This window comes from Serratia sp. CY47444, assembly GCF_052168635.1.
GTDB classification, from domain to species: domain Bacteria; phylum Pseudomonadota; class Gammaproteobacteria; order Enterobacterales; family Enterobacteriaceae; genus Serratia; species Serratia bockelmannii.
On record NZ_JBJNMH010000002.1, the window covers coordinates 112,376 to 331,948 of the forward strand.

Below are 219,573 nucleotides of genomic sequence, written 5' to 3' on the forward strand. Positions count from 1 at the left end.
GCCAGCTTTACCGCCGACGAAAAACGCCGTTTCCTGAACGAGCTGACTGCGGCGGAAGGCCTGGAACGCTACCTGGGCGCCAAATTCCCGGGCGCCAAACGCTTCTCGCTGGAAGGCGGCGACGCGTTGGTGCCGATGCTGAAAGAGATGGTGCGCCACGCCGGTAAGAACGGCACGCGCGAAGTGGTGTTGGGCATGGCCCACCGCGGCCGTCTGAACGTGCTGATCAACGTGCTGGGCAAAAAGCCGGCCGATCTGTTCGACGAATTCGCCGGTAAGCATAAAGAACACCTCGGCACCGGTGACGTGAAATATCACCAGGGCTTCTCTTCCGACGTGGAAACCGAAGGCGGCATGGTTCACCTGGCGCTGGCGTTCAACCCGTCGCACCTGGAGATCGTCAGCCCGGTGGTCATGGGCTCGGTACGTGCCCGTCGCGATCGTCTGGACGAAGCGCGCAGCAACATGGTGCTGCCGATCACCATCCACGGCGACGCCGCCATCACCGGCCAGGGCGTGGTTCAGGAAACCCTGAACATGTCTCAGGCTCGCGGTTATGAAGTGGGCGGCACCGTGCGTATCGTCATCAACAACCAGGTTGGCTTCACCACCTCCAACCCGCTGGATGCGCGCTCTACCGAATACTGCACCGACATCGCCAAAATGGTTCAGTCGCCGATCTTCCACGTTAACGCGGACGATCCGGAGGCCGTGGCCTTCGTCACCCGCCTGGCGTTGGATTTCCGTAACACCTTTAAGCGTGACGTGATGATCGATCTGGTCTGCTACCGTCGCCATGGGCACAACGAGGCCGACGAGCCGAGCGCTACCCAGCCGGTGATGTATCAGAAGATCAAGAAACACCCTACGCCGCGCAAAATCTACGCTGACGTGCTGACCGAGCAGAAAGTGGCCAGCCTGGAAGATGCCACGGAAATGGTCAACCTGTACCGCGACGCGCTCGACCGCGGCGATTGCGTGGTTGAAGAGTGGCGTCCGATGAACCTGCACTCCTTCACCTGGTCACCGTATCTGAACCACGAGTGGGACGAAGAGTACCCGAGCAAGGTTGAGATGAAGCGCCTGCAAGAGCTGGCACGTCGCATCAGCACCGTGCCGGAAGCGATTGAAATGCAGTCGCGCGTGGCGAAAATCTACGCTGACCGCGCCGAGATGGCGGCGGGCAACAAGCCGTTCGACTGGGGCGCTGCCGAAACGCTGGCTTACGCGACCATGGCGGATGAAGGCATCCCGATCCGCATCTCCGGTGAAGACGCCGGCCGCGGCACCTTCTTCCACCGTCACGCGGTGGTGCACAACCAGAAAAACGGTTCCGTCTATGTTCCGCTGGCGAATATTCACAGCGGCCAGGGCGAATTCAAGGTCTGGGACTCCGTGCTGTCTGAAGAGGCGGTGCTGGCGTTCGAATACGGCTACGCCACGGCGGAACCGCGCACGCTGACCATCTGGGAAGCGCAGTTCGGTGACTTCGCCAACGGCGCACAGGTCGTTATCGACCAGTTCATCAGCTCCGGCGAGCAAAAATGGGGCCGTATGTGCGGCCTGGTGATGCTGCTGCCGCACGGCTATGAAGGCCAGGGCCCTGAGCACTCTTCCGCGCGTCTGGAACGCTATCTGCAGCTGTGCGCAGAGCAGAACATGCAGGTGTGCGTCCCGTCTACGCCGGCGCAGGTTTACCATATGCTGCGTCGTCAGGCGCTGCGCGGTATGCGCCGTCCGCTGGTGGTGATGTCGCCGAAGTCGCTGCTGCGTCACCCGCTGGCGATTTCTTCGCTGGACGAGCTGGCCAACGGCACCTTCCTGCCGGCGATCGGCGAGATCGACGACTTGGATCCGAAAGCGGTCAAGCGCGTCGTGCTGTGCTCCGGCAAGGTCTACTACGACCTGCTGGAACAGCGTCGCAAGAACGAGCAGAAAGACGTGGCCATCGTGCGTATCGAGCAGCTGTATCCGTTCCCGCATCAGGCCGTGCAGGCCGTGCTGGAACAATACTCGCACGTGCATGATTTCGTCTGGTGTCAGGAAGAGCCGCTGAACCAGGGCGCCTGGTACTGCAGCCAACACAACTTCCGTGAAGTGGTGCCGTTCGGGGCTTCTTTACGTTACGCAGGACGTCCGGCCTCCGCCTCTCCGGCAGTGGGCTATATGTCCGTACACCAGAAGCAGCAGCAGGCTCTGGTGAACGACGCGCTGAATATTGACTAATGTTCGCTCGCTTGCCGGCCGAGGGCCGGCAAGCAGATGATAAAAAACTTAAGGGAAAGCTAAATGAGTAGCGTAGATATTCTGGTTCCTGACCTTCCTGAATCGGTTGCCGATGCGACCGTAGCCACCTGGCACAAAAAACCGGGCGACAGCGTGCAGCGTGATGAAGTCCTGGTTGAAATCGAAACCGACAAAGTGGTGTTGGAAGTGCCGGCCAGTGAAGCGGGTATTCTCGATGCTATCGTGGAAGAAGAGGGCGCGACCGTGCTGTCTCGCCAGCTGCTCGGCCGCATCCGTCCGGGCGACAGCTCCGGCAAGCCGACCGCTGAGAAGAGCCAAGAGAAAGAAGCCACGCCTGCACAGCGCGCTACCGCGAGCCTGGAAGAAGAAAGCAATGACGCGCTCAGCCCGGCGATTCGCCGCCTGATCGCCGAACACGATCTCGATGCTGGCGCCATCAAAGGCACCGGCGTGGGTGGCCGCATCACGCGTGAAGACGTGGAAGCGCACCTGGCCAAAGGCGGCGCCGCTGCCAAACCGGCCGCCGCCGCTGAAACCGCACCGCAGCCTGCTCTGGCCGGCCGCAGCGAAAAACGCGTGCCGATGACCCGCCTGCGCAAACGCGTTGCCGAGCGTCTGCTGGAAGCGAAGAACAGCACCGCGATGCTGACCACCTTCAACGAAATCAACATGCAGCCGATCATGGACCTGCGCAAGCAGTACGGCGAAGCCTTCGAGAAGCGCCACGGCGTGCGTCTGGGCTTCATGTCCTTCTACATCAAGGCCGTGGTTGAAGCGCTGAAGCGCTTCCCGGAAGTGAACGCGTCGATCGACGGTTCCGACGTGGTTTACCACAACTACTTCGACATCAGCATCGCGGTTTCTACCCCGCGCGGCCTGGTGACGCCGGTACTGCGCGATGTAGACGCCATGAGCATGGCTGACATCGAGAAGAAAATCAAAGAGCTGGCCGTTAAGGGCCGCGACGGCAAACTGACCGTTGAAGAGCTGACCGGCGGTAACTTCACCATTACCAACGGCGGCGTATTCGGCTCCCTGATGTCTACCCCGATCATCAACCCGCCGCAGAGCGCCATCCTGGGCATGCACGCCATCAAAGATCGCCCAATGGCGGTCAATGGTCAGGTGGTGATCCAGCCGATGATGTATCTGGCGCTGTCTTATGACCACCGCCTGATCGACGGTAAAGAATCCGTCGGCTATCTGGTGACGGTCAAAGAGATGCTGGAAGATCCGGCTCGTCTGCTGCTGGACGTCTAGTAACCCTTGCCGGGCGCGGCGTGCCGCGCCCGCACTCTGTGCTATGTGGCCGGAAAACCATGCGGTTTACCGCGTAATAATGGTCCGGCTAAAAACCTTCAGAACTGAATGGATAGAACATCATGAATTTACACGAATATCAGGCAAAACAGCTGTTTGCTCGGTATGGCATGCCGGCACCAACCGGTTACGCCTGTACCACTCCGCGTGAAGCAGAAGAAGCCGCATCCAAAATCGGCTCCGGCCCGTGGGTGGTGAAATGTCAGGTTCATGCTGGCGGCCGTGGTAAAGCGGGCGGCGTTAAAGTCGTCAACAGCAAAGAAGATATCCGTGCTTTCGCGGAAGCCTGGTTGGGCAAGCGTCTGGTGACTTACCAGACTGACGCGCTGGGCCAGCCGGTTCACCAGATCCTGGTAGAAGCGGCGACCGACATCGATAAAGAGCTGTACCTGGGCGCGGTAGTGGATCGTTCTACCCGTCGCGTGGTGTTCATGGCGTCTACCGAAGGCGGCGTGGAAATCGAGAAGGTGGCGGAAGAAACCCCAGAACTGATCCACAAAATGACCATCGATCCGCTGGCGGGTCCACAGCCTTATCAGGGCCGTGAGCTGGCCTTCAAACTGGGCCTGACCGGTAAGCAAGTCAGCCAGTTCGCCAAGATCTTCATGGGCCTGGCGACGCTGTTCCTGGAGCGCGATCTGGCGATGGTTGAGATCAACCCGCTGGTGATCACCAAGCAGGGCGATCTGGTGTGCCTGGACGGCAAACTGGGCGCCGACGGCAATGCCCTGTTCCGCCAGCCGGAACTGCGTGAAATGCGTGACCCTTCTCAGGAAGACGAGCGCGAATCCCGTGCGGCTCAGTGGGAGCTGAACTACGTTGCCCTCGACGGCAACATCGGCTGCATGGTTAACGGCGCCGGTCTGGCGATGGGCACCATGGACATCGTTAAACTGCACGGCGGCGAACCGGCCAACTTCCTGGACGTTGGCGGCGGCGCGACCAAAGAGCGCGTGACCGAAGCGTTCAAAATCATCCTGTCCGATGACAAGGTGAAAGCGGTTCTGGTTAATATCTTCGGTGGTATCGTACGTTGCGATCTGATCGCCGACGGCATCATCGGCGCAGTGGCCGAAGTGGGCGTTAACGTCCCGGTCGTGGTGCGTCTGGAAGGGAACAACGCCGAACTGGGCGCCAAGAAACTGGCGGACAGCGGCCTGAATATCATTGCTGCGACCAGCCTGACTGATGCGGCTCAGCAAGTTGTTGCAGCAGTGGAGGGTAAATAATGTCCATTTTAATCGATAAGAACACCAAAGTAATTTGCCAGGGCTTCACCGGTAGCCAGGGGACTTTCCACTCCGAACAAGCTATCGCTTACGGCACCAAAATGGTTGGCGGCGTAACCCCGGGCAAAGGCGGCACTCAGCATCTGGGTCTGCCGGTGTTCAACACCGTGCGCGAAGCGGTTGAAGCGACCGGCGCGACTGCCTCGGTCATCTACGTTCCAGCGCCTTTCTGCAAAGACTCCATCCTGGAAGCGATCGATGCCGGCATCAAACTGATCATCACCATCACCGAAGGCATCCCGACCCTGGACATGCTGACCGTGAAAGTGAAGCTGGACGAAGCCGGCGTGCGCATGATCGGGCCGAACTGCCCTGGCGTGATCACCCCGGGCGAGTGCAAAATCGGCATCATGCCTGGCCACATCCACCTGCCGGGCAAAGTGGGCATCGTTTCCCGCTCCGGTACCCTGACCTATGAAGCGGTGAAACAAACCACCGATGCCGGTCTGGGCCAGTCCACCTGCGTGGGCATCGGCGGCGACCCGATCCCGGGCTCCAACTTCATCGATATCCTGAAGATGTTCCAGCAGGATCCGCAGACCGAAGCGATCGTGATGATCGGTGAGATCGGCGGCAGCGCTGAAGAAGAAGCGGCAGCTTACATCAAAGAACACGTCACCAAACCGGTTGTCGGCTACATCGCCGGCGTAACCGCGCCGAAAGGCAAGCGTATGGGCCACGCGGGCGCCATCATCGCAGGCGGCAAAGGCACGGCGGACGAGAAGTTTGCTGCGCTGGAAGCGGCGGGCGTGAAAACCGTTCGCAGCCTGGCGGACATCGGCGACGCGGTAAAAGCGGTGCTGAAGCGCTAAGATCTTAGTACGAAATAATAATATCTCGACATGTTTGGCCACCCATTGGGTGGCCTTTTTTATGGGGGAAGATCAGAAATCGTTGAGTGCTTTGATCAGCGCGATCCGATCCTGCAGGCGGCGCTGTTGCACCGGATCCGCGGCGGTTTGCCGCTGTTTTTCCAGCGAGGTGAGGGCGGTGCGGTAATCGTCGGCGTTGCGGAACAGCGCGTCTTTGACGTTGATCGAGGCGACGTTGGTGTAGCGGCCATCGTCGGTGGTCGGCACCTGGATAACGCCTTCATTGAGCAGCCGTTTGACGATCGCCCGCTGCGGTTCGTACCCCTCCATGCCGACCAGCTTCCAGCGCTGCGGCGTCACGCCCTGATACTGGCCGTGTTTCACTTCCGCCAGGTAGCGCAGAGCCAGGTGGCGAATGGTGCCTTCTTCTTCACCGTATTGCGCTTTGCTGTCAAACAGCACCGGGAAGGATTGCCCCTCCAACGCGCCGCCCTTTTGCGTCAGGTGGCCCATGCGGTAACTGTTCATGCCCAGGCGGATCGGCATGTCGTCGGTGACCGGTGTGCCGTCCGCCAGGCGCAGATCGACGATGCGCGAACCGGCGGGCTGGCGCAGATCGATGGTGTAAGTGACGCCGTCGAAGAAATCGTTGGTGGAATATTTGGACGATCGCCGCGCCGGGTTAAAGCTGTAGGTGACGTCGCCCGGCTGCAGCTGATTGAAATAGTCGGCGGACCACTCCATGTAGCGTTTAAGCGCTTTGCCGTTGAGCTGATAAACGGTGATCTCGCCGCCGGCGTATTGGTAGTTAAAGGCGATGTCCTTGGCCTTGATGTCGCCGACGTTCAATTTGGCGCGATCGTTGTCGATCTGCAGGGCGATCACCTGAGCCAGCGGCGCATAGTGGCGGGCGGCCTGCTGGAACAGCGCGCTGATGCCGGTATCCTGCACGTGAACCTGGGGAATGCCGCGAAACTCGTCGGCGGGCACCAGATCGCTGCCGCTCAGCTTCGCCACGACCCGGTTGGCGTTGGCGCGCAAAATGTCATGGTACGGCTGGTAGAGCGCTTGCATGGCGCTGTCCGGCGCCAGCCCTTTGATCGGGTAGGTGTAGCTGTTTTTGTCGATCAGCGTGAATTTGCCGTCGCGGCGTTCAAACTGCAGGTCGATGCGCGACAGCGCGCGGCCGTATTTATCCGGCTCGGTGATGATGACGCCGTTAACCACCGCTTTGTCGATCTTAACATGCATGTGGCCGGCGACGATCGCCGCCAGCTCCGGGTTGGCGTTGGCGATGTCGGCCACGCCGGTGCCGGGGCGCTGGTTCTCGTTGTCGATGCCCATATGCGCCACCAGCACGATGGCGTCGACCTGGCCGTCGATTTGCCTGATGACCTGTTTCACCGCCTGCACCGGATCGGTGAAGTTCAACCCTTTGATGCGATCGGTGCCCTTGGCGAATTCCGCGGTCATCGGCGTGTCCATGCCGATAATGCCAATTTTCACCCCCTGGCGTTCGACGATGGTGTAGGCCGGCAGGTAGGGCTTGCCGTTGTCCCAGACGATATTGCCCGCCAGCGCCGCGCCTTTGAACTGCTTGAGCGGCGTAGCCAGTACCGGTAGGCCGAAGTCGAACTCGTGGTTACCCATCACCCAGACATCATAATTGAGCGCGTTGAGGCCCAGCATCATCGGGCTGACGGCCTCATGCTTGAAGGTTTCGACGAAATTGCCCTGAATGGTGTCGCCGGCGTCCACCAGGATCAGGTTGGGCTGCTCGGCCCGCACCTGTTTGACCTGAGTGGCTATCTGGCTCAGGCTGCCCGCCAGATTTTCCGTGTCGCTGGCGTAGTCCCAGGGCACGAAAGTGCCGTGCAGATCGGAAGTACCCAGCAAGGTGATATTTACCGTTTCGGCGGCCATGACGTTTCCCGAGAGTCCCAATACAGAGGCAAAGATGATTTTTTTCATAAGTTATTGTCACTCAATGTAATTTTAACATTAGTGGTCATTTTGCTACAAAATCGCAACCTTTACGATCCCATCGCGAGAAATAGACTAATATTGGAGAGAGATTTGTTGTTTTGTGACTGCTATCACTGTCACGGCTTATTGGAAATAAAAGGTTAATTATGTCGCATAATAAGCGCGTAATAATACAATGGCGGCTCTTTTAAATTACATTTATTTAACACAAAAATATCATTAAAAAACAATTAAACCATTGCGCAACATGACCCTAAGAAAATTATGCGAAATGTGCTGATGAATATGGAAATAAGATGCGGATAGGCTTAAATTGTCTCAGATCAAATTAGCCCGAAGTACCTCTTTCGGCTAAGATTTGACCTGTAACCAAAAGTCTAACCCACGTCACGTAAAAACCTATTTATTGTGTGGGATTGGGCGAGTATCATCCATGTTGTGATTATGGATGGTTGATCTTGTTGCATTTGTTACCCGTTGTCGGTTTTCAGTGGCGTGCTTGTCGAGGGCCCGAGGGGCTATTGGCCGAGTGTGCGGTTGAAAGCGGAGAAGCTGGATCAAATTTGTTGTGTTTAAGGGCATTCACTGCGGGGCGTTACTGGCAGCTTTGAAAGAAGCGTGCCGATAACCGCGTGTCGGAGTCTTCCTGCGAGGAGCAAGGAGTCAAGATGTTTGATATTGTCGAACTGTCGCGCTTACAGTTTGCTTTAACGGCGATGTACCATTTCTTATTTGTCCCATTAACGCTCGGTATGGCGTTCTTGCTGGCAATTATGGAAACGGTATATGTCCTGTCTGGCAAACAAATTTATAAAGACATGACCAAATTCTGGGGAAAGTTATTTGCGATTAACTTTGCTCTGGGTGTGGCCACCGGTTTGACCATGGAGTTCCAGTTCGGGACTAACTGGTCGTATTTCTCTCACTACGTCGGCGATATCTTCGGGGCCCCTCTGGCTATCGAAGGTCTGATGGCGTTCTTCCTTGAATCGACGCTGGTCGGCCTGTTCTTCTTCGGCTGGGATCGTCTGAGCAAGGTGCAGCACATGGCGGTAACCTGGTTCGTGGCCCTCGGCTCCAACCTGTCCGCGCTGTGGATCCTGGTCGCCAACGGCTGGATGCAGAACCCGATCGCTTCGGATTTCAACTTCGAAACCATGCGCATGGAGATGGTCAGCTTCTCCGAACTGGTGCTGAACCCGGTTGCGCAGGTGAAATTCGTTCACACCGTGGCTTCCGGCTACACCTGCGGCGCGATGTTCGTGCTGGGTATCAGTTCCTACTATCTGCTGAAAGGCCGCGACATCGCCTTTGCCAAGCGCTCCTTCGCCATCGCTGCCAGCTTTGGTATGGCTGCCATTCTGTCCGTTATCGTTCTGGGTGATGAATCCGGCTACGAAATGGGCGACGTGCAGAAAACCAAACTGGCCGCTATCGAAGCGGAATGGGACACCCAGCCGGCACCGGCGTCCTTCACCCTGTTCGGCATTCCCGATCAGGACAAGATGGAAAACTCCTTCTCTATTCAGATCCCGTATGCGCTTGGCCTGATCGCCACCCGCTCCACGGACACTCAGGTCACCGGCCTGAAAGATCTGATGGCGCAGCATGAAGTGCGCATCCGCAACGGGATGAAAGCCTACCAGCTGCTGGAAGAGCTGCGCGGCGGCAATACCGATCCTGCGGTGCGTGCCGAATTCAACAAAACCAAGCAAGACCTGGGCTACGGCATGCTGCTGAAGCGCTATACCCCGAACGTCACCGACGCGACGGAAGCGCAAATCCAGCTGGCGACCAAGGACTCCATTCCGCGCGTGGCGCCGCTGTACTTCGCCTTCCGCATCATGGTGGCCTGTGGCGTGATCATGCTGTTGATTATCGGCCTGTCGTTCTGGAACGTGATCCGCGGCCGCATCGGCCAGAAAAAATGGCTGCACCGCGCGGCGCTGTACGGTTTGCCGCTGCCTTGGATCGCGATCGAGTCGGGTTGGTTCGTGGCGGAATACGGCCGTCAACCGTGGGCGATTGGTGAGGTGCTGCCGACGGCGGTCGCCAACTCTTCGCTGACCGCGGGCGACATTCTGTTCTCAATGGGGCTGATCTGCGGCTTGTACACCCTGTTCCTGGTGGCTGAATTGTACCTGATGTTCAAGTTTGCGCGTCTGGGTCCAAGCAGCCTGAAAACCGGCCGCTATCACTTTGAACAACCGACTGCCGCCGTGCAGGAAGCGCGCTAAACAGGAGTCCACGTATGTTTGACTATGAAGTACTGCGATTTATTTGGTGGGTCCTGGTTGGCGTTCTGCTGATCGGCTTCGCCGTCACCGACGGTTTCGACATGGGCGTCGGCATTCTGGTGCGCATCATCGGCAAAACCGACACCGAGCGCCGGGTGATGATCAACTCCATCGCTCCGCACTGGGACGGTAACCAGGTGTGGCTGATCACCGCCGGCGGCGCGCTGTTCGCCGCCTGGCCGATGGTCTACGCAGCGGCCTTCTCCGGCTTCTACGTCGCCATGATCCTGGTGCTGGCCGCCTTGTTCTTCCGCCCGGTCGGTTTCGACTACCGTTCCAAGCTGGAGAGCAGCCGCTGGCGCAACATGTGGGACTGGGGCATCTTCATCGGCTCCTTCGTGCCTGCAGTGGTATTCGGCGTGGCGTTCGGCAACCTGCTGCAGGGCGTGCCGTTCCACATGGACGAGTACATGCGCCTGTTCTACACCGGCAACTTCTTCCAACTGCTGAACCCGTTCGGTCTGTTGGCGGGCGTGGTCAGCCTGACCATGCTGGTCACTCAGGGCGCGACCTACCTGCAAATGCGCACCACCGGCGAGATCCACCTGCGTTCACGCGCTGCGGCACAGATCGCGACGCTGATCATGGCGGTATGTTTCCTGCTGGCGGGCGTATGGCTGGTGAAAGGCATCGACGGCTTCGTTGTGACGTCGGCGTTGGACACCCTGGCGGAATCCAACCCGATGCGTAAAGAAGTGGCGCATCAGGCCGGTGCCTGGCTGATCAACTTCAACAAGTATCCGCTGCTGTGGGCCTTGCCTGCGCTGGGCGTGGTGCTGCCGTTGTTCACCATCCTGTTCTCGCGTCTGGAGAAGGGCGCGCTGGCGTTCGTCACCTCGTCGCTGACCATCGCCTGCGTCATCCTCACCGCCGGGGTCACCATGTTCCCGTTCGTGATGCCGTCGAGCACTGTGCCTAACGTCAGCCTGACCATGTGGGATGCGACCTCGAGCCTGTTGACGCTGAAAGTGATGACCGTCGTGGCGGCGATCTTCGTGCCTATCGTTTTGGCGTACACCAGCTGGTCGTACTACAAAATGTTCGGTCGCCTCGACAAGAACTACATCGAAAACAACAAGCACTCGCTGTACTAAGGATAAGGAGCTAAACCATGTGGTATTTTGCCTGGATTCTCGGAACGCTTCTTGCCTGCGCCTTCGGCATTATCACGGCGCTGGCGCTTGAGCAGAGCGAAGCGACCAAAGCTCAGCAAGACGGTAAGTGATGAGCTCGTCCGTGATTGACAAGCTGTACGCTGTCACCGACAAGGGCCCGATCCGGGCCCTTTCCCTGGTGCTGGCGTTGATTTTGGCGGGGTGCGTGTTCTGGGATCCGACGCGTTTCGCCGCCAAAACCAGCTCGCTGGAGATTTGGGAAGGGCTGTTGCTGATTTGGGCGGTGTGCGCCGGGGTGATCCACGGTTTCGGATTCCGCCCACAGCGCAGCGTCTGGCGCGCTTTTTTCGCGCCGCTTCCCGCCATTGTGATCTTGTTCGCAGGATTACTTTACGTTTCTTTATAATCTCCCCGATGTCCCCTTGTTATGGGCCCTCACGGCCCATAATTATTTTCATTCCCATCTTGTAACCCATTCCCAACCCGATCCGTCTTGCGTATAGTAGCAGCGTTAAATTGCATTGCTGGGAAGTAGAGTGAGTAATACGTTGTTTCGATGGCCGGTTCGCGTTTACTACGAGGATACCGATGCCAGTGGTGTGGTCTATCACGCCCGCTACGTCGCCTTTTTTGAAAGAGCGCGCACAGAGATGCTGCGTCAGCACAACTTTCATCAACAGCAGCTGCTCAGTGAACAAGTCGCTTTTGTCGTCCGGCGCATGACGGTGGATTATCTGGCTCCGGCTCGTCTCGACGAGCAACTGGAGGTCCAGAGCGAAATCACCTGTCTGCGCGGGGCTTCTCTCACGTTTGCTCAACGCATTGTCAATTCTGACGGGGCCCTACTGAGCCAGGCAGATGTCCTGATTGCCTGTATTGATCCACACCAAATGAAGCCAAGAGCGCTTCCTAAGTCTATTGTCGCGGAGTTTAAGCAGTGACTGACATGAACATCCTAGATTTATTCTTGAAGGCGAGCCTGCTGGTTAAGCTTATCATGTTGATTTTGATATGCTTCTCGGTAGCTTCTTGGGCGATCATCATTCAGCGCACCCGCATCCTCAATGCGGCGACGCGTGACGCCGAAGCCTTTGAAGACAAATTCTGGTCCGGTATCGAGCTTTCCCGTCTGTACCAGGAAAGTCAGGCGCGTCGCGATAGCCTGACCGGTTCCGAGCAGATCTTCCATTCCGGCTTCAAAGAGTTCGCTCGCCTGCACCGCGCCAACAACCATGCGCCGGAGTCGGTGATCGAAGGGGCGTCGCGCGCGATGCGCATTTCGATGAACCGCGAGCTGGAAACGCTGGAAACCCATATTCCGTTCCTCGGCACCGTCGGTTCGATCAGCCCGTACATCGGCCTGTTCGGCACCGTGTGGGGGATCATGCACGCCTTTATCGCGCTGGGCGCGGTGAAACAAGCCACGCTGCAGATGGTAGCGCCGGGTATCGCCGAAGCGCTGATCGCCACCGCGATCGGTCTGTTCGCCGCTATCCCGGCGGTAATGGCCTACAACCGCCTCAACCAGCGCGTCAACAAGCTTGAGCAGAATTACGACAACTTTATGGAAGAGTTCACCGCTATTCTGCATCGTCAGGCCTTCTCCAGCGACAGCAAATAAGTAGGAGGTAGCATGGCGAGAGTACGTGGACGTAGTCGGCGCGAGCTGAAGTCCGAAATTAACATCGTTCCGCTGCTCGACGTGTTGCTGGTGCTGCTGCTGATCTTTATGGCAACCGCGCCAATCATCACGCAGAGCGTGGAGGTTGACCTGCCGGACGCCACCGATTCCAAAACGGTGTCCAGCGATGACAATCCGCCGGTGATCCTTGAGGTTTCCGGCGTAGGTCAATACACCCTGGTGGTGGACCATAACCGTATGGAGCTGCTGCCGCCTGAGCAAGTCGCGGCCGAAGCCAAGTCGCGTTTGGCGGCTAACCCGAAAACGGTCTTTTTGATCGGCGGTGCGAAGGAAGTCCCTTACGATGAGATTATTAAGGCATTGAATATTCTCCATCAGGCGGGCGTGGCTTCCGTGGGGCTGATGACCCAGCCGATCTGACCGTGAGGCGAACGGCAACCCGGTTCCTGCGCTGCGGCCCAGGAACCCCGTATAAGCAACACCAGTTTTTGGGAATCTATTTTGGTAAAGGCAACTGAGCAAAACGATAAGCTGAACCGCGCCGTTATTGTTTCGGTCGTTCTGCACTTCATATTGATTGCCCTGCTGATTTGGGGATCGCTGCAGGAAAAGGTCGACATGGGCGCCGGCGGTGGCGGTGATGGCACCGTGGTGGGCGCAGTGATGGTCGATCCTGGCGCGGTGGTGGAGCAATACAACCGCCAGCAGCAGCAGAGCAACGATGCGCAGCGTGCCGAGAAGCAGCGCCAGAAAAAGGCGGAGCAACAGGCCGAAGAGCTTCAGCAGAAGCAGGCGGAGCAGCAGCAGCGCCTGAAGGAGCTGGAGAAAGAGCGTTTGGCGGCGCAGGAGAAAGCTGCGCAGGACGCCAAGGCGCAGGCTGAGCAACAGCAGAAGGCAGCGGAGCAGCAGAAACAGGCCGCCGAGCAGCAAAAAGCGGCGGAAGCCGCCGCAGCCAAGGCCAAAGAGCAACAGAAGGTCGCCGAAGCCGCCGCCGCCAAGGCGAAGGCCGAAGCGGAAAAGGTCGCCAAGGCACAGGCGGACGCGCAGAAGAAAGCCGAAGCGGAAGCCAAGAAAGAAGCGGCCGCCGCTGCCGCCGCCAAGAAACAGGCGGAAGAGGCGAAGAAAGCCGCAGCTGCCGCCGCAGAGCAAAAAGCCGCAGAGGCCGCGGAGAAGAAAGCGGCCGCTGAAGCCGAGAAAAAAGCCGCAGCGGAAGCCGAGAAGAAGGCTGCCGCTGAGGCAGAGAAGAAAGCGGCCGCCGCTGAGAAAGCTGCGGCAGCCAAGAAAGCCGCTGCGGACGCCAAGAAGAAGGCCGCCGCTGAGGCTGCGAAACAATCGGATGAAGTGAGCGATCTGTTTGGCGGCCTGGCGGACGGCAAGAACGCGCCGAAGGGCGGCGGTGCCAAATCGAAAGGTGATGGTAAACCGGCCGGGCAGGGCAATGCCAAGGCGGCAGGCGCCAGCGGGGCGGATATCAATGGTTATATTGGGCAGGTTAAAAACGCGATTGAAAGCAAGTTCTATGACGCCAGTTCGTTCGCCGGAAAAACCTGTGACCTGCGTATCAAGCTGGCGCCGGACGGCCTGCTGATAAGTGTACAACCGGCGGGAGGCGATCCGGCATTGTGCCAGGCCGCGGTATCTGCCGCCAAGTTGGCGCATATACCGAAGCCGCCGAGCGATGCCGTTTATCAGCATGTTAAGAATGCTACCCTTGAATTCAAACCTTAATAATGGTTGTTTGAGCTGAGTAAGATCACAGGGATGTACTAAGGTAACCAACAGGGATTATGTAGTTTTACGTAAGTTGGTTTGTTAAAATTCTGCTAATTTATCGCAGGCATCCCGCCTGGATAAGGGAGATGAGATGAAGCAGGCATTTCGAGTAGCGCTAGGTTTTTTAATTCTGTGGGCGTCCGTGCTGCACGCGGAAGTTCGCATTGAAATCACCCAAGGGGTCGACTCCGCTCGCCCGATTGGCGTGGTGCCGTTTAAGTGGGCGGGCCCAGGCACGCCGCCGGAAGATATCGGCAAGATTGTCGGCGCGGATCTGCGTAACAGCGGCAAATTCAACCCGATCGACGTGGCGCGCATGCCGCAGCAACCGACCTCCGCGTCTGAAGTGACGCCGGCGGCCTGGACTGCATTGGGCATCGACGCCGTGGTTGTCGGTCAGGTTCAACCTGGCGCCGACGGCAGCTACCTGATCTCCTACCAGCTGGTGGACACCTCGGGTTCGCCGGGCACCGTATTGGCGCAGAACCAGTATAAAGTGACCAAACAGTGGTTGCGTTATTCTGCCCATACCGCCAGCGACGAAGTGTTCGAAAAGCTGACCGGCATCAAGGGCGCGTTCCGTACCCGTATCGCCTACGTCGTGCAGACCAACGGCGGGAAATTCCCGTATGAGCTGCGCGTAGCGGATTACGACGGTTACAACCAGTTCACGGTGCACCGTTCGCCTGAGCCGCTGATGTCGCCGGCCTGGTCGCCGGACGGCAGCAAACTGGCTTACGTGACCTTCGAGAGCGGCCGTTCCGCGCTGGTGGTGCAAACCCTGGCTAACGGCGCAATCCGCCAGATCGCCTCGTTCCCGCGCCACAACGGTGCGCCGGCGTTCTCGCCGGACGGCAGCAAGCTGGCCTTCGCGCTGTCCAAGAGCGGGAGCCTGAACCTGTACGTGATGAACCTCGGCTCCGGCCAGATCACGCAGCTGACCGATGGTCGCAACAACAACACCGAACCGACCTGGTTCCCGGATGGCCAGTCGCTGGCGTTTACTTCCGACCAGGGCGGGCGTCCGCAGATTTATAAAATCAGCGCCAGCGGCGGTGCCGCACAGCGTCTGACGTGGGAAGGCTCTCAGAACCAGGATTCTGAAGTCAGCTCCGACGGTAAATTCCTGGTGATGGTGAGCACCAACAGTGGTGCACAACACATCGCCAAACAAGATCTTGGATCGGGCGCCGTTCAGGTTTTGACCGGCACCTTCCTGGATGAAACGCCTAGTATTGCGCCAAACGGCACCATGGTGATCTATAGCTCCACGCAAGGTATGGGCTCCGTGCTGCAGTTGGTGTCAACTGATGGGCGTTTCAAAGCGCGTCTTCCGGCAACTGATGGACAGGTCAAATTCCCTGCCTGGTCGCCGTATCTGTGATGCATGTGTAAATATGTATGGCAAACTATAAAAGGATCAAAGAAATGCAACTGAACAAAGTGCTGAAAGGGCTTCTGCTGGCACTGCCAGTTCTGGCTGTAGCAGCTTGTAGTTCTAACAAAAGCGCGAACAACGACCAATCTGGTATGGGCGCTGGCACTGGTATGGAAAACGGCAGCAGCAACCTGTCTTCCGAAGAACAAGCTCGTCTGCAGATGCAAGAACTGCAGAAGAACAACATCGTTTACTTCGGCCTGGACAAGTATGACGTTAGCTCCGAATTCGCTCAGATGCTGGACGCGCACGCTGCATTCCTGCGTAACAACCCGTCTTACAAAGTGACCGTTGAAGGCCACGCTGACGAACGCGGCACGCCGGAATACAACATCGCTCTGGGTGAGCGCCGTGCTAACGCCGTTAAAATGTACCTGCAGGGTAAAGGCGTTTCCGCTGACCAGATCTCTATCGTTTCTTACGGTAAAGAAAAACCAGCAGTACTGGGCCACGACGAAGCGGCTTATGCTAAAAACCGTCGTGCCGTTCTGGTTTACTAAGAGAATCGCATGAACAGTAACTTCAGACGTCACCTGTTGAGTCTGTCGTTACTGGTTGGCGTAGCGGCCCCCTGGGCCGCTACTGCCCAAGCGCCAATCAGTAATGTCGGCTCCGGCTCGGTCGAAGACCGCGTCACCTCGCTTGAGCGCATCAGCAATGCTCAAGGCCAGCTTTTAAACCAACTCCAGCAACAACTCTCTGATAACCAACGCGACATTGATTCTCTCCGTGGGCAAATCCAGGAAAGTCAGTACCAGTTGAATCAGGTGGTTGAACGCCAGAAGCAAATCTATCAGCAGATGGATAGCCTCAGCCAGGGTGGCGCTCAGAGCGCCTCTGCGGCCGCGGGCGCTGCCGGTGGGGCAGCCGCAGGCGCATCTTCCGATGCGGGCAGCAGCGCGCCTGCAGCCGCGTCTGCAACGCCGAGCGGCGGTGATGAGAACAGCGACTACAACGCCGCTGTTTCTCTGGCGCTGGAAAAAAAACAGTATGACCAGGCGATTTCTGCCTTTCAGTCCTTCGTAAAACAGTACCCGAAGTCTACCTATCAGCCCAACGCCAACTATTGGCTGGGTCAGTTGTTCTACAACAAGGGTAAAAAAGATGATGCGGCCTACTATTTTGCGGTGGTGGTGAAGAATTACGCTAAATCACCGAAGGCGCCGGACGCCATGTACAAGGTGGGTATCATCATGCAGGAGAAAGGGCAGGCCGATAAAGCCAAAGCCGTGTTCCAGCAGGTGATTAAACAATACCCAACCAGTGCGGCGGCCAAACAGGCGAAAAGTCGCGTAGGCGGTTAACAGTCAGAAAAATGAGCCCAGAAGTTAGTCGATTTGACCGATTTCTGGGCTCATTCGCGTGAAGAACAAGCAGTTGAACGTATCAGTAAAAAATTTAGGTTGCGCTGCCAAGATAAATTAGTAATATATGCCGCCGTTGCCAAGACATCTTGCAAGATGTTAAAGCGGCAGGGAAATTGGGTCGTTAGCTCAGTTGGTAGAGCAGTTGACTTTTAATCAATTGGTCGCAGGTTCGAATCCTGCACGACCCACCAATTTCTGAAGTAGCAGTAACCACAACAGTGGGTGATTAGCTCAGTTGGTAGAGCATCTCCTTTACACGGAGGGGGTCGGCGGTTCGAGCCCGTCATCACCCACCACTGTTATGGGTCGTTAGCTCAGTTGGTAGAGCAGTTGACTTTTAATCAATTGGTCGCAGGTTCGAATCCTGCACGACCCACCATTCTTCGAGAATGGCTGCGATAGAGAATCGTAAAGGATGAGAACCGTAAAGGTTCGAGTCTCGCGTAGCGAGACAACATCACTCCGGTGATGGCCCGCAAGGGCGAGGCCAAAGGCCGAGTTATCCTGCACGACCCACCATTCTTTAAGAATGGCAGCTTCAGAATCGGTTTGATGTGGCAAAGTAAAGGTCCGAGTCGAGTACCCGTCGAGTTGTCCTGAACATCCCCATCCTTGTTTTCCGCGAGTCGGTTCCAATAACCTATTCGCCATCAGCAGTAAACCACATCAGTGGGTCGTTAGCTCAGTTGGTAGAGCAGTTGACTTTTAATCAATTGGTCGCAGGTTCGAATCCTGCACGACCCACCACTCTTTAATAGAGCAAGGTGTTAAATCGTCAGGATGAGAACCGTAAAGGTTCGAGTCTCGCAAAGCGAGACAACATCACTCAGGTGATGGCCCGAAGGGCGAGGCCAAAGGCCGAGTTATCCTGCACGACCCACCACTCTTTAATAGAGCAAGGTGTTAAAAATAGCAGTACCACAGCAGTGGGTGATTAGCTCAGTTGGTAGAGCATCTCCTTTACACGGAGGGGGTCGGCGGTTCGAGCCCGTCATCACCCACCACACTGCGGGTCGTTAGCTCAGTTGGTAGAGCAGTTGACTTTTAATCAATTGGTCGCAGGTTCGAATCCTGCACGACCCACCAATTCAGAAAAAAGCGCCTTTTGGCGCTTTTTTCGTTTTTGTAACATCCAAACCTGACCTCATCTTCTCGCTAACATAGTTCACCGAGTCGTGCGGGTGAGATCCTGCGTTCAGGTTCGAGCATCGCGCAGCGATACGACAACGCGCAGCGTTGCCCGCAGGGTGAGGCCACAGGCCGAATCAATCCTGCACGACCCACCAATTCAGAAAAAAGCGCCTTTTGGCGCTTTTTTCGCATCTGCGTCATCGCAATCTAAATCCGCTGCTTTCTCGTTTCAATACCACACCGATCGTCATCCCGCTCTTTTCTGAACGGCTATACGTTCTCGCCAGGCTGTTAATTCGCTGTGAACTGCGCGGTAACGCCTGTTTTTTTAATTCATTAAACAATAGGTGCGCAAATATGAAAATATCAGCGGACTTTTCGCGCAGTTTTAGGTATTTTGTTTAGTATATAAAACGAAGGGCGTTGCGGCAGGCGATATTCACGCGGCAGGCGCCCAGCCTAGCATGAGATTGCAGCGATGAGTGAAATGTTTGATGTCAATGCGGCGGTGTATCCCTTCCCGCCTAAACCGGTACCGCTGGACGTAGCCGAAAAAGCCTTTTATCGCGAGAAGATCAAAACCCTGCTCAAGCAGCGCAATGCGGTGATGGTCGCCCACTATTATACCGATCCGGAAATTCAGGCGCTGGCGGAAGAAACCGGCGGCTGCGTGGCGGATTCGCTGGAAATGGCGCGCTTCGGCAGCGCTCATCCGGCTTCTACACTGTTGGTGGCCGGCGTGCGTTTCATGGGGGAAACCGCCAAAATCCTCAGCCCGGAAAAGCAGGTGCTGATGCCGACGCTGTTTGCCGAATGTTCGCTGGATCTAGGCTGCCCGGAAGAGGAGTTTCAGGCGTTTTGCGACAGCCATCCCGATCGTACCGTGGTGGTCTATGCGAACACCTCGGCGGCGGTTAAAGCGCGCGCCGACTGGGTCGTCACTTCCAGCATCGCCGTTGAGCTGATCGAACACCTGGACAGCCTGGGCGAGAAGATCATTTGGGCGCCGGATCGCCATCTCGGCAGCTACGTGCAAAAGCAGACCGGTGCCGACGTGCTGTGCTGGCAAGGCGCCTGCATTGTGCATGACGAGTTCAAGACCCAGGCGCTGCGGCGTATGAAGGCGCTTTATCCGCAGGCGGCGATCCTGGTACATCCCGAATCGCCTCAGGCGGTGGTCGAGCTGGCGGATGCGGTGGGGTCTACCAGCCAACTGATTCAGGCGGCGAAAACATTGCCGCATCAACAGCTGATTGTCGCCACCGATCGCGGTATCTTTTACAAGATGCAGCAGGCCTGCCCGGACAAGGAGTTGTTCGAAGCACCGACCGCCGGAGAAGGGGCGACCTGCCGCAGCTGCGCGCATTGCCCGTGGATGGCGATGAATGGCCTGAAGGCAATTGCCGAAGGGCTGGAGCAAGGGGGCGCGCAGCATGAGATCCACGTGGACGCCGCGCTGCGTGAGAAGGCACTGGTGCCGCTGAATCGCATGCTGGATTTCGCCGCTCAGCTTAAGATGCAGGTTAAAGGCAACGCTTAACCGTTTAAAAGGATGACCTCATGAGCTTCTTCAGTACCAGCAATATTCTGGTGCACATTCCGCTGGGCGCAGGCGGTTACGATCTGTCGTGGATCGAAGCTATCGGCACATTGTTCGGGTTGCTGTGCATCTGGTATGCCAGCAAGGAAAAAATCATCAACTACCTGTTCGGCCTGATCAACGTCACGCTGTTCGCGGTGATTTTCTTCCAGATCCAGCTGTACGCCAGCCTGCTGCTGCAGCTGTTCTTCTTCGGTGCCAACATTTACGGTTGGTATGCCTGGAGCCGCCAGACCCAGGATAATCAGGCTGAGCTGCAGATCCGCTGGCTGCCGCTGCCGAAAGCGTTGGCCTGGGCGGCGGTCTGCGTCATCGGCATCGGCCTGATGACCTTTAACATCGACCGCGTGTTCGCCTGGCTGACGCAGGTTGCGGTGGCGGTGATGCAAGGGCTGGGGCTGAACGTGCAGATGCCTGAGCTGCAGCCGGACGCGTTCCCGTTTTGGGATTCGGCGATGATGGTGCTCTCCATCGTGGCGATGATCCTGATGACGCGCAAGTACGTGGAAAACTGGCTGCTGTGGGTGGTTATTGATGTCATCAGCGTGGCGATCTTCGCCTACCAAGGGGTGTACGCGATGGCGCTGGAGTACGTCATTCTGACGCTGATCGCCCTGAACGGCTCCTGGCTGTGGATCAAGAGCGCCGGGCGCAACCATTCCAATCCGTTATCTTCCGCTCCGTAACAACGCAGAGGGCGCCGTGGTGGCGCCCTCTTGGCTTAGTGGCGATGTCCCAGATGGGAATGCGCTTCGGCATGTGAGTGTTCACTCGGCTCCGGCGCCCGGTTGATACCGCAGTCCGGCGTCTCGCAGTGCTGGTACTCCATCTGAATGGTCACGTGGCCAATTTTGTAGTGTTCCAACAGATAAGCCTGAATGCGTTGCAACAGCCCATCGTGGTCATGCGGCGGGATCACCTGCGCATGCAGCGTCATCAGCTTCTGGTCGCCAATCTGCCAGACGTGTACGTGGTGGATATTGCGCACTTCCGGGATGTTCAGGCACAGGTCTTTTTGCAGCTTGGCGATGTCGACCTCCTGCGGCGTGCCTTCCAGCAGCTCGTGGAAGCTCTCCTTCAGCAGCCGCCAGGCGCTGCGCAGCACCAGGCAGGAGACCAGCACCGACAGGATCGGGTCAATCGGCGTCCAGCCGGTGGCGAGAATGACGATGGCGGCGACGATGGCGCCCACCGAGCCGAGCAGGTCGCCCAACACATGCAGCGCGGCCGCCCTCACGTTGATATTTTTCTCTTCGCTGCCGCGATGCAGCAGCCAGAAGGCGAACAGGTTCGCCAGCAGCCCCGCTATGGCGATGATCAGCATCGGAGTACCCATCACCGGCTGTGGTTCGAAGAAACGCCGTATCGCCTCCCACAGGATGAATACCACGATCACCAGCAGCGCCGCGGCGTTGAGGAAAGCCGCCAGGGTAGTGAGGCGCAGATAGCCGAAGGTATGGCGCGCGTTGGGCTTGCGCTGGGAGAAATGTACCGCCATCAGCGCCACCAGTAGCGCAGCGGCATCGGTCAGCATGTGGCCGGCATCGGCTAACAGCGCCAGCGAGCCGGACAACAGGCCGCCGACCACCTCGGCCACCATAAAGACCGCGGTGACTAAAAAAGCGGTCAGTAGGCGTTTACTATTACTGTCTTTCGGCAGGTGTACGTGTGGAGTGTCCGACATTATTCATCCTTATGCATAAAAGAGGGGGCGGCGGCGAGCAGAGCGTCCAGCTCCGACACTATCCGCGCCACTGACGCCTTTAATTTAGTATAAGCGGCGGCGGCAAGCTCGCCCCGACGTGCGGTATCCACCAGCTGCTGGCACAGCTGCGCGGTTTCCGGCAGCTGCAGCATCAGCAGGCTGCCCTTGATGCGGTGCGCCGCCTGCTCCAGGCGCGGCCAGTCGTTCGCATCGACGGCGTCCGCGAGTCGCTGCCGGTCTTGCCGCAGCGTATCGCCGAGCGTCTGCGCCAGCCGCTGCAGCATGGCGCGATCGCCACCTGCCATTTCGGCCAGCGTTTGTCGCAGGTCAGTAAGGACTGACTTTTCTTCCTGAGCCTGCGGCTGTTGAGCCAATACCTGGCCGATCGCCGCCAGTGAAATCGGTTTGGTCAGGAAGTGGTCGATCGCCACCAGCCCTGGCGGGATGCGGGTAAACTCCTGCACGTCTGCCGAGCAGAGCACGATGCGGCAAGGCGGGCGCTGCAGCCGCTGTTCGTCGCGTCGGATCAGTCTGGCCAGCGTCAGGCCGTCCGGGCGCGGCATGTTATAGTCGATAAACAGCAGATCGAACGGCTGCCGGCGCTGGGCCTTCAGCAGCGCATAGCCTTGTTCGAAGCGGGCCGGCTGTAATCCGAAGTGGCGCAGCTGGCGTTCCATCAGCAACAGATTGGTGGGATGATCGTCGATCAGCGCGGTACGTAAGGCGGAAGACGGCAGATCAAAAGTGCGCTCTGCCGGGGCGACAGCCGGCAGCGCGCCGCTCAGCTCGACCGGTATCGCGACCTTGACACGGGTACCGACGCCCGGCTGCGAGTGCAGTTCGATGCGGCCGCCCATCTGTTCGACGATTTCTTTGCAGATCGACAGCCCCAAACCGGTGCCCTGCACCGAGATGCGTTGCGCGCCGCGTGCACGGTAAAACGGTTGGAACAACTTGCCTATTTCATCGGCGGCGATGCCGCAGCCGCTGTCGTTTACCGTTAACTGCAACTCTCCCTGCCGTTCATCCTGCGCGCGCCAGCCGACCTCGACCTGAATAGCGCCGCGTGGCGTGAACTTTATCGCGTTGTTTATCAAGTTATTAGCCACCTGAAGTAAACGCTCACCATCAATAATCACCCCCTCCGGCAGCGCCGGATCCGCCACTACGCTCAGCGTCAACGGCCGTTCGCCGATCAGCGGCCGGTAGAGGGCGTCGATGCGCGCGACCCAGGGGCGCAGCGCCACCGGTTTCGGCGCCAGCGTCAGCGAACCGGTTTCCAGCCGAGCGTGATCCTGCAGGTCGTTGAGCAGGTTGAGCAGCGAAGAGGCCGAGCTGTATATCACCGGCAGGCCTTCCTGCGCGGGTTGGCGTTTGAGCTCCAGTTCCAGCAGGCCGAGGATGGCGTGCATCGGCGTGCGCAACTCGTGGCTGACGGTGGCGAGGAATTTGCTCTTCATGCGGTTTTCCGCTTCGGCGCGGCGGCGCGCCTGCTCGAGCTCTTCGCGTTCGCGTTTTTCACGGCGCTGCAGCATGAAACGGCGCAGCGTCAGCGCCAACAGCAGCACGGTGGCGGCGGCCAGCAGCGCCAGCAGCCAGGTAGTCTGCGGTGGCATGCGGTTATCGTTCACCGCATCGATCAGGTTGCTGCGATCGACGATCCACTCGTCGCGCAGCGATTGCAGGGTGTCCGCCGGGATCTGCATCAGGTTCTTATCGAGGATTGCCAGTAGCAGCGTCTGATCGCGACGCACGCCGAAGGCCACCGGATAGGGGATATTGTTGGCGGCGAAGGCCAGTTTGATGGCGCCGGAATAGCGCGACAGCGCCAAAAAGTTGGCGGAAATGACGTTATCCACCAGCGCATCCAACTGGCCGTTGGCCAGCGCGTCGTACATCGACTTGCTGTCGGCGAAGCTGACGGTCTGCTCCTGTTCCGGTACCAGCCCCCGCGCCAAATCGCCCTGCAGCACGCCGATACGCTTACCGGCCAAATCGCTCCAGGTTGAGATGCCGTTGGCGTATTGGCCGACGTAAACGCCCCACAGCGAACGGTGGATCGGCATGCTGGCACCGTAGCGCGCCTTGACGCCGCGCGCCAGCGGCAGGGCGGCGCGGAAGCTGGCCTGGCCGGACTGCACCAGCTCATCGGCCTGCTCGGCGTTGCGCGCCCACAGTGGCGCGAAACGCAGCCCGGTGTTTTGCGCGATGATGTTGAGAATGTCGATGGCGTAGCCACGCGGCTGGCCGTCGGAGCCGCGGTAGGCGAACGGGAAGTTGTTCTCGATGGCGGCGTAGTAAACCACGCGGTGGCTCGCCACCCAGTTTTTCTCCATCGCCGTCAGATCGGCATTGCCGGTGTCGAGGTAGCTGGGGATCTTTTTGCTCCAGCGGCTCTGCAGGGCATTCATCAGCTCCATCGGCGCGTCGGCGATGGCGGTGTCCAGCGTGTCTATCAGGCGCGGATCGGCGGCGGCGAACACGAAGGAGAGGTTGCCCAGGTTCTCGTTGCTTTCAATCTGATAGAGCTGGCCGAGCTGCAGCTGGTCGATGATAAAGCTGGCGCTGGCCTCGTCGGCGATAAAGTAGTCGCTGCTGCCGTTGAGCAGCGAATAGACCGCCTGCAGGTTGTTGTCGTAGCGCTGGATCTGCGATGCCACCGCCTGCAGGGCGCCGCCGGACTGCATGTCGGTCAGCGCGCCGATCGCGACGCGGGCGTTGGCGGAATTGAGCATCACCGGCCGATCGTTGCTGCGATCGCGCAATACGCGCAGATTGCTGACGTAGTAGGGCTGAGAGATCTCCAGCCCGTGCAGCGCTTCACTCTGCGGGATGCCGTACAGCAGATCGACCTTGCCGTCGTACAGCGCCTGCTCCAGCTGCGTCAGGTCGGCGAAGCCGTAAATGGCGAAGCGGATGCCGGTCACCTGCTGAATATAGCCGAGGTAGTCGGCGTTCAGCCCATACAGATCGTCGTCCACGATGATGTTGTATGGGCTGGTGTTCTCACTGATGATGCCGACGCGCAGCGTGCGATCGCGCCAGGGATTTTTCTCGCCGACGATCAGCATGTTCTCGGGGGTATTCAGGTTGCTGACCAACTGATAGCGCACCGGCTCCGCCGCCTGCGCCAGGCCGCACCACAGGATCAGCAGCAGCAGGGCGCGGCGCATCATGGCGCCAGCTCTTTAAACACCGCCACCAGCTCCAGCAGGTTGCCGGCGCCGGTTTTACGCTGGATGTTTTTTTTGTGCGTGCTGACGGTCTTGTTGCTGATGTGCAGCCGGTCGGCGATCTGCAGGTTGGACAGCCCCTGGCTCAGCAAGCCCAGCACCTCGAGCTCCTTGGGGGTGAGCTGCCCGCCGTCCGCCGTCGGTGGCTCTTCGGCCAGCGCGGCGGCGGGGAAGCGGGTTTCACCGTCCAGCACCTGCTCGATCGCCTGCACCAACTCCGCCAGCGAGCTGCCTTTATTGACGAAACCGTCGGCGCCGGCGGCATGCGCCATGCGCGCATAGACATCGGCTTCCTGCGCGGTATAGATCAGGATTTTTTGTTGCGGATAGCGGCGGCGGATTTTTTTCAACAGCTGCAGCCCGTCGGCCTGCGGCAGGCCGATATCCAGGATCACCAGGCCAAAAGCGGCCTCGGCCAGCAGGGCCAGCGCCTGTACGTCATCCTGTGCCGCCTGCAGGCGGTAGGGGCGGGATGATTTCATTAGCGCCGCTTCCAGTGCGACATGAACCACCGGGTGGTCATCAACTAATAGCAGAGAGGGCATGTTCAACTCGGGTCACTTTATATTCTGATCGCTAGCATAGCGAAAAAGGAGGCTCTGCGCTCGCCAGATGAAACAGCACAATCTGCTGTTAATTTGGCGGTTCCAGCGGTGGGGGGCAAAGGTGATTTACAGCGCCATTCTCACAGGCTAGATTGTTGGGATCTACACCGTTACGCACTGCGAAATACCCCACGATACCGAATGGAAAAGCTATGAATTACCAAAACGACGATTTACGCATTAATGATATTAAGGAACTCCTGCCGCCGGTGGCTCTGCTGGAGAAATTCCCGGCTACCGAACGCGCGGCAAAGACGGTGTCCCAGGCCCGCAGCGCAATTCACAATATCCTCCGCGGCAGCGACGATCGCCTGCTGGTGGTGATTGGCCCTTGCTCCATCCATGATACCCAAGCCGCCAAAGAGTACGCGGGGCGCCTGCTGGCGCTGCGTGAAGAACTGAGCGGCGAGCTGGAAGTGGTGATGCGCGTGTACTTCGAAAAACCGCGCACCACCGTGGGCTGGAAAGGCCTGATCAACGATCCGCAAATGGACAATAGCTTCAACATCAACGATGGTTTGCGACTGGCGCGCAAGCTGCTGGTGGAGATCAACGACAGCGGCCTGCCGGCCGCCGGCGAATTCCTCGACATGATCACGCCGCAGTACCTGGCGGATCTGATGAGCTGGGGTGCCATCGGCGCGCGCACCACGGAATCGCAGGTGCACCGTGAACTGGCTTCCGGCCTCTCTTGCCCGGTTGGCTTCAAGAATGGCACCGACGGCACCATCAAGGTGGCGATCGACGCCATCAACGCCGCCGGCGCGCCGCACTGCTTCCTCTCGGTGACCAAATGGGGCCACTCGGCGATCGTTAACACCAGCGGCAACGGTGACTGCCACATTATCCTGCGCGGCGGTAAAGAGCCAAACTACAGCGCGGCGCACGTGAAGGACGTCAAAGCCGGCCTGAGCAAAGCCGGGTTGCCGGCGCAGGTGATGATCGACTTCAGCCATGCCAACAGCAGCAAACAGTTCAAAAAGCAGATGGACGTGAGCGCCGATGTTTGCGGGCAAATTGGCGGCGGTGAAAAAGCGATTATCGGCGTGATGATCGAAAGCCATCTGGTGGAAGGCAACCAGAGCCTCGAAAGCGGCGAACCGCTGGTTTACGGCAAGAGCGTCACCGACGGCTGCATCGGCTGGCAGGATACCGAAACCGTGCTGCGCGATCTGGCGGCGGCGGTGAAAGCGCGCCGCGGTTAATCGCGTAAAGAAGGGCTCGCCAGCGGGCCCTTTTCTATTTATCTTAAATTTTTATATCTCCTGTCAATTTAAGGCCTACAGTTAATGGGCTTATTAAATCATTAAGCGACCGTCTTCGCATTATTCCTATTTAATAAAAGAATAATTGTCACCGCTCTCGGCATTGTGCTTATATAAGACGCTTTTTTATTCCACAAACTCCGCATGACGAATAAGCGGGGAGTGGTATGACCTATTCCTTTCAGGACGAAAGAATTATGACAAGTAATACCTCGCAGCCGCTGGGGCTGCACCGGATTAAATTCCATGGGAAAGGTGGTGAGTACTTCGCTATTTGGTTAGTCAACGCGTTATTGACGGCTCTGACCCTGGGCATCTATTCCGCCTGGGCGACGGTGCGTCGTCGTCGCTATTTTTACGGCAACACGGAATTGGATGGCGATCGTTTCGATTATCATGCACAACCGCTGCAAATTCTGAAAGGGCGGCTGTTGGTGATCGGCGGCATCATCGTGTTTTATATCTTGCTGGCGATAACGCCTCTGCTGGGGCTGCTGGCTTTGCTGGTGTTGCTTGCCCTGTTGCCGTGGATCGTTATCCGCAGCTGGCGTTACAATGCGATTATGTCGAGCTATCGCGGCGTGCGTTTTAATTATGTCTGCCGCACCGGGCGCGCCTATTGGGCTTTACTGTTCTGCCCGTTATTGCTGATTATCGGGCTGTATGTCGGTCTGATCGTCTTGCTCGGCATTGGCAGCGGTCTTGGCAGCATCAACGCTATTGCTTTTATGCTGGTGCTGACGCTGATTTTGGCCGTGCCGGCATTTGCGGCGGTAAACGGCATTATTAGCGCACTGCAGCATGACTTGTACGTTAATAACCTGTTTTTCGGGAAGACACCGTTTATTGCCGAACTGAAGAAATCGGCCTTTATCAAATTTGCCTTGGTTGGCCTGCTCATATTCCTGCCGTTCATGTTGGTCGCGCTGGTGTGCATCGGTTCGTTCTTCCTTACCCTCTATCAGATGGTGTTGATGGGCATGTTGACCAATGAAGCCATTGATGTGCTGGTGCTGGACAATATCAGCAGCCTGCTGCTGATGATGGTGGTGCTGCTGATCGGCGCCCTGGTGGCCAGCAGTTACCAGGTTGTCGCCCAACGCAACTACCTGTTTAACCAGGCAAGGCTGAACGGCGACATCAAGCTGCATTCCTCAATGAAAACGATGCCGTACATGGGATTGTTGATCACCAATACCCTGATTACCCTGTTCTCGCTCGGTTTGGCGGCGCCGGTGGCGGAAGTGCGCCATGCCCGTTATCTGGCGGCCTGCACGGCGGTTGAAGGCGATTTGGCGCTGCTGAACATTACTGCGCATCAGGAAACTGCCAACAGCGCGGTGGCCGAAGAAGCGGTGCAGGCGCTGGATCTGGGCGGCAGCTTCTGAGGCGCCGATGATCCTTGAAGGCGCTTATCAATTGCCGGGGCGGGCCGCACGTGAGGCGGCCCGTTTACTGGTGAACGAAAGCGGCGAAGGCGTGACGCTGCAGCGGCAGGATGAACAGCGTTACATCCCGCTGGCGGACATCACCGTTTCTGCCGCGCTGGGCAATATTCCGCTGACGCTCACCTTTAGCGACGGTGCGCGCTTTGTGCCGGATGACGATGCGGCCTTTCGCCGCTGGTTCTATCAGCGTCGTTCGCCGGGGTGGGTACATCGGCTGGAACGCCATAAACGCGGCGTTGCCCTGGCGCTGCTGATGACGCTGCTGGCGGTAGTGGCTTACGTTTACGTGGTGCTGCCGTGGGCGAGCAGCGAGATCGCCATGCGCATCCCCACCTCGGTGGAACAGACGCTGGGCGAGCATACACAGACGTTTTTGGACCAGAGCGGCTTCGCGCCCTCCGCACTCCCGGCCGAGCGGCAGCAGGCGTTGCAACAGCTGTTCCGGCAGGTGATGCCGCCTGAGATGCGCCAGGAGCGCACGCCGCTGTCGCTGAAGTTGATGGCGGTGCCCGGTGCGCCGAACGCCTTTATGTTGCCAGACGGCACGCTGGTGCTCAGCGATGAGCTGGTCACTTTGTCGAAAAACGACGATGGCTTGGCGGCGGTGATGCTGCACGAAATGGGGCATCACGCTTATCGTCATCCGATGCGCATGCTGGTGCGTTCGTCACTGGTGGCGTTGACGCTGATGTGGATGACGGGTGACGTCAGCGGCATCGGCGACACGTTGCTGCAGTCCGCGTCCTTCGTGAATGAGATGCAGTTTTCTCGCGGGATGGAGCGTGAGGCCGATGCGTTTGCGATAGCGGAAATGCAGCGCCAGGGGCGTTCGCTGGCGGAAATGGCGGCGATCTATCGCGCGTTGGCGCAGGCGCCTGAACGAGAAAAGACCGATGACTGGGCGCTGCCTGCCTGGCTCAGCACCCATCCGGCGATGCAGGAACGGCTGGACGCGGTGAACGAGGCGATGGCGCAGCAGCCGCGACAGTAATAAAAAAGCCCCCGGTGAAAACCGGGGGCTTTTTCGTTAACGGGCGAAATTACTTCGCTTTACCCTGGTTCGCCACGGCGGCCGCTTTTGCAGCGATTTCGTCGGCGTTACCCAGGTAGTAACGTTTGGTTGGCTTGAAGTTCTCATCGAACTCATACACCAACGGCACGCCGGTTGGGATGTTCAGTTCGAGGATTTCGTCTTCGCTCAGGTTATCCAGGTATTTCACCAGCGCGCGCAGCGAGTTGCCGTGCGCCGCAACGATCACGCGTTCGCCGCTCTTGATGCGTGGCAGGATCTCTTCGTCCCAGTAAGGGATAACGCGATCGATGGTCAGCGCCAGGCTCTCGGTCAGCGGCAGCTCTTGCTCGCTCAGCGAGGCGTAGCGCGGATCGTGGCCAGGGTAACGTTCGTCTTCTTTGGTCAGCTCCGGCGGGGTCACCGCGAAGCCGCGACGCCATTGTTTCACCTGCTCGTCGCCGTATTTTTCAGCGGTTTCGGCTTTGTTCAGACCCTGCAGCGCGCCGTAGTGACGTTCGTTCAGCTTCCAGGATTTTTCGGTTGGCAACCAGGCCTGATCCAGCTCGTCGAGGATGTTCCACAGGGTGTGGATCGCGCGCTTCAGTACGGAGGTGTAAGCGAAGTCGAAAGTGAAACCTTCTTCTTTCAACAGCTTGCCTGCTGCTTTCGCTTCGGTGCGGCCCTTGTCGGACAGATCAACATCATACCAACCGGTGAAGCGGTTTTCTTGGTTCCACTGGCTTTCGCCGTGACGCACCAGAACCAGCTTAGTTACAGCCATAGCTTAACTCCTTAATAATCTGACATTTCAATGATAACGAAAATCATTATATTGCCGCGGGCCGGGGCTCGGCAATCGATAGTGTCTAACCATAGCCAATTTCTTGCCGCAAAGTAAGGGCTGGCGAAAGGAAAAAGCTGAATCGTTCAGGCTGGCGCTGTGAGGGGGAAACGGCGCGCCGAAATCGCTCCGGGCGCGCCGTGGCGTGGGGGAAATCAGGCCGATTTTTTCAGGCAGTTGCTCATGAAGGTTTTACGCGCGTCGCCCTTCAGATCCTTGGTCTTGGCGTCGGCGTTGCAGCTTTTCATTTTCTGCTGCTGCGGCGTCAGGGTTTTGCCCGCCGCGGCGGAGCCTTCGGATTTCAGACAGGTGCTCATGAAGGTGGAGCGATCGGCGCCTTTCAGCGATTTGGTGGATGCCTGCTGGTTGCAATCGGTCATGCGTTTCTGTTGGGCGGCCTGCGCCGGAGAAGGCGTTTTCGTCGCCGTCGTCGCGTCGGCCGCCATCAGATTGGTGCTCAGCATTAAGCCCGCCAGCAATGGAAGTGCAGTAATCAGACGCATAGGTGTTCCTTCAGCTATTGATTGGCCGCCATCGGCCGAAAATGGTGACGTTGCACAAGGCGTTGTGCTTATCACGGTAGCCTGAGTGTAGTGCGCGCTTTGGAATAAGGGAAGGTGGGCGCCGGTAGGGGGATAGCGCTAAAAGGTAAGCATTTATAACAAATTGCCCCCGGCCGCACGGCGAGGGGCGTAGCGGGTCAGATAGGATAAAACTGATAATGCGTGGCGCTGCGGTAGCGACTCCCCGGTTGCAGCCAGCAGTCCGGCTGCGGCCACTCGGGATGGTGCGGGCTGTCCGGCAAAAACTCGCTCTCCAGCGCCACGCCGGCATGGTTGGCGTAGCTGCCGCCATCGCGCGCCGGCGTGCCGGCCAGAAAATTGCCGCTGTAGAGTTGCAGTGCAGGCGCGTCGGTGAACACGCTCATTTGCACCTGGCCGTCGGCGGACCACAAATGGGCTGCCGGGCTCTCCAGCGCGCCGCAGGTGCGGTGCAGCAAGAATGCGTGATCGTAGCCTTTTACCCGCTGCTGGTCGCGATCGCGCAGGAAATCCTGCAGCAGCGTTTTCGGCTGACGAAAATCCATGCCGCTGTCGTCCACCGGCGTCAGATCGGCGCAGGGAAGGCCCTCGGCGTCGACGGGCAGATAGCGATCGGCGAACAGCTGCAGCCGTTGGGCGCGGGCGTCGGTGCCGGCGCCGTCCAGATTGAAATAGGCGTGGTTGGTCAGGTTGACCGGGCAGGGGCGATCGACCTGTGCCAGATAGCTGATTTCCAAACGATTATCCGGGGTCAGACGGTAGCAGACCTGCACGTCGAGATTGCCGGGGAAACCCTGATCGCCCTCCGCCGAGTGCAGCGCATAGCAGACCTGTTGCGCATCCTGCTGGACCCGGCGCCAGCGGCGGGCATGAAAACCGTCGGGGCCGCCGTGCAGCTGGTGGACGCCCTGATTGGCGGCCAGCGCATGGGGAGTCCCATCGATGGGCAGGCTGGCGTTGGCGATGCGGTTGGCGTAACGGCCGACGGTGGCGCCCAGATAGGCGCCCTGGCGCGGGTAGTCTGCCGGGCTGCGGCAGCCGAGCAGCAGTTCGCGTTTTTCACCGGATTTGAGCGGCAAGACGGCGGACAGCCAGGTGGCGCCCCAGTCCATCAGCGTCACCGTCATGCCGGCGGCGTTTTGCAGCTGCGTCAGCTGATAAGGCTCCCCATCGGGCGCCGCTGCCGTGTTCATCGTCAGCATGTACCGGCCCCCTGCGAAGCCTGGCAGACATAGAACGTTTCCTGTAATCCGCCGGTTTGCCGCGGATACTCGTGCGCCACGGCGGCACGCACCGTCTCCACGAGATCCTGTGGCATCAGCGCGACGATGCAACCGCCAAAGCCGCCGCCGGTCATGCGCACGCCACCGCGCGAGCCGATCGTCGCTTTGACAATCTCGACCAACCGATCGATTGGCGCCACGGTGATTTCGAAGTCGTCACGCATCGAGGCGTGGGACTCCGCCATCAGCCGGCCCATGCGTTGCAGATCGCCGGCCGCCAGCGCATCGGCCGCCGCCAGCGTGCGGGTATTCTCGCTGATGACATGGCGCGCGCGTTTGGCCACCAACGGATCCAACTGATGTTGACGTGCTTCAAACTGTTCCGGGCTGACGTCACGCAGCGCCTTGACGCCGAAGAACCGAGCCGCTTCTTCACACTGTTTGCGGCGGGTGTTGTACTCGCTGTCCACCAGCCCGCGCTGCACATTGGAGTTGATGATCACTACCGCGACGCTGTCCGGCATCGGCACCGCACGGGTCTCCAGCGAGCGGCAGTCGATCAGCAGAGCGCTGTCGCGCCGGCCGAGCGCGGAGATCAGCTGGTCCATGATGCCGCAGTTGCAGCCGACGAACTGGTTTTCCGCCTCCTGGCCGTTCAGCGCCAGCGCCACGCCGTCCAGCGGCAGCTGATAGAGCGCCTGCAGCGCCTGGCCTACCGCCACTTCCAGCGCGGCGGAGGAGCTGAGCCCCGCGCCCTGCGGCACATTGCCGGCGATCACCAGATCCGCGCCGCCGAAATCGGGGTTGCGTCGCTGAAGATGTTTCACCACGCCGCGCACATAGTCGGACCAGCGCTGATCGGGGTGGTTGACGATCGGCTCGTCGAGCGAGAATTGATCCTGCTGATTCTGATAATCGGCGGCCAGTACGCGGATCTGGCGGTCGTCGCGCTTGGCGCAGGCGATGACGGTTTGGTAATCGATGGCGCAGGGCAACACGAAGCCGTCGTTGTAATCGGTATGCTCGCCGATCAAATTCACCCGCCCCGGCGCCTGGATGGTCAACGCCGGCGCGTAGCCGAAGTGTTCGGTAAACAGGGAATGGGTAAGCGGTTTCAGGCTCATGCTTGGGCTCCGGCTTCACGGTAATGAATATCGCTGACGGCGCGCAAACGCTCTGCGGCCTGTTCGGCGGTCAGATCGCGCTGGGTTTCCGCCAGCATCTCGTAACCGACCATAAATTTACGCACGCTGGCTGAACGCAGCAGCGGCGGATAGAAATGGGCGTGCAGCTGCCAGTGTCGGTTGTCGGCGCCGTTGAACGGCGCGCCGTGCCATCCCATCGAATAGGGGAAAGAACACTGGAACAGGTTGTCGTAGCGGCTGGTCAGCTTCTTCAGCGCCAGCGCCAGATCGCGGCTCTGCGCCGCGCTGAGATCGGTGATGCGCTGCACCGCCGTTTTCGGCAGCAGCAGCGTTTCAAACGGCCAGGCGGCCCAGTAGGGCACCACCGCCAGCCAGTGTTCGGTGTTCACCACGATGCGTTCGCCTGCGGCCAGCTCGCGCTGCGCATAATCCAGCAGCAGCGGGGAGGCATGTTCCCGGAAATAGTCGTGTTGCAGGCGATCTTCGCGCTCGGCCTCGTTTGGCAGAAAACTGTTGGCCCAGACCTGCCCGTGCGGGTGCGGGTTGGAGCAGCCCATCGCCGCGCCTTTGTTTTCGAACAATTGCACCCAGGGGTAGTGCTTGCCCAGCTCCTCGGTTTGCGCCTGCCAGGTGGTGACCACCTGCTCCAGCGCCGGCAGCGTCAGTTCGGGCAGAGTCTTGCTGTGATCGGGAGAGAAGCAGATCACCCGGCTGACGCCGCGCGCGCTCTGGCTGCGCATCAGCGGATCGTGACTGTCGGGCGCCGGCGGCGTATCGCTCATCAGTGCGGCGAAATCGTTGGTAAAGACATAGGTGCCGCGATATTCCGGATTGCGATCGCCGGTGACGCGCGCGTTGCCCGGGCACAGGAAACAGTCGGGATCGTGCGCCGGCAGCGTTTCCGTGGGGACAGTCTCCTGCTGGCCCTGCCAGGGGCGCTTGGCGCGGTGCGGTGAGACCAGCACCCACTGGCCGCTCAGCGGGTTAAAGCGGCGGTGCGGATGGTCGATAGGGTTAAATTCCGTCATACGGTTCCTTCTTGGCGTCGACAAGGGTGTAATCGCTTCCAATTACCGTTTTAATACGCCCGTTGCTGAACAGGGAGAAGTCATTGCGCAAAAAGATAGCACGCTCGCGACGGTAAAAAGGTGATCTAACGCGAAAAATGGAATCGTTTACACTTCATTGAAAAGCACTGTACGGGCGGAGAAAAGCAGGGGGCGGCATGATTGAGGTCATACGGTGAGGTGCTAGTGATAGCGTTTTCACCCGACCAGCCGGCAGAAAGGGGCTCTCTGCCGGCGTCAGCCGTTAAGAATGCTGATACAGCGGGTAGGTGAAGAACAGCAGATGGGTCAGATTAAGCCCGAAATGGAACAGAATCGGCACCCACAGACGGCCGCTCCACATCCACGCCAGGCCGTAGATCACCCCGGCGAGGGTTGCGAAGATCACCATCAGCATACCGCCCGCCAAATGTGCGGCGCCGAACACCAGGGAGGCGACGATCAGCGCCGGCCAGGCGCCTAGCCACTGGCTGAGGCGCTGTTGCAGGTAGCCGCGAAACAGCGCTTCCTCGGCCATGCAGACGAAGAACAGGTTCGCCATCACGAAAGGCAGGATCCAGGCGGGCGCATGCAGCTCGATTTTTAAGCCGCCCAGCGCCACGGCCAGCAGCAACAGCGCCGGCACGGCCAGCAGCAGCGCAATCCAGCCCACTTTGCCGGCGTTGCCGCCGGGTTCGGCGGAAAACAGCGTGGGCAAGCAGGCGAACAGCAGGAAGGGCACCATCGCCTTGTCGAAATTGTAATACATGGTGAACGGCGCGCTGAGCGGGCCGGCTTTCTCGCCGTCGATCATCAGCTGGTTGTGGATGCCCGGCACCAGATGCAAGAACAGCGCCACGCAGCCGGCGACCACCAACCCTTCGAACGCGATCGCCAGATTGCGCTGCGCGCGAAAATGGTGACGCAACCCCGCTAGCGCTACGATCGCCAGCATATAACTCAGGCTGAGCGGCGTCAGTACCCCATGATAAAGCCCCATACCCGCCGAGGCGGCCAGGATCACCCAGGCTATCAGCCGGTTAAACGGCAAGAAAAATAACGAAGCAGCCAGTACGCCCCACATAATATGTCCCTTTAAAATATGTACACGGCGCTCAGCGCCTTTGCGGCGTGCGATGATGGCGAAATTGAGCGCTAGAGCGGATAGTAGCACACCAGGATGACGCTAAAGGTCGGGGCAGTGATGCATTCGTGCATGATGCCGGCCCACACGATCGGCGGCGATGCGGGTCAGCCTTTCATCCATGCCTGCGAACGGGTGATTTCGGCCAGGTTTTGCAGGGTATCCAGACTCTGCTGGTGGATCTCCTGCGTAGGGGCTGCGCACAGATCGTGCAGTACGGTCACCTGAAAGCCGGCGTCGTGCGCCTGACGCGCGGTGCTCTCGATGGCGAGCGGTGTACTGATACCCGCCAGCAGCAAATGGTGGCACCGATGTTGCCGCAGCCAGGCTAACAAATTGTTACCGGAGAAGGCGCTAACCGCCGTTTTTTCAAACTGCAGATCGGTCTCTTCCTGATGCAGTTCGGGCACCCAGCGGCAGCCCGGGCCATTTAGCCGCAGCGCACCGATCTGCTTGAGATGGTTGAACAACGGCGAGTGGGGCGGGATATCATGATAATCGTCGGCGAATCCCACCCGCACCCAGATCACCGGAATTTTTCGCACCCGGGCATAGGCCGTGGCGGCATTGACGTTAGCGAGCAGGTGGGTTGCCACCACCTGTTCACGGCAGTGGTTGGCGCGCCCTTTGGGCCCGATCAGATCCTCGATCAGGTCGATGATAATCAACGCAGCGGACATGGCGTCTCCAGAAAATGGCCTTCTTTCTTTCTATGATAAAAGGCCAAATGTGATGTGCTGCGGTGAAGTGTTGCCGGATATGTTTACGCCGCGTTTCAGGCGGAGGCCGCCTCCAGCCGCTGGTGTTGATAGCCGTAGCCGCCCTCGCCGTCGGGCACGAAGCTGAGGCGGTGAGTGATGCACTGCGGCGCGTCTTCGGCATGGTGCGAAACGAACAGCAACTGGGTGGCGCCCTGGCCGATCAGCACGTCGATGAAGCGGCGCACCAGCTGGCGATTGAGCGGATCCAGCCCTTGCAGCGGTTCGTCGAGGATCAGCAGCGCCGGGTGTTTCACCAGCGCACGGGCGATCAGCGCCAGCCGCTGTTGGCCCCAGGAAAGGCTATGGAACGGGGCATCACCGCGCGCGCCGTCGAGCCCGAGCAGCGCCAGCCATTGCTCGGTCAGCTGCCGCTGACGATCCGAGACCGCCTGATAAATGCCGATCGAATCGAAGAACCCCGACAGCACCACGTTGCGCACGCTGGTGTTGACGCGATAATCCAGATGCAGACTGCTGCTGACGTAGCCGATATGGCGCTTGATCTCCCAGATGGTTTCCCCGCTGCCGCGACGGCGGCCGAACAGCGTCAGATCGTTGCTGTAGCCCTGTGGATGATCGCCGGTGATCAAGCTGAGCAGCGTGGATTTTCCGGCGCCGTTCGGGCCGATGATTTGCCAGTGCTCGCCGGGGTTAACCTGCCAGTTGAGGTGATTGAGGATCGGCCGATCGTTATAGCTGACCACGCCGTCGCGCAGGACGATCAGCGGCCGGTCCGTCGGCAGGGCTACTTTTTGCGTCGGATCCTCGGTTTCCGGCAGCGCCAGCCCGCTGAGGTTTTCGCTGTGCGCCAGCTGCGCCACCAGCGCGTCCGCCATCACCTGGCTGCGCGGCCCGCGGCTGGTTAGGGTGCAGTCCGCCAGCACGCCCACCTGCCGGACAAAATCCGGTATTTCGTCGAACCGGTTGAGCACCAGCACCACGGTCTGGCCCTGGGAGGAAAGCTCGCTCAGCAACGCGGCGAGCTGTGCGCGCGAGTGCACGTCCAGCCCGTCGAAGGGTTCGTCGAGGATCAGCAGGTCAGGCTCGGGCATCAGCGCCCGGCACAGCAGGGTCTTGCGCGTTTCGCCGGTGGAGAGGTATTTAAAGCGGCGGGTCAGCAGGGCGGTGATGCCGAACTGCGCGGCTAGCCGCTCACAGCGCGCGGCGTCTTTCACCTCTTCCTGAATGATCTCCGCCGCGGTGCGGCCGGTATCGTCCTCGTCCGCGCTGAGCAGGTCGGTGTTGTTGCGTTGCCACTCGTCGCTGACCATTTTTTGCAGCTGTTCGAAGGAGATGCGCACCGCATGCTGAAAGTCGCTGCGGCGTTCACCGCTCAGCAGAACCAGTTCGTCGGCCAGCGCGCGCGCCAGGGCGGATTTGCCGCTGCCGTTGGCGCCGACGAAGGCCCAGCTGTCGCCGGCCTGGATCGCCAGTGCATCCAGCGTCAGGGTACGGGTATCGCTTAAGCGGAATGAACCTTGCGAAATGTGCAACGACGACATCACCTGTTCCTTTTTTTGCAATTATTTGCCTTAGAAATAGGCGCATTGCACGGTGATGTCAATCAGCAAAAACGCAACATCACGTTGCGCTTAACACAACGTGGCGATAATCACGTGGTCGGCGTTGAACAGGGCGTGTACGGCGGTACCGACGCTCAGCTGCAGGCGCTGCAACTCCGCCGTCGTCAGGGTGGCGCACAGGGTTTCGCCCCCCGCCAGCGTCACCAGCACCTCGCTGTGTTCGGCCCCCGGCTGAATGCCGGCTACCACGCCCGCCAGCGCGTTATCCGCACCGGTATGCTCCCCCGTCTCGACGCTTAACCGCACCCAGGGCGCTTTGATCAGCGCCAGCACCTCTTTGCCGGGCGTCAGCTGCAGCCGGTCGGCGCTTTGCTGAGTGATGGCCGCCGTCAGGCGAGTGGTGCCGTCGTTCAACAAAATCGCCAGGTGCTGCTGCACCTGCTGATGATCGCGTTCGATCACGGTGCCGAAGAACTGATTGCGCGCGCTGGTTTGCAGCGAGAAGCGCGAGATGGCCGCCAGCAGGCTGTCGAGCGGCAGATCGTCCTGCTGCAACACGTCGAAGGCCTTTTGCTGCACCTGGCCCAGCAGGTCATACAGCTGGATCAGCCGTTGACCGTAGTGCGTCAGCTGCGCGCCGCCGCCGCCTTTGCCGCCGGTGGCGCGGTCCACCACCGTGTGTTCCGCCAGCTGGTTCATCTCATTGATGGCGTCCCAGGCGCTTTTGTAGCTGATGCCCGCCAGTTTGGCGCCCTGGCTGATGGAGCCAGTGTGCTGAACCTGTTTCAGCAGCGCGATGCGGCGCGGATCGGCGAACAGCTTTTGCTGGAGTTTGAGAGTCAGAAGAATTTCGGCCTGCATAGCGCATCCTGTCGGCGGCAAAAACCGTATTGTCGCCGATTTGGCGGCAAAGCGCCAAACGCCGTGCGTGGGAGAGTGGGGCAATAAAGACTGGTATTGCAATATTGTAATAATATAACATAACAGAAAAACGATAAGGCTTTACGCCGGCTGCGGCCGGTTTTTATTTCACCACAGGGATGCTCCACATGAGTACGACACGCCGGCGTCTTGGCACGCCCAAAAAACCTTTATGCCTTGCCGCCGCATGGATCGGCGGCACACTGACAGCGCCGCTGGCTTTCGCCGCCGACTGCGATAAAGCCCGCAATGCCACGGGGTGTGAAGAACAGCTCACCGTGGAGGCGGCGGCCCCCGCCGGGCGTTACGATGCGTTGAACGCCGTGAGCCGCAGCGCTTCGCAGATCGGGCTGACCGCTCGGGAGACGCCGCGCAGCGTCGATATTATCAGCGCGCGGGCGATCCAACAGCGGGGCGATCGTTCGCTGGCCGCCGCCGTCGAGTACGCTACCGGTCTGTCCGGCGTCGCTTCGCCAACGTTGTCCAACAACTTTTCCGCACGCGGTTTTCGGCCGATCGCCTGGCTGTATAACGGCGTAGAGATGCCCGGCAGTACGCTGCAACTGGGCGATCCGGCGCATTACGACAGCATCGAGGTGCTGCGTGGGCCGGGGTCGGCCTTGAACGGGCTGAGCGCCGCAGGCGGCAGCGTCAACCTGATCTCGCGGCGGCCGACCTTCAACCGGCAGCCGTTCGAGCTCGATTATGGCCTCGGCAGCTACCGCAGCCAGCGTTTGCATCTGGGTGCCGGCGGCGCGCTGGTGGACGATGTGATGGCGTACCGGTTGGACGTCAGCGGCAACGACAGCGGCAGCAACGTGCAGTATGAACGCGATCGGCAGAAGCGGGTATCCGGCTCGCTGCTGTTTAAATTGACGGACGATGCGCTGCTGACGCTGAGCCTGGACCGCATGCTCAACCGCACCAACAATCCTTACTACGGCACGCCGCTGCTGAATGGGCGCATTGCCGGCGAGCTGCGCGACATCAATTACAACAACCTGACCGACAGCCGTATCCAGAGCAACGCCACCGCATTTCAGGCCAGTCTGGACTGGTTTATGACGCCCGAAGTGGAGTGGCATAACCAATTCTATTACTACAGCGGCTTTCGCGAATGGCGCAACGTCGAGCGTTTCCGCGTCGCGGCGGCGGCCCGGCCCGGCGACGTCAACCGCGACTCTTTCGGCGCTCTGGCGCACGACGACGATCTGATCGGCAACCGCAGTTCGCTGGTGTTCGATCACGCTATCGCCGGTTTCGATAATCGGTTACTGGTCGGCTTCGATCTGAGCAAGCGGCATTTTCAGTACTACTCCAACGGTTTCCCCGGCTCCGAGGACGTGCCGCTCGGCGCGCCGCCCAGAGAGCCGTTCGCTCAGGGCACCGCCAGCCAGCGTGCGCCGGTGCGCCACGTCACTCAGAATCAGTACGCCGCCTTTCTTGAAGACCGCTTCAGCCTGACCGAGCGTTTAGCGCTGCTGGGCCAGCTGCGCTACAACCATATGAACATGGATTGGCGCTTCCAGGGGCCGCAGGAAGAGAGCCGCGCCCACACTTATGTTTTCAGCACCTGGAGCCTGGGCCCCAGCTATGCATTGACCGATAACCTCACGCTCTACGCCAACTACACCACCGGCCAGGAGCCGGGCAACGATCTGTTCTTCCTCAGCCCAACGCAGACCGATCTGCCGCTGACGCGAGCGCGCCAGTGGGAGGCCGGCGCCAAAGGGCAGTTCTGGGGGAACAAGGGCGAGGCGACGCTGGCGCTGTACGAACTGCGCAAGGACAACCTGTTTGTGCCCGACGCGCAGCGGCCGGATGCGTTGAACGCGGTAGGCAGGCAGACGTCGCGTGGCATCGAGCTTGGCGTGGTGCTGCGTCCCGACGATCGTTGGGAGCTGGCCGGCAATGCCGCCTACACGCACGCCCGCTACGACGACTATCGCGGCGGTAGCCCGCTGCGCAGCTACAACGGCAATCGCCCGGCCTATATCCCGGACTGGACCGCCAACCTCAGCGTGCATTATCAGGCGACGGCGCGCCTGGGGCTGGCTTCTTCGCTGCGCTACGTCGGCAGCAGTTATAACGACGACGCCAACCGGCGCAAGATGCGCGCGTACACCACGCTCGATCTGGCGGCGGATTATCAGCTGACGCCGATCGTCGATGTCGGTTTCCGCATTCGCAACGCCACCAACCAGCTGTACGCCTATCAGCGCACCTACCCGGATCAGGCGCTGATCGCGCCGCCGCGCAGCTATGAAACCTTCGTGTCGGTCAGGTTCTGACGGCGTGAAACGCCGGCTTTGCCTGTTGTTGTGCGCCCTGGGGTTGGGCGGGGGCGTGCCGCTGCGTGCCGATAGCGTCAGCCTGCAAAATTGCGGGGTCACGCGCGATTACCCGCAGCCGCCGCAGCGGGTGCTGGTTTATGCCAATCCGGCGCTGGAAAACCTGCTGGCGCTGGGGCTGGCCGCCCGTGCAATCGGCGTGGTCGGGTATGACCGCATGCGCGATCCCGCGCCGACGGCGTCGGCCGATGCGCTGCGGGCGCCCACCAGCCCGGCGCCGCCCACGGCGGAAGCGTTGCTGCTGATGCGGCCGGATTTTGTCTATTCGGCCAGCTATTACTGGCTGCACAGCCCGGAAACGCCCGATCGGACGCGGCTGGCGGAATGGGGCATCGGCACTTACCTCTCTCCCGGCGCCTGCAGCGGCCAGCAAAGCGCGATCGCCGCTGCGCTGACGTTTGAAGACATCTTCACCGAGCTGCGGGAGCTTGCGCGCATTTTCAACGTCAGCCGCGGCGGTGAAGCGCCGATCGCGCGGCTACGTGGGCAACTCCAGGCGTTTGAGGCGCAGCGCGCGCCGCTGCCGCATTTACGTCTGCTGTGGTGGTATGCCGGCACGCAGACGCCCTACGTGGCGGGCTGCTGCGGCGCACCAGGTTTGCTGAGCCGAAGCGTCGGCAGCGAGAACCTGTTCGGCGATCTGCCCGAGCTGTGGCCGACGGTATCCTGGGAGGTTATCGCCGCCCGCGATCCGGATGCGATCGTGCTTGGCGATCTGCCGCGCGGCGGCTTCGGGGACAGCGCGGCCGACAAGATCGCCTTTCTGGAGCATCACCCGCTGACCGCGACGCTGCGCGCCGTGCGTCAGCGGCGCTACGTGATCCTCCCCGGTTACGACATGGACCCTTCCGCCCGCACCGTGGCGGCGCTGGGCCGTTTGATTCGAGGCCTGGCGGCCTTGCCGCCGCAGGCTACGACTTTTTCCAACAAGGAACCTTGATATGACTGCCGTTTCATTATCTTCGCTGCTGGACTCCTGGGATCGCCAGCAGGCGGCCTACATCGCCGAGCGGGAAGCGCGTTTTAACGCCCAGCTGGAGGTGCTGGCGCTGGCCGCCGGCCAGGATTTTCACGTGGTGGATCTAGCCTGTGGCCCGGGATCGCTGAGCCTGCGCATTTTGCAGCGCTTTCCGCAGGCCAGGGTAACCGCCATCGATCTCGATCCGTTGCTGCTGGCGGTGGCGCGCGGCGCACTGGCGGAGTATGGCGATCGGATCCGCATTCTGCAGGCCGATCTGGCGGATCCTGCCTGTTTTTCCGCGCTGTCCGGCCCCGCGCCGCAGGCGGCGGTGTCCAGCACGGCGCTGCACTGGCTGATGCCGGAGCAGCAACTGGCGCTGTACCGCAACGTCGCCGGGCTGTTGGCCGACGGCGGTGTATTCCTCAATGCCGATCATCAGCGCTATGACCACCGTCAGCCACGGCTGAAGGCGTTGGCCGAGCGGCACGATGAGCAGACCCAGCAACGCGCCTGGGACAACGGCGTCGAGGATTGGGATCGCTGGTTCGCCAGCGCGCTGCAATTGCCGGCGTTGGCCGCTTATCAGGCCGAGCGTGAGGCGCTGTTCGCCGGCCGCCCGGTGCCGCCGCCGACGCCGGTGGATTTCCAGCTCGCGGCCCTCAGGCAGGCCGGTTTCAGCGAGGCGGGGACGGTGTGGCAGCTGTTGGACGACTATGTGATCGCAGGCTGGAAATAGCATGAGCCGGCGGTTACTGCCCGGCCGTGAGGCCGGCTGGCTGCTGTTGCTGGCGGCGGCGCTGCCGATGGCCCTGCTGAGCGCCACCTTGTCGGGGCCTGCGCCGATCGCGTGGCACGACGCCTGGCGCATCGTATTCGGCGTCAGCGGCGGCGCGGCGACCGATGCCGAGGTGTATCAGCGCATCATCTGGTCGCTGCGGATGCCGCGCGCGCTGCTGGCGGCGGTGGCCGGTGCCGGGCTGGCGTTGGCGGGCACCGTGCTGCAGTCGCTGACCCGCAACCCGCTGGCCGATCCCTGGGTGCTGGGGATCTCCTCCGGCGCGGGCGTGGGGGCGGTGACGGTGCTGGTATTGGGGCTGGGGGGCGGCCTGCTGTCGGTGTCCGGCGGGGCGTTTAGCGGCGCGCTGGGGGCGTTTGCGCTGGTGATGTTGCTGGCCGGGCGTTCGCTGCAGGGGGAGTCCACGCTGTTTATTCTGGCCGGGGTGGCGGTGACGCAACTGCTCTCCGCACTGACTTCGCTGATCACCCTCTGGCAGGCAGACGCCAACGCCACGCGCGGCGTGATGTTCTGGCTGCTGGGATCGTTCAGCGACGCGCGCTGGCCACAGGTCGGGCTGTGCGGGCTGGCGCTGGCGGCGACGCTGCTGCTTTGCTGGCTGCGGGCGGGTGAGCTGGACGCGCTGGCGTTCGGCGGCGTGACCGCCGCTTCGCTGGGGGTGGCGGTGGCCCCGCTGAAGCTGCTGCTGTATGTGGCGACCACCGCGCTAACGGCGGCGATCGTCGCGTTCAGCGGCGCGGTGGGGTTTATCGGGTTGACGGTGCCGCACGTCGCCCGGCGGCTGGTCGGCTCGCGGCATCGTCAGCTGTTGCCGGCCAGCGCGCTGTGCGGCGCTTTGTTCGCCGTGGCGGCGGACACGCTGGCCAGAACGCTGTTTGCCCCGCGCGAACTGCCGGTCGGCGTGTTGACGGCGCTATTGGGAGTGCCGGTATTCCTGCTGTTGCTGTATCGGAAGGTCAATGCATGACGGTTGAAAAAACGCAATTCGGTCTGTGCGCCGAGGGGGTAAGTTGGCGAGTGGGCGCGCGCACGGTGCTGGAAAACCTCAGTTTCTGCGCCTTGCCCGGTGAGATCACCGGCGTGCTCGGCGTCAACGGCAGCGGTAAATCCACGCTGCTCAAGCTGTTGGCCGGGCTGCAGCCCGCCGGCGGCGGCCGCGTTTGGCTGGAAGGGCGCGAGATCGCCGCGTTTACCGGGCGGGAACGCGCCAGGCGCATCGCTTTTCTCGAGCAATCCGCCCCCGGCACCTTCGCGCTGCCGGTGAAGGAGGCGGTATTGTTAGGGCGGCTGGCCCATATCGGCCGCTGGCGCGGTTTTGGTACCGAGGATCGCCGCCTCGCCGGGCAGGCGATGGAGCAGGTGGGCATCAGCCACCTGGCCGATCGCGATTGGCAGCGGCTGTCCGGCGGTGAACAGCAGCGGGTGCACCTGGCGCGCGCGCTGGCGCAGCAAACGCCGTGGCTGCTGCTGGACGAACCCGCCAACCACCTGGATATCGCTCATCAGCAGCAGTTTATGGCATTGCTGCGGCGGCTGAAGCTCAGCGTGGTGGTGACGCTGCACGATCTGAATCTGGCGGCCTGTTATTGCGATCGGGTCGCGCTGCTGCAGCGGGGCGGGATCTGTGCGGCGGGCACGCCGCAGCAGGCGCTGACGCCGGAGCACATTCGCGCGGTATACGGGGTGGAGGCCCGGCTGGCGGCGCCCGCCGGCTATGCGCCGCCGCTGATCTATTACCCCGCGGCGGGATGAGATCGGTCAAAAGGGCACGTTTGGCCGATCACAATTTCGCCTCGCTGGCTAAAATAACTCCGGTTTTAGCGATTTTTTTGGGTTAGAATAACCCGATATGCGGTGAAAGGCATTTGCCGCTCAATGGGCAGTTAAGCGAGGCTATCATGTTGGAATTATTGAAAAGTCTGTTATTCGCCGTGGTGATGGTGCCGGTGGTCATGGCGCTCATTCTCGGTCTGATCTACGGTTTTGGCGAAGTGTTCAACGTCTTCTCCAAAGTGGGCCGTTCGAAAGAAAACCGCACCCAGCACTGACCGTTCCCTATCCCGATACCCGTCGGCATCGCCCGGCGGGCATTCCTCAAGTTATCTCACGCTTTGCCGATAAACCGCATGACAAGCTTTCGCGCCGCGTTATATTATTTTTTATATAACGAAGAGTGATAATGCACGTTAACTTGCGGAGAAAAACAATGAAACAGCAATGGACCCAATGGGTTGGCGGGATCGTGTTGGCATCGGGCCTGGTGGCTCAGGCCTCGGCGGCGGAAAAGATCACCGTGTTCGCCGCCGCGTCGCTGACCAACGCGCTGCAGGACATCGCCACCCAATATCAAAAAGGCAAGGACGTGCAGGTGGTTTCCTCCTTCGCGTCGTCTTCTACGCTGGCGCGCCAAATTGAGCAGGGCGCCCCGGCCGATCTGTTTATCTCCGCCGATCAGCAGTGGATGGATTATGCCATCGACAAGCAGCAGATGGTGAAAGACACCCGTTACACGCTGCTGGGTAACGAGCTGGTGCTGATCGCCGCCAAGAGCGATAAACAAGACAAGATCGCCATCGACAAGCAGACCGACTGGGCCAAGTTGCTCAGCGGCGGCCGCCTGGCGGTGGGCGATCCGGATCACGTGCCGGCCGGCATCTACGCCAAAGAGGCGCTGGAGCATCTGGGCGCCTGGCGCACGCTGGAGCCGAAACTGGCGCGCGCCAACAACGTGCGCAGCGCGATGGCGCTGGTGGAGCGCGGTGAAGCGCCGCTCGGCATCGTCTACGGCTCCGACGCGGTCGCCAGCGACAAGGTGAAAGTGGTAGGCGTGTTCCCGGAAGACAGCCACAAACCGGTTGAATATCCGATGGCGATGGTGAAAGATCGTCAAAATCCGACGGTCAGCGCTTTCTATACCTATCTGAAGGGCCCGGAAGCGGCCGCTATTTTTGAACATTATGGATTCACCCCGCGTAAATGATCCTGAGTGAGTACGAGTGGCAGGCGGTTGAGCTGAGCCTGAAAGTCTCCGGTTTGGCGGTGGTCTGCAGCCTGCCGTTCGGCATTCTGATGGCCTGGGTGCTGGTGCGTTGCCGCTTTCCCGGCAAGGCGCTGCTGGACGGCGTCATTCACCTGCCCCTGGTGCTGCCCCCGGTGGTGGTCGGCTATTTGCTGCTGATCGCCATGGGGCGGCGCGGCGTCATCGGCGAGTGGCTGTACGACTGGTTCGGCTTCAGCTTCAGCTTTAGCTGGCGCGGCGCCGCGCTGGCATCGGCGGTGGTGGCGTTTCCGCTGATGGTGCGTGCCATCCGGCTGGCGCTGGAGGCGGTGGATACCCGGCTGGAGCAGGCGGCGCGCACGCTGGGCGCCAACCCGTGGCGGGTGTTTTTCACCATCACGCTGCCGCTGTCGCTGCCCGGCGTCATTGTCGGCGTGGTGCTGGCCTTTGCCCGTTCGCTGGGGGAGTTCGGCGCCACCATCACCTTTGTCTCCAACATTCCCGGTGAAACCCGCACCATTCCGCTGGCGATGTATACGCTGATCGAAACGCCGGGGGCGGAAGCCGCCGCCGCGCGTCTGTGCGTGATCGCCATCGTGCTGTCGCTGGCTTCCCTGATGGTGTCCGAATGGCTGGCCCGCTGGGGCCGCAAACGGATGGGGGTGTAAATGCTGGAGCTGGATTTCTCGCAGCAGCTGGGCGACCTTAATCTCAACGTCCGCGCCGATTTGCCGGCGCAGGGCATCACCGCGATTTTCGGCCTGTCCGGCGCGGGTAAAACTTCATTGATCAACGCCATCGGCGGCCTGACCCGTTTGCAACAGGGGCGCATCGCGCTCAATGGCCGCACGCTGGTGGATACCGCCGCGGGCCTCTGCCTGCCGCCGGAAAAGCGCCGTATCGGCTATGTATTTCAGGATGCGCGCCTGTTCCCGCATTATCGGGTGCGCGGCAACCTGCAGTACGGCATGGCGGCCGGCATGCGCGCGCAGTTCAATACTATTGTCGAGCTGTTGGGCATCGGGCCGCTGCTCAATCGGCTGCCGCTGACGCTCTCCGGCGGTGAAAAACAGCGGGTGGCGATCGGCCGCGCGCTGCTGACCGCGCCGGAACTGCTGCTGATGGACGAACCGCTGGCCTCGCTCGATCTGCCGCGCAAACGCGAGCTGCTGCCGTATCTGGAGCGGCTGGCGCAGGACGTCAACATCCCTATCCTCTACGTCAGCCACAGCCTGGACGAGATCCTGCGTCTGGCCGAGCAGGTGATGGTGCTGGATCGCGGCGAGGTGCGCGCGTTCGGCGGACTGGAAGCCGTCTGGGCCAGCAGCGCGCTGCGGCCGTGGCTGCAGCGTGAAGATCAGAGCAGCGTGCTGCGCGTCAGCGTGATTGAGCATCATCAACGCTATGCTATGACCGCGCTGGCGCTCGGCGATCAGCGGCTGTGGGTCAGCGGCATCGACGCCGAATTGGGCACCCAACTGCGCATTCGTATCAACGCCGCCGACGTCTCGCTGGTGCTGCAACCGCCGGTCAACAGCAGCATTCGCAACGTGTTGCCGGCCAAGGTCAGCGAGTGTCTGGACGTGGGCGGGCAGGTGGAAGTGAAGCTGGCGGTCGGGGAACACGTGTTGTGGGCGCGCATCACGCCGTGGGCGCGAGACGAACTGGCGATCCGCCCCGGGCAGTGGCTGTACGCGCAGGTGAAGAGCGTGTCGATCAGCCGCGAGAGCCGCTAAGACAGGCCCTCCCGGCGGGAGGGCGAAAAGACTAGAGTACGCGGGTGCGGATCACCTCGGCGATGCCCGGCTGCAGGTTATCGGCGATCACCAGATCGGCGCGTTCCTTGATCGCGTCATCGGCGTTGCCCATCGCCACGCCCAAACCGACCGCTTCCAGCATGCTGATATCATTGTAGTTGTCGCCGAACGCCACCACCTGATCCATGCTCAGTCCCTGCGATTCCACCCATTGGCGCAGGCGCTTGCCTTTGCTGTTGCCGCCTTTGGCGATATCCACCTGATCGTGCCAGGACCATTCGCACGCCAACCCCAGCTCTTTTTCCACCGTGTCGGCAAACTCGCGCAGCGCAGGAATATCGGCGTGCGAGGTGGCGAATTTCCAGATCGCCTGCGCGTCGTCGGCCGCCTGCGCCAGGCTGCCGACCTGCAGCAGCGTTGGGCGCTGTGCCGCCGGCAGGGTTTCGGCCCAGGCCAGCGAGCGGGTCACGTGGCCGCTCGGTTCCTGATACAGCATGGCGTCGTCAACGTACATCAGCCCGTGAATGTCGGTCTGTTTGAGCATCTGCAGCACCTGTTTGGCCTGATCTTTCGCCAGCGGATCGGCGGCCAGCACCTTTTTCTGCTGAAAATCATACAGGTAGGTGCCGTTGCAGCAGATGGCCGGCGTGTCTATCTGCAGCGCCTGGTAGAACGGATGGATGGCGACGTGATGGCGGCCGGTGACCACCACCACCTGGACGCCGGCGGCGCGCGCCAGCGCCAGCGCTTCCAGCGACTGCGGTAAGATGCGTTTTTGATTGTCCAGCAGGGTGCCGTCAAGATCGAGGGCGATGACGCGGTAGCTCATAGGGTTCTCGTTATCGTTAGCCATAAAATTAATCCGATGGTACACCGGATAGCCAACGGAGAAAACCGCGTGAACATCCGGTGCTAAGCAGGGTTGCCATGCGACGGATGTGCGGTAAGCTAGGAGCAATCGAACGGCCTGAAACCGGTTCCTCTTTTACCCTTTGCAAGGAGAACACATGAAGCAAATCGTTTATGTCGCCAGCCCGGAGAGCCAGCAGATCCACGTCTGGCAGTTGGACGACGCGGGCGCGCTGGCGCTGCTGCAAACCGTTGACGTGCCGGGCCAGGTGCAGCCGATGACCCTTCATCCGGACAAGACCCACCTGTACGTCGGCGTGCGTCCGGCGTTCGGCATCGTCAGCTACCGCATCGAGGCGGACGGCACGCTGCAGCAGGCCGGCATGGCGCCGCTGCCGGGCAGCCCGACCCATATCTCCACCGATCTGCAGGGGCGTTACCTGTTCTCCGCCTCCTACAGCGGCAACTGCGCCAGCATCAGCCCGATCGGCCATGACGGCGTGGTGACGGCGCCTATTCAGCAGATTGACGGCCTGAACGCGCCGCACTCGGCGAACATCGATCCGACCAACCAGCTGGTGCTGGTGCCGTGTCTGAAAGAGGACCGCATCCGCCTGTTCAACCTGAGCCTGACGGGCCAGCTGACGCCGCACGTGCAGGAGGCGGTGGATATCGCCGCCGGTGCCGGTCCGCGCCATATGGCATTCCACCACAACGATAAGTTCGCTTACTGCGTCAATGAGCTGAACGGCACGGTAGACGTGCTGGCCATTTCGGAAAACGGCGGCAAATACACCGTGACGCAAACACTGGATATCATGCCGGCCGACTTCGACGGCACCCGCTGGGCGGCGGACATTCATATCACGCCGAACGGCCGTTTCCTGTACACCAGCGATCGCACCGCCAGCATTCTGACCCTCTTCAGCGTTTCCGAAGACGGCGGCACGCTGAGCGTGGTCGGCTATTATCCGACCGAAACGCAGCCGCGCGGTTTCAATATCGATCACAGCGGCCGCTTCGTGATTTCGTCCGGCCAGAAGTCCGATCACATCGCGGTGCATGAAATTGACCAGGCCAGCGGCGAGCTGACCACGCTGGCACGTTATCCGGTGGGCAAAGGCCCGATGTGGGTCAGCGTGCTGGCGAAGTAATTCGGCGGTCAGACGAGTATGGAAAAAGCGCGGTTCGGTTGAGCCGCGCTTTTTTATGGGTGGGAGATCAGTTGAACATCACTGTCAGCGTGGCGCTGCCGAGGCTGTGGAAATGCACGTTAAAGCCCACCAGCGCGCCGCTGGAACCTTCATCCACCTCAATGCTTTCTACGTCCAGCGCATGCACGGTGAACTGATAGCGGTGGCTTTCGCCATTCGGCGGCGCTGCGCCGCCGTAACCGGCTGAGCCGAAGTCGGTACGGGTTTGCAGCGCGGCGCTCGGCAGCGGCGCTTTACCGGAGCCTGCGCCCTGCGGCAGCTCACGCACGTCGGCCGGAATATTGGCCACCACCCAGTGCCACCAGCCAGAGCCGGTCGGGGCATCGGGATCGTACAGGGTGACGACGAAGCTCTTGGTGCCGGCGGGCACGCCGTCCCAGGCCAGGTGCGGCGACAGGTTATCGCCGTGGTAGCCCATGCCGTTGAAGACCTGCGTCTGCGGCATTGTGCCGCCGTCCTGCAGATCGTTGCTGTACAAACGAAAAGCCATAATGACTCCCAGTTGTCGATAAACGCGGACCCTTAAGCTAGATCTTTTCGGTGGAACAATACAACCCCTTGCGCCAACGGCGGACGGTTGATCTCGACGGTGACATGCACCAGTTCGGGATGCGCGGCCAACAGTTGGCGCACCCGATCGGCGGTGAGGGCGCGATCGGCGCTGCTCAGGGCGAGGACGCAATGATATTTTCCTTTGCCGATGCGGCCTACATGCAGATCGGTCAGCGTGAGCGCGTGGCCGGAAGCGGCCAGGGCCTGGCGGATGTCTTGCGCCACGGGGGCGTCCATTTCGGCATCCAGCAAAATCTTTCCGCTATCGTGCATCAGGCTATAGGCCCAGGCGGCCACCATCGCCGCGCCGACGATGCCCATCAGCGGATCGAGCCAGGCGGCGCCCCAAAGCTTACCGCCGAACAGCGCGATGAGCGCCAGTACCGAGGTGGCGGCGTCGGCGAGCACGTGAACATAGGCGGAACGCAGGTTGAGGTCATGATGAGTGTCGTCGTGGTCATCCCCGCGATGATGATGATGGCCGCCACCGCGCAACAGCCAGGCGCAGAGCAGGTTGACGGCCAGCCCGATCGCGCCGATGGCGATGGCTTCGTTGTAATGAATCGGGCTGGGATTCAGCAGCCGCTGCCCAGACTGAAACAGCATCAGCGCCGCCACCAGCACCAACAACACCGCGCTGGTGTAACCGGCCAGCACTTCGATCTTCCAGGTGCCGAGGCTAAAGCGGCGATCCTTGGCCAGCCGGCGTGCGGCGCCGTAAGCCAGCACCGACAGGCCCAGCGCCAGCGCGTGTGAACTCATGTGCCAGCCGTCGGCCAGCAGCGCCATCGAGTTAAACAGCCAGCCGCCGGCGATCTCGATAGCCATCATACTGGCGGTGAGTATCACCGCCCATCTGGTGTTTCTTTCGGCCAATGGGTTACCATCGTCAAAAACGTGGCTGTGTTCGCGGTGCAAAACGGGCGCGTGAGACGTCATGGTGAAGTTCCTCAGCAAAAGATAGTGTGCTGAAATATACTATACCCCAGTATAGTAAATAACAATCAGGCGGAAATGATGAGCCATACCCACAGAGATCAAAAGAAGCTGTTGGCGCGGGTGCGCCGCATTAAAGGGCAGGCCGAAGCGCTGGAACGTGCGCTGGAGAGCGGCGGCGAATGTTCGGCTGTTCTGCAGCAGATCGCGGCGGTGCGCGGCGCGGTCAACGGTTTGATGGCGCAGGTGCTGGAAGGGCATGTGCGCGAACATCTGGCTGCCGCGGACGCTACGCCGCAGCAGCGCGAGCAGGACATCGAGCAATTGATGACCGTTTTACGTTCTTATATGAAGTAATCATGATTTCACTGAAAAAACGCACGCCGTGGTTCGGCTGGCTGCGCCGTTGGGCCAAAGGCATCAAGCGCGATATTTACGCGCTGTGGCTGGCCGCCCGTGATAAGCGCACCCCGTGGTACGCCAAGCTGATCGCGCTGCTGGTGGCCGGCTATGCGATCTCGCCGATCGATCTGATCCCGGATTTTATTCCGGTGTTGGGCTATCTGGACGATGTGATCATCGTGCCGTTGGGCATCATGCTGGCGGTTCGCCTGATCCCCAAGCCGCTGATGGCCGAGCTGCGCGAGAAGGCGCAAAAACGCGTCGACAACCCCACCGGCCGCATGGCGGCGGCGATGATCATTTTACTCTGGCTGCTGTGTCTGGGGTTGCTGGCCCGCTATCTGGACCAGCATTGGTAAGGCATTAACGCGCGGCGGCGGCCACGGCGGCGGTCAGGCGGCTGAGCTGTTCCGCTTCGATGATGTAAGGCGGCATCAGGTAAATCAGCTTGCCGAACGGCCGGATCCATACCCCGCGCTCGACGAACCCGCGCTGCAGCTCGGCGACATTCACCGGTTCGCGCATTTCCACCACGCCAATCGCCCCCAGCACCCGCACGTCCGCCACCTTCGGCAGCGCCGCCAACGGCAGCAGTTCCTGTTTCAGCTGGGCTTCGATGGCGCTCACCTGCGCCTGCCAGCGATTTTCCGCCAGCAGCGCCATGCTGGCGTCCGCCACCGCGCAGGCCAACGGATTGCCCATAAAGGTCGGGCCGTGCATAAAACAGCCGGCCGCGCCGTTGCTGATGGTCTCCGCCACATGGCGGGTGGTCAGGGTGGCGGACAGGGTCATGTAACCGCCGGTCAGCGCCTTGCCCAGGCAGAGAATGTCCGGCACCACCTGCGCGTGCTCGCAGGCGAACAGCTTGCCGGTGCGGCCGAAGCCGGTGGCGATCTCGTCGGCGATCAGCAGCACCCGATGGCGATCGCACAGCTCGCGCACCCGCTTGAGGTAGGTTGGGTGGTAGATGCGCATGCCGCCGGCGCCTTGCACCACCGGTTCCAGGATCACCGCCGCCACTTCACCGGCGTGCTGCTCCAGCAGCGCGGCGAACGGTGCAATATCTTCTTCACGCCATTCTTCGTCGAAGCGGCACTGCGGCGCGGTCGCGAACAGGTGCGGCGCCAGATAGCCCTGATAGAGGCTGTGCATCGAGTTGTCCGGATCGCAGACCGACATCGCGCCGAAGGTATCGCCGTGATAGCCGTGGCGCAGCGTCAGGATGCGCTGCCGGCGCTCGCCGCGCGCCTGCCAGTACTGCAGCGCCATCTTCAACGACACTTCCACCGCCACCGAACCGGAGTCTGCCAGGAACACGCACTGCAGCGCCTCTGGCGTCATTTCCACCAGCCGACGGCACAACGAGATGGCGGACGGATGGGTAATACCGCCGAACATCACGTGTGACATCTTCTCCAACTGCTGGCTGGCGGCCTGATTCAGGCGCGGATGGTTGTAACCGTGGATCGCCGCCCACCAGGAGGACATGCCGTCCACCAGACGCCGGCCGTCCGCCAGCTGCAGTTCGACGCCGCTGGCCGATTCGATCGGGTAACAGGGTAACGGGCGGCTCATGGAGGTGTAGGGGTGCCAGATATGGCGTTGGTCAAACGCCAGGTCGGAAGCGGTCACAGACATACTTGTAAACCAAATTGAATTAAGATTGGTTGACAGTATATCCACAATATTTAAACTGGCGACACTTTTTCGTTTTGGAGACGCCATGATGGCCGACCGCATTCACTGGACAGTAGGGCAAGCCCAGGCCCTGTTTGATAAACCGCTGCTGGAACTGCTGTTCGAAGCGCAAACCGTACACCGCCAGCACTTCGACCCGCGTCAGGTGCAGGTCAGCACGCTGCTGTCGATCAAGACCGGCGCTTGCCCGGAAGACTGTAAATACTGCCCGCAGAGCTCACGCTACAAGACCGGCCTGGAGTCGGAGCGGTTGATGCAGGTCGAGCAGGTGCTGGAATCGGCACGCAAGGCCAAAGCGAACGGCTCGACCCGTTTTTGCATGGGCGCGGCGTGGAAGAACCCGCACGAGCGCGATATGCCTTATCTGCAGCAGATGGTGCAGGGCGTGAAAGCGATGGGCATGGAAACCTGCATGACGCTGGGCACGCTGGACGGCACTCAGGCCGAACGGCTGGCGGAAGCCGGGCTGGATTATTACAACCATAACCTCGACACCTCGCCGGAGTTCTACGGCAGCATCATCACTACCCGCAGCTACCAGGAACGCCTGGATACGCTCGACAAGGTGCGCGACGCCGGCATCAAAGTGTGCTCCGGCGGCATCGTCGGGCTGGGGGAAACGGTGCGCGATCGCGCCGGGCTGCTGGTGCAGCTGGCTAACCTGCCGAAACCGCCGGAGAGCGTGCCGATCAACATGTTGGTGAAGGTAAAAGGCACGCCGCTGGCGGATAACGACGACGTCGATCCGTTCGATTTCATCCGCACCATCGCGGTAGCGCGCATCATGATGCCGTCCTCTTATGTCCGCCTTTCCGCCGGCCGTGAACAGATGAACGAACAGACGCAGGCGATGTGCTTTATGGCCGGCGCCAACTCGATCTTCTACGGTTGCAAGCTGCTGACCACGCCGAACCCGGAAGAAGACAAGGATCTGCAGCTGTTCCGCAAGCTGGGGCTGAACCCGCAGCAGACCGCCACCGAACATGGCGACAACCAGCAACAGCAGGTGCTGGCTAAGCAGCTGCTGAACGCCGATACCGCCGAGTTTTACAACGCGGCGCTGTGATGAGCTGGCAACAACGTATCGAACAGGCGCTGGCAGAACGGCGTCTCAACGCCGCCTACCGTCGGCGACAGACCACCGAGGGCGGCAACGGCCGCCAGATCCGGCTCGGCGATCGTCTCTATCTGAACTTCTCGGGCAACGACTACCTGGGGCTGAGCCAGGATGCGCGGGTGATCGCCGCCTGGCAGCAGGGCGCGCAGCGTTACGGCGTCGGCAGCGGCGGGTCGGGCCACGTCACCGGCTTTAGCGTGGCGCATCAGGCGCTGGAAGAGCAACTGGCGGCGTGGCTCGGCTATCCGCGCGCGCTGCTGTTCATCTCCGGCTATGCCGCCAATCAGGCGGTGCTGGCGGCGTTGATGCAGAAGGGCGATCGCATTTTGGCCGATCGCCTCAGCCACGCCTCGCTGCTGGAGGCGGCGGCGCAGTCGCCGGCCGAGCTGCGCCGGTTCCAGCACAATCAGCCGCAGGCCTTGGCGGATCTGCTGGCCAAACCCTGCGACGGGCAGCGGCTGGCGGTGACCGAAGGGGTGTTCAGCATGGACGGCGACGGCGCACCGTTGGCGGAGCTGCATCGCTTAACCCGCGCGGCGGGCGCCTGGCTGATGGTGGACGATGCCCATGGCGTCGGCGTGCGCGGTGAGCAAGGCCGCGGCAGCTGCTGGCAGCAGGGCGTGCGCCCTGAACTGCTGGTGGCGACCTTCGGCAAGGCGTTCGGCGTCAGCGGCGCGGCAGTGCTGTGCGATGAGGCGACCGCCGAGTATCTGCTGCAGTTCGCCCGCCATCTAATCTACAGCACCGCAATGCCGCCGGCGCAAGCCTGCGCGCTGCAGGCGGCGCTGGCCTGCATTCGCGAGGGCGATGAACTGCGTGCCCGGCTGCAGGACAACATTCGGCGTTTCCGTCAGGGCGCGGCGCCGCTGGCGCTGACCCTGACGGATTCCGACACCGCCATCCAGCCGCTGCTGGTGGGGGATAATCAGCGCGCGCTCGATCTGGCGACCCGCCTGCGCGAGTGCGGACTGTGGGTGAGCGCCATTCGCCCGCCGACGGTGCCGCCGGGCGGCGCGCGGCTACGCATTACCCTGACGGCGGCGCATCAGCCGCAGGATATCGATCGCCTGCTGGAGGTGCTGAATGACGTCAGCCAATGACACGGTGAACAAACAGGCGGTCGCCTCGGCCTTCAGCCGCGCGGCCGGCAGCTACGACGACGCCGCCGCGCTGCAGCGTGATGTTGGCGAGCGCTTACTGGGGATGGGGAGTCCCCATCCGGGCGAGCAGCTGCTGGATGCCGGCTGCGGCACCGGCTATTTCAGCCGCCTGTGGCGCGAGCGCGGCAAGCAGGTGACCGCGCTCGATTTGGCGCCGGGCATGCTGGAGGTCGCCCGCCAACGGCAGGCGGCGCACCATTATCTGCTGGGCGATATCGAGCAGGTACCGCTGCCCGATGCGGCGATGGACATCTGTTTCAGCAGCCTGGTGGTGCAGTGGTGCAGCGATCTGCCCGCCGCGCTGGCGGAGCTGTATCGCGTGACCCGCCCCGGCGGCGTGATCCTGTTTTCCACGTTGGCGGCGGGATCGCTGCAGGAATTGGGGGACGCCTGGCAACAGGTGGACGGCGAGCGCCACGTGAACGCCTTCCTGCCGCTGGCGCAGATCCGCGCCGCCTGTGCTGAATACCGGCACGAGCTGGTCACGGAGTTACGCACCCTGAACTACCCGGACGTGATGACGCTGATGCGCTCGCTCAAGGGCATCGGGGCGACGCATTTGCATCAGGGGCGCGAGGGCGGCCTGATGTCGCGAGGCCGTCTCGCCGCGTTGCAGGCGGCTTACCCGTGCCGGCAGGGGCAGTTCCCCCTCAGCTATCATCTGGCTTATGGAGTGATTTATCGTGATTAAACGTTGGTTCGTGACCGGCACCGACACCGAGGTGGGGAAGACCGTTGCCAGCAGCGCCTTGTTGCAGGCCGCCAACCGGGCGGGCTACCGCAGCGCCGGCTATAAGCCGGTGGCCTCCGGCAGCGAGATGACCGCCGAGGGGCTGCGCAACGGCGACGCGCTGGCGCTGCAAGCCAACAGCGGCGTGGCGCTCCGTTACGACGAAGTGAACCCTTACGTTTTTGCCGAACCGACCTCGCCGCATATCGTCAGCGCCGATGAAGGTCGGCCGATCGACGCGGCGCGGCTGTCCGACGGCCTGCGCCGGCTGGAGCAGCGCGCCGACTGGGTGCTGGTCGAAGGCGCCGGCGGGTGGTTTACCCCGCTGTCGGCGGAGTACACCTTCGCCGACTGGGTGCAGCAGGAACAATTGCCGGTGATCCTGGTGGTGGGCATTAAACTGGGCTGCATCAACCACGCAGTGCTGACGGCGCAGGCGGTGCAACAGGTGGGGTTGACGCTGGCCGGTTGGATCGCCAACGACGTGGCGCCCCCGGGGCGGCGGCATCAGGAATACCTGGCCACGCTGCGCCGCATGCTGCCCGCGCCGCTGCTGGGTGAAATACCACACCTGCCGCAGGCCGAACGGGCGCCGCTGGGGGAGTATCTGGATATCAGCCTGCTATAAACGCTCAATGAGGGGGGGGGGTCTCTCCCTCATCCTTCTTCTTGCCCTGCCAGTCCGGCGCCGATCAGCGCCTCATCTAGCTGCGCCAGCGCGCCGTGCGCCACGGTGCGCCCGCTATCGAGCAGACAAAAACGATCCGCCACCCGGCGCACGAACGGCAGCTGATGCTCTACCAGCAAAATGGTCATGCCCAACTCATAGTTGAGCCTGCGGATCACGTTGCCGATGTCGGCGGCGATTGAAGGGGGCACACCCGTCGTCGGTTCGTCGAGGATCAGCAGCGCCGGCTCCTGCGCCAGCGCACGACCGATCGCCAACTGGCGTTGAGCGCCTTCGCACAGATCGCCGGCGCGGCGGGTACGCATCTGGCGCAAATTGGGAAACAGGCTGTAGATCAGCGGCGGAATGCGGCGAGGGGCACCGCGCCCGGCCATCTGCGCCACCTGCAGATTCTCCTCCACGCTCAGCTGCGAGAAGAGTTGCCGCCCTTGCGGGACGAGGCTGATGCCGAGTGCGGCGCGGCGCTCCATCGGTTGCAGCAGCAGATTTTGCGGCGGCTGATCCGCGGGCTGCCAGGTCATGCTGCCGCTCACCACCGGCACATGCCCCATGATGCAATTGACCAGCGTGGTCTTGCCCACGCCGTTGCGCCCAAGCAGCACGGTACACTGGCCGCGCGGCAGCTCCAGGTTGATGTCCCACAGGGTATGATTTTGCCCGTAAAATTGATTGACCGATCTCAGGCTCAGCATTTGGCATTCTCCTCATAGACACAGGCGCCCATCCACTCGTTGGTGGGGTGCAACAAAGGCCGCATTGGCGGTTGATTTCCCGAGTGTGGCAATGTCTGGAACAAAATGCCGTCCATCCGATTCACCTGAGCAATGTCTGCGGTGGACGGAAAGACAGTCAGTATGTCGTGAAAAACGACGTTTATGACGACTTGGTGTCGTTCTCGTGCTTTTACGAGGGGTAGCCAGGCGGCGGTTGCACGCCGCATTCGGCAGCGCATTATGCTGTCGCGCCTCGTTCGCACGCTGAAAGATAAAGCAACTCCCAGGCCAGTTTTGCTACTGGCCGAAAAGGGGGGATGTTATCGCTTTGTTAACCCTCTGCCAGGCCTGACGCGCTCTGCCGCCGTGGCCTGAAAATACGCCGAGAAGTTAACCCGGACGTTTTTTGCACTCTTGTGGTGCCCTTTGGTGAGGACATGGTGCAAGGCATTGCGCCGCCGTCAAGAGCGATCCGCGAGAAAGGGGCCGATGCGATTTTGGCAATGGGGATTTTTAGTATTAATCGGCATAAACAAAGCGATATTTTTATGAAAAAATAACTAAAAAAGCCATTTTAGCGGGTGTAAAGGGCGAAAAGCTTTCTTTCCGTAACTCCCGCCCCGGGCGGGACGGTGAGAGTTATCCACTATTCCTGTGGATAACCTTGTGTATTAGATTTAGAAAAACGCTGTAAAGCGAGAGCGGACGCGGGTTCTGTTCGCTTTGCCCGCATTCTCGTCTTTTTATTAAAACTGTTATATATCAATATATTAACTAAAATCAAGACGCAGGGGTATTGATCAGGTCTCTATGTATGATTTTTCGACGCGGTGCTATCAATAAGTTAATTCGCGGCAAGTTCTGGGGATAAATCTGTTATTGACAATAAAAATGTCACCCGGCTGTAACGTCACGGTGCAACGACATTGCCGCAGTGCCGGGTGCAGCGACGAATCCGCTTGAAGCTGGTTTTATATCCAGTATCATGGGCACTGGCGCAAATCGCCGACACTTTCCATAATTAGGGGCCATATCCGGCGCAGAGCCGGCTGGCCGCCTGAGCGCGCGCATCTCCACAGGGTAGCCGAGCAATGAGTAAACTTTTCAAACTGCATTCCGAGTTCAAACCGGCCGGCGATCAGCCGGAAGCCATCCGCAAGCTGGAAGAGGGGCTGGAAGACGGCCTGGCGCACCAGACGCTGCTGGGGGTCACCGGTTCGGGCAAGACGTTCACCATCGCCAACGTGATAGCCGATCTGAATCGGCCGACCATGGTACTGGCGCCGAACAAGACGCTGGCGGCGCAGCTGTACGGCGAAATGAAAGCGTTTTTCCCGGAGAATGCGGTGGAGTACTTCGTCTCCTACTACGACTACTACCAGCCGGAAGCCTACGTGCCCAGCTCCGACACCTTCATTGAAAAAGATGCTTCGGTGAACGAGCACATCGAGCAGATGCGTCTTTCCGCCACCAAGGCGCTGCTGGAGCGGCGCGACGTGGTGGTGGTGGCGTCGGTGTCGGCGATCTACGGCCTGGGCGATCCGGATCTTTACCTGAAGATGATGCTGCACCTGACTCAGGGCATGATCATCGATCAGCGATCCATTTTGCGCCGCCTGGCGGAGCTGCAGTATTCCCGCAACGATCAGGCTTTCCAGCGCGCCACCTTCCGCGTGCGCGGCGAGGTGATCGATATCTTCCCGGCGGAATCAGACGAGCTGGCGCTGCGCGTCGAACTGTTCGATGAAGAAGTGGAACGGCTGTCGCTGTTCGATCCGCTGACCGGGCAGATTGAGCAGGTGGTGCCGCGTTTTACCATCTACCCGAAATCGCACTACGTGACGCCGCGTGAGCGGATCATGCAGGCGATGGAAGAGATCAAGGTTGATCTGGCGGACCGCCGCAAGGTGCTGCTGGCCAACAGCAAGCTGCTGGAAGAGCAGCGCCTGACGCAGCGCACCCAGTTCGATCTGGAGATGATGAACGAGCTGGGTTACTGCTCGGGCATCGAAAACTACTCGCGCTATCTGTCCGGGCGCGCCGAGGGCGAGCCGCCGCCGACGTTGTTCGACTACCTGCCGGCGGACGGCCTGCTGGTGGTCGACGAATCCCACGTCACCATTCCGCAGATCGGCGCGATGTTCAAGGGTGACCGCGCGCGCAAGGAAACGCTGGTGGAGTACGGCTTCCGTTTGCCGTCGGCGCTGGACAACCGCCCGCTGCGCTTCGAGGAGTTTGAGGCACTGGCGCCGCAGACCATCTATGTTTCCGCGACGCCGGGCAAATATGAGCTGGAGAAATCCGGCGGCGATCTGATCGATCAGGTGGTGCGGCCGACCGGGTTGCTGGATCCGATCGTGGAAGTGCGGCCGGTCGCCACCCAGGTGGACGATCTGCTCTCCGAGATCCGCAAGCGCGCGACGATCAACGAGCGCGTGCTGGTGACCACCCTGACTAAACGCATGGCGGAAGACCTGACCGAATACCTGGAAGAGCATGGCGAGCGCGTGCGCTACCTGCACTCGGACATCGATACCGTGGAACGGGTCGAAATCATCCGTGACCTGCGTCTGGGCGAGTTCGACGTGCTGGTGGGCATCAACCTGTTGCGTGAGGGGCTCGACATGCCTGAGGTGTCGCTGGTGGCGATTCTGGACGCCGACAAGGAAGGCTTCCTGCGTTCCGAGCGTTCGCTGATCCAGACCATCGGCCGCGCGGCGCGTAACCTGAACGGCAAGGCGATCCTGTATGGCGATCGCATCACCGATTCGATGGCCAAGGCGATCGGTGAAACCGAGCGGCGCCGCGCCAAGCAGCAGGCCTACAACGAAGCCAACGGCATCGTGCCGCAGGGGCTGAACAAGAAGATCGGCGACATTCTGCAGATCGGCCAACCGGTCAACCGCGCCAAGAGCAAAGGCAAGGGCAAGGCGGTGGAGGGCGGCGCTCAGCTACAGAACCTCACGCCGAAAGCGCTGGATCAGAAAATTCGCGATCTGGAAGCGCAGATGTACACCCACGCGCAAAACCTGGAGTTCGAGCAGGCGGCTGCGCTGCGCGACGAAATCCACCAGCTGCGCGAGCAGTTCATCGCGATTTCCTGACCGTTGGACGGCGCCCGCGCCGTGGGCGTCAAAATTCCTTGTCGGCCGCGCCAAAGCTGTTATGGTGTGCGGCCCGATTTGACCACGAAGAGTACCGAACATGAGCCAACACCAGTCTAAAGACCCGCTGCACGGCGTAACGCTGGAGCAACTGCTGAATAAACTGGTGGATCACTACGGTTGGTCCGAACTGGGCGCGCGCATTCGCATCAACTGCTTCCGCAGCGATCCGAGCATCAAGTCCAGCCTGAAGTTTTTGCGTCGCACGCCCTGGGCGCGCAAAGAGGTGGAAGATCTGTATATCGATATGGTCAGCCATCCCGCCCCAGCCAGCGATAATCCCTGGCTGCGCGGGCGAGACGGTTAAATTCGGTCAGCGGCGCGCGGCCAGCTCCACCAGCGCGTGATCCAGCGCCTGGCGCAGCAGCTGGCGATCGTGGCGGTAGGGGATGTCGCTCGCTTCCAGCGGTTGCTGAATCACCACCCGATCCTGCACTTCACTGGCATCCACCGCCGGGCCGACGATCAGCGCATCGATCATCCGGCGGCCGATCTTCTCTTCCATCAGCGTCAGCTTATCCTTTAACGACAGCGCCGCGGCGGCCACGCTCAGCTCGCGGCCGAGGTTGCCGATATAGATCATGCTGGCGCTGCTGCGGCGCAGCGCCTGGGTGAGATCGTCCAGCAGCAGCAGCGGCATCAGGCTGGTGAGGAAGCTGCCCGGTCCGATCAGGATCACGTCGGCCTGTGCGATGGCGTCCAGCGCTTCGCGCGTGGCGTTGACCGGGGGCGACAGCATCAGCTCCTGCGGCATGTGGGCCAGTTGATCGACATTCACTTCACCGTAAACGTGATTGCCTTCGTGATCGTGCGCCATCAAATCCACCGGCTGCTCCGACATCGGGATCAGCGCCGCGTCCACCTTCAGCAAGCTGCGCACCAGATTGATCGCTTCCAGCGGGCGCACGCTCAGGTGATCCAGCGCTTTCAGCATCAGGTTGCCCAGGTTATGGCCGGCCAGTTCGCCGTTGCCGCTGAAACGGTATTCGAACATCGCCGAGGCGACGCTCGGTTCGGTGATCAGCTGGTTGAGACAGTTGCGGGTATCGCCCCAGGCAATGCCGCCTTCCGAACGACGGATGCGGCCGGTGGAACCGCCGTTGTCGGTGGTGGTGACGATGCCGGTCAGGCGGGAGCCTAAGGACGACAGGGCCGACATCACACGGCCCAGGCCGTGTCCGCCGCCCAACGCCACCACGCGGTCGAGATCGGCCAGGGTACGATTACGCATAAATTTCCTTACAAAGGGTCTGAACTGCCCGCATAAGGTAGCGGATCCGGCATAAAAACGCGATAAAGAGTGTCATTTGCGTGATTCTGGTCAATTCGTCCACGCAAGCGATGTTTATCATGGTTTACCCGAATAGGCGGCGTCTAAAAACGCTGTATAGACAGTTATATAGCGAATTAACGCGTTGGCTATCGTTGCCGATTAGCGCTAGAATTCTGCTGAAAACCACGGTTTCATTCCGGCTACTCAAGGTAGCGGGAAGTGAAATCAAACTCCTAGCCCCTGCGCCTACGTTGTTCATCCGGAACGATATGGCGCCTGGGCCGTGGCGAAGTTAGCCACCAGGGTGCAGAGGGGAAACGCTCGCATCTCCCGACTTTGGAAAGGTGTTATGGTACCGCAACTCATTGATGCTTATGAGCGCAAGTTCTATTACCTGCGTTTGTCGATCACCGACGTGTGCAACTTTCGTTGCACCTATTGTCTGCCCGACGGCTACAAGCCGAGCGGCAGCCCGAAAAGCTTCCTGTCGCTGGATGAAATCCGCCGCGTCAGCCGCGCGTTTGCCGAACTGGGCACCGAAAAGGTGCGCCTGACCGGCGGCGAGCCTTCGCTGCGCCGCGATTTTACCGAGATCATCGCCGCCGTGCGGGAAAACCCGGCCATCCGTACCCTGGCGGTCACCACTAACGGCTACCGTCTGGCGCGCGACGTCGCCGCCTGGCGTGACGCCGGTCTGACGGCGATCAACGTCAGCGTCGACAGCCTGGATCCCCGCCAGTTTCACGCCATCACCGGCCAGGACAAGTTCCGCCAGGTGATGGACGGCATCGACGCCGCCTTCAGCGCCGGTTTCAGCAAGGTCAAGGTCAACGCGGTGCTGATGCGCGACGTCAATCACCAGCAACTTGGCGCCTTTCTCGCCTGGCTCAAGGATCGGCCGATCCAGCTGCGCTTTATCGAACTGATGGAAACCGGCGAGGGCGGCGAGCTGTTTCGCAAACACCACGTTTCCGGCGAAGTGATTCGCCGGCAGTTGGAGCAGCAGGGCTGGCAGCGCCAGGCGCGCGGCCGCAGCGACGGTCCGGCGCAGGTGTTCAGCCACCCGGACTACCAGGGTGAGGTGGGTCTTATCATGCCGTATGAAAAAGATTTCTGCGCCAGCTGCAACCGGCTGCGCGTTTCTTCCATCGGCAATCTGCACCTGTGTCTGTTCGGCGAGCAGGGGGTGCCTCTGCGCGATCTGCTGGCGGATGACGGCCAGCTCGACGCGCTGAAGGCGCGCATCCAGAGTGGGCTGCTGAGCAAGAAGCAGACCCATTTCCTGCATCAGGGCAACAGCGGGATCACCCAGAACCTGTCGTTTATCGGCGGCTGACAGCCAATAGGAGCTTATTGAACCATGAGCCATGCGAGCAGCGAGTTTATTCCGGCGCATATCGCCATCCTGACCGTGTCCGACAGCCGCGGCGCGGCGGAAGACACCTCCGGCCAATATCTGCAGGACGCGGCGCAGGAAGCCGGCCATCAGGTGGTGGATCGCGCCATCGTCAAAGATGACATTTACCAGATCCGCGCACGGGTTTCCGCGTGGATCGCCGATGACAACGTGCAGGCGGTGCTGATCACCGGCGGCACTGGTTTTACCGCGCGCGACAACACGCCGGAAGCGCTGTTGCCGCTGTTCGACAGAGAGGTGGAAGGGTTCGGCGAACTGTTCCGCATGGTGTCGTACGAAGAGATCGGCACCGCGACGATCCAGTCGCGCGCGCTGGCCGGCCTGGCGAACCGCACGGTGATTTTCGCCATGCCGGGCTCCACCCGCGCCTGCCGCACCGCCTGGGAGCGGATTATCGAAGAGCAGTTGGACGCGCGCCATCGCCCGTGCAACTTCCAGCCCCATTTGAAGAAGCCCTGAGTCATGACACAGCTAACCCACATTAACGCCGCCGGCGAAGCCCATATGGTCGACGTATCCGCCAAGGCCGAAACGGTGCGCGAGGCGCGCGCCGAAGCCTTCGTCGAGATGTTGCCCGCCACGCTGGCGATGATCGTCGACGGCAGCCATCACAAGGGCGACGTGTTCGCCACGGCGCGCATCGCCGGCATTCAGGCGGCCAAACGCACCTGGGAACTGATCCCGCTGTGCCACCCGCTGATGTTGAGCAAAGTCGAAGTGCAGCTAGAGGCGCAAACGGAGCACAGCCGGGTACGCATCGAAACCTGCTGCCGGCTGACCGGCAAAACCGGCGTCGAGATGGAAGCGCTGACCGCCGCCTCGGTGGCGGCATTGACCATCTATGACATGTGCAAAGCGGTACAGAAAGACATGGTGATCGGCCCGGTGCGCCTGCTGGCGAAAAGCGGCGGCAAATCCGGTGATTTTAAGGTGAACGCATGATCGATATTCTTTTCTTCGCGCAGGTGCGCGAACTGGTGGGCACCGGCGCGCTGTCGATGCCGGCGGATTACCCGACCGTCGAGGCGCTGCGCCAGGCGCTGTGCGCGCGCGGCGATCGCTGGGCGCTGGCGCTGGAATCCGGCAAGCTGTTGGCGGCGGTCAATCAGTCGCTGGTGGCGGCGGATCACCCGCTGCGTGCCGGCGATGAAGTGGCCTTCTTCCCGCCGGTTACCGGGGGGTAAGCATGGAAAATACCCGCATTCGCGTGGGCGAAGCGCCGTTCAACGTCGGCGATGAGTACCAGTGGCTGGCGCAGTGCGACGCCGATGGCGCGGTGGTGACCTTCACCGGCAAGGTGCGCAACCATAACCTTGGGGACGACGTCAGCGCGCTGACGCTGGAACACTACCCCGGCATGACCGAGAAGGCGCTGGCGGAGATCGTGGCCGAGGCGCGCAGCCGTTGGCCGCTGCAGCGCGTGACGGTGATCCACCGCGTCGGTGCGCTGTATCCCGGCGACGAGATCGTGTTCGTCGGCGTGACCGGCGCACACCGCAGCATGGCGTTCGCCGCTAGCGAATTCATCATGGACTATCTGAAGACCCGCGCCCCGTTCTGGAAGCGCGAAGCCACGGGCCAGGGTGATCGTTGGGTGGACGCTCGCGACAGCGATCGCGAGGCCGCGCAACGCTGGCACGACGCGGCTAAATAACGCGTCAACAGCGGAAACAAATCAAGACCTTTGCCGCTTTCGCGCGGCCTATTCTGTGGTACGCTTATAGCAGGCGAAGCCCCGTTCGCGGGGCTTCGGAATCTTGTTTATAACGCAAAAGGTAACCGTCATGGACCGATATCCACGCTCTAATGGTTCAATCGTCGAACGTGCCAACAGCGGCATTCAGGCCTACATGGCGCAGGTTTACGGCTGGATGACCTGCGGTCTGCTGCTGACGGCGTTCGTTTCCTGGTATGCGGCCAACACGCCCGCGATCCTCAACTTCATCTTCTCCAGCCAGATCACCTTCTTCGGTCTGATCATCGCCCAATTGGCGCTGGTGTTCGTGATTTCCGGCATGGTCAACCGCCTGAGCGGCGCGGTGGCCACCTCGCTGTTCATGCTGTACTCGGCGCTGACCGGGCTGACGCTGTCGAGCATTTTCATCGCCTACACCTACAGCTCGATCGCCAGCACCTTTGTGGTCACCGCCGGCATGTTCGGTGCCATGAGCCTGTACGGCTACACCACCAAGCGCGATCTGAGCGGCTTCGGCAGCATGCTTTTCATGGCGCTGATCGGCATCGTGCTGGCCTCGCTGGTGAACATCTGGCTGAAAAGCACCGCGCTGATGTGGGCGATTACCTACATCGGGGTGGTGGTGTTCGTCGGTCTGACCGCCTACGACACGCAAAAACTCAAGGCGATGGGTGAGCAGCTGAACGCCGATGATAAAGACAGCTTCCGCAAGTACGCCATCGTCGGCGCGCTGACGCTGTATCTCGACTTCATCAACCTGTTCCTGATGTTGCTGCGTATCTTCGGCAACCGCCGCTAAATCCCTTGTCTTTCAAGCCTTAGGGTATCTGGCGATCAAAAAGCTCTGCATGTGACATGCAGAGCTTTTTTTATGCGATCTTGCGGCGGAACAGCGCGTAGGCGGCGCTGCCGGTGGTGGCGGTGATCACCAGCAGCGGCCACAGGCTGCGCCAGATAATGCTGAAGCTGGCGTCCTTCAGGTAGATCTGCTTGGTGATGTCGGTGAAGTGGCGTATCGGGTTCACCCAGGTCAGATCCTGCAGCCACACCGGCATATTCTCCACCGGCGAGACATACCCCGAGAGCAGGATCGCCGGCATCATGAACACGAACACGCCGATAAACGCCTGCTGCTGAGTGGCACACAGCGACGAGATCAGCAGGCCGAAACCGACCAGCGACAGCCCGTAGATCAACATGGTGGCGTAGAACAGCAGCAGCGATCCAGCGAACGGGATCTGATACAGGAAGATGCCGATCAACAGCACGATGCTGGCCTGGAAGCTGGCGACGATCAGCGCCGGCACCGCCTTGCCGATAAAGATCTGCCAGGTGGTGAGCGGCGAGACCAGCAGCTGTTCCAGCGTGCCCTGTTCGCGTTCGCGCGCCACCGACAGCGAGGTGACGATCAGCACGCCGATGGTGGTGATCATGGCGATCAGCGACGGCACCACGAACCATTTGTAGTCCAGATTCGGGTTATACCAGTTGCGCACCACCAGCTCGCTGTTGTTGGGTTTGGCGCGGTTGCCGAGCAGCTCCTTCTGATATTCCTGCACGATCTGCTGTACGTAGTTGGCGGCGATCTGCGCGCTGTTGGAGTTGCGCCCGTCGAGCAGCAGCTGCAGCGGCGCGGTGTTGCCGGTGGCGATATCGCGCGAGAACTGCGCCGGGAAGCGGATCAGCAGCAGCGCCCGTTGGTTATCGATGGTGGTCTTTATCTCCTGCGGGCTGCGCAGCAGCAGCACGTGTTGAAAGGCCTTGGCCTTGGCGAAGCGCTGGGTCAACTCCACCGAGGCCTGGCCGCTGTCTTCGCTGTAGACCGCGATGGTGGCGTTGGTGACTTCCAGCGTCGCGGCGAACGGGAACAGCAGCACCTGCAGGATCACCGGCATGATTAAAATGGCACGGGTTTGCGGATCGCGCAGCAGCGCCTGCATTTCCTTGATGATGAGCGTCAACAGACGATGAAACATCGCTCTTTCTCCTCAATCCAGCCGGCGCTGGGTTTTCCAGGCCGTCAGGCCGATGAACACCACGGCGGAAGCAATCAGGAACAACAGATTGATCACCAGCACGGTGCCGACGTTACCCGCCAGGAACAGCGTTTGCAGCGTGCTGACGAAGTAGCGCGCCGGAATGATGTAGGTCACCGCGCGCACGATGGCTGGCATGCTGTCGATCTGGAAGATGAAGCCGGACAGCATGATCGACGGCAGGAAGGCGGCGTTCAGCGCCACCATCGCCGCATTGAACTGGTTGCGGGTGAGGGTGGAGATCAGCAGGCCCATGCCGAGGGTGCTGGCGAGGAACAGGCTGCTGATCAGCAGCAGGATCGGCAGCGAACCGCGATAGGGCACGCCGAGCACCCACACCGCCACCGCCATGCACAGCGCCATGGCGATCATGCCGAGGAAGTAATATGGGATCAGCTTGGAGAGCAGAAGCTCGCTGCGCGTCACCTGGGTGGACAGCAGGGCTTCCATGGTGCCGCGCTCCCATTCGCGGGCGATCACCAGCGAGGTGAGAATGGCGCCGATCACCGTCATGATGATGGTGATGGCGCCGGGGATGATGTAGTGCCGGCTGATGGCCGCCGGGTTGAACCAGTAGCGCATCTGCACGTCAATCAGCGGCTTGTCGCTGCTCCCCCGATCGGCGGCGCGCTGCTGCTGCCAAACTTGCCATACGCCCTGGGCATAGCCCTGCACGAAGTTGGCGGTGTTCGGCTCGCTGCCGTCGGTGATCACCTGGACAGGGGCGCTGTCGTGCGGGCGCGCCATGCGCTGGTCGAAATCCACCGGGATCACCACCAGGCCGCGGATCGTGCCGGCCTGCATCTGCTGGATCAGCTGTTGGCGGTTGTCGCTGATGGTCGGTTCGATATAGGGCGAGCCGGCAAACGCCTGGGCCAGATCGCGCGCGTCTTCGCTCTGTTGCTCCATCAGAATGCCCAGATGCAGCTTGCTGGAGTCCAGGTTGATGCCGTAGCCGAAGATGAACAGCAGCATCAGCGGGATAACGAAGGCGATCAGGCCGCTGCTGGGATCGCGCAGTATCTGCCGCGTTTCCTTCAGGCACAGCGCGCGCAGTCGGCGCCAGGAGAAGCCGCCGTCGTCGATGGGGGTTCGGTTAGCGCTCACCGTGATTCCTCCTCGTCGTAGCCCTGAACCAGCTCGATAAACGCCTGCTCCATCGAGGGGTTGGGATTGTCGTCGCGCGCCACCTGCTGTTTGAGATCGTCCGGCGTGCCGGCGGCGATGATCTTGCCGCGATACACCAGGCCGATGCGGTCGCAGTACTCCGCTTCGTCCATAAAGTGGGTAGTCACCATCACCGTGACGCCCTTGTCGACCATGCCGTTGATGTGCAGCCAGAACTCGCGCCGCGTCAGCGGATCGACGCCGGAAGTCGGTTCGTCGAGGAACAGAATATCCGGTTCGTGCATCAGCGCGCAGGCCAGCGCCAGGCGCTGCTTGAAGCCGAGCGGCAGCGCATCCGGCGTCTGATCGAGGATCGGCGCGAAGTTGAAGGCGCGGGACATCTCGTCGATTTTGTCGCGCTGCGCCTTGCCGCTTAGGCCGTAGACCCCGGAGAAGAACTTCAGGTTCTGCGCCACCGTCAGGTTGCCGTACAGCGAGAATTTTTGCGCCATGTAGCCAAGGCGTTGGCGCGCCTGGCCGGAACTGGTTTTCAGATCCATCCCCAGCACCAGCGCCTTGCCGCCGGACGGCACCAGCAGGCCGCACATCATTTTGAAGGTGGTGGACTTGCCGGCGCCGTTCGGGCCGAGCAGGCCGAAGATTTCGCCGCGCCGCACCTGAAAATCGACGTGATCGGTGGCGGCGAAATCGCCGAATTTCTTGGTCAGCTGCACCGCTTCGATCACCGTTTCACCGCTTTCTCCGTCAACGGTCGGCATGATCTCCGCCAGCGCCGAGCGATGGTTGGGGCCGCCGCCGAGCAGATCGATAAACGCATCCTCGAAGCGCGGATCCGCTTCGTCCAGTTCGGCGTCCGGCAGATCCAGCGCCTGCAGTAGCTGCCGATGATCTTCGCCTTCTTTCAGGATCAGGCGCAGGTACTTGCCCTGGATCACGCCGTCGGTGACCGCCGGCAGGCAGATCGCCCGCTGCAGCAACGATCGATGGCTGCCGGGCGGCGCGGCGATCAATACCGTGCGTCCGGCCATGCGCTGGGTCAGATCCTGCGGCGCGCCGCTGAACAGCAGCTCGCCCTCGTTGAGCAGCAGCACTTCGCGACACTGCTCGGCCTCGTCGAGATAAGAGGTGCTCCACAGGATCAACATGCCGTCATTGGCCAGCTCGTGCACCATGCGCCACAGCTCGCGGCGCGAGATCGGATCGACGCCGACGCCCGGTTCGTCCAGCAGCAGCACCTGGGGTTCGCCCACCAGCGTGCAGGCCAGTCCCAGTTTTTGCTTCATGCCGCCGGACAGCTTGCCCGCCAGGCGCTCGGTGAAGCGGGTCAGATCGGTGAATTTCAGCAGCCGTTCGAAGGTCTGGCGGCGAAGATCGCCGGTGACGCCGCGCAGATCGGCGTACAGCGTCAGGTTCTCCATCACCGTCAGATCCTCATACAGCCCGAACTTCTGCGGCATATAGCCGAGGATCGCGTGCAGTTGACGATCCTGAGCAATCGGATCCAGCCCGGCGACCCGCAGTTTGCCGCTGCTGGGCTGCAGCAGCCCGGCCAGCATGCGCAGCAGGGTGGTTTTACCTGCGCCGTCCGGGCCGACCAGCCCAATGACCGCACCGCTGTGCAGGGTGGTGGTCAGGCTGGCGACCGCCGGTTTCTCAAGCGACGGGAAGCGCTTCTCCAGCCCTTCCAGCTCAATGGTGTGCGCCTGTTCCATAGCCGGCCTCAGGGTTTGGCGAAGCGCAGGGTGACCGGCATGCCCTGGCGCAGCGCGTCGTCGGCGTCGGTGACGATCACCCGCAGGCGGTACACCAGATCGGTGCGCAGGTCCGGCGTTTCAACGCTTTTCGGCGTGAATTCCGCGGTCGGCGAGACGAAACCGATCTTGCCGTGGTAAGGCTTGTCGGGGCGGCCGTCGGTGTAGATCTCCAGTTCGGTGCCGGGCACCGCCTGGTTCAGGCTGGTTTCGTTGACGTAGGCGCGCACCCACACCGGCCGGGTCAGCGACAGGGTGAATACCGTGCCGCCGGCGCCGAGCATGGTGCCCGGCTCCACCGCGCGGGTCAGCACCGTGCCGGCGGAAGGGGAGATCAGCGTGGCGTCTTGCAGGTTCAACTGCGCCTGCGCCAGCGCCGCTTCGCTTTGCGCCACGTCGGCCTTGGCCTGTTCAATCTCTTGCGGGCGGTTGCCGCTGCGGTATTGCGACAGCTTGTCCTTCGCCGCCTGCAGGTTGGCCTGCGCCTGATTGCGGGCGGTGCGCGCATCCTCCAGCGCGTCGGCGGAGGTGGCGTTTTTCGCCCACAGCCCCTGCTGGCGTTTCAGGAAGCTGTCGGCATAGGTGAAGGCGGACTGGCGCTGCGCCATTTCTGACTGCACCTGGGCTATCTCTTCGCTACGGTAGCCGGCCTGCAGCAGCGACAGTTTGGCGCGCGCGCTGCCGACGTTGGCTTCGGCCTGCTGCAGCGCGTTGCGGTAGGGGGCATCGTCCAGCTTGCCAAGCAGCTGGCCCGGCTGAACGGTATCGCCTTCATCCACCGTCAGCGACGCCAGGCGCCCGTCGACGCGAAAGCCGAGGTTGACCGTGCGAATATCGACGTTGCCGTACAGCGTCAGCGGCCGATCCTGCTGCTGTTGGTAATGCCAAACCCCGTATGCGACGGCCGCGATCAGCAGAATTAACAACACGATCAAGGCACTGCGTTTTTTGTTCATAACACTCCCTGCCTGAATTTACGCGCCATGACGTTGGCGCAGCCCAGTAACCAGAATCTCAATATGTTCGCTCAGTACCGCCGCGATTTGCGCCGCTTCGCCCTCGCCAATGTCTTGCCAGCCGGCCTGACGGCGGATAGTTTCGCGCGCCACGCGGAACGACAGCACCTCGCCGATCAGCGCATGGGTATGCAATACGAGGCGGGGGGCGTGTTCGTCGATGCCGGTGGCGGCCGACAGCAGGCGGCACAGCCGCTCGTGCATCGGCGCGATCACCTGGCTGTGGATCAGCGGATAGGCCTCGGTCGGGGCGAGCTGTTCGCGCGACATGATTTTGCTCAGGTTCAGCGTGTGCGGTTGGGTCATCAGCTCGCTGAAGGCCAGCAGGCCACGTTGCAACAAGCGCAGCGCCGCGTCAGATGACCGTTGTGCGGCTGGTTCTTGCCGGAAGCGATCGACTTCCGCGACCAGCGGGGCGAACGCCTGCTGAATGAAATCGGCGAGCGACTGCGCCACGGCCAGGTACAGCCCCTCTTTGGAGCTGAAGTAGTAGGTGATGGCGGCGATATTCTGGCCGGCGCGCTGGGCGATGTCGCGCGTGGTGGCGCCTTCCAGGCCATATTCACCGAACAGTTCGGTTGCCGCGGCGAGCAGTTGCCGGCGCGTTTGCTCGCCGCGCGCCCGGCCGGCGGCCTGATGAGGGACGGAAGCTGGCATGGGTCACGCTCGAAGTTAATCAATCATATGATTAACTTTATGCCAGATTGTCTAAAACGCAACCTCTAACCACAATGAGTTATGTGATCGGCTTCAGACAATGCTGAATTTACGGCAGATTGTGCTCTAGGTGCGTAAAAGTGCTTTTTATTGCGCGACTTCTGTTACAATCGGCGCCTGGTGCACTGCAGTTTGTGCCAATCCCTCGTGGTCATGCTTAATGCCCCGTCTGATCATCCTCCCAGGAAACTGCACCGAACACCGTTAGGTTAGGGGGGATCTGGAGTTTTTCTCTTTATGTCATTTGAAACCCTCGGCTTAAGTGCTGAAATTGTGCGCGCTGTTGAAGAACAGGGCTATCGCGAACCGACGCCAATCCAGCGTCAGGCTATCCCTGTCGTGCTGGAAGGTCGTGACCTGATGGCCAGCGCTCAGACCGGCACCGGTAAAACCGCCGGTTTTACCCTGCCGCTGTTGCAGCTGCTGAGCAAGCATGACCATCCGGTCAAAGGCCGTCGCCCGGTGCGCGCGCTGATCCTGACGCCAACCCGTGAGCTGGCGGCGCAGATCGGCGAAAACGTCGAGGCCTACAGCAAACACCTGCGCCTGCGTTCGCTGGTGGTGTTTGGCGGCGTGAGCATCAACCCGCAGATGATGAAGCTGCGCGGCGGCGTCGATATCCTGGTGGCGACGCCGGGCCGTCTGCTGGATCTGGAACATCAGAACGCGGTTGACCTGTCCAAAATCGAAATTCTGGTGCTGGACGAAGCGGACCGCATGCTGGACATGGGCTTTATCCACGACATCCGTCGCGTGCTGGCCAAGTTGCCGGCCAAGCGCCAGAACCTGTTGTTCTCCGCAACCTTCTCCGACGACATCAAGGCGCTGGCCAACAAACTGCTGCATAACCCGGCCTCGGTGGAAGTGGCGCGCCGCAATACCGCGTCCGAGCAGATCGAGCAGAGCGTGCACTTCGTCGACAAGAAGCGTAAGCGGGAACTGCTGTCGCAGATGATCGGCGAAGGCGACTGGAAACAGGTGCTGGTCTTTACCCGCACCAAGCATGGCGCCAACCACCTGGCGGAACAGCTGAACAAAGACGGCATCACCGCTGCGGCGATCCACGGCAACAAGAGCCAGGGTGCCCGTACCCGTGCGCTGGCCGATTTTAAAGACGGCCGCATCCGCGTGCTGGTGGCGACCGACATTGCGGCGCGCGGTCTGGATATCGACCAGCTGCCGCACGTGGTGAACTACGAGCTGCCTAACGTGCCGGAAGACTACGTGCACCGCATCGGCCGCACCGGCCGCGCGGAACGCACCGGTGAAGCTATCTCGCTGGTGTGCGTGGATGAACACAAGCTGCTGCGCGACATCGAGCGTCTGCTGAAGCGTGAAATTCCGCGCATTGCGCTGCCGGGCTACGAGCCGGATCCGACCATCAAGGCCGAGCCGATCATCAACGGCCGCCAGGGCGGCGGACGCGGCGCGCCGCGCGGCAACGGCGGTGGCCAGCGTTCCGGTAACGGCGGCGGTCAGCGCAGCGGTAACGCGAACGGCGGCCAGCGTGAAAACCGTGGCAACGGTAACGGTAACGCTCGCCCGCAGGGGGACGGTCAACGCCGTTCCGGCGCGCCGGCCTCGCGTCGTCCACGTAGTCGCAAGCCGGCCGAATAAGCCTGATTGCTCAAAGAGTAAGCCGCCGATACGGGCGGCTTTTTTTTTGCCTGGCGGAACGGCATTTTCGTACTAGGCTGGACGGTGGCTAACCCTACATTCCAGGAGACGGAGATGAAATTGAAGTGCGCAATTCTCGATGATTACCAGCAGGTGGCGCTCAAGATGGCGGACTGGTCGGCGCTGGCCGATCGGGTGGAGGTGTCCGCCATCAGCGCGCACTTTACCGATGAGACGGAGCTGGCGGTGCATCTGCAGGAGTGCGACATTCTGGTCATCATGCGCGAACGCACGCCGATGACTGCCTCGCTGCTGGCGCGGCTACCGAAGCTGAAGCTGCTGATCACCTCCGGCATGCGCAACGCTTCTATCGATTTGGCCGCCGCCGCCGAGCGCGGCGTGGTGGTATGCGGTACCAGCAGCGGATCGGCGGCGCCGATGGAGCTGACCTGGGCGCTGCTGCTCGGGTTGGCGAAGCATATCGTGCCGGAAAGCGTCGGGCTGCAAAACAACGGTCCGTGGCAACGGGATCTCGGCGTCACCCTGCAGGGCAAGACGCTGGGGCTGCTGGGGTTGGGCAAGATCGGCGGCCAAATGGCCAAGGTGGCACAGGCGTTCGGCATGCGGGTGTTGGCCTGGAGCCAGAACCTGACGGCGGAACGGGCAGCGCAGGAGGGCGCCCTGCTGGCACCGTCCAAACGGGCGCTGTTCGAGCAGAGCGATTTTGTCTCCATTCACCTGGTGCTGAGCGATCGCAGCCGCGGGCTGGTAGGGCGGGACGAATTGACGGCGATGAAACCCACCGCTTACCTGATCAACACCTCGCGCGCGGGGATCGTCGATCGGGCGGCGCTGGTGGACGTGCTGCAACAGCGGAAGATTGCCGGCGCCGGGCTGGACGTGTTCGAGACGGAGCCGCTGCCGGCCGACGATGTGTTTCGTCAACTGCCCAACGTGCTGGCGACGCCGCATGTGGGTTACGTGGCGGACGATAACTACCGCGCCTACTTCACCGAGGCGGTCGAGGACATTGCGGCGTTTCTCGCCGGTCAACCGATCCGTCGGCTGGGCTGATGGCGTTTTTAATGCCCGCAGAGGCTTGTCTGGCGCGGGCATTCACCCGTATCATTGCGGGTCTTTTTTTAGCTGGGATTGGTCATGCGCGTATTATTGGCTCCGATGGAGGGCGTTCTCGACTCTTTGGTGCGTGAATTACTCACCGAAGTGAACGACTACGATCTGTGCATCACCGAATTTTTGCGCGTGGTCGATCAGCTGCTGCCGGCCAAGTCGTTCTACCGGCTGTGCCCGGAGCTGCGTCACGCCAGCCGCACGCCGTCGGGCACGCTGGTGCGGGTACAGCTGCTGGGGCAGTACCCGCAGTGGCTGGCGGAGAACGCCGCGCGCGCGGTGGAATTGGGCTCTTACGGCGTCGATCTCAACTGCGGCTGCCCGTCCAAGCTGGTGAACGGCAGCGGCGGCGGGGCGACGCTGCTCAAAGATCCGGAATTGATCTACCAGGGCGCCAAAGCGATGCGCGCGGCGGTGCCGGCCCATCTGCCGGTCACGGTGAAGGTGCGTCTGGGCTGGGATTCCTCCAGCCGCAGCTTTGAAATCGCCGATGCGGTGCAGCAGGCGGGCGCCAGCGAACTGACGGTGCACGGCCGCACCAAAGAGGACGGTTACAAGGCGGATCGCATCAACTGGGCGGCGATCGGTGAGATCCGTCAGCGGCTGAGCATCCCGGTTGTCGCCAACGGCGAGATCTGGGATTACCAGAGCGCGCAGGATTGCCTGCAGGCGACCGGCTGCGACGCCATCATGCTGGGGCGCGGCGCGCTCAACGTGCCGAACCTGAGCCGGGTGGTGAAGTATAACGAACCGCGTATGCCCTGGCCGCAGGTGGTTGAGCTGCTGCAAAAATACGTCCATCTGGAAAAGCAGGGCGACACCGGCCTGTATCACGTGGCGCGCATCAAACAGTGGCTGGGCTATTTGCGTAAAGAATATGACGAAGCTACCGAACTGTTCAGCGAAATACGCGCGCTGACGACGTCAGGGGATATTGCGCGTGTCATCTGCCGCAGCTAAAAATAAACCCGCGCTCGGCGGGTTTATTTAAATATGTATTATCAGGCGGCTTTATCAAGACGATTTAATTCTATCTCGATATCCTGAATGGTTTTTTCCAGCCCTTCCAGGCAGGCGCCCTGTTTATTCAACAGGTCGTTAATGGCTTCGGCGAACGCCTTATTTTTGCATTCCCCCTGATCGAAGGCCAGCCAGTGTGCGGAGAGCGTCTCGGTATTCGCCTGCGCATAGTGGCGCATTTCCTTCAGCTGGGAAGCGACGTTGCGTAAATTATCCAGCTGCGCCTGTGCGTTTGCATTGTTGCTCATGAATTTCTCCTTGAGTTGGCCGTTAAATAATTTCGACTGCGGGATTAAGCTTACCCTATCTAAATAAAAATATCACCCTGGGTGGCCTGAATGGTTATTTTGTTGTGAGTGTGGGTGTGTTTATTATTCGGCTGAACAAGGACTTGGGTAGAATTGTAAAAATAGATAAATACGGTATTTTTGGCGGTTATTTACGGCCATCACACGCGAGATGGCCGTTATTCTAACGCTTAAGGGTGATGCTTATTATGCCGCATCCGCCAGCATAAACATGCCGTAGGGGTGAATTTCCAGATAATACTGCTCGCCGACGTTCGGCTGCAGGCGGGTGGCGTTAACCTGCAGCAAAATCTGCTGCCCGTGCCATGCCACCGTCACCTCATACTGCGGCCCCATGTAGGCGACATGTTGGATCACGCAGCGCTGGCTTTCATCGCCATGCTCACTCAACGTGATCGCCTCCGGTCGCACGCCCACCGTGCCGGCGCCTTCGGCGGCAAAGTGCGCGGGGCGCGGCAGGCGGTAGCCGCTGATATCGACATGATCGGCACTGAAGCCGGCCGGGAACAGGTTGGCGTCCCCCATAAAGCTCGCCATAAAGCGCGACGCCGGCTGCCGATAGAGATCCTGCGGCGAGCCCATCTGCATGATATGGCCCTTGTTCATCACCAGCACGGTGTCGGAGACCGCGAAAGCCTCGCTCTGATCGTGGGTAACGTACAGCGAAGTGATATCAAACTGCTTTTGCAGCTCGCGGATCTTTTCGCGCATGCTGCGGCGCAGGTTGGCGTCGAGATTGCTCAACGGCTCGTCGAACAGCAGCACTTTCGGCTTGAGGATCAGCGCGCGCGCCAGCGCCACGCGCTGCTGTTGACCGCCGGAGATCTGATCGACATAGCGATCGTCGAACCCCGCCAGATCCACCATCGCCAGCGCTTCCTGCACGCGCGCTTTCACTTCGGCGCGCGGAATGCCGAGCATCTTCAGCCCATAGCCGACGTTCTCCCCCAGCGACATATGCGGGAACAGGGCATAAGACTGAAACACCATGCAGATGTCACGCTGCTGGATGGAACGATGGGTAACGTCTTCACCATCAATGAATATCTGCCCGTCGCTCGGTTTCTCCAGCCCGGCCACCAGGCGCAAAATGGTGGTCTTGCCGCAGCCGGAAGGGCCGAGCAGCGTCACCATTTGCCCCCGTGGGATGGTGAGCGTGATGTTATCGATTACCGTGTTGCTGCCGAACCGTTTGGAGACGTTACGCAGTTCAACGAAATTTTTCTGGCTCATCATGGGCTCCATTACGCCTGGTTTTTGGCTTTTGAACGGGAGATGCGTGCCTCGCCGATCAGCCAGTCAAAGAGGAAAATAATCGCCAGCATCACCACGATCAGAATTGAACCGTAGGCGATCGCTACGCCGTATTCGCCGTCTTCCACGCGGTTGAGGATGTAGGCGGTGGCCACGCGGGTATCGGGGGTGACCAGGAAGACGATGGCGCTGACGGTAGTGATGGCGCGCACGAAGCTGTAGATCAGCGCCGACAGGATCGCCGGGCGCAGCAGCGGCAGCAGGATGTGCGTGATGGTGCGCAGCGAGCCGGCGCGCAGGCTGAGCGAGGCTTCGTCCAGCGATTTGTCTATCTGGCCCAGCCCGGCGATCCCGGCGCGAATGCCTACCGGCACGTTGCGCATCACCATCGAGATAATCACGATGGCGGCCGTCCCGGTGAGGTACACCGGCGCGCTGTTGAAGGCGAGAATGTAAGAGACGCCGGCCACGGTGCCCGGCACCGCAAAGCACAGCATGGTGGTGAACTCGATGGTCTTTTTGCCCTTGAACTGCTGGCGCACCACGATCCAGGCGATCAGCAGACCGAACGCGGCGGTGATCGGCGCGGCGATCCCGGCGTACAGCAGCGTGTCGAGCAGCGAAGGCCACGCGCCGTCGCTCATGCCCTGGCCGAACAGCTTGATGAAGTTATCCAGCGTCAGCGTGTAGTCCACTCCCCAGTTGACGGTGAAGCTGCCGTAGAAAATGCTGCCGTAAAGCAGGGCATTAAAGGCTACCCACACCGCCAGCAACGCGATCACGCCCCACACCAGCGTGACCGGCAGCGGCTGTACGTCGCCGCGGTAGGATTTGCCGGACACGGTGACGTAGGAACGCTTGCCGATCCACAGGTACTGGATGCAGAACACTAGCAGCGAGAACAGCAGCAGGAAGGCGCCGAGGGTGCTGGCGGCCTGATAGTCGAGCTGCGAGCCGGTGATGTAGAAATAGATTTGCGTCGCCAGCACGTCGAAGTTGCCGCCGAGCACCAGCGGGTTGCTGAAGTCGGCCAGCGATTGCACCACCACGATCAGAAACGCGTTGGCCAGCGCCGGTTTCAGCAGCGGCACGAACACGCCGTTAAAGGTTTGCCAACGGCTGGCGCGCAGGGTGTAGGAGGCCTCTTCCAGCGAAGGATGAATGGTCTTGATCGCGCCGTCGAGGATCATGAACGCCATCGGCGTGAACGCCAGCACCTGCGCCAGCCAGATGCCGGTAAAACCGTACAGCCAGTTGGTGTTGGTCAGGCCGAACCAGGCCACCATCCACTCGGTGACGTAGCCGGAACGCCCCATCATCAGCGTGACGCCCAGGCCGACGACGAACGGCGGCGTGACGATGGGCAGGATGGAGAAGATGCGGCCGATAATGGCGCTGCGCTTGGCGATGCGGGTGGTGTAAATCGCCAGCACCAGGCCGAAGAAGGTGCAGCCGGCACCCACCGCGATCGACAGGGCGATGGAGTTGAGGATCACCTGAACGATATGCGCCTGCGACAGCACGTTCATAAACGCCAGCGGCGCGAATGCCCCCGTCTGGTCGGTGAACATCGGAATGAAAATCGCGATGCTCGGCCAGACGATGAAGACGCCGATCAGCGCTACGATGGTGACCAGCGCACCGATAACGAAACGGTCGCCGCCCAGCCAGTCGAGGCGGGTCAGCGCTAGCGTCATGATGGCGCCCAGCGCGGTCAATTGCACCAGGGTGGCGTAGCCTAAGCCGCGTCCCGCCACCGTGGCGCTGACGACGATAAAGGCCATGCACAGCAGCGCCCAGCCGGCATCGAACGCGTGGCGACGCCGCTGCTCACGGCCCGCCGCAGCGTAAGGACGCAGCAGCAGCAGGCTCGGCAGCAGGCACCAAAGCCAGCTGATATTGCGGTGTGACCAGCCGTAGGCCGCGAGGATTTCATCGCTGGTGGATTCCAGCAGGCCGTAATCCAGGCTCCAGCTCGGCAGCAGGGCGAACGCCAGCCAGCCAAGCAAAACCCAAAGGAATATCGCATCTCGTTTTTTCACGAGATGGAGTGCATGTGTATGTGACATAAGTTTCCCGGATGTTCAGGCCGGGTAAGGCGTGAAGCTTACCCGGCAACAGGCGCAGAATGTGGGTTTATTTACCCATCTTGACTTCGCTGACCCATTTATTGATCAGCGCCTTGCGGACCTCGGTCGAGCCGTACTTGTCCATGTCGTAGTTGATCAGTTTCAGATCGTCGAGCTTCAGCGAGTTCGGCGAGGTATCGGCGGTGGTGTTGGTCAGGATCTGATAGGATTTGCCTTTCTTCCACGCCAGCTCCTGCGCCTCTTTCGACAGCACCCAGTCCACGAACAGTTTGGCGTTATCGAGGTTGCGCGCGCCTTTGAGGATGCTGACGCCGCCGATTTCGTAGCCGGTGCCTTCACACGGCGAGATCAGCTCAAGCGGCGCGCCCTGTTCTTTTTCGAGCGAGTAGTCATGCAGGAAACCGATGCCGATCGCCGTTTCACCGCGGGCGGCGTTGCGCGCCGGGGCAATGCCGGACTTGGTGTACTGCGAAACGTTGGCGTTCAGCTGCTTGAGGTAATCGAACGCCTGATCGTCTCCCCACAGTTGGGCAAAGGTCGCCAGCGCGGTGTAGGCGGTGCCGGAACTTTGCGGATCGGCGATTTGAATCTCGCCTTTGTATTCCGGTTTGGTCAGGTCTTTCCAGCACTTGGGCACCGGCAGGTTTTTCTCTTTCAGGCGCTGGGTATTGACGCCAAAGCCGAGAATGCCGACGTAGACCGCCGAGGAGTAGTTGCCTTTCAGCTTGGCTGGATCGCGGAATTGCGTCATGACTTGTTCGAGGTTGGGCGATTTGTACGGTTGCAGCAGCCCCATTTCACCGGCCTGGGATTGCGGATCGAGCGTGCCGCCGTACCAGACGTCCGCCTGCGGGTTCTTCTTCTCGGCGTCCACTTTTGCCAGCGTGCTGCCGGAACCGTTGCGGATAAACGCGGTTTTCACGTCATATTTCTCGCCGAAGGCTTTGGTTTCCGCTTCGCACATTTCATTGGTGGCGCTGCAGTAAACCACCAGGCGGCCCTTGGCGTGCGCGGCGCCGCTCAGCGTGGCCAACGCGATGCCGGATGCTATCAGGGTAGTGACCCACGTTTTTTTCATTGTTTTATCCTTCTCTCGGTAGAGGTGGTAACGCTCGCCATCAGCAGCGGCATCAGCAATAAACCCATAAGAACGGCGGCGATCGACAGCAAACTGAACATGCCTGACCAGCCATAGCCTTCGATAACCCGCGACAGCGGCCAGCCCGCCAGCGCCGCCCCCAGATAGGCGAACAGGCCGAGAAAGCCGGTGATGGAGCCCGCGGCGCCTTTGTGCCCGCATTCCACGGCGGCGAGGCCAATCAGCATCTGTGGGCCGAAGACAAAGAAGCCCACCGCGAAAAAACAGCCCGCCAGCAGCGCGTAGTGATGCACCGGCGCCAGCCACAGCGCGGCGACGGAAACCATCAGCCCGAGCGTGAACAGCAAAATCATCGGCGCGCGCTGCCCGCCGAACAGCACATCCGAACCCCAGCCGGCGAACAGCGCACCGAGCAGGCCGCCTATCTCGAACAGCATCACCGTCGCATTGGCGCTGAGCAGGTTGACGCCGTGGCTTTCCGTCAGCCACAGGTTGCCCCAGTCGTTCAACGCGATGCGGATCAGGTAGACCAGCACGTAAGAGACGCCGAGCAGCCAGATCATCGGGTTCTTCAGCATCGTGGTGCGCAACATCTGCCACAGCCCCATCGGCGGGCTTTGCTGTTCCTGGCGCAGCTCCAGCGGATCGTGGCGCCACTGGCCGACCGACGGCAGGCCTTCTTCCTGCGGCGTGCCTGTCAGCTGCCGCGTGAGCCAGATGCCCAGTACCATGCTGACGGCCCCCGGGATCAACATCGCCGCCTGCCAGCCCCAGCGCTGGGCGGCGAAGGCGCTGATCAACGGCACGATCGCGCCGCCGAGGTTGATCGACATATTCCAGCAGCCCCACCAGAAGCCACGCTCATTGCGCGAATACCAGTGGGTCAGCAGCCGCGCGCAGGGCGGCCAGCCCCAGCCCTGAAAGAAGCCGTTCAGCGCCCAGACCGCCAGCAGCAGCGTCAGCGATTCGCCGAAGGCGAACGCCACGTTCAGCAAACCGGTGGCGAACAGGCCGATCCCCATAAACCCGCGCTGCCCATGGCCGTCGTGCCACAACCCGGCGGCGAATTTCGACAGGCCGTAGCTCAGATAAAACAGCGAGCCGAGCAGGCCAATGTCCCCTTTATCCAGCCCCAAATCCGTTTGCAGCGCCGGCAGCACGTAATTCACGCTTTTGCGCGTCAGGTAAAAGGCGGCGTACCCGATGACCATATACAGCAGCAGTCGCGGGCGCAGCGCGCGGTAACGATGATCGATTTCAGATGCCGAGCGTGCTTGCATAGCCGCCTCCCTGGTGCTGACTATAAGAAGGTGAAAGGGAAAGGGGATGAGAGAAAGTCCGGAGTGGCTAAGACTTTTTCCTAGTTAGTCGGCGGTTTGTTGCAAATTTGTGGGCAGGTTAACAATTACCCGGGTGCCGCGCTGCGTTTCCAGCGTCAGTTCGCCGCCGAGTGCGCTGACCCGTTCGCGCATCCCCTGAATGCCGAAGCCAGGCTCCTTGTCCGCACGGATGCCGATGCCGTTGTCCCGCACCTCGAGGTGCAAAAGCTCACCCTGTTGATACAAGACGATGGCGACTTCGCTGGCTTCGGCGTGTTTGCACACGTTGTTGAGCAGCTCTTGCAGCAGCCGGTAGAGGGTGAAGCGCACCGTCTCGCCGGCGGGCGTGTCGATGAGTCGGTAGTCGAAATGGCAACGGATGCCCCGTTCGCTAAAGGCGAATTCATTCAGCAGGTGGTGAAGCGCGTCTTTGAACGCCAGCTCGTCCAGCGCGGGCGGGCGAAGCTGGCGCAGCAGCTGGCGCGTGGAGTGATGAATGCGCCGGGCGAGATCGGCTATCTGGTTCGCGGCGGCCTGGGTTTGCGCCGGATCGCGCGCCCGCTTGACCAGCTGCGACTGGATTTGAATCGCGGTGATGTTCTGGCCGATTTCATCGTGCAGCTCGCGCGCCAGGTTTTTTCGCGTGTCTTCTTCGGTGTGGATCAGTTTTTCGGTCAGCGCCCGCCGCGCCGCCAGCTCTTCTTCCAGGCGTCGGCGATAATGGTGCAGGTTTTGCGCCAGGTGTTGCTGGCGGCTGATGGCGATGCCCAGGCCGATGCCGAGCAGCGCCTGCGTCGCCAGAAAGATTTCCAGCTCGACCAGATTGCCGAACCCCACGCCGACCTGCCGGGCGAGGGTGATCATCATGCTGCCGAGCAGGCCGGACAACACGCCGCCCTGCCAACCGAACTTCCACGCCATCACCACGTTCGGCAAAAACACCACGATCAGCAGCAGGCGCTCGATTTCCGGCGATAGCACCATCTGCGTACCGATGCCGATAACGAAAAACAGGCTGCACCAGATGATTAAGGAGGCGCGCAGCGGCGGATTGGTGGTGTCCAGCCCCAGCAGGTGGTAACGGTGCTGTTGGCGCAGAAATTCAAAGATCAGGTAGACGAACGGGGTCAGCAAAACGCCGCCGGTAAACGACGCCAGGCCGAGCAACATCGCCGGGCTGTGCGCGAAAGGCGACAGCAGGGCGGTATTGAGCAGCGAGGCGGCGGTCACGGTAGCCAGCAGCAGCGTCAGCCGCTGCCAGTAGAGCGGAAAACGGCGCCAGAATCGCTGCGCGAGCGCGGCCGGGAGCAGGGTGATGAACGGCGCGGCCAGCAGGCCGTAGCCGCTCAGCAGGCGTTCGCCGTGCAGCCAGAACAGCAGCAGCACCGGCGGTATTATCAGAGCGGGCCAATAGCGGCGCGCCAGCAAGATCAGCAGCGCGAGATAGACGCCGTGAGACAGAAACAGCGCTGCCTGATTGCCGTTGTGGGTCAGATAGAAGCCGAGCGTCCACAGCATCAGCCAGCCACTGCCCCAGGCCAACAGGATAAACAGCGAGATAACCCAGCGCCGTGAGCGGAGTGACATCAATGCCCCGCCAGCAGCTGATGTTCGAGGGCGAAATGCACCAGCTCAATGGTGCTGTTGCACTGCAGCTTGCCCAGGACGTTGGCGCGATGTACGTGTACCGTTTTATGGCTGAGATCGAGCTTGAAAGCGATCTCCTTTACGCTATCACCTCTGACCAGCAGATCGAATATTTCACGCTCGCGCGGGGTCAGCACTTCCAGCGCCGTGGCCGGCTGCTCGCCGCCGCGCAGCGCCCGCAGCGCGTCGGCGCACAGGTAATGGCCGCCCATCTCGACGGAGCGCACCGCCTGCACCAGTTCTTCCGGCCCGCAGCGTTTGGTCAGATAGCCGCTGGCGCCGGCGTCCAGCGCACTCTGCACGAAGGTGGGTGAGTCATAGATGCTGAGGATGATTGCGCGGAACTGCGGCTTCTGCGCCCGCAGGCGTTTCAACAGGCTCAGGCCGTTTTCATCCGGCATGGCGATGTCCATCACCGCGACGCTGACGTCGTCGCGCAGCAATGCCGGCCAGGCCGCCGCCGCGCTGCTGTATTGCCCCACCACGTCGATATCGTCCTCGAGGCTGAGCAATTGCGCAAAGCCGGAGCGCACCACCACATGGTCATCCACCAGTATCACACGGATCATTTTCGCACTCTGTTGCCGAATCATGACCCTATGATGCCTGCCGCCGCGGTGCTGGCAATCAGCCAAGCGCGGTTATGCAATCGATGTAACAGAATCGTAATAAAAGGGCGCCACCGGCGTCGTCAACGATCCAAATCGATGGCGAAATGCTGCCACAGCGCGGCGCGGCGTTCCTCTTCCGAATGCAGCGTCGTTTCGTGGCGCTGGTGATCTTCGGTCACGATCAGCTTCATGTCGCTGAGGGTCACCCGGCCGTGCTCCGTCGGCCGTGAGCACACCAGGCGTTGGGTGAAATGCGACTGCGGCGAAGTGCTGTGGAAGTGGCACATCTCGTCGAACTCAGGCAATTCACGCGGCTGAACGGTAAAGCGATACAGGGTTTTGGCATGCGAGCGTTGGTCGCCGTTGCGGCGCTCCAGCAGGTAATACTCACCTTCCTGCTCCAGGTGGAAGGTGCCGCTGGCCTGCGGTTGCGGCTCGGCGGCGACGATTTTGAGCGGCGTCAGGAAGGAATCGCCGAAACCGACATCCACCAGCCAGGCCTGGCCCGCCAGATCCACCCGCAGCGCCAGATGGTCGTAGGGCGGGCCGAAATGGCCGTCGCGCGCGCGGATCTCGCCGGAGATGAAGCTCACCTTGAAACCGATCTCCCGCAGCAGCAGGGCGAACAGCGTGTTCAGCTCATAGCAGAAACCGCCGCGGTTACGCTCGACCACCTTGCTGAACAGCGTTTCGGGCGCCAGCTGAATGCCCTGATGATAAATAATGCTCAGGTTCTCGAACGGGACGCTCAGCATGTGGCGATGGTGCAGCTGTTGCAACGTGGGGAGGTCAGGGCGGGCGGTGCCGGCAAAGCCGATATGCTGCAGGTAGCGTTGGGTATCCACAGGGTGTCTCGCATGAGAAAAAGTAGGCATAAAATAGCGGGCTTTGCGGCGTTTGTGAGCGCATTACGTGCTGCGCTGTCGCTGCTGCCGCAAACTGTCACTTGCCGGCGCTAGCCTGTTCCCCTGAGTTCAACGTTGCAGGAGAACGGCTATGCAAGATTTCAAACATCGGGTGGCGCTGGTGACCGGCGCGTCCACCGGCATTGGCGAAGCGATCGCCGGCGAGCTGTTTCGGCGCGGCGCCACGGTGGTGATGACCGGCCGCCACGCAGTGCCTCTCGCCGCCGCCGCCGCGCGGCTCGATCCCGACGGCCGACGGGTGATGACGTTGCGGATGGACGTGCGCGATGCGCCGTCGGTGCGGCAGGGTATTGAAGAGATCGTGCGGCGCTGCGGCGCGCTGCATCTACTGGTCAACAACGCCGGGATCACCGGCCCGCACGAGGTGGATATCGATCGGTACGCGGTCGACGATTGGCACGAGGTGATCGCCACCTGCCTGAGCGGCACGTTTTTCGGCATGAAGTACGGCCTGCCGGCGATCGTCGCCGGCGGCGGCGGGGCGGTGGTGAACCTCTCTTCCGCCAACGGCGTGGTGGGCATTGCCGGGATCGCACCTTATACCGCCGCCAAGCATGGCGTGCTGGGCCTGACACGCTCGGCGGCGCTGGAATTCGCCACGCGCGGCGTGCGCGTTAATGCCGTCGGGCCGGGCTATGTGGATACGCCAGCGATGGGGAAACTGCCAGCGTCGGCGCGGGCGCAGATGGCCGCTTCGCACCCGATGGGGAGGATGGCGACGCGGGAAGAGGTGGCGAAAACGGTGGCTTTCCTGCTTTCGGACGACAGCAGTTTCACCACCGGCGCGTTTTACAGCATCGACGGCGGTTATACCGCGCGTTAATGGCAAACAGGCCCCTGACGGGGCCCGTTCGGTTACCAGGATTTACGCGGGTTGCGGGAGACGATGTCGATCTTTTGACACAACAGTTGGGTGATGTCCACCGAGGTGGGCTGAGCGGCGCTGCCGACAAAGTTTTTCAGCACGATGGCGATGCGGGCATAATTGACATAGCCCTCAGGCAACGGCAAATATTCCGACGAGTTAAGCGCAGTGATGCGATCCGAGGTCATCGTTGCCGAAGCGGCCGGCGTTACCGTGCCGGTGCGCCCCCACTGGCAAGCTTTTTCAAGTAGGGTAGTGACGCCGGCATCGCCATTCAGGACATACTTGCCTTGGTAAGTGCCGATGGTGACATCAAGGCTGCTCTGGCCTTTCAGGTTTGCCAGCGTGGCGCGCCACAGTACCAGATCGTTTTTCGCGATTGGGAAGTAGATCTCGACGCGTTTGTCCGTTGTCGTCGCCGTTTTGGTGGTGGCGGTCAGCACGCCGTTTTGCAGCGTCACCGCCAGATCGGCGGTCTCCGTTTGCGAGAGGCGTGCGCCGCCGAAGGTATAGACGTTATTCAATGCCAGCGCGCCGCTCTCTTTCCAGCTCGGCTCCGGCAGATGGTTGACGCCATCGCCCAGATAGAGCAGGCGCCACATGTTGATGTAGCCGGGCGCGACGATCTTTTTCATCTCAATATGGTTGTTGGACCAGCCTTTTTTAATGTCGGCGTTCACCAGATCGAAACCGTCGATATAACATTTTCCGCTCAGATCGCTGGACTTATCGAAGAAGAAATACTCGACGTATTGGTAGGGCACGTTGCTGCCGGCATCGGTGTTGTTGGTCATCACGCTGTGCCATTGGCTGTCTTTGATTTTTACCGTACCGCCGTTGTTGCTGGTAAAGACCGGCCGGTAGTTGCGGCAATTGGCGTTGCCCCATTCGAAGTGGCAATTTTTGAAGTCCAGCGTGCCGCCCTTAAGGTCGAACAAACCATAGTCGGTATTGGCCAACTGTTCGGTTTCATTGCTAAAGCCGCTGTAGTCGAATGAACAATCGCGGAAGGCCAAGGCATGCACCCCCTGATAATAGTTTCTGCTGTCGCCGAACAGGCATTTGTAGAAGACGATTTTTTCGCCGGCGTTAGCGGTGGTTTCAGACCAGATCGGCCAGAAGCAGCCGCGCACCATGATGCTATGCCAGCTCTGAATATAGGCGTTATTGCCAAAGACGATGCCTTTATACAGGTTGGTCAGCCAGACGTTTTGCACCAGCAGTTGGCAGGCCGGCAGGCCGTGCATGTTTGAGGCATCGCTGTAGACGCACAGGCCGCGCAGGTTGGCCGCCGCGCCAGGGGCACCCACGATGCGCAGGTTATAAATCGCCGGCGCTCCCAGCGAATATTGCACGCGTACGCACTCGATGTTGGTGGCGCCGCTGAAGTCCAGAATGGTGCCCTTAAAATCGACGGCGTTTTTCCACAGCTTCAGGTTCGCGGTGGTTTTACAAGAGCGAACGCCGCCGGGGCCAACCAGAGTAATCCCCGCCGGGGTCGTTGGGATAGGCAACTGCCACCACTCTTCGCCTTTGACCTGCAAGAAGTTGCACGCGCGGGTAATGGTCAGCGAGTAATCCAGTTCATCGCCCGGCAGGTGCCACCAATCGATGCTGTAATCGCCGTCATTGATGATGCGCTTCCAGCGGCGGTTTTGCGCGTCGACGAGCAGGGTGACGCCGTTGTCCTGGCTGGTGGTATCCGCATCGTCTCGGGTAAATACGCCGTGATGGTAGCGGTTTTCGAGCATCACCGCGGTTTCGCTACCGGCATAGCTGCGCAGGTTGGCGTAATCATTTAATGAAATCATGGAATAGCCCTCGTTTTGGACAATAAGAGGCCGATGCAATATGGCGATTGCAGGGGCGGCGGCATAGGGAAATGACATTGTGGCCGAAGGGCGAATCGGTTCGCGATCCCGGTCGGCAGAGATAAATTAACAGGCTGAGGTGAGAGGCTTAAGCGTTCAGGGTTGTGCCTGACGCCAGCAAACATCGCCGCCGGGGTTCAGGTTTGGTCTGTAGATACGAGGGTTTGCAACCAGGCCAGAAACGCCGCTGCGCCGGGTTTTTCCAGCGTGCGCGGCGGGTAAACTACGTAGTAGGGTTTGCTGAGCCGCAGCGCCGGTTCGGCCAGGGTGACCAGCTGGCCTTCCGCCAGTTCACGGGCGATCAGCCGCCGCTGGCCGAGCAGCACCCCGCGCCCTTGCACGGCGGCGTCGATGGCCAGTGACGTCAGGTTATAGGTTAGCCCGCGCCGCGGCGGCGGCGGCCGATCGGCGGCGGTGAACCACTCGTGCCAGCCCGGCAAAAACTGGCTCTCCTTGCCCCAATCGACGTGGATCAGCGGCAGCTGCGTCCAGTCGCCGCACTCGCGCAGCGCCGGGCTGCACACCGGCTGCACCCAATCCTGAAACAGCTGCACCTTTTCCAGCAGCGGGTAATCCTGATCGCCGAAGCACAGGGCGAAATCCGCCGCCGAATGGGCGAAATCGACCGCCGCATGGGTGGCGTGCAGCCGCAAATCGCCGTCGGGGCACTGCGCCAGCCAGTCGCCCAGCGCCGGATTCAGCCATTTAGACGCCAGCGCCGGCAGGGCGAACACCGTCAGCGCCTGTTTGCCGCGCTGGCGTTCGACGTGCTGCTGCGCCACGCGTAGCGTTTCGAACGCCTCCTGCACGTAGGCCAGGTAGTCCGCGCCCTGTTCGGTCAGCGTGACGCCGCTTTTGGCGCGAATGAACAGCGTGATGCCCAGATGCTGTTCGAGCTGGCGGATTTGCTGGCTGACGGCGGCGGCGGTCAGCGCCAGCACATCCGCCGCACGGGCCAGGCTGCCGGTGCGAGCGGCGGTTTCGAACGCCAGAATGGCGCTCAGCTTGGGCAGGCGAGCACGGGACGGTGGCGGCATGGGCAGGACTATCGCTAAGAATTCGTTAGCTTATCCATAACGTATTTTTGTTATGGCGGCAATGCGCCATTCGCTACAGTGAGAAGCATCCGGCTATCGCACACGAGGGGAACGTCATGCCGCAACTTGCCGATATTATCGATCTGTCCGCCCATCCCATCGACGACGCCGCATTCCGCGCCCGTTGCAGGCAAACGCTGGCGCGCGCCGGCGCGCTGGTGCTGCCGGGATTTCTGCGCCCCGCCGCGCTGGCGACGGTAAGGCTGGAAGGTGCCGAACAGCACCACGCGGCGTTTTACGCCAGCAGCAAACACAACGTGTATCTACGGCCGCAGGACGACGCGCTGCCGGCCGACCATGCGCGCAACCGGCTGGTGGTGTCATCCAAGGGCTGCATTACCGACGAGGATATCCCATCGCAGTCGCCGCTGCGTGCGCTGTACGATGCTCCGGCGTTTCGCGAGTTTCTCTGCGCGGTGTTGGATGAGGCGCAGCTGTATCCCTACGCCGATCGGCTGTCGTCGATCAACCTGCATTACGCCCACACCGGTCAGGAACTGGGCTGGCATTTTGACAACTCCTCATTCGCCATCACGCTGCTGATCCAGAAACCGCAGGGGGGCGGCCGTTTCGAATACGTGGAGAACCTGCGCGACGCCGACCGCGGCGAGATGAACTATGCCGGGGTCACGCAGGTGCTGGACGGTGAGCGGGCGGTCAAACAGCTGGCGATGGAGGAGGGGGATTTAGTGCTGTTTCGCGGGCGCAACGCCATGCACCGGGTGACGCCGACCGAAGGCGACACCACGCGCATGCTGGTGGTGCTGGCCTACAATGCGCAGCCGGATGTCATGCTGTCGGAAAGCGCCAGAATGACGTTTTACGGCCGGTTATAGCGGATAAAAAAACCGCCCCGGAGGGCGGTTTGTCGATTCAGTGCGGGTTCTGCTCTTCGTGAGCCTGCTGCTCCCGCTTCACTTCCTGCGCGCGCTTGCGCAGGCCGAACCAGCCCAGCGTCAGCAGCACCGCCAGCACCGGAATGGTGGCGATGGTCCAGGTGCCGTTCGGATAATCGAACGCCATCATCACCACGACGACCAGCAGGAACGCCAGTGTCAGCCAGGAGGTGAACGGCGCGCCCGGCATTCTGAACGATACCGGCTGCGCACGGCCTTCGCGCACGGCTTTGCGCAGGCGCATCTGGCAAACGATGATAAACGCCCAGGAGGCGATGATGCCCAGCGAAGCGATGTTTAGCACGATCTCGAAAACCCGCGACGGCACCAGGTAGTTGAGCACCACGCCGATCACGTAGATGCCGCAGGTAACCAGGATGCCGGCGTAAGGCACCTGCTGGCTGCTCATTTTAGCCATCAGCTTCGGCGCGGAGCCGCCCATCGCCAGTGAACGCAGGATGCGGCCGGTGGAATAGAGGCCGGAGTTGAGGCTGGACAGCGCGGCGGTCAACACCACGATGTTCATGATGGTGCCGATGTAAGGCACGCCCAGCTTGCTGAAGAAGGTCACGAACGGGCTTTGGCCTGCCTGATAGGCGTTCCACGGCAGCAGCAGCACCAGCAGCACCACGGAGCCGACGTAGAACAGACCGATACGCCAGATCACGCTGTTGATCGCTTTGGGCATCATTTTAGCCGGATCTTTACACTCGCCGGCGGCGGTGCCGATAAGCTCGATGCCGGCGAAGGCGAAGATCACCCCTTGCACCAGCACCAGCGCCGGCAGCAGGCCGTGCGGGAACATGCCGCCGTTTTCGGTGATCAGGTGCATGCCGGTGGTGTGGCCGGCGACCGGGGTGCCGGTGCCGAGGAAGACGACGCCGACAATCAGGAACAGCGCGATAGCGACGACCTTGATCAGCGCGAACCAGAACTCCATCTCGGCGAACCACTTCACGCCGATCATGTTCATGGTGGCGACGATGCCGAGCGCGCCGAGGGCAAACAGCCACTGCGGCACGTCGGCAAAGGTGCCCCAGTAGTGCATATATAGCGCCACCGCGGTGATGTCGACGATGCCGGTCATCGCCCAGTTGAGGAAATACATCCAGCCGGCGACGTAAGAGGCTTTCTCACCGAGAAACTCGCGGGCGTAAGAAACGAAGCTGCCGCTGGAAGGGCGATGCAGCACCAGTTCGCCCAGCGCGCGCAGGATGAAGAAAGAGAAAATCCCGCACACCAGGTAGACCAGCGCCAGCGCCGGCCCGGCCAACTCGAGACGGCCGCCGGTACCGAGGAACAAGCCGGTACCGATGGAGCCACCGATGGCGATCATTTGGATTTGCCGGTTGCCCATGCTTTTGTGATAACCGGATTCATGAGAGTCTAGCCAGCGTCTTCTGGCGGCGTGTTTGTCATCCGCCGACTTTTTTTGTGAGTGCATTATCCGTCCTGTTTACCTGTCTATGATGAACTCCGCTCTGAGCTGCAGAGCAAACGATTGCCATTAACAATCGTAATGAGAATGAGGTCGTGGCATCATTCCGCTGTTTATTGTGTATACAGCCGCCATTAAATAACGGCGTGGCATGCTACCGTTTCCCGATAAATGTGGCAAAAAAACCTGCGTACAAAGTGTGAACAATGGTGTGTATTTTTTAAACTGAAAACAAAAGCGCATATTATTCAGTAAGATGAGTCTCATTATCAACACGGAAATATCGAACGATAAAAGTGATTGAAATCACAGAATAATAATTACCGTGCAAATTAAAGGGATTTGGAGGTTATTTGGCGTGAGGGGGGAAGGCGGGCGGAAAATAAAGCGATGGCGCCTGCGCGGCAATGAGCGTGCGCAGGCGAATCGGACGAGGAGCAGGCTTAGGCGGATTCACCGGCCGGCAGAGCCGAAGCCGGCAGGCCGAACAGCTTGTCGAACGCCCAGTTAAACAGGAAGGTGTAGCAAGGAATGATGACGATCAGCGCCATATCCAGCAGCAGCGCCTGCCACAGCGTGATGCCCATCCACCAGGCGATCAGCGGGATCAGATACACCACCAGCGTCAGCTGAAAGCCGACGGCGTGCAAAATGCGGCGTTTGAGCGTGCGGGTGCGCGACACCTGGCGGCTTTCCCACCACTCGAATAAATAGTTGTAAATAAAGTTCCAGCTTACCGCGATGGTGGTGATCACCACCGCCAGCGGCCCGGTGCTGCTTGGCGCATGGCCCGACAGCAGCGCCAGCCCCAGCGCCGAGATCGCCATGCCGATGATTTCATAAGCGGTGACATACACCAGTTTGCGTTTGACGCCTTGCATCGTTTTCTCCCTATCTGTTTTTAGTTGCCTCTGTGGCGACGGCGGCTAAGATAACGTCAATCACATTGATAGAAAAAGTCAGGAGCTGTCAGTTTTTCTGACAGGTTGAGCGATGAATTTTTCCAGCGACAACATCGAACTGTTTTTGGCGGTGCTCGACCGCGGCTCATTTTCCGCCGCCGCCCGCGCGTTGCGGCGCGTACCGTCTGCGGTCAGCATGGGCATCGCCAACATGGAGGCGGAGCTCGGTTTCGCCTTGTTCGACCGTTCTCACCGCGAACCGACGCCGACCGCGCTGGCGCTGGCCCTGGCGCCGCACGCCCGCCTGATCGCCGGGCAGCTCAAGCAGCTGCAGGTGCACGCCATCGAGCTATCCCAGGGGCTGGAGAGCCGGCTTTCGATCGGCGTGGCGTCGGATATTAACGGCGCCGGCCTGCTGGCGGCGGTGAAAACGCTGTCGCAGCGTTATCCGCTGCTGAACATTGAAGTGCTCAGCGCGCCGCAGGACGACGTGCTGCACATGCTGCATCAGGAGCGCATCGGCGTTTGTCTGGCGTTCGGCGGGCTGAACGTCAACAGCGCGGAACAGTTTCACTTCGTCGGCGCGGAATCGCTGGTGGCGATGCTGTCGCCGCAGCATCCGGCGCTGGACGGCGCGGCGGGTGAGCTGTTTCTCGAAGATCTGGTCAACGTGCGGCAGATCATGGTGGCCAGCCGCGATCTGCCGATCGGCGATCTGCGTCCGCAGGTGGCGGAGGCGTATTGGCGCACCGACAGCCTACCGATGGCGCTGAACATGGTGGAGGCGGGGCTGGGGTGGGGAAATTTCCCGCTGTCGCTGGCCGAGCCGCTGCTGGCGCAGGGGCGGCTGGTGCGGCTGAAATTCAAAAATACCAAGAACGAACTGCGCTTGCCGATGCATTTGATCTGGCTGAAGAACCGCCCGTTGGACAAGGCGGCGCGCGAGCTGGTCGAGCTGATGCGCACGGCGCCGCAGGAAAGCTGACGCCCGCTGCGTTTGCTTACTCCGGGTGGCGTTTACGCCACCAGAAACGCACCAGCAGGATGGCGGCGATCGCCAGCGCGACAAACAGCAGGCCGGAGAGTTTTTTGTCGAAGCCGGTAACGAAGCGTTCGATCGCCTGGCCACCAAAATAACCGAGCATGACGAAGATCGTCGCCCATAAAATAGCGCCGAGGATATTGAGCGGTACGAAGCGCGACGGCGGCAGGCGGCTGGCGCCGATCAGCACCGGGCCGATGATGCGGAAACCGTACATAAAGCGCACCCCGATAACGAACAGCATCGGGTGGCGAGCGATCAGCCTTCTGGCGCGCGCGATGCGCTTTTCCTGTCCCTTGAGCCGCGAGATGACGCGGCCTTCAAACCGGCGGCCGGCGAAGTACAGCAACTGGTCTCCCATCATGCCGCCCAGCGCCACCACCGCGATCACCCACGGCCAGTGCAGCAGCCCTTCGTGGGCGGCGATGCCGCCCAGCAGCGTGATGGTCTCCCCTTCCGCCAGGCAGCCGATAAACAACGCCCAGTAACCGTAGTCCGTAATGTAGTGGGCCAAATCGGTCATTCCTTACTCCTTATGTGGCTGACGCATAAGGGCAAGTATACGCCCGATCGCTAGCCTTGGGCGATTTGGGCCACCAACGCTCTGCGCCGCGCCAGGCTTTCCGCCATTTGTGCCTGTACCTTGGCGTAAATGTGCGGCGGGGCCAGTTCCGGCGTGCCGCCCTCGAACGGCGGGGCCGGGGCGTATTCCAGATAAAGTTGGATCGTCTGAGCGGTGTCTTCGCCGTGCAGTTCGGCGATCAGCGCCAGCGCGAAATCGATGCCGGCGGTGACGCCGCCGCCGCTGATTACGTTGCCGTCGCGTTCTACGCGAGCAGCGCTGGGTATGGCGCCGAACAGCTTCAGGCTATCGCGCATAGACCAGTGGCAGGCGGCGCGTTTACCCAGCAATAACCCGGCGGCGGCTAGGATCAGCGAACCGGTACACACCGAGGTCAGGTAGCGAGCATCGGTGCCCAGCCGACGGATTTGCCGCATGAATGCTTCATCCTGTAATGCCTGGGTGCAGCCGCTGCCGCCCGGCACGCACAGCACGTCGCAGCGCGCGATCTCCGGCAGCGGGCGCAGCTGAGTGAAGTGCAAGCCTTCCGATTCGACATCCGCGCCGTCTACCGAAGCGACGATGATTTCCGCGCCCGGCATGCGGCGCAGAAACTGCAGCGGGCCGGTGAAGTCGAGTTGGGTGACGCCTTGATAGATGGGAAATACAATCACGAGTGGTTCAGACATGACATTCGCCTCATTTTTATCGTTGGACCTGGGCCATAATAGCCGCCCTGTTTTTGGCTGATATGACAGATAACCCTCAAAAAGCGCCATCATGAAAACGATCGGTTTTGTGGTCTTTCCCGGTTTCAACCTGCTGGACTTTGCCGGCCCGCTGGCGGCGTTCGATAACGTCAACCAGTTTACCGATCCGCCGGCCTACCGCTGCGTGGCGATTTCGCCGCAGGGTGGCATGGTCGCCAGCTCGGCCGGGGTGGAGATCGCCACGCAGCCATGCGGCGACGAGCGTTTCGATACGCTGGTGGTGGCTGGCGGCAGCGGCAACGTGATGGCGGCGCAGTCACCGGCGCTGACGGGGTTCCTGACAACCCACAGCCGGCGTGCGCGCCGCATCGCCAGCGTGTGCACCGGCGCGTTTATTCTGGCGGCCTGCGGCTTGCTGGACGGCAAGCGCGCCACCACCCACTGGTATCACGCGGCGCGATTGCAGCAGAGTTATCCGCGTATCCGTGTCGACAGCAACCGCATTTTCATTCGCGATGGCGATATCTGGACCTCGGCCGGCATCAGTGCCGGCATCGATCTGGCGTTGGCGCTGATCGAAGACGATCTGGGCGCCACCCTGGCGGCGGCCGTGGCGCGGCAGCTGGTGGTCTACCACCGACGCCCCGGCGGGCAGTCGCAGTACTCGCTGCTGCTGGCGCTGAATCCGTCGTCGGATCGCATGCGTGCAGCGCTGTCGTTCGCGCGCGAACATTTGCACTTGCCGCTGTCGGTAGCGGATCTGGCTGACGCCGCCTGCCTGAGCGAGCGTCAGTTCGGCCGGCTGTTCCGCGCCGAAACCGGGCAGACGCCGGCCAAGGTGATCGAGCAGCTGCGGGTAGAGGCGGCCAGGGTACGCGTCGAAGAGAGCGCCGAGCCGCTGGAGGCGATCGCCCGTTCGGTGGGGTTCAGCGATCCAGAACGCATGAGACGGGCGTTTATCCGCGTCTTTGGCCTGTCGCCGCAGGCGATCCGCCGGCTCGGCCGCGCGGGATAATTTTTTGCCACGCCTGGCGGCGGGGCACATCAGAGGAGCAACGGATGTATCAGGACTTTGAGAGCGAATTGAGCTGGGCGACGCGTCATATGCCGCGCACCCGGGCGGCGATGGCGGCGTTGCCGGACCTGCACGGGGTGCGGCTGGCGTGCAACATGCACCTGGATTTGAAAATGGCGCCGCTGGTGGCCGGCCTGCTGGACAAGGGTGCGGCGATCTTCCTGACCACCTGCAATCCCACCACGGTGCAGGACGATGTGGTGGCCTGGCTGGAACGGCGGGGCGCGCAGGCCTATGCCTGGCGTGACATGAGCGCCGGCGAATGGTCGGAATCTTTCGACCGCGCGCTGGCCTGGCGGCCGACCCACCTGTGCGAAATGGGGGCGGATCTGACCACCCGTCTGCACCAGTCGCCGGGTGGCCCGCAGATCGTCGCCGGGCTGGAGGCCACCGGCTCGGGCATCAGCCGGTTGAACGGCGTGGCGCCGCGCTATCCGATCTTCAACTGGGACGATCTGCCGGTGAAAGAAGGGCTGCACAATCGGCATATGGTTGGGCTGACCGCCTGGCATACCTTCTTCCAGACCACCCATTTGACGCTGCACGAGAAGCGTGTGCTGGTGATCGGTTACGGCCTGGTCGGGCAGGGGACGGCAGCGGCGGCCAGGGCCTACGGTGGCCAGGTGATGGTGGCGGAAATCGATCCGGCGCGCGCGCTGCAGGCGCGTTATGACGGCTGGCAGGTGGTGGATCTGGCGAGCGCGATCGCGCAGGCGGACGTGATCGCCACCGCGACCGGCGCGAAAAACGTGCTCTCGGCGCAGCATCTGCAACAGGCGCAGGACGGCGTGTTTATCCTCAACGTCGGCCACGTGGCGGAAGAGATCGACGTCGGCTTCCTCAAGGGCTTGCCGCACCACGAGCCGATGCCTTATGTGAACGCTTACCAACTGAATGAAAAGACGGTCTATTTGCTGGCCAATGGCTCGATGTTCAACCTGACCGCCGGCTATGGCGACAGCCTCAACGCCTTCGACGTGACGCTGGCGGTGATGGCGGCCGGCATCGGCCATATCGTCGGCGCCGGGGCGCGGCAAACGCCGGGGCTGTACCTGCTGCCTCAGTCGGCCTGGCAGCCGGCGCTGTAACTTTTTCTACGCGGGCGTTCATCCCAGAGCGCCCGCGGGCTGCGTCGTTTTTCGGCCGACAGAATTTGTCACAAATCCGCCATACAATCCCAGTGCCAAGCGCTGAACCCTCACATATAATTCGCTGAGTTCAAGCCCCCATTTCAGAGTAATGCCTGTGAAAATACGTGTTTTGGTTCTGACCCTGCTCGCTTTGCAGGCGGGCGCAGGCTTTGCGCCGCGCGCGCTGGCCAGCGACAACGCCGCCGTACACGCCACCCAGCCGGAGCTGGCCTCCGGCAGCGCGATGGTTGTCGATATGCAAACCCATAAGGTGATGTACGCGCGCAACCCGGATGAAGTGGTGCCGATCGCCTCGATCACCAAGCTGATGACCGCCATGGTCACGCTGGACGCGCACCTGCCGCTCGACGAGATGCTGTCAGTGGACATCCACCAGACGCCGGAGATGAAAGGGGTGTATTCGCGGGTACGGCTGAACAGCGAAATCAGCCGCAAGGACATGCTGCTGCTCGCGCTGATGTCGTCGGAAAACCGCGCGGCCGCCAGCCTGGCGCACCACTATCCGGGGGGCTACAACGCCTTCATCAAAGCGATGAACGCCAAGGCCAGGGCGCTCGGCATGACCAATACCCATTATGTGGAACCGACCGGGCTCTCTATTCATAACGTGTCGACGGCGCGCGATCTGACCAAGCTGCTGATCGCCACCAAACAATACCCGTTGATCGGCCAGCTCAGCACCACCACCGAGCGCATGGCCAGCTTCAAAGACCCGAACTACACGCTGCCGTTCCGCAACACCAACCACCTGGTGTACAACCCGAAATGGAACATCCAGCTGACCAAGACCGGCTTCACCAACCAGGCGGGCCACTGCCTGGCGATGCGCACCATGATCGGTAACCGCTCGGTGTCGCTGGTGGTGCTGGACGCCTTCGGCAAATATACCCACTTCGCCGACGCCAACCGGCTGCGCAGCTGGATCGAAACCGGCAAGGTGACGCCGATCCCGGCCGCCGCCCGCGACTATCGTCGCCAAAAAGACGCCAGCTTGGCGAAAAACGCCACCGAATGACCCGCCTGGCGGCCTGCTCATTTGCAGCAGGCCGCTATCGGCCCTCGGGCCGCCTGATGACAAATCCCCGCTCGCGATCGCCGTCGAAACCTGCTTTGAGATAAAGCTGGTGCGCGCCGGTGCGTTGCTGCCCCGACAGCAGCATCACCTTGTAACAGCCCTTGCGCCAGGCCAGCTGCAGCGCGTATTCGATCATCGCGAGCGCCACGCCGTGGCCGCGATAGGGCTCCGCCGTCACCACATGCTCAATAACACCGAACGGCTGCGCCTGGTGTGCCAGCCCCGGGATCAGCGCCAGCATGCAGGTGGCGATCGGGTGATCTTCTTTCGCCGCCACCACCAGACGGATCGCCGGATCGTCCAACAGGCGTTGCAGGGTTCGGCGCGCATCGTCGGCGCGCAGCGGCGCGTCCTGCGGGCGCAGCTCGCGATACAAGGCTAACAGGCCGTTGAGATCGTCCGGCTGCGCCAGGCGATGAATGATGCTCATGGTTGCTCCTTTCCGCCGCTTCAACGGTAATCCGCTATCCTCCATTAATACCACAACGTTTGCCGGAGGGGATGTTATGAGTCAGGTTTCGACCTTTGTCATGTTCCAGGGAGAGGCGCAGCGGGCGATCGATCTCTACAGCCAGGTGTTCGAGCGTTTTCGGCTCATGCAGGTACAGCATTACGACCCGACGCCGGACGGCCGGCGATTGATCAAGCATGCTGCCATCGATTTCGATCGGCAGAACCTGGTGTTTATCGACAGCCCGATCAGCCATGACTTTAGCTTCACCCCGGCGGTGTCGCTGTTCATCAACCTGCCTAACGAAGAAGCGTTGGAGCGGGCGTTCCACCGGCTGGCGGAGGGCGGCAAGGTGCTGATGCCGCTCGATGACTACGGCTTCAGCGCCCGTTTCGGCTGGCTCAACGATCGTTTCGGCCTTTCCTGGCAGCTCAATGTGCCGGCGGGCGATCTGCCCTGACGCTAAGGGAGAATGTGCAAAAGAATGGTAATTACTGCTGTTATTTCATATTGTTATAACCATTTTGGCGAGGAGCTTTGCCGTAGGAAATACCGACAATATTCATGGAAAGGTGCGCTTTGATTGATTTTGACCGCTATGTTGAGCAAGCGAAGTCTTACGGCGAGTGGCCGGGCGGGCATGTGGAGATGTTGTCCGGTCGCGTTGAGGGATTGAGCTATCGCCTGTATCGGCAAACTGCCGCGAGTGCAGACGTGATGGTGGTGTATCACGGCGGCGGGGTTAACAGCGCCGCCGGGTATGACGTCCTTGCGCGCCAGCTGGCCGCCGAGCCGACGCTCGCGGTGTGTCTGGTCGATATTCGCGGACATGGTGATTCCAGGGGAGAGCGGGGGACGGTTGAGCGGCCTGAGCGTATTTGGCGCGATGTCGATATCATCCTGGCAGAAATGCGCCGCCGGTTTCCGCTGGCGCGCAGACACCTGCTTGGCCATTCGAGCGGCGCCGGCATGTTGCTCAACTACTTGACCCGTTACCCTTGCGAGCAGCAGGCGGACAGCCTGATCATGCTGGCGCCCGAGCTGGGTCCATTTTCCGGGATGGCCCGCGATCTGGCGGCGGCGGCCCGTTTTGCTCAGGTGCGCCAATGGCCGTTTGTCGCCAATGCGCTCAGCGGTGGGCGATGGTTCGGGCAATCTCGGGCGGTCAGCCTGAATTTTCCCCCAGCCGTGCTGGCCGCCGCCCCCGATTTTGTCTGCCAATACAGTGTCAATATGGCTAACGCCTTGACGCCTCGCGCCCCGGCCAAGCAACTGGCGGCGCTGCGATTACCGACTTTGCTGCTGGCGGCCGCGCAGGACGAGTTGTTCAATGCGCAAGCGATGCAGCGTTTCGTTGAACAGCATGGCAGTGCGCATGTTGCCTTTGGCTTGCTTGAGGGCAGCACGCATTTATCGTGCGTATTTGAGGCCCACGGTCATGTCCTGCGCTATCTCTCGGGCGTATTCGCTATCGCATCCGATTGAGACGTATGCGCGTAGCTGTTTGTTTATTAATCACTTCTTCTCCACCGCTAACTGGACGGAGGAGTGGTGATTAAGATCACGAAATTAGTTAATAAATCTTTATGAATTTGATTGTATAATGTTAACATCCTGCCGCTTTCATTAGGCTGCTAATGATATTCTTATTGTCAAGGAATGCTCAGGATGGATTACCAAAACGTCTTTCAATTGACGGATCAGGAAAGAAACGAGTTATTTTCGGCATTAGATAAAATTGCTTACGATCCCGCCGGCGGTGATGCGTATATTCACGCTATACGTTCGGCCATGATCACCCACTTACCCCACAGATTAAGCGCTGCATTAAGCCAGCAAAAGGCGTCAATCAAACCACGGCCTTATCTTATTTTAAAAAATGTGCCGGTGGATAAAGAAGTGTTCTTTTCCCCTTGTCCGAACCAATATACGCCTTCGGCCAAATCAGGGAATATCAGTGAAAACCTGTTGGTCGGCATCTCTTCGCTAATTGGTGAACCCTATTCGATGTATTTCGAAGGGAAAGAACTGATTAATAATCTGATCCCCAAACGCGAAGCCAAAAAAGAATATACCGGTCTGGGGTTCGATGTTGAATTGGATTTCCATATTGAAAATGCGGCCCTGAAACACCTGGAGCAGTTCAACGTCTCGCCGATGGGGTTGCTGTTAGCCGGCGTGCGCCGCGATCCGCACAGCCCGATGACGCGTATCTCCGATTCGCGTTTGGCTATCGCTCAACTGAGCCGCGAGGACGTCGAAACGCTGGCCAGCCCGCTGTACAGCATCAAGCTGCCATACCGTTGGCGCCAGTCCACGCAGGCCGGGCGCGAAGAAACCGCGCTGGTGCCGCTGATTTCGCAAAACCATGTTCTGCCGGATGTGAGCGCCGTTTTCTATCCCGGCATGATTGCCGCCAGCACGCCGCGAGCGGAAGCCGCGCTGGAGCGTTTCTACGGGCTGGTGAAAGAAAATGCCATCGGCATCGATATTTGCCCGGGCGATTTGGTGTATATCGATAACCGTTTTGCGCTGCATTCACGCGATAAATTCACGCCATCTTTCGATGAAAGAGATACGCCGTTGCGCTGGGTACAACGCGTCTTCATTTCGGCAAGCTTGTGGAATCACCGCAACCTCAATCAGGTTGAAGAGCGCATTTTCTCGATTTAAGGTTATTATTCATGCTGAACGTTTTTCTTTCTATATTACCGATTTTTTTGTTAATCGTGCTGGGCTATTTGTCAAAGCTCTATGTTAAAGACGTTGCCGTATTTTGGGGCTTTTCAGACAAATTCGTTTATTACCTGTTTTTTCCGGCGCTGTTGATATTGGATATCAGCGAGGCGGATTTTAGCGGCGCGGACAGCTTTTATCCCGTTGTGGCGACCATAGTTTCCACGCTGGCCATCGCGTTGATTATTTTCGTTGGCAAACTGTTTTTCAATACGTCGGCCGATCTGTTTACCTCCATTTTTCAGGGCGGAGTCAGATATAACTCTTATGTATTCATCGCGCTGTCGCAATCGCTGTTCGGCAGCGAGGGGGTGGCGCTGTCCGGTTTCTTCGTGGCCTATATGATCATTCTGACCAACATCATGAGCGTGTTGGTGATGAACCATTACGGCACCGGCAGCAAGAAAAGCCTGAGCGGCGCGCTGCTGGCGCTGACGAAAAACCCGCTGATCATCGGCGCGTTGTTCGGGGTGCTGATGAACCTGTGCAACCTGCACATCACCGGCGCGCTTAAACAGCTGTTCGTTTATCTCTCCAACGCCGCCACGCCGCTGAGCCTGATGTCGGTCGGCGCAGGGTTGATCGTCAGCATGCATATTCGCAAGCTGGTTTCCATCTCTTATGCGACCGTGCTGAAACTGGTGGCCATGCCGCTGATTACCATTGCGCTGGTGCACTATTTCGGCGCCACCGGCGTTCCGGCCAGCATCGCCATTCTCTACTCCGCCGTGCCTTGCGCCGGCAACGCCTATATCCTGGCGCGGCAAATGGGGGGCGATCATGAAGCGATGGCCTCCATCATCACCTGGACGACGCTGCTGTCGGTGATTACCGTCACCTTCATCCTGGGCAGCGTAGCGCTTTAACGCCGGCGCCGGGCGGCAATCGCCCGCCCGGCATTTTCCGAGATCCTCCCATATCCTTTCATGATGTTTTACCGCTATGCTAAACATAGAACGGCCCGTGAATATGAAAAGGATGAATTATTTTGGCAGGAAGTAGCTTACTTACCCTCATCGACGACATTGCCTCGTTGCTGGACGATGTCTCGTTAATGAGCAAGATGGCGGCGAAAAAAACCGCCGGGGTGCTGGGGGACGATCTGGCGCTCAACGCGCAGCAGGTCACCGGCGTTAAAGCCGACCGCGAGCTGCCGGTGGTGTGGAGCGTCGCCAAAGGCTCACTGATCAACAAGGCGATCCTGGTGCCGCTGGCGCTGCTGATCAGCGCCTTCGCGCCCTGGGCGATTACGCCGCTGCTGATGGTGGGCGGCGCCTATCTGTGTTACGAAGGGTTCGAAAAGGTGTTTCACAGCCTGAGCCACGGCAAGGCGGCGCAAGAGGAAAAATCGGACGGGCCCGGCGCCAATGAGGACGCCGCGGCTTATGAGAAGCGCAAGGTGAAGGGGGCAATACGCACCGACTTCGTGCTGTCCGCCGAGATTATCGCCATTACCTTGGGCACCGTCGCCGGCGCCACCTTTAGCCAGCAGGTGATCGTCTTGTGCGGCATCGCCGTTGTGATGACGCTCGGCGTGTACGGCATCGTCGCCGGCATCGTTCGGCTGGACGATCTGGGGCTGTATCTGAGCCGCAAACGCAGCGCAGTGGCGCGCTCCCTCGGCGGCGGCATCGTGCGCGCCGCGCCTTATCTGATGAAAATGCTGTCGATCGTCGGCACTGTTGCCATGTTTATGGTCGGCGGCGGCATCCTGACCCACGGCCTGCCGCCGGTGCATCACCTGTTCGAAGACTGGGCCTCGTACACCACCGTGGTGCCGACGTTTGGCCATCTTTTGCAGGGTGTGGTTCCGGCACTGCTGAACGTGGCATTCGGGCTGGTGGCCGGCGGCGTGGTGCTGGCGGTGGTGTCGGCGCTGGGCGCGGTACGCACGCGTTTCAAGGCATGATGAAAAGTCTCGCCCCGGAAGGGGCGGGACGTATGAGACGGATTAAAAGATCAGTTTGAGAACGCCGGTAATCGTCAACAAACCCACGATGAAGATGATGGCGACAATCCACAGAATAATTTTCATTCACTTCTCCCTTACCGGTTAGATGGCGTGCGCGATTGGCGCTAACTCAATGAAATCCCTCTTCACTATAGACGCTAACTTCCTATCGTGCGTCGCCATGCATTCAAGGATGCCGATTGTCGCCGTCACCCAGCGCGCGCTGCATAATCTGCGTGTCACGCCATTCCCCCAGTTTGAACCCCACGGCCTTTAACGTTCCGGCGCTGGTAAAGCCGAGCGACTGGTGTAGCGCCAGCGAGCCGTGGTTGGCGGCGGAATCGCCGACGATCGCCAGCATCTGGCGCCAGGGGCCTTGCTCGCAGCGGGCGATCAGCGCGCTCAGCAGCGCCTTGCCGACGCCTTTCCCCTGTTGCCCTTCGGCGATATACACCGAGTCTTCTACGGTAAAGCGATAGGCCGGCCGGGGGCGATATGGCGTGGCATAGCAGTAGCCCATAACACGGCCTTCGCTTTTCGCCACCAGCCAGGGCAACCCGGCTTCCCGCACCTTGCCTAGCCGCAGCTGCATTTCCGCCAAGGTCGGCGGCTGTTCTTCAAACGAGGCGGCACCGTACAGCACGTGGTGAGTGTAAATTTGCAGCACGGCGGCCATATCGTCCGGCGTGGCATCGAGGAGGCTGAGTACGGGAGCGGAGAGCGTCATGGTAATGCCTGTTTACCTTGGAAATCAGCGGATAAACGCCATTATGCGCGCCGCTCGCCGCCGGGATAAATCGGGTTTTCTTATGGTGAGATAAGAAAATCCTATGAGCTATTCAGCCGCGCATCAGCCGGGCCACGGCCTGGCGCAGATAGGCCAGCAACGGCGGAGTCAGCCAGGTGCCCTCGGTCAGCGAGGGTTCCCGTTCCATCGCTTCACGGATCTTCATCTGCGTCGCCGGGTTGGTGCCGGCATAGGATTGGAACAGCGCCAGCCAATCGGCCGCCAATCGCACCGCCTCCGGCGAATCGGCAGGTATGCCGTCGTTCATCGCTTGATGGAATTGAGCGATCAGAGCCGGCCACTCCTGCAGGCGGGTGAAATAGTGTTGACGCACATAGGCGTACTCTTCCACCGACAGGTATTTTTGATAGACAGCCAGCTTGGTTTCGGCAAAGGCGCGGGTGATGTAGTCCGTCATCGTCGGTGTAATGCCGGTCTGTTCGCGCATCGACGGTTCGTCGGCGTGCATGGCGTTCAGCCGGGTGAGAAAGGCCGGGTTGCCGGCGGTGTCGCGTTCCAGCATCAGCATCCAGCGGCGTGCCATCGCCTGAGCCTGTGGCGCCTGAGGTTCGATGCCTTCCGCCATCAGTTGTCCCACGCTGCTCACCAATGCAGCCCATTCCTGATTGCGGGTGGGATCAGCTTGGTAGAATGGTAGTTGCATCAGCTCATCGGCGGTAAAGTATTTATCGTACATGGTCATTAACTCCAACGTAGTCAGCCAGTCGTTCAGTTCCGGTTCGTGCCCGGCGGAAAGTTGGGCATGCATGTGCTGCAGCCGGCCGCGCAATGCGGCGATCTGTGCCAACTGCTGCTCCAACATGGCGATCTGCTGCTCAATCACCGCCGGAAGCGCTGGCCCTGAACGCGCGAGAATTGCCCCGACTTCCGCCAGCGAAACGCCCATCCGGCGCAGCGCTTGGATGTGATGCAAGCGGGTGATGTCAGCCCGGTTGTATAAACGATAACCGGCGTCGGAACGCGCAGAAGGGACCAGCAAACCAATGCTGTCATAGTGATGCAGTGTGCGAACGGTAATGCCGGAACGGCGCGCCAGTTCGCCGACTTTCAATAACATATGTAGCTCCTCCCTTGTGCGTGCCGGGATACTAAAGCCTGACGCCACGTAAGGGTCAAGAGCGGGAAGAAAAGGTGACGTTTTAAAAATCGGTGGGCGCCAGAGAGGCAAAAGCCCAGCTGGATGGCTGGGCTTCGCAGGTCCCTGAAAGGGAGGGTATAGCATAAGGGCCTTTATCGGCTACGGCGACAATTTCACCTGATTTGTCTGTTTTGTCAACAACAGCGTACTGGTCAGAACAGCATATTTTTGGCATTGATCGACTTAATGACGGCGCGTTGTATGTCAGCAACAAGCTCGCGCGACAGACACTGGGTAAGAAAGCCTCTCTCTTTACGGGCTCTGTTCAGCCGTTGGCGGCTGACTTGCTGCACCAGATCGCCCTTTGCCCAGCGCGTTTGCGGATGAAAGAATCTCATATCTTCGATGAGTTCACGCGTAATTTCGATGTGCAATCCCCGTTCGATCTTGTTCGAATCTCTGGTGGTCGACAGCGGTACGATAATGCAGGCGTTGCCGTTAATTTTGCCGTTTAACACAACAACTAAACGGTTCTTCACCATTTCCGGTGGAATGTGGCCATCATAAAAGCCGGCTTCATGCGGTTGGCAGACTGATAGGGGATAGTTGCCATAGTTGCACTCGAGAATTTCCCCGACCTTGGGGGCAAATTTGATCGGCATCGATACACTCCTTTGTTGTGAACAATCCGTGTTATGGAGGAATGAGCATGCGGGCGTTTTGCTTTTAGAGAAAGGTGTGGCGTAAGGAAACGGGGAATGAAAGTGAAATATTGCGGATTCGTGCGCAGAATCCGCCTTGATGGTGGCCGAATTTACCAGCCTTTCACCGCGCCGCCGTTGAAGATTTTCTCGGCGGCTTTGGCGACTTCGTCCGACTCATAGGCCTTGATGAAGTTCTGTACGTTTGGCGCGTCCTTGTTGTCTTCGCGGGTGACGATGATGTTGGTGTACGGCGAGTCCTTATCCTCGATGAAGATGCCGTTTTTGGTCGGCGACAGGCCGGTCTGGTTGATGTAGGTGGTGCTGATGACGGCGACGGTGACTTTCGGATCGTCTAACACGTGCGGCAGCTGCGCACCTTCCAGCTCCATGATCTTGTAATGATGCGGGTTGGCGCTGATATCCAGCGCGGTGGGCAGCAACCCTTTGCCAGGCTTCAGGCTAATCAGCCCGGTTTTTTCCAGCAGCAGCAGGGCGCGCCCCAGGTTGGTCGGATCGAGCGGGATGGCGATCACCGCGCCGTCCGGCAGCTCTTTCAGCGATTTTATCTTTTTGGAGTAGCCGGCCATCGGGAACACGAAGGTATTGCCGACCGCCACCAGCTTATAGCCGTGATCTTTGTTTTGCTGTTCGAGGAACGGGCGGTGCTGAAACACGTTGGCGTCCAGTTCGCCTTTGTCGGTGGCGTCGTTCGGCAGCAGCGAACCGCTGAAGCCGACCAGCTCGACGTCCAGCCCGTATTTCTCTTTCGCCACCTGCCTGGCGACTTCCGCCACGTCCTGTTCCGCGCCGTTGATGACGCCGACTTTGATATGGTTTTGGTCGGTTTTTTGATCGCAGCCCTGAAGCGCCAATACGGCGGCGAAGGCCGCCGCCAGAGGGGTGATACGCCAGCGTAAGGTCATCGAAGTCTCCCTGAAAAAAACAATAAAATCAGTTGGTTTTTGTCCTTACAGCTAAGCCTGAACCGCCGGTGAAGTCAAACGCTCGTTCAGCATAAACGGCTATAGCTTATAGCCGTTATGCGGCGGTGATTATCGGCTGAGCGAACGCAGCACCACGATGCCTGGCGTAGCCATCACGTAATCCATAAAGGGTGAGTCGACGACCTGCATGTTGGCCTTGCGCGAGGAGGCGTTGCGCAGCACCGGGCCATGGTCGGTCATCACGAAGATGCCGGTGTGGGTCACGTCCAGCCCGGCGAGGTTGGTGTAAATACCGATGTAGTCGCCGGTGCGCAGCTGGGCCAGCACCTTGTCGTCGACGTTGTCGCTGGGAATGTAGGTGACGCTGCGCTGCACGTTGGGCAAGCCGGGCAGGTAGCTGCTGCCGTCCGCCTTTTGATTGAGGTTTTTCACGAGGGTGACGGCGTGCGGGCTGAGCTGGGCGGTGATGTCTTCGGCCACTTTTTTCGGCCGCTGCGCCCAGTCGGTGAAGAAGTGTTTGCGCTGCGGGAAGGCGATGTTGCCGTCGACGTAGCGAATGTCTACCAGGCGCTGAACGAACTCGGCTTCGCTGCGGGCGGTGCTGAGCGCTTCCACATAATCGATGTAGGTGAAGCAATCCAGTCCGCGGAAGTCGATCACCAGCTGCTCGGGCGTGTTCTGCGAACCGATCAGACGGTTGGCGAGATACGGCGTGCCGAGAAACTCGCGCGAAATCAAATCGACGGTGCGGCCATGCGGCTGCGCGGCGGGCCAACCGGCGCGCAGCGCGAGGATCTCACGCAGCTTGCTGCGGGTGCTGGCGTCCATCTCCGGCTGCACGCCCGGCGGCGAAACGGTGACGTCGGTCGGCGGCGTCGCGGGGGCGACGGTGGTGGAGCGTTCGGCGCATCCGCTCATAGCGATAGCTAACATCAGTAAAACAGCCTTGTTCTTGTTCATACGGCCCTCCCTGGGTGTCGCTGGCTTATCAGAGTAAGTGATAACAGTTCTCATCCGATGGTAGGGGTTAAAAAGTAAACATCACCTCAATGGCAATCGATAAATCAGTAACCGATTTCGCTATTGAACGGCAAATACCAGAACAGCGCGATTTCGTGATCGGCGATCTCCGGTTCGGCGCGGTACAGCAAACGGTCGATGCCGCCGAGGATAAACCCGTAATGCTGGTAACAGCGGCAGGCCGCCAGATTGTTGTTCTGCGTTTCGAGCATCATACCTGAGGTTTCCTGCTGCCGCGCCCACCGTTTGGCGCAGTCCAGCAGTGCCCCGGCGATGCCCTGACGGCGCGCATGAGCGCTGACGGCGATCTCGTCGATCAGGGTGTAACCGTTCCAGTTTTTGCTCAGCGTGATATGGCCAACGGCGTCGTTCTGACGATACGCCAGGAAGGTCACGCTGTCTTCGTTGGCGAACGGCGCCAAGGGATAGCGTTTGCGAAATGGCGCCACCGGGCGGGTTGGCCAGCTGTCGACCGGGCTGTCGAACTGCGGCAGGGCGTAACAGGCGATGGTGAAGCTGAAATCGCCGCGCGTCAGATAATCGTCGGGCAGCGCCTCAATGGCCGCGATGCGGATGGCCGGGTTCATTACGGCAGCTCCCGCAGCAGACGCGCCGGGTTGCCGGCGTAGATCCCCTTGCGGGTGATGTCGCGGGTCACCACCGCCCCGGCGCCGATCACCGCGTCGTTGCAGATCTCTACCGCCAGGATCGTGGCGCCGGAGCCGATGGACACCCGATCGCCGATGCGCGTGCGCCCCCAACTGGCCGGATCGGCGTTGGGCGCGCCTTCTTTGAACAGATCGTTGGCGAAGGTGACGCCGTGGCCGACAAAGCACGCTTCGCCGAGGGTGACATATTCGCAGATAAAGCTGTGCGACTGAATTTTACTGCGCGCGCCGATGCTGACGTGGCGCTGGATCTCGACGAACGGGCCGACGAAGACATCGTCGCCGAGCCGGCAGCCGTAAAGATTGCAGGGCTCGACAACGGTAACGTTGCGCCCGGCGTCGACGTCGACGATCCCCGCCTGACGGGTGGTGATTACGGATGACATGACCTTCCTCGCAGCCTGGTTTTTATGGTGGGAGTATAAGACAAAGCGCTGCGGCGTTGCGCTTTCCGCACGTTTTTTCGCCGAAAGACTATAATTAGTACAGGGGAGAGAGCCCCGTGGCCGCAATCCTCGCACGGGTAGCAGTCCGTCGGAGGTGTGAAATTCGTTCGCCGATCGCGGCCTACGGCGAGATAGGAGGTGTCTCATGGTCAGTCATGTTTGGGGACTTCTGGCGCATCCCAGCGCCGAGTTCGAACAGATCAAAAGCGAGAATGAAAGCGTCTCGCACCTATACACCCATCACGTGTTGCTCTTGGCAGCCATCCCGGTGGTCTGCGCCTTTATCGGCACCACCCAGTTGGGCTGGCTCTCCGGCGAGGGACATGCCATCAGGCTCGACATGTTTACCGCGTTTTATACCGCCGTGGCGTTCTACCTGCTGATGCTGGCAGGCGTAGCGGCCATGGGGAAAGTCATTCACTGGATGGCGCGGCGTTATGAATCGCGCCCAAGCCTGCACCGCTGTATGGTGTTCGCCGGCTACGTGGCGACCCCGATGTTCCTCAGCGGGATTGTGGCGCTCTATCCGGTCGTCTGGCTGTGTCTGTTTGTCGGCATTATCGGCCTGTGCTATTCGGGCTATCTGCTGAATCTGGGGATCCCGCACTTCCTGAATATCGACAGTAAGGAAGGGTTCATCTTCTCCAGCTCGACCTTCGCCATCGGCATTCTGTTGCTCGAGCTGCTGCTTGGGGTGACGGTGCTGCTGTGGGGGTACGGTTCCTGGTTGTTCTGAGTTAACGGCTGTTGTTGCCCCCGCGCCGGTGGAACGGCGCGGGGGCTTTTGCTTTTATGCGCGGCGGAAAACCAGCATCACGCCGAGCACGATGCCCGCCATGCCCAGCAGGCTCAGCGCGGCTAGCGCGTGGCCGAGCAGCAGGTAATCCAGCAGGGCGGTCACCGCCGGGATCAGGTAGAACAGGCTGGTGACCTGCACCAGGTTGCCGCGCTGGATCAGGCGATACAGCAAGAACGTCGCCAGCACCGAGATCACCACCGCCATCCACAGCAGCGGCAGCACGAACGCCGGCCGCCATTCGACCCGCAGCGGCTCAAACGGCAGTGCCAGCGTACACATCAATAATCCGACGGCATACTGCAGCGGCAAGACCGCCAGCGGCGGCTGCGTCATGCCTTTTTGCAGCAGGGTGCCGGCGGTCATGCAGCCCAGCGCGATAAAGGCGAACAGCATGCCGCTCAGCGAGAAGTGGGCCACCATCAGGCTTTGGTACACCACCAGCGTCAGCCCGACCATCGCCAGCGCCAAGCCGAGTGCCCGCAGCCCGGTGCAACGCCGCTCGGTGATGAACTGGGTGAGGATCGGCTGTACGCCGAGCAGCGTCGCCAGCACGCCGGGCGTAATACCTTGTTCCAGCGCCAGCAGATAGCAGATTTGATAGCTGCCGATCATCAGCACGCCGATCAGCACGACGCGCCAGCGGGTGCCGGGGGCGGGGAGACACTGGCGCTGCCACAGGCCGATGACCAACAGCACCGCCAGCGCGATGGCGCAGCGGAAGAACAGAAAAGCGAAGGCGGAGGCGTGCTCCAACCCCCAACGGGAGAAGATCGCGCCGCTGCTCCAAAGCAGGACGAACAGCGTAGCCAGGCCGGCATTGGCCCAGAGAGAAGGGAATCGCATATCAATTTCACCTGTCGTGAAAATTACAGGCTCCGGCGCGCGCGGCGGTCTACGCCTGAACGCAACAGATCAATAAGCCGGAGGTAAAAGTCGGTGTGGCTTAGCGCACAACCACAATGCGTGGCGGGTAAGCGGCAACCGCTGAAACGACAGAGGAAACGGCGGGTGGGGCAGAGGAAGCACACAGCAAAACGACGGCCGGAGCGGTCGTAAGAGTCGGATCTGTGCTGTGCGCCAACGGAGTCATAGGGGTTCCTGCAAACCGAAAATAAAACTAATCGCTTCAAACATAACCAAGTTCAGCGGTGCGTGCAATCGGAAATCACAATGATTCAAATGATAATGAAAATCATTATCATTAATTAAAAGGTGTGCTATGTTGCTTTTGCCGCGCAGTGTTGACGCAGGGGCGCGGCTTGCTCCCAGTCTCGCGGCACGCAGCGCGTGCGGCAAAAGAGGTTGCGATTCGCTTTTGCAGAAGGCGCGGAATCGTGGTAAAAATATTGATATGTTATAATATAACAATTGACGCATAATGAATTCAATTCACGACACCCTCCGCGTTGATGGAGTTAGCCTGACCGGCCACGGCGGGGCATTGATACTCGACAACATCCATTTCGCGCTCCGTTCCAGTGAAAAGCTGGCGGTGATCGGTCCTAACGGCAGCGGCAAGTCCAGCCTGTTGCGCGCCCTGATCGGCAAAACGCGGCCGGACAGCGGCGGCATTTACTGGCGAGGGCGCGCCTTGTCCGAGTGGCCGGCGGCGGAACGTGCCAGAAGCATCGCCTTTCTGGCACAAAACGATCTGCCGGATTTGCGGCTGTCGGTTGAGGACTACGTGGCGTTGGGCCGTTTACCGCATGGCGAACGCTCTGCGACGGGAAAGCGCATTGTTGACGAGGCCATCGGGGAAACCGGGCTGGCGCCGCTCAGGCACCGCCCGTTGGGGCGGCTCTCGGGCGGTCAGCGTCAGCGTGCTGCACTGGCCCGGGCGTTGGCGCAGTCTCCCGATCTGTTGTTGCTGGATGAACCGACCAATCACCTCGATCCGCCCGGGCGCTCGGCGCTGCTGTCGTTAGTGAAAAATAAAGACATTGCCGTGATTGCAGTGCTGCACGATTTGCCCGTGGCAGAGGCGTTTGCCGATCGGATCCTGGTGCTCAACGAAAGCCGCCAGGTAGCCTGTGGTACGCCCGAGGCGGTGTTGCAGACCCCGGTGATTTTGCCGGTGTTCGGCATGAACAGTTTCAAGGTGGCGCACCCCGTCAGCGGGAAAACGCTGCGTATTTTTGACGTTCCCCATTGCGCTTGATAAACCAGAGAGAAACATGAACACACGCGTATTCCCCCTGCTCCTGCTGCTGGCCGGCGGGGCGGCGGCGGCCGAAAAATTTCCCGTCACCGTAGAAAGCTGCGGTACGCCGGTCACCTTCAACCAGGCGCCGCAACGCGCCGTCATCAACGACATCAATATGGCCGAGATGGCCTTTGCGCTCCATTTGCAGGATCGCATTGTCGGGCTGACCGGCATCACCGGCTGGTACAAACTGACGCCCGACTTCAAGGCCGCGATGGGCGCCATTCCCGAACTGGCGCCGAAATATCCTGCTCTGGAAACGCTGCTGGCAGCGCAGCCGGACTTTTTCTTCGCCGGCTGGAATTACGGCATGAAGATCGGCGGCGACGTCACGCCGGAGAAGCTCGCCCCGTTCGGCATCAAAACGCTGGTGCTGAGCGAGAGCTGCGTACAGGCCGGCGGGCGGCCGCAAAAGGCCGATATGAACCTGCTGTATGACGATGAGCTGAAGCTCGGCAAGATTTTCGGCAAGCAGCAAGAGGCCACCGCGCTGGTTGCGGGCTGGCAGCGCCGGTTGGCTGCGCTTCCCGCCAGGCCGGCGGGCCAGCCGCCGCTTAAAGTGTTCGTCTATGACTCGGGGGAGGAGAAGCCTTTCACCAGCGGCAGATACGCTATGCCGACGGCGATCGTCGAAGCGGCGGGCGGCCGCAACGTGATGGACGGTTTGCCGGCGAGCTGGACGACGGCGTCCTGGGAGGCGGTGGCGGCGGCCGAGCCCGACTTCATTATTCTGCTGGATTATCAGACCGGGTCAGGCGCCGATGCGCTGCGGCGCTTCCTCGAGTCTCACCCGTTGATGAAATTGACGCCTGCCGTACGGCACCACCGCTATCTGAAACTGCAGTATGCGGAGCTGACGCCGGGGCCGGCCAACATCGGCGCGGTGGAAAAGCTGGCGCGGGCGCTGTACGCGCCGGAGGCTGAATGAACTCGCCGACCCGGCGATTTATGCTGCTCGCGCCGTTGGCGCTGTCGGTATTGTGCGGGTTAATGATCTGGAGCCTGCAGCTGGGCAGCGTTGCGCTGTCATGGCGGCAGGCGTTTGCGGCGTTAGGACTCGGTTCGGCGCCCCTTTCCGGCATGCTGGACACTATCGTTGTGCAACTGCGGGTGCCCAGGGCCTTGTTGGCGGCCTTGACCGGTGCCGGGCTGGCGATGACCGGCGCGCTGCTGCAGACCACCACCCGCAATGAGCTGGCCGATCCTTTTTTGTTTGGGCTCTCCTCCGGTGCCTCCGCCGGCGCGGTGCTGGTCATCACGCGCTTTGGCGATGCGCTGGGCGCGCTGACGTTGCCGCTGTCCGCTTTCGCCGGCGGCGTTTTGTCCGCGATGGCGGTGATGATCCTGTTTCGCGTCAGCCGGGTCAGGCGCGCCGAGCAGCTGATCGTCTGCGGTCTGGCGGTCTCGTTTTTGTTCAGCGCGCTCACCAGCTACCTGGTGTTTTCCGGCGATCAGCGGGCGGCCGGTTCGGTGTTGTTCTGGTCGCTGGGCGGGCTGGGGTTGGCGCGTTGGGATAATCTGTTCATTCCGTTGGTGAGTTTCGTGCTGCTGGCCGGGTTTACGGCGCTGCGTTGGCGGGCGCTGGACGCGTTGCTGGCGGGCGAGCAAACCGCCCATTCGATGGGGGTCAACGTGGCGCGCCTGCGCACCGAGACCTTTCTGTGCTGCGCACTGTCCACGGCGTTTCTCGTTTCGCTGACGGGCGTGATCGGTTTTGTCGGGCTGATGGTGCCTTATCTGGCCCGGCGCCTGGTGGGCGTGCGCCACCGCTTGTCCGTGCCGATGTGCGGCCTGCTGGGGGCGATGCTGCTGACCGGTGGCGACATGCTCAGCCGCAGCCTGATCCCCAATCAGGAGCTGCCCATCGGCATCATTACGGCGGGGCTCGGGGGCGCGTTCATCGTCTCCTTGCTGCTGCGCGCGGAACGATGAACGCCACCCTGTCTCAATAGAGTTCCAGGTGCAGGCGCTGCTGCTCAATCAGCGTCTGCCACAGGTTTTCCGCCCCGCAGGCGTGCTCCAGCGCCGTCGCCACGGCATGTTCCAGATACTGGCGATTGCCGCACAGGTAGACATGGGCGCCCCGCCGCAGCAGGCCGCTGATGGCATCGGCATGGTCGTCGATCGCATGTTGCACATAGTATTTGGCGGCGGCGTCGCGCGAGAAGGCGGTGATGAGCCGCGTGAGCACGCCCGCCGCGTTCAGCGCAGCCAATTCCTCGTGATACAGAAAATCTTCATCGCGCCGTTTTTCGCCGAAGATCAGCACGGTTTCGCGCTGTTCGCCCTGGGCGGCCATTTCGCGCAGCAAGCCTATCAAGGGCGCGATGCCGGTGCCGGTGCCGATAAGCAGCACCGGCACAGTGGTATCGCGCGGCAGGTAAAAGCCGGGGTTGGCGCGGCAGAAGAGGCGGAAAGGGCCGGGGTGGTTGAGCAGCCAGCCGGTCGCCGTGCCGCGCCGGGTGCGGCCGCCGCGTTCATAATGTACGTCGCGCACGCACAGATCGAGGCTCTCTTCCCGCGTTGCCGAAGCGATGGAGTAGGCGCGCGGCAGGCAAACGGGCAGCAGCGCCAACAGATTCTCCAGCGTGACCGTCTGCGACGAGCAAAAATCGTGCAGCACGTCCAGCAGATCGGCGCCGTACAGATAGCTCTCCAGGGCTTTGCGCTGGCGGATCTTGAGCAAGCCTTTGAGATCTTCGCTGTCGGCCAATTGCGCCAGTTCGCGCAGCGTCGTTTTGCTGAGTTGGCGCAGCTCCCGGCGGCGCAGCGCGTCGGCGGCCTCCGGTCTGCCGAGCCAGTCAACCAGCCGGGTCAATAATCCTTCGTCGTTCTCCGGCAACAGATAGACGGTATCTCCCGCCCGGTAAACGATGCCGCTGCCGGCGATATTGAGCCGCAGATGCCAGGCCTGCGGCGTGCGTGCGCTGAGCGGCCGCCGTTCGAGAAGGGCGGCGCTGAACGCATGGTCTTCACCGTAGGCGGTCACGCGCAGATGCAAATCGCGGCCGGCCTGGGCATCACCGGCCAGCACCTTCTCCAGCGTCGTCAGCCAGGTTGCGAAGAACGGTTCGAAGTTAACGTCGGCGTCGACGCGATTGACGATGGTGCGGGCGCCGCATTGCGTCAGGCGCGCATCCAGCGCCTGCGTGAAGCCGCAGAAATGCGGGTACGCGGTGTCGCCGAGACCGAAGATGGCGTAGCGCAACCGGTGGCGATCCGGCCATTGCGCCAGCGCGTCGGAAAAACGCTCGGCGTTGGCGGGCGGTTCGCCGTCGCCAAATGAGCTCGAGACGATCAACAGGATGTCACGCTCGCCCACATCGGCGGGCTGGATGGCGTTGAGTTCTTTAACCATGGGGCGGTAGGGTTGCAGGCTGCTTTGCTCGCCCAGGCGCATCGCCAGCGCCCGGGCGTTGCCCGACTCCGAACCGTAACCAATCAGGATGCGTTCGATGAGGTCGGCCATAGCGGTTACTTGTCGTAGTGGTTGTCGAACTGTTCTTTGGCGAATTCCACCGATTCGAAGTCGGTCATCAGATCGTTGATCACGCGGCGGATGCTGATATAGGCCTCGATATTGCCCTGGGCGTCATACAGCGGCTGCACCGTGGTGTCGACCACGTACAGCACGCCGCCCTTGCCGACGTTCGGAATGATGCCGGTCCAGATACCGCCCGCCTTGATGGTGTCCCACATCGCTTTGTAAACGGCTTTCGGCACGGAAGGGTGGCGCACGATGCTGTGGGGCTGGCCCACCAGCTCTTCCCGGGAAAAGCCGGTCAGCTGACAGAACAGGTCATTGACGTAGGTGATGGTGCCCTGCAGATCGGTGGTGGAGATCACCATCACTTTATCGAGCGCGGCCAGCAGCTGGGCTGAATCGAGGGTTTGACTCATGGTAGGTTCCTTCTCATTAACTTCGCGGTGAATGCCACGGCGGATGTCATGTATCCGTCATGACAGCTTTGTAATTGATTCTCATTTGCGATGATAGGGTGAATGGTAATCGGGAATTTTATAAGTTGCAATAAAAATACATCTTTAAAGGCGCAGAAAGATCGCGATGAGGCAGGTAGGGCAGAGGAGGCCCGCGCCGGGTGCGGCGGCGGGCCGATCGTGCGGCGTTTAGCGGGGGTCTTCGGCCCAGCCTTTGCGTTTGCTGGTTTTGCCGATGCCGGGGTTGAAGCTGTTGGTTGGATCGGCGGTGCGGTAGAACGTTTGCAGATCCGGTTTGGCGTGGTACAGGTGGCCAACGTTATGCTCCGCCGGGTACTCGGCGCCGCGCCGGTTGAGGATCTCGAGCATCTTTTCTTTCAGCGCATGGCTGTCCACGCCTTTTTTCACCACGTAGTCCTGATGGAAGACGTGGCACATAAAGTGGCCGTAATACAGCTTATGCACCAGCTGGCTGTCGATTTCCGGCGGCAGCGTTTCAAACCAGTCGGTGTCGTTGCGGCGCAGGGCGATATCCAGCGCCAGAATATCCTCCACCTTGTCGGCGTGCACCGCGTGGTAGCGCACGGCGGCACCGGCGGCGGCGAAGCGGTGCAGGAAGGCCTTTTTGCCTTCGTCAGGCGTGCAGGCGAAGAAGGCGCCTTCGGCCTGGGCGAAATAGTCGGTCAGATAGCGCTGTGCTTCGTCTACGCCGGGGCCGGCCATCTTCAGCAGCAGGTGGTGTTCGAAACGTTCGCGGTATTCCTTCATGCGCTTCGGCAGGTGGCTCGGTGCCAGATGGCTCAGGCCCTGCATCAGCCGATCGGTCAGGTTGTGCGGCAGCAGCGGCAGCTTGTTGAGGCTGGCATCCATGCGGCCTTTCAGGGTGAAGAAGCGCGGCATCTGATCGGTGCCGAGCTTGTCGATCATCATGAAGGTGTCTTTGCCGTACACCTCGGCGATGTCGAAGATATCACGGTGCATGTACTCACCGGCCACCGGCAGGTTTTCGAATTTGCTCAGCATGTGGCGGCGCAGTTCGGTCAGCACCGTGGTGTGGTTGGTGCCGATATAGAACACCTGCTCTTTGCCCTCTTTCTCGAAGGTGTCGAGCCGCACCGCGAACACCGCCAGCTTGCCGGCGCAGCCGGAGGCTTCGTACAGGCGGCGTTTGTCGGCGTTGAAGCGGGAAGGGGTGTCGGCATCGACGTCGCGCACCCGGCTGGCGTACTCGTTATCCGAGGCGCGCAACTCGCCGTACTCGACGTCTGTCGGGCGATAGTCGCCTTTTTCTAACCGGGTGAGGATCTCTTCCGGCGTGTCGCCAAGCCGGATGCCCAGATGGTTCACCAGGCGCAGCTGGCCGTCTTCCCCTAACTGGGCGTACAGCGCCATTTCGGTATAGGCCGGGCCGCGTTTCACCAGCGAGCCGCCGGAGTTGTTGCATACGCCGCCGATCACCGAGGCGCCGATGCAGGAGGAGCCGATCACCGAATGCGGTTCGCGGCCGTAGGGTTTGAGCAATTTCTCGAGGTGGTGCAGGGTGCTGCCGGGGAAGCCGACCACCTGCTTGCCGTTGTCCAGCACCTGAATATGATCGAGGCGCAGAGTGCTGACGATGACGATGTCGCGGTCATAGTCGTTGCCGCTGGGGGTTGACCCTTCGGTCAGGCCGGTATTGGCGGCCTGCATAATGACGATTTTGTCAGCAGCCACGCAGGCCTGCAAAATGCGCCACAGCTGCAGCAGGCTAGTGGGAAACACCACCGCCAGCGCCTGGCCTTCGCCGGAGCGGAACCCCTTGCGATACCGCTCGGTGTTGCGATCGCCGGTCAACAGCTGCGGGCCGCCGACGATGTCTTTGAGCTGATTGATAAACGTCTGATTGCCTGACTGCATGCTGCCTGTCTCCCTGTCATCTCCGTCGCTTTAACCGCGGCGCCGGAGTGCCGCACATAAGCTAAGAGGTTATCAAGTGAATAACTTATTAAGCTATCAGCTTGTTAAGCTAATGGCTTGCGTATTTAGTAGCGTTCGGCGTAGCTGGCGCGGCGCTCTTCGTCGCGCAGCGTCAGAATCTCCACGCCGTCGGCGGTGACCGCCACGGTATGTTCCCACTGCGCCGACAGTTTTTTGTCGCGCGTCACCACCGTCCAGCCGTCCTTCTTCTGCTTGATGCGGCGGTCGCCCTGGTTGATCATCGGCTCGATGGTGAACACCATGCCCTCTTGCAGCACCAGACCGCTGCCGGGTTGACCGTAGTGCAATACCGCCGGCTCTTCGTGCATGTCGCGGCCGATGCCGTGGCCGCAATACTCCCGCACGATGCTGTAGCCGGCCTGCTCGGCATGCCGCTGGATGGCGTGGCCGATATCACCCAGGGTGGCGCCCGGTTTCACCGCGCGAATGCCCTGCCACATCGATTCATAGACGTTGTTCACCAGCCGTTTGGCCAGCGGCGTCACCTGGCCGATGCAGTACATCTTGCTGGAGTCGGCGATGTAGCCGCCGTTTTCCAGCGTGATATCTACGTTGACAATCATACCGGAACGCAGGATTTTGCTGGCCGACGGCACCCCGTGGCACACCACGTCGTCGATTGAGGTGTTGAGCACATAGGGGAAATCATACTGCCCCTTGCTGGCCGGGCGCGATTTCAGTTCTTCGACGATAAACGCCTCGGCGCGGTCGTTGATCTCCATGGTGGAGATGCCTTCGACGATGACCTCATCGAGCATAGCAAACACTTTGGCCAGCAGGGCGCCGGAATGGCGCATTTTGGCAATCTCTTCCGGCGTTTTAATCACAATCTCTTTCACCCGACAATCTCCTTCAGCGTCAGCGCGTTATCTTTCATCATTTTTTTTACCAGTTGCGGGTAAGTCAGTTCCGGATGGAACTCCGCCAGCATGCCAATCTTGATCCAGTACTCGGCCTGCGCGTTGATCGAACGCGTCATGGTCAGGCTGGCAAGGCGCAGATCGTCATGCAGCGCGTCCGAAATTTTTACGATGCCCATCGGCGTCTCCATAAGTAAACAATATATGAAGTGTATATGTTTAGGATGGTCGCGATGTGGCATTCCGTGGCGTAAGAAGATTCTGGCAACAACGATTGCCGCCGCCAGGCAATGCGTTTATTGTGATGAACGACTTTTTTGCCATGATTTTTTCAGAAGGATTTAAGGCGTGACTAAACTACGTGTTGGGGTGATTTTTGGCGGTAAATCGGCGGAGCATGAGGTGTCGCTGCAGTCGGCCAAAAACATTGTGGATGCAATCGACAAAGAGAAGTTTGACGTCACGCTGCTGGGGATCGACAAACAGGGGCAGTGGCACATCAACGACGCCTCCAACTACCTGCTCAACGCCGAGAACCCGGCGCTGATCGCGCTGAACCGCTCGAACAAGAACGTGGCGCTGATCCCGGGCCAGGAAAAACAGCAGCTGATCGAAGCGGGCAGCGCCGGTGCGCTGGGCCAGCTCGACGTCATTTTCCCGATCGTACACGGCACGCTGGGGGAAGACGGCTCGCTGCAGGGGCTGCTGCGCATGGCCAATATGCCGTTCGTCGGCGCCGGCGTGCTCGGCTCGGCGGTCAGCATGGATAAAGACGTGACCAAGCGCCTGCTGCGCGACGCCGGGCTGGCGGTGGCGCCTTTCGTCACCCTGACCCGCGCCAACCGCGCCGGCTTCACGTTTGAGCAACTGAGCGAGCGCCTCGGCCTGCCGCTGTTCGTCAAGCCGGCCAACCAGGGCTCGTCGGTCGGGGTCAGCAAGGTGGAAAACCGCGCCGAGTTTGACGCGGCGGTGGCACTGGCCTTCAGCTTCGATCACAAAGTGCTGGTGGAGTCGGCGATCGTCGGCCGCGAGATCGAGTGCGCGGTGCTGGGGAACGACGATCCGCAGGCCAGCGTGTGTGGCGAGATCGTGCTGAGCGACGCTTTCTACTCCTACGACACCAAATACATCAATGAGCAGGGTGCTCAGGTGGTGGTGCCGGCGGCGATCGCGCCGGAAGTGAGCGACCACATCCGTGAGGTGGCGCTGAAGGCGTTCCGCGCGCTGGAGTGCTTCGGGCTGGCGCGGGTGGATGTGTTCCTGACGCCGGATAACCAGGTGGTGATCAACGAGATCAACACGCTGCCGGGCTTCACCAACATCAGCATGTATCCCAAGCTGTGGGCCGCCAGCGGCGTCAGCTACCAGGCGCTGATCACGCGCCTGATCGAATTGGCGCTGGAGCGCCACCAGCAGGATCGCGCGCTGAACAGTTCGGTGTTCGATCGCTAAACGCGGCAGGGGGCGGCGGTGCCGCCCCCGTCCATCACTTCACCGTCACGTCGATATCGCCGAAATACTTCTTCGACAGCGCCGTCACCGTGCCTTGCTGTTTCACTTTGGCGATGGCGGCATCCAGTTTCTTCTTCAGCGCCTCATCCCCTTTACGCAGGCCGAAGGCAATGCCTTCACCGAGGATCTTGTCGTCGCGCACCGCCTCGCCGACGAAGGCGAAGCCCTTGCCGTCCGGCTGCGACAGGAAGCCGCTTTGCCCCGACGGTGCCATCACCAGCGTGGCGTCGAGCCGACCGGCCGCCAGGTCAAGGTAAACCTGATTCTGATCCTGATAAGACACCACGTCCACGCCCGCCGGCGCCCAATGGGTTTTGGCGTAAATCTCCTGAATCGAGCCTTGCAGCACGCCCACGTGTTTGCCCGCCAGCGCTTTGGCGTCCGGTAGCAGGCCGCTGTCGGCCTTGGCGATCAGGCGGTTCGGCACCTGATAGATGGCGTCGGTAAAGGCGATCGCCTGGCGCCGCTGTTCGGTCACGTTCATCGCCGAGTTGATGGCGTCGAACTTGCGCGCCTGCAGCGCCGGGATCAGGCTGTCGAACGAGGTTTCCACCCAGCTGCATTTCAACTGTGCGGCGGCGCACACCGCGTCGCCCAGCTCGATGTCGAACCCTTCCAGTTTGCCGCTGGCGGATTTGGATTCGAACGGCGGATACAGCGCTTCCAGGCCGAAACGCAGGCTGTTTTCCGCCGCCAGAGAAGAGCCGGCGGCCAGCAGGCATCCGGCGGCGAACAGCGTTTTCAAAGCTTTCATAGGCAGTGCCCCTTTCCCATGGTCGGACAAAAAATTACACCTGGCTCAGGCGGCGCGCGCCTTCCAGCAGGGTCTCGTTATCTTTGGAAAAACTCAGCCGAATAAGGCCGGTATCGGTGCCGTCGCTGTAGAACGCCGACAGCGGGATCGTCGCTACCTTCGCTTCGCGGATCAAGCGCACGGCGAAATCATTGTCGCTTTCGTGGCTGAAGCCGCTAAAGCGGGCCAGCATGAAGAAGCTGCCGCGGCTGGGCAGCAGCTCAAAGCGCGAATCCTGCAGGGCGCTGGCCAGCAGATCGCGCTTTTGTTGGTAAAACGCCGCCAGCCCCTGGTAGCTCTGCGGATTGGCGAGCGCGGCGGCGAAGGCGTGCTGCATCGGCGTATCGGCGGAGAACACCATGAACTGGTGCACCTTGCGGATCTCGTCCATCAACGCCGCCGGCGCTAGGCAATAGCCAACGCGCCAGCCGGTGACGTGGTAGGTTTTACCGAACGACGAGACGATCACGCTGCGTTCCGCCAGCTGCGGATAGCGCGCCATGCTGTGGTGAATATCGCCGTCGAACACCACATGCTCGTAGACCTCGTCGGACAAGATCACGATATCGGTGTCGCGGGTCAGGGCGGTCAGGCGGTCGATATCCTGCGCGTCGAACACCGCGCCGGTCGGGTTGTGCGGCGTGTTGACGATGATCATGCGCGTTTTGCCGTTGATGGCGGCGGCCACTTCGTCCCAGTCGACGCGAAAGTCCTGCAGCGACAGTTTGATCGCCACCGGCGTGGCGCCCTGCAGGCGCACGATCGGCGCATAGCTGTCGAACGCCGGTTCGAAATAGATCACCTCGTCGCCGGGATGCACCAGCGCGCTGATCGCCGAGTACAGCCCTTCGCTGGCGCTGGCGATCACCGTGATTTCTTCGTCGGCGTCATAGCGCGCGCCATACAATCGTTCAGCTTTTTCCGCCAGAGCAGCACGTAATGCCGCCACGCCGCTCATCGGCGCGTATTGGTTATGACCTGCGCGCATGGCTTGTGCCGTTGCCTCGATCAGCTGCGGGTCTCCGGCGAAATTGGGCGCGCCCTGCGACAGGTTGAGGGCCTGATGTTCGGCGCTGAGTTGGCCAATGACGGTGAAGATGGTGGTGCCGACGTCCGGCAGCTTCGAGCGGGGTGAGCAGGCGCTCTGCATGATGGGCTCCAGGCAAACAGGGAAGTGTTGAACGATTAAGCATCAGCCGGCGTAGGCGGACAAGGGAAAGTTTGTCATACTTGCCATGCACTACGATCATACCTAATCGAGGCACGCTATGCCGATATCCCTGCCGTCGCTCGACGTATTGAAAACCTTTGTGGTGGTGGCGCAACGCCTCAACTTTACCCATGCCGCCCGGCAGCTGCACCTGACGCAGGGGGCGGTCAGCCGGCAAATTCTCGGGCTGGAACAGCGTCTGGGCTATCCGCTGTTCAGCCGTCAGGCGCGCGGTTTGGCGCTGACGCCGCAGGGCGCGCAGCTGCTGGCGCCGGTGCAGCAAGCGCTGGGGCAGTTGGATGAAGCCCTGACGCGGGCCGCCGCCCCGCCAGGGGCGCTGCGCATCAAATGCCCGACCTGCGCCATGCGTTGGGTGCTGCCGCGCATTATTCGCCTGCAAAATGAACGGCCGGACATGCATATCGAGCTGACCGCTTCGGTGTCGCACGGCCTGGATTTCAGTACCGAGCAGTTTGACGCCGCGGTGGTATTCGGCCGGCCGCCGGGTAAAAAGCTGACCGCGCACCTGCTGTTCGATGAAATCCTCACACCGGTCTGCACGCCGACATTTTTGCCGCCGACGCCTCGGCTGACGGACTTGACGGACAAAACCCTGCTGCACCCGACGCGCGATCGGCGCGACTGGCTGCGCTGGCTGAAGGCAGCGGGCGCCGATGAGTTGCCGTCCGGCAAGGCCCAGCATTTTGATACCCTCGATCTGGCGATGAGCGCCGCGCTGCAGGGGTTTGGCATCGCCATCGGCGATCTGTGCCTGCTGGAGGAGGATATTCAGGCGCAGCGTATCGTGACGCCGTTCCCGCTCTGCGTCAGCAGCGGCGCGGCCTATTATTTGGTCTATCCTGAACGCACGGTGGCGCCGCCGACGTTAACCGCGCTGGTCGATTTTCTGGCGGCGGAGGCCGCCGACAGCCGCGCCCGGCTACAGAATTACCTGCCGATGACCTGTAATGCTTTGTAAACATTAGCGATGCGAATTCCCTTGGCGATGAAACAGAGTGTGGCAAACTGTTTCTTCACTCCGATTAAACCCCGCGGCTTTAGCGGCGGAAACACGCCTGAGATAAAACAAGATGAAATGGCTTTGTGTGGTGAGTATGTTGTCCGGTCTGGCCCTCAGTCCGGCTTTTGCGCAGGAAACGCCGATAACGCAGGGCATTCACGCCCAGCAGCGCGACGCCTTCGTGTCCAATTTGATGAAGCAGATGACGCTGGAAGAGAAGATCGGCCAGCTGCGGCTGATCAGCGTCGGGCCGGATAACCCGAAAGAAGCGATCCGCGAGGGGATCCGCAAAGGGCAGATCGGCGCCATTTTCAATACCGTTACCCGGCCGGATATCCGGGTGATGCAGGATCAGGCGATGCAGCTCAGCCGCCTGAAAATCCCATTGTTCTTCGCCTATGACGTGGTGCACGGTCAGCGCACCGTGTTCCCGATCAGCCTGGGGCTGGCGGCCAGCTTCGATCTGGAAGCCATCGCGCTCAGCGCCCGGGTCGCGGCGCAAGAGGCCAGCGATGACGGCCTGAACATGACCTTCGCGCCGATGGTCGATATCACCCGCGATCCGCGCTGGGGCCGGGTCTCCGAAGGCTTCGGCGAAGACACCTGGCTGGTCTCGAAAATCGCCAAGGTGATGGTCGACGGTTTCCAGAACGGCGATCCGGCCAAACCCGGTTCGGTGATGGCCAGCGTCAAGCACTTTGCATTGTACGGCGCCGTCGAAGGCGGCCGCGACTACAACACCGTCGACATGAGCCCGCTGCGCATGCATCAGGACTATCTGCCGCCTTATAAAGCGGCGGTGGACGCCGGCAGCGGCGGGGTGATGGTGTCGCTCAACGCGATCAACGGCGTGCCGGCCACCGCCAACCCGTGGCTGCTGAAAGATCTGCTGCGCGAGCAGTGGGGCTTTAAAGGCATCACCATCAGCGACCACGGCGCGATCAAAGAGCTGATTAAACACGGCGTGGCCGCCGACGCGCGCGACGCGGTGCGGCTGGCGATCACCTCCGGCGTCGACATGAGCATGAGCGACGAGTTTTACGACAAATACCTGCCGGGCCTGGTGAAAGACGGGCTGGTGCCTGAAAGCGATATCGACCGCGCCTGCCGCGACGTGCTGAACACCAAATACGACATGGGGCTGTTCACCAATCCTTACGTGCATCTGGGCCCGGCGGGTTCCGATCCGCAGGACACCAACGCCGAAAGCCGCCTGCACCGCGCCGAAGCGCGGGTGGTGGCGCGCAAGACGATGGTGCTGCTGAAGAACGATAAGCAGACGCTGCCGCTGAGCAAGCAGGCGACCATCGCGCTGGTCGGGCCGATGGCCGACAGCCAGCGTGACGTGATGGGCAGTTGGTCGGCCGCCGGGGTGGTCAAGCAGTCGGTCACCCTGCGTGAGGGGCTGGAGCGGGCGGTGGGCGACAAGGCGCGCATTCTGTACGCCAAGGGCGCCAACGTCACGCAGGATAAAGGCATCATCGACTATTTGAACGAGTATGAGCCGGCGGTGGCGTTCGATACCCGTTCGCCGCAGCAAATGATCGACGAAGCGGTACAGGCGGCGAACAAGGCCGACGTGGTGGTGGCGGTGGTGGGGGAATCGCAGGGTATGGCGCACGAGGCCTCCAGCCGTGCCGACATCACGATCCCGCAGAACCAGCGCGATCTGATTGCCGCGCTGAAAGCCACCGGCAAGCCGCTGGTGCTGGTGCTGATGAACGGCCGCCCGCTGGCATTGAGCTGGGAGAGCGAGCAGGCGGACGCGATGCTGGAAACCTGGTACAGCGGCACCGAGGGCGGCAACGCGGTGGCGGACGTGCTGTTCGGCGATTACAACCCGTCGGGCAAGCTGCCGATGACCTTCCCGCGCTCGGTCGGCCAGATCCCAATGTACTACAACCACCTGAACACCGGCCGGCCGTTCGGCAAGGAGAATCCGGGCAAGTACACCTCGCGCTACTTCGATTCGCCGAACGGCCCGCTGTATCCGTTCGGCTACGGCCTGAGCTACACCACCTTCAGCCTGTCGGACCTGAAATTGTCCAGCCCGACGATGGCGCGCAACGGCAAGTTAACCGCCAGCGTCACGCTGAAGAATACCGGCAAGTACGACGGCGCCACGGTGGTGCAGCTGTATCTGCAGGACGTGACCGCCTCGGTCAGCCGGCCGGTGAAAGAGCTGCGCAACTTCAAGAAAGTGACGCTGAAGGCCGGTCAGTCGCAGCAGGTTGAGCTGCCGATTAGCGAAGACGATCTGAAGTTCTACAACGCCAGCCTGAAATGGGGGGCGGAGCCGGGCAAATTCAACGTGTTCGTCGGCCTGGATTCCGACAACGTGCAGGCGCAAAGCTTTACGCTGAAGTAACCTTTTCCCCCTCTTTCACTGCGGTGGGAGGGGGGGCATCCATCCCTTTCCGCTAACGTCACCGGAGCTTGCCTCATGAAACGCTATCTGGACTGCAGCGCCAGCGATCTGGCCGATATCGGCAAAGCCGATCTGCTCTATGCCATCCGCGCCAGCGAAGGGCGCATCTTGGTCAGCGAAACCATCGCGGTCACTCAGCCGCTGCTCAATAACGTCACCAACGCCGAACTGGCGGCCAGCCAGGGCGCCGACCTGCTGCTGTTGAACCTGTTCGACGTCGATCGTCCGCATATCGCGGGCCTGCCCGCCGACGTGCCGCCGCAGGAGGCGCTGCGCACGCTGCAGCGCCTGACCGGGCGGGTGATCGGGGTGAACCTGGAGGCCGTCGATCCGGCTTTCGCCACCGAACATAACGACTTCTGGCAGATGACGGCGGGCCGCGCCGCCACCGCCGAGAATGCCCGCAAGCTGTATCAGCTCGGCGCGCGCCTGCTGGTGCTGACCGGCAACCCGAACAACGGCGTCAGCAATCAGGCGATCGCCGCCGCGCTGAAAGCGATTCGCGATGAAGTGGGCGACGAGATGGTGCTGGTGACCGGCAAGATGCACGGCGCCGGCATTGTGCGCGAAAGCGGCAGCCAGCTGATCGGCGAGCAGGACATCGCGCTGTTTGTGGAAAACGGTGCCGACATCGTGCTGTTGCCGGCGCCGGGCACCATTCCCGGCATGTCGCAGGAAAAAGTGGCGGCGCTGATCGCCTATGCCCAGCGGCAGGGAGCGCTGGCGATGACGGCGATCGGCACCTCGCAAGAGGGGGCCGACGTGCAGACCGTGCGGCAGATTGCGCTGATGAGCAAAATGGCCGGCGCGGACCTGCACCATATCGGCGATACCGGCTATCTGGGGCTGGCGCTGCCGGAAAACATCTTCGCCTACAGCGTGGCGATTCGCGGCGTGCGCCACACCTACAGTCGCATGGCGCGTTCGGTGAACCGCTAAGCCTGGGTTTTTTGCGCCGTCACGATGCTGTAGTAGCCGAGCGACGGCAGTAATTGAGCAGGCCCGACGCCGACGTCGAGCAGTTGGTCGGCGATATCCAGCGCCGAGCGAGGGGGGGGGCAGCGCGGCCAAACGCTGGCCGATCCCACGCTCAGGCTGGGTATGGCGTGGGTAAAACGCCGCATTCTGTCGGCGTCGAGCGTATGCGCTTCGAACAGCTCCTGCTCGTCGTAGGTCGGCGAGGTATTTTTTCTGATGGCGTTTTCCAGGTTTTTCAGCGAGAAAATCTCGCTGTTTTCAATCATCAAATCCCAAAAATAACCGAAGTAATGTGGGTTGTTTTTTAACAAAAAGGTTTCCGCTTCCGGCTAGAGAGAGAATGTATCGCCGTCTCTGGCGATCAATTTCAATGCCAATAGCGCCATGGCCAACGTTTCCGCTGGGCGTCTTTCCAGATTGGCCTGAGTGCATATATTGGCCAGGCTGCGGGGGGCTGAGCAATAAACTCAAAGATGCCCAAGCGGTGCGCAATAAGCACCGCCGGATAAAGATATAAATTCATCGTGATATCGAGAAGGGTTTTATCGTCGCATTGCGGCGGCCGGACGGAAGGGTTCATGCGAATCCCCTTTCACTATGGCATGGCGCGTCTTAACAGGCTATGCCACGCCGGGGGGGATTGGCAAAGTGCGGAACGTGATTGACCGCGGGCCAACGATTTCGTTACGAATAATTCCATAATGAGACTATTTTAAATTTGAATTGAGCGCGGTCAATGTCGAACGTAAAAAACTGACGCTGGGAGGAGGTAATAACCCCACCATGCGTTTTTATTTTATTAGGCGCTAACTTAACCACAGTTATTAACGCGTTAGTGTTGTGTTAATCTAGGGCGCCGTTATATCTTACCGGCATTCACATTTTTTTTGTGAATAATTAAAAATTAACTACTTCATTATTAAAACGAGATAACAATGAAAAAGAGCATTCTGACCGGCATGATTGCCGCGACTCTGGGCCTGTTTAACACCGCCAATGCCGAAGGGATGGATCCTGCCGCGTTGAAGAACGTCTATGACATCACGCGTAATACCGCCGGGCTGATGTCCTACTGCGTCGATAAAGGTTTCCTGAAAGCGGAGAGTATCGACAACGCCAAGAAAATGGTGGCCTACGTGGCGGCTATTCCGGGCGGCGTTGATACCCGCGATGGCGACAAGCGTGAAGCGATGGGCCGTGAAGGCAATGTGCTGAACGACGACGGCAAAGTGGTCGCGTTGGAGAAGGAAGCGCCGCAGGGGCTGCAGGCGTGGTGTCAGCAGGCTGACGAAGGGATCCGCCAGGGCCTGACGTCTATCGGCCAATAAGCGCTTTTCACGCGCTCGTTCTGGTTTTCAGGATCTGCCGGCGTTCCGGCGGATCCGCTTCTTTCCCATCGTTATCTCCTCGTTTTTCTTCCTGCATACATGGCATAGGGTTTGATCTCGCTGATTGTTTCGCCATGCCCATCGCTATATTATTAGATATATAACGATAATCAACCGGTCACTGCCATGTTTAACTTTCTCCCGCGCCTGATGCTGGCGCTCGCGTTGTTCTCTACCGCCGCCCTGGCGGATCGCCAGGTCACCGATCAGCTCAACCGTCAGGTCACGCTGCCCGATCACATTACCCGTGCCGTGGTGCTGCAACACCAGACGCTGAACCTATTGGTGCAGCTTGATGCGATGCCGCAGGTGGTCGGCGTGCTTAGCAGTTGGAAAAAGCAGCTGGGGCCAAACTACCTGCGGCTGGCACCGACGCTGGCAACCCTGCCGATGCCGGGCGATCTGACTTCGGTGAATATTGAAAGCCTGCTCGGCCTGCATCCACAGGTGGTGTTTGTGGCCAACTATGCGCCGCCGGAAATGATTGCACAGATCGAACGGGTGGGCATTCCGGTGGTGGCTATCTCGCTGCGCCGCGAGGCGGCCGATCAGGCGGGCAAAATGAACCCTCAACTGAGCGATGAAGATCGGGCCTATACGCTGGGGCTGCAGGACGGTATTCGGCTGATTGGCGAGGTGATGGAGCGTCAGCCTCAGGCCGAAGCGCTGATTAAGGACGTCACTCAGCAGCGTGCCCTGGTCGCCGAACGGCTGGGCACGCTGCCGGACGATCGGCGGGTGCGGGTGTATATGGCCAACCCCGATCTCACCACCTACGGTGCCGGCAAATATACCGGGTTGATGATGCGGCACGCGGGTGCGCTCAACGTGGCGGCGAAAGAGATCCAGGGGTTTAAACAGGTTTCTATCGAGGATGTCCTGAAGTGGGATCCGGCGGTGATTTTCGTGCAAGAACGCTACCCGGACGTGGTGAAACAGATCCTGACGTCACCGCAGTGGCAGCCGATTGACGCGGTGAAGAATAAGCGGGTCTACCTGATGCCGGAGTACGCCAAGGCCTGGGGATATCCGATGCCGGAGGCGATGGCGTTGGGTGAGTTGTGGATGGCGAAAAAACTTTACCCGCAGCGTTTTGCCGATATCCATCTGCAGCAGCGGGTCGATACTTACTATCAACGCTATTACCGCGCCACCTGTTGCCAGAGCGGGCAATGAAGCTGGGTTGGCTGGCGCTGCTGACGCTGTGCTGCGCGCTGTTTTCGCTCGGCGTTGGCCGCTTTCAGGTGCCGATTACGCACAGCCTGATGATTTTGCTGGAGCCGCTCACCGGGCAGCATTATGCCGGCATCGATGCTGTCCAACGCCAGGTGATCCTGGGGGTGCGCTTGCCGCGGGTGCTGTTGGCGATGGGCGCCGGCGCGGCGCTGGCCCTGTGTGGCGCGGCTTTGCAAGGCGTCTTTCGCAATCCGCTGGTCGATCCGCATATTATCGGCGTGTCTTCCGGCGCGGCCTTTGGCGGTACGCTGGCTATCCTGCTCAGCCTGCCGTTGGCGGCGCTGCTGCTGTCGGCTTTTGTTTTCGGCATGGCGGCACTGCTGTTGATTTTCACCCTCACCAGCGTCATTGCACGGCGCAATATTCTCTCGTTGGTACTGGCGGGGGTGATCCTCAGCGGTTTTTTCTCCGCCTGCGTTAGCCTGATGCAATATCTGGCGGATACCGAAGAGAAGCTGCCGAGCATCGTGTTTTGGCTGCTCGGCAGCTTTGCCACCGCCGATCGGCAAAAGCTGCTGATGCTGTTTTTACCTTTACTGTTGGCCGGCGGTCTGCTGCTGGCGCTGCGCTGGCGCATCAATCTGCTGTCGTTAGGCGATGAAGATGCCGGTGCGCTCGGCATCAACGTTGAGCGTACCCGCTGGCTGATACTGACGCTGTGTGCCGCCATCGTGGCCGCTCAGGTGGCGGTCAGCGGCAGCATCGGGTGGGTCGGCTTGGTGATCCCGCACGTCGCAAGACGACTGGTGGGGCCGGATCACCGGCGCCTGTTGCCGGCTTCGCTTTGCCTGGGCGCCCTGTACATGCTGTTGATCGACGATTTGGCGCGCACGTTGAGCAGCAGCGAAATCCCGCTGGGCATTTTGACTGCGCTGATTGGCGCGCCATTGTTCGCACTGCTGCTGCGCCGCGCGCAAGTGAGAGGCTGGCATGACTGACACGTTATTGGCCGCCAAGGGCGTGAGTTTTGCCTGGCCTGGCGGGCCCCCGCTGTTCCAACACCTGGAGATTCAGCTGCGGCGCGGTGAAGTGCTGGCGGTATTGGGCCCGAATGGGCGCGGTAAAAGCACGCTGCTGCAGCTGCTGTTAGGCAGCCTGACGCCGCAATCCGGCGAGATTGAGCGCCGCGGCGAGATAGGCTTTGTCCCGCAGCACTTTTCGCCGCCGTTTGCCTATCGGGTGCTGGATATCGTGTTGATGGGGCGAGCACGCCATGTTGGCCTGTTCCGTTCACCGTCAGCCAAGGATCATCGGCTGGCCAGAGAAGCGTTGCAGTCGTTGGATTTAAAGCACCTGGCAGAGCGTGAGTTTGGCAGCCTATCCGGCGGCCAACGCCAGTTGGTGATGATCGCCCGCGCATTGGCGATGCGCTGCGAGGTGTTGATTCTGGATGAACCGACTTCGGCGCTGGATCTGCATTACCAGGATCGGGTATTGAGCCTGATGGCGCGCCTGGCGCGGGAACAGCAGTTGGCGGTGGTGTTCTCCACGCATCAGCCCAACCATGCACATGCGGTGGCGGATCGGGCTTTGCTGCTGGGCAAGGAAGGGCGCAGCCAGCTCGGTGCCTGCCGCGAGGTGTTAACGGCACATTCCCTGTCACCCTTGTTCGGCCTGGCGATCGAACGGGTGCCGCTGACGGTGGCGGGCCGCCGCTACGCGACGCTGGTGCCGCTGTATCGCAGCCAATTGGAGCGACATGATGAGTGATATCCTGCTGTTTGCCGCCGGCAGCCTGCGGCTGGCGTTTACGCCGCTGCTGTCGGCATTTCAGCGCGACACCGGGCAAAAGGTTTCGGCGGAATTCGGCCCGGCGGGGTTGTTGCGCCAACGGATAGAGAACGGCGAGCGGCCACAGCTGTTCGCCTCGGCCAACGTGGCGCACCCGCAAAGGTTGGCGGATCTCGGGATAGCGGGGGCGGTGCAGGTTTTTGCGCGCAATCGGCTCTGCGTGACGGTTCGCAACGTGCCGGCATTAACCGAGCGTCCGCTTCCTGAGGTATTGTGCGATCCGCGCTGGCGGCTGGCCACTTCGACACCGGGAGCGGATCCTTCCGGCGATTATGCGCTGCAGCTTTTTGAACGCTGCGAGCAATACTGGCCGGGGCAGGGGGAAGCGCTACGACGGCGGGCGTTACCGTTAGTCGGCGGGATAGATTCTGCCCCGGTGCCGGCAGGCCGACTGGCGGCGGAATATCTGATAGCCGGCGGGCAGGCAGATATTTTTCTCGGCTACGGCAGCTATGCGCCGGCGTTGGCGGCCTACCCGGCGTTGGCGGTGCGGCCGCTGGCGCCACCGTTGGATATCGAAGCGGATTATGGTTTATGCCTGTTGGATGACGGTGCGCAGCGGTTGGCCGCATTTATCTTGAGCGAACAAGGGCAGGGCATACTGAGCCGACACGGATTTATGCGGCGTACGGAATGACTCGCCGGGCCTGGCGGCCCGGAGAATCTTACCAGAACAGCGGCGTGGTGTTTTCAGCCAGAAATGCCAGCAGCGTTTCGTTGACCGCCGCCGGGTTTTCCTTGTTGCTGATATGCCCGGCGTTGGGGATCAGCACATGTTGGCAGCCGAGAAGATCCGCCATGCGCTGGCCCTCTGCCGGTGGGCGCGGCTTATCCTGTGCGCCGGTAATGACGATGCTGGCGGCGGTGATGTGTTCCAGCAGCGCCAGCTTGTCGGGGCGGCCAAAGATCATCCGGCCCAGCGGTACGATGCTCTCGCGCAGGCGATCGGCAGGCAGGTTCTGGAGCTGACACAACAGCGATTGCAATAAGGCATCGGGGACATCATCGGAATAAAACAGCGACGCGACATGTTCCAGCAGGGGCGACGCGATGGCGCCGGCCTGCTCCACGGCGGCCAGCATGCCCATATAGCGCTGCCGCGCTTCTGGGGTTTCGTCACCCAGGTAGCTGTCCAGCAGCGCCAGCACTTTCACCCGCTCCGGCGCCAGCGCCGCCAGTTCGGCGCCCCACATGCCGCCGACGGACAGACCGACGATGCCGAACTCTTCGATATCCAAACGATCCATCAGCGCCAAATGGTCGGCGGCGATATCCGACAGGCTATTTCGCCCGGGCGGCAGCGCCGGTGAATCGCCGTGGCCCCAGAGATCCGGCACGATCAGGCGGTAGCGTTTAGCCAGCGCTTCAAACTGCGGCGCCCACATATTCAGATCGAACAGATAGCTGTGGCCCAGCAGCAACGGAAAGCCCGACCCTACGTCGAGGTAATGGAGGGATTTGCCCATCGTTGGCATCTTATCGGTTCCTTATATAAAGAGAGTCCCGGCTGCTTATATCACACTCATATTCAACCTGCGGTATTAATTTACCTTAAATTACTCAGGTGGAGGCTTATTTTTAATTATCCATTGCTAACAAGACGTCAATGAAAGGTGACATTAAGGATAATATTCTGGTCGATGCCAGAGCCTTGGTTTATGCTGGCGCTCCTTTCGGTATGGAATAGATAAACAGGGCGTCGCGATGAAAAGACTTTTCAGACTATTAATTATTTTGCTTGTCATTTTGCTGCTGGCGGCGGTGCTGTGGTGGTTCTTCGGGCGCGGCAATCCGAATGCGCTGTGGCAAATCGTCAGCCAACAGTGCGTGCCCAATCAGCAGCAGAACCACGATCCGGCGCCCTGCTTAAAGGTTGATTTAACCGAGGATTATGTGCTGTTTAAGGACAGCAAAGGCCCCTATCACGATCTGGTGATGCCGACCGAAAAGGTCAGCGGCATCGAGAGCCCGATATTGCAAGCGGATCGGACGCCGCCTTATTTCTCCCTGGCCTGGAATAATAGGGAACATATATCCGGCGAGCTGGGTAAACCGTTAAAAGACGCATGGGTTTCTCTGGCGGTCAATTCGAAATATGGCCGCTCTCAAAATCAGCTGCATATTCACGTTGCCTGCTTGCGCCAGGATGTCTATAACGCGCTGGGGGAACAGGCGGAGCAATTAGATCAACAGTGGCGGCCGCTGGCGGTGAAATTAGTCGGCCATCACTATCTGGCCAGAAAATTGGCGGGCACCGATTTAACCCAGGAAGATCCTTTCCGCTTGTTGCAAAACTACGTGGTCGAGCAGGGCGACAGCATAGGCAATTACGGCCTGGCGCTGGCGGTCAGCCCGCAGGGCGAGATGCTGCTGTTGGCAAACCGTTTGAAGTTGACCGATCTCAACCTGGGCTCGGCCGGTGAAATTCAGGACTACCGGTGCAAGGTGGCGGGGAACTGAATTTTTCTTATCGCTCCCCGTCGTGGGGGAGCGTATGCCGTGCGATACGAACTAACCAAGTGTATTAACTCGTTTTTACTTTATTTTCCCTCATCTGCTTGATCCTGTTCTCATGTTCGATCTACTATTTGTTTGCACAAGCAAATAAATAATCGAGAGCAATCCGATATGCCACAACCACGTAAACTCCCTGCTGCGCTGGGCATCCATCTGGATGTGACCAATCGCCTGTGGCGCACGGCGATGGACCAGTCGGTGAAAATGACCAATCTGACGCGCCCGCATTGGCTGGCGCTGAGTGCGATTGCCGACTTGGGGGAGGGCTGCACGTTGAAAGACGTTTCGCAGCATTTGAACGCCGAAGTCTCGACGATGTCGCGCGCGCTGCTGTTTCTGGAAAAAAATCGGCTTATCGCTCGCGATGCTCTGTCCGAAGATAAGCGCGCCAAAGGCGTGAGAATGACCGAGGCCGGGCAGGAGATGCTGGCGCAGTTGGATCATTCCAGCCAACAGGCGCGGCAAAAGCTGCTTAGCGGTATTTCGGCCGACGATCTGGAGGCTTTTTACCGCGTATTGTTTGGCATCAAACATAACGCGATAGCGATGCTCGAACAGGACAATCTGTTGCCGGACGAGTTTGCGCTGTTGGCGGAGGAGCGAGCGGGGGCGATGAAGCCGGAAGGTGAAGCGTGAAGGGCCGCTGGCGGAGAGCACAACAGCGGTGCGTTATCGCGTTGGGGATCTTCTCCTGCTCGGTCTTCGCCAGCCAGAATGACCAACAGGTCATCGCACGGGGAAAATACCTGGCTACCGCCGCAGATTGCGCGGCTTGTCACCGCGGCAGCGCCCAACAGGACGCCCCCTATGTCGGCGGTTATGCCATCGCTTCGCCGATGGGCGACATCATCGCCAGTAATATCACGCCCGCCAAAGGAACCGGCATTGGCGACTACAGTGAACCGGAGTTTCGCCGCGCCTTAACGCAGGGCATTCGGCGGGACGGTCAACCCTTGTATCCCGCCATGCCCTATACCGCTTATCAGGGGTTGAGCGATGACGATCTGCGCGCGTTGTATCGCTATTTTATGGCCGGGGTCGCACCGGTCGATCGTGCGGTGCCTGAGACCCAACTGAGGTTCCCTTTTTCCTGGCGTTATGCGATCCACGGCTGGAACTGGCTGTTTCTGAAAAAAACGCCCGTCGATGCAGACGAGAAGAAGACGCGTGGTCGCTATCTGGTGGATGTGTTGGGGCATTGCTCGGCGTGTCACAGCCCACGTAATGGGATGATGGCTGAACGCGACGATCGCTACCTAGCGGGCGGGGAGGCAGGCGGTTGGATCGCGCCGAATATCACCTCGGATCCCGTGAGCGGCATCGGCGGCTGGAGCCGGGAAGAATTGGTGCAGTATCTGCGAACCGGGCGCAATGACAAAGCCCAGGCGGCCGGCGGCATGGCGGAGGCGGTGGAGCATAGCCTGCGTTTCCTGAGTGACGATGATCTCGACGCTATCGCCGATTGGCTTAAACAAACGCCGCCGATCGTCACCGTACAAGGAACGAAAGCGGCCTATCACTATCAGGGAGGCGGCCAAGGCGACCCTGCTGGGCAGGCGCTGTATGCCGCTGCCTGCGCCAGCTGCCATCGCCTGGGCGGCGAGGGGGCTTACGACGGCCATTTCCCTTCTTTGACGCACAACTCCACCGTAGGCAGCGAGCAGGCCAATAACCTGATCATGGTGATGCTGCATGGCGTGCAGCGCCAGGGGGAGACGCTGCAGACCTGGATGCCGGGGTTCGCCGATAGCCTGGATGACCGGCAACTGGCCGAGTTGGGCAATTACGTATTGCAGCAATTCGGCAATCCGGCGGTCAGGATAACGCCGGAGCAAGTGGCTCTGCAGCGGGCGGGCGGTGAAAAACCGTTGTTGATTGCGTCATTGCCTTATGTGTTCTGGGGCGGCGTATTGCTGGTATTGATCGTCATTGGGGCGTGGGTGAAACGTCGGGTGAAGCATTGATCCAAGAGAGGATGGCATGAAGTTCAATTTGAACGGCCAGGCGGTCGAATTTAACGGCGAGCCGGATACGCCGCTGCTGTGGGTGATCCGAGAACATTTTAAGTTAACCGGCACCAAGTTCGGCTGCGGTATTGGCGCCTGTGGCGCCTGTACGGTACATGTCGACGGTAAGGCAGTGCGTTCATGTTGCTATCCGCTGCAATTGGTGCGCGATCGGCAGGTGACCACCATCGAAGGGCTGTCCCTCGATCGCCGTCATCCGGTGCAGCAGGCCTGGATTGCGGAGGATGTGCCGCAGTGCGGCTACTGCCAATCAGGCATGATCATGGCGGTCAGCGCGCTGCTGGCGGAACACCCGAGGCCGGACGATCGGCAGATAGATACGGGCCTGACCAATCTGTGCCGCTGCGCCACCTACCACCGGATCCGTGCGGCGGTGCACCGCGCCGCGGACAAGGGAGGATCTTGAGTATGGCGATCACCCGCAGAACCTTGATAAAAGGCAGCGCGTTGGCAGTGGCCGCCATGCTGCTGCCGATATCGACGCGCAGCCTGGCGGCCGTGGTTTCACAGGACGTGGCGCCACCGGACGGTCAGCATGAATTGAACGATTGGATCTGGATCGATCGCGATGGGCGCATCGTTATCGGCGTGTCGCAATGTGAGGTCGGGCAGGGGATTTACACCGGCCTGGCCGAAGTGGTGGCGGCGGAGATGGATGCCGATTGGGCGCAGGTGACGGTGAAATTCGTCACCGGCCGTGACGCTTACCGTCAGGTTGCCGGGGGTGAGGCTTTCGCACAGTTTGTCGCCGCCTCAACCTCCATGACCAAATTTTATCAGCGTGCCCGGCTGGCCGGCGCACAGGCGAGAGATTTTTTTCTGCGGGCCGGCGCAAAACATTTCGCGCTTTCACCGGCGCAGTGCCGCACGGAGAAAGGCTGGGTGCTTGAGAAAGGCGGACAGCGCAAGGTCGCCTACGGCGATCTGGTGCGCTATGCCGCCGAGCTGCCGTTGGATCCGCAGCCTGGTTTAAAGAGTGAGGCGCAAGAGCGAGAGAGTGTCATTGGCAAGCCGCTGTTGCGGGTCGATACGCCGGAGAAAGTGGACGGCAGTGCGATTTACGGTATCGATATCGACTTGCCGGAGATGCTGATCGGCGTCCCCTGGATGGTGCCCGATCTCAGCGGAAAGCTGGTCGCCGTGCGCAATGAACGGCAGATTCGGGCCATGCCGGGCGTGGTGGATCTGGTGTTGACCCGGCAGTGGTCGATGAACAACATGGTCGGATTGGATCGCGATATGTCGCTCAATACGGTGATCGTGGTGGCGGCGAGCTACTGGCAGGCCAAAAAGGCGGCGGATTTGCTGGAGGTCGACTGGCTGCCGGGCACAGGAAAAGCGCTGACCGATAGTGCGATTGCGGCAGAGAATCTGGCGATGCTGGATGGCGATACACTGGTGCCGGCGGTCGATCGCGGCGAGGCGTCGGCGTTGATTCGTGGCGCTGAACAAGGTTCGCGCTTGCATGAGGCGCGTTACAGCGCACCTTATGTGGCGCACGCCACCCTGGAGCCTTGCAATGCCACCAGCCATTACGGCGAGGGCCGTATCGAAACCTGGGGCCCTTTCCAGGGCCAGGACATGGTACGCAACGTTCTGGCGAAAATGTTCGGGCTGAAGCCGACGGATGTGGTGGTGAATACGACCTATCTGGGAGGCAGCTTTGGGCGCAAATATCTGCCGGATGCTGTGATGCATGCTACCGCCGCCTCCCGGGCGGTGGGGAAACCGGTCAAAGTGATCTATCCGCGCGAGATCGACATGCGGCATGAATACTATCGTCCGGCCTGTATCAGCCATTATCGGGCGCTGTTGGATGAAAACGACTATCCGCAGGCGCTGTGGGCGCGCTATGCCGGGCAGTCTCTCTTCTGGCAAATGCGGCGCGAAACGGTCAACGAGGCCGGGGGATGGGATGAAAGTATGGTGGAGTGCGTTTACAGCACGCCGTATCGCATCCCACACCTGAAGGTGGAGGCCGGCATCGTCGATCAGCCGATCTCCCTGAGCTATCTGCGCGGTGTCGGCAGCGTCGCCAGCCTGTTCTTTTTGGAAAGCTTTATCAGCGAACTCAGCCATAAGGCCAACCGGGACGAATATTCGTATCGGCGGCATCTGTTGCAGGACAGCCCGGAAGCGTTGCGCGTCCTGGACGCCACCGCGGCGGCGGCCGGTTGGCAGCATGAACCGCCGTCGGGCGTTTATCGCGGTATGGCGTGCAATATTTGGGTCGGCCGCAATAACGCTTTCACCACCTACGTCGGTTTGGTGGTTGAAATCGCCATCCAGGGGGGGCGACTACGGGTGCTGCGCGCGGTATGTGCGATTGACTGTGGCAAGGTGATAAACCCGAACCTGGTGCGTGCCAACGTAGAGGGCGGCATCGGCTTTGCGCTGACCACCTGTCTGCACAGCGAGCTGCATTTTGAACGGGGCGGCGTGGTGGAAGGGAATTTCGATCGCTATCCGCTGCTCGCGATCGCCGAAATGCCCAAGGTGGAGGTCGTGGTGCTCGATAGCGCGCGTGCACCGCAGGGATGCGGGGAAGTATCGACTGCGGTGGTCGCCCCGGCGATAGCCAGCGCGCTGCATAAGGCCACCGGCAAAACCTATCGTACTATGCCGTTCCCACGCGAGTTCTCGTCGGTGTAACGGCAGCCGCCGGTTTGGCCAGCCGGCGGGCCGTGCGGTCAGAGCTTTTTCAGCAGTTCCAGCAGTTGCGCTTCGCTTTTCTCCGCCAATCCGTCGATCGCCAGTTTGATGATGTCGGAACGGGTGATGCGCACGATGCCGTTGCGCGCCGCCTGCACGATCACTTCATCGATAGCCTCAATGTGGTTGTCCGTCAGGCTGACGGAGATCGCCTTATAGGTGCGCTTGCGGCCGGCCGGTTTGGCTTCTGGCGCGGGCGCCGCGACCGGCAGCGTGTGCGAGGTGGCGCTGTTGATGAATTCGTCTTCCGACATGCGGTGGGTGGGGGTGCGTTTTTTCACAGGATCACCTCTTTCACCAGGCATTCAATTTCGCTCTGCGCCTTTTCGTTGTTCGCCTCGTGCACGGTGATGGCTTCACCCCAGGCGTCACGGTAAATCTTGCGGTCGCACAGGCGGTTGCTCACCAGGGTGAACTCCGGGTATTCGCTCAGCACCTGCGCCGCTTCGTTGGCTTCATTAATGAAGATATTGGTCGGGCACATGTTCAATACGATGTAGCCTTTGACCTTCTCGTTGTATTCCTGCGCGGTGGAGAACATCTCCGACAGATAGCCAATGGTGTCGAGATCCATCTGCGAAGGGCGCAGCGGCGAGAGGAACAGATCGGCGGCCAGCAGGCCGGAGCGCAGTTCGGCGCTGTCGCGGCCGGCGGTGTCGACGATCACGTAGTCGTAATGGCGATCGAGCTCCAGCAGCGTTTCCTTGATTTTACCCGACGCGGCCACCACCGGAATGTGCGGCAGCCCCTCGACGTTCTGACGGTCGTTGTACCAGGTCATGATCGATTTCTGGTCGTCGGCATCGACGATGATCGCCGTCTTGCCTTGCTTAAGAATCAGATACCCGGCGATGTTCACCGCTTTCGTCGACTTGCCGACGCCGCCTTTTTGCGAGCCAATCAGGACAATCATGCTGCCATCTCTCAAGTTATTAAGCTGATAACTTATTAAGTTAATGTGCTTATTAGGTTGATAATCAAACAGGTTAACAAGAACAACTCGCGAACAATATGCACCAACTGCGGCGGCTTGCCAAGCCAGTATGTTGTTAACTGCGCAGCTTATTTTGCGGTGAATCGGCCGGGTGGGTAAGTAGGAATTCTCTGGGAAGTGGCGGAACGGAAGAGAGTTTTTGTTAATTTAACAGCTTAATAAGTTAGTGGCTCATTAAGCTGTCGATGGCGTTACTTCTTCATCATCGCCTTCAGGTTGGCGAACGGGTTGTGGGTGGCGACGCCGATATCTTTCTGAGCGTCTTCACCGGCCACCACCGTTGAACCGTATTGATCGGCCTCGGTGTATTTCGAGTGCTCGTGGTCGTGACAATACAGGCACAGCATTTCCCAGTTGCTGCCGTCTTCCGGGTTGTTGCTGTGATCGTGATCGATATGGTGCACCGTCAGTTCGCGCAGGTTGGAATAAACGAATTCGCGTGAGCAGCGCCCGCACACCCAGGGGAACAGTTTCAGCGCTTTTTCGCGGTAGCCGGTTTCCAGCTTCGCATAGTTTTTGGGGATATAGGCCATGGTGGTTGTCCGTCGTGAATCGCTATGCGGCAAATAATACCACACTGCGTGCGGCTACAACGTGCGGCTCATCTTGCCGTTGTCAAAAGTCTCCACCGCCCAGTCGATAAACGCCCGCAGCTTGCCGCTGAGGTGGCGATTGGACGGGTAGACCACGTACATTTGCTCCGGCGGCGGCTGCCAATCGTGCAGCAGACTGACCAGCTCGCCGCTGTCGAGGTGCGGCTGCGCCATAAACCGATAGATCTGGATGATGCCCAATCCGGCCAGGCTCGCCGCCAGCAGCGCGTTGCCCTCATTGATGCTGACCGGGGAGCGCTGTTGAATGGCGATCTCTTTGCCGTGTTCGGCATAGCGTTGCGGGTGGATGCGGTCGTTAAGCGGGTGGCGATAGTGCACCATCGGAAAACCCTGTTCCAGATCGCACGGGTGGCGCGGCGTACCGTGAAGCGCCAGGTAGGCTGGGGTGGCGCAGCTGACCCAGTCCAAATCGAACAGGCGCCGGGCGATCAGGCTGGAGTCGGCCAACGGACCGCTGCGGATCACGCAGTCGGTGCTGTCGCTGATCAGATCGATCACGCGGTCGCCGACGCTCAGATCGATCTGTATCTGCGGATAGCGTGCCAGAAAGTCGGGCAGTGCCGGCAGCAGTAAGCGACGTGCGGTGCCACCGCCGGTGTCGATACGCAGCACGCCCTGCGGAGAGCTTTGCGATTCGGTCAGGCAGCCTTCCATCTGCTCCAAATCCGCCAGCCATTTCACCGTATTCTGGTAATAGCATTCACCTTCGCGGGTGACCGACACGCTGCGGGTGGTGCGCTGGAACAGCTTGGTCTGCAGGTGATCCTCCAGATTCTGGATCAGCTTGGTGACCGTCGCTTTCGGCATGCCCAGCGACTCGGCGGCGCGGGTAAAGCCGCCGGTTTCCACCACGCGGTTAAATACCCGGATAGCGAGCAAATGATGGTCCATAGGTTCTCAACGCCATGCCCCGGCGACGGCCGGGGCATGTTTCTGCAGATAGATAATGATTAACACTGTTTAGCGCCAATCGCGCCGGAGCGCAAGCTGAGGCCGAATACCAGCGTGGCGGAAAGGATCAGCGCACCTCCAAACAGCATGGCGCTGCTGACGCCCTGCCAGTCCACCACCTCGCCGCCCAGCAGGGCGCCGGAAGCCAGCGCGATCTGGATGACGCACACCAACAGCGCCTGGCCGGCTTCCGGCGCCTGCGGCACGGCGGCGAACATCCAGTTGGTGGCGCAGACCGGCACGGCGCCAAAGGCCAGCCCCCATACCAGCACCATCAGCGTGGCGCCGGCGAGGCCGCTGAGCAGCGGCGAAACGATTAAAATGCCCGCCAGCATGGCGGCGATCAGAATAAAGGTGGCGCGCAGGCTGTATTCCCCCAGACGCTCGCCGAGGAAGGTGCCCAGCAGGCCGATGGCGCCATAGGCCAACAGCTGCAGTGAGATAGCCGATGGGCTGAGGACGAACACCTGCTGCAGCAGGGGCCGCAGGTAGGTGTAGGCGGCGAAGTGGCCGATGAACAACAGCACGATGGCGATCAGGCCGATGCGCGCCATCGGCAGGCGCAGCGGCAGTACCAGATCGCGCGGTGTGACCGGCCGGGACGGTGGTACCGAGGTCAGCAAACGCAGCTGCGCCAACAGCACGCCGACCGCCAATGCCGCACCGCCGAAGAAGGCGGCGCGCCAGCCGAACAGATCGCCGATCAGCGCCCCGGCCGGCACGCCGCACACCGCGCCGACCGAGATGCCGCTGAGGATCAGCGCGGTGGCGCGGCCCTGGCTGGCTTCCGGCACCAGATGGCGGCCGTAGTTGGCGGCAAACGACCAGAAACCGCCGACGCAGATGCCCAGCAGCACGCGGCCCAGCAGCATCATCGGGAAGTTGACGGCCAGCGCCGCCACCAGGTTGGACACCATCAGCAGCAGCGACAGCCCCAGCATCAGTAAACGCCGATCCAGACGGCCGGAAATCAGGCTCAATGCGGGAGCGGCCACCGCAGCTACGATGCCGGGCATGGTGACCATCAGCCCGGCGGTGCCGGTGCTGACGCCAAGTGAAGGGGCGATGTTGGTCAGCAGGCCGATCGGCAAGAACTCGGTGGTGACCATGACAAAACAGGCGACCGTCAGCGAAAAGATCGCCGGCCACGGGGATAATGCAGAGTTATCTTTATTATTCAGCATAATGCCGCTCGTCTCAGGTGAATGCGCAGGCCGCGCTCGGGGCGCGGCGTGATCAAAGTCACAATCTACGGCAGGCCGAAGGCGCAGATAAATCCATCTGCGGTGGTTACACTGTTTCTGAAGGGAAACAATCGCGGCGGCGAGTGAAAACGCGGCTCGCGCCGCGCCTAAGAGAAAGGAATAAAACGGCATAAGGTTATGACCGAATGCCGCGTGGCGCTTATAGCCCCGGCGCTTTCCACAGCGAGGTGGTCAGGCCGTTGTCCACCAGCGTCAGCTGATCGGCGTAGACCCGCCGCCAGGTTTCTTTCTGTTCCTGATACAGCGCGTGGTGGGTCATGTCCGGCTGATGCTCGCGCTCCCAGCGCACCAATCGCTCGCCGGTTTCGGCCAGCGACTCGTATAACCCGGCGCCGACGCCGGCGGCGATCGCGCAGCCCAGCGCGGTGGCCTCTTTCACCACCGGTACCCGCACCGTCAGCCCGGTGACGTCGCTGAGGATCTGACTCCACAGTTTGCCCTTGGCACCGCCGCCGGCGAACACCAGCGAGCGCGCCTGCACGCCGGAGAAGGCGGCGATCTGCTCCAGATTGCAGGCGGAGACGATGGCGGCATTCTCCTCCAGCGCGCGGAACAGCGTCTGTTTGTTGCAGCGCTCCGGATCGATAGACATGTTGATGAACGACGGCGCCGCGTGATACCAGGTTTTGAAATGCATGGCGTCGGAAAAGATGGGCATCACGCCGTAGGCGCCCGGCGGCACTCTGGCCGCCATCTCTTCCAGCAGGCTATAGGCATCGACGCCCAGCCGCTCCGCCAGCAGTTTCTCTTCGGCGCAGAACGCGTCGCGGAACCAGCGCATGGTCAGGCCGGTAAAGAAGCTGATGGATTCTGCCTGCGCCATGCCGGGAATGACGTGAGGGTTGATGCGGATGTTCATCTCCGGATCGATGGCCGGCTCCGGCAGGTTGACGATTTGCTGCCAGAAGGTGCCGCCGAGCACCGCCGTCTGCCCGGCGCGCACGATGCCAAGCCCCAGGCTGCCGAGCTGCACGTCGCCGCCGCCCATCACCACCGGGGTGCCGCGCAGCAGCCCGCTTTCCTGCGCCGCCTGTTCGGTGACGCACCCCAGCACGCTGCCGGTCTCTTTCACCGGCGACAGAATATCGGCGCGCAGCCCGGCCATATCGAGCAGCGCCGGCCGCCAGTCACGGCTGCTCAGATCCAGCATGCCGGTGGTGCCGGCGTTGGAAGGATCGACCGCCAGCTCGCCGCTCAGCATGTTGGCCAGCCAGTCGCTGATCATGGTCAGCGTCGCCGCCTGGCGATAGATGTCCGGGCGGTGGTGCGCCAGCCATAGCAGGCGCGGCATGGCGCTCAGCGCCAGCGTCTGGCCGGAGTATTGATACGCCTCGCGTTCGAAGCCGTGGTTGTGCAGCTCTTTCAGTTCACTGACCTCATGGCTGGCGCGCGCATCGACGTTGGCACAGGCCCAGATCGGCACGCCGTTGCGATCGTACAGAACGATGCCTTCGCGCATCGAGCAGCAGGCCACCGCGCGGATCGCCTGAGCGCTCAATCCAGCGCGTTGCATTGCCTGGCGGATGCACTGGCAGGCCAGCTGCCAGTTGCGGGTGAGGTCAAACTCCATTGAGCCGGGTACGCCCGGCACCGCCAGGTGTTGCCACTCCGCCTGGCCGTGCGCGATCTGGTTACCCGCCAAATCGAAGATCACGGCGCGAATGCTGCCTGTTCCTGCATCCAGCGCCATCAAGTAGTTATCCATAGCCTATGCTCTCAGGGGGAGGAGTGTTAACTATAGATGCCGCCGTCTTCCCTCGCCGGGGGTGGGGTGGGCATCGCCGGTGCGATTTGTGAGCCAGGCGGCAAAATTGCCGTTGCGGCAGGGCAATCGACGGGAATGAACCTATGGTTGGAAAGCGCCATGCTACGGCGCGCCGTTCAAACAAGGAGCTGTCATGCACGTCACATTGGTAGAGATCAACGTTAAACAGGACAAAATCGACGAATTTATCGACGTTTTCCGCGCCAATCATCTGGGGGCGATCGAAGAGCCGGGCAACCTGCGCTTCGACGTGCTGCAGGATGAGCATATTCCGACGCGGTTTTACATCTACGAAGCCTATCGCGACGAGCAGGCGGTGGCGGCGCACAAGCAGACCCCGCACTACCTGCAGTGCGTAGAGAAGCTGGAGGCGCTGATGACCGGCCCGCGCAAGAAAACCACCTTTATCGGTCTGATGCCGGAATAAGCGCCGGCGTTTGCCGGTGTCCATGTCCCCGGTTTGGTTGTAATCTGCAAGGTAAAGCGAATTTTCAATGGGATAAGCGGGGCGAGGATGACATTGCGCGATCGGCTGTTGGCGCTGTTGGTGGTGGTGATCTGGGGTGTGAATTTCGTCGTCATCAAGTTCGGTTTACAGGGCATGCCCCCGTTTCTGCTGGCTGGGATGCGCTTTTTGCTGGTGGCGTTGCCGGCGGTCTTCTTTATTCCGCGCCCGACGATCCCGTGGAAATGGCTGTTGCTGTACGGCATGACCATGAGCTTCGCGCAGTTCGCGTTTTTGTTCGTCGCCATCAAGGTGGGCATGCCGGCGGGGCTGGCCTCGCTGGTGCTGCAGGCGCAGGTGTTCTTCACCCTGCTGTTGGGTGTCGTCCTGATGGGCGAAAAGCTGCGCGTCAACCATTTCGTCGGCATTGCTATCGCCAGCGGCGGCATGCTGGTGCTGGCGCAGGCCAGCCTGCATAAGCCGGGCAGCGGCGCGGTCCCCCTGGCGGGCCTGCTGCTGACCCTGGCGGCGGCGTTTTCCTGGGCGCTGGGCAACCTGACCAACAAGAAGATCCTGGCCGGTTTCCCGCAGCGTAATATTTTATCGCTGGTGGTGTGGAGCGCGCCGATCCCGGTCGTGCCGTTCCTGGTCTGCAGCTGGCTGTTCGACGGCCCGCAGGTGGTGCTCGCCAGCCTGAGCCATGTGCAGGTCGGCACCTGGCTGGCGATTGCCTATCTGGCGTTCGCCGCCACGCTGTTCGGTTATTCTGTGTGGGGCAGCCTGCTGGGGCGCTACGAAACCTGGCGCGTCGCGCCGTTGACGCTGCTGGTACCGTTGGTCGGGCTGTTCGCCGCCTGGCTGCTGCTGGACGAAGCGCTGTCGCCGGCGCAGTTCGGCGGCGCATTGCTGGTGCTGGCCGGCATGGCGGTCAACACCTTTGGGCTGCCGCGCCGCCGGGCCGTCGCCGTGCGCTAAATTGAACAGGGCAATTCTGTTCAATACGTTGTCGGCCCGGCCCGGCACTTTGGCACCTGTGAATATTTTCTCAGGTGCCCATCATGAATATCTACATTTCCATGGCCGCGTTTGCGCTGGCGGCCTCCATCACCCCCGGCCCGGTCAACATCGTCGCATTGAGCGCCGGGGCGCAATTCGGCTTTGGCGCGACCCAGCGTCACGTATTCGGCGCCACGCTGGGGTTTACCCTGTTGCTGTTACTGCTGGGATTGGGCATGCACCAGCTGCTGATCCTGTGGCCGGCGTTGACGCGCTTGATTCAGTGGGCCGGCGTGGCCTTCCTGCTGTTTATGGCCTACCGGCTGGCGTTTGACGACGGCAGGCTGGGCAACGGCGCGGCGCAGGCGCCTTCCTGTTGGTACGGCGCGCTGATGCAATGGCTGAATCCCAAGGCATGGTTGGCGTCGGTGGCCAGCCTCGGCGCTTTTGTCGGCGACGGCGACATCCGGCTGCTGTGGCAATTCGCCGGGCTCTACTTCGTGATTTGCTATGCCTCGGTGGCCTGCTGGGCCTATGTTGGTGCGATGCTGCGCGGCCTGCTCAGGCAGGCGCGCAACGTACAGCGTTTCAACCGCGTGATGGCGGCGTTGCTGGCGGCCAGCGCCTGCTATCTGTTGGCGGAGGGTTTTTGATACTGGCCGGGCGTGGCGGCCAGCAGCTGTTTGAAGGTGCGCTGAAAGTGCGCCTGATCGGCAAAGCCGCTTTCGCTGGCGGCCGCGGCGATCGGCAGGCCGCTTTTCAATAGCCGATGGCCGTGCTGCACGCGGCGATTGACCAGATAAGCGTGCGGCGTCATGCCGTAACGCTGGCGGAAGGCGCGGATCAGGTAAGAGGGCGAGAGCGCGGCGGTGCGGCAAATATCGTCCAGCGTCAGCGGCCGGGTGCAGTGCGCGTCGATAAACGCCGCCGCCGCTTCCAGCCGGGCATGCGGCGGTGTCTCCGGCTGGCGGCCGCTGCCCAGCCCGAGCTGCAGGGCGCTGAAATACTCCACCATGGCGATCTGTTTTTCCAGCGCGCTGCACAGCGGATCCGTCAGCAGCGCATAAAGCCGATTCAGGCCGTGGAACAGCGCCGGATCGCGGCTGTGCGGCTGGCTGAAGGGAACAAAACGCTCGCCTTCGCCCCCGAGCAGCTCCTGCTGCAGCGCGCCGATCCAGGCGAGATCGAGATAGAACATGATGTATGACCAACGGCGGTCGGCGATCGGATTACAGGCATGCGCCTGCTGCGGGTTGATGACAACCAGATCGCCGGCGCTAACCTGCATGCGCCGCTCGCCGTTGACATAGGTGCTGACGCCGCCGGTGATGGCACCGATGGAAAAGAATTCGTGGCTGTGCAGGCTGTAACACGCCTGGCGGCCATCCGCGATGGCGCGGGCTTCGACGAACGGCAACTGCGGATCGCGCCAGAACTGCGGCGTTTTTTCACTCATACGCTTTCCTTTTCACTGCGGTGGCATCACAGTGTTATAGCCTGAAAGCGACGAGAGGGGGAATGGCGGATGATGATTTTTAACGTGTTCGGCCGTCTGCTGGGCGTGAAGCGCATCGGGGATGAGTGGCGGCTGTTCCGCGTGACGCTGCCGGAGCGCAAGTATGCCCCCAGCCACGATATCGTGCTGCCGGCCGATCTGCGCGAAGAGGAGATCGCCGGCTATCTGGGGGATATTTATCACGAGGCCGCGACGCCGCAGCGGCCGGACGTGTTTCGCGTCGAATAGCGCGGCGCGTTACTCTTCCGCGTTGCGCGCCATGATGCGGCGCTGGTGTTCCTCGCTGGCGGCCTGGATCTCTTCCAGCACCGAGCCGACATCGGCGCGCTTCTGGATTTCGCTGAACCGGCCGCTGAGGGCGCTGTCCGGCGTCAGATTGCCTTCCTGATACAGCGCCCAAATCTCTTTGGCGTATTGGCTGTCGCGCAGTTCCGGCGCGAATTGGCCATAATATTCCGCCAAATTGTTGATATCGCGCTCGAACATGCTTTTGGCGTGGTTGTTGGCGGCGGCGTCCACCACCTGCGGCAGATCGATGATCACCGGCCCGTCTTTATCCATCAGCACATTGAATTCCGACAGATCGCCGTGCACCAGCCCGGCGCACAGCATGCGCACCGCGTAGTTCATCATCAGGGCGTGATCGGCCCGCGCCTGTTCCGGCGTCAGGATGACATCGCTCAGGCGCGGCGCCACCAGACCTTCTTCGTCGGTAATTAGCTCCATCAGCAGCACGCCGTCCAGGCAGATATCCGGCTGCGGCACCCGCACCCCGGCCTTGGCCAGCAGATACAGCGCGTCCACTTCGGTGTTTTGCCAGGCTTCTTCCTGCTGCTGGCGGCCGAATTTGGAGCCTTTGCTCATGGCGCGCGCGTCGCGGCTGTTGCGCACCTTGCGCCCTTCCTGATAGTGGACGGCCTGCTTGAAGTTGCGCTTCTCGGCCTCTTTGTACACTTTGGCGCAGCGGATCTCATCGCCGCAGCGCACGATAAACACGTCGGCTTCTTTGCCGCTTTTCAACCGGCGGATGACGTCGTCGATTAACCCGTCATCAACCAGCGGCTGGAGTCGTTTTGGAATTTTCATGCAGCCTTGTACCCTATTTAGGCTCCGGTGTGAATGGCTTGCGCAGTTGATAGCGTAAGTTAGACCCGAAAGGCAAACATTAGTTTTGCCGCCGCGTCATCATTGCGCGGCGGCGGGTACTCACAGGCTGGCGGCCGGCACCCAGACGCTGACGCTGCCGGCGTTGACCGGGAAATGGGCGCTGCCCTGGTCGTCGGTGGTGATTTCCTCCTGACGGTTGCCGAGGAAATCGCGCCAGGCGGTGTGCGCCAAATCGGCGCCCAGTGCGACGGTCTTGCCGCTCTCGCCGCCGTTGGTCAGCACCACCACGCAGCCGGGGGCCTCGGCGGTGCCGGCGCGGCTGAAGGCCACGCAGTGGCTGTCGTCGAAGTAGTCGGTTTGCGGGCCGTTGGCGAAACGCTGGCGGGCGGCGATCAGCTTCTCCAGCTCCGGGATCGCCGGCATGTCAATCTGGTACTCGCCGCCGTCGCGCCCCTTGTCGCGGTAGCTGGCGCCATACAGGTCGGGGTAAAACACGCAGGGCACGCCCTGTTCGCGCAGCAGGATCAGCGCGTAGGCCAGCGGTTTGAACCAGGGTTCCACCGGCGCCTCCAGCGATTGCAGCGGCTGGGTATCGTGGTTGGCGACCAGCGTCACCGCGTGGGCCGGATCGGCGGCGGTCAGGGTATCGGTGAAGATCTGCGCCATGTCGAAGCCGTCGCCCTGTTTCGACGCCTGATGAAACTTCAGGTGCAGCGCTACGTCGAACAGCATCACCTTGCCGTCCACCAACTCGATGTATTGTTGCAGCGCGCCGAGATCGTGCGACCAGTATTCGGCAACGATAAACAGGTCGCGCTGCGCGCTGTCGCGCACGTGATCCGCCCACTCTTTGAAAAACCAGGCGGGGATGTGTTTGGCGGCGTCGAGGCGGAAGCCGTCGCACGGCAGCGTGTCCAGCAGCCAGCGCGCCCAGTATTTGAGCTCCTCCGTCACGGCGGTATTGCGGAACTCCACGTCGGCGCCCATCAGATAGTCATAGTTGCCTTTCTCGTCGTCGACCTGATCGTTCCAGCCGTCGTCGCCGTAGTCGTTGGCGATTTTAAACACCCCTTTGTCGTCCGGCTGCTCAACGTAATCGACGCCGCTGAAGCATTTGTAATCCCAGATAAACTCGGAATGCACGCCCTGGCGGCCGGGAAAGGTGAAGCGGGTGTAGGCCAGCGCGTCGAAGCCCTGGTCGTTGATGTCGTTGCGGTTGTTGGCGTCCACCTTGAACACGTGTACCCGTTCTTTTTCGTCCGCGCCGAGCTTGTGGTTGAACACCACGTCGTAGATCACCCCCACGCCGTGTTCGCGCAGCGTAGTGGCGGCATGTTCCAGCGCCGCCTTGTCGCCGTATTTGGTGGCCACGCTGCCTTTCTGGTCAAATTCGCCCAGATCGAACAGATCGTAGGTGTCGTAGCCGACGGAGTAGCCGCCGGAAGCGCCCTTGCAGGCGGGGGGTAGCCACAGATCGGTGATGCCCAGTTCGGCAAGGTGCGGGGCGCGCTCGGCGGCCTCCTGCCACAGTTTGCCGCCGTCGGGGTAGTACCAGTGGAAGAATTGCAGCAGGGTGGTTTTTTTCGTCATGAGCCAGCGTCCCGGTTAGCCAGAAGGAAAGGAGCAGTTAAAGCATGGGCTACTTTTGGCAAAAGGGACAATGGCGTAGGGGAGCGCGCGAAGGCAGGCGTAAATATGTAACCGATATTGACGGGATAGCGATTAAGTTGCTGCTATCAAGTTTTCACGTTTTAGTTTTTATTAATTATTTTTCAAATAGATATTTGCTTTATTTTTTGTTCTGTCAAATTTTGATGTTTTTACTCCCATTTTCATTGGTCTTTTATTTTAATTTTAAATATTAATTTGGATTTAAGTTTTTAAAATAATCAATTAAATGGTTTTAAATTCTGGTTAATGAAATGTTTTGACATATTCAGATGCCCCGTTGGTTATTCATTCGCAATTGTTTATGCGTTATCGTTATGTTCTAAATTAGGTAACACTATCAACCAATAATCCATCCAACGCAGCGTGAAGGTGGAAGTACAGGGGAGCATAACGCCGTGAACATCAGGGATTTCAGAGCATTGGCGCGCAGTTTGGTCAGAGAATTCGGCATGTTGAACAAGCAGAGCAACGGCTCGCGCTTTTCGCCGCTGCAGATCCATCTGATGATCGAAGTCAGCGAGCAGCCGCTGGGCGTCACCGAGCTGGCGGCCCGGCTTTGTATCGACAAGGCCAGCGCCAGCCGGGCGCTGCGCAGCCTGGTGGCCGCCGGCGTGATAGAAACGGTGGATCATCCGGATGACAAGCGGCACAACCTGCATCGGCTGAGTAAAAAGGGCGGTAAGGCGCTGGCCGGCATCGAGAGCGACGCCGACGGTTTTATGCAGGCGGCGCTGGCGCAGTTGGACGACGATGAGCTGGCGAGTACCACTGCGGCGATGAAAAAGATGACCGCGGCGCTGCGCAGCGCGCGCAAACAGCGCGACGCCAACCTGCGGGTGCGGCCGATCGCCGCGCGCGACGATGCGGCGATGGCGGCGATCATTCGCGACGTGTTTCGCGAGTACGGCATGGACAAGATGGAAGGGGTCAGCCTGCACGATCCGGATCTCGATCGGCTGACCGGCCTGTATCACGACAACGGCGGCCGCTACTGGGTGCTGGAGCGGGACGGGCAGGTGGTGGGGGGCGTCGGCATGGCGCCGCTGGCCGGCGAAGAGCCCGGCTATTGCGAACTGCAAAAACTGTTCTTCAAACCCGGTGTGCGTGGGTTGGGCATGGCACGCTATATGGTGGTGCAGGCGCTGAAGGCGGCGCGGGCGGCAGGGTATCGCTATTGCTATCTGGAAACCACCGAACAGTTGAAAGAGGCGATTGGGCTGTATTACGCGCTGGGTTTCACGCTGTTGACGGAACGGCGCGGCAATACCGGCCACCACGGCTGTAATGTGTGCATGCTGAAAAATCTGCAGAACGACGATATGTGAGCGGTTTCAAGGTTAACGCCTGCGCCTTGTGTCACCCTGTTAACCGTTTGATAACAATCACAACGTTTTATCAGGGAGGAAACTATGTTGGGGGATCCGATGGCGCTGTCCGCGCTGGTCACGCTGGTGGTCATCGCGCTATGGGCCAGCGCCCGCTTGCCGGAGTATTTGGTCGCGCTGCTGTTCTTTGCGGCGGTGATGGTATTGCAGCTGGCGCCCGCTGCGGTGACCTTTTCCGGTTTCGCGTCCTCCGCATTCTGGCTGGTGCTCAGCGGTTTCGTGTTGGGCAGCGCCATCCGCAGCACCGGCTTGGCGGATCGCCTGGCCAACCGCCTCTTGCCGCATCTGGCCGGTTCCTGGCCGCGCCTGGTGGGCGGCGTGGTGGCGATAAGCTACGCGTTGGCGTTTGTCATGCCCTCCAACATGGGGCGGATTACGCTGCTGATGCCGATCGTCATGGCGTTGGCCGATCGCGCAGGTCTGGCGGAAGGCTCGCGCGGCCGCATCGGTTTGGCGCTGGCGGTGGGGTTCGGCACCTTCCAGCTCTCCGCCAGCATTTTGCCGGCCAACGTGCCCAACCTGGTGATGAGCGGCGCGGCGGAAAGCGCCTACGGCAGCCACTTCGCCTATCTCTCTTATCTGCTGTTGCATGCCCCGGTGCTCGGGGTGGCCAAAGGCGCATTGTTGACGTTGTGCATCTGCGGCCTGTTCCGGGCGCGGCCGCAACCGGTGGTGGCCGAGGCGGGGCAAACGCCGCTCAGTGCCGCCGAGTGGCGACTGATCGCGCTGTTGGGCATGACGGTGCTGCTGTGGATGACCGACAGCTGGCACGGCATCGCCCCGGCCTGGATAGGGTTGGCGGCGGCCTGCGTCTGCCTGCTGCCGCGCATCGGTTTTCTCAACGGCGAACAGTTCGCCGCCGGCGTTAACGTGCGCACCTGTATTTACGTGGCGGGGATCCTGGGGCTGACCGCATTGGTCAGCCACTCGGGGCTCGGCGATCGGTTGGGTGGCGCGCTGCTGGCGATGATGCCGGATCTGCACGGCAAGCCGTTTACCGCATTCGGTTCGCTGGTGGGGATCACCGCGCTGTTGAATTTCGTGGTGACCGCCAACGGCGTGCCGGCGCTGTTTACCCCGCTGGCGCAGGCGCTGTCCGCGGGCAGCGGCCTGCCGCTGCTGACGGTGTTGATGACCCAGGTGATCGGTTATGCCACCCCGCTGTTGCCGTATCAGGCCTCGCCGATCGTGGTGGCGATGGGGATGGGCAAAGTGCCGGCGCGCGAAGGGCTAAAGCTGTGCCTGCTGTTGGCCGTGCTCAGCTTCGCACTGCTGGTGCCGTTGGACTATCTGTGGTTCAGGCTGCTGGGGTGGATCCCGTAAACAGCCCCGCGCCGCCGGCAAAGCAGTCTTCGTCCAGCGTCAGGGTGGCGATTTTATGCACCGGCCCGCGCATGCTGACCTGAAAATCGCCGCTGAAGGCGATCTGCAGTTCGCCGCCCGGCATCCGCACGCTAACCCGATCGCCGACTCGTCCCAACTTGCGCATCACGCTGGCGGCGGCGCAGCTGCTGCTGCCGGAGGCAAGGGTAAAGCCGGCGCCGCGCTCCCAGATGCCGATGCGCAGCGTCTGGCGATCGACCACTTCCACCAGTTGTACATTGGTGCGTTTCGGGAACAGCGGATGGCGCTCAATCTGCGGTCCCAGCCGATGCACCTGCGCCAGATCCAGTTTTTCCACCGGCACCACGCAGTGCGGGTTGCCCATCGACACCAGCGAAACGCTTAACGTCTCCTCCCTCAGGGGCAGCGGATAGTTCAGCGCCTCCGGCAGATCGATCAAGGCCGGCAGCGCCGCCGGGCTGAAATTGGCGCGCCCCATCTCCACGGTTATCTGATGCGCGTCTTCCGCCACCTGGCAACGCACGTCGCCGCCGGCGGTGTGCACCAGAAACGGCTGATGCCCTACGCGCTCGCTGTCAAACAGATAGCGCGCGTAGATACGCAGGCCGTTGCCGCTTTTCTCCGCTTCGGAGCCGTCCGGGTTGATGATGCGCAGGGTGGGATTGACGGCGTCACCGCTGTCGATCAGCAGGCCGTCGGAACCGATGCCGTAATGCGGGTGGCACAACAGGCGGATCTGTTCCTGGCTCAGACGATCGGCGACCGAACGGTGACAGACCAGGTAGTCGTTGCCCAGGCCGTGATATTTGTGAAACAGCAGGGGAGTCATGGCGTTGCTCGGCTCAGCAAGAAAAGGTGGCTACAGCTTACAACAGAACGTTGGCGTCAAAACAAACAAAAGGCGGCCTGAGCCGCCCTTTTGCACGATTGCCTATCTGGCCATTAATTGTAGATGATCGCGGTGCCGTGCAGTTTGTTGTCACCGGTGGTGGCGATGATCTGGAAGGATTTGGCGCCCGCCGCGTCGGCTTTGGCCGCCAGTTTGTTTTCCAGGCTGCTCAGGTCGGACGCACCGCTGACGGTGACGACGCCGGCTTTTTGCAGATTGGCAGGTTGGGCGTTCACCAGGTCGGCGGCGAAGCTGCCGAAGGAGACGGAAGCCAGTGCGATGGCTGCGATGGTCATTTTCAGGTTTTTCATGGTCTTATTTCCTATCTTTGTTCTTTACGATGTTTGTTTTGTAAGGTCGTTAAATTGATTAACGATCGATAATTTAATGTTAGATGCCGGTTTGACGGATTGCAAGTATTTTTTTAATGCTCGTTAATTAATTTTTTTTACGCCCTGGCGTTGTGAGCAAAAGGACAGGCAATCAGTTGGCTTAATGCTTTGTTATTGATAGATTTCTGCGGTACCATGCAGCTGGTTGTTACCGCCGGCGCCGATGATGCGGAAGGATTTTGCACCGGCCTGATCGGCTTTGGCGGCCAGGCTGTTTTCCAGCGAGGTCAGATCGGATGCGCCGCTGACGGTGATAACGCCCACTTTCTGCTGGTCTGCCGGTTGGTTCTGGACTAAATCGGCGGCGAAGCTGCCGAAGGAAACGCTGGCCAGAGTGAGAGCTGCTAAGGTTAATTTTAAGTTTTTCATGATGTTAATTCCTTTCCGATAACGGTCAATAGAGGGTTTTAATCTGCTTCGTTAAATTATCTTAACGATCGATAACTAAATGCTAATCGGTTCTCGACGAGCGCGCAATATTTTTTTATAATGATCGTTAAGTTATTTGTGCTAAGCCTGCCGTGGAGCGGGATAGGAGAGGAACGATGAGCATCAATGAAGCGGTCTGCGGCAAGAAAAGCCGTGGCAGACCAAAACAATTTGATCGCGACCGGGCGCTGGAAAGCGCGCTCGATCTGTTCTGGCGGCACGGTTATGAAGCCACCTCGCTGGCCGATCTGGTGGAAGTGACCGGCGCCAAGGCGCCGACGCTGTATGCGGAATTCGGCAACAAAGAGGGGATGTTCCGCGCGGCGGTGGAACGCTATCTGCAAAAATACACCACCTGCACCAACCAGCTGTTGGAACAGGATGTGCCGGTGGCCGAGATCGTCGAGGCCTACGTGCGCTCTTCCGTCGAAGTGTTTACCGACCCCGATACGCCGTCAGGCTGTTTTATGGTGTGCGCCTCCGCGGCACTGTCGTCTGCTTCCGACGACGTCGCCCAGATGCTGCGCAAAAAACATCATGCCCAGGAAGCGGCGCTGAAAGTCTGCTTCGATCGCAAGGTGCAGCAGGGCGAATTGCTGGCGAAAACCGATACCGCGCTGCTGGCGAAATACGTCATTTGCACCATTGAAGGCATGTCGGTGCAGGCGCGAGAAGGGGCAAGCCGGAGCGAGCTGTTGCGGTTGCTGGAGGCGCTGATGCTGGTGTGGCCGCGGCTCAGCCAGATTGGCAATAAGGTGTAACAACAGGCCCGGTTTTCACCGGGCCGTATAACCTACTACTGATTGACCGGGATCACCGCGCCCTGGTATTTCTCGCGGATAAAGTCCTGAATCGGCTTGGAGTGCAGCACCTTCACCAGCGCCACGATCTCCGGCTTGTTCACGTCGGCTTTGTGCACGGTGATGATGTTGGCGTACGGGTTGTTTTCGCCGCTTTCGACCGCGATCGGATCCTTGGTCGGATTCAGCCCGGCGTCGATGGCGTAGTTGGCGTTGATCACCACCGCGTCACCTTCGTTGTTGTTGTACATCTGCGGCAGCAGCGCGCCTTCAACGTTCGCCTGGAACTTCAGGTGTTTCGGGTTTTCCACCACGTCGGTGATGCGCGCGTCCACCTTGCTCACCCCTGGCTTCAGCTTGATCACGCCTTGCTGCTCAAAAATTGACAGGATGCGGCCTTCTTCCGCCACTGCGTCGCGCATGATGATTTTGCCGTTTTCCGGCAGATCTTTCAGGCTCTTGTACTTCTTCGAGTAGATGCCGATAGGCTCAATATGGATCGCGCCGGCGCTGACGAAGTCGTAGCTCTTGTCGTCGGCGTGGTCTTTCAGCACCGAGTTCAGGTAAGGCACGTGCTGGAAGTAGTTGGCGTCGATGTCGTGGCTGGCCAAGGCGGTGTTCGGCAGAATGTAATCCTGGAAGCGCTTGATCTGCAGATCGATGCCTTCCTTCGCCAGTATCGGTTTGGCCTGTTCGAGGATCTCGGCGTGCGGCACGTTGGAGGCGCCGACCACCAGCTTGGTCGCCGCGGCGGCGCCGTAAGAGGCGAGGGTGGCGACAGAGGCGAAAGCCAACATCAGTAAGTGCTTTTTCATCATCGTTTTCCTTGGTTAATTAACGTTTATCGAGCGTTCTTGTCAGGGTGTCGCCAATGAACTGAATGACGAAAACGATCAGCAGGATCGTCAGCGTCGCCACCAGCGTCACGTCACTGTGGTTGCGTTGGAAGCCTTCCAGATAGGCCAGGTTGCCCAGGCCACCGGCGCCGATCACCCCGGCCATCGCGGTGTAGCTCACCAGCGCGATCAGGGTGACGGTGATGCCGGAAACCAGCGCCGGCGAGCTCTCCGGCAGCAAGACGCGGAAAATCAGGGTGCGGTTTTTGGCGCCCATCGACCGCGCCGCTTCGATTACCCCTTTGTCGACCTCGCGCAGCGCGATCTCCACCAACCGCGCGTAGAACGGCGCCGCGCCAACGATCAGCGCCGGCAGGGCAGCGTCCGCGCCGAGAATGGTGCCGATCAGCGACTTGGTGAACGGGATCAGCAGCACGATCAGAATGATGAACGGAATGGAGCGGAAGACGTTGACCAGTACGGAGATCAGCGAGTAGACCGCCCGGTTCTGCAGCAACTGGCCCTTCGAGGTTAAAAACAGCAGCACGCCGAGCACGATGCCCAGCACCAGCGTGGCCAAACCGGCGATGCCGGTCATGTACAGCGTTTCCCAGGTGGCGTCCCACAGTTGGTCCAGGCGCAGGTGGGGGAACAGGGATTCAATCATGTTGGATAACCTCGACGGCGATATCTCTTTCGTGCAGCAGGCTGAGCATGTCGGCGACTTGTTGTTCGTTGCCTTCGGCGTGAATGTACAGTTCGCCGAACGAACCGTTGAGGGTGTGGCTGATCTTGCCGTGCAGAATGTTGACGGTCAGGGCGTAGCGCCGGATCACTTCGGAGATCACCGCCTGATGGGTTTGCACACCCACGAAGGTCAGCTTGAAAATCGCTCCCGGCAGATGAGCGGTGAGCTGCGGGTTGAAGCTCTCAGCCGTGTCCGCATACTGCGACACCTGTTTGACGAACTGCCGGGTGATCGGCTGCTGTGGCCGGGTGAACACCTCAAGCACCGGGCCTTCTTCGACGATGCGGCCGTTTTCCATCACCGCCACGCGGTGGCAGATTTTGCGCACCACGTGCATCTCGTGGGTGATCAGCACGATGGTCAATTTCAGCTGGCGATTGATGTCCAGCAGCAGGTCGAGAATGGCGTCGGTGGTTTGCGGATCGAGCGCCGAGGTGGCTTCGTCGCACAGCAGCACGCTCGGGTTATTGGCCAGCGCGCGGGCGATGCCGACGCGCTGTTTCTGGCCGCCGCTGAGCTGCGACGGATAGGCGTTTTCGCGCCCCTGCAGGCCGACCAGCGCGATCAGTTCCGCCACGCGCGGCGCAATCTGCGCCTTGGGCACGCCGGCGATCTGCATGGAAAAAGCGATATTCTGGCTGACGGTGCGCGACCACAGCAGGTTGAAGTGCTGGAACACCATGCTGATTTTCAGGCGTGCCTGGCGCAGATGGCTGCCTTTGGCGCGGGCAATATCGAAACCGCCCACGTCAATGCGGCCGCTGGTGGGCGTTTCCAGGCCGTTGAGCAGGCGGATCAGCGTGCTTTTGCCCGCGCCGCTGTAGCCGATGATGCCGTAAATTTGCCCGGCGTCCACCGCCAGACTGACGTCGTCTACCGCCACGACGCGGCCCTGTGCGCTGTCAAAAGTTTTGCAAACGTTCGAAAGAACGATCATAACGAAGCGGATCCTTATCGATACATCACAGCATTCCGTCCGGAGCGCGTTGCGCCGGACAGGGATCGTTCGGCTTTTCGGCGGGGCACGACCCGGCGGGAAGTGGCGGACGGAACCTCTGTTGCGGGTGAATACCGGGCAATCCTACCGAGGGTTGATAGTGACAGGAAGAATGTAAAATCTATTACTTATTCTGATTTGATATATTAAACGGCGGGCGCCATGGGGGGAGAAAACCGGCCGCTGGGCGGCCGGTGGAGGGCTAGCGTTTTTCCAGCTTCATATGCAGCAGCGGGAACGGGTTGCCCTGGCCGTCGAGCGGCGAGCGGCCGGTGATGACAAAACCGTAGTGACGGTAGAAGCCGCTGGCCTGCGGATTTTGCTCGTTCACGTCCAGCTGCAGCTCATCGTGCAGCGTTTCCGCGTGGGTCAGCAGCGCTTTGCCCACCCCTTTGCCGCGCTGATCGGCGTCGATAAACAGCATCTCCACCTTGTTGCCGTTCAGACCGATAAAGCCGCAGGGATGCCCCGGCCGCTCTTCGGCCACCCAAACGTTGACCGCCGGCAGGTAGTCGTTCAGCACCAGCGGGAACAGCTGTGCGATGTTGTCTTCGGTTAAAAAGTGGTGAGTGGCGCGCACCGAACGCAGCCAGATATCTGCCAATTGCGCGTTGTCTTCCGCCGCGCGTGCTCTGATGGTAATCATCGAACTCTCTGCTATCTAAGTTGAAGGAAAAGAAACTAGATAGAGGTTTTGTGGGGTTAGTGCCGAATTAACGTGGGTTAACGCCCTGCAAAGCGCCTCTGCAGTGGATCGAATAGGCCCGCCTGGTTGCAAGCGGTATAACAACTGTAATTCAGTAAGTTAATGCTTTCAACCGCCGCAGGGCGCAATGAGGCGCTCGCCGCGTGATACACTGGCCGCTGAATGAGCAAGAGGGCGGCAGGATGGAAGCGGTACGTGCAGCGATAGAAAAACAGGTGCTCAGCCTGACCGGGTTGGCGCTCGGCGGCGTCGATTTTGAGAATCCGCCCGGCGATCCGGGGCTGTTCGGCCCGCAGTCGGTCATCTGGCAGGTACACCGCGATTTCACCCCGATGCTGTGCGGCGGCGTCAGCGCCTTGCTGTTGCAAATGCTGCACCCGTTGGCGCTGGCCGGCGTATGGGATCACTCCAACTTCCGCGACGATATGATTGGCCGCCTGCGCCGCACCAGCCAGTTCGTGTCGGTTACCACCTTCGGCCCGACCGCCGAGGCGGAGCGGCTGATCGCCAAAGTCAAAGCCATCCACCTGCGGGTGACCGGCGTCGGCAGCGACGGCACGCCCTATGCCGCCAGCGATCCGGCGCTGCTGACCTGGGTGCACGTGGCGGAGAGCAGCCGTTTTCTGGCCAGCCACCTGCGCTACCGCAACCCGCATCTTTCCCGCGATTTGCAGGATCAATACTACCGCGAAGCGGCGCGCGTGGCCGCCGCGCTGGGGGCGACAGCTATCCCTCAGTCCTGCGCGGAGGTAGACGACTATCTGCAGGCGATGCGGCCGCAGCTGGTCTGCGATGAACGCACCCAAGAGGTGGCGCGCATTCTGCTGAAGGCGCCGGCGCCGAGCGCGTTGGCGCGCCCGCTCGGCGGGGTGGTGATGCAGGCGGGCATCGATCTGTTGCCCGATTGGGCGCAGCGGCAGTTCGGCTTTCATCCGGGCGCGTTGCGGCGGCGGTTGGTGCGAACGGGGGCTGCAGGCCTCGGCAAAGTGCTGGGCGCGTCGATGCGCAACGGTTCCTATCAGCGCGCGGTGCGGCGCATCACTCAGCCGTCATGAGCCGCAGCCGCTATAATTAACCTTTGTTTATCTTCGTTTACGGCCGCTTTTGAGACTTTTACGGGTGATCCGGCCAGTAATGCGTTTTACACTTGGGGGCAAAGCCACATTCCATTTTTGCGCGCAGCCGATTCTGCCGCGCCCTGACCCTATTGAGGTGATATGAACGAGTCATACGTACTTGCTGAAGTCAGCAATGAGAACCAGACGCTGGTCGCGGTGGTTCAGCAAGATCACCGGGCAGCCTATTTTTACATCTATCCCGCCGAAGCCTACAGCGATCGCTATCAGGTGCGTGCCTGTTGGCTGCGCAATCTGGCCGCCGCGCCGCTGCAGGAAGATCGCGCCGCGCTGGAGCAGGGGCAGCCGCCGATGCTGGCGGCGGAATTTTGCCGCAACCTGGAAGGGGAAGCGCCGCTGAACCCGGAAGGGTTGATGGTGGTGTGGAGCGAAAGCGACGACGGCGCGGCCCTGTGGTATTACGGCCAACTGCTGGCGGTGATCCCCGGTTGGAGCCTGTATATCGACCATTCGGTGTGCTATTCGGCCAGCTGCATCAAGGAGAGCCCGTTGGCCTATCCGCTCGGCTCGGCCTCGACCAACACGCAATATGCGCAGGCGGAAAGCACCCGCCAGTTTTGGCGCAGCTGGCAGCGTGAAGAGGGCAACCCGTGGCCGAAGATGCAGCGCGATTTTCAGGCGCGCTATGAGCCGCATTTCGGCCCGTCGGTAAAATACTACGCCATCGATCAGGGCAAGTGGCCGCCGATGGCCATCACCCAGCACGAGCGCGACGGCATCTATTACTTCCTCACCATGGGCGTCAGCATTCGGCCGATGCCGTGGGTGGAGATCCTGTTCAACGACGAGGCTTCGCGCTATCGCCGCATGGAGATGGCGATCGCCATCGACAGCCAATACATGACCGAAGACAACGCGGTGCAGATGGCCAGCGCGCTGGCCGGTTTCGCGCACGCGCCTTGGGCGCGGCTGACCTGGATCGGCGAAGGGCATACGCTGGAGTCGGACGTGGCGCCGCTGGGCTACGAGGGCTATATTTTATCGTCGTCCTTCTACCCGCATAGCGCGCACCTGACTCTGCCGCAGCAGTACGGCGATCCGGTGAACCTGTTTTGGGCCAGCCCGGTGTTTACCGCCGAGCGCCAGCTGGCGCACGCCACGCCGAACGGCGGGCACGATCTGGTGAACCGGTTGCGTGAGCAGGGCGTCGATCATATTTTCCGCCCGCGCCAGCCGGTGTGCTGACGCGGCTTAATCTTCGGGAGCCGCCATGACCACCGCGCTGTTGATTATCGATGTGCAGGAAGGATTGTTTACGCCGCCGCCGGCGGATGCCGCGGGCACCGTTGCGCGCATCAACCAACTGAGCGAGCGCGCCCGCCGGGCGGGCGTGCCGGTTGTCGTCATTCAGCACCATACGCCGGACGACGAACTGCCGCACGGCAGCGCCGCCTGGCAAGTGCTTGCGGCGCTGAAGGTGGCGCCAGGCGACCATCGGGTGGATAAAACCACGCCGGACTCGTTCCTGCGCACTTCGCTTGGCGCGTTGCTGATCGCCAACGGCGTATCGCAGTTGGTGGTTTGCGGTTACTCCACGCCGTTTTGCATCGATACCACGGTGCGCAGCGCCGCGGCGCACGGCTATCCGGTGACGCTGGCGGCGGATGCCCACACCTGCCACGACAAATCCTATGCCGACGGCCTGCTGATCCGTACCCACCATAACGAGACGCTGTCGAATATCGACAGCTTCGGCGTGCCGATCCGCGCCGTGCCCGCAGCGGACATCGTGTTCTGAGAACGGAAAACGGGGGCCAGCGCCCCCGTTCGTTATTTCAGGCCCGCCCGCCGCGCCGCCACCTTGGCCAGCGCGGCCCAGTCCAGATCCGCATCCCCTTGCGCCATCGCGTCGAGGAAGTTGTCCTTCAGCACTCCGGCGAACGGCATCGGCGTATGGCTGTCGGCGCCGGCGGCCAGCGCCAGCCCGACGTCCTTCAGCCCCAGCGCCAGCCGGAATCCGGCGGGTGAATACTTCTCGGCGGCGATCAGCACACCATAGCCCTGGTAAGCCGGGGCGGCGAAGACGGTGCTGCTCAGCATCTGCAGGTAGTCGGCGCCGGAAACGCCGTAGTTGCGCACCAGCGCGCTGCCTTCCGCCATCGCTTCAATGGCGCTGGCCAGCGTAAAGTTGGTGGCGATTTTGACCACGTTGGCCTGCGCCGGGTCGGCGCCGAAGTGCCAGGTTTTCTGGCCGAGGGCATCGAACAGCGGCTGCGCTTGCTTCAGCCGTTCGCTATCGCCGGCTGCCAGAATATTCAGCTTGCCGGCGGCGGCCACGTCGATCCGCCCCAGCACCGGTGCGGCGAGATAGCCGATGCCGTGTTCCGCATGCAGCGTCGTCAGGCGTTTGGCTAGCTCGATCGAGATGGTCGCCATATTGATATGCAGCGCGCCCGGTTTCATCCGCTGCAGCAATCCGCTGTCCACCACCACCTGTTGCGTGGCGGCATCGTCGGCCAGCATGGTGATCAGCACGTCGGCATCGGCCAACTGTTCTGGCCGTTCGGCCTGCCGCGCGCCGGCGTTTACCAGCGGCTGCGCCGCCTGCGGCGAGCGGTTCCATACCGTCAACGCGAAGCCCGCCTGCACCAGGTTAGTTGCCATGGCGCTGCCCATCCCACCCAGTCCGGCAAATCCGATCTTCATCATGCGCTCCTTTTTCAGGTTGAAGGTTTTACCCTAGCGCGCCGGGCCAGGAACGCAAATGCCGGAGTGTAACGCCTTCTTACGCGCCGGCGGCGGGCTATTGACGCATTGCCGCTGCGGGTATACCTTGATGGCATGAATATATCGATGCACTCCACCCACAATCAGTCATGGTGGCGCCTCTTCTGAGGCGGCACGAGTATTCACATCTCTTTTTAATGCCGCCGGTTTGGCGGCATTATCTTTTGTGGCGTTGATCCGGCGGTCTACAGACCTTCAGGAGCACTGTCATGAGCTACACCATTCTTACCGGCGATCGCGCTACCGGCCCACTGCATTTAGGTCACTTTGTCGGCTCGCTGCGCCAACGCGTCGAACTGCAGCACCAGCATAACCAAACGGTGATGGTGGCGGATCTGCAGGGCCTGACCGACAACGGCAACAACCCGCAAAAAATCAGCGCCAACGTGCTCAATGTCGTGGCCGACTATCTGGCGGTCGGCATCGATCCGCACAAGACCACGATCTGCCTGCAGTCGGCGCTGCCGGCGTTGGCCGAGCTGACGATGTACTACCTCAATCTGGTCAGCGTGGCGCGGCTGGAACGCAACCCGACGGTGAAAAACGAAATCGCCGAGAAGGATTTCGCCCGCAGCCTGCCGGCCGGTTTTCTGATCTATCCGGTCAGCCAGGCGGCGGACATCACCGCCTTCGGCGCCACCCACGTGCCGGTCGGCGAGGATCAGCTGCCGATGCTGGAGCAAACCAACGAGATCGTGCGGCGCTTCAACCACATCGTTGGCCAACCGATATTAACGGAGTGTCAGCCGCTGTTGAGCAACGTCGGGCGTCTGCCGGGGCTGGACGGGCAGGGCAAGATGTCGAAATCGCGCGGCAACGCCATCCCGCTTGGCGCCGGCGCCGACGAGGTTCACAAGGCGGTGATGAGCATGTTCACCGATCCTGGCCATCTCAACGTCAGCGATCCCGGCCGGGTGGAGGGCAACATGGTGTTCACCTATCTGGACGCCTTCTGCGAAGACGCCGCACTGGTGGCGGAGCTGAAGGCGCACTATCGGCGCGGCGGGTTGGGGGACGTGAAAATCAAACGGCTGCTGGAGGATTGCCTGCAGAGCCTGCTCGAGCCGATCCGCACCCGCCGCGCCGAATTCATTGCCGATAAAGGCGAGCTAACGCGTATCCTGCAGCACGGCACCCGCCGCGCGCATCAGGTCAGCCAGCAGACGCTGCAGCAGGTCAAGATGGCGCTGGGGCTGGACTTCTTTAGCCTGGAATGATGCGCACGCCGGGGCGGCACGCGTCACGCCCCGGCCATAAAACGATCATCCCACTGTCATAAACTTATCCGTTAATAGGTGCCCATAATGATTAGCCACTGAAACCAGAGAAATCATATGGCTCAGGCACTGTTAAAATTGGCACAGCACGACTTTCCAGGGCAGCACGCCGCCGCATCTCGCAAAGTATTATCGGTAAAGGGACTCGGCAAGGCCTATAAAGCGCAGCAGCGCGTGCTGGATGACATCAATTTCGATCTGCACGCCGGCGAGTTCGTGGCGGTGATCGGCCGCTCCGGCGCAGGCAAGTCCACGCTGCTGCATACCCTCAACGGCACCATTCCTTCCAGCTGCGGCGAGATGCTGCACTTCGAAGACGATGGCGTGGCGCAGGATATCGCCCAGCTTGCCGGCCGCCAGATGCGCCAATGGCGCGCGCGCTGCGGCATGATCTTCCAGGACTTCTGCCTGGTGCCGCGGCTGGACGTGATGACCAACGTGTTGCTGGGGCGCCTGAGCCACACCTCCACCCTGAAATCCTTCTTCAAACTGTTCGATGACGCCGACCGCGCTCGCGCCATCGAGCTGTTGCAGTGGCTCAACATGCTGCCGCACGCGCTGCAGCGCGCCGAGCACCTCTCCGGCGGCCAGATGCAGCGCGTCGCCATCTGCCGCGCGCTGATGCAAAACCCGCAAATCCTGCTGGCCGATGAGCCGGTCGCGTCGCTCGATCCGAAAAACACCCGCCGCATCATGGACGCGCTGCAGAAAATCAGCGAAGACGGCATCGCGGTGATGGTGAACCTGCACTCGGTCGAACTGGTGAAAGAGTATTGCTCGCGGGTGATCGGTATCGCCCACGGGAAGATCGTGTTTGACGGGCATCCTTCGCAACTGAACGAACGGATCCTGCACCAGCTGTATGGCGAAGAAGCCAATCAGATCCATTGAAGCACTTTTGACCTTTACCCTTTACCTTTACACACAAGGCACACCTAATGAAAAAAGTATTGAGTCTGACCACCCTGATGGCCGGCGCGATGATGGTATTTAATGCTGCCGCAGCGGATGCGCCGAAAGAGCTGAACCTGGGCATTCTCGGCGGCCAGAACGCCACCCAGCAGATCGGCGATAACCAGTGCGTGAAGCAGTTCCTGGACAAGGAACTGAATGTCGATACCAAGCTGCGCAACTCGTCCGACTATTCCGGTGTGATCCAGGGCCTGCTGGGCGGCAAGATTGACCTGGTGCTGAGCATGTCGCCGTCATCGTTCGCTTCGGTCTACATCAAGGATCCGAAAGCGGTGGACATCGTCGGCATCGCGGTCGACGACGTCGACCAGTCGCGCGGCTACCACTCGGTGGTGGTGGTGAAGGCCGGCAGCCCGTACCAGAAACTGGAAGATCTGAAGGGCAAGGCCATCGGCTTCGCCGATCCGGATTCCACCTCCGGCTTCCTGATCCCGAACCAGGCGTTTAAAAAGCTGTTCGGCGGCACGGTCGACAACAAATACAACAACACCTTCTCCAGCGTCACCTTCTCCGGCGGCCACGAGCAGGATATCCTTGGCGTGCTGAACGGCCAGTTCGAAGGCGCGGTGACCTGGGCGTCGATGATCGGCGACTACAACACCGGCTACACCAGCGGCGCGTTCACCCGCATGATCCGCATGGATCACCCGGACCTGATGAAACAGATCCGCATCATCTGGCAGTCGCCGCTGATCCCGAACGGCCCGATCCTGGTGAGCAACTCGCTGCCGGCCGACTTCAAAGCCAAAGTGGTCACCGCCATCAAGAAGCTGGATAAAGACGATCACCAGTGCTTTATCAAAGCGATGGGCGGCAAACAGCACATCGGCGACACCACCCTGGCGGAATACCAGACCATCATCGATATGAAGCGCGAGCTGACCAAAGGCGACCGTTAATTCCCGGCTGCCTCGGCCGTCCGAATGAAGGGGTTCAGCGTGCTGAACCCCTTGTTCCATCAAGATGGAAGACCTGCTTTGAATACCGATTTCGCACACTATTACCAACGGATCCGCAGCAAGCAAAAACGCGAAGCGCTGCTGTGGTCGCTCGGGCTGGTGGTGCTGTACCTGGGCGCCGGCAACCTCGCCGAGTTCAACCTGCACACCGTCTGGGTGTCTATTCCGCACTTCTTCGACTACCTGGCCGAAACCGTGCCGACGCTGCACTGGCACCTGCTGTTCGCCGATGGGCGCACCGAAGGTTCGCTGGCCTATTGGGGTTACCGCCTGAACATCCAGCTGCCGCTGATCTGGGAGACCCTGCAGCTGGCGCTGGCGGCGACCATTTTTTCGGTGCTGGTGGCGACCGTGCTGGCGTTTCTGGCGGCCGGCAATACCTATACCCCGGCCTCGGTGCGGCTGGCAATCCGCACGCTGGTGGCGTTCTTGCGCACCATGCCGGAGCTGGCGTGGGCGGTGATGTTCGTGATGGCGTTCGGCATCGGCGCCATTCCCGGCTTCCTGGCGCTGGCGCTGCACACCATCGGCAGCCTGACCAAACTGTTCTATGAATCGATCGAAACCGCCTCCAACAAACCGGTGCGCGGGCTGGCGGCCTGTGGCGCCACGCCGCTGCAGCGCATGCGCTTCGGCCTGTGGCCGCAGGTGAAGCCGGTGTTTCTCTCCTACAGCTTCATGCGGCTGGAGATCAACTTCCGTCAGTCGACCATTTTGGGGCTGGTGGGGGCGGGCGGCATCGGCCAGGAGCTGATGACCAACATTAAACTCGACCGCTACGATCAGGTCAGCATGACGCTGCTGCTGATCATCGTGGTGGTTTCCGTGCTCGACTATGTGTCGGGCGAGCTGCGCAAGCGCGTGGTGGAGGGGGCAAAATGATAGCGGGCACTCCGGCATCGGCGGAAACGCTGCACCAGTTGAAACAGCAGCATCCGGCGATCTTCGCGCAGCAGGGGCGCTACCTGCGCACCGTCGGCCTGATCGCACTGGCGATCGTGCTGTATTACGTGTTCTTCTTCCTGGTCTTCGGCATTAGCTGGCCGCAGTTTATCAACGGCTGCCAGCAGCTGGGGCGCTATTTCCTGCGCATGTTCGTCTGGCACGACTTCGCCAACTGGCCGTTCATGTACTACTTCCAGCAGATCGGCATTACTATCGCCATCGTGTTCGCCGGCACCATTACCGCGTCGCTGATCGCGCTGCCGCTGTCGTTTTTCGCCGCGCGCAACGTGATGTCGACGCCGCTGCTGCGGCCGATCTCCGTGCTGGTGCGTCGCTTGCTGGACGTGCTGCGCGGTATCGACATGGCGATCTGGGGGCTGATCTTCGTGCGCGCCGTCGGCATGGGGCCGCTGGCCGGGGTGTTGGCGATCGTGATGCAGGACGTCGGGCTGCTGGGCAAACTGTACGCCGAAGGGCACGAGGCGGTGGACAAGTCCCCCAGCCGCGGCCTGACGGCGGTGGGCGCCAACGGGTTGCAGAAGCACCGCTACGGCATCTTCACCCAATCGTTCCCCACCTTCCTGGCGCTCAGCCTGTACCAGATCGAGTCCAACACCCGCTCAGCGGCGGTGCTGGGCTTCGTCGGCGCCGGCGGCATCGGCCTGGTGTATGCGGAGAATATGCGGCTGTGGAACTGGGACGTGGTGATGTTCATCACCCTGATCCTGGTGGTGGTGGTGATGATCATGGACAAGGTCTCGTCGCTGCTGCGCAACAAGTACATCATCGGCGAAGACATCCCGCTGTATCAGCAAAAAAGCCAAATCGATTGAGAAACCCCTTGCCGATCCCTATACTGCCGCACATTCAAGGTGTGCGGCCATACCCGTCATACTTGGAGCTGCCTCTTTGTTGGCTGCATTTGCGCGCCCCGGTCACATAGTTAACTATGCTCCGGGGGGCTTACAAATTTGCCGCCGCGATGCAACTCCAATTATTTTGGGTATGGGGCATTTTTTTACAATGCGCACGTCCCCGTTAGACAAGTAAAGGCAATGCAATCCCATGATGAACAACGACGTGCTGCGCAGCGTGCGCTATATGCTGAGCATTAATAACGCCAAAATGGTCGAGATTATCAAACTGGACGATTTCGAGGTGGCGGTGTCGGCGATGGACGCTTACGTGATTAAAGAAGGCGAGCCGGGCTACGAAAAGTGCCCGGACGAAGTGATGGCGCACTTCCTCAACGGCCTGGTGTTCTTCAAGCGCGGTAAGGACGACAAGTTCCCGGCGCCGGCGGTTGAGCTGCCGATCACCAATAACCTGGTGCTGAAAAAGCTGCGCGTGGCGTTCGAGCTGAAAGACACCGACATGCACCAGATCTTCACCGCGGTGGACTTCCGCATCTCCAAGCCGGAGCTGAGCGCGCTGTTCCGCAAAGAGGGCACCAAGAACTACCGCCCGTGCGGCGATCAGATGCTGCGCTACTTCCTCAAAGGGTTGGCGCAGCGCGTTCGCGGCGAGTAACGCGCAGCGTTCACCGAACATCAGGCGCAATCGCAAGGTTGCGCCTTTTTTATTGCCGCTCTCCCGCTCGCCGTTGTTGTACTGGCCCTCAGCCACCCGTCATCGATGGAGGGCGTGCCGCCCGTCCGGTTACTTTTTCATGGTCAATTCAATCACCCAAACCATGAGGAAAGCAGGATGCCAACCATCACGAAAACCCAATCACTTTACACGTTGACCCGGCCAGTCTGGCTGGATGCGGCAGGCATGAGCAAAGGCATCGATCACGATCGCCAGCACCTGGGCGTCATTCTCGCCGCCGGGCAAGTGCTGCGAGTGCGCCAGACCAACGCGGCGTTTACCGGCAAGTTAACGCTGCGCTTGCTGAATGACGACAGCAAAACGGAGGCGGAATTCAGCGTCGGCGCGAGCTGGGTCGAGGCCCAGGTCAATGCCGTCTCGGTGCCGTTCATCGATACGCCGTATGGGCAGGGCGAGCCGGTGCTGGAGTTCGAGCACCCGGACACGGCGAAAGCGTTGCCGGTTTATCGCCGTGGCGAAAACGAAGCCGCGTTCTTTGCCCGCTGGGACGATCGGGACGCCGAGTTTGCCCTGATCGATGCGGAATACGCCGTGTTGCTGGTGCCGAAAATCAGTAAACCGGCGCTGAAGTCACTGGGCGAAGCGAAAAACATCGACGGACTGATCGCCTACTACGATCGCATTTTCACCTTCTACAATGCGCTGACCGGCGTCTCGTTCGAGGCTGAACACGAATCCGATCGCAATATTCGCAACCGCTACTTTATGAAGGCCGATAAACACGGCGCCGGCGCCGCGTATTACGGCGGCCGCTGGACGGCGGAAACCAGCAGCTCGGTCAGCAGCTTCTGGCTGACGCCGGAAGACAGCAACTGGGGCAGCCTGCATGAGATCGCGCACGGCTATCAGGGGCACTTTATGGGCGACAAATATTTCTCCACCGGTGAGATGTGGAACAATATTTATGCCGCTTGCTATCAGGACGTGATGCTGGGGGAACGTAAATACCAGGAGGGGTGGCTGTATAACTACGGCAACGCGGCCGGCGTCGAGAAGAAAATCATCGATCTGATCGCTCAGGGCACGCCGCTCAACCAGTGGGATCTGCGCTCCAAGCTGTTCTTCGCGATGCTGATGGTCGACAAGGCAGGCAAGAACGCCTTCACGCACTTTAATCAGCAGTATCGCCAAAGCTGCAACACGGCGGGTTTCGTGCCGTCGGAACATGCCTTGCTGGATCTGCTGTCGGCAAGCTTCGCCGCAGCCGGCGAGCAAATCGACGTGACGCCGTTCGTCGAGCTGACCGGCGGCGTGATCACCCAAGCGCAGCGCGACCGCAACGCGTTCAGCCACGCCAAGGCGGTGTATCCGCTGTATCAACTGGTGGACGCGCAGAGTCTGCCGGTGGTGCAGGCACAGCTGAAGCTGGATTCCTCGCTGCGGCTGGTCGATTCTTGCCAGCTCAAGGCCAGCGGGCTGAAAGGCGACGTCACCCTGAGTCTGGATATCGATGACTTTGCGCAGATCTACGGTGAAGACCTGATCCTGATGGAAGGGGCGCGCTATGCCCACAAAGTCCGTATCGATGCGCCGACCCTGGCGCTGACTGCGCTGCCGATCGGCGTGTATACCTTGCGGTTGCCGACCGGTAAAGATCGTAAATATCGGCCGACGGCGGGTTACCTGACGGTGAAGCAGGGGAAGAACGCGGTGACGCTTCGCTTCGAGCGCAAAGCCGCTTCGCCGATCGTTTCGCAGGAGATCACTCTGTTGGGCCTGAGCGATGCGGTCTTCGCCACCGTGGTCGTCGATCGCGCCAAAGGAGCGGTGGTGGTTGACGTGACCAGCACCACGCCGCACGCCTACTTCCCCGGTGAAACCTATGCCCGGGTGACGCTGCGCGATCGGCAGGGCGCGGTGCGCTTCAGCAAGGAGATTCAGGGCACTCAGGCTACGTTAAGTCATGACGAGCTGCCGTTTGCCGAGGGCGATGACATCGAGATTTACCATGTGGAGCCGAGCCGGGTGCGTTTGAATCCGGCGGCGGCCGGCGTCATCGATAACAAAAACAAAACCAATGTACTGCGCATCGAAACAAGCGGGCTGAAAAACCCGGCGTTGCCCGGCGATCCCGAACAGGCGCTGCTGGCGCGCCTGGAACAGGCGGCGCAGCGTTTGCGTCGCCTGTTGCCGGCTTACTATGCGCCATCGTCGTCGTTCAAGGACGATATTTATCTGGCGATCGGCGCCTTTGCCGAGCCGCAGCGCGAGTCACTGTTGGCGACCTATCGGGATTGCCTGCCGGCCGACAATACGCCGCCGGGCGCTAACGTCGGCAATGCGTTTACCGTGGCGTGCAAAGGGATTGGCGATCGCCAGTTCCTGACCGGCGCCATCGATCTGGTGAAGAAAACCGTTACCGTCACGCTGGCGGCGGGGATTGCTCACCACTACTTTGCCGACAGCTACGCCTTCCTCAGCGTGACGGATGCGGACGGCAACGTCTTGCTCAGCTACGACGTCATCGGCAGCCAGAATCAACCGGCCAAAACCTGGGTGTTGCCGCTGTCGGGTTACGGCGGTGAAGTGATTCATCTGCGGCATGAAGAGCCGGACAGCCGCCTGGCGATCGTCAACGAAATGCAGCACCTGCGGCTGGCGGAGAAGGGCAAGCAACAGACCTACTGCATTACGCCGGTCGGTTTGAAACGCATCAAGGATTGATCCCCATCGGCCTGCGGGGCGGCGAGTGTCGCCGCCCCGTTTTTTCCTCTGCATCATCCCCTTATTGCACTCTTTTTGTTCTCCCGCTGCGCGCCGCTGGTGCAGCCCGTTTGCCGCCGCCGTCATAAGTTTTAATTATAATTTATTGAAATCATGAGATTAAAAATTGGCACGCCGGTTGCTCTGTTGAATCCCATCTTGTGTACCAGATGGAATTCAGTCGATGAGCGAATCTGTTGTAGCGTGCGGTTTTACCCTCAGTGAATGGCAACACCATTACCAAACCCGCCCGGCGGGCGAGCGCTTTGCCTGCGTCAGTGCGACGATCGAAACGCTGGTCGCCGGTCTGAACCCAGACGATAACGCCTGGCTGTATCTCGCTACGCCGGCGCAGCGCGAGCAGCAGTATCGGCAGCTGGCACAGAGGCTCGAGGCGGTCGCCGGCGATCTCAGCCGCCTGCCGCTGTTCGGCGTGCCCTTCGCCATCAAAGACAATATCGACGTCGGCGGCTGGCCAACCAGCGCCGCCTGCCCGGCGTTCACCTATCAGGCCGCGGCGGACGCCACCGTGGTCGCCCACCTGCGCGCCGCCGGGGCGATCGCCCTCGGTAAAACCAACCTCGACCAGTTCGCTACCGGGTTGGTGGGCACTCGCTCACCTTATGGCGCGGTGGTCAACAGCTTCGACAGCCGCTACGTCAGCGGCGGTTCCAGCTCCGGCTCCGCCTCGGTGGTGGCGCGCGGCCTGGTGCCGTTCGCGCTCGGCACCGACACCGCCGGTTCGGGGCGCGTGCCCGCCGGGTTCAACAACATCGTCGGGCTGAAGCCGACCAAGGGGCGGTTGTCCAACCGGGGCGTGGTGCCGGCCTGCCGGTTGAACGATACGGTGTCGGTCTTCGCGCTGACGGTGGCCGATGCCGCGCTGGTGGCGGAACTGGCGAGCGGCTTTGACGCGGCAGACCCGTATTCCCGCCCCGATCCGCATACCGCGCCGGCGGATATCCCCGCCGCGCCGCGTTTCGCCGTTCCCGCCCAGCTGGAGTTTTTCGGCGACGTTCAGGCCGAGCGGGCGTTTCACCGAGCGCTGGCGCAGCTGCAGGCGGGCGGCGCCACGCTGGAATCCCTCGATTTCGCGCCGTTTCGCACTCTGGCGGAACAGCTGTATTACGGCCCCTGGGTGGCGGAGCGCACGGTAGCCATTGAGCAGGTGCTGGAAGCGAGCCCGCAGGCCATCGATCCGGTGGTGCGCGGTATCGTCGGCAACGGCCTCGGCTACAGCGCCTGCGACGCCTACAAGGCGGAATACCTGCGCGCCGAGCTGGCGCGGCAAATCGCCCAGCGGCTGGCGCCGTTCGACGCGCTGGTGGTGCCGACCGCGCCCACTATCCGCACCCTGGCGGAGATGGCGCAGGAGCCAGTGCTCTTCAATTCGCAATTCGGCACTTACACCAATTTCACCAACCTGGCCGATCTGAGCGCGCTGGCGCTGCCGGGGCCGCAGCGCGAAGACGGTCTACCGGCGGGCATCACCCTGATTGCGCCCGCCTGGCATGACCGGGCGTTGGCGGCGTTTGGCCTGCGCTGGCAACGGCAAAGCGCCTTGCCGCTCGGCGCTATCGGCCGGGCATTGCCGCCGCAGCCTGTGCCTGCGCCGTCCACAGGGCACGTGCGTCTGGCGGTAGTGGGCGCTCACCTTAGCGGCATGCCGCTCAACGTCCAGCTGACACAGCGCGACGCGGTGCAGGTGGAGCAAACCGCTACCGCCCCCTGCTATCGCCTGTATGCGCTGGCCGATACCGAGCCGCCGAAGCCGGGGCTGGCGCGCGCGGCGCAGGGGGCGGCGATCCGGGTTGAGCTGTGGGACATCCCGCTGGCCCGTTTCGGCGAGTTTGTGGCGGAAATTCCGGCGCCATTGGGCATCGGCACGCTGCTGCTGGCGGACGGCCGGCGGGTGAAGGGGTTTATCTGCGAAGCCTGGGCGCTGGAAGACGCGACGGATATCACTGAGTTTGGCGGCTGGCGCGACTATCTCGCCAGCGTTAAGGGGGCATGAACATGTTTACTACCGTACTGATCGCTAACCGCGGCGAAATCGCCTGCCGCGCCATTCGCACCCTGAAACGCCTGGGCGTAACCAGCGTGGCGGTCTATTCCGACGCCGACCGCAATGCGCCGCACGTCGCCGAGGCCGACAGGGCGGTGGCGCTTGGCGGCGACAAGGCCGCCGACAGCTACCTGCGCATCGACAAGATCCTCGCGGCGGCCGCGGCCACCGGCGCGCAGGCGATCTACCCCGGCTACGGCTTTTTGTCCGAGAGCGCCGAGTTTGCCGACGCCTGCGAGGCGGCGGGCATCGCCTTTATCGGCCCGACGGCGGCGCAGATGCGCGAGTTCGGCCTCAAGCACCGGGCGCGCGAGCTGGCGGCGTTGGCCGGGGTGCCGATGACGCCGGGCACCGGCTTGCTGGAGAGCGTTGAGCAGGCGGTCTCGGCCGCTGCGCGCATCGGCTACCCGGTGATGCTGAAAAGCACCGCCGGCGGTGGCGGCATCGGTCTGACGCGCTGTGACGACGAGGCGGCGCTGCGCGACGCGTACGACAGCGTCAAACGGCTGGGAGAGCAGTTCTTCCGCGACGCCGGCGCCTTTATCGAACGCTTCGTCGATCGGGCGCGCCACGTCGAGGTACAGATTTTCGGCGACGGCCAGGGGCAGGTGGCGGCGCTCGGTGAACGCGACTGCTCGCTGCAGCGCCGCAACCAAAAGGTGGTGGAAGAAACCCCGGCGCCACACCTGCCGGCGGCGACCCGTCAGGCGCTGCATCGGGCGGCGGTGGCGCTGGGCGAGTCGGTGAATTACCGCAGCGCCGGCACCGTGGAATTCATTTACGACGCCGCGCGCGACGAGTTTTACTTCCTGGAAGTGAACACCCGCTTACAGGTCGAGCACCCGATCACCGAGATGGTCACCGGCCTGGATCTGATCGCATGCATGCTGCAGGTGGCGGCGGGCGACGCGCTGGATTGGGCGGCGTTGCAGCGCGCGCCGCAGGGCGCGGCGATCGAAGTGCGCCTCTACGCCGAAGATCCGCTGAAAAACTTCCAGCCCAGCCCCGGCGTGCTGACCGAGGTGCATTTCCCTGACGACGTGCGACTCGACGGGTGGGTGGCGACCGGCAGCGAAGTCTCGGCGTTTTACGACCCGATGATCGCCAAGCTGATCGTGCACGGCGCGGATCGGGCGCAGGCGCTGGAAAAATTGCGCGTGGCGCTGGCGGCGACCCGCTTGCACGGCATCGCCACCAACCTCGATTATCTGCGGCAGGTGATCGCCACGCCGCAATTTCAGCGCGGCGACGTCTGGACGCGCCTGCTGGACGATGTGCGTTTCCAGCCGCACTGCCTCGAAGTGCTGCAACCCGGCACCTACAGCAGCGTGCAGGATTATCCCGGCCGCCTCGGCTATTGGGACATCGGCGTGCCGCCGTCCGGCCCGATGGACGACTTCGCGTTTCGGCTGGCCAACCGCATCGTCGGCAATCATCCGGCGGCCGCCGGGCTGGAGTTTACCCTGCAGGGGCCGACGCTGCGCTTTCATTGCGACGCCACGATCGCGCTGACGGGCGCGAGCTGCCCGGCCGACCTGGATGGCGAGGCGGTTGCGTATTGGCGGCCGATCGCGGTGCGGGCCGGGCAGGTATTGACGCTGGGGCGCGCCACGCAAGGCTGCCGCACCTATCTGGCGGTACGCAACGGCTTTGACGTGCCGGTGTATCTCGGCAGCCGCTCCACCTTCGCGCTGGGCCAGTTCGGCGGCCACGCCGGGCGCACCTTGCGGGTAGCGGACATGCTGGCGATCGCCCAACCGGCGCTGGCGGCCAGCACCACCCCGGCGCCGATCGCCGCGCCGCAGGCGATGGACGACAGCCTGATCCCGCACTACGGCGACCAGTGGCACATCGGCGTGCTGTACGGGCCGCACGGCGCGCCGGATTTTTTCACCGCTGAATCGATAGAGGCCTTCTTCGCCACCGACTGGCAGGTGCATTACAACTCCAACCGCCTCGGCGTGCGCCTGGCGGGGCCGAAGCCCGAATGGGCGAGAGAGGACGGCGGCGAAGCCGGTTTGCATCCTTCCAACGTGCACGACTGCGAGTACGCCATCGGCGCGATCAATTTCACCGGCGACTTCCCGGTGATCCTGACCCGCGACGGGCCGAGCCTCGGCGGCTTCGTCTGCCCGGTAACCATCGCCAAGGCCGAGCTGTGGAAAGTGGGGCAGGTGAAGCCGGGCGACCGCATCCGGTTCCATCCGATCGGCTTTCGCCAGGCGCAGTCGCTGGAGCAGGCGCAGCTTGGCAGCATCGAAGCGCTGGCGGCGGTGAAGGCCATCACCCTGCCGCCGCCGGATCTGGCCCCGGCGGAGACCGTTTCCGCCGCGGTGCTGGCGGCGCTGCCGGCGGCGGAAGGGCGCCCGGCGGTGGCGTATCGCCAGGCGGGGGACGGTTACATTCTGATGGAGTATGGCGACAACGTGCTCGATCTGGCGCTGCGGCTGCGCATCCATCTGCTGATGCAGTCGCTGCGAGAGGAGGCGATACCGGGCGTGGCGGAGCTGGCGCCGGGCGTGCGTTCGCTGCAGATCCGCTACGATAGCCGGCTGATAAGCCAGGCCGATCTGCTGCAGCGCCTGCTGGCGCGCGAACGGGCGCTGGGGGACGTCAGCCGCCTGAAGGTGCCGACGCGCACCGTCTGGCTGCCGTTGGCGTTCGAGGATTCGGCCACGCTGGGCGCGGTGGATCGCTATCAGCAGACGGTGCGCGCCTCGGCGCCCTGGCTGCCGAACAATGTCGATTTCATCCAGCGCATCAACGGCCTGAGCCGACGCGAGCAGGTGCGCGACATTCTGTTCGACGCCAGCTACCTGATCCTCGGTCTGGGAGACGTCTACCTCGGCGCGCCCTGCGCGGTGCCGCTCGATCCGCGCCATCGCCTGCTGAGCTCCAAATATAACCCGGCGCGCACCCACACCGCCGAAGGGACGGTCGGCATCGGCGGCATGTACATGTGCATCTACGGCATGGACTCGCCGGGCGGTTACCAGCTGGTGGGGCGCACGCTGCCGATCTGGAACAAATTCCTCAAAAACCCGCAGTTCACCGCCGGTGAGCCCTGGCTGCTGCGCTTCTTCGATCAGGTGCGCTTCTACCCGGTCAGCGAGCAAGAGTTGGACGAGCAGCGCGAAGCGTTCCGTGAAGGGCGCATGCAGGTGCGCATCGAAGAGAGCGAATTCGACTTCGCCGCCTACACCGATTTCCTGGCCGACAACGCCGAGGCGATCGCCGATTTCCAGCATCGCCAGCAGCAGGCGTTCAGCGCCGAGGTGGCGCGCTGGCGCAGCGATGACGACGAAGCCGAGGCGCAGCTGTTGCCGCCGGTTGAAGACGACGCGATCGACGGCGATCGGGTCAGCGCCGATCTGAACGGCAGCGTGTGGAAGATCCTGGTGGAGCCGGGGCAGGCGGTGGCGGCCGGCCAGCCGCTGATCGTGGTCGAGGCGATGAAAATGGAGCTGGCGGTCACCGCGCCGCGCGCCGGGATCGTCAAACGCATCAGCTGCCGGCAGGGGCGGCCGGTCGGGCCGGGCGACGCCCTGCTGTGGCTGGAAAAGGCGGTTTGAACGGAGGGGCGATGATGCAAATCACCAACGGGGAGCACAAGGCGCGCCCGGAGGGGCTGGCGGAGCGCATTTATCTGCAGCTCAAGGCCGACATCTTCGAGTTTCGCCTGCTACCGGGCGATCGCTTCAGCGAAAGCGACGTGGCGCAGCGCATGGCGGCCAGCCGCACGCCGGTGCGCCAGGCGCTGTTTCGACTCGAGCGTGAAGGCTATGTCGAGGTGCTGTTTCGCAGCGGCTGGCAGGTGCGGTCGTTCGACTTCGCCTACTTCGAAGAGCTGTATGACCTGCGCATCGTGCTGGAACAAGAGGCGGTGAAACGGCTGTGCGAACGCCCGGCCGGGGAAACGCCGGACGCGCTGGCGGCGCTGAGCCGTTTTTGGACCGAAGCGCCGCGCCTGGCGGACGGCAAGGCGGTGTCGCAGCACGATGAGCAGTTTCATCAGGCGTTGGTGGCCGCGGCGGGCAACGGCGAAATGGCGCGCATCCACCGCGAGCTGACCGAAAAGATCCGCATCATTCGCCGGCTGGATTTCACCCAGCAGGCGCGGGTGGACGCCACCTACCGCGAGCACGCCGCCATTTTGCAGGCGATCCTGCAGCGGCAAAGCGAGGAGGCGCAAACGCTGCTCGGCGAGCACATCGCCGTCAGCAAGGCAGAAGTGCGAAAAATAACGCTGCACATGTTGCACCAGGCGCGGGCTCAGCCGCCCGCGCGCTCGGCGTAACGATTTTGATTTCACACACATCAGGAGTTTGAACTATGCAACGTCGTCGTTTTATCAAAGCTTTTGCGCTGTCCGCCGCCGCTGTCGGCCTGGGCCTGGCCTGGAGCGCGCAGGCCGCCGATACCATCAAGGTCGGCATTCTGAGTTCGCTCTCCGGCACCATGGCGATTTCCGAGACGCCGCTGAAGGATGTGGCGCTGATGACCATCGACGAGATCAACGCCAAAGGTGGGGTGCTCGGCAAAAAGCTGGAGCCGGTGGTGGTAGATCCGGCCTCCAACTGGCCGCTGTTCGCCGAAAAGGCGCGCCAGTTGCTGAGCCAGGACAAGGTGGCGGCGGTGTTTGGCTGCTGGACTTCGGTGTCGCGCAAGTCGGTGCTGCCGGTGTTTGAGGAGCTGAACGGCCTGCTGTTCTATCCGGTGCAATACGAAGGCGAAGAGATGTCGCCGAACGTGTTCTACACCGGCGCGGCGCCGAACCAGCAGGCGATCCCTGCGGTGGAATACCTGCTGAGCGAGGACGGTGGCGGCGCCAAGCGCTTCTTCCTGTTGGGCACCGATTACGTCTATCCACGCACCACCAACAAGATCCTGCGCGCCTTCCTGCACAGCAAAGGCGTGCAGGACAAGGATATCGAAGAGGTCTATACGCCGTTCGGCTACAGCGATTACCAGACCATCGTCGCCAACATCAAGAAATTCGCCGCCGGCGGCAACACCGCGGTGATCTCCACCATCAACGGCGATTCCAACGTGCCGTTCTACAAAGAACTCGCCAACCAGGGCGTCAAGGCCACCGACGTGCCGGTGATCGCCTTCTCGGTCGGCGAGGAAGAGCTGCGCGGCATCGACACCAAACCGCTGGTGGGCAACCTGGCGGCCTGGAACTACTTCGAATCGCTGGATAACCCGACCAACAAACAGTTTGTCAGCCAGTGGAAAGCCTACGCCAAGGCGCACAATCTGCCGAATTACGCCACTGCGGTCACCAACGATCCGATGGAGGCCACCTACGTCGGCCTCCACATGTGGGCGCAGGCGGTGGAAAAGGCCGGCACCACCGACGTCGATAAGGTGCGCGCGGCGATGGCCGGGCAAACCTTCGCCGCGCCGTCGGGCTTCACGCTGACCATGGACAAGACCAATCACCACCTGCACAAGCCGGTGATGATCGGCGAGATCGAGGGCAACGGCCAGTTCAACGTGGTGTGGCAGGCCGAGGCACCGGTGCGCGCGCAGCCGTGGAGTCCGTATATCGCCGGCAACGACAAAAAGCCGGATTACCCGGTGAAAGGCGGCAAGTAACGTCACTCAGCGCCGGCGCGGCTCGACGCGCGCCGGCCCAACAGAAGAGGCAGCTGATGCAATCTCCGTTTTTATCCTCTCTGCGCGCCGGGCTGTGGCTGTTGTGCGCCTGGCCCCTGCTGGCGCAGGCCGGGCCTGCCGATGAGTTCGCGGCGGCCAATCGCGCGCAGCAGGCCAAACTGCTGCAGGCGTGGGCGGCCGAGCCGGACGCCGCGCGCCTGCCGCTGCTGCAGGGGCTGCAGCAGGAAAACGTGGCGATCGACGAGGCGAAGCGCGCCTTTATACGCCAGGGCGACCGCTATCTGCCGCTTGAAGGTGAGGCGGCCCCGGTTGGCGAGCCGAAGAAGGTGTGGCTGAACAACCGGCTGCGCATTCTGATCGCCAACGCGCTGTCGGCGCAGCGGTTGGTCAGCGCGGACGCGGCGGTGCGGCTGCAGGCGGCGACCGCGCTGCAGCGTGAGGCGCAGGGCGAGCAGTTGCCGCTGTTGACCCGGCGGCTGGCGCAGGAGAAAGACCCGCAGGTACGCGACGCGCTGAGCATTGCGCTGGCGAACCTGCAATTGGCCGACGCCAGCCCGCAGGTGCGCTTCAATGCGGTGCGGCTGCTGGGGGAATCGGGCGAGCCGGAAACCCGCGCGCGGCTGCAAGCCTTGACCGATGCGGCCAATGAGCCGGACGCCGCGGTGCGCGCCGAGGCGCAGCGCAGCCTGCAGCGCGTGCAGCACCGCCTGATGATCGGCGATCTGCTCGGCCAGGCGTTCAGCGGCCTGTCGCTCGGTTCGATCCTGCTGCTGGCGGCGCTCGGCCTGGCGATCACCTACGGCCTGCTCGGCGTCATCAATATGGCGCACGGCGAAATGCTGATGCTCGGCGCCTATTCCGCCTATCTGGTGCAGGGGCTGTTTCAGCAATTTGCGCCGCAGTGGCTGGCGCTCTACCCGCTGGCGGCGCTGCCGGTGGCGTTCGCCATTACCGCCGGGATCGGCATGGCGCTTGAGCGCACGGTGATCCGCCACCTGTACGGCCGGCCGCTGGAAACCCTGCTGGCCACCTGGGGCATCAGCCTGGTGCTGATCCAACTGGTGCGGGTGCTGTTCGGCGCGCAGAACGTCGAGGTTGCCAACCCGGCGTGGCTGTCGGGCGGCGTGCAGCTGTTGCCGAACCTGGTGTTGCCGTGGAACCGCATCGCGGTGATCGCGTTCGTGCTGCTGGTGCTGGCGTTGACCTGGCTGCTGCTGAACAAGACTCGGCTCGGCATGAACGTGCGCGCGGTGACGCAAAACCGCGCGATGGCGGCCTGCTGCGGCGTGCCCACCGGGCGGGTGGACATGCTGGCCTTCGGGTTGGGATCCGGCATCGCCGGGCTTGGCGGGGTGGCGCTGTCGCAGTTGGGCAACGTCGGGCCGGAGCTGGGGCAAGGTTACATTATCGACTCGTTCCTGGTGGTGGTGCTCGGCGGCGTCGGCCAGCTGGCGGGGACGGTGGCGGCGGCCTTCGGCCTCGGCATCGTCAACAAGATCCTCGAGCCGCAGATCGGCGCCGTGTTGGGCAAGATCCTGATCCTGGTGCTGATCGTTCTGTTTATTCAAAAGCGTCCGCAGGGGCTGTTCGCCCTCAAGGGCAGGGTGATTGACTGATGAGCCAACCATTGACCGTAACCGGCGTGCAGAAAGCGCCCCGGCTGGCGTTGAGCATCGGCGGGCTGGCGTTGCTGGCGCTGCTGGTCATGCCGTTCATGACGTTGTTGCCGGCGGATCATCCGCTGGCGGTGTCCACCTATACCCTGACGCTGGCGGGCAAGATCCTGTGCTACGCGGTGGTGGCGGTGGCGCTCGATCTGGTGTGGGGCTATGCCGGGCTGCTGTCGCTCGGCCACGGGCTGTTCTTCGCGCTCGGCGGCTACGCCATGGGCATGTACCTGATGCGGCAGGCGGCGGGCGACGGGCTGCCGGCGTTTATGGCGTTCCTCTCCTGGAACGAGCTGCCGTGGTTCTGGAGCGGCACCCAGCATTTCGCCTGGGCGCTGTGCCTGATCGTGCTGGTGCCGGGCCTGTTGGCTTTCCTGTTCGGCTACTTCGCCTTTCGCTCGAAAATCAAAGGGGTGTATTTCTCGATCATGACCCAGGCGCTGACCTATGCCGGCATGCTGCTGTTCTTTCGCAACGAAACCGGCTTCGGCGGCAATAACGGCTTTACCGGTTTCACCACGCTGCTCGGCTTTCCCATCACCGCCGCCGGCACGCGGGTGGCGCTGTTCCTGGCGACGGTGCTGCTGCTGGCCGCCAGCCTGGCCATCGGCTTTGCGCTGGCGCGCAGCAAGTTCGGCCGGGTGCTGACCGCGGTGCGCGATGCGGAAAACCGCCTGACCTTCTGCGGCTACGATCCGAAGGGCTTCAAGCTGTTCGTCTGGACGCTGTCGGCGGTGCTGTGCGGGCTGGCCGGCGCGCTCTATGTGCCGCAGGTCGGCATCATCAACCCCGGCGAAATGTCGCCGACCAACTCGATCGAGGCCGCCATTTGGGTCGCCCTCGGCGGGCGCGGCACCCTGGTGGGGCCGTTGCTCGGCGCCGGCATCGTCAACGGCGCCAAGAGCTGGTTCACCATGGCCATTCCCGAATACTGGCAGTTTTTCCTCGGCCTGATGTTTATCGTCGTCACGTTGTTTCTGCCCAAAGGGGTGATTGGCCTGCTGCGTCGGAGGAAATCCTCATGAAGGTGATGCAAGTGACCGACGAACTGTTTACCCATCCGCTGCCGGCGGACAAATACCGGCAGCAAACCGATCCGGTGCTGCAGCTCGATAACGTCAACGTCAGCTTCGACGGTTTTCGCGCGCTGACCGATCTGTCGCTGCGCATTGGCGTCGGCGAACTGCGCTGCGTGATCGGCCCCAACGGCGCCGGCAAGACCACGCTGATGGATGTGATCACCGGCAAAACCCGGCCGGACAGCGGCAGGGTGTTTTACGATCAGACCGTCGATCTGACCCGGCTGGCGCCGATGCAGATCGCCCACGCCGGCATCGGCCGCAAGTTTCAAAAACCGACGGTGTTCGAGGCGCTGACGGTGTTCGAAAATCTGGAGATCGCCCAGAAAACCCGCAAGTCGGTATGGGCCTGCCTGCGCGCCCGTTTAAGCAGCGAACAGCGCGACCGCATCGACGAGATGCTGAAGACCCTGCGGCTGGGGCATGAGCGCCACCGGCCCGCCGGGTTGCTGTCCCACGGGCAGAAACAGTTTCTCGAGATCGGCATGCTGCTGGTGCAGGAACCGCACCTGCTGTTGCTCGACGAGCCGGCGGCCGGCATGACCGACGCTGAAACCGACTACACCGCTGAACTGTTCCGCGAGCTGGCGGGCAAGCATTCGCTGATGGTGGTGGAGCACGACATGGGGTTTGTGGAAACCATTGCCGATCGCGTGACGGTGCTGCATCAGGGACAGGTGCTGGCGGAAGGATCGCTGGCGCAGGTGCAGGCCGATGAACGGGTGATTGAGGTATATCTGGGGCGCTGAGGAGGCGTAATCATGCTGCAGGTAGAGGAATTGAATCAGTATTACGGCGGCAGCCACATCCTGCGCGGCCTGTCGTTCGAGGCGCGCATCGGCGAGGTGACCTGCCTGCTGGGGCGCAATGGCGTGGGCAAGACCACGCTGCTGAAATGCCTGATGGGGCTGGTCCCGGCGCGCAGCGGCAGCGTCCGTTGGCAGGGTGAAACCATCACCGGTAAAAAACCGCATCAGCGGGTGCAGGCGGGCATCGCCTATGTACCGCAGGGGCGGGAGATTTTCCCGCGCCTGACGGTGGAGGAAAATCTGCTGATGGGGCTGGCGTGTTTTTCCGGCGCTGACGCGCGCGCGGTGCCGGATCCGATCTATGAACTGTTTCCGGTGCTGCGGCAAATGAAGGATCGGCGCGGCGGCGATCTTTCCGGCGGGCAGCAACAGCAGCTGGCGATCGGCCGGGCGCTGGCCTGCCGACCGCAGCTGTTGATCCTCGACGAACCGACGGAAGGGATCCAACCTTCGGTGATCAAGGAGATCGGCGCGGTGATCAAGCAGCTGGCGGCGAAGGGCGATATGGCGATCCTGCTGGTGGAGCAGTTCTATGACTTCGCCGCTGACCTGGCGGATAGCTATCTGGTGATGTCGCGCGGCAGCATCGTGCAGCGCGGCGCCGGCAGCGCTATGGAACAGGACGGCGTCCGCGCGCTGGTGGCGATTTAACGTTGGGTCAGCTGAAAAAGGATTGGCTGAGCGGATCGCGGGAATGATGCAGCACTCTGATGATATTCACCTCCCGCCTGTGCTGTCGAAAATAAATCAGGTGGTTGGCGACGGGCAATACCCATAGGCCGGGGCTGATTGCATCGATGTTTCTGCCGAGTTGGTGGTGGCTAAGGTTATCGAAAGCCTGATGCAGGCGGCGCAGATAATCTTCGGCCACCTGCAAGCCAAAGTGCGCCAACCCGTAAAAATAGATCTCTTCCATATCGTCCAACGCTTTTGGACGAACGGTTACTCTCCTGCGCATCCTTTTGCTTTGCTCCGTATTCTTTCCATGAACACATCACGATCCCATTCGACGGCTTCGCCGCTGTTCTCTCCTTCGGCGATCAAGCGCCTAAGCTCTTCCAGTTTTGAGGCGGCGGTACGTTCGCGCAAAGTGCGCACGGATTCGCGGATGACTTCGCTGGGCGTTCGGTAATCGCCGCTGGCCACCAGGTCTTCGACGAAGCTACGCAGTTCGTCACCCAGATCTACCGTTAGTGTTCTGCCCATTGTTCCTCCTCACTTTCGGCTATGCTGCGTCATTGTAAGATTAGTTCTTACATTGTGCACGTCAAACTATCAGGATCTCAATAGCGGTCCCGTCATGAGGACGGGAGCCACCCGTTTATTCATTAAGGATAACCATGAACGAAATCACTGTGTCACGCCTCGGTTGCATCGTCCTGTCTCTGTTTCCGGCTCTGTGGGGGCTGTTCAGCCTGTTGAACAATACGGCGGATTTCGCCGGCACCGCGCGCAATGCGGTGGGGCCGCTGCTTGCCATGCAGGATACTTATCAAACGCCGGGGCTGATGTGGCGCGCGATCCGCGCCGACTGGGCCTGCATGTTGGGGTTGGCGGTCATCACCACGCTGGAAACGCTGGCCGGCCTATTCGCGGCCGCGGGCGTGGTGCTGATGATCGGGCGATTGAAAGGCCCTTACGCCGCCTTCGCCAAGGGCAAAGCCTGGGCGATGCTGGGGGCGCTTTGCGCGATAACGGTGTGGGGCGTCGGCTTTATGGTGGTCGCCGGCGACTGGTTTATGGCCTGGCAGGCCAAGAAGGATCCGCTGGCGGTGCAGCTGGGGGCGCTGATCTACCTGGCGCCCAATGCGTTTGCCTTGCTGTTCCTGGTGCTGCAGCGGGAGCCGCGCTAAACGACGGCGGAGCGGGGCGCGGTTACAGCGCCTTGCTCATATACCAGATGCCTATCGAGCCCTGGGCGCTGGTGTAGCAGGTCTCGCCACAAATGCTCAATCCCTGGCGCTGATAAAAGCGTTGGGCGCCGGTGTTGCGTTGCAGCACCTCCAGCCACAGCGTCTTTTGCCGGCGCTCGATGGCCCGCTGTTGCACCTGTTCGAACAGGCGCTGGCCATAGCCATTGCCGGCATGGCCCGGCAGGAAATAGATTTTCTGCAGCTCTGCGCCACGGGTTTGCGTTGGCGCCAGCAGGCTGTCGACGTTGAGCCGCGCATAGCCGACGAGGGCGTCATTCTCATAGGCCAACAGCCAGCACACGTCGGGATCGCGCAGCGTCTGTTCCAGCGCGGAGACGGAAAAATCCTCGGCCAAAAAGGCCTCCAGCTCGTGCGGGTAGCGCCACAGCTCACCGAAGTGGGCGCGGTAGGTGCGGATGCCGATATCGCGCACTTGCGTTAAATCTTCCAGCAATGCCTGACGAACGGTGAACATCAGTGCCCCTTTGAGTAAGAAAAATTACAGCCGTTGTTCCAGATGCCGGTGAGGCACCATCGCCTGATGCAGAATGGCGAGAACGGTGATGCCGGCAGGGCGGTTGCGGTAGTAGATCCTATGGCTGGCGTAAGGAAAACTGCGTATCTCTTCGCCCAGATCGTGGAAGTGAGCTTTACCCGCTTCCGGCATATCTGCCAAATGATGCATGACCTCTCTCAACTGCTCAAGATAGCGGCGAGATTGCGCTTGGCCCCAGTGCTCGATGGTGAAATGACGAATAGCCAGCAGATCTTGTTGGGCCTGCGGGGTGAGGCGAAACGCGGGCATCTCAGTCTGTTTCATCGGTGAGCAGACGGTTGAAGAAGGCATCGCCGTCTACCGCCTTACCGGCGTCTTCCTCGGCGGTAGCCTGCGCGATTTTTTGCTGCAGTGCGCTTAATTTGAGATCTTCCAGCGCCTGGTAATCTTCTACAGACATGACGACGGCGACCGGTTTGCCGTTGCGATTGATTTGCACCGGTTCACGCTGCGCCTTGAGCAGCAAATCGCCGAATTGGGTTTTGGCCTCGTTCGCGGTGAGTGCGTACATTTAATCGCTCCAGTTAATTAAATCGTTCGATTTAACCATTATACGGCGCGATGAAAAAATCACCAATGCTATTCCGGCGGGCAGGTTTCGTTGGACAGATGCCGCGGCGTTTCACGGCGAAAACCCAGGCCGATGATGCGGCCGAACAGGCGCGGCAGCCAGCGGCTGTTGCCGACGCGGGCGATCAAGCGCGAGCCGCCCGCCGCGCGGCGTTCGCCCGGCTTGCGCTGGCTCATTTTGATCTGCAAAAACTGGATGGCGCGAGTGGGGAGTTCGCGCCGGCGCTGCACGCTCAGCAGATGCTTCAGCTGCAGCCGATGCTGGCGCAGCGGCGGGATCAGGGCGTTGGCGGCGGCCACCGCGTCCTGAATCGCCAGGTTGACGCCCACGCCGCCGATCGGCGACATGGCGTGCGCGGCGTCGCCGATGCACAGCACCCCCGGTTTGGCCCAGCGATCCAGACGATCGATGCGAATGCTCAGCAGTTTGACCTGATCCCACTCGACGATCTCCTGCAGGCGATCGTCCTGGAACGGCGCCACCTCGGCGAGGTGCAGTAAAAATTTCTCCAGCCTGCTGTGGCGGATCGCATCGAAGCTGCCTTTGTCGATCGAGTAACCGCACTGCCAGTAGTCGCCGCGATCGATCATGATGAAGTTCTGTTTCGGCCCGGTGTGGCCCATCGACCAGGCCGGATCGCCCGGCTGCTTGCTGAGCTTCATCCACAATACGTCGCGCGGCGCGCCGAAGGATCGGCTGCTGAGCGCCGCCTGTTCGCGCACCACCGAGTTGCGGCCGTCGGTACCGACCACCAACTGGCTGCGCACGCGGATCGGGCCTTCCGGCGTGTCGGCCAGCACGCCGCACACATGGCCGCGGTCGTACAGCAGCTGGTGAACCTGCGTTGAGGCCAGCAGCCTGAAGTTGGGGAAGGCGGCGGCCTGCTGGGCCAAAAAGTTGAGGAACTCCCACTGCGGCATAAAGGCGATAAATTTGCAGCGCGTCGGCAGGCGGGTGAAATCCGCCAGCTTGATGTCGCGTCCGGCGACTTCGGCGTGCAGAGATTCCGCGCGCTGATGCGGCAGCGTCAGCAGTTCGTCGAGCAGGCCCAGTTGATGCATGACTTCCAGCGTCGACGGGTGAATGGTGTCACCGCGAAAATCGCGCAGGAAATCGGCGTGCTTCTCCAGCACCGTCACGTCGATCCCCGCCCGCGCCAGCAGATAGCCGAGCATCAGCCCGGCGGGGCCGCCTCCCACGATGCAGCAGGTGGTGGCGTAAGGTGTGATCGGTGATGACGACATGGCGGTTGACCCCGGAGAGCGGCCCGCATCCCGCGAGCCGCAAGTGAATGTTTAATGTTGATAATGATTATCAATATCAAGTTTGGCTGTCAACCCGCGGCGCAGTGTGGTCAAAGGGGGCAGACAGATGGCCGACGCGGAACAGTTGGCCGTTTTGCGGCCCTGCCTGCGGGGGTTCACGCCAGACATCCAGCCGCACTAACCGCCACTCGGCGGGATCGAACGCCACGATGGAGGCTAGCGCACCGGGCGCCACCTGCTGTTGGCGCCGCAGCGCAGGCAGATCGCTGTAGGGGGCGATAACCTGCTCCTGACAGGTCGCCCAGGCGGCCTCGGCCAAATGAGGGCGATCGAAATGCGTCAGCCACGGCAGCCAGTGATTGACGCGCGGCCAGCCGAACGCCTGACTGAGGCCCCTGAAACCTTCGCCGGTCAGGAAGTCGCTCATGCCGGCGCTGCTGTTCCACAGGTAGAAGGGGGCGTAGAGATTCTCGGCGCTGCCTTCGCTGCGCTGTGCGTACAAATAGGCTTTGACGATCAGCTGCGGGCAGGCGTCGAGCCGATGGCCGACATCGGCGATGCGGCGGCGGACGATCGCCATGTCGTAATCGGCGGGCAGGGTGAAACGGTATTGCATCGCGAGCATAAGGATTCTCCGGAAAGACATTGACCCGGAGAGCGTGACACGCCATCTTTATCAGTAAAATCGGTATTATTTTGATTGATGGTTCAAAAAATCAGGACGGTCAGCATGGGGCGAATAACGTTCGATCTCGAGGATTTGCGCAGCTTCGTCACCGGCGTCGAGCTGGGCAGCTTCGCCAAGGCGGCTGAACGGCTGGGGCGTTCGACGTCGGCGGTCAGCGCCCACCTGAAAAAGCTGGAACAGCAGGTCGGCGCGCCGATCCTGCGCAAGGCTGGGCGCGGCATGGTGATGACCGAGGCGGGGGAAACCCTGCTCGGCTACGCGCGCCGTCTGCTGGAGCTCAATGACGAAGCCGCCGCCGCGGTGCGCGGGTTGGATCTGCAGGGCACGGTGCGGCTGGGGTTGCAGGAGGATTTCGGCGAGACGTTTCTGCCGCAGGTGTTGGGCAGCTTCGCGCGCGCCAATCCGAAGGTGCGCATCGAGGCGCGCATCGCCCGCAATGCCGAGCTGATCGACTGGGTGCTGAAAGGCCAGCTGGATCTGTCGCTGGCGTGGGATGGCGGTTTGAGCACGCCGTTTCATCAGGCGCTGGGGCAGCGGCAGATGCACTGGATCGCCTCGCCCGGCTTCGCGCTGGCGCCGTGGCGAGAAGGGGATGAGCCCTTGCCGTTGGTGATGTTCGACGCGCCCTGTCTGATGCGCAGCGCGGCGACGCAGGCGCTGGATCGCGCCGGTATTCCCTGGCGCATCGCCTTTACCAGCCGCAGCCTGAATGGCGTTTGGGCGGCGGTGAGCGCCGGGTTGGGCGTCACGGTGCGCACGGCGGCGGGCTTACCGCCCGGCCTGTCACCGCTGGCCCCCGATCTGCTGCCCGCTCTTGGCCAACTCGGCGTGGTGCTGCACCGCGCCGAGGATCAGCCTTCGGCCGCCGTGCAGCGGCTGGCGCAGATCGTGGTCGAGCGGATCGAAACCTAATCTTGGGCGATTGGCTGCTTGCCGCTCAGCTGGCCCCATTCGCTCCAGGCACCGTCATACAGCTTGACCTGCGGCGCGCCGAGCGACAACAAGCCAAACGCCAGCACCGCCGCCGTCACGCCGGAGCCGCAGCTGGTGATGATCGGGCCGTTGATGTCCACCCCCTTGTCGCTGAAGGTTTGGCGCAGTGCCTCCAGCGATTTGAAACGGCCGTTCTCCAGCAGCTCGCCGTACGGAATGTTGATGCTGCCCGGAATGTGACCGCGGTGCAGGCCGGGACGCGGCTCCGGCGCTTCGGCATGGAAACGCGGCGCGGCGCGCGCGTCGAGAATTTGCACCGGCGTGCCTAGCGCCTGTTCCACTTGCCGCATATCCACCACCGCGTCGGCGTTGAACCGGGCGTTGAACGTCTGCGGGGCAGGCTGCGCCGGGCCGGTTGCCAGCGCTTGCCCCAGCGCGGTCCAGCCGTTCAGCCCTTCGTCCAGTACGTAAACATGCTCGGCGCCGAAATTGCGGAAGGTCCACCAGCCGCGCGGTGCGGAGAACTGGTTGCCCTCGTCGTAAATCACCAGGGTATCGCGCTCGCTGATGCCCAGTTTGCCCACCGCCGCGCCAAACTCCGCCGCCGTCGGCAGCATGTGCGGCAGCGCGGTGTTTTTGTCCGCCACGTCGTCGATGTCGAAATAGACCGCGCCGGGGATATGGCCGCGTTCGAACTCGGCAAGCATGTCCTTTTTCGGCGTTAGCCCCACCGGCGACATCCGAACGTCGATCACCACCAGATTTTCATCGTTGATATGTTGCGCAAGCCATTGGGGAGTCACCAGAAACGGAGAGTTCATCGTTATTGTTCGCCTGTTGTGAAAACGGATTTTCACTATACACCAGGCCGCGCGGGGATGAAGTATGATGTTCGGTCAAAGGCGATGGGCCGGGAGCGGAGAAATCATGACGGACGAGGCGTTTGGCGGGGCCAAGATCGCGCTGCTGTGCGACGATCGCTTGCTGGTTTACCAACGGGACGACAAGCCGGGCATTCCATGGCCCGGTCAATGGGATCTGCCTGGCGGCGGGCGGGAAAACGGCGAAACGCCGCTGCAGTGCGTGCAGCGGGAAACGCAGGAAGAGTTCGGCGTGACGATCGCGGAATGTCAGGTTGTCTGGCGGCGGCGCTACGATGGCGTTCTGCCCGGCTCCCCGCCGACCTGGTTTATGGCCGGCGAGATCGCCCCGGCGCAGATCGCCGCCATTCGCTTTGGCGACGAAGGCCAGCGCTGGCGGATGATGCCGGTGGCGCAGTTTATTGAGCATCCGCAGGGCATCGAGCATCTGCGCCGCCGGGTGGCGGCGTATTGGCGGCGGCGCGGTTGATGACGGTATTTCAGCGCGTCGCCAGTTGATTGATCTGCGGCGGCTCCAGGATGCGCAAGGCGGTTTCCCGGCGCGCCACCGCCAGCATCGCCAGCCCGATTCGTTCGGTGCTGCTCACCTGCGAGGGAAACAGCCGCAATGCGCCGAGCCACAGCGGTTTGAACAGCCGATAAATCAGATCGTATGTACGGACTTTGGAGCGAATGCCGTGCAGCGGCACAATGGCGCCGGGGCGGAACATCACCGCGTGGAACGGCAGCGCCAGCAGCGCGTTTTCGGTGGCGCCCTTGACCCTGGCCCACATGCTGCGGCCGCGTTCGCTGCTGTCGGTGCCGACGCCGGAAACGTAGATGAAGACCATCGTCGGGTTCAGCGTCGCCAACGGGCGAGCCGCGGCCAGCGTCAGGTCGTAAGTTACCGAGCGATACTCGACTTCGCTCAGGCCGGCGGACGAAATCCCCAGACAGAAGAAACAGGCGTCGTAGCCGGCGAGCTGCGGCTCCAGCGCCGACAGGTCACGCAGGTCGGGCAGGGAGAGCTGGCGCAGTTTGGCGTGGCTCTGCGCCAACGGGCGCCGGCCGATGCTGAGCACTTCGCTGACCCGCGGATCGTGCAGGCATTCTCGCAGCGCGCCCTGGCCCACCATGCCGCTGGCGCCGAAGATAATCACTTTCATGCTCTGTCCTCCCGATGGTCGGCTGCACGCTGAGTGCGCCAGCGGCTGGGCGTCAGCGCTTCCCACTGAATAAAGGCGCGGCTGAACGAATTCAGCTCTTCGAATCCCAGCACAAAGGCAATTTCCCCAGGCTCAAGATCGGTATCCGCCAACAAGCGGCAGGCGGTGCGGTGGCGGGTTTTGTCCAGCAACTGCTGGTAGCTGTAGCCGTGCCGTTGCAGACGGCGCTGCAGCGTGCGCGGGCTGAGATAGAGCTCCGCGGCCACGCTGTTGACGCTGGGGCGCTGGCCGCGCATGCTGCGGCCGAGGATCGTCATCACCTGTGTGGGCAAGTCTTGCTCGGCGCGCGCTTCGGCCAACTCGGCCTCCAGCTCCGGCAGCAGCAGCGCCAACATGTCCTGGTCGTGGGTGATGAGCGGCTGCTGCATCAGCGCACGGTCAAATACCAGCACGTCCAGCGGCGCGTCGAATCGCACCGGGCAGCCGAAGTGGCGCAGCAGCGGTGAGTGGGGATCGCGACGGCGGGTCACCTCAAGCGCCTTGGGCTGCAGCGGTAAACCGGTGCCACGGCGGCACAGGGTGGTGATAGAGGCGAACATGGTGTCTATCAGCAATTCCGGCGTAGGGTCCTCGATCATCGTCCAACGCGTATGCAGCCGAACGCTGTCGCCATCTTCCTCCAGCATCAGTTCTTCCGGGCACACCAACCGTTTGTAGCGTGCGACTTTACGCAGGGCCTCGCCCATCGTGGCGGAATGCAGTGCGGCGACTGACGCGATATCGTAATGCTCCGGCGCGACGTCGCCGCCCAGCCGCAGACCAAAGGCGGGATCGTCGCTCAGTTGGGCGAGGGCGCGCCAGACGGCGAAGAACTGGTGGGTGGTCAACCGCACTTTTACGCGCCGCTCGCTGAGCAGCCCGGCGGGCAAACCGGCTAACTGACCGACCCGTTCGAGATCGACGCCTTGCGCCGCGAGGCGCACCGCCAACGCGTTGGAAACCGGAATTTGATCGCTGCTCATGGTTGTTGCCTGCCAGTGGTAAGAGAAGGCATTACTCTAAAACAGCCTGTCCGTGCGCCGATAATCCGATCGCGTCAAGATTTAATCCGATTGCGCCAAACTGTCGGTTGGCATCAGCGCCTGGATGGTGGCGCCGACCCGTTGTACCGCCTGTTCGATCTCCGTCGTCAGCGTCGGCGCATAGTTGATGCGCAGACAGTTGCGGTACTTGCCGGCGGCGGAAAAAATGCTGCCGACGGCGATTTGTACGCCTTGCTGCTCGAGATGGCGGTTTAGCCGCAGGGTATCGAACGCCTCGTCCAATTCGATCCACAGCATAAAACCGCCGCGCGGCCGGCTGACGCGGGTGCCGACCGGGAAGTGTTTCAGGATCAGATCGGTCATGCGATCGCGGTTCTGCTGGTAGCGGGCGCGCATGCGCCGCAGGTGCTGCAGATAGTGCCCGCTGCGGATAAATTCGGCGATCGCCAGCTGCGGCTGGGTGGCGGTGGCGCCGGAGCCGATGAACTTCATGTGTAGCACCCGCTCCAGATAGCGGCCGGGCGCGATCCAGCCCACGCGCAGCCCCGGCGCCAGCGTTTTGGAAAACGAGCTACACAGCAGCACGCGGCCGTCGTCGTCGAACGACTTGATGGTGCGCGGCCGCGGGTAGTGATAGGCGATGTCGCCGTAAACGTCATCCTCGATGATCGCCGCATCGTGGCGTTGCGCCAGCGTCAGCAGCCGCTGTTTATGGGCGTCGGGCATGATGTAGCCCAGCGGGTTGTTGCAGTTGGGCGTCAGCAGAATGGCCTTGATCGGCCACTGTTCAAGGGCCATCTCCAGCGCGGCCAGGCTGACGCCGGTGAGCGGATCGGTGGGGATTTCCAGCGCTTTGATGCCCAATCCCTTCAGCGTTTGCATGGTGCCGTGGAAGCAGGGGGAATCGACCGCCACGATGTCGCCGGGTTGGCAAACGGCGCGCAGCCCGGCGGAGATCGCTTCCTGGCAACCGGTGGTGATCAGCAACTGATCGGCACCGATATGGCAGCCGGAATCCAGCAGCAGACGAGCGACCTGTTCACGCAGCGCGGTCACGCCCTGAATGCTGTCGTAATAAAGGCTGCGCAGGTCGCCGTGGCGGGCGGCGTTGCGCAGGGCGACAATCAGCGGTTTCATCGTCGGCTCGGCGACGTCCGGCATGCCGCGCCCCAGTTGGATCAGGCCTTCGCGCGGCCGGTTGCGCACCAGCTCCAGCACCTGCTCCCATTGCGAAATGTCCACCGGCCGCTGCACCGGCGCCGTCATAGCGGGCAGCTCGGCCTGCGCGCGCCGCGTATGCACGAAGTAGCCCGACTTCGGCCGCGCTTCCACCAGGCGCTGTTCCTCGAGCAGCCGGTAGGCTTGCTGCACCGTGCTGATGCTGACGCCGTGCTCCTGGCTCAATGCGCGCACCGAAGGCAGGCGATGGCCGGCCGGATACAACCCTTGCTGAATGCGTTGGCTGAGAATGGCGGCCAGCGTGGCGTAGCGTGTCATACAGAGGCCTCTCATCGGCGGTAAGAATTAAAAAACCGGTACAGATGCTTTCAAAGTAAACCATTCAGTGGGTTTTTTGGTGCAGCTGTATGAAAAAAATAGCGCCAGCGTGAATCTGTATTGTTTTTCTCTCGGCGAGCATGATGACTGCAACGCGAAAACATCAGGGAGAATAACAAGATGGCTCTGTTTACTGGCGCGCCGCGGCGGCGCTCATTCGGTGGGTCACGCTGGCGTCTGTATCTGCAACGCTACAGGACGCGAAAAGAATTATTATTGCTGGACGATGCGCGGCTGATCGATATTGGTTTGTCGCGTGCAGAAGCGCTGCGTGAAGGATGTAAACCTTTCTGGAAAGAATAGATAAGAGGAAAACCGATGCTGAGAGTCTTGGGCAAGGCTTCATCAATCAACGTACGCAAAGTGTTATGGACCTGTCAGGAGCTGGGGCTGACGCTGGAACGGGAAGACTGGGGCAGCGGCTTTCGCTCCACGCAGGAGCCGGCGTTTCTGGCGCTGAATCCCAACGGCCTGGTGCCGGTGCTGATTGACGGCGAGCGGGTGCTGTGGGAGTCGAACACCATTTGCCGCTATCTGGTGGGGCGGGAAGGGCGCCGCGATCTGCTGCCGCAGGAACCCGGCGCGCGCGCGGCGGTGGAGATGTGGATGGACTGGCAGGCCACCGATCTGAACGGCGCCTGGCGCTATGTGTTCATGTCGCGCGTGCGCGGGCATGCGGATTACCAGGATGCCGCCAGCCTGGCCGCCGCCGAACGCGAGTGGAATCGGCTGATGGGGCTGCTGGACAGGCATTTGGCGCAGCACGGCCCTTATGCCGCCGGCGCCACCTTCACGCTGGCGGACGTGGTGCTGGGGCTGTCGCTGAACCGCTGGCTGATGACGCCGTTCGAGCGGCCGAATTATGCGGCGCTGGCGGCCTATCAGCAGCGCCTGCTGCAACGCCCTGGCTACGTGCAACACGGTGCCAACGGTTTACCGTAATATGAAATAAATGGTTCATTTTATCCCGTCCGGATACGACCAGCCGCGTCCGGGCTTTCCTCATTGCATCATCCCGTCAACGTTTCATGAACGGCATCACGAATATGAACTTTATTTTCCCGCGTGCTTGTTATTGAAATTTATATTCCATATAAACCCGTTATCAATCGGCGCGTTTCATTGAGCCGCGCCTGGTTCTACACAGAATTTCGGTCACGGGAGAAAATGATGAAACAGGTACGCGTTGGGTTAATCGGCACCGGTTATATCGGGCGTTGTCACGCTATCGCTTATGCGCAGGCCCCCACGGTATTTCCCCTTAAAGGGGATCTGGTGCTGGAGATGCTGGCGGAGGTGACGCCCGAGCTGGCGGCGCAGCGCGCGGCCGAGTTCGGCTTTGCGCGTTCGACCGGCGACTGGCGGCAGCTGGTGGCCGATCCGGCGATCGACGTGGTAGACATCTGCGCCCCTAATTTCTTGCACAAAGAGATGGCGCTGGCGGCGATCCGCCACGGCAAGCACGTATATTCGGAAAAACCGCTGGCGCTGGACGCCGCCGACGCGGCGGAGATGGTGCAGGCCGCCCGCGCCAAGGGCGTGAAAACGCTGGTCGGTTTCAACTACATGAAGAACCCGACCAGCCAGCTGGCGCGCGAGATCATCGCCAACGGCGAAATCGGCGAGGTGGTGCATTTTTACGGCACCCACAATGAGGATTACCTGGCCGACCCGCGCACGCCGATCGACTGGCACTGCCGCCGCGCCAGCGCCGGGCTGGGCGCGTTGGGGGATCTGGCGGCGCATATCGTCAATATGGCGCACTACCTGGTGGGCGATATCGTGGCGGTCTCTGGCGATATGCAGACCGTGATCAAGCAGCGCCCGGACCCGCAAGACCCGGCGCGCCTGCTGCCGGTGGAAAACGAAGATCAGGCCAGTGCACTGCTGCGTTTCGCCGGCGGGGCGATGGGCACGATCGAAACGTCGCGCATCGCCTGCGGGCGCAAGATGGGGCTGACCTATGTGGTCACCGGCACTAAAGGCACGCTGAGCTATACCCAGGAACGGATGGCGGAGCTGAAGCTGTATCGGCACGATGAACCGGTGGAGCGGCAGGGGTTCAAGACGCTGCTGGTGGGGCCGAAGCACCCGGACTACGCAGCATTCTGCATCAGCGCCGGGCACGGCATCGGCTTTAACGATCAGAAGACGGTGGAGATCCGCGATCTGGTCAACGGCATCGCCGCGGGCGATCGCATGTGGCCGGACTTTGAAGAGGGCTGGAAGGTGTCTTGCGTGCTGGATGCGATAGCCGCCTCCGCCGAGCAGCGGTGCTGGCTGGAGATCAACCGCGATTGACAATAAAATGGCGCTCTCCGCGGACAGCGCCATTAATTTGCTACTTTACTAACTTAGTATCTTATTAAGCTAGTTACGTAATAAGTTGCTGGGCTGGCAACTTAGAACGAGAAGCACGAACAGCCGAACGCGCCCCAGAAGGCATTCTCGTCCGACACCGGGATGCTGGAGCGGCGCGCAATGTCATGCTGATGCGCGTGTACGCCGCACGGGCCGCAGCATTGGTGCGCCTGGCTCACGACCCCGACGCGAGCTGCCGCCGGCGGCGGCGCGGAGCGGTAATGGCCCGGCACTTGGGTGACCGGTGACCACTCCGGCAGCACCGGCAGCGGCGGTGGCGCCAGCGGCGAGAAGCTGCCAGCGGCGTAGACCACTTTGCCATCCACCACCGTCATCACCGACTCGATGCCTTTGATCTGCTCTTCCGGCACGCTGAAATAGTCCTGCGACAGCACCGCCATATCCGCCAACTGACCGACCTTGATCTGGCCTTTCTTGCCCTGTTCGGTGGAGAACCAGGCGCTCCCTTGCGTCCACAGCATCAGCGCCGTTTCGCGATCCAGACGGGCGCTGTCGTCGTACATCGCCATGCCGCCGACGGTGCGGCCGGAGACCAGCCAGTACAGCGCCGTCCACGGGTTGTAGCTGGCGACGCGGGTGGCGTCGGTGCCCAGCCCGACCGGCAGCTCAGCCGCCAGCATTTTCGCTACCGGCGGCGTATGTTTGGTGGCTTCGATGCCGTACCTGTCGGCGAAATATTCGCCCTGGAACGCCATGCGATGCTGCACCGCAATGCCGCCGCCCAGCGCCTTGACCCGTTCGATATTGCGTTCGGTAATGGTTTCGGCGTGGTCGAATAGCCAGTGCAGCCCGTTGAACGGAATGTCGCGGTTCACCTTCTCGAACACGTCCAACATGCGGCTGATGGATTCGTCATAGGTGGCGTGCAGGCGGAACGGCCAGCGGTGCTCGACCAAATGGCGCACCACCCGCTCCAGCTCGTCTTCGGTGCCCGGCGGCAGATCCGGGCGCGGCTGCAGGAAGTCTTCGAAGTCGGCGGCGGAAAACACCAGCATCTCGCCGGCGCCGTTGTGGCGATAGAAATCGGTGCCCTGGCCCGGCTTGAGCATATCAGTCCACAGCTCGAAGTCTTCCAGTTCCTGCTTCGGCCGCTGGGTGAACAGGTTATAGGCGATGCGGATGGTCAGCTGCTTTTTCTCGTGCAGCTCGGCGATCACCTGATAATCCTCCGGGTAGTTCTGGAAACCGCCGCCGGCGTCGATGGCGCTGGTGAGGCCGAGGCGGTTCAGCTCACGCATGAACTGGCGGGTGGAGTTGACCTGCTGTTCCAGCGGCAGCTTCGGCCCTTTCGCCAGCGTGGCGTACAGGATCATGGCGTTGGGTTTGGCGATCAGCATGCCGGTCGGGTTGCCGTTGGCGTCGCGCTGGATCTCGCCGCCCGGTGGGTTCGGCGTGTCTTTGGTGTAGCCGACTACCTTCAGCGCCGCGCGGTTGAGCAGCGCGCGATCGTAGAGATGCAGAATAAATACCGGCGTGTCCGGCGCCGCCTGGTTGATTTCGTCCAGCGTTGGCATGCGGCGTTCGGCAAACTGGAATTCGGTCCAGCCGCCGACCACCCGCACCCATTGCGGGCTCGGCGTGCGCAGCGCCTGCTCTTTCAACATGCGCAGCGCGTCGGCCAGCGAAGGCACGCCTTCCCAGCGCAGCTCCAGGTTGTAGTTCAGGCCGCCGCGGATCAGGTGCAGGTGCGAGTCGTTCAGGCCCGGAATGGCGGTGTGGCCGTGCAGATCGATCACCTGGGTTTCCGGCCCGGCGTGTTGCATGACTTCGGCTTCGCTGCCGACCGCCAGAAACTTGCCGTCGCGGATGGCGACCGCCTGTGCGGTAGGATTTTGGCGATCGACGGTGTGAAACTTGCCGTTGGTGATGATCAATGAAGCGTGGTGGTTCATAACATTCTCCCGGCGAACCGCCTAGCGGCGGATCAGCCATTGATGAAAGACGCGAGTCACGATGGGCATCCACAGGTACACCACCAGGGCGACCACGGTGGCGTCATTGAGAAAATGGCCGAGCAGCGTGCCGTTCAACTGCGGCAGCGCCAGCCCCCAAAACCAGGGCACCAGATTGGTGGAAGGGAAGATCACCAGCAGGGTGATGATGAACTGCTTCCACTGGGGCGGCTGGCGCACGTTGGGATTGGGTGGGGTAAACCAGAACTCCGCGCCGGGGCGGATCTCGATATGGTCGTTCTCCAGCAACAGCGGAGTGACTTCTTCGATGTATTGCTTGCGCAGCGGCGAGTTGAGCCAGCGGTAGAGATTGTCGACATTGTCGAAGCGGACCAGCACCGTATAGGCCTGTTCGCTGTCGGATGGGCGGATGACGTTGACGCCCAGATGGCCGGTGAAGCCCGCGGCGTCCGGCATGATGCGGTTCAGCCAGGCCTCATAGGCCTGCTCGTTCCCCGGCGCCAAACGGTGGGTGATCACCAGCGTGACATGCTGCGGATGGGCCATAAAACCGACTCCTGAAAATACCCCGGCGCGGGGCCGGGGCAAGGGGAATTATTTCACCGTGCGCGCCGGTGCGTGGTGCACCATGGTGTAAGCGTAGTCGACGCCCATGCCGTAAGCGCCGCTGTGTTCGCGCACCAGCGCCATCACCGCGTCATAGGTGTCTTTGCGCGCCCAGTCGCGCTGGTACTCCAGCAGCACCTGCTGCCAGGTCACCGGCACGGCGCCGGCCTGCACCATGCGATCGATCGAACGCTCGTGCGCATCGACGGAGGTGCCGCCGGAGGTGTCGGTCACCACATACACTTCATAGCCGGCTTCCAGCGCCATCAGCGCAGGGAAGGTCAGGCACACTTCGGTCCACAGCGCGGAGATCACCAGCTTTTTGCGGCCGGTGGCTTCCACGGCTTTAACGAAGGCCGCGTCTTCCCAGGAGTTCATCGAGGTGCGTTCAATCGGGGTGATTTCAGGGTGTACCGCCAGCAGTTCCGGCCAGATATAGCCGCTGAAGCTTTCGGTTTCGACCGAGGTGAAAAGGGTAGGGACGTTGAAAATCTTGCCTGCCTTCGCCAAACCAACAACGTTGTTTTTCAGTTGCTGACGATCAATATTAGCCACGCCGAAGGCCATTTGTGGTTGATGATCGATAAAAATTAGTGCGGAATTGTCTTTATCAAGCAGTTGAAACTTGGACATAATTTACCTTCCCAGTGATATTTCGGTTGAACATCTGATGAGTGTAACGCCGATAAAACGCATGGTAGGCAGAGGGCGATTTCAAAGATACCGCAGAATTTTTGCCGACTTGTTGAGTTTTTTTATACACGGGAGAAAGCATGAGATTAAACCTGGAAGCGCTGCTGATTTTGGACGCGCTGGACCGGCACGGATCTTTCGCCGCCGCGGCCGCCGCACTGTTTAAAACCCCTTCGGCACTGAGCTATATGGTGCAAAAGCTCGAGAACGATCTTGACATCACCCTGCTCGATCGCTCCGGCCATCGGGCGAAGTTCACCGATACCGGCAAGCTGATGCTGGAAAAAGGGCGGGTGCTGCTGCGCGCGGCGCAGGATCTGGAACAGCAGGCGCGCTACGTGGAGAACGGCTGGGAAAGCGAGATCACGCTCGGGATCGACGCCTCCTTCCCGTTTGCCCGCCTGTTGCCGCTGATCGACGAGTTCTATCGGCAGCATCACCATACCCGGCTGCGTTTCAGCCACGAGGTGCTGGCCGGTTCCTGGGAGTCGCTGGTTTACGGCTGCGCCGACATTATCATCGGCGCCATTTGCGAGCCGCCGTCGCGGGTGGGCTATGCGTTCAGCCGCCTGGGGCAGCTGGATTACGTGTTCGCCGTCGCGCCGCAGCATCCGCTGGCGGCGCTGCCGGAACCGTTGCCGAAGGATGAGATCCGTCAGCACCGGGCGGTGGTGGTGCGCGATACCTCGCGCGTCAACGCGCCGCAGAGCCTGAACCTGCTGGAAGAACAGGATACGCTGACGGTCTTCGGCTTTGACGCCAAACTGCAGGCGCAGTTGGCCGGGCTGGGCTGTGGCTATCTGCCGCGCTCTCTGGCGGAACCTTACCTGAACAGCGGCGAACTGGTGGCGAAACGCGTTGAATCTGAGCGCTGCAGCGACGCTGCCTATTTCGGCTGGCGTGAAAGCGCCAGCGGCCTGGCGGCCAAGTGGTGGCGCGAGCGCCTGCAGCGTTACGCGGATGACGGTGAGGCTTACCCAGCGGCGCAGTAAGGGCGCTCGATAAAGATTAATCCCCAATAAGGACATCGGGAATGAAAAAGACACTAGGCCTGTTGGCGCTGTTACTGTTGAGCGGCTGCGGCGCGGGCGCCGGGCGTCAGGCCGGCACCCCGTTGCCGGGGCCGCAGGCCGAGGCGCAGACTGCGACGCCGCTCAGCTATCCGGTGCGGGTGCATAACGCGGTGAGCCGCGAGCTGCGTTTGCCGGAACACGCGCGCGGCCAACGCTGCACCATCAGCATACGGCTGCGGCCGGACGGCAAGCTGGTGAGCAGCAAGATCGTGAGGGGCGATGCGCCCCTGTGTGCGGCGGCCAGCGCGGCGGTGCAGCACGTGCAGTTTCCGCCGATGGCCAACGCCACCGAGTACGCGCTGTTCAACGCCGTGGTGCTCGATTTCGTTCCCTGAAGGGATGTGACCGACGGGCCGCCTGCGCGGCCCGTTTTTTCTCGTTTCGCCGTTTGCGTATTCACGCTTTTCCGCCAATAGTGTTCTCCGGGCATGCACCCAGACAATTTTTCATTGGCCGGCCAACGGGAGCAAAAGACATGAAAGGCGAGCATCATTATCAGGTCTCGGTGACCTGGCAGGGGAATCTGGGCGCAGGCACGGAAGATTATCGCGCTTATGGACGCGATCACCTGATCGGCGCCGTGGGCAAGGCAGATATCGCCGGCTCAGCCGATCCGGCCTTCCGCGGTGACGCGACGCGCTGGAATCCGGAGGATTTGCTGGTGGCATCGCTCAGCGCTTGCCACAAATTATGGTACCTGCATCTGTGCGCCACCTCGGGGATTTCGGTGCTGGCCTATCAGGACGATGCCGTGGGCGTGATGCGCGAAGACGCCGCGCGCGGCGGCTTTTTCACCTCGGTGACGCTGCGGCCGCAGGTCACGGTGCGCGATGGCGACGATCTGCAACTGGCGCAACAGCTGCATGAGAAGGCGCATCACCTGTGCTTTATCGCCAATTCGGTGAATTTCCCGGTGGCGTGCGAACCGCAGGCCGCGTACGCAACCCGCTGAATTTTCACTTAGCTTTGCCATTTTCGTTATTTTGAACGCCGCAACGGCTCACGGATACTGAGAGAAAATCTCTTACCGCGAGCCGCAGCATGTCCCACGCCCACTATTTGCACCCCGAACAGCGCGAACGAATCAGGCAGCTTTATCGGCGCCGGCATTGGCGGCTGGAGCTGCCCACCTGGGGGATCATGGCGGCGGTGTACGGCGGCTGGTTCGGCGTGGCGTATTCTTGGCAGGCGCTGGGCCCGTGGCTTGGCGCACCGCTGCTGATCCTCCTGACTACCTGGTACCTGTCGTTGCAACACGAGCTGATCCACGGCCACCCGACGCGCTGGCCGCGCGTCAATCAGCTGTTCGGCCTGTTGCCGCTGGCGGTGTGGTATCCCTATGGGCTGTATCGCGATTCGCATCTGCGCCACCACCGCAACGACCACCTGACCGATCCGCACGAAGATCCCGAAAGCTATTACTTCAGCGCCGCGCAGTGGCGGCGTTATCCCCGCCTGTTGCCGCTGTTGGCCGCCGTGCGCAATACGCTGATCGGCCGGGTGCTCCTCGGCCCGGCGCTGGATATTGCCGCGACCCTGGCCGGGGCGGTGAAAGCGCTCGCCGGAGGGGAGTGGCGCGCCTGGGCGAGGTGGTTAGCGCACCTGTCGCTGTTGGTGGTACTGCTGCACTGGTTGCAGATGCAGGGTATCGGCACGGCGTTTTACCTGTTGGCCATCAGCTATCCGGCGTTGGCGCTGACCAAGGTGAGATCGTTTTTTGAGCATCGCGCCGTGGACGCACCGCAGGCACGTTCTATTATTAATGAGGCGGGCTGGCCGTGGCGGCTGTTGTTTCTCAATTTGAACTACCATTTAGTGCATCACGATCTGCCCGGCCTGCCCTGGTATGGTTTGCGCGAAGTCTATCTGGCGGAGCGTGAGGCGTATCAGCGGCGCAGTCAGGGATTTGTCGCGCAAGGTTACGGCGAGTGGCTGCGCGATTACGCCCTGACGCCGATCGACGTCGGCGTGCATCCGTTGCACGCCGGTGAACCGCAGGGGGGAGGCGATGCCCTGCCGACGGAAAAATTTATTGCGCGCTGGAAGCGCGTTTCTCAGTATTTTCCAACCTAACTGGCCCATGAGCCGGAAAACGTATAACCAGAGGAAAAGTATGGCAATCACCTTATCACGCGGACGTTCCTTTGCCGTCGCGCTGGCTCTGCTGGCCACCGGCGGCCTGGCGCAGGCGGCCGACTCGGTGCGCGTCGGCTCCAAGATCGATACCGAAGGTTCGCTGCTCGGCAACCTCATCGTGCAGGTGCTGGAAGCCAACGGCATCAAGACCACTAACAAGCTGCAGCTCGGTACCACCAAGGTGCTGCGCGGCGCCATCACCTCCGGTGAGATCGACATCTACCCGGAGTACACCGGCAACGGCGCGTTTTTCTTCTCCGATGAGAAAGATCCGGCGTGGAAGAACGCCCAGGCCGGCTTCGAGAAAGTGAAACAGCTCGACTACGACAAAAACAAAATCGTCTGGCTGGACGCGGCGCCGGCCAACAACACCTGGACCATCGCTATTCGCCAGGACGTGGCGGAGGCCAATCATCTGAAAACGCTGTCGGATCTCGGCAAGTGGATCAACGGTGGCGGCAAGTTCAAGCTGGCGGCCTCGGCGGAATTTATCGAACGGCCGGATGCGCTGCCGGCGTTCCAGAGCGCCTACGGTTTCAAACTGAATCAGGATCAGCTGCTGTCCCTGGCCGGCGGTGACACGGCGGTGACCATCAAGGCGGCGGCGGAGCAGACCTCCGGCGTCAACGCGGCGATGGCCTACGGCACCGATGGCCCGGTGGCGGCGCTGGGGTTGCAGACCTTGGCGGACCCGAAAGGCGTACAGCCGATCTACGCGCCGGCGCCAATCGTGCGCGAAGCGGCGCTGAAAGCGCACGCCAATCTGCCTGAGCTGCTGAAGCCGGTGTTCGCCTCGCTGGACGGGCCGACGCTGCAAAAACTCAACGCCCAGATCGCCGTGGAAGGCCAGGACGCCAAACAGGTGGCGGCCGCTTACCTGAAAGAGAAAGGGTTTGTTAAGGGATAATGCCGAGGTGCCCCCTCTGCCGTCGGGAGAGGGGGTTAACCGAGGGAGCCGGAGCGTTTCTTTGACTATCGCCGTAAAACATCGCGTCTTGTTGACGCTGTTCATGCTGTTGCTGCTGGCCGCGTTCGGCCTGCCGTTCCTCAGTTATGCCCCCAATCGCCTGTTGTCGGGCAAAAGTCTCTCCTTGTTCTCCCTGCTGCACGGCCCGGCGCTGTGGCTGCTGTTGCCGCTGGCGGCATTGGCGAGCCTCAGCCTGTTGCCGCCGACGCGGGGGCGGGCGCTGCTGGCGGCGCTGGCCGCCTGCGGGGTGTTGACGCTGGCCTTCTGGATCAGTGGGCAGGCCGCCGAACGCCTGGCGCAGGAGGGGTCGCGCCTGGCGCGCACCTCTTGGGGCAGCGGCTGCTGGCTGACGATGGCGCTGAGCCTGCTGATCGCGGCCGACGCCATGGCGCGCCTCACCGCGTCGCACCTGTGGCGCATGCTGGGCAACGCGCTGGTGCTGGTGCCGCCGGCGCTGCTGCTGTTCGGGCATCAGCTCGATCAGCTGTCGCTGCTGAAGGAGTACCACAATCGTCAGGAGGTGTTTGACGCCGCGCTGTTGCAGCACCTGACCATTCTGCTGGCGACGATGGCCCCGGCGCTGGCGATCGGCGTGCCGCTCGGGGTGCTGTGTTTTCGCTCCGAGCGCTGGCAGAGGCCGATTTTTTCCGCGCTGAACATTATCCAGACCGTGCCTTCCATCGCGCTGTTCGGCCTGCTGATCGCGCCGCTGGCGGGGCTGGCGACGGCGGTGCCCTGGCTGGCGGAGCACGGCGTCAGCGGCATCGGCATGGCGCCGGCGATCGTGGCGCTGGTGCTGTACGCGCTGTTGCCGCTGGTGCGCAGCGTGGTGGCGGGGCTGCAGAGCGTGCCGGCCGGGGTGATTGAGTCCGCCACCGGCATGGGGTTGACGCGCGGGCAGATTTTCCTGCGCGTGCAGCTGCCGTTGGCGTTGCCGCTGTTCCTGACCGGCGTGCGCATCCTGGCGGTGCAAACCGTCGGCATGGCGGTGGTGGCGGCGCTGATCGGCGCCGGCGGTTTTGGCGCCATCGTGTTCCAGGGGCTGCTCAGCAGCGCGCTGGATCTGGTTCTGCTGGGGGTGATCCCGGTGGTCGTGATGGCGGTCATCGTCGATTCGCTGTTTAAATTTTGGGTTTCAATCCTGGACGTATCGCGCCGATGATTCACTTTGAGCAAGTCAGCAAAATTTTTCAGGGCAAGCCGGCGGTCGACGATCTCACGCTGCACATCGCCGAGGGCGAATTCACCGTGTTGATCGGCACCTCGGGTTCTGGCAAGTCCACGACGTTAAAAATGATCAATCGCCTGATAGAACACGATCGGGGCAAGATCCTCTTTGCCGGCGAAGAGATCCAGTCGTTCAAACCGCAGGATCTGCGGCGACGCATGGGCTATGCGATCCAGTCGATCGGCCTGTTCCCGCACTGGACGGTGGAGGAGAACATCGCCACCGTGCCGCAACTGCTGAAATGGCCGCGTGCGCGCATCCGCGATCGGGTTACCGAGTTGCTGGAGCTGCTGCACCTGGAGCCGGATCTGTTTCGCCGTCGCTACCCGCACCAGCTGTCCGGCGGGCAACAGCAGCGGGTGGGGGTGGCGCGTGCGCTGGCCGCCGATCCCGAGGTGTTGCTGATGGACGAACCGTTCGGCGCGCTGGATCCGGTCACCCGCACGGCGCTGCAGGCGGAGATCGCCCGCATTCATCAGATCTCGGGCCGCACCATCGTGCTGGTGACGCACGACATTGACGAGGCGCTGGGCCTGGCGGATCGCCTGGTGCTGCTCGATCAGGGGCGCGTGGTGCAACAGGGCACGCCGCTGGCGCTGCTGACCGCGCCGGCCAACGATTTCGTGCGCGATTTCTTCGGGCGCAGCGATCGCGGCATCAAGCTGCTGTCGCTGGGTACGGTGGCGGAGCGGGTGCGGCCCGGCGTCGCTGGGGGCGAGCCGATCGCCGCCGCCATGAGCCTGCGCGAGGCGCTGTCGGTGTTCGTGGCGCGCGGCAGCGACTGCCTGCCGGTGGTGGATGAACGGGGCGAAGCGTTGGGGGTTCTGCACTTCCACGATCTGATCGCCGGGCAGGCGCTGTCATGAGCGGGCGCATCGGGCGCCTGCTGCGCGATCCGCTGCCCTGGACGTTGGCGCTGCTGTTGGCGCTGGTGTTCGGCATGGATCATCTGCGCGGCCTGTTCGCCGCCTGGTTCCCTGATTTGGAGCGGCCCATTTATCAGCAGGACAGCTTTATCGCGCTGGTGGGGGCGCACCTGTCGCTGGTGGCGATCTCCAGCCTGATCGCGGTGGTAATCGGCGTGGCGGCGGGCGTCGCTGTGACCCGACGCAGCGGCCGGGAGTTTCGTTCGCTGGTGGAAACGGTAGTGGCGGTGGGGCAGACCTTCCCGCCGGTGGCGGTGCTGGCGGTAGCGGTGCCGGTGATGGGCTTCAGCGAGCAGCCGGCGATCATTGCGCTGGTGCTGTACGGCCTGCTGCCGATCCTGCAGGGCACGCTGGCGGGCATCGAATCGGTACCGCCCGCCACGCGCGAGATCGCCCGCGGCGTGGGGATGAGCGCCTGGCAAATTCTGTGGCGGGTTGAACTGCCGCTGGCGGCGCCGGTGATTGTCGCCGGGATCCGCACGTCGGTGATCATTAACATCGGCACGGCGGCCATCGCTTCCACCGTCGGTACCAAAACGCTCGGTTCGCCGATCATCATCGGCCTGAGCGGGTTTAACACCGCCTATGTGATCCAGGGCGCGGCGGTCGTGGCGTTGTTGGCTATTATCACCGATATGCTGTTCGAACGTTGGGTGCGTTATCTCACCGCCTGGCGCCAGCAGACGCTGGCGACCACTCCGGCGGGGTAAGGGGGAAATGATGCAGGTGTCTCTACCGATGTACGGCGTTGGCCGGGAGCAGGCCGAATCCTTCTGGCAGGTCTTGCGCGGCAAGCTGCTGCGGCTGGGGTTGCCGGCGGCGCCGGAACGGCTTAGCTGGCCGGACGATCTGGCGCAGCACTGGCGGCGCGAGGATCTGCTGCTCAGCCAAACCTGCGGTTATCCGTTGGTCAGCACCTTGCCGCAGGTGCAGCTAATCGGCACCTACCACTACCGGGTGGAAGGGTGCGACGGGCCGAATTACCGCAGCTGGCTGGTGGTGCGCGCGGACGATCCCGGCGAGCGGCTGGCGGATTTTCGCGGCCGGACGGTGGCGTATAACAGCACCGATTCCCAGTCCGGCTACAACGGCTTGCGCGCGCTGATCGCGCCGCTGGCGCAGGACGGGAAATTCTTCGGTGCGGCTATCGCCTCCGGGGCGCATTACCAGTCGCTGAAGCTGATCCGCAGCGGGCAGGCGGATATCGCCGCCATCGATTCCATCAGCATGGAACTGCTGCGCCGCGCGCAGCCACAGGCGCTGGAGGGGCTGAAAATCATCGGCCGCACGGCGGCGGTGCCCGGTTTGCCGCTGATCACCGCAGCCGGCACGCCACCGGAACAGGTGGACATCCTGCGCGCCGGCGCCCGAGCGATGCTGGATGAGGCGGTCAGCGACCGCCTGCTGATCGGCGATTTCAGCCTGGTGCCGCGCTCGGCTTACCAGATTATCACCGTGCTGGAGCAGCAGGCCGCCGCACAGGGCGTGACGGCGCTCTAGCCGCCGTTACAGCAGGCCGCCGCCGTCGATGTCGATCACGCTGCCGGTGACGAAACCGTTCTCCATCGCCAGCAGGTAACCCGCCGCGACGTCGGCCGCCTGGCCGATCCGGCCGACCGGCAGGCTGCCGCTTACGCGCTCGAACAGCGCCTGACGCTGCGCGGCGCTCATGCCGTCGTAGGCTTCGGTGGCGGTGATGCCGGGGCTGACCACGTTCACCCGCCGCGGCGCCAGCTCCTTCGCCAACTGTTTGCCGACCGCTTCCAGCGCGGCGTTGATGCCGGTTTTGATCAACTGACCGCCAAGGTATTTACGCGACAGTTGGCCGGAGGTCAGGGTGATGGAGCCCTGCGGCGCCAGCGTCGGCAGCGCCGCCTGCACCGCGCGCAAACTGCCCCAGAATTTGACGTTGAAGTCGGCCTGCGCCTGCTCAAAGGCAGTCTCCGCCAGCGGTTTCGCGTCCACCAACGGCCCGGCGGTGATCACCAGATGGTCGAAAGCGCCGACGGCGGCAAACAGCGCATGCAGTGATGCTTCATCGGTCAGGTCGGCCTGCATCAGATGCAGCGCGTCGTTTTTCTCCCCGGCGTGGGGAAGGCGACGCGAAGCCAGCACCACTTCAGCGCCGCGCGCCGCCGCCGCGTAGGCCACCGCGGCGCCAATGCCGCTGGTGCCGCCCAGGATCACCAGCTTTTGTCGTTTCAGGGGGGGAGTCGGGAATCGTCATGTTAAGGCCTCTTTTTAGATAAGTTTCAACGGGATCTATCTTTCCTGATTGAAAATGAGGAAAAAAGCCCGCCTAATAGCAAACACTTGTAAATTAATATTAATAATTGATTGGGCTAAAAAGAGGGGAAATACATGACCTCATTTGTCGATCTCGAGGTGTTTGTCCGCACGGTGGACGGCGGCAGTTTTTCCGCCGCGGCGCGCGCGCTGGACATGACGCCGGCGGCGGCCAGCATCGCGGTGAAAAGGCTGGAGCAGCAGCTGGGCGCGCGGCTGCTGGTGCGTTCCACCCGCAGCCTGAGGTTGACGGAGGAGGGCGCCCGCTATCTCGACAGCGCGCGCCTGGCGCTGGGCGCGTTGGCCGAAGGAGAGCAGGCGATCCGCGAGAAGCATCAGGGGCTGTCCGGGGTACTGCAGATTTCCGCGCCGTCGGATTTTGGCCGCAATTTGCTGCTCTGCTGGCTGGATGAGTTCCGCCTGCAGCACCCGCATATTCAGCTGCAGCTCCTGATCAACGATCGGCAGGCCGATCTGTTTCGCGAACCGGTGGATGTGGCGCTCCGTTTCGGGCCGTTGGCCGACTCTTCGCTGGTGGCGCTGCCCATTTTGCCGCAGCACCGGCGGCTGATCTGCGCCAGCCCCGATTACCTGCGGCGGCATGGCGCGCCGCAAACGCCGGCCGATCTGGTTCGGCACAGCATTCTGGTGTATCAGCCCAGCGGCAAACGACAGGTGGAATGGCGGCTATGGCGCGGTGAGGAACTGATCGAAGTGCCGTTGAACGGCAGCTATTTTACCGATGATGGCGAGGTGGCGCGGCGCTGGGCGCTGGCTGGCCACGGGGTGGTGCGCAAGTCGGCGATCGACGTGGTGGCCGACATTCGCGCCGGGCGGCTGGTGCAGCTGTTGCCGGAATGGCGCAGCGACGCGGTGCCGATCAATCTGGTCTGCCCGCATCGCTCGCAGGTGTCGGAACGCGTCAGGCAGCTGCAGCGCTTTTTACAGCAGCGCTGTCAGCGTTGGATGGACGATCACTTGGCCTGAAGGGTTTCGGTTTGCGCCGGCGTGGCGGCGGTATCCCCGGCAGGCGCGCTTTCTTCATGCGGGGTGGTGGAACGGGTGTAGATGTTCAGCCCGGCGAGGAATACGCCGCCCAGAGAACCGAAGGCGCACAGGGCGATGACGATGAGGAACGCTTTTTTCAGCATAGGAATAATTTCGCAGGTTGCTTGGAACAGCGGGAATTATAGCCCCTTCGCCGGGTGAAACAAGAATCGTTTTTAACGGCGGCCCGCAGACCGCCCTTTGTGATCACCGCCGTTCGCAGTCGATGGCCTGTACGTTGGCCGGGCGGGCGAACAGGTATTTTCCCAGCGTCACCAGCACCACCGCCGCCACGATGATCACCAGCGCCAGCCACTCGCGCGGCGCCAGCGATTCGCCGGCAAAGCCGATGCCGAGCAGCACCGCCACCACCGGGTTGACGTAGGCATAGCTGGTGGCGACCGCCGGGCGCACATTCTTCAACAAGAACATATAGGCGCTGATCGCCAGCATCGAGCCGAAGACAATCAAGTACCCGAGCGCCAGAAAGCCGCCGGTGCTCGGCATCTGAGCCAGGTGCTCGCCGCTCAGCCGGCTGGCGACCAATAACACCACGCCGGCGACCAGCATCTCCGCCGCGCCGGCCATCGGCCCGGCCGGCAGCGAGATGCGCGATCCCAATACCGAGCCAAAGGCCCAACTGGCCGACGCCAGCAAGATCAACAGCGCGCCGGTCGGGTTGCCCACCAGGTTGTTGCCGGTGTTGAGCAGCACGATGCCCACTAACCCGAGCGCAATACCGGCCCATTCCAGTTTGGTGTTACGCATGCCCCACAGCAGGCTGAAGCAGAGGGTGAACAGCGGCACCGTCGCCACCATCACCGCGGCGATGCCGGACGGCACATGTTGGTGTTCCGCCACCGTCACCAGGCCGTTGCCTACCGCCAGCAACAGAATGCCAATGGCGCCGGCGGCCAGCCACTGCTTCGGCGTCGGCAGCGCGTGGCCGCGCCAGGCCAGGAAACTGAACAGCACGATGCCGGCAATCAGAAAGCGAATCCCGGCCATCATCAGCGGCGGCCACTGCGCGACGCCGAGGCGAATGACGAAATAGGTGGAACCCCAAACGATATATAACGTGAACAACGCCCCGATCAACGGCAGGACGCTACGGCTTTGTTGGCTAAGCATAGGGATGTGTTTTTGCAGGGATGATTATTATTAGAACGCTCAGTAAACCCGATTGGGCAACCGATAAGCAATGGCTTTCGGCATTATTTTTCCCGACTGCCGCAAGCCGTTCAGCTGTTCCGCCGCTTCCACTGCAGCCAACTGACGGCCGGCAGGTAAATCGACCAGCCGACGGCCAGCAACAGCAGCATGAACTCCGGCGGCACGCCGGGCAGTAACACGCCCAGCTTCCAGGAGACGGCGTAGGCGAAAGGACCGACGGCGGCGCCCAGCACCGCCAGCGGCCAGGGCGCCGCTCTGACCACGTCCAGCAGCCAATACCACCAGCAGCCGAAGCCGATCCACAGCGCGAGGGTCCAGAGCGGCAGGCCGTGTTGCCCGCTGTAGTGCAGCACGCCGCTGTAGCTCCATAGCCCATCCATGCCGATACCGCCCAGGGCAGCCAGAGCCGCGCCCTTACGGCGGGTGGCAGGGGTAAAGATCAGCGCCAGCGCCGCGCCGGCCAGCAGTAGGCCGTTGAGCCGATCGCGAGTCAGCAGCGCCAGCAGCCAGCAAACGCCCAGTCCCAGCGTCGCCAGCCAGAATCCGGCATGCGGCTTCTTCATCGTTCAACTCCCGTGGGGTTACTCTGCCGCTGCGCGCTTAGCGCCGACGGATTTGCCAAGCGGGCGCGAGGCCCGCTGTTTGCCTGAATGTTCGTTAATTCAACCTTAGAAGGGAAGGTGTGGGGTGCACAAGCAGAATAATCTGTACCGGTTGAAAACGTGGGCAAAAACCGGTGTTACAGGAGCGAAATCCGGTAGGCGCAGCGGCGCGAGCCGGCCAGAATGTGTTCGGCGCGCTCCACCTGCGCCTGCAGCACTTCGGTGAAGATACTCAGCTCCGCCCGGCAGAAGCCCTGGCAGACGGTGGCAGCGGCGCAGATCGGGCAGTGGTTTTCCACCAGCAGATAGGCACCGTCCTCCTCCTGGCGCCATTCGGCCATATACCCTTCGCGACAGCGGATCTCGGTCAGGCGCGCCACGCGCTCCTGCAGATCGGCGGCGCCAATCATCGCCTGCTTGTAGTTGATGCGGTTTTCCTGCTCGCGGGTTTCGATCAGCACGTCGAGCGCCTGTTCGCCCAGCTTGTCGCGCACGGTGCGCAGCAGCTGAACCGTCAGGTCCGCATGGGTATCGGGAAAGCGTGCATTGCCGGCCGAGGTCAAATGCCACAGCTGTACCGGGCGGCCTACGCCGCGCGTTTCCGCCACCGCTTCGACCAGCCCCTCTTTCGCCAGCTTGACGAACTGCTGGCGGGCCGCCTCACCGGTGGTGCCGAGCACCTTTCCTGCGTCAGAAGCTTGCTGCGGGCCGCGGGTTTTCAATAGCGTCAGCAAGCGGTCACTGACCGATTGTGCGGTCTTTCCGCTATTTTCCAAGTTTATTCTTGACATATTTCTCCGCCTCGCCCTAACTTATTCCAAGATAACTCTTGTTAAATTTAACGCAATCTTATGATCAACTCAATGCCATTCCTCTGAAAACAGGACGACAACCGTGATAACCCATGACGATAGCCGCTGGAGCGACCTTTTCTCTGGCAAAAATGCGGCCAGTGCGATCGCGCTCTCGCTCGGCGTGGCGCTGCATGCCATCAATATTCTGGTCGCCACCACCATCTTGCCCTCGGTGGTGCAGGATATCGGCGGGCTGGATCTCTATGCCTGGAACACCACGCTGTTCGTGGTGGCGTCTATCCTCGGCTCCGCGCTGTCGGCCCGCTTGCTCAGCGGCTACGGTGCGCGCAGCGCCTATCTGGTGGCTTCGCTGTTCTTCATCGCCGGGGCGGCGCTGTGCGCGCTGGCGCCGAGCATGCCGGTGATGCTGATCGGCCGCACGGTGCAGGGCTTTGGTGGCGGGCTGATCTTTGCGCTCTCCTACGCGATGATCAATCTGGTATTCGAGCAGCGGCTGTGGCCGCGCGCCATGGCGCTCATCTCGGCGATGTGGGGCATCGCCACCCTGGTGGGGCCGGCGGTAGGCGGTATTTTCGCCGAACTGAACGCCTGGCGCTGGGCCTTCGGCATTCTGCTGCCGATCATGGCGCTGTACGCCGCGTTTACCTTCCTGATCCTGCCCAAGGGCAAAGCGCAGCAGGCGGCCGCACCGTTGCCGACCGCACAGCTGCTGTTGCTGACCGTGGCGGTGCTGGTGGTGTCCGCCGGCAGCCTGGCGCACAGTGCCTGGATCAACCTGGCGGGCATCGCGCTCTCGCTGGTGCTGATGGCCTGGTTGCTGAAGCGCGAAGCGCACTCGCGCGCCCGCCTGTTGCCGCACGGCGCACTGCGGCGCGGCTCATCGCTGGCGGCGTTGTACATCACGACCGCGTTGCTGGTGATCGGCATGACCAGCGAAATCTTCGTGCCTTATTTCCTGCAGCTGCTGCACGGCCAGTCGCCGCTGATCTCCGGCTATATCGCCGCCGCTATGGCCGCCGGTTGGACGTTGTCCGAGATCCTCAGCTCCGGCTGGCGCGGAGCGGGCATTCGCCGGGCGATCGTCAGCGGGCCGCTGTTCGTGCTGGTGGGCTTGCTGGCGCTGGCGATCCTGATGCCGATGCCGTCCGGCGGCCACTGGCAGGCGTTGGCGCCGATCGTCATTGCGCTGTTGCTGGTGGGATTCGGCATCGGCTTCGGTTGGCCGCACCTGCTGACGCGCATTTTGCAGGTGGCACCTGAAGCGGACAAAGATATCGCCGGCGCTTCAATTACCACGGTGCAGCTGTTCGCCACCGCATTCGGTGCGGCGCTGGCCGGGATGATCGCCAACCTGGCGGGGCTGAACGATCCGGGGGGCGCGACGGGCGCGGCATCGGCGGCGCGTTGGCTGTTCCTGGCGTTCGCGCTGGCGCCGCTGCTGGCGGTATTCAGCGCCTGGCGCTGCGCGGCGATCGCGCCGCCGGGGGCCGAGACGGGCAATTTTGTACAAAACCCGCCCTCGCGCGAGTGCTAGAATGCCTCTCATTCAGCGGAGGTAGGCAAGATGAAGGCGGAAGGCATAGCGCGCAAAGCATCCCGGGAGCAGGCTCATTTTATGCACGTCGACGATCTTGGCGGGCTGGAAGTGCTGCAGGCCACCTACCGCCGCCAAACCTTCTCGCGCCACAGCCATGAAGGCTTCTGCGTGGGCGTCATCGACGATGGCGCCCAGCGCTTCTACCGCACCGGCGGCGAACACGTGGCGCCGCTGGGCAGCATCATTCTGGTCAACGCCGACGATATTCATACTGGCAGTTCCGCCACCGAAGAGGGCTGGTCGTATCAGGCGATGTACCCGACGCCGGAGCTACTGGCCTTTTTATCGCGCGATCTGAAAACCGGCGCCGGCGCGACGCCTTATTTTCCCAACCCGGTGGTGCACGACGTCGGCCTGGCTGGCCAGTTGCGCATGGCGTTCAGCCTGCTGCGCAGCGATGAGAACCGGCTGATGAAGGAGACCATGGTGTTCTCGGCGCTGACCTGGCTGATGCTGCGGCACGGCAAAAGCCGTATCGATCCTGCGCCGCAGAGCCGGGCGCAAAGCCAAGTGGCGCGGGTGAAAGCCTTTCTCGACGATTTCCCCGAGGCGGACATTTCGCTGCTGGAGCTGGCGGATCGCGTGGCGCTCAGTCCTTATTACCTGCTGCGGCAGTTTCAGCAGGCCACCGGCCTGCCGCCGCACGCCTATCAAATTCAGGCGCGGCTGCGCAAGGCGCGCGGCATGCTGAAGGCCGGCAACAGCGTGCTGGACAGTGCGTTGAGCTGCGGCTTTCACGATCAAAGCCATTTCCACCGCCATTTTCGCAAGTCGATGGGCGTCACGCCGGGCGACTACGTCAAATCGCTGAAATAGCCGGGCAATCGGGTGCAATACCCGTGTACGCCTGCGCCGTAAGCTGGCTTCTTCAACTCAAGGAGAAGCCCATGACTGATTCAATCCCCCTCATCACGCCGCCCTCCGCCCGCCTGCGCCCCGCGCTGCAGGGCGGGGTGGCTATCTTGCCGCTGTGCCTGGCGGTGGTGCCGTGGGGAGTACTGGCGGGCTCGATGGCCCTGCAAAGCGGCCTGACGCCGGCGCAGGGGCTGGGCATGTCGGCCATCGTGTTCGCCGGAGCGTCGCAGCTGGTGGCGATGGGCATGATCAAGGGCAGCGCCGGGCTGCTGGCGATCCTGCTGTCGACCTTTTTCGTCACCGCCCAGCATTTTCTTTACGCGCTGCGGCTGCGGGAGCGTATCGCGCCGCTGCCGTTGCGCTGGCGGCTGGCGCTGGGATTCTTGCTCACCGATGAACTGTTCGCGCTGACCGGCGAACAGACGCCGGCGCGTTTCAACCGCTGGTATGCGCTGGGCGCCGGGCTGACCTTTTACCTGTGCTGGTTTCTCTCCACGCTGCTTGGCATCGTGGCCGCCGGCAGCGCCGGCGATCTGGACGGTTACGGGTTGGATTTCTCCATCGCCGCCACCTTTATCGCCATCGTGGTGCCGCTGGTGCGCAGCCTGCCGGTGTTGGCCTGCGTGCTGACCGCGCTGCTGCTTTCCATCGTGTTGCACCATTTCCAGACGCCGGGCGCATTGGTGATCGCCACCGTGGCGGCGATGCTGGTCGGGCTGCTGTGCAGCGGGGGGCGCCGATGATCTGGCTGACGATCGTTTTGATGGGGCTGGTGGTGTTTTTCAACCGCTACTGTTTTCTGGCGCCCGGGTTGCCGCTGCGTCTGTCGCCGCGCGTTAAAACCCTGCTGAGCTTTTCCGTGCCGGCGGTGCTGACGGCGATCTGCGGGCCGATTGTCGCCTTCAGCGGCGACCAGCTGCGCGCCGCGCCGGATAACCCTTACCTGTGGGGGGCGGTGTTTGCGGTGATACTGGCGTTCTTTCTACGCAATATGCTGGCGGTGGTGTTGCTGAGCATGCTGATTTTCATCGCGCTGCGCGGCATTTTTTAAAATTCGCTTGCCATATCTCTAATTTGAGATTATTTCTCTCATATGGGATTTTTAAGCGGAGTATGAACGATGGATAACGGTTTGGAGATGGCCGACCTGAGGTTGGCGCAGCGGCTGGCGGATTTGCGCCAGCAGCGGGCGTGGTCGCTGGAGGAGTTGGCGCAGCGCACCGGCCTTAGCCGGGCGACGCTCTCGCGGGTGGAGCGCGCCGAAACCAGCCCGACGGCGTCGCTGCTGAACCGGCTGTGCGCCGCCTACGGGTTGACCATGTCGCGCCTGCTGAGCGAAATCGAAGACGAACCGCCGGAGCTGCTGCGGCCGCCGCAACAGCCGGTGTGGGTCGATCGGGCCAGCGGTTTTCACCGTCGCTCCGTTTCCCCGCCCGGCGCATTGTATAAGGCCGAGTTTATCGAAGCCCGGCTGGATGCCGGCGCGCAGATCGATTACGACCTGCCGTCGATTCCAGCGCTGGAGCATCACCTCTGGCTGTTGTCCGGGCAGCTGGAATTGACCCTGGAAGGGCGCGTTTTCCGGCTGTCGCCCGGCGACTGCCTGCGCTACCGCCTGTTCGGCGCCTCCCGTTTCCATGTCCCCGGCGATGAGCCGGCCCATTACACGCTCGTTATCTGCAGGCCATAGCCATGATTGAATTGCAACAGTGGGACGCCGATGCGGCGCAAAGTGCCATGGCCGAGTTGGCCGAGATGCTGCACGCCAGCGTGGCGCACGGCGCCAGCATCGGTTTTGTCATGCCCTTTACGTTGGAACAGGCGCAGGCGTTTTGGCTGGGGCTGCTGCCGGCCCTGGTGCGGGGAGAGCGTGCGATGCTGGTGGCGCTCGAGAACGGTCGGCCGGTCGGCACCGTGCAACTGCTGTTGGCGATGCCGGACAACGGCCGTCACCGGGCGGAAGTGGTCAAGCTGATGGTGCATCCGCAGGCGCGGCGGCAGGGCATCGCCCGGCTGTTGATGCAGGAAGTGCAGGCGCTGGCGGCGCGTCATCGGCGCAGCCTGTTGGTGCTGGACACCCTGAGCGGCAGCGCGGCGCAGGGATTGTACCGTCAATTGGGGTTCGAGGCGGCGGGCGATATCCCGCAATACGCCCGCGCCAGCGATGGCGGGGCGTTGGAGGCCACCTGCTATATGTACAAACTGCTGTGAGGCTTCGGATACTATTAAGTGAAGTCGATAGCCCAGACGCATTGGCACTGATGGCGGAATTGTCGGTGCAACTGGCTGAGATCACCGGCGATAGCGGTACATCCTCGTTTGATCCTGCTTCTATAGAAGCGGATGGAGGTTGTTTTATGTTGGTACGCAATGCTGCCGATGAAGCCGTAGCTTGTGGAGCGCTGCGTCGATTAACGTCGGGCGTTGCAGAGTTAAAACGAATGTATGTACGTGAGCCTGGCAATGGTATTGGTCGTAAATTATTGCATGCTCTGGAACAGCAGGCTCGATGGTTGGGGTATCGACAACTGTGGCTGGAAACCCGAAGAGTCAACCTGCGTGCCATCAAATTTTATCTGGCTCAGGGGTATCGGGTACGCGAGAACTATGGCCGTTATCGAGGTAACGCGCAGGCGGTCTGTTTCGAAAAAGTTCTGTAATGATGTTGCAAATCCCTATAGCCATTTGACATTGAAGAGCCGTGCTTTGCTGCTTAGGTTACGGCCAGATTAAATCAAAGAGCGGATGCCGCTACGGTTTTCGGGCGGTTAAAATCGAGAGAGTTAAGGGACGAACTTCTCTGATATTGCTGAAAGGAGAGTGAAAGAACTCGTTTCACCGGGAAGCGTTGTTGGATTGGCTCACAGGGCGGTGCCGATACCGATTTCTCACATTTCTGATACCCACAACCCAAAATTTGAGCATACGCATTTCTTCATGTTCATGCCGCCGAACTAACGTCCCCATTGGTTCGGCGGCATGCGCCGTTAATCCTTTTTTGACAAAATATTAGGTTATATGGAGCATTTCTCCCTCTTCCTGGATCAGCGCCCGCGCCAGGCCTTGATCGCCTGTTGGCGCACCTGCAGCTTCTGCTGTGGCGTCAGCTTGTTGTAGTCGCGAGCCAGGCCGCTTTCCCAATCACCGTACAGCGGGTTGGGCAGCACGATGAATTCGGTGCCGAACTTGCCCTGATTCTCGCTGACGAACGCCCGGCGCTGCGCATTGTCCTGGTGGTAAGTCGCGGCGCCGAAGTCGTTCAGGTTGTCGCCTGCGTACACCACGATGTCATAGCCGGCTTGTTTAATGGCGTCGAAGCGCGCCTGCTTATTGGAGGTATCAGTGCTGAGCAGCACGGTTTTTTCCGACATGCCGGTGAATCCGAGCTTCTGCATGTTGGCCACCGTGGCGGCGTATTCGCTCTGCTTGCGGTTCGAGACATAGAACATCGTCCCCTGGTGGGCGTTAACGTAGCGGGCAAACGACACTGCGCCCGGCACCGCGCCGGCCTGTTCGGCCTGCGTCCATTGGGCCCAGGTGGCGCCGTCGTACGGCTGGCCGTGCTGCGCCTGCCAGCCGGAGTAGGCGCTGTTGTCCAACAGGGTTTCATCCAGATCGACCACCACCGCCTTTTTGCGGCCCGGCGCGGTCTTGGCCTGATCGAAGGCGCGTTGCGCGCTGTTGAACGCCTGATGCGCCAGCGCCTGGTATTCACCGGACTGTTGGAACCAGTTCACCGCCAGCACCGACTGATCCGCCAGCCGCTGCTGGGCCTGAGCGTCGGTATGCGGCGGCTGCGCGCAACCGGCCAGCGTCAGCAGCGCGACGCCAACTGCCGCGCCAAGGGTGAGTTTCCTTGCCTGTTTTCCTGCCATCGTTCTCTCTCTCGGTTTTAGTCTTGTGGGCTGTCCAGCAGCATATCCATCTCGAACTGGCGCAGGGGCTCCTGACGCCAGCCAAGATGCGTAAAGAAGGGGGCGGCCACCTCGGGCACAAAGACGTTGGCGGTCAGCGGCAAAGGGGCGAACTGCGCTTGCAGGGCGGCCAGCAAGGCGCGGGCATGCCCCTGACCGCGGTGCTGCGGGGGCACGTAGATCAGGCGCAGCCAGCAGTGCTCGGCGCCGGGCATCACCACGGCGTAGGCCTGACGATTGAGCGTATAGGCTCGCGGTGTGCCCGGCAGCTTGAACAGCGATTCGGGGGCAATCAGCCAGGGCAGGTCGGTGGCGCCTTCCGCCGTCAGGCGATGGCTGACGGTCAACGGATCGACCGCCTGCAGCACCGCCGTGCCTGGCGGCACTTCCGCCGGCGCCTGGTGGCCGGTCAGGGTGCGCACGATGCGCAGCCCGGCGCGATGGTACAGCGCCAGCGCGGCTTCGTTGCCTTCGATCACTTCCAGCGACAGCCGATGGTCGCCGCGCTGACGGGCATCCGCCACCACCCGCTGCATCAGCGCCTTACCCAGCCCCTGACCGCGCATCTCGGGGCGTATGGAAAAGGCCGCGACCCGGCTGTGTCGGCCGCGATGGGCGATCAGCGCCACCGCCACCGGTTCCTGGCGATGGGTGACGATCAGGCTGTCGTTCAGGCTGAGGTCTTCGGCGCCGAAGCGGGCGGCGAAGGCCGGCCCGTCGAGCACGAAGCGTACAATGTAGTTTTCAAAACAGTGGGTGAGGATATTGGCCAGCTCGTCGCTGCTGTAGCGCACGGCGTTGTGGAAGTCGAAGCGTCCGTCGTTGTGCATGGCTGATTCCGCTCGGGGGAAAGCTATACATGTAGACCCGTTTGTTTTGCAAGGCAAGCGGGGGGATTCGTTGGCGGGGAAAATAAAAACAAAAAAGCCGGACGCAGCCGCCCGGCGAAATAAAACTCTGGGTATCAAGTGACGCTAAAGTTTGCAGTGGTGGTTATTCATTCATCACATCAGAACTGGTAGGTCAGGGCGAGAACAACGACGTCGTCGTTTTTCAGGCCCAGCTTGTTGTCGTCATCGAGCTGGTTGATTTTATATTCGACATAAGTGGACATGTTTTTGTTGAAGTAATAGGTCGCCGCCACGTCGAAATATTTAACCAGATCGACATCGCCGATGCCTTCAATATCTTTGCCTTTCTGCTGAACGTAACCCAGCGATGGGCGCAGACCGAAGTCGAACTGATATTGCGCGACCAATTCAATCCCTTCCGCTTTATTGGCGAAGCCGCTAACGGAAGTTGAATTGTTATTGATGGTGGCGGTGCCGGAAATAGGCGCAATATTGCGGCTCTGCGAATAAGTCGCGGCCAGGTAGACGTTGTTGTTGTCGTATTTCAGACCACCGGCCCAGATATCGGCCTTGTCGCCTTTACCGAAGGTGCCCGCTTTTTGCGTGGCGGTGCGGTTGGAAGAGGCATAGGCGGCACCCACGCTCAGACCGTCGATGATTTCGTAGCTGGAGGAGAGGCCCCAACCGTCGCCGTTCGCCTTGCTGGCGGAGCGGCCGTCGTTTTCGTTCTTGCCCTGGTACTGCACGGCAAATTTCAGGCCGTCAACCAGACCGAAGAAGTTGTTATTACGGTAGGTGGCGACGCCGTTGGTGCGGCCGTTCATGAAGTTGTCGGTCTTGATATAAGCATCGTCGCCGAATTCAGGGATCATATCCGTCCAGGCGCCGACGTCGTAAATGATGCCGTAGTTGCGGCCGTAGTCGAAGGAGCCGAGATCCTTATATTTCAGACCGGCGAAGCCCAGACGCGTTTTAGTGTCTTTAGTGCCGTCGGATTCAGTATGGTTGGCGGCGATCTGATATTCCCACTGGCCGTAGCCGGTCAGCATATCGTTAATCTGAGTCGCGCCTTTAAAGCCGATGCGGACGTAAGTTTTATCACCGTCGTTGCCGGCATCATCGGAGAAATAATGCAGGGCTTTTACACGGCCGTAAAAATCGAGCTTGTTGCCGTCTTTATTGTAGATTTCTGCTGCCTGTGCCGCTTGCGCAAGTAAAAGTGCCGGAATAATAACGGCCAGAAGATTACGTTTCATGGGTTACCCTGCTTTATTCGATTGAAAGACGCTTATCATCAGTTGCATTGCTGTTTCACTGTGCCGCCTGATTGTTGGCGGCGGAGAATTTTTACCGTAGTAATGTGATCCATTTATGACAAAAAATTCATTTTCATGTCGAACGATTAAAAAAGTCGCGCAAAGGGTGAATTTTTTCTTCAGCCGACGGTCGGCGGCTGGTCTACAGTTATCGATACCTTGTTCCGCTGCGGGAGGAATCATGCACGATACTTATACTTTGTTCGGCACGCAGGGTTGCGGTTCGACGATCGTGGCCGCCGCGTTGGCGTTGACCGCGTTCCCCTGGGGCTATGAGGAGGTGGACTACACGCAGGACGGCCCGGAGCGCGATCGCCTGCTGGCGCTAAACCCGCTGGGCCAGGTGCCTACCTTGGTGTTGCCCAATGACGAAGTGATGACGGAGAGCGCGGCGATTATCCTGCTGCTGCACGATCGCGCACCGCATGCTGAACTGGCGCCGCCCGCCGGCTCGCCGCTGTTGCCGCGTTTTCTGCGCTGGCTGCTGTTCATTAACGCGGAGATTTACCCCACCTTCACCTATGCCGACCATCCGCAGCGCTGGCAGCCGCAGGCGGCGGGGGCGGAGCAGCTGAAAAATGCGGTGATGGATTATCGCGAGCGTTTATTGCAGCAGCTGAACGCCGCCGCCGGCGCAGCGGGCCCGTGGTTTCTCGGCAAGAGCTTCAGCGCGATGGATCTGTACGTGGCGGTGATGTGCAACTGGCGGCCGGGCCGCGCATGGTTCCGGCAGCACTGCCCGCGGCTGTACGCCATCGCCGAACGGGTAGAGCAGCGGCCGGAGCTGAATGCGTTGCTGAGCGCCCATTTCGACGGCGTTGCCCCACTGGAATCGTGAAACCTCCCCGCCGCCCGGCGGGGAACCCTCCCGTTTTTCTGAATCGAGACTGCCGAAAATCCCGATTTTCACTCGCTGCGGCGGCGGGTAGCGTAAGGCTATCCGCAACTGACAGGAGAGTGTAATGCCATCAGAATCCCAGGCCGGGCAACAGGCGTTCGGCGATATTGCCCCCAAGCTGGCGCAGCTCAGCGACAACATATTGTTTGACGATGTCTGGCAGCGGCCAGAGCTGAGCCCGCGCGAGCGCAGCCTGATCACCGTCGCCGCGCTGGTGGCGCTCAACCGCGTGGAACAGCTGCCGTTTCACCTGCAGCTGGCGCAGCGCAACGGCGTGGCGCGTCAGCAACTGGCCGAGCTCATCACCCATCTGGCGTTCTACGCCGGCTGGCCTGCAGCGGCATCGGCCGTGGCGCGCCTGCGCGAGCTGGAACCGGAGGCGCCCCATGCCGTTTAGCCGCATCGCCCTGCATCAGGGCAAATCCGCTGACTACCTGCAAACCTTGTCCGACAGCCTGCATCAGGCGCTGGTAGAGGCGTTCGAGGTGCCGCCGACGGACAAATTTCAGGTGATCGATCAATACCGCCCCGGCGAGCTTATCTACGATCGCGATTATCTCGGCGGGCCGCGCAGCGCGGATTTCGTGCTGTTTTACATCACCGCCGGACGGCCGCGCGACAGCGACACCAAGCGGCGTTTCTACCGACGGCTGGCGGCGTTGCTGATGGAAAAGCTGCGGCTGAACCCCGAGGATGTGATGGTGGTGATCGCCACCACCCAGTTGGACGAGTGGTCGTTCGGCGGTGGTCGCGTCTCGATGATCGAGCCGCAGGCGTAACTCGGGCTGACGTCGCCGGCGGTCTGTGGGACAATAGCGCCATCATTTCGTTTAGATAAGAGTTGAATGGCGCTCTCCTCCGCAGTTA

General features: G+C 61.4%; 227 protein-coding genes, 6 tRNA genes, 3 other RNA genes and 1 riboswitch (2 of these 237 only partly in view). Of the genes, 138 read left to right on the forward strand and 98 right to left on the reverse strand.

From position 1 onward, the window contains the following. The 4 genes from sucA to sucD form a co-directional block, all read left to right on the forward strand. Positions 1–2,226, forward strand: the 3' portion of a protein-coding gene (gene sucA / locus ACJ8IL_RS04670) for a 2-oxoglutarate dehydrogenase E1 component (protein ID WP_025301881.1). It extends 582 nt beyond the left edge of the window; the window shows 2,226 of its 2,808 coding nt (coding positions 583–2,808); its start codon lies beyond the left edge, outside the window; its stop codon occupies positions 2,224–2,226. Positions 2,227–2,289: 63 nt separating this feature from the next. Beyond that, positions 2,290–3,507 carry a 2-oxoglutarate dehydrogenase complex dihydrolipoyllysine-residue succinyltransferase gene (gene odhB / locus ACJ8IL_RS04675; protein ID WP_197835350.1) on the forward strand — a complete coding sequence of 406 codons (1,218 nt, stop codon included), beginning with the start codon at positions 2,290–2,292 and terminating at the stop codon, positions 3,505–3,507. A gap of 122 nt (positions 3,508–3,629) precedes the next feature. Further along, entirely contained in the window at positions 3,630–4,796 is a 1,167-nt protein-coding gene (gene sucC / locus ACJ8IL_RS04680) for an ADP-forming succinate--CoA ligase subunit beta (protein ID WP_025301883.1), read from the forward strand. Further along, complete coding sequence (gene sucD, locus ACJ8IL_RS04685) at positions 4,796–5,668, forward strand: succinate--CoA ligase subunit alpha (RefSeq protein WP_004939878.1); 873 nt, start codon at positions 4,796–4,798, stop codon at positions 5,666–5,668. The genes sucC and sucD overlap by 1 nt, the downstream gene beginning before the upstream one ends. Before the next feature lie 72 nt (positions 5,669–5,740). Here sucD and ACJ8IL_RS04690 read toward each other — a convergent pair whose 3' ends face one another. After that, positions 5,741–7,639: a bifunctional metallophosphatase/5'-nucleotidase gene (locus tag ACJ8IL_RS04690; protein ID WP_060432600.1), complete on the reverse strand. Its 1,899-nt coding sequence runs from the start codon at positions 7,637–7,639 to the stop codon at positions 5,741–5,743. A gap of 683 nt (positions 7,640–8,322) precedes the next feature. Here ACJ8IL_RS04690 and cydA point away from each other — a divergent pair. The 22 genes from cydA to pnuC all read left to right on the forward strand — a co-directional run bounded on the left by cydA (position 8,323) and on the right by pnuC (position 20,703). Then, positions 8,323–9,891, forward strand: coding sequence for a cytochrome ubiquinol oxidase subunit I (cydA, locus tag ACJ8IL_RS04695; protein WP_019454034.1), 1,569 nt, complete (start codon positions 8,323–8,325; stop codon positions 9,889–9,891). A 14-nt stretch (positions 9,892–9,905) separates the two neighbouring features. Beyond that, positions 9,906–11,045, forward strand: coding sequence for a cytochrome d ubiquinol oxidase subunit II (gene cydB / locus ACJ8IL_RS04700; protein WP_019454033.1), 1,140 nt, complete (start codon positions 9,906–9,908; stop codon positions 11,043–11,045). Between the two features lie 17 nt (positions 11,046–11,062). Next, positions 11,063–11,176, forward strand: a complete 114-nt coding sequence (cydX, locus tag ACJ8IL_RS04705) for a cytochrome bd-I oxidase subunit CydX (protein WP_004939868.1) — start codon at positions 11,063–11,065, stop codon at positions 11,174–11,176. After that, positions 11,176–11,472, forward strand: coding sequence for a cyd operon protein YbgE (gene ybgE / locus ACJ8IL_RS04710; RefSeq protein ID WP_025301885.1), 297 nt, complete (start codon positions 11,176–11,178; stop codon positions 11,470–11,472). The genes cydX and ybgE overlap by 1 nt, the downstream gene beginning before the upstream one ends. A 130-nt stretch (positions 11,473–11,602) precedes the next feature. Next, the gene (gene ybgC / locus ACJ8IL_RS04715) at positions 11,603–12,007 is read left to right on the forward strand and encodes a tol-pal system-associated acyl-CoA thioesterase (RefSeq protein ID WP_025160034.1); all 405 of its coding nucleotides are present in this window, start codon (positions 11,603–11,605) and stop codon (positions 12,005–12,007) included. Then, on the forward strand, positions 12,004–12,687 hold the full coding sequence (tolQ, locus tag ACJ8IL_RS04720) for a Tol-Pal system protein TolQ (protein WP_004939862.1): 684 nt from the start codon (positions 12,004–12,006) through the stop codon (positions 12,685–12,687). Before ybgC ends, tolQ begins: the two co-directional genes overlap by 4 nt. 12 nt (positions 12,688–12,699) lie before the next feature. Next, entirely contained in the window at positions 12,700–13,128 is a 429-nt protein-coding gene (gene tolR, locus ACJ8IL_RS04725; protein ID WP_004939859.1) for a colicin uptake protein TolR, read from the forward strand. Positions 13,129–13,209: 81 nt separating this feature from the next. Continuing rightward, a complete protein-coding gene (tolA, locus tag ACJ8IL_RS04730; RefSeq protein WP_025301886.1) occupies positions 13,210–14,436 on the forward strand; it encodes a cell envelope integrity protein TolA in 1,227 nt (408 codons plus the stop codon). A 136-nt stretch (positions 14,437–14,572) separates the two neighbouring features. Continuing rightward, the gene (tolB, locus tag ACJ8IL_RS04735) at positions 14,573–15,865 is read left to right on the forward strand and encodes a Tol-Pal system beta propeller repeat protein TolB (protein ID WP_004939856.1); all 1,293 of its coding nucleotides are present in this window, start codon (positions 14,573–14,575) and stop codon (positions 15,863–15,865) included. Positions 15,866–15,909: 44 nt separating this feature from the next. Beyond that, the gene (pal, locus tag ACJ8IL_RS04740) at positions 15,910–16,419 is read left to right on the forward strand and encodes a peptidoglycan-associated lipoprotein Pal (protein ID WP_025160033.1); all 510 of its coding nucleotides are present in this window, start codon (positions 15,910–15,912) and stop codon (positions 16,417–16,419) included. Between the two features lie 9 nt (positions 16,420–16,428). Further along, positions 16,429–17,223: a cell division protein CpoB gene (gene cpoB, locus ACJ8IL_RS04745; protein ID WP_004939852.1), complete on the forward strand. Its 795-nt coding sequence runs from the start codon at positions 16,429–16,431 to the stop codon at positions 17,221–17,223. Between the two features lie 178 nt (positions 17,224–17,401). Further along, a tRNA-Lys gene (locus tag ACJ8IL_RS04750) sits at positions 17,402–17,477 on the forward strand. Between the two features lie 29 nt (positions 17,478–17,506). After that, positions 17,507–17,582: transfer RNA gene (locus ACJ8IL_RS04755), tRNA-Val, on the forward strand. A 7-nt stretch (positions 17,583–17,589) separates the two neighbouring features. Next, a tRNA-Lys gene (locus tag ACJ8IL_RS04760) sits at positions 17,590–17,665 on the forward strand. 15 nt (positions 17,666–17,680) lie between these two features. Continuing rightward, positions 17,681–17,805, forward strand: a non-coding RNA gene (locus ACJ8IL_RS04765) — RtT sRNA. A gap of 152 nt (positions 17,806–17,957) precedes the next feature. Beyond that, positions 17,958–18,033 (forward strand) — tRNA-Lys (locus ACJ8IL_RS04770). Between the two features lie 13 nt (positions 18,034–18,046). Further along, a non-coding RNA gene (locus ACJ8IL_RS04775) (RtT sRNA) lies at positions 18,047–18,169 on the forward strand. A gap of 45 nt (positions 18,170–18,214) precedes the next feature. After that, a tRNA-Val gene (locus ACJ8IL_RS04780) sits at positions 18,215–18,290 on the forward strand. Positions 18,291–18,296: 6 nt separating this feature from the next. Continuing rightward, positions 18,297–18,372 (forward strand) — tRNA-Lys (locus ACJ8IL_RS04785). 75 nt (positions 18,373–18,447) lie between these two features. Further along, positions 18,448–18,572, forward strand: a non-coding RNA gene (locus ACJ8IL_RS04790) — RtT sRNA. A gap of 323 nt (positions 18,573–18,895) precedes the next feature. Next, a complete protein-coding gene (gene nadA / locus ACJ8IL_RS04795) occupies positions 18,896–19,957 on the forward strand; it encodes a quinolinate synthase NadA (protein WP_141970363.1) in 1,062 nt (353 codons plus the stop codon). A gap of 20 nt (positions 19,958–19,977) precedes the next feature. Further along, on the forward strand, positions 19,978–20,703 hold the full coding sequence (pnuC, locus tag ACJ8IL_RS04800; RefSeq protein WP_164068765.1) for a nicotinamide riboside transporter PnuC: 726 nt from the start codon (positions 19,978–19,980) through the stop codon (positions 20,701–20,703). A gap of 35 nt (positions 20,704–20,738) precedes the next feature. Here the strand turns inward: pnuC and zitB are convergent, their stop codons facing one another. From zitB to ACJ8IL_RS04815, 3 genes are read right to left on the reverse strand one after another with little or no spacing between them, the layout of a single operon-like run. Then, positions 20,739–21,701, reverse strand: coding sequence for a CDF family zinc transporter ZitB (zitB, locus tag ACJ8IL_RS04805; protein WP_025301890.1), 963 nt, complete (start codon positions 21,699–21,701; stop codon positions 20,739–20,741). Then, entirely contained in the window at positions 21,701–24,898 is a 3,198-nt protein-coding gene (locus tag ACJ8IL_RS04810) for an ATP-binding protein (protein ID WP_442516370.1), read from the reverse strand. The genes zitB and ACJ8IL_RS04810 overlap by 1 nt, the downstream gene beginning before the upstream one ends. Then, complete coding sequence (locus ACJ8IL_RS04815) at positions 24,895–25,500, reverse strand: response regulator transcription factor (RefSeq protein WP_025301892.1); 606 nt, start codon at positions 25,498–25,500, stop codon at positions 24,895–24,897. Before ACJ8IL_RS04815 ends, ACJ8IL_RS04810 begins: the two co-directional genes overlap by 4 nt. A gap of 212 nt (positions 25,501–25,712) precedes the next feature. Between ACJ8IL_RS04815 and aroG the strand changes: the two genes are divergently transcribed. The 3 genes from aroG (at position 25,713) to ACJ8IL_RS04830 (ending at position 29,264) form a co-directional block, all read left to right on the forward strand. Beyond that, positions 25,713–26,765 (forward strand): 3-deoxy-7-phosphoheptulonate synthase AroG, encoded by a 1,053-nt coding sequence (aroG, locus tag ACJ8IL_RS04820; RefSeq protein ID WP_025301893.1) that lies wholly within the window; start codon positions 25,713–25,715, stop codon positions 26,763–26,765. 257 nt (positions 26,766–27,022) lie between these two features. Beyond that, positions 27,023–28,213 carry a YjgN family protein gene (locus ACJ8IL_RS04825; RefSeq protein WP_025301894.1) on the forward strand — a complete coding sequence of 397 codons (1,191 nt, stop codon included), beginning with the start codon at positions 27,023–27,025 and terminating at the stop codon, positions 28,211–28,213. 7 nt (positions 28,214–28,220) lie between these two features. Beyond that, positions 28,221–29,264: a M48 family metallopeptidase gene (locus ACJ8IL_RS04830; protein ID WP_173889690.1), complete on the forward strand. Its 1,044-nt coding sequence runs from the start codon at positions 28,221–28,223 to the stop codon at positions 29,262–29,264. Positions 29,265–29,313: 49 nt separating this feature from the next. Here ACJ8IL_RS04830 and gpmA read toward each other — a convergent pair whose 3' ends face one another. The 9 genes from gpmA to modE all read right to left on the reverse strand — a co-directional run bounded on the left by gpmA (position 29,314) and on the right by modE (position 38,371). Beyond that, positions 29,314–30,066 (reverse strand): 2,3-diphosphoglycerate-dependent phosphoglycerate mutase, encoded by a 753-nt coding sequence (gene gpmA / locus ACJ8IL_RS04835; protein WP_016928714.1) that lies wholly within the window; start codon positions 30,064–30,066, stop codon positions 29,314–29,316. A 215-nt stretch (positions 30,067–30,281) separates the two neighbouring features. Next, positions 30,282–30,629, reverse strand: a complete 348-nt coding sequence (locus ACJ8IL_RS04840; RefSeq protein ID WP_025301896.1) for a PsiF family protein — start codon at positions 30,627–30,629, stop codon at positions 30,282–30,284. 197 nt (positions 30,630–30,826) lie between these two features. After that, positions 30,827–31,870, reverse strand: a complete 1,044-nt coding sequence (galM, locus tag ACJ8IL_RS04845; protein ID WP_414105072.1) for a galactose-1-epimerase — start codon at positions 31,868–31,870, stop codon at positions 30,827–30,829. Further along, positions 31,864–33,015 carry a galactokinase gene (gene galK / locus ACJ8IL_RS04850; RefSeq protein WP_197825026.1) on the reverse strand — a complete coding sequence of 384 codons (1,152 nt, stop codon included), beginning with the start codon at positions 33,013–33,015 and terminating at the stop codon, positions 31,864–31,866. The genes galM and galK overlap by 7 nt, the downstream gene beginning before the upstream one ends. Further along, complete coding sequence (galT, locus tag ACJ8IL_RS04855) at positions 33,012–34,064, reverse strand: galactose-1-phosphate uridylyltransferase (protein ID WP_060432606.1); 1,053 nt, start codon at positions 34,062–34,064, stop codon at positions 33,012–33,014. Before galT ends, galK begins: the two co-directional genes overlap by 4 nt. A 283-nt stretch (positions 34,065–34,347) precedes the next feature. Continuing rightward, positions 34,348–35,166, reverse strand: a complete 819-nt coding sequence (locus ACJ8IL_RS04860; RefSeq protein WP_342095570.1) for a CPBP family intramembrane glutamic endopeptidase — start codon at positions 35,164–35,166, stop codon at positions 34,348–34,350. Between the two features lie 167 nt (positions 35,167–35,333). Continuing rightward, complete coding sequence (locus ACJ8IL_RS04865; RefSeq protein WP_049208980.1) at positions 35,334–35,906, reverse strand: cysteine hydrolase family protein; 573 nt, start codon at positions 35,904–35,906, stop codon at positions 35,334–35,336. Between the two features lie 95 nt (positions 35,907–36,001). After that, positions 36,002–37,489: a molybdate ABC transporter ATP-binding protein ModF gene (modF, locus tag ACJ8IL_RS04870; RefSeq protein ID WP_043137183.1), complete on the reverse strand. Its 1,488-nt coding sequence runs from the start codon at positions 37,487–37,489 to the stop codon at positions 36,002–36,004. Between the two features lie 90 nt (positions 37,490–37,579). Then, positions 37,580–38,371 carry a molybdenum-dependent transcriptional regulator gene (gene modE / locus ACJ8IL_RS04875; protein ID WP_197780747.1) on the reverse strand — a complete coding sequence of 264 codons (792 nt, stop codon included), beginning with the start codon at positions 38,369–38,371 and terminating at the stop codon, positions 37,580–37,582. Positions 38,372–38,559: 188 nt separating this feature from the next. Here modE and ACJ8IL_RS04880 point away from each other — a divergent pair, with 188 nt between their 5' ends. The 9 genes from ACJ8IL_RS04880 (at position 38,560) to modC (ending at position 47,273) form a co-directional block, all read left to right on the forward strand. Next, positions 38,560–40,722: a TonB-dependent receptor gene (locus ACJ8IL_RS04880; RefSeq protein ID WP_442516371.1), complete on the forward strand. Its 2,163-nt coding sequence runs from the start codon at positions 38,560–38,562 to the stop codon at positions 40,720–40,722. A gap of 4 nt (positions 40,723–40,726) precedes the next feature. After that, positions 40,727–41,722, forward strand: coding sequence for an ABC transporter substrate-binding protein (locus tag ACJ8IL_RS04885; RefSeq protein WP_442516372.1), 996 nt, complete (start codon positions 40,727–40,729; stop codon positions 41,720–41,722). Position 41,723: 1 nt separating this feature from the next. Further along, complete coding sequence (locus ACJ8IL_RS04890; protein WP_049208977.1) at positions 41,724–42,479, forward strand: class I SAM-dependent methyltransferase; 756 nt, start codon at positions 41,724–41,726, stop codon at positions 42,477–42,479. Between the two features lies 1 nt (position 42,480). After that, on the forward strand, positions 42,481–43,506 hold the full coding sequence (locus ACJ8IL_RS04895; protein ID WP_147822915.1) for a FecCD family ABC transporter permease: 1,026 nt from the start codon (positions 42,481–42,483) through the stop codon (positions 43,504–43,506). Beyond that, positions 43,503–44,291, forward strand: coding sequence for an ABC transporter ATP-binding protein (locus ACJ8IL_RS04900; RefSeq protein WP_147822916.1), 789 nt, complete (start codon positions 43,503–43,505; stop codon positions 44,289–44,291). The genes ACJ8IL_RS04895 and ACJ8IL_RS04900 overlap by 4 nt, the downstream gene beginning before the upstream one ends. 146 nt (positions 44,292–44,437) lie before the next feature. Next, complete coding sequence (locus tag ACJ8IL_RS04905; protein WP_004939813.1) at positions 44,438–44,587, forward strand: AcrZ family multidrug efflux pump-associated protein; 150 nt, start codon at positions 44,438–44,440, stop codon at positions 44,585–44,587. Positions 44,588–44,745: 158 nt separating this feature from the next. After that, positions 44,746–45,519 carry a molybdate ABC transporter substrate-binding protein gene (gene modA, locus ACJ8IL_RS04910; RefSeq protein WP_043136653.1) on the forward strand — a complete coding sequence of 258 codons (774 nt, stop codon included), beginning with the start codon at positions 44,746–44,748 and terminating at the stop codon, positions 45,517–45,519. Then, complete coding sequence (gene modB, locus ACJ8IL_RS04915) at positions 45,516–46,205, forward strand: molybdate ABC transporter permease subunit (protein WP_015377003.1); 690 nt, start codon at positions 45,516–45,518, stop codon at positions 46,203–46,205. The genes modA and modB overlap by 4 nt, the downstream gene beginning before the upstream one ends. Next, positions 46,206–47,273, forward strand: a complete 1,068-nt coding sequence (modC, locus tag ACJ8IL_RS04920) for a molybdenum ABC transporter ATP-binding protein ModC (RefSeq protein WP_043136662.1) — start codon at positions 46,206–46,208, stop codon at positions 47,271–47,273. It begins immediately after the preceding gene. Positions 47,274–47,304: 31 nt separating this feature from the next. Here modC and ACJ8IL_RS04925 read toward each other — a convergent pair whose 3' ends face one another. After that, a complete protein-coding gene (locus ACJ8IL_RS04925) occupies positions 47,305–48,123 on the reverse strand; it encodes a pyridoxal phosphatase (RefSeq protein WP_060433834.1) in 819 nt (272 codons plus the stop codon). A gap of 178 nt (positions 48,124–48,301) precedes the next feature. Here ACJ8IL_RS04925 and pgl point away from each other — a divergent pair, with 178 nt between their 5' ends. After that, on the forward strand, positions 48,302–49,297 hold the full coding sequence (gene pgl, locus ACJ8IL_RS04930; RefSeq protein WP_060432612.1) for a 6-phosphogluconolactonase: 996 nt from the start codon (positions 48,302–48,304) through the stop codon (positions 49,295–49,297). A 67-nt stretch (positions 49,298–49,364) separates the two neighbouring features. On the opposite strand, the gene ACJ8IL_RS04935 is transcribed toward pgl, so the two are convergent. After that, positions 49,365–49,847, reverse strand: a complete 483-nt coding sequence (locus ACJ8IL_RS04935; RefSeq protein WP_025301913.1) for a kinase inhibitor — start codon at positions 49,845–49,847, stop codon at positions 49,365–49,367. 32 nt (positions 49,848–49,879) lie between these two features. Beyond that, positions 49,880–50,848, reverse strand: a complete 969-nt coding sequence (gene dmeF, locus ACJ8IL_RS04940) for a CDF family Co(II)/Ni(II) efflux transporter DmeF (RefSeq protein WP_197835366.1) — start codon at positions 50,846–50,848, stop codon at positions 49,880–49,882. A gap of 78 nt (positions 50,849–50,926) precedes the next feature. Between dmeF and ACJ8IL_RS04945 the strand changes: the two genes are divergently transcribed. Next, a complete protein-coding gene (locus ACJ8IL_RS04945; protein ID WP_025301915.1) occupies positions 50,927–51,202 on the forward strand; it encodes a metal/formaldehyde-sensitive transcriptional repressor in 276 nt (91 codons plus the stop codon). A 2-nt stretch (positions 51,203–51,204) separates the two neighbouring features. Further along, positions 51,205–51,606: a YkvA family protein gene (locus tag ACJ8IL_RS04950; protein ID WP_025301916.1), complete on the forward strand. Its 402-nt coding sequence runs from the start codon at positions 51,205–51,207 to the stop codon at positions 51,604–51,606. Positions 51,607–51,610: 4 nt separating this feature from the next. Here the strand turns inward: ACJ8IL_RS04950 and bioA are convergent, their stop codons facing one another. Next, positions 51,611–52,885, reverse strand: coding sequence for an adenosylmethionine--8-amino-7-oxononanoate transaminase (gene bioA / locus ACJ8IL_RS04955; RefSeq protein WP_025301917.1), 1,275 nt, complete (start codon positions 52,883–52,885; stop codon positions 51,611–51,613). A gap of 88 nt (positions 52,886–52,973) precedes the next feature. Between bioA and bioB the strand changes: the two genes are divergently transcribed. The 4 genes from bioB to bioD are packed head-to-tail and all read left to right on the forward strand — an operon-like array spanning position 52,974 to position 56,580. After that, positions 52,974–54,011, forward strand: coding sequence for a biotin synthase BioB (bioB, locus tag ACJ8IL_RS04960; protein WP_025301918.1), 1,038 nt, complete (start codon positions 52,974–52,976; stop codon positions 54,009–54,011). After that, positions 54,011–55,162 (forward strand): 8-amino-7-oxononanoate synthase, encoded by a 1,152-nt coding sequence (gene bioF, locus ACJ8IL_RS04965; protein WP_025301919.1) that lies wholly within the window; start codon positions 54,011–54,013, stop codon positions 55,160–55,162. Before bioB ends, bioF begins: the two co-directional genes overlap by 1 nt. Beyond that, complete coding sequence (gene bioC / locus ACJ8IL_RS04970) at positions 55,146–55,913, forward strand: malonyl-ACP O-methyltransferase BioC (protein ID WP_442516373.1); 768 nt, start codon at positions 55,146–55,148, stop codon at positions 55,911–55,913. Before bioF ends, bioC begins: the two co-directional genes overlap by 17 nt. Further along, positions 55,906–56,580, forward strand: coding sequence for a dethiobiotin synthase (bioD, locus tag ACJ8IL_RS04975; protein ID WP_442516374.1), 675 nt, complete (start codon positions 55,906–55,908; stop codon positions 56,578–56,580). The genes bioC and bioD overlap by 8 nt, the downstream gene beginning before the upstream one ends. A 29-nt stretch (positions 56,581–56,609) precedes the next feature. On the opposite strand, the gene ACJ8IL_RS04980 is transcribed toward bioD, so the two are convergent. Beyond that, a complete protein-coding gene (locus ACJ8IL_RS04980) occupies positions 56,610–57,332 on the reverse strand; it encodes an ATP-binding cassette domain-containing protein (protein WP_049295191.1) in 723 nt (240 codons plus the stop codon). Positions 57,333–57,790: 458 nt separating this feature from the next. On the opposite strand from ACJ8IL_RS04980, the gene ACJ8IL_RS04985 reads away from it, so the two are divergent. The 3 genes from ACJ8IL_RS04985 to ACJ8IL_RS04995 all read left to right on the forward strand — a co-directional run bounded on the left by ACJ8IL_RS04985 (position 57,791) and on the right by ACJ8IL_RS04995 (position 60,824). Continuing rightward, positions 57,791–57,913 (forward strand): hypothetical protein, encoded by a 123-nt coding sequence (locus tag ACJ8IL_RS04985; protein WP_255703093.1) that lies wholly within the window; start codon positions 57,791–57,793, stop codon positions 57,911–57,913. A 531-nt stretch (positions 57,914–58,444) separates the two neighbouring features. Beyond that, positions 58,445–60,457 (forward strand): excinuclease ABC subunit UvrB, encoded by a 2,013-nt coding sequence (gene uvrB / locus ACJ8IL_RS04990; RefSeq protein WP_043136693.1) that lies wholly within the window; start codon positions 58,445–58,447, stop codon positions 60,455–60,457. A 100-nt stretch (positions 60,458–60,557) separates the two neighbouring features. After that, positions 60,558–60,824, forward strand: coding sequence for a VF530 family DNA-binding protein (locus tag ACJ8IL_RS04995; RefSeq protein ID WP_004939783.1), 267 nt, complete (start codon positions 60,558–60,560; stop codon positions 60,822–60,824). Positions 60,825–60,830: 6 nt separating this feature from the next. Here the strand turns inward: ACJ8IL_RS04995 and ACJ8IL_RS05000 are convergent, their stop codons facing one another. Then, entirely contained in the window at positions 60,831–61,748 is a 918-nt protein-coding gene (locus tag ACJ8IL_RS05000; protein ID WP_025301926.1) for a gluconeogenesis factor YvcK family protein, read from the reverse strand. 260 nt (positions 61,749–62,008) lie between these two features. Beyond that, a riboswitch (molybdenum cofactor riboswitch) is annotated at positions 62,009–62,153 on the forward strand. Here ACJ8IL_RS05000 and moaA point away from each other — a divergent pair. The 6 genes from moaA (at position 62,140) to ACJ8IL_RS05030 (ending at position 65,702) form a co-directional block, all read left to right on the forward strand. Continuing rightward, complete coding sequence (moaA, locus tag ACJ8IL_RS05005; protein WP_442516375.1) at positions 62,140–63,126, forward strand: GTP 3',8-cyclase MoaA; 987 nt, start codon at positions 62,140–62,142, stop codon at positions 63,124–63,126. (Overlaps the previous riboswitch by 14 nt.) Before the next feature lie 24 nt (positions 63,127–63,150). After that, positions 63,151–63,666 carry a molybdenum cofactor biosynthesis protein B gene (gene moaB, locus ACJ8IL_RS05010; RefSeq protein ID WP_025301928.1) on the forward strand — a complete coding sequence of 172 codons (516 nt, stop codon included), beginning with the start codon at positions 63,151–63,153 and terminating at the stop codon, positions 63,664–63,666. 3 nt (positions 63,667–63,669) lie between these two features. Next, positions 63,670–64,149, forward strand: a complete 480-nt coding sequence (gene moaC / locus ACJ8IL_RS05015; RefSeq protein ID WP_004939770.1) for a cyclic pyranopterin monophosphate synthase MoaC — start codon at positions 63,670–63,672, stop codon at positions 64,147–64,149. Further along, positions 64,146–64,391: a molybdopterin synthase sulfur carrier subunit gene (gene moaD, locus ACJ8IL_RS05020; RefSeq protein WP_004939768.1), complete on the forward strand. Its 246-nt coding sequence runs from the start codon at positions 64,146–64,148 to the stop codon at positions 64,389–64,391. The genes moaC and moaD overlap by 4 nt, the downstream gene beginning before the upstream one ends. Before the next feature lie 2 nt (positions 64,392–64,393). Then, the gene (moaE, locus tag ACJ8IL_RS05025; protein ID WP_004939764.1) at positions 64,394–64,861 is read left to right on the forward strand and encodes a molybdopterin synthase catalytic subunit MoaE; all 468 of its coding nucleotides are present in this window, start codon (positions 64,394–64,396) and stop codon (positions 64,859–64,861) included. 130 nt (positions 64,862–64,991) lie between these two features. Continuing rightward, positions 64,992–65,702, forward strand: a complete 711-nt coding sequence (locus tag ACJ8IL_RS05030) for a Bax inhibitor-1/YccA family protein (protein WP_033637508.1) — start codon at positions 64,992–64,994, stop codon at positions 65,700–65,702. Between the two features lie 70 nt (positions 65,703–65,772). Here ACJ8IL_RS05030 and ACJ8IL_RS05035 read toward each other — a convergent pair whose 3' ends face one another. From ACJ8IL_RS05035 to cecR, 5 genes are read right to left on the reverse strand one after another with little or no spacing between them, the layout of a single operon-like run. Continuing rightward, the gene (locus ACJ8IL_RS05035; RefSeq protein ID WP_049208965.1) at positions 65,773–66,879 is read right to left on the reverse strand and encodes an ABC transporter permease; all 1,107 of its coding nucleotides are present in this window, start codon (positions 66,877–66,879) and stop codon (positions 65,773–65,775) included. A 12-nt stretch (positions 66,880–66,891) separates the two neighbouring features. Further along, complete coding sequence (locus tag ACJ8IL_RS05040) at positions 66,892–68,046, reverse strand: ABC transporter permease (protein WP_049203801.1); 1,155 nt, start codon at positions 68,044–68,046, stop codon at positions 66,892–66,894. Next, positions 68,043–69,779: an ATP-binding cassette domain-containing protein gene (locus ACJ8IL_RS05045; protein WP_442516376.1), complete on the reverse strand. Its 1,737-nt coding sequence runs from the start codon at positions 69,777–69,779 to the stop codon at positions 68,043–68,045. Before ACJ8IL_RS05045 ends, ACJ8IL_RS05040 begins: the two co-directional genes overlap by 4 nt. Positions 69,780–69,787: 8 nt before the next feature. Further along, positions 69,788–70,774 (reverse strand): secretion protein HlyD, encoded by a 987-nt coding sequence (gene hlyD, locus ACJ8IL_RS05050; RefSeq protein ID WP_049203804.1) that lies wholly within the window; start codon positions 70,772–70,774, stop codon positions 69,788–69,790. Positions 70,775–70,792: 18 nt separating this feature from the next. Further along, positions 70,793–71,491 (reverse strand): transcriptional regulator CecR, encoded by a 699-nt coding sequence (gene cecR / locus ACJ8IL_RS05055; RefSeq protein ID WP_060432619.1) that lies wholly within the window; start codon positions 71,489–71,491, stop codon positions 70,793–70,795. Positions 71,492–71,788: 297 nt separating this feature from the next. Here cecR and rhlE point away from each other — a divergent pair, with 297 nt between their 5' ends. From rhlE to dusC, 3 genes are all read left to right on the forward strand, one after another. Continuing rightward, positions 71,789–73,168, forward strand: a complete 1,380-nt coding sequence (rhlE, locus tag ACJ8IL_RS05060) for an ATP-dependent RNA helicase RhlE (protein ID WP_025301932.1) — start codon at positions 71,789–71,791, stop codon at positions 73,166–73,168. 114 nt (positions 73,169–73,282) lie between these two features. Beyond that, complete coding sequence (locus ACJ8IL_RS05065; protein WP_197769987.1) at positions 73,283–74,242, forward strand: D-2-hydroxyacid dehydrogenase family protein; 960 nt, start codon at positions 73,283–73,285, stop codon at positions 74,240–74,242. An 84-nt stretch (positions 74,243–74,326) separates the two neighbouring features. Beyond that, positions 74,327–75,259 carry a tRNA dihydrouridine(16) synthase DusC gene (dusC, locus tag ACJ8IL_RS05070; protein WP_197769989.1) on the forward strand — a complete coding sequence of 311 codons (933 nt, stop codon included), beginning with the start codon at positions 74,327–74,329 and terminating at the stop codon, positions 75,257–75,259. Between the two features lie 41 nt (positions 75,260–75,300). On the opposite strand, the gene ACJ8IL_RS05075 is transcribed toward dusC, so the two are convergent. The 8 genes from ACJ8IL_RS05075 to ACJ8IL_RS05110 form a co-directional block, all read right to left on the reverse strand. Continuing rightward, positions 75,301–75,567, reverse strand: a complete 267-nt coding sequence (locus ACJ8IL_RS05075) for a hypothetical protein (RefSeq protein ID WP_004939738.1) — start codon at positions 75,565–75,567, stop codon at positions 75,301–75,303. Between the two features lie 246 nt (positions 75,568–75,813). Continuing rightward, the gene (fbpC, locus tag ACJ8IL_RS05080; protein WP_141999220.1) at positions 75,814–76,860 is read right to left on the reverse strand and encodes a ferric ABC transporter ATP-binding protein; all 1,047 of its coding nucleotides are present in this window, start codon (positions 76,858–76,860) and stop codon (positions 75,814–75,816) included. 11 nt (positions 76,861–76,871) lie between these two features. Continuing rightward, positions 76,872–78,950: an ABC transporter permease gene (locus ACJ8IL_RS05085; RefSeq protein ID WP_147822925.1), complete on the reverse strand. Its 2,079-nt coding sequence runs from the start codon at positions 78,948–78,950 to the stop codon at positions 76,872–76,874. 67 nt (positions 78,951–79,017) lie between these two features. Beyond that, positions 79,018–80,049, reverse strand: a complete 1,032-nt coding sequence (locus tag ACJ8IL_RS05090; RefSeq protein ID WP_043136733.1) for an ABC transporter substrate-binding protein — start codon at positions 80,047–80,049, stop codon at positions 79,018–79,020. After that, on the reverse strand, positions 80,046–81,374 hold the full coding sequence (gene uhpC, locus ACJ8IL_RS05095) for an MFS transporter family glucose-6-phosphate receptor UhpC (protein ID WP_227257841.1): 1,329 nt from the start codon (positions 81,372–81,374) through the stop codon (positions 80,046–80,048). Before uhpC ends, ACJ8IL_RS05090 begins: the two co-directional genes overlap by 4 nt. Before the next feature lie 60 nt (positions 81,375–81,434). Next, positions 81,435–82,976, reverse strand: a complete 1,542-nt coding sequence (locus ACJ8IL_RS05100) for an MASE1 domain-containing sensor histidine kinase (RefSeq protein ID WP_060447605.1) — start codon at positions 82,974–82,976, stop codon at positions 81,435–81,437. Next, positions 82,976–83,605 (reverse strand): response regulator transcription factor, encoded by a 630-nt coding sequence (locus ACJ8IL_RS05105; RefSeq protein WP_049203928.1) that lies wholly within the window; start codon positions 83,603–83,605, stop codon positions 82,976–82,978. Before ACJ8IL_RS05105 ends, ACJ8IL_RS05100 begins: the two co-directional genes overlap by 1 nt. A 122-nt stretch (positions 83,606–83,727) precedes the next feature. Next, the gene (locus ACJ8IL_RS05110) at positions 83,728–84,492 is read right to left on the reverse strand and encodes an arylamine N-acetyltransferase family protein (protein WP_261424254.1); all 765 of its coding nucleotides are present in this window, start codon (positions 84,490–84,492) and stop codon (positions 83,728–83,730) included. Positions 84,493–84,643: 151 nt separating this feature from the next. Here ACJ8IL_RS05110 and ACJ8IL_RS05115 point away from each other — a divergent pair, with 151 nt between their 5' ends. Continuing rightward, positions 84,644–85,396: an SDR family NAD(P)-dependent oxidoreductase gene (locus ACJ8IL_RS05115; RefSeq protein WP_060447604.1), complete on the forward strand. Its 753-nt coding sequence runs from the start codon at positions 84,644–84,646 to the stop codon at positions 85,394–85,396. A 32-nt stretch (positions 85,397–85,428) separates the two neighbouring features. Here the strand turns inward: ACJ8IL_RS05115 and ACJ8IL_RS05120 are convergent, their stop codons facing one another. Both ACJ8IL_RS05120 and ACJ8IL_RS05125 read right to left on the reverse strand, forming a co-directional pair. After that, positions 85,429–87,249: a hypothetical protein gene (locus ACJ8IL_RS05120; protein ID WP_265536157.1), complete on the reverse strand. Its 1,821-nt coding sequence runs from the start codon at positions 87,247–87,249 to the stop codon at positions 85,429–85,431. 197 nt (positions 87,250–87,446) lie between these two features. Beyond that, positions 87,447–88,346 (reverse strand): LysR substrate-binding domain-containing protein, encoded by a 900-nt coding sequence (locus ACJ8IL_RS05125; RefSeq protein WP_060432626.1) that lies wholly within the window; start codon positions 88,344–88,346, stop codon positions 87,447–87,449. A 116-nt stretch (positions 88,347–88,462) separates the two neighbouring features. On the opposite strand from ACJ8IL_RS05125, the gene ACJ8IL_RS05130 reads away from it, so the two are divergent. Continuing rightward, positions 88,463–89,242: a HalD/BesD family halogenase gene (locus tag ACJ8IL_RS05130; protein ID WP_025301944.1), complete on the forward strand. Its 780-nt coding sequence runs from the start codon at positions 88,463–88,465 to the stop codon at positions 89,240–89,242. A 37-nt stretch (positions 89,243–89,279) separates the two neighbouring features. Here ACJ8IL_RS05130 and ansP read toward each other — a convergent pair whose 3' ends face one another. After that, positions 89,280–90,746: an L-asparagine permease gene (gene ansP, locus ACJ8IL_RS05135; protein WP_025301945.1), complete on the reverse strand. Its 1,467-nt coding sequence runs from the start codon at positions 90,744–90,746 to the stop codon at positions 89,280–89,282. 437 nt (positions 90,747–91,183) lie between these two features. Next, complete coding sequence (locus ACJ8IL_RS05140) at positions 91,184–91,621, reverse strand: PACE efflux transporter (RefSeq protein WP_004939694.1); 438 nt, start codon at positions 91,619–91,621, stop codon at positions 91,184–91,186. A gap of 112 nt (positions 91,622–91,733) precedes the next feature. Here ACJ8IL_RS05140 and ACJ8IL_RS05145 point away from each other — a divergent pair, with 112 nt between their 5' ends. Beyond that, positions 91,734–92,627 carry a LysR family transcriptional regulator gene (locus ACJ8IL_RS05145; RefSeq protein WP_025301946.1) on the forward strand — a complete coding sequence of 298 codons (894 nt, stop codon included), beginning with the start codon at positions 91,734–91,736 and terminating at the stop codon, positions 92,625–92,627. 16 nt (positions 92,628–92,643) lie between these two features. Here ACJ8IL_RS05145 and ACJ8IL_RS05150 read toward each other — a convergent pair whose 3' ends face one another. Both ACJ8IL_RS05150 and ACJ8IL_RS05155 read right to left on the reverse strand, forming a co-directional pair. Then, positions 92,644–93,207 carry a DedA family protein gene (locus ACJ8IL_RS05150; protein WP_025301947.1) on the reverse strand — a complete coding sequence of 188 codons (564 nt, stop codon included), beginning with the start codon at positions 93,205–93,207 and terminating at the stop codon, positions 92,644–92,646. Between the two features lie 50 nt (positions 93,208–93,257). Then, on the reverse strand, positions 93,258–93,935 hold the full coding sequence (locus tag ACJ8IL_RS05155) for a DJ-1/PfpI family protein (RefSeq protein ID WP_025301948.1): 678 nt from the start codon (positions 93,933–93,935) through the stop codon (positions 93,258–93,260). A 91-nt stretch (positions 93,936–94,026) separates the two neighbouring features. Here ACJ8IL_RS05155 and ACJ8IL_RS05160 point away from each other — a divergent pair, with 91 nt between their 5' ends. From ACJ8IL_RS05160 to pbpG, 3 genes are all read left to right on the forward strand, one after another. Further along, positions 94,027–94,971, forward strand: a complete 945-nt coding sequence (locus ACJ8IL_RS05160; RefSeq protein ID WP_049203829.1) for a GlxA family transcriptional regulator — start codon at positions 94,027–94,029, stop codon at positions 94,969–94,971. Positions 94,972–95,015: 44 nt separating this feature from the next. Further along, a complete protein-coding gene (locus ACJ8IL_RS05165) occupies positions 95,016–96,119 on the forward strand; it encodes an adenosylhomocysteinase (RefSeq protein ID WP_025301950.1) in 1,104 nt (367 codons plus the stop codon). A gap of 151 nt (positions 96,120–96,270) precedes the next feature. Next, the gene (pbpG, locus tag ACJ8IL_RS05170) at positions 96,271–97,197 is read left to right on the forward strand and encodes a D-alanyl-D-alanine endopeptidase (RefSeq protein ID WP_442516377.1); all 927 of its coding nucleotides are present in this window, start codon (positions 96,271–96,273) and stop codon (positions 97,195–97,197) included. Between the two features lie 34 nt (positions 97,198–97,231). Here pbpG and ACJ8IL_RS05175 read toward each other — a convergent pair whose 3' ends face one another. Continuing rightward, positions 97,232–97,687 carry a GNAT family N-acetyltransferase gene (locus ACJ8IL_RS05175; protein WP_025301952.1) on the reverse strand — a complete coding sequence of 152 codons (456 nt, stop codon included), beginning with the start codon at positions 97,685–97,687 and terminating at the stop codon, positions 97,232–97,234. A gap of 76 nt (positions 97,688–97,763) precedes the next feature. On the opposite strand from ACJ8IL_RS05175, the gene ACJ8IL_RS05180 reads away from it, so the two are divergent. The 5 genes from ACJ8IL_RS05180 to ACJ8IL_RS05200 all read left to right on the forward strand — a co-directional run bounded on the left by ACJ8IL_RS05180 (position 97,764) and on the right by ACJ8IL_RS05200 (position 102,353). Continuing rightward, complete coding sequence (locus ACJ8IL_RS05180) at positions 97,764–98,168, forward strand: VOC family protein (RefSeq protein WP_049203833.1); 405 nt, start codon at positions 97,764–97,766, stop codon at positions 98,166–98,168. Between the two features lie 119 nt (positions 98,169–98,287). Then, positions 98,288–99,193 (forward strand): alpha/beta fold hydrolase, encoded by a 906-nt coding sequence (locus ACJ8IL_RS05185; protein ID WP_442516378.1) that lies wholly within the window; start codon positions 98,288–98,290, stop codon positions 99,191–99,193. Positions 99,194–99,376: 183 nt separating this feature from the next. After that, a complete protein-coding gene (locus ACJ8IL_RS05190) occupies positions 99,377–100,381 on the forward strand; it encodes a TauD/TfdA family dioxygenase (protein ID WP_025301958.1) in 1,005 nt (334 codons plus the stop codon). A gap of 11 nt (positions 100,382–100,392) precedes the next feature. Next, complete coding sequence (locus ACJ8IL_RS05195; protein WP_025301959.1) at positions 100,393–101,310, forward strand: AEC family transporter; 918 nt, start codon at positions 100,393–100,395, stop codon at positions 101,308–101,310. Positions 101,311–101,432: 122 nt separating this feature from the next. After that, positions 101,433–102,353, forward strand: coding sequence for a DUF808 domain-containing protein (locus tag ACJ8IL_RS05200; RefSeq protein ID WP_141997509.1), 921 nt, complete (start codon positions 101,433–101,435; stop codon positions 102,351–102,353). A 42-nt stretch (positions 102,354–102,395) separates the two neighbouring features. Here ACJ8IL_RS05200 and ACJ8IL_RS05205 read toward each other — a convergent pair whose 3' ends face one another. From ACJ8IL_RS05205 to ACJ8IL_RS05240, 8 genes are all read right to left on the reverse strand, one after another. Further along, positions 102,396–102,479 carry a membrane protein gene (locus tag ACJ8IL_RS05205; RefSeq protein ID WP_016928643.1) on the reverse strand — a complete coding sequence of 28 codons (84 nt, stop codon included), beginning with the start codon at positions 102,477–102,479 and terminating at the stop codon, positions 102,396–102,398. A gap of 103 nt (positions 102,480–102,582) precedes the next feature. Next, positions 102,583–103,122 (reverse strand): GNAT family N-acetyltransferase, encoded by a 540-nt coding sequence (locus ACJ8IL_RS05210; protein ID WP_025301961.1) that lies wholly within the window; start codon positions 103,120–103,122, stop codon positions 102,583–102,585. Between the two features lie 112 nt (positions 103,123–103,234). Next, a complete protein-coding gene (locus tag ACJ8IL_RS05215) occupies positions 103,235–104,260 on the reverse strand; it encodes a MerR family transcriptional regulator (RefSeq protein ID WP_025301962.1) in 1,026 nt (341 codons plus the stop codon). Between the two features lie 233 nt (positions 104,261–104,493). Next, positions 104,494–104,943 carry a type II toxin-antitoxin system PemK/MazF family toxin gene (locus tag ACJ8IL_RS05220; protein ID WP_004939660.1) on the reverse strand — a complete coding sequence of 150 codons (450 nt, stop codon included), beginning with the start codon at positions 104,941–104,943 and terminating at the stop codon, positions 104,494–104,496. A 152-nt stretch (positions 104,944–105,095) separates the two neighbouring features. Next, positions 105,096–105,908 carry a MetQ/NlpA family lipoprotein gene (locus ACJ8IL_RS05225; RefSeq protein ID WP_442516379.1) on the reverse strand — a complete coding sequence of 271 codons (813 nt, stop codon included), beginning with the start codon at positions 105,906–105,908 and terminating at the stop codon, positions 105,096–105,098. A 129-nt stretch (positions 105,909–106,037) separates the two neighbouring features. Further along, a complete protein-coding gene (locus tag ACJ8IL_RS05230; protein ID WP_060432639.1) occupies positions 106,038–106,889 on the reverse strand; it encodes a DUF1460 domain-containing protein in 852 nt (283 codons plus the stop codon). Positions 106,890–106,993: 104 nt separating this feature from the next. Further along, positions 106,994–107,536: a GNAT family N-acetyltransferase gene (locus ACJ8IL_RS05235; protein ID WP_025301965.1), complete on the reverse strand. Its 543-nt coding sequence runs from the start codon at positions 107,534–107,536 to the stop codon at positions 106,994–106,996. Continuing rightward, complete coding sequence (locus ACJ8IL_RS05240; protein ID WP_025301966.1) at positions 107,536–108,003, reverse strand: acyltransferase; 468 nt, start codon at positions 108,001–108,003, stop codon at positions 107,536–107,538. Before ACJ8IL_RS05240 ends, ACJ8IL_RS05235 begins: the two co-directional genes overlap by 1 nt. Before the next feature lie 205 nt (positions 108,004–108,208). Between ACJ8IL_RS05240 and ACJ8IL_RS05245 the strand changes: the two genes are divergently transcribed. Then, positions 108,209–108,799 carry a Yip1 family protein gene (locus ACJ8IL_RS05245; RefSeq protein WP_025301967.1) on the forward strand — a complete coding sequence of 197 codons (591 nt, stop codon included), beginning with the start codon at positions 108,209–108,211 and terminating at the stop codon, positions 108,797–108,799. Positions 108,800–108,853: 54 nt separating this feature from the next. Here the strand turns inward: ACJ8IL_RS05245 and ACJ8IL_RS05250 are convergent, their stop codons facing one another. Next, positions 108,854–109,705: a DMT family transporter gene (locus ACJ8IL_RS05250; RefSeq protein ID WP_099816723.1), complete on the reverse strand. Its 852-nt coding sequence runs from the start codon at positions 109,703–109,705 to the stop codon at positions 108,854–108,856. Positions 109,706–109,948: 243 nt separating this feature from the next. After that, positions 109,949–110,239, reverse strand: a complete 291-nt coding sequence (locus ACJ8IL_RS05255) for a hypothetical protein (RefSeq protein ID WP_197780737.1) — start codon at positions 110,237–110,239, stop codon at positions 109,949–109,951. Between the two features lie 64 nt (positions 110,240–110,303). Here ACJ8IL_RS05255 and ACJ8IL_RS05260 point away from each other — a divergent pair, with 64 nt between their 5' ends. Genes ACJ8IL_RS05260 through ACJ8IL_RS05270 form a run of 3 tightly spaced genes read left to right on the forward strand, consistent with a single transcriptional unit; the run spans position 110,304 to position 112,997 of the window. Beyond that, positions 110,304–111,020, forward strand: a complete 717-nt coding sequence (locus tag ACJ8IL_RS05260; protein ID WP_442516425.1) for an ABC transporter ATP-binding protein — start codon at positions 110,304–110,306, stop codon at positions 111,018–111,020. A 16-nt stretch (positions 111,021–111,036) separates the two neighbouring features. Beyond that, positions 111,037–111,993: an ABC transporter substrate-binding protein gene (locus tag ACJ8IL_RS05265; RefSeq protein ID WP_442516380.1), complete on the forward strand. Its 957-nt coding sequence runs from the start codon at positions 111,037–111,039 to the stop codon at positions 111,991–111,993. Then, positions 111,990–112,997, forward strand: coding sequence for a FecCD family ABC transporter permease (locus tag ACJ8IL_RS05270; RefSeq protein WP_141970221.1), 1,008 nt, complete (start codon positions 111,990–111,992; stop codon positions 112,995–112,997). The genes ACJ8IL_RS05265 and ACJ8IL_RS05270 overlap by 4 nt, the downstream gene beginning before the upstream one ends. A 13-nt stretch (positions 112,998–113,010) precedes the next feature. On the opposite strand, the gene ACJ8IL_RS05275 is transcribed toward ACJ8IL_RS05270, so the two are convergent. The 5 genes from ACJ8IL_RS05275 to ACJ8IL_RS05295 all read right to left on the reverse strand — a co-directional run bounded on the left by ACJ8IL_RS05275 (position 113,011) and on the right by ACJ8IL_RS05295 (position 118,020). Next, on the reverse strand, positions 113,011–114,534 hold the full coding sequence (locus ACJ8IL_RS05275) for a flavodoxin domain-containing protein (protein ID WP_442516381.1): 1,524 nt from the start codon (positions 114,532–114,534) through the stop codon (positions 113,011–113,013). Positions 114,535–114,539: 5 nt separating this feature from the next. Next, positions 114,540–114,965, reverse strand: a complete 426-nt coding sequence (locus tag ACJ8IL_RS05280) for a PAS domain-containing protein (RefSeq protein WP_023447580.1) — start codon at positions 114,963–114,965, stop codon at positions 114,540–114,542. A gap of 228 nt (positions 114,966–115,193) precedes the next feature. Further along, complete coding sequence (dld, locus tag ACJ8IL_RS05285) at positions 115,194–116,900, reverse strand: D-lactate dehydrogenase (RefSeq protein WP_127146437.1); 1,707 nt, start codon at positions 116,898–116,900, stop codon at positions 115,194–115,196. 125 nt (positions 116,901–117,025) lie between these two features. Beyond that, positions 117,026–117,820: a type I methionyl aminopeptidase gene (gene map / locus ACJ8IL_RS05290; protein WP_025301974.1), complete on the reverse strand. Its 795-nt coding sequence runs from the start codon at positions 117,818–117,820 to the stop codon at positions 117,026–117,028. Further along, positions 117,817–118,020: a ParD-like family protein gene (locus tag ACJ8IL_RS05295; protein ID WP_006324220.1), complete on the reverse strand. Its 204-nt coding sequence runs from the start codon at positions 118,018–118,020 to the stop codon at positions 117,817–117,819. Before ACJ8IL_RS05295 ends, map begins: the two co-directional genes overlap by 4 nt. 169 nt (positions 118,021–118,189) lie before the next feature. Between ACJ8IL_RS05295 and ddlA the strand changes: the two genes are divergently transcribed. Beyond that, positions 118,190–119,293, forward strand: a complete 1,104-nt coding sequence (gene ddlA, locus ACJ8IL_RS05300) for a D-alanine--D-alanine ligase (RefSeq protein ID WP_015377061.1) — start codon at positions 118,190–118,192, stop codon at positions 119,291–119,293. Between the two features lie 34 nt (positions 119,294–119,327). Here ddlA and ACJ8IL_RS05305 read toward each other — a convergent pair whose 3' ends face one another. Together ACJ8IL_RS05305 and ACJ8IL_RS05310 are read right to left on the reverse strand one after the other, a co-directional pair. Then, a complete protein-coding gene (locus ACJ8IL_RS05305) occupies positions 119,328–120,107 on the reverse strand; it encodes an ABC transporter substrate-binding protein (RefSeq protein WP_099785290.1) in 780 nt (259 codons plus the stop codon). A gap of 34 nt (positions 120,108–120,141) precedes the next feature. Beyond that, positions 120,142–121,296: a methionine aminotransferase gene (locus ACJ8IL_RS05310; protein WP_442516382.1), complete on the reverse strand. Its 1,155-nt coding sequence runs from the start codon at positions 121,294–121,296 to the stop codon at positions 120,142–120,144. A 118-nt stretch (positions 121,297–121,414) separates the two neighbouring features. On the opposite strand from ACJ8IL_RS05310, the gene ACJ8IL_RS05315 reads away from it, so the two are divergent. From ACJ8IL_RS05315 to ACJ8IL_RS05325, 3 genes are all read left to right on the forward strand, one after another. Then, positions 121,415–122,335 carry a LysR substrate-binding domain-containing protein gene (locus ACJ8IL_RS05315; protein WP_442516383.1) on the forward strand — a complete coding sequence of 307 codons (921 nt, stop codon included), beginning with the start codon at positions 121,415–121,417 and terminating at the stop codon, positions 122,333–122,335. Positions 122,336–122,447: 112 nt separating this feature from the next. Next, complete coding sequence (bglX, locus tag ACJ8IL_RS05320) at positions 122,448–124,745, forward strand: beta-glucosidase BglX (protein ID WP_151429110.1); 2,298 nt, start codon at positions 122,448–122,450, stop codon at positions 124,743–124,745. A 75-nt stretch (positions 124,746–124,820) separates the two neighbouring features. Continuing rightward, positions 124,821–125,744, forward strand: a complete 924-nt coding sequence (locus ACJ8IL_RS05325; RefSeq protein ID WP_060432647.1) for a DUF7916 family protein — start codon at positions 124,821–124,823, stop codon at positions 125,742–125,744. On the opposite strand, the gene ACJ8IL_RS05330 is transcribed toward ACJ8IL_RS05325, so the two are convergent. Both ACJ8IL_RS05330 and ACJ8IL_RS05335 read right to left on the reverse strand, forming a co-directional pair. Then, the gene (locus ACJ8IL_RS05330) at positions 125,741–126,094 is read right to left on the reverse strand and encodes a hypothetical protein (RefSeq protein WP_440483748.1); all 354 of its coding nucleotides are present in this window, start codon (positions 126,092–126,094) and stop codon (positions 125,741–125,743) included. The genes ACJ8IL_RS05325 and ACJ8IL_RS05330 overlap by 4 nt on opposite strands. Before the next feature lie 56 nt (positions 126,095–126,150). Beyond that, complete coding sequence (locus ACJ8IL_RS05335; protein ID WP_238476080.1) at positions 126,151–126,363, reverse strand: hypothetical protein; 213 nt, start codon at positions 126,361–126,363, stop codon at positions 126,151–126,153. A 355-nt stretch (positions 126,364–126,718) separates the two neighbouring features. Here ACJ8IL_RS05335 and ACJ8IL_RS05340 point away from each other — a divergent pair, with 355 nt between their 5' ends. The 5 genes from ACJ8IL_RS05340 to ACJ8IL_RS05360 all read left to right on the forward strand — a co-directional run bounded on the left by ACJ8IL_RS05340 (position 126,719) and on the right by ACJ8IL_RS05360 (position 130,835). Beyond that, on the forward strand, positions 126,719–127,111 hold the full coding sequence (locus ACJ8IL_RS05340; protein WP_025301979.1) for a hypothetical protein: 393 nt from the start codon (positions 126,719–126,721) through the stop codon (positions 127,109–127,111). A 186-nt stretch (positions 127,112–127,297) separates the two neighbouring features. Continuing rightward, on the forward strand, positions 127,298–128,347 hold the full coding sequence (locus tag ACJ8IL_RS05345; protein WP_025301980.1) for an ABC transporter substrate-binding protein: 1,050 nt from the start codon (positions 127,298–127,300) through the stop codon (positions 128,345–128,347). Continuing rightward, the gene (locus tag ACJ8IL_RS05350; protein WP_049208942.1) at positions 128,344–129,345 is read left to right on the forward strand and encodes a FecCD family ABC transporter permease; all 1,002 of its coding nucleotides are present in this window, start codon (positions 128,344–128,346) and stop codon (positions 129,343–129,345) included. Before ACJ8IL_RS05345 ends, ACJ8IL_RS05350 begins: the two co-directional genes overlap by 4 nt. Next, on the forward strand, positions 129,338–130,117 hold the full coding sequence (locus ACJ8IL_RS05355; RefSeq protein ID WP_442516384.1) for an ABC transporter ATP-binding protein: 780 nt from the start codon (positions 129,338–129,340) through the stop codon (positions 130,115–130,117). Before ACJ8IL_RS05350 ends, ACJ8IL_RS05355 begins: the two co-directional genes overlap by 8 nt. Next, complete coding sequence (locus ACJ8IL_RS05360) at positions 130,110–130,835, forward strand: substrate-binding domain-containing protein (protein ID WP_197835495.1); 726 nt, start codon at positions 130,110–130,112, stop codon at positions 130,833–130,835. The genes ACJ8IL_RS05355 and ACJ8IL_RS05360 overlap by 8 nt, the downstream gene beginning before the upstream one ends. Positions 130,836–130,863: 28 nt before the next feature. Here ACJ8IL_RS05360 and ACJ8IL_RS05365 read toward each other — a convergent pair whose 3' ends face one another. Then, positions 130,864–131,664 carry an alpha/beta fold hydrolase gene (locus ACJ8IL_RS05365; protein ID WP_080271242.1) on the reverse strand — a complete coding sequence of 267 codons (801 nt, stop codon included), beginning with the start codon at positions 131,662–131,664 and terminating at the stop codon, positions 130,864–130,866. A gap of 238 nt (positions 131,665–131,902) precedes the next feature. On the opposite strand from ACJ8IL_RS05365, the gene ACJ8IL_RS05370 reads away from it, so the two are divergent. From ACJ8IL_RS05370 to ACJ8IL_RS05390, 5 genes are all read left to right on the forward strand, one after another. Next, the gene (locus ACJ8IL_RS05370) at positions 131,903–132,658 is read left to right on the forward strand and encodes a CDP-diacylglycerol diphosphatase (protein ID WP_440481050.1); all 756 of its coding nucleotides are present in this window, start codon (positions 131,903–131,905) and stop codon (positions 132,656–132,658) included. 168 nt (positions 132,659–132,826) lie between these two features. Continuing rightward, entirely contained in the window at positions 132,827–133,351 is a 525-nt protein-coding gene (locus tag ACJ8IL_RS05375) for a MarR family winged helix-turn-helix transcriptional regulator (protein ID WP_049208938.1), read from the forward strand. Further along, positions 133,348–134,679: a c-type cytochrome gene (locus ACJ8IL_RS05380; RefSeq protein ID WP_442516385.1), complete on the forward strand. Its 1,332-nt coding sequence runs from the start codon at positions 133,348–133,350 to the stop codon at positions 134,677–134,679. Before ACJ8IL_RS05375 ends, ACJ8IL_RS05380 begins: the two co-directional genes overlap by 4 nt. Positions 134,680–134,695: 16 nt before the next feature. Continuing rightward, positions 134,696–135,148: a (2Fe-2S)-binding protein gene (locus tag ACJ8IL_RS05385; protein WP_060432653.1), complete on the forward strand. Its 453-nt coding sequence runs from the start codon at positions 134,696–134,698 to the stop codon at positions 135,146–135,148. A 2-nt stretch (positions 135,149–135,150) separates the two neighbouring features. Further along, positions 135,151–137,394: a molybdopterin cofactor-binding domain-containing protein gene (locus tag ACJ8IL_RS05390; RefSeq protein ID WP_442516386.1), complete on the forward strand. Its 2,244-nt coding sequence runs from the start codon at positions 135,151–135,153 to the stop codon at positions 137,392–137,394. Between the two features lie 38 nt (positions 137,395–137,432). On the opposite strand, the gene ACJ8IL_RS05395 is transcribed toward ACJ8IL_RS05390, so the two are convergent. The 6 genes from ACJ8IL_RS05395 to lsrK form a co-directional block, all read right to left on the reverse strand. Then, a complete protein-coding gene (locus ACJ8IL_RS05395; protein ID WP_025301990.1) occupies positions 137,433–137,735 on the reverse strand; it encodes a hypothetical protein in 303 nt (100 codons plus the stop codon). Beyond that, positions 137,732–138,367, reverse strand: a complete 636-nt coding sequence (locus tag ACJ8IL_RS05400) for an AAA family ATPase (protein ID WP_025301991.1) — start codon at positions 138,365–138,367, stop codon at positions 137,732–137,734. The genes ACJ8IL_RS05395 and ACJ8IL_RS05400 overlap by 4 nt, the downstream gene beginning before the upstream one ends. 272 nt (positions 138,368–138,639) lie before the next feature. Next, on the reverse strand, positions 138,640–138,981 hold the full coding sequence (gene yajD, locus ACJ8IL_RS05405) for an HNH nuclease YajD (protein WP_004939576.1): 342 nt from the start codon (positions 138,979–138,981) through the stop codon (positions 138,640–138,642). A 54-nt stretch (positions 138,982–139,035) separates the two neighbouring features. Beyond that, a complete protein-coding gene (locus ACJ8IL_RS05410; protein ID WP_043136865.1) occupies positions 139,036–139,953 on the reverse strand; it encodes a LysR family transcriptional regulator in 918 nt (305 codons plus the stop codon). Positions 139,954–140,012: 59 nt separating this feature from the next. Then, positions 140,013–141,197 (reverse strand): MFS transporter, encoded by a 1,185-nt coding sequence (locus ACJ8IL_RS05415; protein WP_049295219.1) that lies wholly within the window; start codon positions 141,195–141,197, stop codon positions 140,013–140,015. Positions 141,198–141,417: 220 nt separating this feature from the next. Further along, the gene (lsrK, locus tag ACJ8IL_RS05420) at positions 141,418–142,983 is read right to left on the reverse strand and encodes an autoinducer-2 kinase (RefSeq protein WP_442516387.1); all 1,566 of its coding nucleotides are present in this window, start codon (positions 142,981–142,983) and stop codon (positions 141,418–141,420) included. Positions 142,984–143,176: 193 nt separating this feature from the next. On the opposite strand from lsrK, the gene lsrG reads away from it, so the two are divergent. From lsrG to ACJ8IL_RS05435, 3 genes are all read left to right on the forward strand, one after another. Further along, positions 143,177–143,470: a (4S)-4-hydroxy-5-phosphonooxypentane-2,3-dione isomerase gene (gene lsrG / locus ACJ8IL_RS05425; protein WP_033642299.1), complete on the forward strand. Its 294-nt coding sequence runs from the start codon at positions 143,177–143,179 to the stop codon at positions 143,468–143,470. An 87-nt stretch (positions 143,471–143,557) separates the two neighbouring features. Next, positions 143,558–144,463 carry an EamA family transporter gene (locus ACJ8IL_RS05430; RefSeq protein WP_342095590.1) on the forward strand — a complete coding sequence of 302 codons (906 nt, stop codon included), beginning with the start codon at positions 143,558–143,560 and terminating at the stop codon, positions 144,461–144,463. A gap of 83 nt (positions 144,464–144,546) precedes the next feature. Next, on the forward strand, positions 144,547–145,137 hold the full coding sequence (locus tag ACJ8IL_RS05435) for a LysE family translocator (protein WP_025301997.1): 591 nt from the start codon (positions 144,547–144,549) through the stop codon (positions 145,135–145,137). Here the strand turns inward: ACJ8IL_RS05435 and ACJ8IL_RS05440 are convergent. After that, positions 145,113–145,940, reverse strand: a complete 828-nt coding sequence (locus tag ACJ8IL_RS05440) for a helix-turn-helix domain-containing protein (RefSeq protein WP_442516388.1) — start codon at positions 145,938–145,940, stop codon at positions 145,113–145,115. The two genes, ACJ8IL_RS05435 and ACJ8IL_RS05440, sit on opposite strands and share 25 nt — an antisense overlap. 69 nt (positions 145,941–146,009) lie before the next feature. Between ACJ8IL_RS05440 and ACJ8IL_RS05445 the strand changes: the two genes are divergently transcribed. Beyond that, positions 146,010–146,228 (forward strand): DUF7661 family protein, encoded by a 219-nt coding sequence (locus ACJ8IL_RS05445; RefSeq protein ID WP_025301999.1) that lies wholly within the window; start codon positions 146,010–146,012, stop codon positions 146,226–146,228. Between the two features lie 9 nt (positions 146,229–146,237). On the opposite strand, the gene ACJ8IL_RS05450 is transcribed toward ACJ8IL_RS05445, so the two are convergent. Both ACJ8IL_RS05450 and amyA read right to left on the reverse strand, forming a co-directional pair. Beyond that, positions 146,238–147,086, reverse strand: a complete 849-nt coding sequence (locus ACJ8IL_RS05450) for a PA4780 family RIO1-like protein kinase (RefSeq protein WP_025302000.1) — start codon at positions 147,084–147,086, stop codon at positions 146,238–146,240. Between the two features lie 120 nt (positions 147,087–147,206). Next, positions 147,207–148,697, reverse strand: coding sequence for an alpha-amylase (gene amyA, locus ACJ8IL_RS05455; protein WP_260515388.1), 1,491 nt, complete (start codon positions 148,695–148,697; stop codon positions 147,207–147,209). 500 nt (positions 148,698–149,197) lie between these two features. On the opposite strand from amyA, the gene ACJ8IL_RS05460 reads away from it, so the two are divergent. Beyond that, entirely contained in the window at positions 149,198–150,103 is a 906-nt protein-coding gene (locus ACJ8IL_RS05460; protein WP_080352597.1) for a bifunctional helix-turn-helix transcriptional regulator/GNAT family N-acetyltransferase, read from the forward strand. An 84-nt stretch (positions 150,104–150,187) separates the two neighbouring features. Next, positions 150,188–151,486 carry an SLC13 family permease gene (locus ACJ8IL_RS05465; protein WP_049295226.1) on the forward strand — a complete coding sequence of 433 codons (1,299 nt, stop codon included), beginning with the start codon at positions 150,188–150,190 and terminating at the stop codon, positions 151,484–151,486. On the opposite strand, the gene dapF is transcribed toward ACJ8IL_RS05465, so the two are convergent. The 3 genes from dapF to bhsA (ACJ8IL_RS05480) form a co-directional block, all read right to left on the reverse strand. Then, complete coding sequence (dapF, locus tag ACJ8IL_RS05470) at positions 151,461–152,336, reverse strand: diaminopimelate epimerase (protein WP_033647009.1); 876 nt, start codon at positions 152,334–152,336, stop codon at positions 151,461–151,463. The genes ACJ8IL_RS05465 and dapF overlap by 26 nt on opposite strands. Before the next feature lie 113 nt (positions 152,337–152,449). Then, positions 152,450–152,707: a multiple stress resistance protein BhsA gene (bhsA, locus tag ACJ8IL_RS05475; protein ID WP_099816741.1), complete on the reverse strand. Its 258-nt coding sequence runs from the start codon at positions 152,705–152,707 to the stop codon at positions 152,450–152,452. Between the two features lie 192 nt (positions 152,708–152,899). Next, positions 152,900–153,157, reverse strand: coding sequence for a multiple stress resistance protein BhsA (gene bhsA, locus ACJ8IL_RS05480; RefSeq protein ID WP_016928600.1), 258 nt, complete (start codon positions 153,155–153,157; stop codon positions 152,900–152,902). A 176-nt stretch (positions 153,158–153,333) separates the two neighbouring features. Here bhsA (ACJ8IL_RS05480) and ACJ8IL_RS05485 point away from each other — a divergent pair, with 176 nt between their 5' ends. Next, positions 153,334–153,978 carry a TetR/AcrR family transcriptional regulator gene (locus ACJ8IL_RS05485; protein WP_049203879.1) on the forward strand — a complete coding sequence of 215 codons (645 nt, stop codon included), beginning with the start codon at positions 153,334–153,336 and terminating at the stop codon, positions 153,976–153,978. Positions 153,979–154,013: 35 nt separating this feature from the next. On the opposite strand, the gene ACJ8IL_RS05490 is transcribed toward ACJ8IL_RS05485, so the two are convergent. The 4 genes from ACJ8IL_RS05490 to ACJ8IL_RS05505 all read right to left on the reverse strand — a co-directional run bounded on the left by ACJ8IL_RS05490 (position 154,014) and on the right by ACJ8IL_RS05505 (position 157,244). Next, a complete protein-coding gene (locus ACJ8IL_RS05490; protein ID WP_043136906.1) occupies positions 154,014–154,832 on the reverse strand; it encodes a MetQ/NlpA family ABC transporter substrate-binding protein in 819 nt (272 codons plus the stop codon). A gap of 19 nt (positions 154,833–154,851) precedes the next feature. Further along, positions 154,852–155,520: a methionine ABC transporter permease gene (locus tag ACJ8IL_RS05495; protein ID WP_004939505.1), complete on the reverse strand. Its 669-nt coding sequence runs from the start codon at positions 155,518–155,520 to the stop codon at positions 154,852–154,854. Further along, positions 155,513–156,538 carry a methionine ABC transporter ATP-binding protein gene (locus tag ACJ8IL_RS05500; protein ID WP_173888961.1) on the reverse strand — a complete coding sequence of 342 codons (1,026 nt, stop codon included), beginning with the start codon at positions 156,536–156,538 and terminating at the stop codon, positions 155,513–155,515. The genes ACJ8IL_RS05495 and ACJ8IL_RS05500 overlap by 8 nt, the downstream gene beginning before the upstream one ends. Before the next feature lie 262 nt (positions 156,539–156,800). Further along, positions 156,801–157,244 carry an acetyltransferase gene (locus ACJ8IL_RS05505; RefSeq protein ID WP_016928596.1) on the reverse strand — a complete coding sequence of 148 codons (444 nt, stop codon included), beginning with the start codon at positions 157,242–157,244 and terminating at the stop codon, positions 156,801–156,803. 242 nt (positions 157,245–157,486) lie between these two features. Between ACJ8IL_RS05505 and ACJ8IL_RS05510 the strand changes: the two genes are divergently transcribed. The 3 genes from ACJ8IL_RS05510 to ACJ8IL_RS05520 all read left to right on the forward strand — a co-directional run bounded on the left by ACJ8IL_RS05510 (position 157,487) and on the right by ACJ8IL_RS05520 (position 160,178). Then, positions 157,487–158,359, forward strand: a complete 873-nt coding sequence (locus tag ACJ8IL_RS05510; protein WP_033652666.1) for an oxygenase MpaB family protein — start codon at positions 157,487–157,489, stop codon at positions 158,357–158,359. Positions 158,360–158,521: 162 nt separating this feature from the next. Further along, positions 158,522–159,625 carry a suppressor of fused domain protein gene (locus ACJ8IL_RS05515; RefSeq protein ID WP_049203883.1) on the forward strand — a complete coding sequence of 368 codons (1,104 nt, stop codon included), beginning with the start codon at positions 158,522–158,524 and terminating at the stop codon, positions 159,623–159,625. Positions 159,626–159,650: 25 nt separating this feature from the next. Continuing rightward, positions 159,651–160,178, forward strand: a complete 528-nt coding sequence (locus tag ACJ8IL_RS05520; protein WP_060432667.1) for a cysteine hydrolase family protein — start codon at positions 159,651–159,653, stop codon at positions 160,176–160,178. 32 nt (positions 160,179–160,210) lie between these two features. Here the strand turns inward: ACJ8IL_RS05520 and ACJ8IL_RS05525 are convergent, their stop codons facing one another. Then, complete coding sequence (locus tag ACJ8IL_RS05525) at positions 160,211–161,086, reverse strand: NAD(P)-dependent oxidoreductase (protein WP_261424360.1); 876 nt, start codon at positions 161,084–161,086, stop codon at positions 160,211–160,213. 290 nt (positions 161,087–161,376) lie between these two features. On the opposite strand from ACJ8IL_RS05525, the gene trpS reads away from it, so the two are divergent. From trpS to urtE, 15 genes are all read left to right on the forward strand, one after another. Then, positions 161,377–162,384 (forward strand): tryptophan--tRNA ligase, encoded by a 1,008-nt coding sequence (gene trpS, locus ACJ8IL_RS05530; protein WP_043136919.1) that lies wholly within the window; start codon positions 161,377–161,379, stop codon positions 162,382–162,384. A gap of 117 nt (positions 162,385–162,501) precedes the next feature. Then, a complete protein-coding gene (gene phnC, locus ACJ8IL_RS05535) occupies positions 162,502–163,335 on the forward strand; it encodes a phosphonate ABC transporter ATP-binding protein (RefSeq protein ID WP_019454697.1) in 834 nt (277 codons plus the stop codon). Positions 163,336–163,382: 47 nt separating this feature from the next. Continuing rightward, positions 163,383–164,315, forward strand: coding sequence for a phosphonate ABC transporter substrate-binding protein (phnD, locus tag ACJ8IL_RS05540; RefSeq protein WP_025302014.1), 933 nt, complete (start codon positions 163,383–163,385; stop codon positions 164,313–164,315). A gap of 78 nt (positions 164,316–164,393) precedes the next feature. Beyond that, a complete protein-coding gene (phnE, locus tag ACJ8IL_RS05545; RefSeq protein WP_021503954.1) occupies positions 164,394–165,257 on the forward strand; it encodes a phosphonate ABC transporter, permease protein PhnE in 864 nt (287 codons plus the stop codon). Continuing rightward, positions 165,254–166,153 (forward strand): phosphonate ABC transporter, permease protein PhnE, encoded by a 900-nt coding sequence (gene phnE / locus ACJ8IL_RS05550; protein ID WP_060432669.1) that lies wholly within the window; start codon positions 165,254–165,256, stop codon positions 166,151–166,153. Before phnE (ACJ8IL_RS05545) ends, phnE (ACJ8IL_RS05550) begins: the two co-directional genes overlap by 4 nt. Positions 166,154–166,385: 232 nt before the next feature. Beyond that, positions 166,386–166,850: a DUF1456 family protein gene (locus ACJ8IL_RS05555; RefSeq protein WP_004939471.1), complete on the forward strand. Its 465-nt coding sequence runs from the start codon at positions 166,386–166,388 to the stop codon at positions 166,848–166,850. Between the two features lie 177 nt (positions 166,851–167,027). Continuing rightward, positions 167,028–169,595, forward strand: coding sequence for a putative mucin/carbohydrate-binding domain-containing protein (locus ACJ8IL_RS05560; protein ID WP_261424132.1), 2,568 nt, complete (start codon positions 167,028–167,030; stop codon positions 169,593–169,595). Between the two features lie 223 nt (positions 169,596–169,818). After that, the gene (gene atzF, locus ACJ8IL_RS05565) at positions 169,819–171,648 is read left to right on the forward strand and encodes an allophanate hydrolase (protein ID WP_261424130.1); all 1,830 of its coding nucleotides are present in this window, start codon (positions 169,819–169,821) and stop codon (positions 171,646–171,648) included. 2 nt (positions 171,649–171,650) lie between these two features. Next, positions 171,651–175,271 (forward strand): urea carboxylase, encoded by a 3,621-nt coding sequence (gene uca / locus ACJ8IL_RS05570; RefSeq protein WP_261424128.1) that lies wholly within the window; start codon positions 171,651–171,653, stop codon positions 175,269–175,271. Between the two features lie 14 nt (positions 175,272–175,285). Further along, on the forward strand, positions 175,286–175,996 hold the full coding sequence (locus tag ACJ8IL_RS05575; RefSeq protein ID WP_147823033.1) for a GntR family transcriptional regulator: 711 nt from the start codon (positions 175,286–175,288) through the stop codon (positions 175,994–175,996). A 35-nt stretch (positions 175,997–176,031) separates the two neighbouring features. After that, positions 176,032–177,300 (forward strand): urea ABC transporter substrate-binding protein, encoded by a 1,269-nt coding sequence (gene urtA, locus ACJ8IL_RS05580; RefSeq protein ID WP_442516389.1) that lies wholly within the window; start codon positions 176,032–176,034, stop codon positions 177,298–177,300. 56 nt (positions 177,301–177,356) lie between these two features. Beyond that, positions 177,357–178,937: an urea ABC transporter permease subunit UrtB gene (gene urtB, locus ACJ8IL_RS05585; protein WP_142590647.1), complete on the forward strand. Its 1,581-nt coding sequence runs from the start codon at positions 177,357–177,359 to the stop codon at positions 178,935–178,937. Further along, entirely contained in the window at positions 178,937–180,013 is a 1,077-nt protein-coding gene (gene urtC / locus ACJ8IL_RS05590; protein WP_025302022.1) for an urea ABC transporter permease subunit UrtC, read from the forward strand. Before urtB ends, urtC begins: the two co-directional genes overlap by 1 nt. Next, on the forward strand, positions 180,010–180,816 hold the full coding sequence (gene urtD / locus ACJ8IL_RS05595; RefSeq protein WP_147822953.1) for an urea ABC transporter ATP-binding protein UrtD: 807 nt from the start codon (positions 180,010–180,012) through the stop codon (positions 180,814–180,816). The genes urtC and urtD overlap by 4 nt, the downstream gene beginning before the upstream one ends. Positions 180,817–180,828: 12 nt before the next feature. After that, on the forward strand, positions 180,829–181,527 hold the full coding sequence (gene urtE / locus ACJ8IL_RS05600; protein WP_442516390.1) for an urea ABC transporter ATP-binding subunit UrtE: 699 nt from the start codon (positions 180,829–180,831) through the stop codon (positions 181,525–181,527). A gap of 7 nt (positions 181,528–181,534) precedes the next feature. Here urtE and ACJ8IL_RS05605 read toward each other — a convergent pair whose 3' ends face one another. Next, positions 181,535–181,834 (reverse strand): type II toxin-antitoxin system RelE/ParE family toxin, encoded by a 300-nt coding sequence (locus tag ACJ8IL_RS05605; RefSeq protein ID WP_197780711.1) that lies wholly within the window; start codon positions 181,832–181,834, stop codon positions 181,535–181,537. Then, a complete protein-coding gene (locus ACJ8IL_RS05610) occupies positions 181,819–182,082 on the reverse strand; it encodes a type II toxin-antitoxin system ParD family antitoxin (protein ID WP_004939442.1) in 264 nt (87 codons plus the stop codon). Before ACJ8IL_RS05610 ends, ACJ8IL_RS05605 begins: the two co-directional genes overlap by 16 nt. Positions 182,083–182,216: 134 nt before the next feature. On the opposite strand from ACJ8IL_RS05610, the gene ACJ8IL_RS05615 reads away from it, so the two are divergent. Next, positions 182,217–182,729 carry a DUF2165 family protein gene (locus tag ACJ8IL_RS05615; RefSeq protein ID WP_197825086.1) on the forward strand — a complete coding sequence of 171 codons (513 nt, stop codon included), beginning with the start codon at positions 182,217–182,219 and terminating at the stop codon, positions 182,727–182,729. A 22-nt stretch (positions 182,730–182,751) separates the two neighbouring features. Here ACJ8IL_RS05615 and ACJ8IL_RS05620 read toward each other — a convergent pair whose 3' ends face one another. The 5 genes from ACJ8IL_RS05620 to ACJ8IL_RS05640 all read right to left on the reverse strand — a co-directional run bounded on the left by ACJ8IL_RS05620 (position 182,752) and on the right by ACJ8IL_RS05640 (position 185,806). Then, positions 182,752–183,264, reverse strand: a complete 513-nt coding sequence (locus tag ACJ8IL_RS05620; protein WP_442516391.1) for a GNAT family N-acetyltransferase — start codon at positions 183,262–183,264, stop codon at positions 182,752–182,754. 24 nt (positions 183,265–183,288) lie between these two features. Continuing rightward, a complete protein-coding gene (locus ACJ8IL_RS05625; protein ID WP_028127915.1) occupies positions 183,289–183,594 on the reverse strand; it encodes a type II toxin-antitoxin system RelE/ParE family toxin in 306 nt (101 codons plus the stop codon). A gap of 1 nt (position 183,595) precedes the next feature. Beyond that, the gene (locus tag ACJ8IL_RS05630) at positions 183,596–183,856 is read right to left on the reverse strand and encodes a type II toxin-antitoxin system Phd/YefM family antitoxin (RefSeq protein WP_016928576.1); all 261 of its coding nucleotides are present in this window, start codon (positions 183,854–183,856) and stop codon (positions 183,596–183,598) included. Positions 183,857–183,924: 68 nt separating this feature from the next. Further along, a complete protein-coding gene (locus ACJ8IL_RS05635; RefSeq protein WP_442516392.1) occupies positions 183,925–185,160 on the reverse strand; it encodes an FAD-dependent oxidoreductase in 1,236 nt (411 codons plus the stop codon). Positions 185,161–185,236: 76 nt separating this feature from the next. After that, positions 185,237–185,806: a DUF4865 family protein gene (locus ACJ8IL_RS05640; protein ID WP_147822956.1), complete on the reverse strand. Its 570-nt coding sequence runs from the start codon at positions 185,804–185,806 to the stop codon at positions 185,237–185,239. A 105-nt stretch (positions 185,807–185,911) separates the two neighbouring features. Between ACJ8IL_RS05640 and ACJ8IL_RS05645 the strand changes: the two genes are divergently transcribed. Next, positions 185,912–186,781, forward strand: coding sequence for a LysR substrate-binding domain-containing protein (locus ACJ8IL_RS05645; protein WP_442516393.1), 870 nt, complete (start codon positions 185,912–185,914; stop codon positions 186,779–186,781). Here ACJ8IL_RS05645 and sseA read toward each other — a convergent pair. After that, on the reverse strand, positions 186,778–187,623 hold the full coding sequence (gene sseA, locus ACJ8IL_RS05650) for a 3-mercaptopyruvate sulfurtransferase (protein WP_043136964.1): 846 nt from the start codon (positions 187,621–187,623) through the stop codon (positions 186,778–186,780). The genes ACJ8IL_RS05645 and sseA overlap by 4 nt on opposite strands. Before the next feature lie 106 nt (positions 187,624–187,729). On the opposite strand from sseA, the gene ACJ8IL_RS05655 reads away from it, so the two are divergent. Then, the gene (locus tag ACJ8IL_RS05655) at positions 187,730–188,152 is read left to right on the forward strand and encodes an NUDIX hydrolase (RefSeq protein ID WP_049203903.1); all 423 of its coding nucleotides are present in this window, start codon (positions 187,730–187,732) and stop codon (positions 188,150–188,152) included. Positions 188,153–188,162: 10 nt separating this feature from the next. On the opposite strand, the gene ACJ8IL_RS05660 is transcribed toward ACJ8IL_RS05655, so the two are convergent. From ACJ8IL_RS05660 to ACJ8IL_RS05670, 3 genes are all read right to left on the reverse strand, one after another. Next, complete coding sequence (locus tag ACJ8IL_RS05660; RefSeq protein WP_197758617.1) at positions 188,163–188,828, reverse strand: epimerase; 666 nt, start codon at positions 188,826–188,828, stop codon at positions 188,163–188,165. Continuing rightward, positions 188,825–189,850, reverse strand: coding sequence for an AraC family transcriptional regulator (locus tag ACJ8IL_RS05665; protein ID WP_127146420.1), 1,026 nt, complete (start codon positions 189,848–189,850; stop codon positions 188,825–188,827). The genes ACJ8IL_RS05660 and ACJ8IL_RS05665 overlap by 4 nt, the downstream gene beginning before the upstream one ends. Before the next feature lie 81 nt (positions 189,851–189,931). Next, a complete protein-coding gene (locus ACJ8IL_RS05670; protein ID WP_025302033.1) occupies positions 189,932–191,368 on the reverse strand; it encodes an aminotransferase-like domain-containing protein in 1,437 nt (478 codons plus the stop codon). Positions 191,369–191,548: 180 nt separating this feature from the next. Between ACJ8IL_RS05670 and ACJ8IL_RS05675 the strand changes: the two genes are divergently transcribed. From ACJ8IL_RS05675 to ACJ8IL_RS05685, 3 genes are all read left to right on the forward strand, one after another. Beyond that, positions 191,549–191,731, forward strand: a complete 183-nt coding sequence (locus ACJ8IL_RS05675) for a DUF1127 domain-containing protein (protein WP_016928567.1) — start codon at positions 191,549–191,551, stop codon at positions 191,729–191,731. A gap of 15 nt (positions 191,732–191,746) precedes the next feature. Beyond that, on the forward strand, positions 191,747–192,370 hold the full coding sequence (locus ACJ8IL_RS05680; protein ID WP_025302034.1) for a glutathione S-transferase family protein: 624 nt from the start codon (positions 191,747–191,749) through the stop codon (positions 192,368–192,370). Between the two features lie 228 nt (positions 192,371–192,598). Next, positions 192,599–193,729, forward strand: coding sequence for a Gfo/Idh/MocA family protein (locus ACJ8IL_RS05685; protein ID WP_049203906.1), 1,131 nt, complete (start codon positions 192,599–192,601; stop codon positions 193,727–193,729). Positions 193,730–193,830: 101 nt separating this feature from the next. On the opposite strand, the gene ACJ8IL_RS05690 is transcribed toward ACJ8IL_RS05685, so the two are convergent. From ACJ8IL_RS05690 to ACJ8IL_RS05700, 3 genes are read right to left on the reverse strand one after another with little or no spacing between them, the layout of a single operon-like run. Then, entirely contained in the window at positions 193,831–195,702 is a 1,872-nt protein-coding gene (locus ACJ8IL_RS05690; protein ID WP_442516394.1) for an amidohydrolase, read from the reverse strand. Between the two features lie 21 nt (positions 195,703–195,723). After that, complete coding sequence (locus tag ACJ8IL_RS05695; RefSeq protein ID WP_049295237.1) at positions 195,724–196,269, reverse strand: antibiotic biosynthesis monooxygenase; 546 nt, start codon at positions 196,267–196,269, stop codon at positions 195,724–195,726. A 48-nt stretch (positions 196,270–196,317) separates the two neighbouring features. After that, positions 196,318–196,962: a hydrolase gene (locus tag ACJ8IL_RS05700; protein WP_004939390.1), complete on the reverse strand. Its 645-nt coding sequence runs from the start codon at positions 196,960–196,962 to the stop codon at positions 196,318–196,320. Between the two features lie 140 nt (positions 196,963–197,102). On the opposite strand from ACJ8IL_RS05700, the gene ACJ8IL_RS05705 reads away from it, so the two are divergent. From ACJ8IL_RS05705 to ACJ8IL_RS05745, 9 genes are all read left to right on the forward strand, one after another. Then, positions 197,103–198,014: a LysR substrate-binding domain-containing protein gene (locus tag ACJ8IL_RS05705; RefSeq protein WP_025302038.1), complete on the forward strand. Its 912-nt coding sequence runs from the start codon at positions 197,103–197,105 to the stop codon at positions 198,012–198,014. 41 nt (positions 198,015–198,055) lie between these two features. Then, positions 198,056–198,430 carry a cell envelope integrity protein TolA gene (locus tag ACJ8IL_RS05710; RefSeq protein WP_442516395.1) on the forward strand — a complete coding sequence of 125 codons (375 nt, stop codon included), beginning with the start codon at positions 198,056–198,058 and terminating at the stop codon, positions 198,428–198,430. Between the two features lie 140 nt (positions 198,431–198,570). Beyond that, positions 198,571–199,047, forward strand: a complete 477-nt coding sequence (locus tag ACJ8IL_RS05715) for an OsmC family protein (protein WP_033642352.1) — start codon at positions 198,571–198,573, stop codon at positions 199,045–199,047. A gap of 89 nt (positions 199,048–199,136) precedes the next feature. Continuing rightward, positions 199,137–200,168, forward strand: a complete 1,032-nt coding sequence (locus ACJ8IL_RS05720) for a fatty acid desaturase (RefSeq protein ID WP_442516396.1) — start codon at positions 199,137–199,139, stop codon at positions 200,166–200,168. A 40-nt stretch (positions 200,169–200,208) separates the two neighbouring features. Next, positions 200,209–201,138, forward strand: coding sequence for a glycine betaine ABC transporter substrate-binding protein OsmF (osmF, locus tag ACJ8IL_RS05725; protein WP_060432686.1), 930 nt, complete (start codon positions 200,209–200,211; stop codon positions 201,136–201,138). A gap of 61 nt (positions 201,139–201,199) precedes the next feature. Beyond that, positions 201,200–202,360 (forward strand): ABC transporter permease, encoded by a 1,161-nt coding sequence (locus ACJ8IL_RS05730; protein WP_442516397.1) that lies wholly within the window; start codon positions 201,200–201,202, stop codon positions 202,358–202,360. Then, positions 202,357–203,292 carry an ABC transporter ATP-binding protein gene (locus ACJ8IL_RS05735; RefSeq protein WP_060432688.1) on the forward strand — a complete coding sequence of 312 codons (936 nt, stop codon included), beginning with the start codon at positions 202,357–202,359 and terminating at the stop codon, positions 203,290–203,292. The genes ACJ8IL_RS05730 and ACJ8IL_RS05735 overlap by 4 nt, the downstream gene beginning before the upstream one ends. Continuing rightward, positions 203,289–204,062 (forward strand): ABC transporter permease, encoded by a 774-nt coding sequence (locus ACJ8IL_RS05740; protein WP_025302044.1) that lies wholly within the window; start codon positions 203,289–203,291, stop codon positions 204,060–204,062. The genes ACJ8IL_RS05735 and ACJ8IL_RS05740 overlap by 4 nt, the downstream gene beginning before the upstream one ends. Before the next feature lie 28 nt (positions 204,063–204,090). Then, the gene (locus ACJ8IL_RS05745; RefSeq protein WP_147823034.1) at positions 204,091–204,852 is read left to right on the forward strand and encodes a phosphate/phosphite/phosphonate ABC transporter substrate-binding protein; all 762 of its coding nucleotides are present in this window, start codon (positions 204,091–204,093) and stop codon (positions 204,850–204,852) included. Positions 204,853–204,858: 6 nt separating this feature from the next. Here the strand turns inward: ACJ8IL_RS05745 and ACJ8IL_RS05750 are convergent, their stop codons facing one another. Continuing rightward, the gene (locus ACJ8IL_RS05750; protein WP_442516398.1) at positions 204,859–205,539 is read right to left on the reverse strand and encodes an SDR family oxidoreductase; all 681 of its coding nucleotides are present in this window, start codon (positions 205,537–205,539) and stop codon (positions 204,859–204,861) included. A 174-nt stretch (positions 205,540–205,713) separates the two neighbouring features. Between ACJ8IL_RS05750 and ACJ8IL_RS05755 the strand changes: the two genes are divergently transcribed. Then, positions 205,714–206,625, forward strand: a complete 912-nt coding sequence (locus ACJ8IL_RS05755) for a LysR family transcriptional regulator (protein WP_025302047.1) — start codon at positions 205,714–205,716, stop codon at positions 206,623–206,625. On the opposite strand, the gene ACJ8IL_RS05760 is transcribed toward ACJ8IL_RS05755, so the two are convergent. The 4 genes from ACJ8IL_RS05760 to ACJ8IL_RS05775 all read right to left on the reverse strand — a co-directional run bounded on the left by ACJ8IL_RS05760 (position 206,613) and on the right by ACJ8IL_RS05775 (position 209,251). After that, complete coding sequence (locus ACJ8IL_RS05760) at positions 206,613–206,789, reverse strand: hypothetical protein (protein WP_162837922.1); 177 nt, start codon at positions 206,787–206,789, stop codon at positions 206,613–206,615. The two genes, ACJ8IL_RS05755 and ACJ8IL_RS05760, sit on opposite strands and share 13 nt — an antisense overlap. 103 nt (positions 206,790–206,892) lie before the next feature. Then, entirely contained in the window at positions 206,893–207,816 is a 924-nt protein-coding gene (gene yedA, locus ACJ8IL_RS05765; protein ID WP_025302048.1) for a drug/metabolite exporter YedA, read from the reverse strand. Between the two features lie 110 nt (positions 207,817–207,926). Beyond that, positions 207,927–208,421: a DUF2878 domain-containing protein gene (locus tag ACJ8IL_RS05770; RefSeq protein ID WP_025302049.1), complete on the reverse strand. Its 495-nt coding sequence runs from the start codon at positions 208,419–208,421 to the stop codon at positions 207,927–207,929. A 176-nt stretch (positions 208,422–208,597) separates the two neighbouring features. Further along, a complete protein-coding gene (locus ACJ8IL_RS05775; RefSeq protein WP_025302050.1) occupies positions 208,598–209,251 on the reverse strand; it encodes a helix-turn-helix transcriptional regulator in 654 nt (217 codons plus the stop codon). Between the two features lie 103 nt (positions 209,252–209,354). On the opposite strand from ACJ8IL_RS05775, the gene ACJ8IL_RS05780 reads away from it, so the two are divergent. The 7 genes from ACJ8IL_RS05780 to ACJ8IL_RS05810 all read left to right on the forward strand — a co-directional run bounded on the left by ACJ8IL_RS05780 (position 209,355) and on the right by ACJ8IL_RS05810 (position 214,387). After that, a complete protein-coding gene (locus ACJ8IL_RS05780) occupies positions 209,355–210,809 on the forward strand; it encodes an MFS transporter (RefSeq protein ID WP_025302051.1) in 1,455 nt (484 codons plus the stop codon). Positions 210,810–210,839: 30 nt separating this feature from the next. Then, the gene (locus tag ACJ8IL_RS05785) at positions 210,840–211,688 is read left to right on the forward strand and encodes a helix-turn-helix transcriptional regulator (protein WP_089180675.1); all 849 of its coding nucleotides are present in this window, start codon (positions 210,840–210,842) and stop codon (positions 211,686–211,688) included. Between the two features lie 71 nt (positions 211,689–211,759). Further along, the gene (locus ACJ8IL_RS05790; protein WP_043137025.1) at positions 211,760–212,470 is read left to right on the forward strand and encodes an AzlC family ABC transporter permease; all 711 of its coding nucleotides are present in this window, start codon (positions 211,760–211,762) and stop codon (positions 212,468–212,470) included. Continuing rightward, entirely contained in the window at positions 212,467–212,778 is a 312-nt protein-coding gene (locus tag ACJ8IL_RS05795) for an AzlD domain-containing protein (protein ID WP_043137027.1), read from the forward strand. The genes ACJ8IL_RS05790 and ACJ8IL_RS05795 overlap by 4 nt, the downstream gene beginning before the upstream one ends. Before the next feature lie 69 nt (positions 212,779–212,847). Next, entirely contained in the window at positions 212,848–213,417 is a 570-nt protein-coding gene (locus ACJ8IL_RS05800) for a helix-turn-helix domain-containing protein (RefSeq protein ID WP_049295242.1), read from the forward strand. Positions 213,418–213,419: 2 nt separating this feature from the next. Beyond that, the gene (locus ACJ8IL_RS05805) at positions 213,420–213,938 is read left to right on the forward strand and encodes a GNAT family N-acetyltransferase (protein ID WP_043137032.1); all 519 of its coding nucleotides are present in this window, start codon (positions 213,420–213,422) and stop codon (positions 213,936–213,938) included. A 50-nt stretch (positions 213,939–213,988) separates the two neighbouring features. Beyond that, positions 213,989–214,387, forward strand: a complete 399-nt coding sequence (locus ACJ8IL_RS05810; protein WP_072008228.1) for a GNAT family N-acetyltransferase — start codon at positions 213,989–213,991, stop codon at positions 214,385–214,387. A gap of 384 nt (positions 214,388–214,771) precedes the next feature. On the opposite strand, the gene ACJ8IL_RS05815 is transcribed toward ACJ8IL_RS05810, so the two are convergent. The 3 genes from ACJ8IL_RS05815 to ompC form a co-directional block, all read right to left on the reverse strand. Beyond that, on the reverse strand, positions 214,772–215,602 hold the full coding sequence (locus tag ACJ8IL_RS05815) for a 5'-nucleotidase, lipoprotein e(P4) family (RefSeq protein ID WP_016928544.1): 831 nt from the start codon (positions 215,600–215,602) through the stop codon (positions 214,772–214,774). Between the two features lie 17 nt (positions 215,603–215,619). Next, positions 215,620–216,471 (reverse strand): GNAT family N-acetyltransferase, encoded by an 852-nt coding sequence (locus ACJ8IL_RS05820; RefSeq protein ID WP_442516399.1) that lies wholly within the window; start codon positions 216,469–216,471, stop codon positions 215,620–215,622. 179 nt (positions 216,472–216,650) lie between these two features. Beyond that, complete coding sequence (ompC, locus tag ACJ8IL_RS05825) at positions 216,651–217,748, reverse strand: porin OmpC (RefSeq protein WP_025302059.1); 1,098 nt, start codon at positions 217,746–217,748, stop codon at positions 216,651–216,653. A gap of 241 nt (positions 217,749–217,989) precedes the next feature. Between ompC and ACJ8IL_RS05830 the strand changes: the two genes are divergently transcribed. The 4 genes from ACJ8IL_RS05830 to dinG all read left to right on the forward strand — a co-directional run. After that, positions 217,990–218,646, forward strand: coding sequence for a glutathione S-transferase family protein (locus ACJ8IL_RS05830; RefSeq protein ID WP_141997566.1), 657 nt, complete (start codon positions 217,990–217,992; stop codon positions 218,644–218,646). Positions 218,647–218,770: 124 nt separating this feature from the next. Beyond that, on the forward strand, positions 218,771–219,103 hold the full coding sequence (locus tag ACJ8IL_RS05835; protein WP_025302061.1) for a carboxymuconolactone decarboxylase family protein: 333 nt from the start codon (positions 218,771–218,773) through the stop codon (positions 219,101–219,103). After that, positions 219,093–219,485, forward strand: coding sequence for a tautomerase family protein (locus ACJ8IL_RS05840; protein ID WP_089195663.1), 393 nt, complete (start codon positions 219,093–219,095; stop codon positions 219,483–219,485). Before ACJ8IL_RS05835 ends, ACJ8IL_RS05840 begins: the two co-directional genes overlap by 11 nt. A gap of 66 nt (positions 219,486–219,551) precedes the next feature. Beyond that, positions 219,552–219,573, forward strand: the beginning of a protein-coding gene (gene dinG / locus ACJ8IL_RS05845; RefSeq protein ID WP_025302063.1) for an ATP-dependent DNA helicase DinG. It continues 2,177 nt past the right edge of the window; only the first 22 of its 2,199 coding nucleotides appear in the window; its start codon is at positions 219,552–219,554; its stop codon lies beyond the right edge, outside the window.

Bases quoted from the DNA above. Each gene is read 5' to 3' on its own strand.
- ACJ8IL_RS05810 (WP_072008228.1), top strand. From the start codon at position 213,989: ATGGCGGAATTGTCGGTGCAACTGGCTGAGATCACCGGCGATAGCGGT.
- ACJ8IL_RS05775 (WP_025302050.1), bottom strand. From the start codon at position 209,251: ATGTCAAGAATAAACTTGGAAAATAGCGGAAAGACCGCACAATCGGTC.
- ACJ8IL_RS05690 (WP_442516394.1), bottom strand. From the start codon at position 195,702: ATGAACCACCACGCTTCATTGATCATCACCAACGGCAAGTTTCACACC.
- phnE (WP_060432669.1), top strand. From the start codon at position 165,254: ATGATAGCGGGCACTCCGGCATCGGCGGAAACGCTGCACCAGTTGAAA.
- urtA (WP_442516389.1), top strand. From the start codon at position 176,032: ATGCAACGTCGTCGTTTTATCAAAGCTTTTGCGCTGTCCGCCGCCGCT.
- ACJ8IL_RS05820 (WP_442516399.1), bottom strand. From the start codon at position 216,471: ATGCACAACGACGGACGCTTCGACTTCCACAACGCCGTGCGCTACAGC.
- ACJ8IL_RS04950 (WP_025301916.1), top strand. From the start codon at position 51,205: ATGATTTCACTGAAAAAACGCACGCCGTGGTTCGGCTGGCTGCGCCGT.
- ACJ8IL_RS05515 (WP_049203883.1), top strand. From the start codon at position 158,522: ATGAACGAGTCATACGTACTTGCTGAAGTCAGCAATGAGAACCAGACG.
- ACJ8IL_RS05360 (WP_197835495.1), top strand. From the start codon at position 130,110: ATGAGTGATATCCTGCTGTTTGCCGCCGGCAGCCTGCGGCTGGCGTTT.
- ACJ8IL_RS05240 (WP_025301966.1), bottom strand. From the start codon at position 108,003: ATGTCATCCGTAATCACCACCCGTCAGGCGGGGATCGTCGACGTCGAC.
- ACJ8IL_RS05625 (WP_028127915.1), bottom strand. From the start codon at position 183,594: ATGCCCGCGTTTCGCCTCACCCCGCAGGCCCAACAAGATCTGCTGGCT.
- moaD (WP_004939768.1), top strand. From the start codon at position 64,146: ATGATCGATATTCTTTTCTTCGCGCAGGTGCGCGAACTGGTGGGCACC.
- urtE (WP_442516390.1), top strand. From the start codon at position 180,829: ATGCTGCAGGTAGAGGAATTGAATCAGTATTACGGCGGCAGCCACATC.
- ACJ8IL_RS05680 (WP_025302034.1), top strand. From the start codon at position 191,747: ATGCTGAGAGTCTTGGGCAAGGCTTCATCAATCAACGTACGCAAAGTG.
- ACJ8IL_RS05265 (WP_442516380.1), top strand. From the start codon at position 111,037: ATGAACACACGCGTATTCCCCCTGCTCCTGCTGCTGGCCGGCGGGGCG.
- ACJ8IL_RS05295 (WP_006324220.1), bottom strand. From the start codon at position 118,020: ATGGGCATCGTAAAAATTTCGGACGCGCTGCATGACGATCTGCGCCTT.
- ACJ8IL_RS05630 (WP_016928576.1), bottom strand. From the start codon at position 183,856: ATGTACGCACTCACCGCGAACGAGGCCAAAACCCAATTCGGCGATTTG.
- ACJ8IL_RS04995 (WP_004939783.1), top strand. From the start codon at position 60,558: ATGAGCCAACACCAGTCTAAAGACCCGCTGCACGGCGTAACGCTGGAG.
- ACJ8IL_RS05700 (WP_004939390.1), bottom strand. From the start codon at position 196,962: ATGTCCAAGTTTCAACTGCTTGATAAAGACAATTCCGCACTAATTTTT.
- ACJ8IL_RS05175 (WP_025301952.1), bottom strand. From the start codon at position 97,687: ATGAGCATCATTCATCGCCTGGCGCAGCCGGACGATCTCAACGGCCTG.
- ACJ8IL_RS05740 (WP_025302044.1), top strand. From the start codon at position 203,289: ATGAGCGGGCGCATCGGGCGCCTGCTGCGCGATCCGCTGCCCTGGACG.
- moaA (WP_442516375.1), top strand. From the start codon at position 62,140: ATGGTACCGCAACTCATTGATGCTTATGAGCGCAAGTTCTATTACCTG.
- ACJ8IL_RS05760 (WP_162837922.1), bottom strand. From the start codon at position 206,789: ATGCTGAAAAAAGCGTTCCTCATCGTCATCGCCCTGTGCGCCTTCGGT.
- ACJ8IL_RS05735 (WP_060432688.1), top strand. From the start codon at position 202,357: ATGATTCACTTTGAGCAAGTCAGCAAAATTTTTCAGGGCAAGCCGGCG.
- cydB (WP_019454033.1), top strand. From the start codon at position 9,906: ATGTTTGACTATGAAGTACTGCGATTTATTTGGTGGGTCCTGGTTGGC.
- ACJ8IL_RS05655 (WP_049203903.1), top strand. From the start codon at position 187,730: ATGACGGACGAGGCGTTTGGCGGGGCCAAGATCGCGCTGCTGTGCGAC.
- ACJ8IL_RS04860 (WP_342095570.1), bottom strand. From the start codon at position 35,166: ATGTGGGGCGTACTGGCTGCTTCGTTATTTTTCTTGCCGTTTAACCGG.
- ACJ8IL_RS05205 (WP_016928643.1), bottom strand. From the start codon at position 102,479: ATGAAAATTATTCTGTGGATTGTCGCCATCATCTTCATCGTGGGTTTG.
- sucD (WP_004939878.1), top strand. From the start codon at position 4,796: ATGTCCATTTTAATCGATAAGAACACCAAAGTAATTTGCCAGGGCTTC.
- pgl (WP_060432612.1), top strand. From the start codon at position 48,302: ATGAAGCAAATCGTTTATGTCGCCAGCCCGGAGAGCCAGCAGATCCAC.
- ACJ8IL_RS05790 (WP_043137025.1), top strand. From the start codon at position 211,760: ATGACTGATTCAATCCCCCTCATCACGCCGCCCTCCGCCCGCCTGCGC.
- yedA (WP_025302048.1), bottom strand. From the start codon at position 207,816: ATGCTTAGCCAACAAAGCCGTAGCGTCCTGCCGTTGATCGGGGCGTTG.
- moaE (WP_004939764.1), top strand. From the start codon at position 64,394: ATGGAAAATACCCGCATTCGCGTGGGCGAAGCGCCGTTCAACGTCGGC.
- ACJ8IL_RS05670 (WP_025302033.1), bottom strand. From the start codon at position 191,368: ATGACACGCTACGCCACGCTGGCCGCCATTCTCAGCCAACGCATTCAG.
- ACJ8IL_RS05325 (WP_060432647.1), top strand. From the start codon at position 124,821: ATGAAACGCTATCTGGACTGCAGCGCCAGCGATCTGGCCGATATCGGC.
- ACJ8IL_RS05370 (WP_440481050.1), top strand. From the start codon at position 131,903: ATGAAAAGACTTTTCAGACTATTAATTATTTTGCTTGTCATTTTGCTG.
- ACJ8IL_RS05195 (WP_025301959.1), top strand. From the start codon at position 100,393: ATGCTGAACGTTTTTCTTTCTATATTACCGATTTTTTTGTTAATCGTG.
- ACJ8IL_RS05400 (WP_025301991.1), bottom strand. From the start codon at position 138,367: ATGATTGTCCTGATTGGCTCGCAAAAAGGCGGCGTCGGCAAGTCGACG.
- ACJ8IL_RS05305 (WP_099785290.1), bottom strand. From the start codon at position 120,107: ATGAAAGCTTTGAAAACGCTGTTCGCCGCCGGATGCCTGCTGGCCGCC.
- ACJ8IL_RS05485 (WP_049203879.1), top strand. From the start codon at position 153,334: ATGAGCATCAATGAAGCGGTCTGCGGCAAGAAAAGCCGTGGCAGACCA.
- osmF (WP_060432686.1), top strand. From the start codon at position 200,209: ATGGCAATCACCTTATCACGCGGACGTTCCTTTGCCGTCGCGCTGGCT.
- ACJ8IL_RS05230 (WP_060432639.1), bottom strand. From the start codon at position 106,889: ATGAACAAGAACAAGGCTGTTTTACTGATGTTAGCTATCGCTATGAGC.
- ACJ8IL_RS05210 (WP_025301961.1), bottom strand. From the start codon at position 103,122: ATGACGCTCTCCGCTCCCGTACTCAGCCTCCTCGATGCCACGCCGGAC.
- ACJ8IL_RS04690 (WP_060432600.1), bottom strand. From the start codon at position 7,639: ATGAAAAAAATCATCTTTGCCTCTGTATTGGGACTCTCGGGAAACGTC.
- ACJ8IL_RS05245 (WP_025301967.1), top strand. From the start codon at position 108,209: ATGGTCAGTCATGTTTGGGGACTTCTGGCGCATCCCAGCGCCGAGTTC.
- ACJ8IL_RS05105 (WP_049203928.1), bottom strand. From the start codon at position 83,605: ATGATCCGTGTGATACTGGTGGATGACCATGTGGTGGTGCGCTCCGGC.
- tolB (WP_004939856.1), top strand. From the start codon at position 14,573: ATGAAGCAGGCATTTCGAGTAGCGCTAGGTTTTTTAATTCTGTGGGCG.
- phnD (WP_025302014.1), top strand. From the start codon at position 163,383: ATGAAAAAAGTATTGAGTCTGACCACCCTGATGGCCGGCGCGATGATG.
- ACJ8IL_RS05615 (WP_197825086.1), top strand. From the start codon at position 182,217: ATGAACGAAATCACTGTGTCACGCCTCGGTTGCATCGTCCTGTCTCTG.
- ACJ8IL_RS05315 (WP_442516383.1), top strand. From the start codon at position 121,415: ATGCCGATATCCCTGCCGTCGCTCGACGTATTGAAAACCTTTGTGGTG.
- ACJ8IL_RS05645 (WP_442516393.1), top strand. From the start codon at position 185,912: ATGGGGCGAATAACGTTCGATCTCGAGGATTTGCGCAGCTTCGTCACC.
- ACJ8IL_RS05815 (WP_016928544.1), bottom strand. From the start codon at position 215,602: ATGGCAGGAAAACAGGCAAGGAAACTCACCCTTGGCGCGGCAGTTGGC.
- urtD (WP_147822953.1), top strand. From the start codon at position 180,010: ATGAAGGTGATGCAAGTGACCGACGAACTGTTTACCCATCCGCTGCCG.
- ACJ8IL_RS05635 (WP_442516392.1), bottom strand. From the start codon at position 185,160: ATGTCGTCATCACCGATCACACCTTACGCCACCACCTGCTGCATCGTG.
- ACJ8IL_RS05675 (WP_016928567.1), top strand. From the start codon at position 191,549: ATGGCTCTGTTTACTGGCGCGCCGCGGCGGCGCTCATTCGGTGGGTCA.
- galM (WP_414105072.1), bottom strand. From the start codon at position 31,870: ATGCTGACGATGAACACGGCAGCGGCGCCCGATGGGGAGCCTTATCAG.
- ACJ8IL_RS05440 (WP_442516388.1), bottom strand. From the start codon at position 145,940: ATGAGTGAAAAAACGCCGCAGTTCTGGCGCGATCCGCAGTTGCCGTTC.
- ACJ8IL_RS05215 (WP_025301962.1), bottom strand. From the start codon at position 104,260: ATGTTATTGAAAGTCGGCGAACTGGCGCGCCGTTCCGGCATTACCGTT.
- ACJ8IL_RS05310 (WP_442516382.1), bottom strand. From the start codon at position 121,296: ATGCAGAGCGCCTGCTCACCCCGCTCGAAGCTGCCGGACGTCGGCACC.
- zitB (WP_025301890.1), bottom strand. From the start codon at position 21,701: ATGTCGGACACTCCACACGTACACCTGCCGAAAGACAGTAATAGTAAA.
- ACJ8IL_RS05180 (WP_049203833.1), top strand. From the start codon at position 97,764: ATGAGTCAGGTTTCGACCTTTGTCATGTTCCAGGGAGAGGCGCAGCGG.
- dusC (WP_197769989.1), top strand. From the start codon at position 74,327: ATGCGCGTATTATTGGCTCCGATGGAGGGCGTTCTCGACTCTTTGGTG.
- ACJ8IL_RS05660 (WP_197758617.1), bottom strand. From the start codon at position 188,828: ATGAAAGTGATTATCTTCGGCGCCAGCGGCATGGTGGGCCAGGGCGCG.
- ACJ8IL_RS05495 (WP_004939505.1), bottom strand. From the start codon at position 155,520: ATGATTGAATCCCTGTTCCCCCACCTGCGCCTGGACCAACTGTGGGAC.
- ACJ8IL_RS05100 (WP_060447605.1), bottom strand. From the start codon at position 82,976: ATGTCACTCCGCTCACGGCGCTGGGTTATCTCGCTGTTTATCCTGTTG.
- ompC (WP_025302059.1), bottom strand. From the start codon at position 217,748: ATGAAACGTAATCTTCTGGCCGTTATTATTCCGGCACTTTTACTTGCG.
- ACJ8IL_RS05125 (WP_060432626.1), bottom strand. From the start codon at position 88,346: ATGCCGCCACCGTCCCGTGCTCGCCTGCCCAAGCTGAGCGCCATTCTG.
- ACJ8IL_RS05375 (WP_049208938.1), top strand. From the start codon at position 132,827: ATGCCACAACCACGTAAACTCCCTGCTGCGCTGGGCATCCATCTGGAT.
- modA (WP_043136653.1), top strand. From the start codon at position 44,746: ATGAAACAGCAATGGACCCAATGGGTTGGCGGGATCGTGTTGGCATCG.
- ACJ8IL_RS04825 (WP_025301894.1), top strand. From the start codon at position 27,023: ATGACAAGTAATACCTCGCAGCCGCTGGGGCTGCACCGGATTAAATTC.
- cecR (WP_060432619.1), bottom strand. From the start codon at position 71,491: ATGCCAGCTTCCGTCCCTCATCAGGCCGCCGGCCGGGCGCGCGGCGAG.
- ACJ8IL_RS05720 (WP_442516396.1), top strand. From the start codon at position 199,137: ATGTCCCACGCCCACTATTTGCACCCCGAACAGCGCGAACGAATCAGG.
- bioA (WP_025301917.1), bottom strand. From the start codon at position 52,885: ATGTCTGTGACCGCTTCCGACCTGGCGTTTGACCAACGCCATATCTGG.
- ACJ8IL_RS05715 (WP_033642352.1), top strand. From the start codon at position 198,571: ATGAAAGGCGAGCATCATTATCAGGTCTCGGTGACCTGGCAGGGGAAT.
- ACJ8IL_RS04945 (WP_025301915.1), top strand. From the start codon at position 50,927: ATGAGCCATACCCACAGAGATCAAAAGAAGCTGTTGGCGCGGGTGCGC.
- galT (WP_060432606.1), bottom strand. From the start codon at position 34,064: ATGACGGAATTTAACCCTATCGACCATCCGCACCGCCGCTTTAACCCG.
- ACJ8IL_RS05605 (WP_197780711.1), bottom strand. From the start codon at position 181,834: ATGCGCAGGAGAGTAACCGTTCGTCCAAAAGCGTTGGACGATATGGAA.
- ACJ8IL_RS05685 (WP_049203906.1), top strand. From the start codon at position 192,599: ATGAAACAGGTACGCGTTGGGTTAATCGGCACCGGTTATATCGGGCGT.
- ACJ8IL_RS05000 (WP_025301926.1), bottom strand. From the start codon at position 61,748: ATGCGTAATCGTACCCTGGCCGATCTCGACCGCGTGGTGGCGTTGGGC.
- ACJ8IL_RS05435 (WP_025301997.1), top strand. From the start codon at position 144,547: ATGAATATCTACATTTCCATGGCCGCGTTTGCGCTGGCGGCCTCCATC.
- ACJ8IL_RS05150 (WP_025301947.1), bottom strand. From the start codon at position 93,207: ATGACCGATTTGGCCCACTACATTACGGACTACGGTTACTGGGCGTTG.
- ACJ8IL_RS05030 (WP_033637508.1), top strand. From the start codon at position 64,992: ATGGACCGATATCCACGCTCTAATGGTTCAATCGTCGAACGTGCCAAC.
- hlyD (WP_049203804.1), bottom strand. From the start codon at position 70,774: ATGAACAAAAAACGCAGTGCCTTGATCGTGTTGTTAATTCTGCTGATC.
- bglX (WP_151429110.1), top strand. From the start codon at position 122,448: ATGAAATGGCTTTGTGTGGTGAGTATGTTGTCCGGTCTGGCCCTCAGT.
- ACJ8IL_RS05555 (WP_004939471.1), top strand. From the start codon at position 166,386: ATGATGAACAACGACGTGCTGCGCAGCGTGCGCTATATGCTGAGCATT.
- ACJ8IL_RS05500 (WP_173888961.1), bottom strand. From the start codon at position 156,538: ATGATCGTTCTTTCGAACGTTTGCAAAACTTTTGACAGCGCACAGGGC.
- bioF (WP_025301919.1), top strand. From the start codon at position 54,011: ATGAGCTGGCAACAACGTATCGAACAGGCGCTGGCAGAACGGCGTCTC.
- pbpG (WP_442516377.1), top strand. From the start codon at position 96,271: ATGCCTGTGAAAATACGTGTTTTGGTTCTGACCCTGCTCGCTTTGCAG.
- tolR (WP_004939859.1), top strand. From the start codon at position 12,700: ATGGCGAGAGTACGTGGACGTAGTCGGCGCGAGCTGAAGTCCGAAATT.
- ACJ8IL_RS05445 (WP_025301999.1), top strand. From the start codon at position 146,010: ATGATGATTTTTAACGTGTTCGGCCGTCTGCTGGGCGTGAAGCGCATC.
- ACJ8IL_RS05415 (WP_049295219.1), bottom strand. From the start codon at position 141,197: ATGCTGAATAATAAAGATAACTCTGCATTATCCCCGTGGCCGGCGATC.
- ACJ8IL_RS05610 (WP_004939442.1), bottom strand. From the start codon at position 182,082: ATGGGCAGAACACTAACGGTAGATCTGGGTGACGAACTGCGTAGCTTC.
- bhsA (WP_016928600.1), bottom strand. From the start codon at position 153,157: ATGAAAAACTTAAAATTAACCTTAGCAGCTCTCACTCTGGCCAGCGTT.
- ACJ8IL_RS05270 (WP_141970221.1), top strand. From the start codon at position 111,990: ATGAACTCGCCGACCCGGCGATTTATGCTGCTCGCGCCGTTGGCGCTG.
- ACJ8IL_RS05510 (WP_033652666.1), top strand. From the start codon at position 157,487: ATGGAAGCGGTACGTGCAGCGATAGAAAAACAGGTGCTCAGCCTGACC.
- ACJ8IL_RS04905 (WP_004939813.1), top strand. From the start codon at position 44,438: ATGTTGGAATTATTGAAAAGTCTGTTATTCGCCGTGGTGATGGTGCCG.
- uvrB (WP_043136693.1), top strand. From the start codon at position 58,445: ATGAGTAAACTTTTCAAACTGCATTCCGAGTTCAAACCGGCCGGCGAT.
- ACJ8IL_RS05090 (WP_043136733.1), bottom strand. From the start codon at position 80,049: ATGAAAAAAACGTGGGTCACTACCCTGATAGCATCCGGCATCGCGTTG.
- cydX (WP_004939868.1), top strand. From the start codon at position 11,063: ATGTGGTATTTTGCCTGGATTCTCGGAACGCTTCTTGCCTGCGCCTTC.
- modE (WP_197780747.1), bottom strand. From the start codon at position 38,371: ATGCAGGCCGAAATTCTTCTGACTCTCAAACTCCAGCAAAAGCTGTTC.
- ACJ8IL_RS05220 (WP_004939660.1), bottom strand. From the start codon at position 104,943: ATGCCGATCAAATTTGCCCCCAAGGTCGGGGAAATTCTCGAGTGCAAC.
- ACJ8IL_RS05465 (WP_049295226.1), top strand. From the start codon at position 150,188: ATGTTGGGGGATCCGATGGCGCTGTCCGCGCTGGTCACGCTGGTGGTC.
- atzF (WP_261424130.1), top strand. From the start codon at position 169,819: ATGAGCGAATCTGTTGTAGCGTGCGGTTTTACCCTCAGTGAATGGCAA.
- ACJ8IL_RS05745 (WP_147823034.1), top strand. From the start codon at position 204,091: ATGTACGGCGTTGGCCGGGAGCAGGCCGAATCCTTCTGGCAGGTCTTG.
- ACJ8IL_RS05165 (WP_025301950.1), top strand. From the start codon at position 95,016: ATGTATCAGGACTTTGAGAGCGAATTGAGCTGGGCGACGCGTCATATG.
- ybgE (WP_025301885.1), top strand. From the start codon at position 11,176: ATGAGCTCGTCCGTGATTGACAAGCTGTACGCTGTCACCGACAAGGGC.
- ACJ8IL_RS05525 (WP_261424360.1), bottom strand. From the start codon at position 161,086: ATGAAGATCGGATTTGCCGGACTGGGTGGGATGGGCAGCGCCATGGCA.
- galK (WP_197825026.1), bottom strand. From the start codon at position 33,015: ATGAGCCTGAAACCGCTTACCCATTCCCTGTTTACCGAACACTTCGGC.
- ACJ8IL_RS05560 (WP_261424132.1), top strand. From the start codon at position 167,028: ATGCCAACCATCACGAAAACCCAATCACTTTACACGTTGACCCGGCCA.
- ACJ8IL_RS05335 (WP_238476080.1), bottom strand. From the start codon at position 126,363: ATGAACCCTTCCGTCCGGCCGCCGCAATGCGACGATAAAACCCTTCTC.
- ACJ8IL_RS05160 (WP_049203829.1), top strand. From the start codon at position 94,027: ATGAAAACGATCGGTTTTGTGGTCTTTCCCGGTTTCAACCTGCTGGAC.
- ACJ8IL_RS05840 (WP_089195663.1), top strand. From the start codon at position 219,093: ATGCCGTTTAGCCGCATCGCCCTGCATCAGGGCAAATCCGCTGACTAC.
- odhB (WP_197835350.1), top strand. From the start codon at position 2,290: ATGAGTAGCGTAGATATTCTGGTTCCTGACCTTCCTGAATCGGTTGCC.
- ACJ8IL_RS05145 (WP_025301946.1), top strand. From the start codon at position 91,734: ATGAATTTTTCCAGCGACAACATCGAACTGTTTTTGGCGGTGCTCGAC.
- ACJ8IL_RS04980 (WP_049295191.1), bottom strand. From the start codon at position 57,332: ATGCTGAGCCTGAGATCGGTCAATCAATTTTACGGGCAAAATCATACC.
- amyA (WP_260515388.1), bottom strand. From the start codon at position 148,697: ATGACGAAAAAAACCACCCTGCTGCAATTCTTCCACTGGTACTACCCC.
- ACJ8IL_RS05620 (WP_442516391.1), bottom strand. From the start codon at position 183,264: ATGTTCACCGTTCGTCAGGCATTGCTGGAAGATTTAACGCAAGTGCGC.
- ACJ8IL_RS04810 (WP_442516370.1), bottom strand. From the start codon at position 24,898: ATGATGCGCCGCGCCCTGCTGCTGCTGATCCTGTGGTGCGGCCTGGCG.
- cydA (WP_019454034.1), top strand. From the start codon at position 8,323: ATGTTTGATATTGTCGAACTGTCGCGCTTACAGTTTGCTTTAACGGCG.
- ACJ8IL_RS05640 (WP_147822956.1), bottom strand. From the start codon at position 185,806: ATGCTCGCGATGCAATACCGTTTCACCCTGCCCGCCGATTACGACATG.
- ACJ8IL_RS04890 (WP_049208977.1), top strand. From the start codon at position 41,724: ATGACTGCCGTTTCATTATCTTCGCTGCTGGACTCCTGGGATCGCCAG.
- ACJ8IL_RS05155 (WP_025301948.1), bottom strand. From the start codon at position 93,935: ATGTCTGAACCACTCGTGATTGTATTTCCCATCTATCAAGGCGTCACC.
- ACJ8IL_RS05065 (WP_197769987.1), top strand. From the start codon at position 73,283: ATGAAATTGAAGTGCGCAATTCTCGATGATTACCAGCAGGTGGCGCTC.
- dmeF (WP_197835366.1), bottom strand. From the start codon at position 50,848: ATGACGTCTCACGCGCCCGTTTTGCACCGCGAACACAGCCACGTTTTT.
- phnC (WP_019454697.1), top strand. From the start codon at position 162,502: ATGGCTCAGGCACTGTTAAAATTGGCACAGCACGACTTTCCAGGGCAG.
- moaB (WP_025301928.1), top strand. From the start codon at position 63,151: ATGAGCCATGCGAGCAGCGAGTTTATTCCGGCGCATATCGCCATCCTG.
- bioB (WP_025301918.1), top strand. From the start codon at position 52,974: ATGGCCGACCGCATTCACTGGACAGTAGGGCAAGCCCAGGCCCTGTTT.
- modB (WP_015377003.1), top strand. From the start codon at position 45,516: ATGATCCTGAGTGAGTACGAGTGGCAGGCGGTTGAGCTGAGCCTGAAA.
- ACJ8IL_RS05450 (WP_025302000.1), bottom strand. From the start codon at position 147,086: ATGAAAATTCCAAAACGACTCCAGCCGCTGGTTGATGACGGGTTAATC.
- ACJ8IL_RS05800 (WP_049295242.1), top strand. From the start codon at position 212,848: ATGGATAACGGTTTGGAGATGGCCGACCTGAGGTTGGCGCAGCGGCTG.
- ACJ8IL_RS05045 (WP_442516376.1), bottom strand. From the start codon at position 69,779: ATGGAACAGGCGCACACCATTGAGCTGGAAGGGCTGGAGAAGCGCTTC.
- ACJ8IL_RS05115 (WP_060447604.1), top strand. From the start codon at position 84,644: ATGCAAGATTTCAAACATCGGGTGGCGCTGGTGACCGGCGCGTCCACC.
- ACJ8IL_RS05755 (WP_025302047.1), top strand. From the start codon at position 205,714: ATGACCTCATTTGTCGATCTCGAGGTGTTTGTCCGCACGGTGGACGGC.
- ACJ8IL_RS04840 (WP_025301896.1), bottom strand. From the start codon at position 30,629: ATGCGTCTGATTACTGCACTTCCATTGCTGGCGGGCTTAATGCTGAGC.
- ACJ8IL_RS04985 (WP_255703093.1), top strand. From the start codon at position 57,791: ATGGTGCAAGGCATTGCGCCGCCGTCAAGAGCGATCCGCGAGAAAGGG.
- ACJ8IL_RS05805 (WP_043137032.1), top strand. From the start codon at position 213,420: ATGATTGAATTGCAACAGTGGGACGCCGATGCGGCGCAAAGTGCCATG.
- ACJ8IL_RS04895 (WP_147822915.1), top strand. From the start codon at position 42,481: ATGAGCCGGCGGTTACTGCCCGGCCGTGAGGCCGGCTGGCTGCTGTTG.
- pal (WP_025160033.1), top strand. From the start codon at position 15,910: ATGCAACTGAACAAAGTGCTGAAAGGGCTTCTGCTGGCACTGCCAGTT.
- sucC (WP_025301883.1), top strand. From the start codon at position 3,630: ATGAATTTACACGAATATCAGGCAAAACAGCTGTTTGCTCGGTATGGC.
- urtB (WP_142590647.1), top strand. From the start codon at position 177,357: ATGCAATCTCCGTTTTTATCCTCTCTGCGCGCCGGGCTGTGGCTGTTG.
- ACJ8IL_RS05075 (WP_004939738.1), bottom strand. From the start codon at position 75,567: ATGAGCAACAATGCAAACGCACAGGCGCAGCTGGATAATTTACGCAAC.
- nadA (WP_141970363.1), top strand. From the start codon at position 18,896: ATGAGTGAAATGTTTGATGTCAATGCGGCGGTGTATCCCTTCCCGCCT.
- rhlE (WP_025301932.1), top strand. From the start codon at position 71,789: ATGTCATTTGAAACCCTCGGCTTAAGTGCTGAAATTGTGCGCGCTGTT.
- dld (WP_127146437.1), bottom strand. From the start codon at position 116,900: ATGCAGTCAGGCAATCAGACGTTTATCAATCAGCTCAAAGACATCGTC.
- bhsA (WP_099816741.1), bottom strand. From the start codon at position 152,707: ATGAAAAACCTGAAAATGACCATCGCAGCCATCGCACTGGCTTCCGTC.
- ACJ8IL_RS05575 (WP_147823033.1), top strand. From the start codon at position 175,286: ATGCAAATCACCAACGGGGAGCACAAGGCGCGCCCGGAGGGGCTGGCG.
- ACJ8IL_RS05835 (WP_025302061.1), top strand. From the start codon at position 218,771: ATGCCATCAGAATCCCAGGCCGGGCAACAGGCGTTCGGCGATATTGCC.
- bioC (WP_442516373.1), top strand. From the start codon at position 55,146: ATGACGTCAGCCAATGACACGGTGAACAAACAGGCGGTCGCCTCGGCC.
- ACJ8IL_RS05340 (WP_025301979.1), top strand. From the start codon at position 126,719: ATGAAAAAGAGCATTCTGACCGGCATGATTGCCGCGACTCTGGGCCTG.
- modF (WP_043137183.1), bottom strand. From the start codon at position 37,489: ATGTCGTCGTTGCACATTTCGCAAGGTTCATTCCGCTTAAGCGATACC.
- ACJ8IL_RS04830 (WP_173889690.1), top strand. From the start codon at position 28,221: ATGATCCTTGAAGGCGCTTATCAATTGCCGGGGCGGGCCGCACGTGAG.
- ACJ8IL_RS05770 (WP_025302049.1), bottom strand. From the start codon at position 208,421: ATGAAGAAGCCGCATGCCGGATTCTGGCTGGCGACGCTGGGACTGGGC.
- ACJ8IL_RS05350 (WP_049208942.1), top strand. From the start codon at position 128,344: ATGAAGCTGGGTTGGCTGGCGCTGCTGACGCTGTGCTGCGCGCTGTTT.
- ACJ8IL_RS04815 (WP_025301892.1), bottom strand. From the start codon at position 25,500: ATGCCCTCTCTGCTATTAGTTGATGACCACCCGGTGGTTCATGTCGCA.
- modC (WP_043136662.1), top strand. From the start codon at position 46,206: ATGCTGGAGCTGGATTTCTCGCAGCAGCTGGGCGACCTTAATCTCAAC.
- ACJ8IL_RS05795 (WP_043137027.1), top strand. From the start codon at position 212,467: ATGATCTGGCTGACGATCGTTTTGATGGGGCTGGTGGTGTTTTTCAAC.
- ACJ8IL_RS05695 (WP_049295237.1), bottom strand. From the start codon at position 196,269: ATGGCCCATCCGCAGCATGTCACGCTGGTGATCACCCACCGTTTGGCG.
- ACJ8IL_RS05785 (WP_089180675.1), top strand. From the start codon at position 210,840: ATGAAGGCGGAAGGCATAGCGCGCAAAGCATCCCGGGAGCAGGCTCAT.
- ACJ8IL_RS05665 (WP_127146420.1), bottom strand. From the start codon at position 189,850: ATGAGCAGCGATCAAATTCCGGTTTCCAACGCGTTGGCGGTGCGCCTC.
- ACJ8IL_RS05710 (WP_442516395.1), top strand. From the start codon at position 198,056: ATGAAAAAGACACTAGGCCTGTTGGCGCTGTTACTGTTGAGCGGCTGC.
- ACJ8IL_RS05365 (WP_080271242.1), bottom strand. From the start codon at position 131,664: ATGGGCAAATCCCTCCATTACCTCGACGTAGGGTCGGGCTTTCCGTTG.
- ACJ8IL_RS05190 (WP_025301958.1), top strand. From the start codon at position 99,377: ATGGATTACCAAAACGTCTTTCAATTGACGGATCAGGAAAGAAACGAG.
- gpmA (WP_016928714.1), bottom strand. From the start codon at position 30,066: ATGGCTGTAACTAAGCTGGTTCTGGTGCGTCACGGCGAAAGCCAGTGG.
- ACJ8IL_RS05705 (WP_025302038.1), top strand. From the start codon at position 197,103: ATGAGATTAAACCTGGAAGCGCTGCTGATTTTGGACGCGCTGGACCGG.
- lsrK (WP_442516387.1), bottom strand. From the start codon at position 142,983: ATGGATAACTACTTGATGGCGCTGGATGCAGGAACAGGCAGCATTCGC.
- ACJ8IL_RS04935 (WP_025301913.1), bottom strand. From the start codon at position 49,847: ATGGCTTTTCGTTTGTACAGCAACGATCTGCAGGACGGCGGCACAATG.
- pnuC (WP_164068765.1), top strand. From the start codon at position 19,978: ATGAGCTTCTTCAGTACCAGCAATATTCTGGTGCACATTCCGCTGGGC.
- ACJ8IL_RS05830 (WP_141997566.1), top strand. From the start codon at position 217,990: ATGCACGATACTTATACTTTGTTCGGCACGCAGGGTTGCGGTTCGACG.
- ACJ8IL_RS05255 (WP_197780737.1), bottom strand. From the start codon at position 110,239: ATGCGTCAATTGTTATATTATAACATATCAATATTTTTACCACGATTC.
- ACJ8IL_RS04865 (WP_049208980.1), bottom strand. From the start codon at position 35,906: ATGTCCGCTGCGTTGATTATCATCGACCTGATCGAGGATCTGATCGGG.
- uca (WP_261424128.1), top strand. From the start codon at position 171,651: ATGTTTACTACCGTACTGATCGCTAACCGCGGCGAAATCGCCTGCCGC.
- ACJ8IL_RS04925 (WP_060433834.1), bottom strand. From the start codon at position 48,123: ATGAGCTACCGCGTCATCGCCCTCGATCTTGACGGCACCCTGCTGGAC.
- ACJ8IL_RS05390 (WP_442516386.1), top strand. From the start codon at position 135,151: ATGGCGATCACCCGCAGAACCTTGATAAAAGGCAGCGCGTTGGCAGTG.
- ACJ8IL_RS05410 (WP_043136865.1), bottom strand. From the start codon at position 139,953: ATGGACCATCATTTGCTCGCTATCCGGGTATTTAACCGCGTGGTGGAA.
- ACJ8IL_RS05085 (WP_147822925.1), bottom strand. From the start codon at position 78,950: ATGTCACATACACATGCACTCCATCTCGTGAAAAAACGAGATGCGATA.
- ACJ8IL_RS05385 (WP_060432653.1), top strand. From the start codon at position 134,696: ATGAAGTTCAATTTGAACGGCCAGGCGGTCGAATTTAACGGCGAGCCG.
- ACJ8IL_RS05430 (WP_342095590.1), top strand. From the start codon at position 143,558: ATGACATTGCGCGATCGGCTGTTGGCGCTGTTGGTGGTGGTGATCTGG.
- ACJ8IL_RS05235 (WP_025301965.1), bottom strand. From the start codon at position 107,536: ATGAACCCGGCCATCCGCATCGCGGCCATTGAGGCGCTGCCCGACGAT.
- ACJ8IL_RS05275 (WP_442516381.1), bottom strand. From the start codon at position 114,534: ATGGCCGACCTCATCGAACGCATCCTGATTGGTTACGGTTCGGAGTCG.
- yajD (WP_004939576.1), bottom strand. From the start codon at position 138,981: ATGGCCTATATCCCCAAAAACTATGCGAAGCTGGAAACCGGCTACCGC.
- ansP (WP_025301945.1), bottom strand. From the start codon at position 90,746: ATGCACTCACAAAAAAAGTCGGCGGATGACAAACACGCCGCCAGAAGA.
- cpoB (WP_004939852.1), top strand. From the start codon at position 16,429: ATGAACAGTAACTTCAGACGTCACCTGTTGAGTCTGTCGTTACTGGTT.
- dapF (WP_033647009.1), bottom strand. From the start codon at position 152,336: ATGACTCCCCTGCTGTTTCACAAATATCACGGCCTGGGCAACGACTAC.
- ACJ8IL_RS05225 (WP_442516379.1), bottom strand. From the start codon at position 105,908: ATGACCTTACGCTGGCGTATCACCCCTCTGGCGGCGGCCTTCGCCGCC.
- ACJ8IL_RS05505 (WP_016928596.1), bottom strand. From the start codon at position 157,244: ATGATTACCATCAGAGCACGCGCGGCGGAAGACAACGCGCAATTGGCA.
- urtC (WP_025302022.1), top strand. From the start codon at position 178,937: ATGAGCCAACCATTGACCGTAACCGGCGTGCAGAAAGCGCCCCGGCTG.
- ACJ8IL_RS05120 (WP_265536157.1), bottom strand. From the start codon at position 87,249: ATGATTTCATTAAATGATTACGCCAACCTGCGCAGCTATGCCGGTAGC.
- fbpC (WP_141999220.1), bottom strand. From the start codon at position 76,860: ATGAGCCAGAAAAATTTCGTTGAACTGCGTAACGTCTCCAAACGGTTC.
- ACJ8IL_RS05490 (WP_043136906.1), bottom strand. From the start codon at position 154,832: ATGAAAAAGCACTTACTGATGTTGGCTTTCGCCTCTGTCGCCACCCTC.
- ACJ8IL_RS05130 (WP_025301944.1), top strand. From the start codon at position 88,463: ATGCCGCAACTTGCCGATATTATCGATCTGTCCGCCCATCCCATCGAC.
- lsrG (WP_033642299.1), top strand. From the start codon at position 143,177: ATGCACGTCACATTGGTAGAGATCAACGTTAAACAGGACAAAATCGAC.
- ACJ8IL_RS05280 (WP_023447580.1), bottom strand. From the start codon at position 114,965: ATGAGTCAAACCCTCGATTCAGCCCAGCTGCTGGCCGCGCTCGATAAA.
- trpS (WP_043136919.1), top strand. From the start codon at position 161,377: ATGAGCTACACCATTCTTACCGGCGATCGCGCTACCGGCCCACTGCAT.
- ACJ8IL_RS05250 (WP_099816723.1), bottom strand. From the start codon at position 109,705: ATGCGATTCCCTTCTCTCTGGGCCAATGCCGGCCTGGCTACGCTGTTC.
- aroG (WP_025301893.1), top strand. From the start codon at position 25,713: ATGAATTACCAAAACGACGATTTACGCATTAATGATATTAAGGAACTC.
- ACJ8IL_RS04900 (WP_147822916.1), top strand. From the start codon at position 43,503: ATGACGGTTGAAAAAACGCAATTCGGTCTGTGCGCCGAGGGGGTAAGT.
- ACJ8IL_RS05140 (WP_004939694.1), bottom strand. From the start codon at position 91,621: ATGCAAGGCGTCAAACGCAAACTGGTGTATGTCACCGCTTATGAAATC.
- ACJ8IL_RS05345 (WP_025301980.1), top strand. From the start codon at position 127,298: ATGTTTAACTTTCTCCCGCGCCTGATGCTGGCGCTCGCGTTGTTCTCT.
- ACJ8IL_RS05520 (WP_060432667.1), top strand. From the start codon at position 159,651: ATGACCACCGCGCTGTTGATTATCGATGTGCAGGAAGGATTGTTTACG.
- ACJ8IL_RS04880 (WP_442516371.1), top strand. From the start codon at position 38,560: ATGAGTACGACACGCCGGCGTCTTGGCACGCCCAAAAAACCTTTATGC.
- moaC (WP_004939770.1), top strand. From the start codon at position 63,670: ATGACACAGCTAACCCACATTAACGCCGCCGGCGAAGCCCATATGGTC.
- sseA (WP_043136964.1), bottom strand. From the start codon at position 187,623: ATGAACTCTCCGTTTCTGGTGACTCCCCAATGGCTTGCGCAACATATC.
- ACJ8IL_RS05355 (WP_442516384.1), top strand. From the start codon at position 129,338: ATGACTGACACGTTATTGGCCGCCAAGGGCGTGAGTTTTGCCTGGCCT.
- ACJ8IL_RS05035 (WP_049208965.1), bottom strand. From the start codon at position 66,879: ATGTTTCATCGTCTGTTGACGCTCATCATCAAGGAAATGCAGGCGCTG.